Source organism: Vibrio sp. PNB23_22_6 (genome assembly GCF_052877535.1).
In genome coordinates this window covers 57,217-231,804 of record NZ_JBNFXP010000005.1, presented here as the reverse complement: position 1 = coordinate 231,804, position 174,588 = coordinate 57,217, and the positions used below count along the sequence as shown (strand labels likewise).

142 protein-coding genes and 7 pseudogenes are annotated in these 174,588 nt (G+C 44.5%); 73 read left to right on the top strand and 76 right to left on the bottom strand.

The window, feature by feature from the left end:
* Positions 1-228 precede the first annotated feature (228 nt).
* The gene (locus ACVA54_RS06660) at positions 229-885 is read left to right on the top strand and encodes a nitroreductase family protein (protein ID WP_099078791.1); all 657 of its coding nucleotides are present in this window, start codon (positions 229-231) and stop codon (positions 883-885) included.
* A 194-nt stretch (positions 886-1,079) separates the two neighbouring features.
* Here the strand turns inward: ACVA54_RS06660 and ACVA54_RS06655 are convergent.
* Together ACVA54_RS06655 and ACVA54_RS06650 are read right to left on the bottom strand one after the other, a co-directional pair.
* Positions 1,080-1,281 (bottom strand): annotated as a pseudogene (locus ACVA54_RS06655) (integrase); the annotation flags it as partial.
* The gene (locus tag ACVA54_RS06650; RefSeq protein WP_446644869.1) at positions 1,253-1,390 is read right to left on the bottom strand and encodes a hypothetical protein; all 138 of its coding nucleotides are present in this window, start codon (positions 1,388-1,390) and stop codon (positions 1,253-1,255) included. The pseudogene ACVA54_RS06655 and the gene ACVA54_RS06650, both read right to left, overlap by 29 nt.
* A gap of 330 nt (positions 1,391-1,720) precedes the next feature.
* On the opposite strand from ACVA54_RS06650, the gene ACVA54_RS06645 reads away from it, so the two are divergent.
* Complete coding sequence (locus tag ACVA54_RS06645) at positions 1,721-1,993, top strand: hypothetical protein (RefSeq protein WP_446608660.1); 273 nt, start codon at positions 1,721-1,723, stop codon at positions 1,991-1,993.
* A 299-nt stretch (positions 1,994-2,292) separates the two neighbouring features.
* On the opposite strand, the gene ACVA54_RS06640 is transcribed toward ACVA54_RS06645, so the two are convergent.
* The 6 genes from ACVA54_RS06640 to ACVA54_RS06615 form a co-directional block, all read right to left on the bottom strand.
* Entirely contained in the window at positions 2,293-3,369 is a 1,077-nt protein-coding gene (locus ACVA54_RS06640) for an HlyD family secretion protein (protein ID WP_446608661.1), read from the bottom strand.
* Positions 3,366-3,815, bottom strand: coding sequence for a magnesium transporter (locus ACVA54_RS06635; RefSeq protein WP_159736867.1), 450 nt, complete (start codon positions 3,813-3,815; stop codon positions 3,366-3,368). The genes ACVA54_RS06640 and ACVA54_RS06635 overlap by 4 nt, the downstream gene beginning before the upstream one ends.
* Positions 3,816-3,865: 50 nt before the next feature.
* A complete protein-coding gene (locus ACVA54_RS06630; RefSeq protein ID WP_446608662.1) occupies positions 3,866-4,507 on the bottom strand; it encodes a hypothetical protein in 642 nt (213 codons plus the stop codon).
* 9 nt (positions 4,508-4,516) lie between these two features.
* The gene (locus ACVA54_RS06625) at positions 4,517-6,067 is read right to left on the bottom strand and encodes an amidase family protein (RefSeq protein ID WP_446649478.1); all 1,551 of its coding nucleotides are present in this window, start codon (positions 6,065-6,067) and stop codon (positions 4,517-4,519) included.
* Between the two features lie 113 nt (positions 6,068-6,180).
* The gene (locus tag ACVA54_RS06620) at positions 6,181-7,161 is read right to left on the bottom strand and encodes a helix-turn-helix domain-containing protein (protein WP_446649477.1); all 981 of its coding nucleotides are present in this window, start codon (positions 7,159-7,161) and stop codon (positions 6,181-6,183) included.
* 530 nt (positions 7,162-7,691) lie between these two features.
* A complete protein-coding gene (locus ACVA54_RS06615) occupies positions 7,692-7,898 on the bottom strand; it encodes a hypothetical protein (RefSeq protein WP_099078790.1) in 207 nt (68 codons plus the stop codon).
* Between the two features lie 486 nt (positions 7,899-8,384).
* Between ACVA54_RS06615 and ACVA54_RS06610 the strand changes: the two genes are divergently transcribed.
* A complete protein-coding gene (locus ACVA54_RS06610; protein WP_099078789.1) occupies positions 8,385-8,723 on the top strand; it encodes a cytosolic protein in 339 nt (112 codons plus the stop codon).
* Positions 8,724-9,227: 504 nt separating this feature from the next.
* Here the strand turns inward: ACVA54_RS06610 and ACVA54_RS06605 are convergent.
* The 7 genes from ACVA54_RS06605 to ACVA54_RS06575 all read right to left on the bottom strand — a co-directional run bounded on the left by ACVA54_RS06605 (position 9,228) and on the right by ACVA54_RS06575 (position 17,740).
* Positions 9,228-10,652 carry an aspartate kinase gene (locus ACVA54_RS06605; RefSeq protein WP_446649476.1) on the bottom strand — a complete coding sequence of 475 codons (1,425 nt, stop codon included), beginning with the start codon at positions 10,650-10,652 and terminating at the stop codon, positions 9,228-9,230.
* A gap of 70 nt (positions 10,653-10,722) precedes the next feature.
* Entirely contained in the window at positions 10,723-11,109 is a 387-nt protein-coding gene (locus ACVA54_RS06600; protein WP_099078787.1) for an ectoine synthase, read from the bottom strand.
* 13 nt (positions 11,110-11,122) lie between these two features.
* Complete coding sequence (ectB, locus tag ACVA54_RS06595) at positions 11,123-12,388, bottom strand: diaminobutyrate--2-oxoglutarate transaminase (protein WP_446649475.1); 1,266 nt, start codon at positions 12,386-12,388, stop codon at positions 11,123-11,125.
* A 36-nt stretch (positions 12,389-12,424) separates the two neighbouring features.
* On the bottom strand, positions 12,425-12,958 hold the full coding sequence (ectA, locus tag ACVA54_RS06590; RefSeq protein WP_446649474.1) for a diaminobutyrate acetyltransferase: 534 nt from the start codon (positions 12,956-12,958) through the stop codon (positions 12,425-12,427).
* A gap of 294 nt (positions 12,959-13,252) precedes the next feature.
* On the bottom strand, positions 13,253-14,917 hold the full coding sequence (locus ACVA54_RS06585) for a BCCT family transporter (protein WP_099078784.1): 1,665 nt from the start codon (positions 14,915-14,917) through the stop codon (positions 13,253-13,255).
* A 196-nt stretch (positions 14,918-15,113) separates the two neighbouring features.
* The gene (locus tag ACVA54_RS06580) at positions 15,114-15,860 is read right to left on the bottom strand and encodes a 3'-5' exonuclease (RefSeq protein ID WP_172438085.1); all 747 of its coding nucleotides are present in this window, start codon (positions 15,858-15,860) and stop codon (positions 15,114-15,116) included.
* A complete protein-coding gene (locus ACVA54_RS06575; protein ID WP_446619124.1) occupies positions 15,860-17,740 on the bottom strand; it encodes a DUF294 nucleotidyltransferase-like domain-containing protein in 1,881 nt (626 codons plus the stop codon). The genes ACVA54_RS06580 and ACVA54_RS06575 overlap by 1 nt, the downstream gene beginning before the upstream one ends.
* A 437-nt stretch (positions 17,741-18,177) precedes the next feature.
* Here ACVA54_RS06575 and proV point away from each other — a divergent pair, with 437 nt between their 5' ends.
* From proV to proX, 3 genes are read left to right on the top strand one after another with little or no spacing between them, the layout of a single operon-like run.
* Entirely contained in the window at positions 18,178-19,365 is a 1,188-nt protein-coding gene (gene proV / locus ACVA54_RS06570; protein ID WP_446619125.1) for a glycine betaine/L-proline ABC transporter ATP-binding protein ProV, read from the top strand.
* Positions 19,366-19,370: 5 nt separating this feature from the next.
* Positions 19,371-20,456: a glycine betaine/L-proline ABC transporter permease ProW gene (gene proW, locus ACVA54_RS06565; protein ID WP_446598446.1), complete on the top strand. Its 1,086-nt coding sequence runs from the start codon at positions 19,371-19,373 to the stop codon at positions 20,454-20,456.
* A complete protein-coding gene (gene proX, locus ACVA54_RS06560) occupies positions 20,449-21,456 on the top strand; it encodes a glycine betaine/L-proline ABC transporter substrate-binding protein ProX (RefSeq protein WP_446619126.1) in 1,008 nt (335 codons plus the stop codon). Before proW ends, proX begins: the two co-directional genes overlap by 8 nt.
* A gap of 222 nt (positions 21,457-21,678) precedes the next feature.
* On the opposite strand, the gene ACVA54_RS06555 is transcribed toward proX, so the two are convergent.
* From ACVA54_RS06555 to ACVA54_RS06540, 4 genes are all read right to left on the bottom strand, one after another.
* Positions 21,679-22,161 carry an outer membrane beta-barrel protein gene (locus tag ACVA54_RS06555; protein ID WP_446619166.1) on the bottom strand — a complete coding sequence of 161 codons (483 nt, stop codon included), beginning with the start codon at positions 22,159-22,161 and terminating at the stop codon, positions 21,679-21,681.
* A 183-nt stretch (positions 22,162-22,344) separates the two neighbouring features.
* A complete protein-coding gene (hrpA, locus tag ACVA54_RS06550) occupies positions 22,345-26,289 on the bottom strand; it encodes an ATP-dependent RNA helicase HrpA (RefSeq protein ID WP_446642259.1) in 3,945 nt (1,314 codons plus the stop codon).
* 257 nt (positions 26,290-26,546) lie between these two features.
* Positions 26,547-27,059 carry a general stress protein gene (locus ACVA54_RS06545; RefSeq protein ID WP_099078778.1) on the bottom strand — a complete coding sequence of 171 codons (513 nt, stop codon included), beginning with the start codon at positions 27,057-27,059 and terminating at the stop codon, positions 26,547-26,549.
* A 274-nt stretch (positions 27,060-27,333) separates the two neighbouring features.
* Positions 27,334-28,608, bottom strand: a complete 1,275-nt coding sequence (locus tag ACVA54_RS06540; protein ID WP_099078815.1) for a MipA/OmpV family protein — start codon at positions 28,606-28,608, stop codon at positions 27,334-27,336.
* Between the two features lie 272 nt (positions 28,609-28,880).
* On the opposite strand from ACVA54_RS06540, the gene ACVA54_RS06535 reads away from it, so the two are divergent.
* The 3 genes from ACVA54_RS06535 to ACVA54_RS06525 all read left to right on the top strand — a co-directional run bounded on the left by ACVA54_RS06535 (position 28,881) and on the right by ACVA54_RS06525 (position 31,765).
* Complete coding sequence (locus tag ACVA54_RS06535; RefSeq protein WP_446642258.1) at positions 28,881-29,231, top strand: hypothetical protein; 351 nt, start codon at positions 28,881-28,883, stop codon at positions 29,229-29,231.
* Between the two features lie 9 nt (positions 29,232-29,240).
* A complete protein-coding gene (locus ACVA54_RS06530) occupies positions 29,241-31,181 on the top strand; it encodes an alkaline phosphatase D family protein (protein WP_446642257.1) in 1,941 nt (646 codons plus the stop codon).
* A gap of 143 nt (positions 31,182-31,324) precedes the next feature.
* Entirely contained in the window at positions 31,325-31,765 is a 441-nt protein-coding gene (locus ACVA54_RS06525) for a tellurite resistance TerB family protein (RefSeq protein WP_446642256.1), read from the top strand.
* A gap of 110 nt (positions 31,766-31,875) precedes the next feature.
* Here ACVA54_RS06525 and pheT read toward each other — a convergent pair whose 3' ends face one another.
* The 11 genes and pseudogenes from pheT to poxB all read right to left on the bottom strand — a co-directional run bounded on the left by pheT (position 31,876) and on the right by poxB (position 44,902).
* A complete protein-coding gene (pheT, locus tag ACVA54_RS06520; protein ID WP_446649473.1) occupies positions 31,876-34,263 on the bottom strand; it encodes a phenylalanine--tRNA ligase subunit beta in 2,388 nt (795 codons plus the stop codon).
* Positions 34,264-34,281: 18 nt separating this feature from the next.
* Complete coding sequence (pheS, locus tag ACVA54_RS06515; protein WP_099078773.1) at positions 34,282-35,265, bottom strand: phenylalanine--tRNA ligase subunit alpha; 984 nt, start codon at positions 35,263-35,265, stop codon at positions 34,282-34,284.
* A gap of 330 nt (positions 35,266-35,595) precedes the next feature.
* Positions 35,596-36,705, bottom strand: a complete 1,110-nt coding sequence (locus ACVA54_RS06510) for a bacteriohemerythrin (protein WP_446649472.1) — start codon at positions 36,703-36,705, stop codon at positions 35,596-35,598.
* Between the two features lie 422 nt (positions 36,706-37,127).
* Positions 37,128-37,937 carry a helix-turn-helix domain-containing protein gene (locus ACVA54_RS06505; RefSeq protein WP_099078772.1) on the bottom strand — a complete coding sequence of 270 codons (810 nt, stop codon included), beginning with the start codon at positions 37,935-37,937 and terminating at the stop codon, positions 37,128-37,130.
* Between the two features lie 396 nt (positions 37,938-38,333).
* Positions 38,334-38,648, bottom strand: a complete 315-nt coding sequence (locus ACVA54_RS06500) for a heavy metal-binding domain-containing protein (RefSeq protein WP_099078771.1) — start codon at positions 38,646-38,648, stop codon at positions 38,334-38,336.
* A gap of 169 nt (positions 38,649-38,817) precedes the next feature.
* Positions 38,818-39,171, bottom strand: coding sequence for a 50S ribosomal protein L20 (gene rplT, locus ACVA54_RS06495; protein ID WP_004727974.1), 354 nt, complete (start codon positions 39,169-39,171; stop codon positions 38,818-38,820).
* 40 nt (positions 39,172-39,211) lie between these two features.
* Positions 39,212-39,406, bottom strand: coding sequence for a 50S ribosomal protein L35 (rpmI, locus tag ACVA54_RS06490; RefSeq protein ID WP_099078770.1), 195 nt, complete (start codon positions 39,404-39,406; stop codon positions 39,212-39,214).
* A 116-nt stretch (positions 39,407-39,522) separates the two neighbouring features.
* Positions 39,523-40,074 (bottom strand): translation initiation factor IF-3, encoded by a 552-nt coding sequence (gene infC / locus ACVA54_RS06485; RefSeq protein WP_099078769.1) that lies wholly within the window; start codon positions 40,072-40,074, stop codon positions 39,523-39,525.
* A gap of 3 nt (positions 40,075-40,077) precedes the next feature.
* Entirely contained in the window at positions 40,078-42,006 is a 1,929-nt protein-coding gene (gene thrS, locus ACVA54_RS06480) for a threonine--tRNA ligase (RefSeq protein WP_099078768.1), read from the bottom strand.
* A 278-nt stretch (positions 42,007-42,284) separates the two neighbouring features.
* Positions 42,285-43,056 (bottom strand): annotated as a pseudogene (locus ACVA54_RS06475) (transposase); the annotation flags it as partial.
* 127 nt (positions 43,057-43,183) lie between these two features.
* Positions 43,184-44,902 (bottom strand): ubiquinone-dependent pyruvate dehydrogenase, encoded by a 1,719-nt coding sequence (gene poxB, locus ACVA54_RS06470; RefSeq protein WP_446649471.1) that lies wholly within the window; start codon positions 44,900-44,902, stop codon positions 43,184-43,186.
* A gap of 180 nt (positions 44,903-45,082) precedes the next feature.
* On the opposite strand from poxB, the pseudogene ACVA54_RS06465 reads away from it, so the two are divergent.
* Positions 45,083-45,324 (top strand): annotated as a pseudogene (locus ACVA54_RS06465) (IS5/IS1182 family transposase); the annotation flags it as partial.
* A gap of 299 nt (positions 45,325-45,623) precedes the next feature.
* Here the strand turns inward: ACVA54_RS06465 and ACVA54_RS06460 are convergent.
* Positions 45,624-46,367, bottom strand: coding sequence for a sporulation protein (locus tag ACVA54_RS06460; RefSeq protein WP_446649470.1), 744 nt, complete (start codon positions 46,365-46,367; stop codon positions 45,624-45,626).
* Between the two features lie 197 nt (positions 46,368-46,564).
* On the opposite strand from ACVA54_RS06460, the gene hutC reads away from it, so the two are divergent.
* The 6 genes from hutC (at position 46,565) to ACVA54_RS06430 (ending at position 53,991) form a co-directional block, all read left to right on the top strand.
* Positions 46,565-47,272 (top strand): histidine utilization repressor, encoded by a 708-nt coding sequence (gene hutC, locus ACVA54_RS06455; protein WP_119463313.1) that lies wholly within the window; start codon positions 46,565-46,567, stop codon positions 47,270-47,272.
* A gap of 119 nt (positions 47,273-47,391) precedes the next feature.
* Entirely contained in the window at positions 47,392-48,657 is a 1,266-nt protein-coding gene (hutI, locus tag ACVA54_RS06450; RefSeq protein WP_446649469.1) for an imidazolonepropionase, read from the top strand.
* A complete protein-coding gene (gene hutG / locus ACVA54_RS06445) occupies positions 48,644-49,657 on the top strand; it encodes a formimidoylglutamase (protein WP_119463315.1) in 1,014 nt (337 codons plus the stop codon). The genes hutI and hutG overlap by 14 nt, the downstream gene beginning before the upstream one ends.
* Positions 49,658-49,769: 112 nt before the next feature.
* Positions 49,770-51,467, top strand: coding sequence for a urocanate hydratase (hutU, locus tag ACVA54_RS06440; protein ID WP_099078762.1), 1,698 nt, complete (start codon positions 49,770-49,772; stop codon positions 51,465-51,467).
* Between the two features lie 11 nt (positions 51,468-51,478).
* Positions 51,479-53,014, top strand: a complete 1,536-nt coding sequence (gene hutH / locus ACVA54_RS06435) for a histidine ammonia-lyase (protein ID WP_446608672.1) — start codon at positions 51,479-51,481, stop codon at positions 53,012-53,014.
* Positions 53,015-53,265: 251 nt separating this feature from the next.
* Complete coding sequence (locus ACVA54_RS06430) at positions 53,266-53,991, top strand: DUF3581 domain-containing protein (RefSeq protein WP_099078760.1); 726 nt, start codon at positions 53,266-53,268, stop codon at positions 53,989-53,991.
* A gap of 80 nt (positions 53,992-54,071) precedes the next feature.
* Here ACVA54_RS06430 and ACVA54_RS06425 read toward each other — a convergent pair whose 3' ends face one another.
* Together ACVA54_RS06425 and ydiJ are read right to left on the bottom strand one after the other, a co-directional pair.
* A complete protein-coding gene (locus ACVA54_RS06425; RefSeq protein WP_446640669.1) occupies positions 54,072-54,533 on the bottom strand; it encodes a methyltransferase family protein in 462 nt (153 codons plus the stop codon).
* A 36-nt stretch (positions 54,534-54,569) separates the two neighbouring features.
* Positions 54,570-57,605 carry a D-2-hydroxyglutarate dehydrogenase YdiJ gene (gene ydiJ, locus ACVA54_RS06420; protein WP_099078758.1) on the bottom strand — a complete coding sequence of 1,012 codons (3,036 nt, stop codon included), beginning with the start codon at positions 57,603-57,605 and terminating at the stop codon, positions 54,570-54,572.
* A gap of 247 nt (positions 57,606-57,852) precedes the next feature.
* Between ydiJ and ACVA54_RS06415 the strand changes: the two genes are divergently transcribed.
* The 7 genes from ACVA54_RS06415 (at position 57,853) to ACVA54_RS06385 (ending at position 63,699) form a co-directional block, all read left to right on the top strand.
* Positions 57,853-58,533: a DUF3334 family protein gene (locus ACVA54_RS06415; protein ID WP_099078757.1), complete on the top strand. Its 681-nt coding sequence runs from the start codon at positions 57,853-57,855 to the stop codon at positions 58,531-58,533.
* Positions 58,534-58,687: 154 nt separating this feature from the next.
* Positions 58,688-59,377, top strand: coding sequence for a DUF2786 domain-containing protein (locus ACVA54_RS06410; RefSeq protein ID WP_099078756.1), 690 nt, complete (start codon positions 58,688-58,690; stop codon positions 59,375-59,377).
* 129 nt (positions 59,378-59,506) lie between these two features.
* Positions 59,507-60,166 (top strand): OmpA family protein, encoded by a 660-nt coding sequence (locus ACVA54_RS06405; RefSeq protein ID WP_409119914.1) that lies wholly within the window; start codon positions 59,507-59,509, stop codon positions 60,164-60,166.
* A 76-nt stretch (positions 60,167-60,242) separates the two neighbouring features.
* Positions 60,243-61,223 carry a molecular chaperone DnaJ gene (locus tag ACVA54_RS06400; RefSeq protein WP_099078754.1) on the top strand — a complete coding sequence of 327 codons (981 nt, stop codon included), beginning with the start codon at positions 60,243-60,245 and terminating at the stop codon, positions 61,221-61,223.
* Between the two features lie 177 nt (positions 61,224-61,400).
* Positions 61,401-61,586 carry a hypothetical protein gene (locus tag ACVA54_RS06395; protein ID WP_172438083.1) on the top strand — a complete coding sequence of 62 codons (186 nt, stop codon included), beginning with the start codon at positions 61,401-61,403 and terminating at the stop codon, positions 61,584-61,586.
* Between the two features lie 413 nt (positions 61,587-61,999).
* Positions 62,000-62,392, top strand: coding sequence for a SulA-like leucine-rich domain-containing protein (locus ACVA54_RS06390; protein WP_099078752.1), 393 nt, complete (start codon positions 62,000-62,002; stop codon positions 62,390-62,392).
* Between the two features lie 203 nt (positions 62,393-62,595).
* Positions 62,596-63,699: a phosphoribosylaminoimidazolesuccinocarboxamide synthase gene (locus ACVA54_RS06385; protein ID WP_119463321.1), complete on the top strand. Its 1,104-nt coding sequence runs from the start codon at positions 62,596-62,598 to the stop codon at positions 63,697-63,699.
* Between the two features lie 89 nt (positions 63,700-63,788).
* On the opposite strand, the gene ACVA54_RS06380 is transcribed toward ACVA54_RS06385, so the two are convergent.
* The 3 genes and pseudogenes from ACVA54_RS06380 to ACVA54_RS06370 all read right to left on the bottom strand — a co-directional run bounded on the left by ACVA54_RS06380 (position 63,789) and on the right by ACVA54_RS06370 (position 67,373).
* Positions 63,789-64,166: a transporter gene (locus ACVA54_RS06380; RefSeq protein WP_099078750.1), complete on the bottom strand. Its 378-nt coding sequence runs from the start codon at positions 64,164-64,166 to the stop codon at positions 63,789-63,791.
* Between the two features lie 289 nt (positions 64,167-64,455).
* Positions 64,456-64,904: pseudogene (locus tag ACVA54_RS06375) on the bottom strand (phospholipase A); the annotation flags it as partial.
* 114 nt (positions 64,905-65,018) lie between these two features.
* A complete protein-coding gene (locus tag ACVA54_RS06370) occupies positions 65,019-67,373 on the bottom strand; it encodes a helicase-related protein (RefSeq protein WP_446642250.1) in 2,355 nt (784 codons plus the stop codon).
* Positions 67,374-67,737: 364 nt separating this feature from the next.
* On the opposite strand from ACVA54_RS06370, the gene ACVA54_RS06365 reads away from it, so the two are divergent.
* The 3 genes from ACVA54_RS06365 (at position 67,738) to ACVA54_RS06355 (ending at position 71,931) form a co-directional block, all read left to right on the top strand.
* Positions 67,738-69,426, top strand: a complete 1,689-nt coding sequence (locus ACVA54_RS06365) for an NAD-dependent malic enzyme (RefSeq protein ID WP_446580079.1) — start codon at positions 67,738-67,740, stop codon at positions 69,424-69,426.
* Positions 69,427-69,592: 166 nt separating this feature from the next.
* Entirely contained in the window at positions 69,593-70,342 is a 750-nt protein-coding gene (locus ACVA54_RS06360) for a SanA/YdcF family protein (RefSeq protein WP_099078747.1), read from the top strand.
* A 218-nt stretch (positions 70,343-70,560) separates the two neighbouring features.
* A complete protein-coding gene (locus ACVA54_RS06355; protein WP_099078746.1) occupies positions 70,561-71,931 on the top strand; it encodes an SLC13 family permease in 1,371 nt (456 codons plus the stop codon).
* Positions 71,932-72,058: 127 nt separating this feature from the next.
* Here the strand turns inward: ACVA54_RS06355 and ACVA54_RS06350 are convergent, their stop codons facing one another.
* Complete coding sequence (locus tag ACVA54_RS06350; protein ID WP_099078745.1) at positions 72,059-73,387, bottom strand: GGDEF domain-containing protein; 1,329 nt, start codon at positions 73,385-73,387, stop codon at positions 72,059-72,061.
* A 300-nt stretch (positions 73,388-73,687) separates the two neighbouring features.
* Here ACVA54_RS06350 and ACVA54_RS06345 point away from each other — a divergent pair, with 300 nt between their 5' ends.
* Positions 73,688-74,512 (top strand): DUF2797 domain-containing protein, encoded by an 825-nt coding sequence (locus tag ACVA54_RS06345; protein WP_446649468.1) that lies wholly within the window; start codon positions 73,688-73,690, stop codon positions 74,510-74,512.
* Positions 74,513-74,591: 79 nt separating this feature from the next.
* Here ACVA54_RS06345 and ACVA54_RS06340 read toward each other — a convergent pair whose 3' ends face one another.
* Positions 74,592-75,827 carry a cysteine desulfurase-like protein gene (locus ACVA54_RS06340; RefSeq protein WP_119463325.1) on the bottom strand — a complete coding sequence of 412 codons (1,236 nt, stop codon included), beginning with the start codon at positions 75,825-75,827 and terminating at the stop codon, positions 74,592-74,594.
* Positions 75,811-76,467: a 2OG-Fe dioxygenase family protein gene (locus ACVA54_RS06335; protein WP_172438082.1), complete on the bottom strand. Its 657-nt coding sequence runs from the start codon at positions 76,465-76,467 to the stop codon at positions 75,811-75,813. Before ACVA54_RS06335 ends, ACVA54_RS06340 begins: the two co-directional genes overlap by 17 nt.
* A gap of 370 nt (positions 76,468-76,837) precedes the next feature.
* Here ACVA54_RS06335 and trxB point away from each other — a divergent pair, with 370 nt between their 5' ends.
* From trxB to cydC, 3 genes are all read left to right on the top strand, one after another.
* Positions 76,838-77,794: a thioredoxin-disulfide reductase gene (trxB, locus tag ACVA54_RS06330; RefSeq protein ID WP_446619135.1), complete on the top strand. Its 957-nt coding sequence runs from the start codon at positions 76,838-76,840 to the stop codon at positions 77,792-77,794.
* 131 nt (positions 77,795-77,925) lie between these two features.
* Positions 77,926-79,713 (top strand): heme ABC transporter permease/ATP-binding protein CydD, encoded by a 1,788-nt coding sequence (gene cydD, locus ACVA54_RS06325; protein ID WP_099078740.1) that lies wholly within the window; start codon positions 77,926-77,928, stop codon positions 79,711-79,713.
* Positions 79,706-81,427: a heme ABC transporter ATP-binding protein/permease CydC gene (gene cydC / locus ACVA54_RS06320; RefSeq protein WP_119463327.1), complete on the top strand. Its 1,722-nt coding sequence runs from the start codon at positions 79,706-79,708 to the stop codon at positions 81,425-81,427. Before cydD ends, cydC begins: the two co-directional genes overlap by 8 nt.
* 87 nt (positions 81,428-81,514) lie before the next feature.
* Here cydC and ACVA54_RS06315 read toward each other — a convergent pair.
* A pseudogene (locus tag ACVA54_RS06315) lies at positions 81,515-81,706 on the bottom strand (D-serine ammonia-lyase); the annotation flags it as partial.
* Here ACVA54_RS06315 and ACVA54_RS06310 point away from each other — a divergent pair.
* Positions 81,703-81,887, top strand: a pseudogene (locus ACVA54_RS06310) (IS3 family transposase); the annotation flags it as partial. The pseudogenes ACVA54_RS06315 and ACVA54_RS06310 sit on opposite strands and share 4 nt — an antisense overlap.
* Positions 81,888-81,969: 82 nt before the next feature.
* On the opposite strand, the gene serC reads toward ACVA54_RS06310, so the two are convergent.
* Together serC and ACVA54_RS06300 are read right to left on the bottom strand one after the other, a co-directional pair.
* The gene (gene serC / locus ACVA54_RS06305) at positions 81,970-83,064 is read right to left on the bottom strand and encodes a 3-phosphoserine/phosphohydroxythreonine transaminase (protein WP_446649467.1); all 1,095 of its coding nucleotides are present in this window, start codon (positions 83,062-83,064) and stop codon (positions 81,970-81,972) included.
* 181 nt (positions 83,065-83,245) lie between these two features.
* Complete coding sequence (locus ACVA54_RS06300) at positions 83,246-84,508, bottom strand: DUF945 family protein (RefSeq protein WP_099078737.1); 1,263 nt, start codon at positions 84,506-84,508, stop codon at positions 83,246-83,248.
* 185 nt (positions 84,509-84,693) lie between these two features.
* Between ACVA54_RS06300 and ACVA54_RS06295 the strand changes: the two genes are divergently transcribed.
* The 3 genes from ACVA54_RS06295 to ACVA54_RS06285 all read left to right on the top strand — a co-directional run bounded on the left by ACVA54_RS06295 (position 84,694) and on the right by ACVA54_RS06285 (position 87,876).
* Positions 84,694-86,634, top strand: a complete 1,941-nt coding sequence (locus ACVA54_RS06295) for an ATP-binding protein (RefSeq protein ID WP_099078736.1) — start codon at positions 84,694-84,696, stop codon at positions 86,632-86,634.
* Positions 86,631-87,128, top strand: a complete 498-nt coding sequence (locus ACVA54_RS06290; protein ID WP_446649466.1) for a response regulator — start codon at positions 86,631-86,633, stop codon at positions 87,126-87,128. Before ACVA54_RS06295 ends, ACVA54_RS06290 begins: the two co-directional genes overlap by 4 nt.
* A gap of 199 nt (positions 87,129-87,327) precedes the next feature.
* On the top strand, positions 87,328-87,876 hold the full coding sequence (locus tag ACVA54_RS06285; RefSeq protein WP_099078734.1) for a hypothetical protein: 549 nt from the start codon (positions 87,328-87,330) through the stop codon (positions 87,874-87,876).
* 262 nt (positions 87,877-88,138) lie between these two features.
* Here the strand turns inward: ACVA54_RS06285 and ACVA54_RS06280 are convergent, their stop codons facing one another.
* Positions 88,139-88,726: a TfoX/Sxy family DNA transformation protein gene (locus ACVA54_RS06280; RefSeq protein ID WP_099078733.1), complete on the bottom strand. Its 588-nt coding sequence runs from the start codon at positions 88,724-88,726 to the stop codon at positions 88,139-88,141.
* Between the two features lie 370 nt (positions 88,727-89,096).
* On the opposite strand from ACVA54_RS06280, the gene ACVA54_RS06275 reads away from it, so the two are divergent.
* From ACVA54_RS06275 to ACVA54_RS06255, 5 genes are all read left to right on the top strand, one after another.
* The gene (locus tag ACVA54_RS06275) at positions 89,097-90,017 is read left to right on the top strand and encodes an HDOD domain-containing protein (RefSeq protein ID WP_099078732.1); all 921 of its coding nucleotides are present in this window, start codon (positions 89,097-89,099) and stop codon (positions 90,015-90,017) included.
* Positions 90,018-90,119: 102 nt separating this feature from the next.
* The gene (locus ACVA54_RS06270; RefSeq protein ID WP_099078731.1) at positions 90,120-91,025 is read left to right on the top strand and encodes a lysine exporter LysO family protein; all 906 of its coding nucleotides are present in this window, start codon (positions 90,120-90,122) and stop codon (positions 91,023-91,025) included.
* A gap of 151 nt (positions 91,026-91,176) precedes the next feature.
* Entirely contained in the window at positions 91,177-91,689 is a 513-nt protein-coding gene (locus ACVA54_RS06265) for a hypothetical protein (protein WP_446649465.1), read from the top strand.
* A 118-nt stretch (positions 91,690-91,807) separates the two neighbouring features.
* Positions 91,808-93,454, top strand: coding sequence for a pyridoxal-dependent aspartate 1-decarboxylase PanP (gene panP, locus ACVA54_RS06260; protein ID WP_099078729.1), 1,647 nt, complete (start codon positions 91,808-91,810; stop codon positions 93,452-93,454).
* A gap of 311 nt (positions 93,455-93,765) precedes the next feature.
* Positions 93,766-94,620, top strand: a complete 855-nt coding sequence (locus ACVA54_RS06255; RefSeq protein ID WP_099078728.1) for a MurR/RpiR family transcriptional regulator — start codon at positions 93,766-93,768, stop codon at positions 94,618-94,620.
* Between the two features lie 48 nt (positions 94,621-94,668).
* Here the strand turns inward: ACVA54_RS06255 and ACVA54_RS06250 are convergent, their stop codons facing one another.
* Positions 94,669-95,901, bottom strand: coding sequence for an iron-containing alcohol dehydrogenase (locus ACVA54_RS06250; RefSeq protein WP_119463330.1), 1,233 nt, complete (start codon positions 95,899-95,901; stop codon positions 94,669-94,671).
* 332 nt (positions 95,902-96,233) lie between these two features.
* Here ACVA54_RS06250 and ACVA54_RS06245 point away from each other — a divergent pair, with 332 nt between their 5' ends.
* Positions 96,234-96,500, top strand: a complete 267-nt coding sequence (locus tag ACVA54_RS06245) for a GrxA family glutaredoxin (protein WP_099078726.1) — start codon at positions 96,234-96,236, stop codon at positions 96,498-96,500.
* A gap of 176 nt (positions 96,501-96,676) precedes the next feature.
* A complete protein-coding gene (locus ACVA54_RS06240; protein WP_099078725.1) occupies positions 96,677-98,359 on the top strand; it encodes an aspartate:alanine antiporter in 1,683 nt (560 codons plus the stop codon).
* 107 nt (positions 98,360-98,466) lie between these two features.
* Here the strand turns inward: ACVA54_RS06240 and fabV are convergent, their stop codons facing one another.
* The 8 genes from fabV to ACVA54_RS06200 form a co-directional block, all read right to left on the bottom strand.
* Positions 98,467-99,669 carry an enoyl-ACP reductase FabV gene (gene fabV, locus ACVA54_RS06235; RefSeq protein ID WP_119463331.1) on the bottom strand — a complete coding sequence of 401 codons (1,203 nt, stop codon included), beginning with the start codon at positions 99,667-99,669 and terminating at the stop codon, positions 98,467-98,469.
* A gap of 182 nt (positions 99,670-99,851) precedes the next feature.
* Entirely contained in the window at positions 99,852-102,134 is a 2,283-nt protein-coding gene (locus ACVA54_RS06230; RefSeq protein ID WP_446649464.1) for an acyl-CoA dehydrogenase, read from the bottom strand.
* Positions 102,135-102,196: 62 nt separating this feature from the next.
* Positions 102,197-102,823 carry a TetR/AcrR family transcriptional regulator gene (locus ACVA54_RS06225; protein WP_099078722.1) on the bottom strand — a complete coding sequence of 209 codons (627 nt, stop codon included), beginning with the start codon at positions 102,821-102,823 and terminating at the stop codon, positions 102,197-102,199.
* A 486-nt stretch (positions 102,824-103,309) separates the two neighbouring features.
* Entirely contained in the window at positions 103,310-104,467 is a 1,158-nt protein-coding gene (gene nhaA / locus ACVA54_RS06220; protein ID WP_099078721.1) for a Na+/H+ antiporter NhaA, read from the bottom strand.
* A gap of 329 nt (positions 104,468-104,796) precedes the next feature.
* The gene (locus tag ACVA54_RS06215) at positions 104,797-105,921 is read right to left on the bottom strand and encodes a lipocalin-like domain-containing protein (RefSeq protein ID WP_172438080.1); all 1,125 of its coding nucleotides are present in this window, start codon (positions 105,919-105,921) and stop codon (positions 104,797-104,799) included.
* Positions 105,921-108,374, bottom strand: coding sequence for an ABC transporter permease (locus ACVA54_RS06210; RefSeq protein ID WP_446619140.1), 2,454 nt, complete (start codon positions 108,372-108,374; stop codon positions 105,921-105,923). Before ACVA54_RS06210 ends, ACVA54_RS06215 begins: the two co-directional genes overlap by 1 nt.
* Positions 108,355-109,026 (bottom strand): ABC transporter ATP-binding protein, encoded by a 672-nt coding sequence (locus ACVA54_RS06205; RefSeq protein ID WP_099078718.1) that lies wholly within the window; start codon positions 109,024-109,026, stop codon positions 108,355-108,357. Before ACVA54_RS06205 ends, ACVA54_RS06210 begins: the two co-directional genes overlap by 20 nt.
* A 128-nt stretch (positions 109,027-109,154) precedes the next feature.
* Positions 109,155-110,531, bottom strand: a complete 1,377-nt coding sequence (locus ACVA54_RS06200; RefSeq protein ID WP_119463333.1) for an MATE family efflux transporter — start codon at positions 110,529-110,531, stop codon at positions 109,155-109,157.
* 94 nt (positions 110,532-110,625) lie between these two features.
* On the opposite strand from ACVA54_RS06200, the gene ACVA54_RS06195 reads away from it, so the two are divergent.
* Positions 110,626-112,068: a DUF2867 domain-containing protein gene (locus ACVA54_RS06195; protein ID WP_119463334.1), complete on the top strand. Its 1,443-nt coding sequence runs from the start codon at positions 110,626-110,628 to the stop codon at positions 112,066-112,068.
* On the opposite strand, the gene ACVA54_RS06190 is transcribed toward ACVA54_RS06195, so the two are convergent.
* Positions 112,055-112,609 carry a NapC/NirT family cytochrome c gene (locus tag ACVA54_RS06190; protein WP_099078714.1) on the bottom strand — a complete coding sequence of 185 codons (555 nt, stop codon included), beginning with the start codon at positions 112,607-112,609 and terminating at the stop codon, positions 112,055-112,057. The genes ACVA54_RS06195 and ACVA54_RS06190 overlap by 14 nt on opposite strands.
* A gap of 22 nt (positions 112,610-112,631) precedes the next feature.
* Positions 112,632-113,255, bottom strand: coding sequence for a cytochrome c-553 (locus ACVA54_RS06185; protein WP_172438078.1), 624 nt, complete (start codon positions 113,253-113,255; stop codon positions 112,632-112,634).
* A 643-nt stretch (positions 113,256-113,898) separates the two neighbouring features.
* On the opposite strand from ACVA54_RS06185, the gene ACVA54_RS06180 reads away from it, so the two are divergent.
* Genes ACVA54_RS06180 through ACVA54_RS06170 form a run of 3 tightly spaced genes read left to right on the top strand, consistent with a single transcriptional unit; the run spans position 113,899 to position 119,178 of the window.
* The gene (locus ACVA54_RS06180) at positions 113,899-116,160 is read left to right on the top strand and encodes an OmcA/MtrC family decaheme c-type cytochrome (protein WP_446649463.1); all 2,262 of its coding nucleotides are present in this window, start codon (positions 113,899-113,901) and stop codon (positions 116,158-116,160) included.
* Between the two features lie 50 nt (positions 116,161-116,210).
* Positions 116,211-117,185, top strand: a complete 975-nt coding sequence (locus tag ACVA54_RS06175; RefSeq protein WP_099078712.1) for a DmsE family decaheme c-type cytochrome — start codon at positions 116,211-116,213, stop codon at positions 117,183-117,185.
* Between the two features lie 10 nt (positions 117,186-117,195).
* Positions 117,196-119,178: an MtrB/PioB family decaheme-associated outer membrane protein gene (locus ACVA54_RS06170; RefSeq protein ID WP_099078711.1), complete on the top strand. Its 1,983-nt coding sequence runs from the start codon at positions 117,196-117,198 to the stop codon at positions 119,176-119,178.
* Positions 119,179-119,299: 121 nt separating this feature from the next.
* Here ACVA54_RS06170 and ACVA54_RS06165 read toward each other — a convergent pair whose 3' ends face one another.
* The 3 genes from ACVA54_RS06165 to rsuA all read right to left on the bottom strand — a co-directional run bounded on the left by ACVA54_RS06165 (position 119,300) and on the right by rsuA (position 122,053).
* Positions 119,300-119,959 carry a DUF2913 family protein gene (locus tag ACVA54_RS06165; protein ID WP_446580111.1) on the bottom strand — a complete coding sequence of 220 codons (660 nt, stop codon included), beginning with the start codon at positions 119,957-119,959 and terminating at the stop codon, positions 119,300-119,302.
* Positions 119,959-121,161 carry a Bcr/CflA family multidrug efflux MFS transporter gene (locus tag ACVA54_RS06160; RefSeq protein WP_099078709.1) on the bottom strand — a complete coding sequence of 401 codons (1,203 nt, stop codon included), beginning with the start codon at positions 121,159-121,161 and terminating at the stop codon, positions 119,959-119,961. The genes ACVA54_RS06165 and ACVA54_RS06160 overlap by 1 nt, the downstream gene beginning before the upstream one ends.
* A gap of 190 nt (positions 121,162-121,351) precedes the next feature.
* Positions 121,352-122,053: a 16S rRNA pseudouridine(516) synthase RsuA gene (gene rsuA, locus ACVA54_RS06155; protein ID WP_099078708.1), complete on the bottom strand. Its 702-nt coding sequence runs from the start codon at positions 122,051-122,053 to the stop codon at positions 121,352-121,354.
* A 153-nt stretch (positions 122,054-122,206) separates the two neighbouring features.
* Between rsuA and ACVA54_RS06150 the strand changes: the two genes are divergently transcribed.
* The 7 genes and pseudogenes from ACVA54_RS06150 (at position 122,207) to ACVA54_RS06120 (ending at position 128,357) form a co-directional block, all read left to right on the top strand.
* Positions 122,207-123,958, top strand: coding sequence for a DEAD/DEAH box helicase (locus tag ACVA54_RS06150; protein ID WP_446649462.1), 1,752 nt, complete (start codon positions 122,207-122,209; stop codon positions 123,956-123,958).
* 77 nt (positions 123,959-124,035) lie between these two features.
* On the top strand, positions 124,036-124,455 hold the full coding sequence (locus tag ACVA54_RS06145; RefSeq protein WP_099078706.1) for a PepSY domain-containing protein: 420 nt from the start codon (positions 124,036-124,038) through the stop codon (positions 124,453-124,455).
* 24 nt (positions 124,456-124,479) lie between these two features.
* Positions 124,480-125,139, top strand: a complete 660-nt coding sequence (locus ACVA54_RS06140; RefSeq protein WP_099078705.1) for a response regulator transcription factor — start codon at positions 124,480-124,482, stop codon at positions 125,137-125,139.
* Positions 125,129-126,478: an ATP-binding protein gene (locus tag ACVA54_RS06135; protein ID WP_446649461.1), complete on the top strand. Its 1,350-nt coding sequence runs from the start codon at positions 125,129-125,131 to the stop codon at positions 126,476-126,478. The genes ACVA54_RS06140 and ACVA54_RS06135 overlap by 11 nt, the downstream gene beginning before the upstream one ends.
* A gap of 247 nt (positions 126,479-126,725) precedes the next feature.
* A complete protein-coding gene (gene rplY / locus ACVA54_RS06130; RefSeq protein WP_010449038.1) occupies positions 126,726-127,004 on the top strand; it encodes a 50S ribosomal protein L25 in 279 nt (92 codons plus the stop codon).
* 483 nt (positions 127,005-127,487) lie between these two features.
* A pseudogene (gene ushA, locus ACVA54_RS06125) lies at positions 127,488-127,712 on the top strand (bifunctional UDP-sugar hydrolase/5'-nucleotidase); the annotation flags it as partial.
* Between the two features lie 420 nt (positions 127,713-128,132).
* On the top strand, positions 128,133-128,357 hold the full coding sequence (locus tag ACVA54_RS06120) for a hypothetical protein (protein WP_099078701.1): 225 nt from the start codon (positions 128,133-128,135) through the stop codon (positions 128,355-128,357).
* An 85-nt stretch (positions 128,358-128,442) separates the two neighbouring features.
* Here the strand turns inward: ACVA54_RS06120 and ACVA54_RS06115 are convergent, their stop codons facing one another.
* Complete coding sequence (locus ACVA54_RS06115) at positions 128,443-128,691, bottom strand: DUF1289 domain-containing protein (protein WP_119463341.1); 249 nt, start codon at positions 128,689-128,691, stop codon at positions 128,443-128,445.
* 219 nt (positions 128,692-128,910) lie between these two features.
* On the opposite strand from ACVA54_RS06115, the gene ACVA54_RS06110 reads away from it, so the two are divergent.
* Positions 128,911-129,360, top strand: coding sequence for an META domain-containing protein (locus ACVA54_RS06110; RefSeq protein ID WP_119463342.1), 450 nt, complete (start codon positions 128,911-128,913; stop codon positions 129,358-129,360).
* 43 nt (positions 129,361-129,403) lie between these two features.
* Here ACVA54_RS06110 and ACVA54_RS06105 read toward each other — a convergent pair whose 3' ends face one another.
* A complete protein-coding gene (locus ACVA54_RS06105; RefSeq protein WP_446580122.1) occupies positions 129,404-130,006 on the bottom strand; it encodes a response regulator transcription factor in 603 nt (200 codons plus the stop codon).
* A complete protein-coding gene (locus tag ACVA54_RS06100; RefSeq protein ID WP_446649460.1) occupies positions 129,996-131,801 on the bottom strand; it encodes a sensor histidine kinase in 1,806 nt (601 codons plus the stop codon). Before ACVA54_RS06100 ends, ACVA54_RS06105 begins: the two co-directional genes overlap by 11 nt.
* A 309-nt stretch (positions 131,802-132,110) precedes the next feature.
* Here ACVA54_RS06100 and ACVA54_RS06095 point away from each other — a divergent pair, with 309 nt between their 5' ends.
* The 12 genes from ACVA54_RS06095 (at position 132,111) to ACVA54_RS06040 (ending at position 146,172) form a co-directional block, all read left to right on the top strand.
* Entirely contained in the window at positions 132,111-133,094 is a 984-nt protein-coding gene (locus tag ACVA54_RS06095) for a sulfurtransferase (protein WP_099078697.1), read from the top strand.
* A 21-nt stretch (positions 133,095-133,115) separates the two neighbouring features.
* Positions 133,116-134,897: an FAD-dependent oxidoreductase gene (locus tag ACVA54_RS06090; protein WP_099078696.1), complete on the top strand. Its 1,782-nt coding sequence runs from the start codon at positions 133,116-133,118 to the stop codon at positions 134,895-134,897.
* A gap of 10 nt (positions 134,898-134,907) precedes the next feature.
* Positions 134,908-135,678 carry a (Fe-S)-binding protein gene (locus tag ACVA54_RS06085; RefSeq protein WP_099078695.1) on the top strand — a complete coding sequence of 257 codons (771 nt, stop codon included), beginning with the start codon at positions 134,908-134,910 and terminating at the stop codon, positions 135,676-135,678.
* A gap of 24 nt (positions 135,679-135,702) precedes the next feature.
* A complete protein-coding gene (locus ACVA54_RS06080; protein WP_099078694.1) occupies positions 135,703-136,380 on the top strand; it encodes a TVP38/TMEM64 family protein in 678 nt (225 codons plus the stop codon).
* A 335-nt stretch (positions 136,381-136,715) separates the two neighbouring features.
* Positions 136,716-137,873 (top strand): ABC transporter substrate-binding protein, encoded by a 1,158-nt coding sequence (locus ACVA54_RS06075; RefSeq protein ID WP_446639860.1) that lies wholly within the window; start codon positions 136,716-136,718, stop codon positions 137,871-137,873.
* 9 nt (positions 137,874-137,882) lie between these two features.
* Positions 137,883-139,592 carry an ABC transporter permease gene (locus ACVA54_RS06070; protein ID WP_099078692.1) on the top strand — a complete coding sequence of 570 codons (1,710 nt, stop codon included), beginning with the start codon at positions 137,883-137,885 and terminating at the stop codon, positions 139,590-139,592.
* A complete protein-coding gene (locus tag ACVA54_RS06065; RefSeq protein ID WP_099078691.1) occupies positions 139,558-140,205 on the top strand; it encodes an ATP-binding cassette domain-containing protein in 648 nt (215 codons plus the stop codon). Before ACVA54_RS06070 ends, ACVA54_RS06065 begins: the two co-directional genes overlap by 35 nt.
* Positions 140,198-140,809, top strand: coding sequence for a CDP-alcohol phosphatidyltransferase family protein (locus tag ACVA54_RS06060; protein ID WP_446649459.1), 612 nt, complete (start codon positions 140,198-140,200; stop codon positions 140,807-140,809). Before ACVA54_RS06065 ends, ACVA54_RS06060 begins: the two co-directional genes overlap by 8 nt.
* A 185-nt stretch (positions 140,810-140,994) precedes the next feature.
* Complete coding sequence (locus ACVA54_RS06055) at positions 140,995-141,474, top strand: glycine zipper 2TM domain-containing protein (protein WP_099078689.1); 480 nt, start codon at positions 140,995-140,997, stop codon at positions 141,472-141,474.
* A gap of 203 nt (positions 141,475-141,677) precedes the next feature.
* Positions 141,678-143,207 carry a nitric oxide reductase transcriptional regulator NorR gene (gene norR, locus ACVA54_RS06050; protein ID WP_099078688.1) on the top strand — a complete coding sequence of 510 codons (1,530 nt, stop codon included), beginning with the start codon at positions 141,678-141,680 and terminating at the stop codon, positions 143,205-143,207.
* Between the two features lie 174 nt (positions 143,208-143,381).
* Positions 143,382-145,043: a hydroxylamine reductase gene (gene hcp / locus ACVA54_RS06045; RefSeq protein WP_099078687.1), complete on the top strand. Its 1,662-nt coding sequence runs from the start codon at positions 143,382-143,384 to the stop codon at positions 145,041-145,043.
* Positions 145,044-145,128: 85 nt separating this feature from the next.
* Positions 145,129-146,172, top strand: coding sequence for an FAD-binding oxidoreductase (locus tag ACVA54_RS06040; protein WP_446580132.1), 1,044 nt, complete (start codon positions 145,129-145,131; stop codon positions 146,170-146,172).
* Between the two features lie 107 nt (positions 146,173-146,279).
* Here ACVA54_RS06040 and ACVA54_RS06035 read toward each other — a convergent pair whose 3' ends face one another.
* From ACVA54_RS06035 to ACVA54_RS06025, 3 genes are all read right to left on the bottom strand, one after another.
* On the bottom strand, positions 146,280-147,212 hold the full coding sequence (locus ACVA54_RS06035; protein ID WP_119463345.1) for a class I SAM-dependent methyltransferase: 933 nt from the start codon (positions 147,210-147,212) through the stop codon (positions 146,280-146,282).
* 30 nt (positions 147,213-147,242) lie between these two features.
* Entirely contained in the window at positions 147,243-147,935 is a 693-nt protein-coding gene (locus tag ACVA54_RS06030) for a TIGR01621 family pseudouridine synthase (RefSeq protein WP_119463346.1), read from the bottom strand.
* Between the two features lie 147 nt (positions 147,936-148,082).
* Positions 148,083-149,453, bottom strand: coding sequence for a sodium-dependent transporter (locus ACVA54_RS06025; protein ID WP_253252666.1), 1,371 nt, complete (start codon positions 149,451-149,453; stop codon positions 148,083-148,085).
* A 436-nt stretch (positions 149,454-149,889) separates the two neighbouring features.
* Between ACVA54_RS06025 and cls the strand changes: the two genes are divergently transcribed.
* The gene (gene cls, locus ACVA54_RS06020) at positions 149,890-151,344 is read left to right on the top strand and encodes a cardiolipin synthase (protein ID WP_446649458.1); all 1,455 of its coding nucleotides are present in this window, start codon (positions 149,890-149,892) and stop codon (positions 151,342-151,344) included.
* Positions 151,345-151,532: 188 nt separating this feature from the next.
* Positions 151,533-152,738, top strand: a complete 1,206-nt coding sequence (locus tag ACVA54_RS06015) for a cystathionine beta-lyase (RefSeq protein ID WP_446580135.1) — start codon at positions 151,533-151,535, stop codon at positions 152,736-152,738.
* 40 nt (positions 152,739-152,778) lie between these two features.
* Here ACVA54_RS06015 and ACVA54_RS06010 read toward each other — a convergent pair whose 3' ends face one another.
* The 7 genes from ACVA54_RS06010 to pspA all read right to left on the bottom strand — a co-directional run bounded on the left by ACVA54_RS06010 (position 152,779) and on the right by pspA (position 160,197).
* Positions 152,779-153,336, bottom strand: a complete 558-nt coding sequence (locus ACVA54_RS06010) for a DNA-3-methyladenine glycosylase I (RefSeq protein WP_172438075.1) — start codon at positions 153,334-153,336, stop codon at positions 152,779-152,781.
* Between the two features lie 73 nt (positions 153,337-153,409).
* Complete coding sequence (gene vmeI / locus ACVA54_RS06005) at positions 153,410-156,514, bottom strand: efflux RND transporter permease subunit VmeI (RefSeq protein ID WP_119463348.1); 3,105 nt, start codon at positions 156,512-156,514, stop codon at positions 153,410-153,412.
* On the bottom strand, positions 156,511-157,596 hold the full coding sequence (locus ACVA54_RS06000) for an efflux RND transporter periplasmic adaptor subunit (protein ID WP_119463349.1): 1,086 nt from the start codon (positions 157,594-157,596) through the stop codon (positions 156,511-156,513). The genes vmeI and ACVA54_RS06000 overlap by 4 nt, the downstream gene beginning before the upstream one ends.
* Position 157,597: 1 nt before the next feature.
* Positions 157,598-158,629: an efflux RND transporter periplasmic adaptor subunit gene (locus ACVA54_RS05995; RefSeq protein ID WP_099078677.1), complete on the bottom strand. Its 1,032-nt coding sequence runs from the start codon at positions 158,627-158,629 to the stop codon at positions 157,598-157,600.
* 266 nt (positions 158,630-158,895) lie between these two features.
* On the bottom strand, positions 158,896-159,285 hold the full coding sequence (gene pspC, locus ACVA54_RS05990; protein ID WP_099080589.1) for an envelope stress response membrane protein PspC: 390 nt from the start codon (positions 159,283-159,285) through the stop codon (positions 158,896-158,898).
* Positions 159,278-159,511, bottom strand: coding sequence for an envelope stress response membrane protein PspB (gene pspB, locus ACVA54_RS05985; RefSeq protein WP_099080588.1), 234 nt, complete (start codon positions 159,509-159,511; stop codon positions 159,278-159,280). Before pspB ends, pspC begins: the two co-directional genes overlap by 8 nt.
* A 14-nt stretch (positions 159,512-159,525) precedes the next feature.
* A complete protein-coding gene (gene pspA, locus ACVA54_RS05980; protein WP_099080587.1) occupies positions 159,526-160,197 on the bottom strand; it encodes a phage shock protein PspA in 672 nt (223 codons plus the stop codon).
* A gap of 234 nt (positions 160,198-160,431) precedes the next feature.
* Here pspA and pspF point away from each other — a divergent pair, with 234 nt between their 5' ends.
* From pspF to ACVA54_RS05950, 6 genes are all read left to right on the top strand, one after another.
* The gene (gene pspF, locus ACVA54_RS05975) at positions 160,432-161,442 is read left to right on the top strand and encodes a phage shock protein operon transcriptional activator (protein ID WP_099080586.1); all 1,011 of its coding nucleotides are present in this window, start codon (positions 160,432-160,434) and stop codon (positions 161,440-161,442) included.
* A gap of 246 nt (positions 161,443-161,688) precedes the next feature.
* A complete protein-coding gene (locus ACVA54_RS05970) occupies positions 161,689-163,308 on the top strand; it encodes an ABC transporter substrate-binding protein (protein ID WP_446596241.1) in 1,620 nt (539 codons plus the stop codon).
* The gene (locus tag ACVA54_RS05965) at positions 163,308-164,270 is read left to right on the top strand and encodes an ABC transporter permease (protein ID WP_099080584.1); all 963 of its coding nucleotides are present in this window, start codon (positions 163,308-163,310) and stop codon (positions 164,268-164,270) included. The genes ACVA54_RS05970 and ACVA54_RS05965 overlap by 1 nt, the downstream gene beginning before the upstream one ends.
* Complete coding sequence (gene sapC / locus ACVA54_RS05960; protein WP_099080583.1) at positions 164,257-165,144, top strand: putrescine export ABC transporter permease SapC; 888 nt, start codon at positions 164,257-164,259, stop codon at positions 165,142-165,144. Before ACVA54_RS05965 ends, sapC begins: the two co-directional genes overlap by 14 nt.
* Positions 165,144-166,139, top strand: a complete 996-nt coding sequence (locus ACVA54_RS05955; protein ID WP_099080582.1) for a peptide ABC transporter ATP-binding protein — start codon at positions 165,144-165,146, stop codon at positions 166,137-166,139. The genes sapC and ACVA54_RS05955 overlap by 1 nt, the downstream gene beginning before the upstream one ends.
* Positions 166,136-166,918, top strand: coding sequence for a peptide ABC transporter ATP-binding protein (locus tag ACVA54_RS05950; protein WP_099080581.1), 783 nt, complete (start codon positions 166,136-166,138; stop codon positions 166,916-166,918). The genes ACVA54_RS05955 and ACVA54_RS05950 overlap by 4 nt, the downstream gene beginning before the upstream one ends.
* Positions 166,919-166,974: 56 nt before the next feature.
* On the opposite strand, the gene ACVA54_RS05945 is transcribed toward ACVA54_RS05950, so the two are convergent.
* The 6 genes from ACVA54_RS05945 to torE all read right to left on the bottom strand — a co-directional run bounded on the left by ACVA54_RS05945 (position 166,975) and on the right by torE (position 174,382).
* Positions 166,975-167,364 carry a DUF2750 domain-containing protein gene (locus ACVA54_RS05945; RefSeq protein WP_099080580.1) on the bottom strand — a complete coding sequence of 130 codons (390 nt, stop codon included), beginning with the start codon at positions 167,362-167,364 and terminating at the stop codon, positions 166,975-166,977.
* Between the two features lie 74 nt (positions 167,365-167,438).
* Positions 167,439-168,344 (bottom strand): manganese-dependent inorganic pyrophosphatase, encoded by a 906-nt coding sequence (locus ACVA54_RS05940; protein WP_119463353.1) that lies wholly within the window; start codon positions 168,342-168,344, stop codon positions 167,439-167,441.
* A 197-nt stretch (positions 168,345-168,541) separates the two neighbouring features.
* Positions 168,542-170,281, bottom strand: coding sequence for a glycoside hydrolase family 36 protein (locus tag ACVA54_RS05935; RefSeq protein WP_446644095.1), 1,740 nt, complete (start codon positions 170,279-170,281; stop codon positions 168,542-168,544).
* Positions 170,282-170,475: 194 nt separating this feature from the next.
* A complete protein-coding gene (gene torA / locus ACVA54_RS05930) occupies positions 170,476-172,938 on the bottom strand; it encodes a trimethylamine-N-oxide reductase TorA (RefSeq protein WP_099080577.1) in 2,463 nt (820 codons plus the stop codon).
* Positions 172,939-172,967: 29 nt separating this feature from the next.
* The gene (gene torC, locus ACVA54_RS05925) at positions 172,968-174,152 is read right to left on the bottom strand and encodes a pentaheme c-type cytochrome TorC (protein WP_119463355.1); all 1,185 of its coding nucleotides are present in this window, start codon (positions 174,150-174,152) and stop codon (positions 172,968-172,970) included.
* A gap of 50 nt (positions 174,153-174,202) precedes the next feature.
* On the bottom strand, positions 174,203-174,382 hold the full coding sequence (gene torE / locus ACVA54_RS05920) for a trimethylamine N-oxide reductase system protein TorE (protein WP_005450728.1): 180 nt from the start codon (positions 174,380-174,382) through the stop codon (positions 174,203-174,205).
* Positions 174,383-174,588: the final 206 nt, after the last annotated feature.

Here is a 174,588-nt window from a genome sequence, read left to right as displayed (position 1 = left end):
TCCCTGGGAGTATTTAGCAAGGTGTGAGAATAGGAAAAACTCTAAGTTAGAGTGCCACTAATCCAGGGAGGGTTACAAGTGTTTTACCAAATTGGTAAATTATGGATAACTACAAGTATCAAAAGTCGCTTAACTTGATGTCCAGTATTGTGGAGCAGTTCAAATATTTAAACTTGATATTTTGTACTAGGCTTTAATAGAAAATCAAACACCTAATAAGGACATACAATGAATCAAATCATCAAAGATTTGCACTTTCGCTATACCGTTAAGCAGTATGACTCCAGTAAGCGTATTCCTTTAGATAAAATTGAGATAATTAAAGAAGCGATTCGGATGTCAGCCTCATCCATTAACTCCCAACCTTGGAAATTTTTGTTATTGGAAAGTGACGAGGCCAAACAGCGTTTCCACAACACATTTGCTATCAAGTATCAATTCAATCAACACCACGCCCTTGAGGCATCTCATGTCATTCTTTTTGCCTACAACCCTAAGTTCACGAAAGAGCAATATGCGCATTGCGTAGATGTTGAAGTAGACTCCGGCCATCTGCCGGAAGACATGTATGACAATATGCTAAACGGAGGCTTCTCGTTCGCGGAAGTGAACACTGATGATGCAGGCTACAACGGCTATTGGACTAAAGCGCAAATGTATTTGGCGCTTGGGAATGCTCTGCACACCTTGGCTCGATTGGAAATTGGTTCCACACCCATGGAGGGAGTCGATACGGCCCTGATAGGACAAGCGTTCGAAGAAGAATTAGATGGCTTTGTTTGTGAGGTAGCCTTAGCTATGGGATATCCGAAAGAAGATGAAGATTATAATTTCGGGTTGCCAAAAGCTAGATTACCAATCGATGAAATATTCAAAACACTATAACGTGTTGATTGGATTGAAATGGTTGACTTCACTGCAATGCCAATAAATGTTTTTACTCATCGATGACCACTCTCGATTCGAAAATGATATTCAATGATGAGTAGCTAGAAACTAGCCCTGAAACAAAGAATTTGGGAATTTTTGTGTTTTATGCCCCGTCAGCACACATGTATGAAAAGCTTGTATCCGTCCTTCTAGCAGTCCGTTTGCTCAGAAAGTCTCAGAGCGTCTTCTAGTTCAACTCCGAGGTATCTAATAGTATTATCTAGCTTCGAATATCCAAGAGAGCTGTACGGCCCTGATGTTTTTCGTTCTGGCATAGATTAAAGTGGCTTTGGTGCGGCGCATGGAATGTGTGCCGTAATAGTCAGCATTCAATCCCAGTTTTGCAGCCCAGCTCTTGATGATCGTTTTCAATCTCCAGCCTAGTTCTGATCCGCCAGATCTCTTCAAGCTTAAATGGTCTTTTGATGCCACTGCATTTTCCAGAAGTTAATTTTCTCATGATGACCTCCTCCCAGTGTTTTTGGTCAACATGAAGTTTGGCAGTCATATTTAGTAGGGTTCAGGAAGAACTGAAACGTTGGTGGACTTCCTGCTGCTCATGAAGGTGATAAGTTAGTTTGTGGTGGGCCTCCAGATCCAATAAAAGAAGGCTCTAGCTCAGTCAAATTAATGGTAAAGCGGCAGCTCGTGTTGATGACAGTACAGTTCATGGCGGTACAATTGTCATTGGAAACGCGACTTTACTCATTGGTGATCAGGGCTAGCGTGGCCCAAATGAAGCGACATTACCCGCTTTCCCTTAGAGCATGGAAGAAGTTGAACACCGCGAATGATGGCGGTCAAAGAAAGGCTTGAAACCGCCAAGACCGAAGGTCAAACCGCCCAATCACCTTACACTACTGAAGATAAGATGTACGCAGTGCATAATCTAGATGGGCGTTATTTGGTACGCATTATTCCAAGCGATTATGATGGGGATAGTGGCACTATAGGCAAGCCTGGCGATCAAACCTATTGGCCCCCCACATACACCCAACTTGAGTACGCCGATTCTGAGCCTGAAATGATTTGTAAAGCAGTGGGTATCCCGCCGCATGTTTGAGCGACCATTTTCTAGCGGAACCAACAATCGTCGAGTTTGGTATGGTTACAGCCCTTATAAACCAGAAATGCTTATCAAACTGGCTGACTTATATAGGCTTTTCTAGAACTTTGTGTTGAAAGGCGCTGATGGAACAACCTCAGCGATGAGGTTAGGAATCGCAAAAGACGCGGTTTCAATTGAAAAAGATTATATACCATGGAAAAACAAAGGAGAGCTAATCCTCTCCTTTGTTAGCACCACATTAGCCAAATGCCTTGGCCAAAACTAGACCTTTTCAGTTATCGCATCTCTTGTTTCTACAAGGCCATTAAATACGACTTCATTGCAGTAAGACGCATTGTTGCCCCGCCAATCATATCGATAAACCCGACCGCTGCAGGTTTCTTCGCACTTATCCAAGCTTGTCCAGTCGCACCAATCGGAATGTCGTAACCACCATTCATATTCTCATCAAACTCGATAAGAACCGTGCGACCGTGAGCACTCATGTTATTACCAATATGCTGGCGAACGTGTTGATCACCCGGCATTAGGCTAACTTGTGCTTCACCGGTGCCCGTTCTCACACTATGGACACGTCCACGGAAGGTTTTTCCTGGAAATGCATCGACATAAAACTCAGCAAACTGACCCGACTCAATCAAGTTATAGGTTTGGTCTGCAATACGCATCTCTACGAATTTTCGTGAAGTATCATACAAGTGGATCCCTCCAAAAATAGTGCCCGCAGAAATATTAATTAAGCTAACCTGGCCATCAAATGGCGCGCGAACCTCTTTTCTATCGTCTTGCCAGCGTGCTGTTTTTAGTCGTGCGTCTACCCCTGTGATTTGCGAACGTACAGCTTGAATCGATGCATCCACTGCTGCTGCCGCTGCGCGTGCCGTATTAAGTCTCGCTCGAACATCTTCCAAGTTTTGCTCTGCAGCAAAGTTGCCCATTTTGCTTAAGCGCTTATAGTTCGCTTCAATGTTTTTGATGGCGTGCTCATCCGCGAGCTTTTGTGCTGCATGCGCTGTGATTTGTGCATTCAAAGCTTGCTTTTCTGCTTGTAGTGCTTCAATCGAGCTTTTTGTGTCGACACTCACTTGCGTATAAAGCAACTGACCTTTTTTCACTTTTTGGTTGTGATCAACAAAGACTTGATCCACTTGCATCATCATAAAGGGAGCCAATGTCGCGTGAGGGGCTTTGACTGTTGTGGAGTTGGTCATATCGACCGGAGACCACATACGGTGCCCAAGAAATAGCACGACCAAAATACCCAAACCAACCCCAACCATTTTCACTGCATTGCGAAGATTCCATGTAATGATCCCCATTTTGACTAAGATCCAGCAAATCAAAATATAAGGTATTAGCATCTCTTTCATGATTGAGCTTCCTCTTTAACCTTTTTCGACAGGCGAATAAATGATTCACCCAATGCTGACCAGTTGGTAAAAGCGATGATGATGGCGAAAATCCACCATGTCTTGTCAACGAATAACCCAAGCATTGTCAGTGCAGATACTAACGTGACATGTGCAGCCATGGTTTTCTCCGCCTTGTGAACAGCAATTTCATGAAGCTCCCACGCCAATTTTAATAAGTAAACAACCATGAGTAAGGTTAAAACGGACGCAAATCCGATGAACCATTCAGCATTCATTAGTGCAATTGGAGCGGGATAGCCTCCACTATAGAAGTACTCTTCAGGAATATCTTTGCCATTAATTTCAGCCCCTAAATGGAAAAACCAGCCCAAACCAAAACAGACGGCAATAAATAGAAGCTTTTTGAACAGACTCAATAAGAATCTTTGTATTTTCTTCATCATACTAATCTCGATACTCTTTCAAAGGCAGTCATGTAAGACTGCCAAATCCGTTAGATATTTAGGTTTACACCCACAACGAAAGCCGAATATTCACGATCTTGTTGAGTTCTTAATTCAACGAATGGAGAGAAGGTTTCATTGAGTTTTGTCAGCCTGAGTTGAAAGTCATCTCGTTCTTCTGTTGTAAAGTGAATATGTTGAAAGTAAGCGTCATATCCATTGAACTGATAACCAATAACGTTATCCAACCGCGTTGTACTGTTTAACAACTTGTAGTCAGTATGGTGGTAACGCGTCCTGTGACTCAAATACATCCCGTTTTGAAAAACATATTGCAGTGCAATCGAAGGGCGGTTTTCTAAAGATTCTCCAAAACCAAATAAGTTTTGATAGCCCAGAGTGATTGCCGCTTGTTCACCTAAAGGAAAACGTTGTGCGACACCAAATTGCGTCACCTGAAATGGAGTTGTGTCCGCTTGAACATTACCAATACGCGCACTATCGATTTCACCCATTAGAGTCAATCGTCCTAGCCTATTTTGACTGTGGTAATACCCTTCTAAGGATGCGGTAATATCTGAACCATTCGCCTCGATATCACCAAATGTTGTATACCCACTAAAACGCCAGTTATCCGCTTGTACGCTAGTACTAAGTACCCAAACTGAAGCTAAAAAAACAAACTTATTCATTTAAGCTCCCTATACGTAGTTCGGGGCAGTTTTATGCGCCCATGGGCTAGCTTGTTCTAGCTGATAAGCGAGTTCGAATAATGTTCTGTCATTGCCGCGCCCAGCAGTAAACATACTGCCGATTGGAATACCAGATTGAGTCCAATAGAGGGGAACAGAGATTGAAGGATTATCAGCAACATTCGCCACAGGAGTGAATGACAGTGCGCGATTACTCTGCTCTTTAAACACTTCAAAATCACTGTTTAACTTAGGGTTTGTTAGCGTATGATCGTGAGCCTTATCTGGAGTAACGGGGGTTAGCCAAAGGTCGACAGACTTGAAAAACTGCTCGTTCAGTTTTGTATCAAGCGCATCTTTATACACAAAGCCTTGCTCAACGTAGTGCGAGTTTTTGCTCGCGTGATGCTCGAACTCTCTAATCCAACCAACCGTAGGCCACCCTAGAACCTTAGATTCTTCGAGTTTCATTTGGGTTTGAGCTTCAACCATCTTACCTAGCTGGCCTAAGCGACTACCAAAAATAGCGGTGAAGTGCAGCATAAACTCAGGACCATTCACTGGATTATTGACGTCTATCACCTCGTGCCCAAGGCTAAGCAACAACTTGATCGTGTTGGCTATCGCCTCCTGAGTATCTTTGTCTGGCATATCGCCAAACATGTTTTTTAATGACACGCCAATACGTAAAGGACGCTCTAGTGGCTGATTAACATAGCCTAGTGGTACGCGTTGATGCTGATTATTACTTCTTACATGGTTTTCGGTCAGGCTAGCTGCTAGCGCAGTGTCTCGTACAGAGCGCGACATGAAGGACGAGTGAGTTAAGACGAAATCGTCAGTACCAACAGCACCACTGATCAGTAGGTTGCGACTTGGTTTATAGCCGAAAATTCCACACATTGATGCCGGAATCCGACAAGAACCACCACCATCAGTACCATGAACAATTGGCGTATACCCCGCAGCAACGGCAGCTCCCGCGCCACCAGAAGAACCTCCCGCGCTGCGTGCTAAGTTCCAAGGGTTTCGCGTCGTACCAAACAGCAGGCTTTCAGTTGAAGCGGAGCTAGTGAACTCAGGGGAATGCGTCATTCCTAATACATTGAAACCTGCACTTTCACAAGCTACGACAAAATCTGATGAGGTTTTAGGGACATTGTTTTTTAGCATGTATGAACCATTAGTAGACGGTACACCAGCTACATCAACGCAGTCTTTAACCAATATAGGAACCCCTGCAAATGGAGCATTCTTATTGATCTTATCGGCATCTTTTAATGCTGCTTCAAATCTCTCATTCACAACTGCATTGATTTCGCCATTAGTTTGCTTGATCTTCGCGATAGCTTCTTCTGCAAGCTCACGTGGTGTCACTTTGCCCTGTCGAACAAGGTTTGCCATAGCAATGCCATCAAGTGGAGTGTTTAAGTTGGTTGAACCGAAAGGAACTTTTGCGCCAGAACCATTTGAAGCAGCCATCGCACTCGGTGCAATTGTGCTGATTGCGGCAACAGAACTTGCCAGTCCCATAGTCTTAATAAAATCACGTCTTTTCATAGGCATACCCTCTACTATCTAGACGTAATTATATGAACTATTGTTGTTTAGCCTTTGCTTTCCAGCGCCATTAACTTGTTATTTTGCGCCAATACTAAAATGTGAGAGATTCTCTATGAACGTGGGGTATGCTGGTTCAATGCTTCTCGGGGTGACAAACCGGTCCAACGTTTAAAGGCATGTGAAAATGCACTTAACTCCGAAAAGCCCAGCTGATAAGCAATTTCGGTCAAATTGTCTTTGTTACTGTCGAACTCTTTTAGCACAAACTCCAAACGATACTGCTTAAGCACTTCAGAAAAGCTAGTGTCTAATTGCTTAAGTTTACGGCTGTACGAGCGTGACGACATATTGAGATATTGCGCCACAGATTCTTGAGTGCTTTTATTAAGTCCAATGTCATAGAACGCTTTATGTGTAAGCGCGATGACGTTACTTTCGACACTGAGTTTAAGTTCATCGTAAGCGGCTTTTTTTGTCGCCTCATGTAGCGAGCTATTGGCGAATTTGAGTGGCTTCGTCAGGTCTTTTTTCTTAATTGCAATTCGGCGCATGCTATGGCCATAATCCATTTCGCACCCTGTGACTTGCTTAAACTTTCTTAAGTTCTCTTCTCCGATGTACCAATCCAACATTTTGAAATGTACAGTCAGGCTTGAATCTCCGCAGCAGAGACGGATGAATTTAAGTAGCGCAGCACCGTAAAGGATGATCAATTCTTTGTGGAGATCATTATCTCGGATTGCTCTATCGATTAACCACAGTTCCCCTTCACCATGAGGTGTTTCTCTATAAACGGTACGATGCGAACCGCCAAAAAGAGCTTGAAACTCTGACATCAGCTTCAATAAGCTTCTCAGATCAGTGGCTGAGGCCAGCATGACACCAACAGTGCCAAAACTCATCGGTGTTATGCCGTCCACCGCCAAAAATAAAGTGGTATAATCATCATTGTAATCAACGATTCGCTTCAAACACTGTTTTAATTCACTATAATCGACAACGGGAGACTGCTTCCATTGTTGATATTGCTGCAAATTAGGGAAAATCTGCTCTTTGGGTATGTTATGACGCGCAATAAAGTCATCCAACATTTCAAACCAAGCTGAATTAATCTCTAGATTTTTGAATGACTGACTCTTAATACTTGAATTACTCTCGACGCTTGCCACTAACCGCTCACCATCCTCAATCGACCTCAAAGCCACGATATAACAATAAGTTGATGTGTTCCAGCCTCTCTATCTTGTTAGCTGATTAACATGTTGGCCGCCATCACACACAGCAGAGTGTACTGGTCTAATGGAGCTGGACACTAAATTGAGAGACAATACTTGTCAGATGAATTAGGTGAACTATGACTGTAGTGGCATTGAGATTAATGAAAGAGCAAATTACGAGGTCTATAAAAGGTTTTTGAGTAGCCGAGAACACTGTACGCGCTTGTTATCCCTTTTTTGAACATATGGCATAAGAAATTATTGGTCGAAATGTGAGATAATTATGTTCTCGATTGATGGACGTGAAACACGTTTTGGGGCACAGACTTCTCAGTCAGTAAGGTACAATCCGCACATTACTGACTGCTGACCTTGTATATTTCAGGGCAAGTGAACCACCCTATTTAATCATCCTTAGTGTTCCCTAACTTTTTATCGCACCAAGCTATAATTCGCTCAGCATATAGGGTCAAAACACCAACACCTAACATTAGAATAATATAGAGCCACCCAAGCAAGTAAAACAACGTAGGGACATTGGGAGCAATTATTGCAGCGATGCTGCCGAACGACATTAGTGAAAAAATAATTTCCCATAATACTTTCTTCATAGAAACCTCTAACTTAAGTTAATAGAACACCCAAGCTAGCATGTCTTTTTTATTTCCAAAGTCAGCACTGTAGTGTAGTGGCATAGTGATTCCTTTCGTTCACACTCTAAGGTGTGTTTTTCCAACCAACGTTATTTACTCACTAAACGAAGATTAAGCGAGTAGTTGCCTATATTCTCTTCTACAAGAACTCGATGACTGATGTTCATGAACCCTTGAAATTCAGTTGCTAGTGCTTTATACCAAACAAAAAAATACAAATCTTCTCAGACAGTTAGACATTAGTCGTAGGGTTCGGGCTACCAGCATATTAGTGAACTGATTTTCACGAGGAGTTAGGGCTTATTTCTCGATCAAAACGTGTTTAAAATTACCTTAGTGCATGTCTGGGTGTGGCACTGGTTTACCGATTTTAACAACTAAATCTCTACTACGTTCTTCCCCGATAGTGATAAGATCTCCGAACCAGAATTATCGAGAACACCTATGTTTATCCATCATGTAAACGACATTGACTGGCTGGTGATTACCGCCTTTGAAGAACTGAAACCTCTATTTATTGAAGACGCCGGTTCGATTCCCGCTTGTTTCTCTAGTACCAGTGAATTGAGCCTGATAGATCAAGCCAAGCGCACCTATGGATATTTGCCGACACTCCGCGGCGTAATCACGGATACTGGCACTTTTCAAAGCCAAGATAACGAAGAAGATTTGAACCCACAGCTCGCCTGCCTAGTCGAAGGGCGTGGCCGAGTGTTTATCTATCACGGCGGCTTTGTCGCTTTTGTGGATGACGAGCAAACTTTTATTACCCGAATAGACTGAGCATGATTCAGTAAGTTGAAATTGGCGAACTGGCATTCGTCGCCCTGAAATTAGAGGGCAAACATAGCCTTAAGGCTTTATATTCACTAATTTGTTTTTCGATTTTCTTATCTGATTTACGCATAAAGCAAACTTCCTATTTAACACCTTTAAAAAAGTGTTCGGTCAACATTGTTTAAATACTATTGAGCACTGTGGCTGTCTCAAAGACAAACTATTTATAGTAACACTTGAAAATCTCACAGTGTGGGACTGTAGCGGATGAATCGACATGACCACATGGTGGGAGTCGTACCGATCCCGCATGATGAAGGAGGAATTAGCAGGTGGAGATTTGGTTCGCACACTGATTGAATGATCAAAGCAAAAAACCGCTGCTTGTGTTGATAATGAGGTCAAATTAAAAAGAGGAGCCTAATTTGGCTCCTTATCTGTAATAGTTCACCCCAAGTATGGTTCTGCATACTTATCACTACACATAAACCATTAAAAGATGAACGTTGATTATGCCACGTTAGATGATGTAGTGACCTGTGGCGTTTTCTCAAAAAACTCGTCATGTAGGGCACAAATCGCTTGTTGGTATTCACTATCTCCCACCACAAACTGCACGTTTACATTTCTCATGGATGAGTGAAGCGCTATGGGGGTAACATCACTGTTCATCAGTGACAATACACCTTTGGCTAAGGTTTTGTTCGTATCAATTTGCGAGCCGATTACAGAAATCAATGCCACCATTCGCCCTGTAATCGATGCTTTAGGATAGCGCTTCTCCGCTTTATACAACACTTTATTCAGGCTTTCTGTGCTACCGCCAAGATAGTAAGTTATGGAATTAGCGTTCATCTCTTTACCGATCAAACTTACACGAGCATCAGAAATAATTTCCATTAGCTCATAACTTACATTATCCACTTTGCCGACTATTGCTTGATCGAAGAGGTGCAACGCAAAAACCTTCTGTTTACCTGCAATAATTTCGATCCTATCGGTGTCAGGGCGGTAATCTGAAGAAATCAGTGTTCCTTTATGCTCTGGCTCAAAAGTGTTCTTGATTTGCAGTTCAATACTGCTCTCGCGTAAACCCGTTGCCGCATTGGGGTGAATCGCTTCCATGCCCAAGTTAGCCAATTGATCTGCGACATCGTAATTTGTCGAACCTATAGGGTGAACGTTTTCAGGGCCTACCACCCTCGGATCAGCGGAGCTTAAGTGATACTCTTTGTGAATAATCGCCAAATCCGCCTTGGTGATCGCCGCTATACGGCTAAAGGTCATTTCACTATAGCCACGATCGTAAGTGTGCATTAAACCCTCTTTGCAGTACGCGTAGCCAGTAACGATCGGCAACTCTGTACTAACATCAATATCGGCAAAAGCATCACTGATCGATTGTTCTAGGCTTCTTGGTTCTTGATTATCCCATCCTGATAAATCAACAAACTTCGCATTAATACCCATATTCTTGAGTTTCAGTGCCGTATTGTAGGCGCTGTGAGCTTCTCCAATTGAAGAGAGAAATTCTCGAATTTGAGGGAGATAATGACGCAATGAGAATTGTCCATACTGGCAGGTCTCTAGAATATTGGAAATGCAGTTTTTCGCTTCCGCAATACGAGAGCGAATGAACTTGTCCGCACGCATTCGATTCATTGGGTCAGCAAAGATATGCTCGTTGGTCAGCAACATTCGGCTTTCAACATAGGCTAACGCGTCTTGCCACGAATCATCACGCTTAGCGATCAGTTGATACACACCCGGTTTACTGGTTTTCTTACATTCAAGCAGCGCGTCCGTCATACCACTGTAGGCGGACACGACAAAGATGCGGTTATATGGATTTTGAGGACGTAAAAGAATGTTATCAAGCACAGCATCAAACGCTGTCATTGATGTACCGCCGATTTTTTCTACGGTAAAAGTCATGAGAGGGCCTTAATGATTGGTCATTTTAAAGAGGGGAAATGGGGTGAAGACTCACCCCAATTGAGGGAAATTAATCGACCAATGGGTAAACCCCATTTTCGTCGTGAACTTCAGCGCCGGTGATCGGCGGATTGAATACACAAGCCATCACCATTTCTTTGTTTTTATACGCACGAAGATAATGTTCGTCGTGCTTATCAAGAATGTACAACGTGCCTGGTTTGATCGGGTAAGTCTTCCCACCGATCACTTCAATCTCTCCTTCCCCACTCATACAGAATACCGACTCAAGATGGTTTTGGTAATGGATGTGGGTCTCTGTATCTTGATAAATTGTGGTGATATGGAACGAAAAGCCCATATTGTCATCTTTCAATAACATGCGAACACTTTCCCAGTTGTCCGATACCACGCGTCTTTCACTATTGCGACACTCGTCGAGTGTTCTAACGATCATTGTTCTTTCCTTGTTACGATGCTTGTTTGAAGTGTTTCGCTGCGATGGTTTCTACCGCACCTGCAAAAATGTCTAAACCTTGAGTTAGATCTGACTCGCTAATCGTCAATGGGCAGAAGAATTTGACCACTTCGTCATTCGGGCCGGCTGTCTCAATGACCATACCGTTATCAAAGCAGGCTTTTGCAATGTCTCCTGAAAGTTGACCATTTTGACATTCAATACCGATCATCATGCCGCGTCCTTTACGTTGAACAAACATTTCCGGGAAACGTTTTATGCTGCGTTGAATCACTTCATCTATCTTTTCTGAACAGCGCTTAATGTGAGTTTCAAAATCGCCATTAGACCAATACGTCTCAAGTGCTTTCGTCGCCGTTACAAATGCGTGGTTGTTGCCACGGAATGTGCCGTTATGTTCGCCTGGCTTCCATTGATCGAGTTCTGGCCTTAGTAAAACAATGGCCATTGGCAGACCATAACCACTAATCGATTTTGACAAGGTAACGATGTCTGGTTTAATGCCAGATGGCTCGAAGCTAAAGAAAGTACCCGTGCGACCACAACCTGCTTGAATATCGTCAACGATAAGCAGAATGTCATTTGATTTACAGATTTGAGCCAGTCGCTGCAGCCATTCGTTGGACGCAACGTTTAAGCCACCTTCCCCTTGCACGGTTTCAATTAACACTGCCGCTGGTTTATCCATACCCGCAGAATTGTCGTTGAGCATGGTTTCAAATAATGCGAGACCGTCTACTCCTGCATAGCCTTCAAAAGGAATACGCGTCACATTATTCAACGTTGACCCCGCCCCTTGGCGGTGGTGCTGGTTACCTGTTGCGGCCAATGCCCCGGCAGTACAACCGTGGAAACCGTTGGTAAATGCAACGATTGTGCTTCTACCTTTTACTTTCTTTGCCAGTTTTAGTGCCGCTTCAACCGCGTTTGTTCCGGTTGGACCTGTAAATTGAACCTTATAATCGAATGATCGTGGTTTCAGAATAAAGCGATCCAACGCTTCTAAAAATGACGCCTTAGCCTCTGAATGCATATCCAAGCCATGAGTTATGCCATCCATTTCGATGTACTCAAGCAGAGACTGTTTAAGAACTGGGTTATTGTGACCGTAATTTAGAGATCCCGCTCCAGCAAGGAAATCTAAGTATCGCTCGCCTTGTTCTGTTTCCAGCCAACTCCCTTTTGCTTTACGAAATACGACTGGAAAACTATTCGAGTATGAACGTACGTTGGATTCCTGCTTTTTGAAAATATCCATGATGAGACCGTTTATTTGATTCCTAATGAGTGAAGGTTATTTGAGGGGTATGCGATACAGGTACTCTGTATCATGCTTGCCTTTGAAGTGCTCTTTTTCATCCAGAAAAGTGGTCACTTCACCAAAATGGCCATTTTGCGCATCAAGCTTTTTGAACAATGCCCATGACGCGTCATTTTCTTCTGTGATCGTCGTTTCGATGGCGTTAATCTTCGCCAATTCATCTCGCTTTAGAAGGCTATCAAGCATAGTAAATGCTAAACCTTTTCCACGTGCCCAAGGCGAGACGGCAACCTGCCAGACAAAGAGAACATCAGGCTCGCTTGGTTTTTGATAACCAGAAATAAAGCCTGCTACGTTGCCTTTGTGTTCCACCAAAATACAGGTTTTGCTGAAATGCGTAGTCTGGAGAAAGTTGCAGTAAGAAGAGTTCATGTCGAGTGGTGGACAGTCTGCGATCAAACTGTAAATGTCATCACCATCCGTTGCTTGTGGTTCACGAAAAATCCATTTTTGACTTGGGTCTTCTCCAATTTCTGGATAAATCACCCAAGGTGCTGACGTGATCATGTGTAGATACATATCCTTCGTGCTCTAATTAATTCCTTTATATTATGGGCATCACTCTGGGGGTAAAATCAAACAAACCTCCAATCAATCTTTATTAATGCGACACCAGTCACAATAGAAAAAGTATATGGTGAAAGAAAAAATAATTTGAGGTCTAATGTATTTATAGTGCGATGCAAAACATTTCGTAAATGAGTACAGAGATGACACAACTAAAGTGGGACTGACGGAACAAACAATCAAAAAAAAACGGCATGCCTAGGCATGCCGTTTTTTATATTTAAGGTGAAGAGATTAAGCTTTTGCTTTCTTCATTGATTTCGCTTTTGGACGAGGCTCATCCATCAAGCCTTTTATCAATGACACTGTAGCGACAAGCAACACAATCGTAAATGGTAGACCGGTTGTCACCGCCATTGCCTGAGCAGCCGCTAAACCACCACCTAGCATCAGAGCGATAGCAACCAAACCTTCAAACGTACACCAGAATACACGTTGCGGTGTAGGCGCATCGACTTTACCACCAGCAGCAATGGTATCGATAACCAACGAACCAGAGTCAGCCGAAGTGATGAAGAACACCACAACTAGGATGATACCAACGACAGACGTAATTTCAGCCATCGGCATCACATCTAGCATCGCAAACAGTTTAAGTGGCAGTTCTGCATCAAATACCGCTTGGTAACCATCGTTAACGTATTGGCTAATCGCCGTGCCACCGAACGCCGTCATCCAAAGCACACACACGGTTGATGGGATCAGGATAACACACACGATGAACTCACGAACTGAACGACCACGAGATACGCGCGCAATGAACATACCTACGAATGGTGACCATGAGATCCACCAAGCCCAGTAGAACGCAGTCCAACCTTGTGAATAGTTCACATCTTCACGACCAAATGGCATCGATAGTGCTGGGATATTTGTAAGGTATGCGCCAATGTTCTCAAAGAAACCAGTCATGATTGCCATTGTTGGACCAACGATGATCACGAACAATAGCAGCAGTGCGGCAAGACCCATGTTGATTTCAGATAGACGCTTAACACCACTATCCAAACCCGCAACCACTGAAAGCAATGCAAGAGCTGTGATAACCACAATCAGAACAACCTGAGTAGTATTGTTCACTGGGATATCGAACAAGAAGTTCAGACCCGTAGCGGCTTGAGAAGCACCGTAACCAAGAGACGTCGCCAGACCAAATACTGTCGCGATAACGGCCAAAATATCGATCACATGACCAACCCAACCCCAAACGCGCTCACCGAAAAGTGGGTAAAAAATAGAACGCATCGTTAGAGGCAGGCCTTTGTTGAACGAGAAAATCGCCAAACCTAGAGCCAATAGCGCATAGATTGACCAAGGGTGAAGAGCCCAGTGGTAAATCGTTGCAGCCATGCCCAGTGCAGAAGCCGCTTCTGTGTTGCCTTGCGCTGCGCCTAGTGGAGCCCAGTCAGTACGAATGCCATTTTCTACGTTCACACCGCCAAGTGCAGCACTGAAGTGAGACATTGGCTCAGACACACCAAAGAATACCAGACCAATACCCATGCCCGCTGCGAATAGCATCGCTAACCAACCTGCATAAGTGTAATCCGGCGTTGCTTCAGTACCACCGATTCGCACGCGGCCAAGTGGCGTCACGATCAATAGTAAACAAACCACAACGAAGATGTTACCAGCCGAAAGGAAAAACCAATCAAGGTTAGAAACAAGCCAGTTACGCAGTCCAGAGAAGAACGGTTCTACTTGTTGTCTGAAAGTGAGGGTTAGCACTACGAACAGGATGATCGACATACCTGAAATAGCAAATACACGGTTATGGATATCGAGACCAAATGGGCCTACTTTTAACGCTACATTGTCCTGACCGATTTGATAGTCAGTGTCAATCGCGTTTACTTTACCATCGGGGCGTTGAATGCCACCGTTATTGTCGGTGCTCACGATTTATCTCCTTAAAATACGTGACCAAATAAAAATCGAGTGTAGGAATTGGAGTGATGGCTTTCTTGCGTCACTTACTGCAAAGCTTATGTGCGAGTCTTGAGTCGCTTTTTAGGTAGGTTGCTCTACTTTGTAATTTTAACGTTAAACGCCCCAATAATGCATTGCATTTTACTATCAGGGCGACAAATAGTTTTTATTGCCAAATTGAAGATAGTGCCATATCTCGGTCAAAATGGTATTGCAATTGTGCCTGGAGCAGTTCTGCTGTCGCTAGAGCATCGGTTAATGCATGATGAGGTTGATATACTGGTAAACCATAACGTTCACGAGCATGACCCAAACGCACCGAACCGGGTTTCCTTCCTTTTAACTTGTTAATCCACCCTGCGCACTCTCGTCTTTGAATGGCATATTCAATGTCTAATGTATCCACTACGGGGAACTGAATGCCTTCTCCAATAGCGTTTAACAGAGCGTTATTAAAGAACTGTCGTTCAATATTTTTGTAATGAACAACAACCACTTTTCCTGCTAATGCGTCCAGTATCGAGCTTAAAATCTGATCGAGTTGTGGAGCATTGCGCACTTCAGAATCGGTAATACCATGAATCACCACCGATTCTTCATTAAGTTCACGGTTTGGGTTTACTACCCAATGTCGAGAGCCATTACATTGCACGCGATCGATGGTAAATGGCACCAGACCAATGGTCAGAATCGCATCTTCTTCCGCATTTAAGCCTGTTGTTTCAAAATCCATAGCGACAAAAGGCACCTCTTTCAGCGATGTTTCTCCACTGACGATTGGTGTGGAGTAATAACACTTAAGCCTTTCATCTTTCGCTTGGGCAGCCAATTGTTGAAACAGCGTTGACCATTCTGGCGTATGACTTGTGTTGGATAGCGGTAAATCACCGTGTTTGCTTTTAGAAAACCACATTATTTACTGCTTCTCTGGTAGCGGAACTTAATGTAGTTCTGGGCGTTACTTAAGATCTGAAACGCAGCTTTCAAGTTACGGCGTTCAAACTCAGACATGTGCTCTGGTTCAATATTGTTATCCGGCTCTTCGCCATTCTCAATATCCAATGCTTGATGACGAATACGCACCATGTAAATCAGTTCCATCGCATCTTTCAAATCCATGCCGCGCCCTTTTGGCAAAATCCCTGCATTGTTGATGTCATCCAATCGCTCAAACGAGTTTTGAGAGCGAGAGCCGATGGCTAGTGAGTGCACACGAATCAAATCGGCTAATGGCGCAGTACCACGGCGTTTCAAGTTGATGGAATTTCTGTGGCGGCCATCTTTCTCCATCACAAAATCTTTGAAGAAGCCAAGCGGCGGCGTACGACGAATCGCATTGTAAGCCATGCATGCAAGGAAGCGATTGTTCTTCTTCGCACGACGAACAATAAATCCACTTAACTGCTCTGCCCACTTAACGCGGCCATGAACACCTAACAAATCAAAGAAAATATTACTATTTAGCAACCGTTCTGGTGTCGGGTTATCAATCCAGTTCGCGAAACATTCTTCCCACTCTGCACGGGTTTTACGCCATTCAGGGTTGGTCGCCATGATGTCACCAGTACAGTAGGAGTAACCACACTCAGCTAGACCATCACAAATGAATTTTGCAAACTGAGCAAAGTAATCACCATGCTTATCTGGATCATAACTGTTATCCAGAATCAGAGCGTTATCTTGATCAGTGACGATCAACTGCTCATCTCGTGCCATGGATCCCATTGCCACTAAGCAGTAAGGGATTGGTGCAGGCCCAAGTTCTTGTTCTGCCAGTTCTGCTAAACGCTGCTTGAAACTACTGCCAATAACCGACATCGCACGTCCAACCATATGTGCGTTTGCATCTTCACTGACCATACGAACGAAGCAGTCCTTTACTTGGTGCGAAACCAACTTGAGGTCTGCAACTGTATTTTGCTGGAAGATCGAACTGACCAGCAACAAGCTGTTCTGCGATTCGTAGCGGACGATATCCGTCATGCTAAGCACACCAATCGGCTTTTTGTTTTTCAAAATTGGCAGGTGATGCACGTTGTAGCGAAGCATGGTTAACATCGCTTCAAACACGTAGGCACTGTAATCTAGGGAAACCACATCATAGCTCATCACCTCGCTGACTTGGATATTGGTATCGATACCTTGAGCCAAAACTCGAATACACAGATCTCGGTCGGTTAAAATACCCAATAGCTGGTCATCGTCATCTTCGGTAATTTCTTCCGTTGGCCGAACAATAAGCAAAGCGGTGACGCCCTCTTCCGCCATCAACAAAGCCGCTTCTTGGATTGTTGCGGTCGCCTCAAGAGTGACGGGCTCACGGCTCAATATCTTGCGTGCTTTCGCGGTCGTAAAGTCGTTGCCATCTGAATGGTTAGATACGGCAGTACGTAATCTAGCGCTGTCTTCCAACTCCATAAAATCAGCAAAATTTTCAAATTCATCACATAATGTCGTGAAAATTTGCTCTGGAATACAATACACCAAAGTATCTTCAATCGCTTTGGCTGGCATACGGACACGATTGTTCATCAACAATCCCATCTGCCCAAATACACCTCCGGTATCAAACCGGTTATACAGTTCACCTTTACGGCGATAAATTTCGACCACACCACTACGGATCATATAGAGATCGCGAATGTCATCACCCTTTTTTAGGATGTCTGAACCTGCTCGGTAATAGGCCACTTCCGCATTCATTGCGATGTTTTTAAGGTGCTCTTCCGGTAAATCATCAAAGGGAGGGTATTGGCTAATGAAGTTGAGAACTTCTAATTGCTCTGCTTCCATTCTTTATTCCATGCATTGCCTAGACTTTAGTGATAAATATCACCAAGGCCAACTTCAAGCAATCAATAAATCTAATGCCGACGTCAATTAGACTAAGCGACAGCATAAACCATCAAAAACAAACGCTTTGAACTCTAACTCAATCAGCAAGAATTGAGTTTGTCAAAACAGAAAACACACCACATCAAACGAAAAACCTAAGCGTTGACTCACAATTGAACCTGTTTAACCTCCAACTCACGATGCCATTACAACCCAAACCAAAACACAACAATGCATTGTTATGAAAGAAAATAAAAAGACACCTCATCAAAAATTACCCATAGATAGCTAAATTCAACCAACGATTTATCACGGCATTTAATTGAAATTATCCACCATATTGCTTAGAGTACGAATCATTTGACAACAAAATATATACTTTAAGGACGTTCAACATGGATCCCATACTGGAAGTTAAGGGACTGTATAAGGTGTTTGGAGAGCAACCAGACCGTGCCTTCTCTCTTATTGAGAAAGGCGTCGATAAAGACCGTATTTTTGAGCAAACGAGCCTGACCGTCGGTGTTAATAACGTTTCTCTCTCAATTAATGAGGGAGAGATTTTTGTCATTATGGGCCTATCTGGCTCGGGTAAATCCACCCTTGTACGCTTGTTGAACCGCTTAATCGAGCCCACTAAAGGTAGTGTTTATCTTAAAGGTAAAGACATTGCGCATATCTCTGAAGAAGAACTGCGAACGGTTCGTCGAAATAACATCTCTATGGTATTTCAGAACTTTGCCTTAATGCCCCATATGACCGTCATTGAAAACGCATCTTTCGGATTGGAACTGGCCGGTGTCAATGTAAAAGAGCGTCATGCGAGTGCCCTGTCGGCATTGCAGCGAGTAGGCCTAGATGCCTATGCAGAGTCCTATCCAGATGAGCTATCAGGTGGTATGAAGCAACGTGTCGGCCTAGCTCGTGCCTTAGCGTGCGATCCTGACATCTTGCTTATGGATGAAGCCTTTTCTGCACTTGACCCTCTGATCAGAACCGAGATGCAAGATGAACTTATTCGTCTGCAAAATGATGACAAACGCACCATCGTATTTATCTCTCATGACTTAGATGAGGCAATGCGTATTGGTGATCGTATTGCGATTATGCAAAACGGTGACGTGGTTCAAGTTGGCACTCCCGACGAAATTCTTCACAACCCTGCTAACGATTATGTCGAAGCGTTTTTCCGTGGCGTCAATGTTGCTAGCGTACTAACGGCAAAAGACATTGCACGTAAAAAGCCCGCCGCAGTTTTCAAAAAATCCGAACACGATGGACCCGGTTCAGCGATGCAGATCTTGATGGACCACGATCGTGAGTTTGGGATTGTCGTCGATAAATCCAGCCGCTATTCAGGCATTGTTTCCGTCGATTCATTGCGCCTCGCGCACAAAGAAAATCGTTCATTAGCCAGCGCTCAACTGGAAGGTGGTATCACCCTACTGCCTCATCAATCCATCAATGACATCCTTGGGAAAGTCGCTGGTGTTCCGTACGCCGTACCTGTCGTTGACGAACAAGGGAATTACTTTGGGGTCGTGACTAAATCACGTCTTCTGCAAACGTTGGATAAGGATTAATCTCGATGTCATCAGAACAAACAAACAACGATCCATGGTCAACGGCGACACCACAACAAAACGACCCATGGTCACAAAGCAGTGATGGTGCAGAAAATAACGACTGGCTGAGTTCAGAAGTGGTTGAAGCTCCCCCTTTCGATATCATGAACCCCTTTCAAGATGCCGTGCTTCCCCTTGATGTTTGGGTAGAATCCGGCCTAGATTGGTTAGTAGAACACGGCAGACCCGTATTCCAAGCAATTCGCATCCCTATCGATTTTATTCTTGCTTCATTTGAGACGGCATTAGTGTCGACGCCTGCCCCTTTCATGCTATTGATTCTCTTTTTGTTAGCTTGGCAATTTTCTAACTTCCGTTTGGGCGCAACCACTCTAGTATCACTGGTCTTTATCGGCTTAATCGGTGCATGGTCTCAAGCAATGACGACTCTGTCGCTGGTGTTAACGTCCGTATTCTTTTGTCTGCTCATTGGTTTGCCCATGGGTATCTGGCTAGCAAGAAGTAACACTGCGGCTAAATTTGTTCGGCCAATACTCGATGCCATGCAAACTACTCCGGCTTTCGTGTATTTAGTCCCAATTGTCATGCTGTTCGGTATTGGTAATGTTCCGGGGGTTGTGGTCACAATCATTTTTGCACTGCCTCCTGTCGTTCGCTTAACCATACTTGGCATTCAACAAGTGCCAGAGGAACTGATTGAAGCAGGCCACTCATTTGGGGCGAGCAAAAAGCAAATGCTGTACCGCATTCAATTACCTTTAGCGCTACCGACTATTATGGCCGGCGTAAACCAAACTCTCATGCTTTCTCTATCAATGGTGGTCATCGCTTCCATGATTGCGGTTGGTGGCTTGGGTCAAATGGTGCTACGGGGGATCGGTCGCTTGGATATGGGCCTTGCGGCGGTCGGCGGCTTAGGCATCGTGATTCTTGCTATTTTGCTTGATCGGATTACTCAGGTACTTGGCGTCAACGCGGGTAATACAAAGTTACGCTGGTATCACACGGGGCCCATTTCATACCTATTAAGATTCACGAACAAAAAGAAACAACCGAACTTAAAACTAAGGAGAAACACACATGACTAATTCATGGAAGAAAGCACTGTCTGTGGGTGCGTTAACCACAATAACATTTTCTTCGCAGGCTTTTGCTAACGAGCTTCCGGGCAAAGGCATTTCTGTTCAGCCTCTTCAATCGACCGTCGCAGAAGAGACATTTCAGACTCTGATCGTGAACCGTGCATTAGAAGCGCTAGGATACGATGTCAAGTCAACGAAAGAAGTGGACTACAACGTCGGTTACACTTCGATTGCAAAAGGCGATGCCACGTTTCTTGCTGTGGGTTGGTTCCCTCTTCATGCCGATAAATACACCATGTCTGGTGGCGATGAAAAGTTTTATCGCCAAGGTCAGTACGTGAGTGGTGCTGCGCAAGGTTACCTGATTGACAAAAAAACCGCTGAGAAATACAACATCACCAATATTGGTCAACTCACCGATCCAAAACTGGCAAAACTGTTTGATGCCAATGGGGACGGAAAAGCCGATCTAACAGGTTGTAACCCTGGCTGGGGCTGTGAAATGGTGATTGAACACCAGCTCGACTCCTTCAAGCTTCGTGACACCGTCACGCACAATCAAGGCAACTATGCCGCTATCATTGCAGATACCATCTCTCGCTATAAGAAAGGCGACCCAATCCTATACTACACTTGGACACCTTACTGGGTAAGTGGCGTATTGGTACCAGGTAAAGACGTTGTATGGTTGGAAGTCCCGTTCTCTGCTCTTCCTGGTGAGCGTAAAGATGTCGATACCACACTTTCAAATGGTAAAAACTACGGCTTTGAAATGAACTCCATGCGTATTGTGGCAAATAAGGAGTTCGCAGAGAAGAACCCATCCGCTGCAAAGCTGTTCGAAATTGTTAAACTGGACATCAATGATGTCAGTGCGCAAAACATGATGATGAGTCAGGGTAAAAACAGTTCCGCTGATATCGAGTCCCACGTAAATGGTTGGATTAAAGCGAACCAAGGGTTATTTGATTCTTGGGTGGCAGAAGCGAAAAAAGCGGCGATGTAATTAACACTCACGATCAAACGATGTTTCTAAGAGCCAATTGAACAGATCAGTTGGCTTTTTTTTATTCACCACTTTTTGAAGATAATCGCTTTTCTGTGATTTAAATTTCACATTGAACAACAGCACGACAATTCGAATATTGCGCCAGCGGTCATACGCTAGGTGAAAAAAAACACCAGCGAATACCGGTGTTTTTCATATTAATCATCAACATATCAATGATTATAGGAAATGCAGTGTTGCGTTTAGAGAGAGCGAACCGATATCTTCTTTACCCGCTGTGTAGTTCATGTAGCTTGCGCCAACCGACATTGGACCAAAGATGAAGTATTCCGCACCTACGCCGTACATCAGATCAATATCATCATCATTTTGACCGCCAGAAACTTTCTTATCCCACTGGTGAATACCACCTTTCGCGTATACGTGAAGTGGGCCAAAGTCGATGCTTGGCTTGAGCGCTGCGTAGTAAGAAGTCATTTTAGCCTCTTGTCCTACTGCGTTCTTGAATTCACCGTGCTGAGTAACACCCGCTTCGATACCGATGATTGGCAAAATACCGGTACCTACGTGTACTGAGTATGACGTATCAGTTTCGCCTTTGTAGTCAGACTGACCTACAGTAGCGCCACCGTAAATCCATGAATCTGCCATCGCAGCAGAAGAAGCACTTAAAAGTGCTACTGCTAATAGAGTTTTCTTCATCATCAACCTTTACTCTTTATTATTACCAACACCACTATTTGAGTCTGGTGTCGGTACTACAAACACAAGAGAGGCGAAACCTTGCCTCCCTTGTGACTTCAATTTGTCATTTGCTCTGATAAGCAAAATGCATACCAGTAAAACAACGGCTCACGAAATCAGCGCTCGCCTTTTATTTATAGATTAACAAGCATCAATCGCATTTTTGATTCGTTTATCAGACACTGGATATGGCGTACCTAATTGCTGAGCGAAGAAGCTCACTCGAAGCTCTTCCAGCATCCACCGCACTTCTTTCACATTGTCTGGAATCACCATACCTTTCGGGATCTTGTTCAGTAACTCTTTATAGTCGTTTGTCACTGACTCAATCTTCAGCATGTGCAATCGATCTTTATTTGGATCGATTGGTAATTTCTCCATACGACGCTCAATGGCACGCATATAACGTAAGATATCCGGCAGGCGTTTCCAGCCACATTCTGTCGCAAAGCCTTTGAAAATCAGACCTTCGATTTGTGCTTTAATGTCTGACAACGCAAACGCCATAGTGAAATCAATTCTACCTTTCAACTTCTTGTTGATATTGAAAGCCGTCGTCAGAATGGTTTCCACTTGCTGCGCAATCTCTACCACGGTGTCACCAAGTTCAGCACGAACGTATTCTTTCAAAGATTCGAACTGCTCTGGCTCCCACGCCAAACCGCCATGTTGTTCAATCAACTTATCAACACCACACGCGATGCAGTCATCAATTAGATCCAGCACTTTTCCATATGGGTTGAAGTACAAACCCAACTTCGACTTGTTCGGCAAGTTGCTATGCAGATACTTAATTGGCGACGGCACATTCAACAGAATCAAACGACGCTGACCTGCTTGCATGGCGGTCACTTGTTCAAACTCCGTTTCGTACAGTTTGATTTCAACACTGTCTTTCGAATCCACCAACGCAGGGTATGCTTTCACATCGTAACCACCACGTTTCTGCTGATAGACTCTTGGTAATTCACCAAAGCTCCAAGTATGCAAACCTTGCTGCTCGATATCATCATCAGCCACTTTAGAAAGGGTCTCCTGAACTTTTTCTTTCAGGCTCTCTTTCAACTCATACAGGTCTCTGTTTTCTTTCAGCTTACGATTTCTATGGTCAACCGCACGGAATGTCACCTTCAGGTGGTCCGGAACTTGATCCATATTCCAATCTTCGCGACGAACTTCTACGCCAGTCATGCGGCGGAGTTCTTTTTCCAAAGAATCCAGAAGTGGTGCTTCCATTGCCGTTGTACGTGCTAAAAATGCATCCGCGTAATTGGGTGCTGGCACAAAATTCTTACGAATGGTTTTTGGCAACGATTTGATTAAGCTAACGACAAGCTCATGACGCAGACCCGGGATCTGCCAATCAAAACCCGCTTGTTCTACTTGGTTTAATATTGGTAGCGGCAAATGCACCGTGACACCATCACTATCCAAGCCTGGTTCAAATTGGTAGCTAAGCTTCAACTTCAAACCATTTTGATGCCAGAAGTTTGGATAATCCAAATCGGTCACGTGGCTCGCATCACCTTTGAACAGCATCTCTTTTTCAAAATTGAGCAGTTCTTTATTCTCTTTAGATGCTTGCTTCCACCACGTATCGAAGTGCTTGCCTGACACCACTTCCGTGCTGACTCGTTGATCATAAAAATCAAACAACTCATCGTCATCGACCAAAATGTCACGACGACGAGACTTATGTTCAAGCTCTTCGACTTCTTGCAACAATTTGCGGTTTTGCTTAAAGAAGGCATGTTTGGTTTCCCACTCACCTTCTACTAGAGCACTACGAATAAATATTTCCCGGCTGATGACAGGGTCAATACTGCCGTAGTTCACCAAGCGTTTGGGAACAATGGGCACCCCGTAAAGCATCACTTTTTCATGTGCCATCACCGCAGCATTTTTCTTCGACCAGTGTGGTTCACTATAACTGCGTTTGATCAGGTGTTTCGCTAACGGTTCAATCCATTCTGGTTGAATCTTTGCGATGATACGGCCCCATAATTTTGAGGTTTCCACCAGCTCAGCAGACATGATCCACTTTGGCTGTTTCTTGAATAAGCCAGACGCAGGGAAGATATGAAAACGAGCATTGCGCGCACCTTGGTACTCATTCTTCTCTTGGTCCTTCATACCAATATGAGACAGCAAACCAACCAAGATAGCGCTGTGGACACTTTGGTATGCGCCCGGCTCATCGTTGAGTTTGAAATCCATCTCGCGCATCGATTGGTGGATTTGAAAGTACACATCTTGCCACTCACGTACTCGTAAGTAGTTCAGGTAATCCTGTTTACATTGTTTGCGGAACTGGTTACCCGTTAGCGCTTTTTGCTGCTTCTGAATGTAATCCCACAAGTTCACTAAGGTCAGGAAGTCCGAGTCTTCATGGAAGAAGCGACGATGCTTGTCATCTGACGATTGCTGTTTGTCCGATGGGCGCTCACGTGGGTCCTGAATCGACAATGCGGCCGCTATGACCATGATTTCTTTCAAACAGCCAAATTTAGGTGCTTCAAGAACCATACGCGCCAAACGAGGGTCAATGGGCAGACGCGCCAACTGACGACCACTTGCAGTCAGACGTTTCTTCGGATCTTTCGCTGCTGGGTTGATTGCTCCTAGCTCTTCAAGTAGACGCACACCATCTTGAACATTACGTTTATCGGGCGCTTCCACAAATGGGAAGGCGTCGATGTCACCCAAGCCAAGCGCGGTCATCTGAAGAATAACGGAGGCTAAGTTGGTACGTAGGATTTCAGGGTCGGTAAATTCTGGACGAGCGTTAAAATCATCCTCTGAATACAGGCGAATACAGATCCCCTCTTCCACACGACCACATCGACCTTTACGTTGATTCGCACTCGCTTGAGACACGGGCTCAATTGGAAGACGCTGAACCTTAGTTCGGTAGCTGTATCGGCTGATACGCGCTGTACCAGGGTCGATAACGTACTTAATGCCCGGAACGGTCAACGAGGTTTCTGCTACGTTGGTTGCCAGTACAATACGACGACCAGCATGTGGTTGGAAAATTTTGTTCTGCTCACCAGCCGACAAACGTGCGTATAGCGGTACGATCTCGGTACTCTTCAGATTACGCTTAGACAACGCATCTGCAGTATCACGGATTTCGCGCTCACCATTCATAAATATCAGGATATCGCCCAAACCTTCATCGCACAGTTCGTCTACTGCTTCGAAGATACCTTCGAGCTGATCACGGTCAGTATCGTCATCACCACTTAGTGGGCGGTAACGCGTCTCTACAGGGTATGTACGACCCGACACTTCAATGATTGGCGCATTATTGAAGTGTTTTGAGAAACGTTCTGGGTCGATGGTTGCCGAGGTGATGATCACTTTCAGATCAGGACGACGTGGTAGCAACTCTTTCAAGTAACCCAAAATAAAATCGATATTTAAGCTACGTTCGTGCGCTTCATCGATGATGATGGTGTCGTATTGATTCAAGAAACGGTCATGCTGAATCTCTGCTAGCAAAATACCATCAGTCATCAGTTTGATTTGGGTATTCTCAGAGATCTGATCGTTAAATCGAACCTTATAACCAACAAACTCGCCCAGTTTAGTTTCCATCTCCTCAGCAATACGGTTTGCGACCGAACGTGCAGCTAGACGACGCGGCTGAGTATGACCAATTAGACCAAACTTGCCTCGCCCGAGCTCTGCACAGATCTTCGGTAACTGTGTCGTTTTACCTGAGCCAGTTTCACCTGCGACGATAACCACTTGGTTTTCTTCAATCGCTTTAGCGATGTCGTCTCTTTTTTGGCTAACAGGAAGAATAGGTGGGTATTCAATCTTTGGTTGATAGTTGCCACGTATTTCTACGTCCATCATAGACTGAGCAATGTCTAAGGCGATTTCATCGAACACGGCATTACGCGCGGCATCCTTTTTGATTTTACTCGCTCCGGAGATGCGTTTGCTTAAACGAAAACGGTCTCGCAACATGCACTGTTCCAGCGCTTTGCGAAGTGATGCTGCATTATTAGCGTGCGCCTTTTGCTCTGCAGCAGGCTGTTCAAGCTTTTGCTTTTTTGGGGGCAGTGACGAAGTCAAAGCGTTTCCTATTCTTTTTATTACACAAAACTGGGGGAATTGTACCACACAAGGGCAAAAACGGGATAACGGAAAGGTTTAGTGATAAGCTATTCACACGACCAAATAACTCTAATACAAATTTGCTCTTGGATAGAAACAGTTTTCCACAGTAACCGCACATTTTTTCGGTTTCAGAAATACAAAAAGCTCCAGAATAATGGAGCTTTTTGTATCAAGGTTAATTCAGTAGCCTGAAATCAGAAAAAAATCCACTATTATGCTTTTGCTTTGATGGTCTCAAGTTCATAATCGGCCAAAATTGCTTTCGCTTTTTTAATATCTTCTGCATCACCATGGACAATAACTAAGAATTTGTCAGCTTTGATTGCTGAATTATATTTAACGATACTATCTTTCGGCACACCAATGCTCGCAAGTGCTCCACCGATAGCGCCGAGACCTCCTGTAAGTACCGCACCTTCAAGCGCACCAACAAGGGTAGAGACTATCGGGCCTGCTATCATCAGAGCGCCGACACCTGGTAACCAAAATAAACCTGCACCAAACAACGCGCCCCACAGTCCTCCCCAGAAAGCCCCTGTCGTACCCCATTTTTTGACTCGATCTCCAGTATTGTAGAAGCCCGACACGTGCTCCTCACTATGGTATCCTTTACCTAGAATCGAGATTTTAGCTACATCATAGCCTGCATTTTTAAGCGTTTTAATGACGTCTTCAGCATCAGTGTGGGTTTCAACAACCGTAATGATTTTTTCTTGATCTTTCATTCTATATCTCCAATAGAATATCCATAGAAAATAGAACGTACCAACTTCATGCCATTACTTGGACTAGCACTTTCACCGTATTCACTAAAAGAAACCCGCACATCAGCGGTATTTCGTGACCATAGTGATACTTCCTGAGTATAGAACATCGATATGAGTTGAGCATTTTGTGGCATTACCTTGTTGAACGCTCTATATATCATTTGACGTCATTTGATTAATTCATCGCCAAGCGCACAAAATAGTAACATGCAATCAAACAAAGTTCATGAGATTAAAAATTATACTGAAAGTAAATGGTGTTGTAGTTACTGCCACCTTTGATACGGCCAAACTGAGAAGCACTCTCAAAAATCGCCGAACGGTGATGTAAAGAGTAACCAACCCACATATTTCCCCAATCTTTCTGGTTGAATAAATCGCCTACGTTGACATCGAACGAGAAGTCGAGATAATTGAGCAGGTTACTTGCCGTGTATCCCTTCTCCTCCATTTCAGTTCCTTCAATGTAGGTAACGTTATCAATATAAGAAACACCTTCTGCAACACCAAAGCGCCACTGGGTTGGCCAATTGAACGTGTAATACGCTTTGATCGCCACAACATATTCTGTACTAGATGATTGCACATCAGAAGACCAATGGTGAACAAGACCCGGCGTTAGGTAAAGATCAAGCGGGAAACCAAATATTTCATCGGTTAAAGGATGGCCATAGAATAACGACGTAAGTTGATTATTGTATTCATCTTTTTCCGCATTCAGTTTGAAGATATCACCAATATTTGAAGGTGTAGCCCAACCATGTGCTACTCGCAAATATGGTCGATTACTCAACTCTGACTTGTACGCTTTGGTCTTGTCGTGAAAGAATCCAAACCCGACAAAAAGTTCGCCTTGATAGCGGTCTTCGACTACTTGACTGCGATATGCCTCACTATCCAGTCGGGTAATGCTAGTTTCTCCCAACAGATATAAATTAGAAATCACATGGTAACGTGCTTTAATACCAAGGTTGGCGTCGATGCCCGCTCCGATTTTTTCACCCGTCACATCAGAAAATGAATAGTAAGCGCTGTTAAAGTCCGCATCTTTATAACGAATCGTAAAAGAAGGATCCAGTTTCCAATCGCCAAACTCATAATTTGCTGCTAGACGATAGTTTGAGTGGAACTGAAACTCATCATCCGTCATTAGTTCAACTTCAACTCGCCAGTTTTCATCCGCATGGTACCGAACTTGGACACCAACATCGGCACGATCTCCCTCAAAAGCATTTTGGACGGACTTGGGAATATCAACAAAGCGTAGGCGGGTAATCGCGCTTATTCGCCAATTCGAGTCACGCTCATCATATAAAAACACGCCACCTTCGATACCGTCGATGTACAAATATTCATTTTCAAAGAACATCATTGGTACAAATGTGCTGACCGTAGAGTCGTCATCTGCCGTGTAAAAAGGAATTGATGCTGTGCGATACATTGCTGCAATGCCCCACTCTTGCTCTTGAGAAACGGGCTGAGCCCCTGCAGTTGCGTTGAGACACATGCCCAAAAATGCAATAGAAGCTCTAATAAAGTGCATCATGTTTTCCTATATCACTGTAATTTTTAGAAATACTTGCGTATCAGTATATCCGAGTTTACCTGCCTATTTGTGAAAAATGTACAGCACTCATTAGGCCGATACTCAAACCGCTTATTCGCCGCACAAATTAGCAGCAAAAAATGCGCTTTTTACTCCCTCTCTTTAATGAGATTTAGATTTTTGCCCAATTCACCGATACAATAAGCAACCAATGTTAGAAACCACAATTTATAGTGAAAGCATCTGAACTTATCTCCATTTTCAATACATTTCCCGCGGGAAATGACCCCGATATCGTAATGGGTGAAGAATGGTTACCGGAACGACTGGTAGAAACCAACCTGAGTGGAGAAATGCTGTTTTTGCGCTTTGATAATGCACCGGAAGATAGCCAAGGTGAAGAAGAAGGACGTGGTTTTGTTGAGCACGAAATTGATTTAATTCGCACTCGCCTACAACAAATTCTTGAAGAAGATGGCGACAATGCCTCAAAAGCAGATGCAATGTTAGGTTTGTTTCTAATGGGACATGAACTTAGCAGCTCTCAAGTTATCGAAATACTCGAAGAAGACTTTGACTCATAAGGACAACCTTTGCCTACACCGTTAGCTACTGTCGAATCACCTCAACTGCCTCTAATTATCGCGGGGCCCATTTTAAGAAAAGTAACCGCAGACGAAGTCAACATCTGGTTGGTCACAACGCGCCCATTAGAAGGTTCGGTTGAAATCAACGATTCAAATTCCGGCGAGCACCTCTTCTCTCAAGACGTTTCAAAACACCAAAGGCTGCAAGTAGGTCAACGCGCTTGGGTTTGCATGCTCACCCTTCACGGTGACTTTCCCACTCATTGCGCGCTGCGATACCAAATCCAAACGCAAGATGGACTGCTGACCGACCTAATGCCCCACTTGGCGTATGAGAACGACCACAAATCTCATCAAGGTGTTGAATTCTTAATTAGTAAACAAGCGGATTACGTACTGCACGGTTCATGTCGCAATCCTCATCACTTTAGCAAGGATACGCTGGTCGCAGCAGATGCGAAGCTATCAAGCCAACATATTTACGAGCGGCCTGATATGCTACTCATGAGTGGTGATCAAATTTACGCTGACCATGTCGCTGGACCAACATTAGATGCCATTGAACAATTGATCCATCTACTTGGTCTTCCTAACGAAACGTTTGAACAAGCACCAGTAAAAGATACTCATGAACTTTATCAGCACCCAAATTGCTATTATGGTCGTGAGCACATACTCCCCCACTACGTCGATGATGGCCGCTTACTGACAAAATTATTCCCACATAGAGGTGCCCCGATATTTAGCTCACGGGAAAGTGAAAATCATCTGATCAGTTTTGCAGAGTTTTTCGCTATGTATTTGTTGGTTTGGTCACCAGTACCTTGGTCGTTAGTCAACCGAGAGCGACTATTGGATCAGCAGTTTGTTACTGGTGGTCAAGCTCTAAGTCCACGCTGGCAGCAGCAGTGGCGAGATGAAAAAGTACATATCGATAAATTTGTTGCTGGTTTAGACAAAGTGCAGCGCCTACTGGCACATGTACCAAGTTATATGATTTTTGACGACCACGATGTCACCGACGACTGGAACCTAACTGTTGGCTGGGAGAAAGCCGCCAGTGAAAACAAGTTTTCACATCGAATTATCGGTAATGGATTAATTGCCTACTGGCTTTGCCAAGGCTGGGGCAACGCACCAGAAAAATTTAACGCACCATTCATGGAACACGCGAAACGCTACTTTTCGGAGTTGAACCACGAGGCGCAAGATACCTTCATACAGTATCTATACCGCTTTGAAGATTGGCACTACACGATTCATACTTCCCCGAAAGTCGTTGTTCTTGACACTCGGACTCGACGTTGGCGCTCAGAGTCGCGTATGAATAAACCTTCTGGTTTGATGGATTGGGAAGCACTGATCGAATTTCAGCAAGAGTTGATGAATCAAGATAAAGTGATTATCGTATCAGCTGCCCCGATGTTTGGTGTGAAATTTATTGAGATGCTACAACGCATTATGACCAGTTGCGGTCAACCCTTGGTGATCGATGCCGAAAACTGGATGGCTCACCCTGGCAGTGCCAATACGCTGGTCAGCATTTTCACCCATACGAAAACACCCACCAATTTTGTGATTTTATCCGGTGATGTGCACTACTCTTTTGCCTATGATATTAAGCTTCGTTATCGAAAGAACAGTCCCAATATCTATCAAATCACGTGCAGTGGGATTAAAAACCAGTTTCCAGCGCCGCTACTCAGCTTTTGTGACACCATGGACCGATTACTTTATAGCCCTCGCTCCCCTTTGAACTGGTTCACCAAGCGTAAACGCCTTAAAATTTTTAAGCGGGCGTCAAGTAACCACAACTTTTATCGTTTAGTCAACCAAAGTGCGATTGGCGAACTACGTCTAGATAAAAGTGGTAAACCGAGTCAAATTAGTATTTTAACCAGTGATGGGCAAGAGGTTCATTTTCCGCCAACGGAAGTGGAAGAGTAGATTTCATCTCTGTCAATCTGCGACAGAATGGATCGGTTAAGTCATTCGTTCGTATGAAACTTTGTGTCCGATGGCGAATGGCTCTTGAGATTTACTCAAATTAATCCCATCTTAAACTAATAAATTACTGCTTGGTGTTCGATATGTTTAATGCTCTCACCTCCTTATTCAAACAGCTTATTGAAGGCTCAGACCTTAGCCAATCTAATTCACTGTCGCCAAATTTAGCCATCGCTTGCCTACTTTGCGAAGTAGCGGGAGCCGATCATGAAATCGACGATAGCGAGCAAGCGACCAAACGTTCACTACTCATGACGTTACTGTCACTCAACGAACAGCAGACCGAAGCGCTACTGGCACAGGCACAAAGCAAATCTCGCGAATCAACATCATTATATGATTTCACATCGCAACTTAGAGAGTTATCACAAGAAACCCGATACGACTTGATCAAAAGTATGTGGGAAGTCGCTTACGCCGACGGCGAACTCGACCCGTTAGAAGAGGCTGTAATCCGCAAAGCGGCAGAGTTGCTGTATGTCGACCATAGCGACTTCATTCGGGCAAAGTTGCAATCACAATAATAATACCAACCCACTGTGCCAACTGAACTGAATTACCTTAGAGCATAAAAAAACCCTGCCGAGTTGGCAGGGTTTTTAGTATCTCTTAGTAAAGAGCGAACACGTAACGGTTAGTCACGTAGAGACGCACCAAACTTCTCAGATACGTGAGCAACGATAGCGTCTACCGCACCAGCGATGTCTGCATCTTCAAGCGTACGCTCAAGTGACTGTAGAGTCAGTGCGATTGCGAGGCTCTTCTTGCCTTCCTCAACGCCTTTACCTACGTAAACGTCGAATAGTTTCGCATCTTTAAGGAACTCACCACCTTGCTCTAGACAAGCGTTCACGATGTCACCAGATGCGACGTCTTCATCCACTACTACCGCGATATCACGACGGTTTGAAGGGAACTTAGAAAGTGCTACCGCTTCTGGGATCACTTTGCTGTTGATTGCAGACCATTCGATTTCGAATACGATAGTGCGACCGTTTAGACCGAACTTACGCTCAAGCTCAGGGTGAACTGTACCGATCACGCCCACTTCTTTGCCATCTACGATGATTGCCGCAGATTGACCTGGGTGAAGTGCTGGGTGCTTCGCTGCTGCGAAAGAGTACGCTTTTTCGTTCGCAGATAGCTCTAGAATCGCTTCTAGATCACCCTTAAGGTCAAAGAAATCAACCGTGTTAGTTTCGATATCCCAGTGTTCTTCACCGCGAGTACCTGCGATAACACCAGCTAACATAGGCTCTTGGCGCATGCCGTTTTCTGCAGATTCACATGGGATGAAACGTAGGCCGTATTCGAATAGACGAACACGTGGCTGTTGACGCTTCTGGTTGTGAACAACCGTGTTCAGCAGACCTTGGATAAGACCAAGACGCATTGCTGACATGTCTGCAGAAATTGGGTTTGGAAGCACTAGTGGCTCAACACCAGGTACAACTAGCTTTTGTTGCTCAGGCTCAACGAAGCTGTATGTAATTGCTTCGTGGTAACCACGGTCAACAAGAAGATCACGAACACGTTTCAGTGGAAGATCCGCTTCAACGTGGTTGTGCATCTTAAGTGCTGCTGCTGGGTGTTGGTTAGGAATGTTGTCGTAACCGTAGATACGGCCAACTTCTTCAATCAGGTCTTGCTCGATAGCGATATCGAAACGCCATGTTGGTGCTACTGCTAGCCAACCTTCTTCCGAAGCTTCAACAGTCAAACCTAGACGCTCTAGGATTTCGACTACGTCAGCATCCGCGATATGGTGACCTAGTAGGTTGTCTAGTTTAGTGCGACGTAGCGCAACTTTGTTTGGCTTAGGTAGGTCTGCTTCAGACTCAACAGCAACAACAGGTGCTACTTCACCGCCACAGATTTCAACAAGAAGCTGAGTTGCACGCTCCATTGCGCTTACTTGCAGTGCGTAGTCCACACCACGTTCGAAACGCATTGAAGAATCAGTGTGAAGACCGTAGCTACGAGCGCGACCACGGATGTGGTCAGGTGCAAAGAATGCACACTCAAGTAGAACGTCTTTAGTTTCCGTTGTTACGCCAGACTGTTCGCCACCAAAGATACCTGCGATTGCAAGTGCTTTGTTGTGGTCAGCAACAACTAGTGTATCTGCGTTTAGTTCTGCTTCGCTACCGTCAAGAAGTGTTAGCTTCTCACCTTGCTCAGCCATACGAACTACGATGCCACCTTCGATCTTCGCTAGATCGAATGCGTGCATTGGTTGACCTTGCTCTAGAAGTACGTAGTTCGTGATGTCTACAACAGGGTCGATAGAGCGAATACCACAACGACGCAGTTTTTCTTGCATCCATAGTGGTGTTTCAGCTTGAACGTTTACGTTCTTAACAACACGACCTAGGTAACGTGGACACGCTACAGGCGATTTCACTTCGATAGACACTTTGTCTTCGATTGAAGTCGCTACTGCTTCTACTGATGGCTCAGTCACGTCAGCACGATTTAGTACGCCAACTTCACGAGCTAGACCACGGATACTGAAACAGTCAGCGCGGTTTGCTGTTAGGTCAACATCTACGGTTACATCGTCTAGAGCTAGGAATTCACGGAAGTCAGTACCAATTACTGCGTCTTCTGCTAGTTCCATGATGCCGTCTGACTCAACATCAATGCCTAGTTCAGTGAACGAACAAAGCATGCCATGAGATGGCTGACCACGTAGTTTTGCTTTCTTGATCTTGAAATCGCCAGGAAGAACAGCACCAACAGTTGCAACTGCAACTTTCAGGCCTTGGCGGCAGTTAGATGCGCCACAAACGATGTCAAGAAGCTCTTCTTCACCAACATCTACTTTCGTCACGCGCAGTTTATCTGCGTCTGGGTGCTGACCACATTCTACAACGTGACCAACTTTAACGCCGTTGAACGTGCCTGCAACTGGTAGTACGTCGTCTACCTCTAGGCCCGCCATAGTAATTTGGTGTGTTAGTTCGTCAGTGGTAACTGCAGGGTTTACCCACTCACGAAGCCATGATTCGCTGAATTTCATAGTGATGAACCCTCTGGATTACTTGAACTGTTTTAGGAAACGAAGGTCGTTCTCAAAGAAAGAACGCAGATCGTTTACGCCGTAACGAAGCATTGTTAGACGTTCAACGCCCATACCGAATGCAAAACCAGAGTATTTTTCAGGATCGATTCCTACGCTACGTAGTACGTTCGGGTGAACCATACCGCAGCCTAGAACTTCTAACCACTTACCGTTTTTGCCTTTCACGTCCACTTCTGCTGAAGGCTCAGTGAATGGGAAGTACGATGGACGGAAACGCACTTCCACTTCTTCTTCAAAGAAGTTACATAGGAAATCGTGCAGGATACCTTTTAGCTGAGCGAAATTTACGTTCTCATCAACCAACATGCCTTCCACTTGGTGAAACATTGGCGTATGCGTTTGGTCGTAATCGTTTCGGTATACACGGCCCGGAGCGATGAAACGGAATGGTGGTTTGCCATTTTCCATCGTACGGATCTGTACGCCAGACGTATGAGTACGAAGCATCAAATCTGGGTTAAAGAAGAAGGTATCGTGATCAGTACGCGCAGGGTGATCCGCCGCGATATTAAGTGCATCGAAGTTGTGGAATGCGTCTTCGATTTCTGGACCAGACTCTGTGTTGAAGCCTAGTTCACCAAAGAACTTCTCAATGCGCTCAACGGTACGAGTAACTGGGTGTAAACCACCGTTCTCAATACGACGGCCCGGTAGCGTTACATCGATCGTTTCTGCGGCAAGCTTCGCTTCTAACTCAGCACGTTGTAGTGCATCTTTACGCGCTGCGATTGCTTGTTGAACTACGCCTTTCGCTTTATTGATCTCTTGACCCGCTTCACGGCGTTCTTCTGGTGGTAGTTTACCTAGGCTTTGAAGTTGAGTTGTTAGTTCACCTTTTTTGCCTAGATACTGAACACGCACTTCATCAAGTACGACTAGCGACTGCGCGGCTTCAATTGCTGCGCTCGCATTAGCAATGATCTCTTCTAGATGTTGCATCGTTTCCTCATCTACCTGCTGGTAGTGTCCATAAAGGAGTGATTGGTTTTTTGATAGCTGTACATAGTAGCCAAAGCCGCCACCAAAGCCAAATTGAATTATGAAAAGAGAAGGTTATTGAATAAAAAGAACGCAAAAACAGAAAAAAAGCAGTATTGCATTGGAATAATATCGGCTTTGTCCATTTACGAACGGATAGTTTGCCTCAGGTGGGTCAATTTTAAATCGGTGTTAGTGGGTCATTTTTACATCGGCGCTGACAGCGGCTCTCAGTGCATACATCATCCGTTTCTATTGCGATTAAATAAAGAAAGGTGGGACAGTTTAAGACTAATGCTGAATACAGCGAACTTGGTTCTTGCCATATTGTTTGGCGAGATAAACAGCATTGTCTGCTAGCCTAATCAGATCGGTATAAGTTTCCATATCCTCTCTGCGCTCCGCAACTCCGACACTGATGCTGCCACGCCAAGGGTCGTACGATGTTGGTACTAACATGTTCGATATTTGCTTACGTACAGCTTCTGCGACATGCAGCCCCCCTTCTAACTCCGTATCTGGACAGATGACAAAGAACTCATCACCACCCAAGCGGCAAACGATGTCATCACTACGAAAATAATGCTTGAGTGCTTGCGCAAGCTCCTTTAACACCAAGTCGCCTGCCTCATGCCCACAAGTATCATTGACCTGCTTAAAGTAATCGGCATCGATCATGATACAAACCAAAGGTAAATCTTTGTGTTCATCGTCACTCCACAACTCTTGTAACGTTTTTATCGCACTCCTACGATTAGGAAGCTGTGTCAAAGAGTCGGTCAACGAAAGCACTTCGAGCTGCTTATTTGCTGTAGAGAGCTGCCGGGTTCGCTCTTCGACTTTTTCTTCAAGAACAAGGTTTAACTTAAGAAGCTCTCGATTTCGTACTGATACTTGTGCAAACAGCGCGTTTAGGGCCTCTAATAAGGGCTCTGTTGACGCATTAACTTGTTGTTCTTGATATTCATACGCAGCTTTTGGCGACATACCTTCATTTATCGCAGCGACTTGCTTAGCCATATTCTGATCAATCCCCAAAATATGATAGGCCAACCAGTGGATCAGAAAATTCAGCAACTGCTCAGCGGCATGCTTATCTTCCTCATTAATAAAGCTCTGCATACTGATGATATCGGTCATAAATGCGCGATGAACTTGAACGTGTTTTTGAAGGTGCTCAGGATAAATACCGGCTTCTCGCATTAAGTTTTCTTCTTCTTTGAAGTGAAACTCTGCATAGCGGGATAATTCAAATAGTGCAATCTGAATATCAGTCATCGAGATGTTATTTTGTGCCAATAGTTCGCCGTACGTATTAATAAAGCCGACTAAATACTGGTGCTGCTCATCAACTTCTGCAATCCCTGTTTCAAAATATGTATCCCAACGAAATGAATTCAATACCATAACTCCTGCTCTAAATCCTAAATAACACAGGCCAATACCTAAGCTTAATATCAACAACACTTGCAATGCATAATGATCATTTTATCGATAAAACATATCAAAGGTGCACTCAATCAACTCAAATAATGACTTAGATCTATTTGATCGTGTTCATACGGTTAAATAATCCACTATACTGCCCAAAGGTGTTAAGCGGACAAGCTAAAAAATTAAAGTGCAATGCATTAGTGACGACGAGTGACGAGTTGAAAATGATACCCTAGTAATTAGAAATTGTAGGATTCCAAGAATGGTCACTGATTCAAGTTCAAGGGAAATAGCGCGGCGTAATTACGCACTCTTCCCCTTTGATGAATGATGAAATAACTTCGTGGCACGCTCTCAAAGGGCAAGGTTGCTTGGGTATGAAAAACCGACTATATCGATAGGCTCGGCTTATCCCCTGCAGAAGCGATAGCGTAACGAATATCATCGATAAAATTTTTGTCCGTTTGTACTATACCGTCAGAGAATATTACTGGAAGGTGCGGTCCCGCAATCAATAGGACATTAGTAAAATCAGATACGTTAAAGTTTTCTGCCACCACATTCTCCGAATGAAAATCTAGTACCGTTTTTGCCACTTGTTCTTCTAACTGAATAAGCTGCTCTTCAGTAATTTTCATGCGTGATAAGGCGACCCGAACGCACTTCTCGTACTGAGTTGTTTGCTCCTTAATTATCTCTGTATATTTATCGTTTAGTTTGGAATTATCAGCGTAGCTATAGTACAACGGACCATGCAGCGTAATATTTTTGCTTTCATCGACATATACGAGGTCGAGCAGTTCTAAAGCGCCAAGGTAGTCAGACATACTATGTTCAGAAAGGTCATATTTTTTCTTTAATATGGTGTAACCATCTTTACCACGTAACATTCGCAACTCTCGGTAAAAATCGTAAAGGTGAGGAAACTGAAAAAACACTTCATCCTGTGTATGGCTAAAATAGTCTTGATCTTCCGCCTGAAGGTTGTCTGCTAATTTCTGCAATTCGTCTAATGTACAATCCACCGCTCGGCAATATTCAAGTAACTTGTCCAACGCAAGATTAGTACTGGTTAAATGCCTCTTAAACGTAGAAAGAGGCATTCCCATTTTTTCAGATAGCTCTCGATATGTTAGCCCTTTCGCTTTAATCGCCTGCCGTAAAGCAGCTAACAAGTATTCGGGCGTAAGCTCTCTCATCTACAATTCCTTCTAAATATATTACATACACATTACATTTGTAACAATTTGAGATGAGTTGGCAAGCTATAGGTTCATATTTTTATATAAAAATGCGAATCAATACACCCTATCACACATTTCCATAGCAAATACTCGCCATTAAATGCATGTAGCTTCATTATCAATAAAAAACTCCTAAGCAGTCAAATACCCCCTCAACCTTTTTTGAATCGGACTTATTACCAGTATGAGACTTAAAACTAAAAATATTAAACTAGACAGACTTATAATTGCAGAGCATTAATGCAGACCTTGAGTTCACATTTCGCATAATCACACAGAGTTCACTCTCAATGAGATTCGTCACATTTCATCTCACCTTATTGAAGTAAGCATGGAAGAAAGGAAAATATGTTAAGCGAACTTTACTGCGGTCCCAAACGCAAGTATTTCTGAAGAGCCATCAACGATAGAGCTGGTTGTAAAACGAATTCCAACAATGGCATCTGCTCCTTTATGTGTTGCCTCTTCTACCATGCGTTGTATGGCAATGTTGCGCGCTTCCGTCATCATTTCTGTGTATCCACGAATTTCCCCACCGACTATGCTTTTGAGCCCGGCCATAAGATCGCGTCCGATATGTTTTGACTGAACGACATTGCCCGTCACCACACCTCTGATTTCTGAAATTTCTCTTCCAGGAATGGTGTCCGTTGTTGTGTAAATCATTCAATACCCCTGCAAAATAGTTAGATTACCTCAGCAAATTACCATGTGAGGCACTATTGTAAATACCAAAGATACTAACTGGGAAAAAGAATTGAGAATTGTAGAGTAGTTTTGAAGGCAATAAAAAAGGAGAGCTAATGCTCTCCTTCTCTTAATCCTAAACTGCTAATTATAGAGCAGCTTTCGCTTTTTCAACTAGTACAGCAAATGCTGCTTTGTCGAATACTGCGATGTCCGCTAGGATCTTACGGTCGATCTCGATAGATGCTTTCTTAAGACCGTTGATGAAACGGCTGTAAGATAGACCATTTTGACGAGATGCTGCGTTGATACGTGCAATCCATAGTTGACGGAATTGACGTTTCTTAGCGCGACGGTCACGGTAAGCGTATTGACCAGCTTTAGTAACTGCTTGGAAAGCTACGCGGTAAACACGTGAACGTGCACCGTAGTAACCTTTAGCTTGTTTTAGAACTTTCTTATGACGTGCACGAGCTTGTACACCACGTTTTACGCGAGGCATTATGCTTCTCCTAAACTAAACGATTGATAACTAAAAAGAATTAAGCGTATGGCAACATACGAAGTACTGCAGCTACTTCACACTTAGGAAGGATTGCATTTGGACGTAGTTGACGCTTGTTCTTAGTAGTACGCTTAGTCAGGATGTGACGTTTTGTAGCGTGCTTGAACTTAATACCACCAGCAGTTTTCTTGAAACGCTTAGCAGCACCTTTGTTGGTTTTCATCTTAGGCATGATGAATAACTCCGCATTGAGTAGGTTTAATAAACAACGTAATTAGGGCGAACAAAACCCAGCCGTTTACCTTTAAAGGGAAACGGCTAGGTCTTAATTACTTGATGAGCCGTTAATTACTTCTTTTTAGGGGCAAGTACCATGATCATCTGACGACCTTCGATACGACTTGGGAAAGATTCTACTACAGCAAATTCCGCAGTATCTTCTTTCAAGCGATGAAGAACATCAACACCGATGTCTTGGTGTGCCATTTCTCGGCCACGGAAGCGAATAGTTACTTTCACTTTGTTGCCTTCTTCAAGGAAACGCGTCAGGTTGCGTAGTTTTACCTGATAGTCTCCAATATCAGTTCCAGGACGGAATTTAATTTCCTTAATCTGGACCTGTTTTTGCTTTTTCTTCTGCTCTTTCGCAGATTTGCTCTTTTCAAAGAGGAATTTACCGTAGTCCATCACTCGGCAGACTGGTGGCTCAGCGTTAGGACTAATCTCAACAAGATCCATACCTGCTTCTTCAGCAGCTGCGATCGCTTCTTGAATCGATACAACACCAACTGATTCACCATCAGCGCCTGTTAGTCGAACTTCACGAACGCCACGAATTTCACCGTTTAAACGGTGCGGGTTTTGTTTTACCGGCTGTTGGCCGCGTCTTCCGCCTTTAATAGCTTATTCCTCCAGATTGAGCTTACGGCTTGAAATCTCGTCTTGGATGTAAGAAATGAAGTCATCCACTTTAAATTTACCGAGATCTTTACCTTTACGAGTACGTACTGCGATTTCACCAGCTTCCATCTCTTGGTCACCGACAACAAGCATATACGGTACACGCTTCAAAGTGTGTTCGCGGATTTTAAAGCCAATCTTCTCATTTCTCAAGTCCGCTTTTGCTCTAATTCCACTTTTTTGTAATTTTTGTACTACTTCTTGAACATAATCTGACTGTTTATCAGTGATGTTCATAAGAATTGCCTGTTCTGGTGCCAACCAAGTTGGGAAGAAACCGGCATATTCTTCGATCAGAATACCAATGAAACGCTCTAGAGAACCTAGAATTGCACGGTGAATCATCACCGGAACAAGACGTTCATTGTTTTCACCTACATAAGTGGCGCCTAGGCGACCTGGTAGGTTGAAGTCTAACTGAACAGTACCACACTGCCATGCACGGTCTAAACAGTCGTATAACGTGAATTCGATCTTAGGACCGTAGAATGCACCCTCACCCTCTTGAATTTCGTATGGGATTTCCATCGATTCCAGAGATTGTTTTAGCGCTTCTTCAGACTGATCCCAGATTTCATCTGAGCCTACACGTTTTTCTGGACGAGTAGACAGTTTCACTACGATGTTGTCGAAACCAAATGTCTGATATGTATCGTACACCATCTTGATACAATTTGTTACTTCTTCTTGAATTTGGCTCTCAGTACAGAAAATGTGAGCGTCATCCTGAGTAAAGCCACGAACACGCATAATACCGTGTAGTGCACCTGATGGTTCGTTACGGTGACATGAGCCGAACTCAGCCATACGTAGCGGTAGGTCACGGTATGATTTTAGACCTTGGTTAAAGATCTGTACATGACCTGGACAGTTCATTGGCTTGATTGCGTATTCACGGTTCTCAGAAGAAGTCGTGAACATTGCATCTGCATATTTATCCCAGTGACCAGAACGTTCCCAAAGCACGCGATCCATCATTAGAGGACCTTTTACTTCTTGGTAGTCATACTCGTTCAGTTTGTCACGAACAAACACTTCTAGATCACGGAAGATAGACCAACCATTATGATGCCAGAACACCATACCCGGCGCTTCTTGCTGCATGTGGAATAGGTCTAGCTGCTTACCAATCTTACGATGGTCACGCTTTGCAGCTTCTTCTAGGCGAGTTAGGTGCGCTTTCAGGGCTTTCTTGTCGTGGAATGCCGTACCGTAGATACGTTGAAGCATCTTGTTGTCGCTGTTACCACGCCAGTAAGCACCTGCCACATTCAATAGTGTGAAGTGTTGACAGAAGCCCATGTTAGGAACGTGTGGACCACGACACATGTCGATGTATTCTTCATGGTGGTAAAGGCCTGGACGGTCATCACGAGATACGTTTTCGTCTAGGATTTCCACTTTGTATGGTTCGCCACGTGATTCAAATGTATCACGCGCTTCCTGCCAGCTAACTTTTTTCTTAACAACTTCGTACTTAGTTTTCGCAAGCTCTTGCATACGCTTTTCGATCTTTTCTAGATCTTCTTGCGTTAGAGACTCGTCTAGGTCGATGTCGTAGTAGAAGCCGTTGTCGATGGTTGGACCAATCGCCATTTTAGCTTGTGGGTAAAGCTGTTTAAGAGCGTGACCAAGAAGGTGAGCACAAGAGTGACGAACGATTTCTAGGCCGTCTACTTCATCTTTTACTGTGATGATCTCTAGGCTTGCGTCTTCTTCAATTAGATCACACGCATCAACGCGGTTACCGTTTACGCGACCAGCAATCGTTGCTTTTGCAAGACCAGGACCGATCGATTGCGCAACTTCCATTGTAGATACTGGGTTGTCAAATTGACGCTGACTGCCGTCAGGAAGAGTAATAATAGGCATGCTATGTCCTTTACAGTGGTGTTGCATACCAAGCAACACTTGAATTTGCATAACCAATTAAATATCAATTGGCTATATGTTGTTTTTGTGTAGAAAAACTGAATTTGGTACAAAACTTGGTACAAATACGGATGTACACGGCTTTGAATTCCTAGGCATTCTAAAGGATGGTGATGAAATAACAAGGCAAATATCGAGTTATGCCTTTTTCTTATTGACATAGCTTTGTTTCCGAATTCGATTTCAGTTAAAAATGCGCCTAACATGACTAATTGATAGGCGATCATTATCGTTTCAGGTATACCCAGCCCCGCCAGTATATTTAATGCCTGTTATCATGGCGTAAGTTACGCCGACTTGAGCATGGTAATCCCTTAAAGCTTAATGTACCGCCGAGTCGTGTCTTCACAAGGTACATCATCGTCTCCGAGAGCGAACGTTTATGGTAGCCGTACTTCTTTTTCCAAAGCTTATTTGATGTGAATAGCTTCGTAACACAACCTTGTTCATAAGCATCCTCTCCAGGCATCTCATTGATTCTTAGGCGGGTCTGTCTAAGCAAACTTGAAAGCACTTCACCATCGATCACATTCGATAAACTCAACTAAGCAGCAATAATTTAATGCATATCTATATCTACGGCTAAATGTAACTTACGCCAGATTTAGCGTTTCCCGTTAATACCATGCTTTTTTACTTTCCACTCGCCCTCACCGTAGACCTTCAGCCCTGTAACACCGATGGTTAAACACTGGATAGCTCCTTTAGTTTTGGCCTTAAACGCAACGCCAACCGCTTTGGCTCGCTTGCTAATGCATGAATAATGAGGGCATAACAAAGGCCGCTGAGCAAGCTTGAAAATAGAATGAATGAATTCTTGCAGACCTCTCAACGGCATTGAAAAATTCATTTGGCGATAAGCGCCGTCCTAATGGCTAAGTCACTAAACAAACGAGACCTTCCACAGTTCATAGAATAATTAGGCTGCAGTACTAGTCCCCCCGAGTTTAAAACGAAGGTGGCATTGGCGGCCGCTGAAATAGCGAAGATGTATCATCTATCCGCTAATCAAATTCGACAATTGAGCCTAGATTAGAGCTCGCCAAGGTGACTAACCTGAATTCGAGAGAGTCCAGGTTTATCAACCCTGCACTTTTCGAGTTCAGGTTAAGTTGGCTTATCGCAACAGATTTATTTTGACAATGTCCACTAACTCATCACCATAGCCGTTAAATATGGCTTTTAACGCATAGAGGCTAAACCCCTTGACTTGTTGTACATTAATACTCGGAGGCATACTCAGTTCATGATGATCAGTCATGACTTCAAGCAAGGCGGGACCATCGTGATTGAGCAAAGAAGACACTTTGTCGGCCAACTCTTGCGGTTGTGTCGCGATGTCGCTTTTAAGCCCGCAAGCCCGAGCAATTTCAGCAAAACTTGGGTTATCAAGCTTTGTACTATCTGAAACAAAGCCTGCGGCTTTCATCTCCATATCGACGAATCCTAAAGATTGATTGTTGAGCACCACGATTTTGATATTCAGTCCGTAGGGTAGCAGAGTTAATAAGTCTCCCATTAACATTGAGAACCCGCCGTCACCACAAAAAGCAACAACTTGCCGTTTTGAATTGGTAGATTGAGCCCCTAATGCCATAGCGAGCGCATTGGCCATTGAGCCATGGTTAAACGAGCCTATCAATCGGCGTTGTCCGTTCATTTGCAAATATCTGGCAGACCAGAGTGTTGGGGTTCCGACATCGCAAGTAAAGATGGCATCTTCTGCGGCAAGGTCACTTAGGGTTTTAGCTAATGTTTGTGGGTGAATTTGGTGGCTTTTCGGTTTTATCTCAGCCAAGTTATCAAGCTGATTTCGGGTGGCGGTATAGTGCTTTAAGCACGCTTTTAAAAAACGGTCATCCGTTTTGTGTTGGAGAAGAGGGGTCAATGCATCCAAAGCCGCAATTGTATCACTTACTATACCGACATCAACTTGGACATGGCGGCCGATTGCTGCGGGCGAATGGTCAATTTGAATAATGGTTTTATTTTTAGGATAAAAGTGTCGGTAAGGAAAGCCAGTACCAATAAGCACCAGGGTATCGGCATGTTCCATTGCATGATAGCCAGATTCAAAGCCAATTAATCCGGTCATTCCAACGCTGTATGGATTATCATATTCGATGAACTCTTTTCCTCGAAGCGCATGCACAACGGGTGATTGCAGGATATCCGCCAGTTGGAGAATTTCGCTATGAGCAAATTGACACCCACCCCCGCACAGCAGGGTCACGCGCTTGGCCTTGTTGAGGTAATCTGCGGCTGATTGGGTTGCTTCTGATGCGGGTTCTAAGCGTGGCAGCGATGGTGTCTGCCATTTTATGTCCGTTTCCTTGGGGAGAGCTTTGAGAGCAATATCACCAGGCAATACCACCACGCTCACACTGCGCTTTAGTAAAGCTTGACGCATTGCCGTTTCAAAGACTTGAGGCATTTGTTCTGGTGTGGTGATTTTTTCACAATAGACACTGCAATCCGAAAATAGTGTTTTTGGATCGGTTTCTTGGAAGTAATGAGTGCCAATTTCCGTTGAAGGAATATCAGAAGCAATGGCAAGAACTGGCACTTGATTACGATAGCAATTATATAAGCCATTGATAAGGTGCATGTTACCAGGTCCGCATGATCCTGCACAAACAGCCAGAGACTGGGATACTTCCGCCTCTGCTCCCGCGGCAAATGCAGCCACTTCTTCATGTCTTACGCCGATCCACTGAATGCTTCCATCGGACTTAAGGCTATCTGCTAAGCCATTCAGAGAGTCACCCGTTACTCCCCAAATGCGTTGAATACTCGCTTCCCTCAGTAGTTTGACAATGTATTCGGCAATTATCATAACAACACCCCCTAGTTGAGAACCTAAAGACGAAGCTAAGCATGATGATGGGAATGATTTTTATAGTTAAACGCAAAGAGATCAGGATAGCTTACTTTTTATGGTGAAATACAATAGTGCTGTTTGAGTTTAGACAGAAGAACAAGAGCTAGCCATTCAATTTGGGCTAGTTGAACCGACTTTCTGGATCAAGGACATCCTCGCACCTTAGCGGTAGGTTGTCAGAAGATCTACGGCTCTAACAAGGCGTGAAAAAAGCGACATGGCTATCATAAGCGTTCGCTATCAGAGACAGCAATGTATCGAGTGAAGCCGTTGATAGGGGGGGAAATTAAGCCTGAGGAACGACAACGCTCAAGTTGGCGAGACTTAACGCCACGATCAAAGCACTGAACAAGCTTTCGAGGCTAAGTATGCCTGAAAGAATTAAGCACAATGGCGCAGCGTGTCTTATCTTTGAATTAAGCAACAAAGCCTCACGACAGGCACATTTCTATGCCTTTAATCGATGAATTTAACATGCAGAGATGACTTAACATCACCTAGATGAAGGATATCATTGTGCCCTGATAGGTACGCATTAATTGTAGTGAAACGTGCGCGTTCAGAGGAAAAGCGAATATGAACGTACTGAGTGAAGGCGAAAACTTGCATAATCGTACCGATACCGTATTAACATGCAAATATCGGTACTCATTTTCCGAACTCGAGAAGAGCCAGATTATAAATTGATGATAGGGGCCACCGCCGAAGCAACTTGAGCATCAGTTGCATTCAATGGCAGCGAAAATGAACGGTATTGGTCACCAGAGAAACTGAGAGAACGATCGATTTCCGCCAGACAGTGCATCACTTCACGATCTAATATAAATGACAGTTCGATTTCCTTGGTTGAGATAAAGCCATTATTGCGAAATTCCAGTTCTTGGTAGATACCGGAACGTGAAGAAAAAGTATTACCGCGTAAGTTCCCCTTTTCGACATCCGCTTTCACCATAGTAAAGCCCGCCTGCTCAATAGCACCAATCACACGTGCTGCAACTGGTAATGGCTTGACTTCAATATAGTCACGGTCACGGGGATCAATCGCGAAGCCAATATCTAATGTAGTTTCAACCCATACATGACATTGATTCTTTAATGCGCTGACGGCAGTGATTGGCGTTTCATCGTGCAGCTTAAGTTCGAATGGTACCTGCTTCTCTTCATTTGGTTGAATAACAAATGGTTCAACCGCTTTCAATTTGTCAATCGTAAAGCTCTGGTAGCTAACGCTATCGTCCACCTCAACTTTCATCTCAGTATTCAGCTTAATGGTAATCGCATCAATTTGCTGCTCTACATCGCCTCCTATTATCTGAACGTACCCTTTCAAAGTCGAGCCTTGGTACACACTCATTTCATCTAATATGGTATCGACTTTTGCCGAGCCAATGCCAAGCGACGCTTTTAGTTTTTTAAACATGGGACCCCTTTGTGACTGTCTGTCTTCATTATTTTGATTCGATGAATATCTGTTTACACAACAGATACAGCTCCTGCAAGTAATAGACTCCAGGAATGCGGACTAATTCCTTTTATCAACTCACAAATAGCTTCCACTGCTTGCAATTTGTCCATGGATTGCGCACCATTTGTATAGTCAATTAAAAGGAAATAAACATGGCTGCCCCACTCTACATGCAAATCAAACAGTTTATCGTCGATAAGATTGAGTCCAGAGAGTGGGTTCCTGGGCATCGTATCGCAACAGAAATCGAACTGACGGAACAGTTTGGTGTGAGCCGTATGACGGTCAACAAAGCGATTCGCGATTTAGTGAATGAAGGTAGGCTTCAACGCCGCCCTCGTCTTGGCACATTCGTTTGCGAGCCGGCCGAAAAATCAGAATCCCCTCTATTAGATATCCGTAATATCGCTGAAGAAGTCCAAAGTCGCGGGCGAACTCATCACAGTGAAGTCATTCAGCAAATATCGATAAAAGCCGATGACGCCATCGCCATCAAACTTGGCGTGATGCTTGGTACGACGGTGTTTTATAGCAAGATCATACACTTTGAAGACAACACGCCAATCCAACTTGAACTGCGCTGGGTCAATAGCCAATACGCACCAAACTATCTCAGTCAAGATTTCACTTGCATCACGCCAAACCAGTACCTTTCTGATAATTGCCCACTCAGTGCTATTGAACATACCGTAGAAGCCATTGTGCCTGATGGACGCATCAAACAGGACCTAAATATGCAAACCAACGAACCGTGCTTATTACTTAACCGTCGCACTTGGAGCCAAGATAAGCTTGTGAGTACTGCACAGCTTTACCATCCAGGCAACAAGTACAAATTAAGCTCTAAGATCCTGCTGTAAACTAGGCGTTACTTCTTCGTTTTGATCACATTTCAGCAACATTACTCTTGCCAGTGATGATTTTTTCTCCTATTTATTTGTATATACATTTAAACTAGCAAAAAATGGGATGAGTTGAAATGGATTTGCTGATTGAAAATGCCCGCCTAGTGACCATGCAAGAAGGAGAGCAAGGATACTTACCTACTCTCATTGCTCGTGTCGGTATTCGGTCAGGAAAAATTGTCGCGATCAGCACCACTGGACAAGGTAAAGACAACGAACATAACGAATCCCTTCTGGCTCCAGACCAATATAATCAAGCCATTGACCTTCAAGGCAAACTGTTGATGCCGGGAATGATTGATTGTCACACCCACCTCATTTATGCCGGGAATCGTGCTAACGAGTTCGAAATGCGCCTTAACGGCGTACCTTATGAAGACATCGCAAAGCAGGGCGGCGGTATTCTGTCCACCGTTCATGCAACCCGCAAAGCAACAGAAGAACAACTCATCGAACTTGCACTACCACGCCTTGATGGCCTACTTGCAAGCGGTGTGACTTCTATCGAAGTGAAATCCGGTTATGGATTAACACTGCAAGACGAAATCAAAATGCTGCGTGCGGCGAAAGCTCTTGAGCAACAGCGCAAAGTAAAAATCACCACGACACTGCTTGCCGCTCATGCGCTTCCTGCAGAATACAAATACCGTGCTGACGATTATATCCAACACATTTGTGACGACATCATTCCTCTCGCCGCTGAAGAAAAGCTCGCCACCAGCGTGGATGTGTTTTGTGAGTCAATTGGATTCAATTTAGCGCAAACCGAGCGTGTCTTTCAGGCAGCAAAGCAATACGGCTTGAGTGTTAAAGGCCACACCGAGCAACTATCAAATATGGGCGGGACAGCACTGACAGCACAATACAACGGCCTATCCGCAGACCACATTGAGTACCTCGATGAGCAAGGTGTGATTGCGCTTTCGAAATCTGACACCATCGCGACCTTACTGCCTGGAGCTTTCTACTTCTTGCGTGAAACCCAGTTACCACCCATTGAGTTGCTGAGACAACATCAAGTCCCCATGGCAATCGCCACAGACATTAACCCCGGCACCTCTCCATTTGCAGATTTAACGTTAATGATGAACATGGCATGCACCCTCTTCCAGTTAACCCCGCAAGAGGCGTTACGTGGTGTGACTCAAAACGCAGCGAAGGCATTAGGTTATGGAGGGTCTCGTGGCGTGATTAAGGTTGGCTTTGATGCAGACTTCTCTATTTGGGATATCGATCACCCTGCGGATCTAAGCTATCAGGTCGGCGCAAAACGCCTGATAGGTCGTATAGTAAATGGTGACTATGTCTCCCACAAAGGACTGCAACATGTCTCAATCTGAGCAAAACACCCCGCTTTTCCACTGGCAAGGCCGCCATGATGCTGAAGACGGCGAGCTTGGCCTACGTGTTCACCATGTCATTAAGCATAAATCCACTGATGAGTTAGTAAACGTGAGCCAAGGAGTCTCCATTCTTGGTTTTGCAACTGATGCAGGTGTAGCGAGAAACAAAGGTCGCATCGGTGCAAAAAAATCGCCAGATTTGATCCGCCGAGCGTTAGCCAATTTAGCATGGCACCAGCAAGCACAACTTTATGATTTGGGTACGGTAGTCTGCGATGACGATTTTCTTGAAAGCAGCCAAACTCAATGCGCCGAAACAGTAGCAAAAGCATTACCGCACACACCAGTTATCGTGCTAGGCGGTGGACATGAAATTGCGTGGGCGTCTTTCTCTGGATTGGCAAAATACTTCAAAACTCATCACCCAGCGAAGGAACCTAAGATTGGTATTATCAATTTCGATGCCCACTTTGACCTACGCGCTTTTGAAAGTTCAATCGCGGACGTAAAACCAAGCTCAGGGACGCCTTTCAATCAAATCCATCACTTCTGTCAACGTAACGATTGGACATTCCACTACGCCTGCATTGGCGTCAGTCGCAGCAGCAATACAAAGGCGCTGTTCCAAAAAGCGGATGACCTGAATGTTTGGTATGTAGAAGATAAGCAACTCTGCTACATGAACCACAGCTACCACCTGACTCAGCTGCAACACTTTATCGATGACTGCGATTACCTTTATCTGACGATTGATTTGGATGTCTTTCCTGCAGCGACCGCTCCGGGCGTGAGTGCTCCAGCGGCAAGAGGCGTCAGTTATGACATCATTTCGCCGTTTCTCGACCGAATCCTGCATTACAAAAATAAACTGATGCTGGCAGACATTGCTGAGTACAACCCCACTTATGATGTCGATAGCCAAACGGCTCGATTAGCCGCCCGCTTATGCTGGGACATCGCCAATGCCATGGCAGAGAAAAAGCATAAGCCTAACTAACCGAAACCAATAACAATTAACTCGAATAAGACCCAATTCAAATTGCACTTTATTCGAGTAGAAATAACCAAGCACAGACTTGGTATGAACGTAAAACTAAAGGAGTCTTAAAATGACACTGCGCCAGGGACAAGATCCACGACTTGATACAAGTAGAACAATTCGTGCTCCACGCGGTAATGAGCTGCGCGCGAAATCTTGGCTTACAGAAGCCCCACTTCGTATGCTGATGAACAACCTCGACCCAGATGTCGCCGAGCATCCCCACTCACTTGTGGTATACGGTGGTATCGGCCGTGCAGCACGAAATTGGGAATGCTTCGATAAGATTGTGGAAGTGTTAGAAAGACTCGACGATGACCAAACGCTTTTAGTCCAATCAGGCAAACCAGTCGGCGTTTTCCCGACTCATAAAAATGCGCCACGCGTCTTGATTGCGAACTCAAACCTTGTACCACATTGGGCCAATTGGGAGCACTTCAATGCGCTCGATAAAGAAGGCTTGATGATGTACGGACAAATGACCGCAGGTAGCTGGATTTACATCGGCTCACAAGGCATTGTCCAAGGTACTTACGAAACCTTTGTCTCGGTCGCGAAAAAGCACTTTAACGGTGACGCAAAAGGCCGATGGATCCTGACTGGTGGTCTTGGTGGCATGGGTGGAGCTCAGCCTCTAGCAGGTACAATGGCGGGCTTTTCTATGATTGCTGTTGAGTGTGACGAGTCACGCATCGATTACCGCCTACGCACAGGCTACGTCGACAAGAAAGCCACATCGCTAGATGAAGCGCTAGCGATGATCAAAGAGTCCGACACGCCTATTTCTGTCGGTCTACTAGGTAACGCAGCAGACATCTTCCCAGAGCTTGTGGAACGTAACATCACGCCAGACGTAGTAACAGACCAAACCTCTGCGCACGATCCATTGAACGGCTACTTGCCTCAAGGTTGGAGCATGTCTCACGCAGCAGAAATGCGCTTGCGAGACGAAGCGGCCGTGGTTAAAGCTGCGAAACAATCAATGGCAGTGCAAGTTCAAGCCATGCTAGAGCTGCAAAACCGCGGCGCTGCAACACTGGATTACGGTAACAACATTCGTCAAATGGCCTTGGAAGAAGGCGTCGACAATGCGTTTGATTTCCCTGGTTTCGTACCAGCTTATATTCGCCCTCTGTTCTGTGAAGGCATTGGACCATTCCGTTGGGCAGCGCTGTCTGGCGATCCAGAGGACATCTATAAAACCGATCAGAAAGTAAAAGAGCTGATCCCGGATAACCCTCACCTACACAACTGGCTAGACATGGCACGTGAACGCATTCAGTTCCAAGGTCTGCCTGCGCGCATCTGTTGGGTGGGCCTGAAAGACCGTGAACGCCTTGGCCAAGCCTTCAATGAAATGGTGAAAAACGGTGAACTTAAAGCGCCGGTTGTTATTGGCCGTGACCACTTAGATTCAGGCTCGGTAGCCAGCCCGAATCGCGAAACCGAAGGCATGATGGATGGATCTGATGCAATCTCGGATTGGCCACTACTCAATGCCCTATTAAACACCGCGGGTGGTGCAACTTGGGTATCGCTTCACCATGGTGGCGGCGTTGGTATGGGCTTCTCTCAACATTCAGGTATGGTGATTTGTTGTGACGGCAGTGATGAAGCGTCTGAGCGCATTGCTCGCGTACTTCACAATGACCCAGCGACGGGTGTTATGCGTCATGCCGATGCTGGTTATGATATAGCAAAACAGTGTGCAGCCGAGCAAAAACTGGATTTGCCAATGCTCAATGAAGAACTGAAAAAGCTGAAGTAAGGATAAAAGACATGCTCAATTTAACGCTAAAACCAGGCCATATTAGCTTAAACTTACTGCGTCAGGTGAGCCGCTCACCTGTTAACCTTACGCTCGACCCACAAGCCATTCCAGCCATTGAGGAAAGTACGAAAGTTGTCGAACGTGTGATTGCAGACGATCGCACCGTTTACGGCATCAATACGGGTTTCGGTCTACTCGCGAACACACGCATTGCTCCAGAAGATTTAGAAACATTGCAACGCAGTATTGTACTTTCACACGCTGCTGGTATCGGTAAATTCATGTCAGACGAAACCGTTCGTTTGATGATGGTACTGAAGATCAACAGCCTTGCGCGTGGCTTCTCTGGCTTGCGTTTGAAAGTTATTAACATGCTCATTGACCTAGTGAACGCGCAAGTTTACCCATGTGTGCCACAAAAAGGCTCAGTAGGCGCATCGGGTGACTTGGCTCCTTTGGCTCACATGAGTACTGTTCTACTCGGTGAAGGCCAAGCACGTCACAATGGCAAAGTCATTTCAGGTCTAGAAGCTCTGCAAATTGCAGGTCTTGAACCAATCACACTCGCTCCTAAAGAAGGTCTTGCCTTGCTTAATGGTACTCAAGCGTCAACGGCGTTTGCACTAGAAGGCCTGTTCATCGCTGAAGACCTGTTCTCATCCGCTACCGTTTGTGGCGCCATGTCTGTAGAAGCAGCATTAGGCAGTCGTCGACCATTCGACCCACGTATCCATCGCGTTCGTGGCCATCGCAGTCAAATGGATGCGGCATTGGCGTATCGACATATGCTAGGATCGACCAGCGAGATTGGTGAATCCCACACCAACTGTGAGAAAGTGCAAGACCCATATTCACTGCGCTGTCAGCCTCAAGTAATGGGCGCGTGTTTACAGCAAATTCGAAATGCAGCCGACATTCTACAAGTGGAAGCAAACTCAGTATCAGATAACCCATTGGTGTTTGCGGAAGACGATGACATCATCTCCGGTGGTAACTTCCATGCCGAGCCAGTTGCTATGGCGGCGGATAACCTTGCGCTAGCCATTGCGGAGATTGGTAGCTTATCGGAGCGCCGTATGGCACTGCTGATCGACAGTGCTCTGTCGAAGCTCCCGCCATTCTTGGTCGACAACGGCGGTGTAAACTCGGGCTTTATGATTGCGCAGGTGACATCGGCGGCGCTTGCGAGTGAGAATAAAACACTAGCTCACCCAGCTTCGGTTGATAGTTTACCAACATCAGCTAACCAAGAAGATCACGTATCAATGGCCACCTTTGCCGCTCGTCGTTTGAAAGAGATGGGTGAAAACACGCGTGGCATCTTGGCAGTAGAGTACTTGTCGGCCGCCCAAGGATTGGATTTCCGTGCACCAAACAAATCCTCTGAGCGTATTGAGGTTGCAAAGCAAATGCTGCGTGAGAAAGTGTCGTTCTACGATAAAGACCGTTACTTCGCACCAGACATTGAGCAAGCCAATGCGTTACTTAAACTAGCACTTCACAATGCATTTATGCCTGAGCAATTGCTACCTAGCTTGCGCTAAGCAACATTCATTCTTTTTCTAATCTAAGGGCTCCATCATGGAGCCTTTATTCTATTTATCCCCATTAAGCCGCGCAGGAAATAGTAAATCAATGAATTATTGCCATACTGAATAAACACAAGCAGAGACACATGCTTTAGTATTTTATTTCACTGCGTTATCGTTTCATTGTTAAGGTGTCACTGGATGGACCATTGTCACTAAGATATTCGCATATAATCCCTGACAGTTTTGGTTACTATCTAAAAATTATGTTTCTAACACCTTATTATTCACACACTAATCACCAGTTTCAATTCACCCGTGAACAAGCAAGCCATTTTGCTAAACGTGTTGCCGGTGATTACAACCCTATCCATGATGAAGACAATAAGCGCTTTTGTGTCCCAGGAGACCTACTTTTCGCGGTTCTTCTCAGCAAAGAAGGCGTCAGTCAGAAGATGCGTTTCAATTTCTCAGGCATGGTGAGTGCGGGCATTGCACTGCATATTGAAAATAAGTGTGAAAAAGAAAGTACTGTGGTGGATGAGACTGGTAAAGAATACTTGCTCATGTCGCGCGAAGGCGATACCAATCACGACCCTGCATTCATTGAACATGTAGTAACTAACTATGTTCAATTTTCTGGTATGAACTTCCCACACATCATGGTTCCTCTGATGAAAGAGAAACAAATGATGATCAACTGCCAACGTCCATTGGTGATTTATGAGAGCATGGAAGTCGAATTCAGCCGACTTGATCTCACAAACCCTGAAGTGGCCTTTACTGGTGCTACATTTGATGTTGAAGGAAAGCGTGGTGTCGTAACGCTGAACTTTGCATTTAAGCAAGACGGCAATGTGGTTGGGACAGGCATTAAACGTATGGTGGCGACAGGACTTAAACCCTACGATCAAGAAGCAGTAGATGATCTAGTACAGCGCTTCCAAGAACGCAAAGACGCTTTTTTAGCAAAGTTCACTAAAGCAGCCTAAGCCCCCTGTAGGCCTATTGAATAAAAAAGAAAGCCCAACCATTTGTTGGGCTCTCTTTGCTCTGTTTCGCTATTCCACGTTTAAATCCAGCGACGAACCTGATTCTTATAATCGACGTAATCTTCGCCAAATAGCCTTTCTAACGCGCGCTCTTCGGGTTTAATTTGGAACCGATTCATATAAGCCACAAACAAAGCGCCGCAAAGTATTACACTTAAATGTTGCCACCAAAGACCCAATGCAATAATAATCAATAGTAATCCAAAGTACATCGGGTTTCGAGTGTAGGCAAAAACACCCGTATTAACCACCGATGACGCCGATTCAGGCTTGATGGGGTTCACCGTCGTTTTTGCTTTACGGAACTCATAAATACCCGCAGCAGCGACAAAAACCGCAATGCCAGTTAAACCCGCAGAAACAACTTTGACAAAAGGCACCGTAATTAATAGCGCTGGCGATATCTCTTTTAACCAATACATCAATAATACAACCGCTAAAAACACAGCCACAGGTGGTACTTTAAGCTCAAGAATTTTCAATTTTCATATCCTTATGAAAGTGTAGATTCGCTAACCCTATATAAGCGTTAGTAATGCTTGTATTGGGTGCTTAGGTTTGATGCCTTCAAAACGCTTCACCTGGCTTCGACATGAATAGCCCGTAATCAAGCATCTCTCGTTGTCGACTTTGTCCAAGTTTGGTTTCCAACTCAGGTCATAAATATCTTCCGAGATTGCAAATTTATCCACCTCATGACCGAATGTCCCCGCCATACCACAACAGCCAACAGGCACTGCCTTCAACACAGCACCAAAGTGAATAAAAATTGCGCCCCACTCTTTTTCTGCGTTTGGCATTTTGGTTTTCTCGGTGCAATGTGCGAATAAATACCAAGGCGCTTGCTCTTTTGGCTCATGCACATCGAACTCGCTCAATCTTGGGTGAAGCCATTCATGTGCAGTAAGCACATCAAACTCACCACGCTGGCAACCTAAGACCTCTGCATACTCATCACGATAGCAAAGTACCAGAGCAGGATCGACGCCAACCATTGGGATATTCAAACCTGCAACCATTTCCAGGAACTTCGCGGTATCTTGAGCGGTATTTCTAAACTGGCGCAAGAAACCTTTGATGTGCTGCGCTTTGCCGTTTGGTTTAAACGGAAGAAGTACCGGATTGATCCCTAGCTTTTTGACGAGCTTGATAAAGTCTTCCACTACCTCTGCATCGTAGTAACTGGTGAATGGATCTTGAACGATAAGTACATGCTTTTTCTTATCCTCGGATGATAACCCGCTCAAAGCTTGAAGATCATAAGCCGTGGTCAACGACTCAACGCGCTCCTTCAACGTTGGAACAGACAATAAAGGCGCATCCAGATAACCTACAGTAGAAGCGGTTAAACTTTGTACCCAAGACTGCTTCAGCATCCCATTCACCACACTTGGCGCCTTTGCCATGAAAGGCAACATCGTTTCGATGTTTGACACCAAATAATCTTTTACCGGGCGTTGGTAACGCGAGTGGTAAATATTGAGGAAGCGAGAGCGGAAGCTTGGCACGTCTACTTTTATAGGACATTGACTGGCACACGCTTTACACGCCAAACAGCCATTCATTGCTTCGTACACTTCGTGTGAGAAATCGTACTCGTGACGACGATTAATCGAATGCCGCACGCGATCGATCATGGTTTTGATGGCCGGCTTGTTTTCGAGTATCTGCTTCTCTAAATCAAGAATATCGATGCCTTGCTCAGTCAACTGGCGTAACCATTCACGTACTAAACCCGCCCGTCCTTTTGGTGAATGGCGACGATCTGCTGTTACCTTCATTGAGGGGCACATTGGCGAACTAGTGTCGTAGTTAAAGCATAAGCCGTTACCATTACACTCCATGGCCTGTTTGAAGCTATCGCGCACTTGAACGTCAATCTGACGATCAAAATAACCACGCTTTGTATCGGTCACCTTGACCAACTCTGCATCACTGTTTAATGGTGTACAGATCTTGCCTGGGTTCATTTTATTGTACGGATCGAAAGCCGCTTTGACTCTACGTAATTCGGTAAACAGCTCTTCACCAAAGAACTCGGGGCCATATTCGGAGCGGAAGCCCTTGCCGTGCTCACCCCACATCAAGCCACCATATTTTGCCACCAGCTTAACCACATCATCCGAGAGTTCATGCATCAAGGCTTCTTGATGAGGGTCACACAGGTCAAGCGCCGGACGAACATGCAATACGCCCGCATCAACATGACCAAACATGCCGTAGTTAAGCGATTTCGCATCCAGCAACTCACGAAACTCTTCAATAAAATTCGCCAGGTTTTCGGGGGGGACACACGTATCTTCCGCAAAGGCAACGGGCTTCGCGCGACCTTTCGCCGCCCCTAGTAGACCCACCGCTTTCTTACGCATGTTGTAAATACGCCCAATACTGGCGACATCACTACACACTTGGTAACCAATGATGCCGGCTTCCTCAGTTTCTAACATGGTATCCAGCTTGGCAGTCAACGCAGCGACTTGTGCCGTCACCTCTTCCTCATCCTGACCTGCGTATTCCACCATGTTAATACCCAGCATCTCTTTATTTGGTACGTCGGTGAGTAAGTCACTTACGGTGTGCCAAACAATATCTTGTTTAGCGAGATTAAGAACTTTTGAATCGACAGTTTCAACCGACAGAGCGTTCGCTTCTACCATCAATGGCGCGTTACGCAATGCAGAATCAAAGCTGTTATATTTAACGTTCACCAAGGTACGCGCTTTGGGAATAGGCGTTAAGTTGAGCTTGGCTTCAGTGATAATTGCCAGAGAACCTTCAGCGCCACATAATACGCGGGTAATATCGAAGCTATCTTTGTCTTCATCAAAGGCATTCTTTAGGTCATACCCCGTCAGAAAACGATTGAGTGGAGGGAACTTATCGTTGATCTGCTGACGCTTTTCACGACAAACCGACTCCGTCACGCGCATTGCTTCCTCTGCAAACTCACCCTTACGAGGTAAACCATGAGAGAGATCAGATTCCAAAATCGATCCATCTGCGAAGACCGCTTGCAGTGAGAGAACATGATCAGAGGTTTTACCGTATTTTAGGGAACCTTGCCCAGAAGCATCGGTATTGATCATCCCACCAATCGTTGCGCGATTACTGGTCGATAAATCTGGAGAGAAGAAATAACCGTAGGGGCGAACGGCATCGTTCAGTTGATCTTTAACAACCCCCGTTTGAACGCGAACCCAGCCTGCTTCTTTGTTTACCTCAAGAACTTTGTTCATGTGGCGAGATAAATCGATCACGATCCCTTTAGTCAGCGACTGACCGTTGGTGCCCGTGCCACCACCACGAGGAGAAAATGTAATGCGTTCGAACTCTTCGGTATTGCTTAACTTGCCGATAAGGGAAACATCTTGAGTGGTTTTAGGATGAACAACAGCCTGAGGAAGTTGTTGGTAAACACTATTATCGGTGGCTACCGCGAGACGGCTTGAGTATTGGCTTTCAATATCGCCAGTGAACCCGGATTGGTCAAGCTCTTTGAGAAAACGAAGAACAAGAGGATCGACATCCGTTTGCGAGTGTAATCTTGGTAACATTTGCTTCCTGCCCCTACTGCGCTGATCCAATCAGCCACGGGTTATATAACTAAACATCATCCGCCTGCTTCATGCCTCAGAGAGAAGCCGGGGTTGAAGAACGAATAAGGTAATATTCCTTGAATTTCGTCACTTTACAACATTTAAAAAAGCGATCAAATCAGAATCTCAATGCAAGATGCTTTATTTCTTAGGCGTTAATCGCTTACATTGAAAAGAAAATAGCATCTCACTATGAGCTTTCGGAATGAAAAAAAATAAAGTTGTCACGACTGAAGATATTCTTTTAAAACTTTGCCAGTCTGTTTCTGGCGTCCTCACGTCCGCTACGTCATCACAAGTTAACTACTCTGCAATGGTGCAAAAGATCAACAAAACCAGTTTAAAACCTGATTTTGGTTGCTTTGTATTGTTTGACGGCGGTTTCACTGGTCTGGTTGTCATTAACTTTACAGCAAAAGCAGCACTAGAGATTTACACCAACTACATGCGCAACATGGGCATGCCTGAAGAAGAATTGGCGATTTCACATACTTCCGATGAAGTGGGTAACGTACTTGGTGAACTGATGAACCAACTGGTTGGTGATTTCACCAATAAGATTCGCAAAGAACTGCAAACGAATATCACTCAAAATCAACCAAAGATGCTAGCGCTAAACAAGCAAGTCATTCTGCAAGTAGATACCAACCTAGACCGACCTCAGGCGCGCCGTGTAACGTTTTCTACCGCTGACAACAATATTTTCTACCTAGAGTTAGCGATGGACAAAACTGAGTTTATCCAACTCGAAGAGTTTGAAGTGGCAGCAGATGAATGTCCCGATGACATTCTAGAAGCTACACGCAAAAGTATGGCCGATAACGCAGCGCAGTCCACAAGCTCAAGAAATGAAGCCGATGATCTGCTCGACCAATTAGGCCTGTAAGTTCCCCATCATCACAAGCTACTTTTGAGCCCCTACCACTAGGGGCTTTATTTACTCTCCCCCCTCTTTCTCTCTCACCTCTTGTTTCGCTTTTGAAGCAAAAAAGGTAATATAGCCGACTTCATAAATTTTTTGTTCTCGTTACTGGTCGCCGATGAATAAACAAAAAGCCCTGAAAAAAATCGCCAAGTGTTTAGAGTTGGGTAATTCTGCCAACGTGAATGAGGCTGCTAACGCCATTAAAATGGCCCACAGCCTCATGCTCAAATATGGATTAGATAAAGACGATATTGAGTTTATCAAAATGGGGAAAACTCAATCTTCTCACCTATTGCCAGCGAATATCAGCTCTACACTACTGCGTGTGATTCGTGGTATTAACACCAAGTTTGGTGTTGAAGCCGTTTTGTTGAATCATAAAGGGCTTAAGCGCGTTGAATTTATCGGTGAAGCTGATCGCGCCATTTTTGCGGCCTTTGCTTTTGACATTATTTACCGCGAGTTGAACGAGAGCACAGGTCAGTTTCGCAACAGCTTTGCGGGTTCTGGTACCTCTTCGATGGAAGTGACCCGTCGAGTGAACTCCTTTGTATCAGGCTGGGTGGAAGGCGCGTTAGAAAAACTGCCCGTGATCTCGCCAGACGAAGAGTCTGCCAACAAAATCAACAACTACATTGATAAAGAATTTAAAAACATCGACCGTGAAACATTTAAGAAGCAGCTTAAAGAAGCGATGAAAAACCTCACCGCCGATTATGAAGTCGGACTTAAAAAAGGTCGCAGAGTATCTGTTAACCGTGGGGTTGGCGGGGAGCAAGCAAGAAGAATGTTAGAAAACAAGTAGTTCTTTCTCAATCATGAGTCAATCTGACGTTCACATAACAAATATCAATAACTATTCATCCATAATCCAACACTTATTATGAGGTGCGCCTGCGCCTCAGTTTTATACGGAGATATTCCCTTGAAAAAGATGTCTATTGCACTTGCGCTAGTGCTGGCACTTACAGGCTGTCAAGCTACTCAACGACAAAACGCAACCACAGGTGAGTACGAAACAAACTCGACGACACAAGGTGCACTGATCGGTGCAATCGCAGGTGCGGCTATCGGTTTGGCAACGGGTGACAACGCAAAAGAACGTCGCAAACACGCATTAATCGGCGCTGCAGCTGGCGGTGCAACCGGTGCGGGTGTTGGCTACTACTTCGATAAACAAGAAGCAGAACTGCGACGTGCACTACTAAACTCTGGCGTACAAGTTGAGCGTGTTGGTGAAAATCAACTGTTACTTCGCATGGAAAACGGCATTGGATTCTCATCGAGCTCTTACCAATTAGATGCAAGCATTCACAATACTCTTCGTGGCGTCGCTCGTATCCTCGTTGAGTACCCAGATACAAGCTTAGTGATTGATGGCTACACCGATAGCACGGGTAGCGACTCATACAACCAAACACTATCTGAGCGCCGTGCCGAATCAGTACGTCAGTTCCTAGTATCTCAAAACGTTGCACCTGGCCGTGCAATCGCTCGTGGTTATGGTGAACGTAACCCACTGTGTTCAAACCAAACTTCTGAAGGTCGTGCTTGCAACCGCCGTGTTGAAATCCAGATCTTGCCACTGAAGTAATTTAGTAGCACCATACCGGTAGTAACCATTATTATCGGAGCAGGTCTAGTGAAATACGCTAGACCTGACATACCCAATGTCTTTCAGAATCACGACTCTTCTCTTTGTTTCAAGTGTCTGCCTATCTAGCCTTGCCCTCGCATTCCAAAATCCGACAAAACCTGAAGCTCAGTTCGAACTCGCTCAGCAACTGGCGCTAAAACCAAACCCAGACTCCCCTTCTGATGTACGTTATTGGTTAGAACAATCCGCTTACCACGGTTATATCCCGGCGCAAAAACAATTAGCGGCAGATTACGGTCGTGGTCTCACTGGTGAAATCAATTACTCACAAGCAATTTATTGGTTCACTTCTGTCGCTTTAAATGACCCAACCGATAGTGGTTTTTTGTTGGCAGACTTTGTCCAATATCATCAAGCACAAGTATCGAAGGCTGACCTCGTCGAATCTTGGTACCAACTCGCCGCACTCAAAAACCCTCAAGCAGAAGAAGCCTATAATCAGTTTTTGGAGGATCGCTTCAATCAGCTAAGAGCCAAGCAAGTCTCAGAGATTGTTGATCTAGATAAAAAAGCCATCGTTCAAGAAGAGCAAGAACAAGTGATATCCACAACGCAACAAAAGGCTGAGTTCTTAACTATAAGGTATGCCGCTGGGACATTTTGTTTGGCTGTTTTGATCGGAGGTGGCGCATTTGGCTATCGTTGGTCTTCCAAACGAGCACACATTCATTCAGCTTCCGAAGTAGCTAAATCTCAACAGTTAGAAAATCAAGTGAATGAACTACAGTTTGCAAACAAACAACTCAAGCGACAATTTGAAAAAGTATTCAAGGAGTTTAAGCAGATAAAAGCGCAAACTGGTAACCAAAAACTGGCTGTCGCATGTGCCATGTTTGGGTACACTCCACATTCTATTCCAGACAGTAAAACAGTGAAGTTGCGCTACAGACAATTGTCCAAACTCTATCACCCTGACTCAAGAGGAAGTGAAGAAGAAATGAAGCGCCTAAATCTCGCATTTAAAACCATCTCACAAAATGTTACAAAAGAGTAAAGTTTACTTCTATATCTTTTGAATCCGAGCTCTTTTTCCCCAAAAAGAGTGGCTCGCAATCGATCTCCCTCTCAAAGAAATTAACAGTCAGTTAACTTTCAACTGTTTTATATGCAATAATAACCACGAAAAATGACACCTAACGACACATAATTAATCTAGGTGGGGAGAAAATCAATGTTCACTGAAGAAGGCACCTGCGACTGGTGTAAAAAACCAAGTTTTATTACTCGTCACGATTATTTAGATGGCAAGCACAATCACTCATGCCAAACATGCTACGACATTGCGAAAATCGATGTTCGCTTGTTTAATCTAGGTGAGATGAAAATGCGTGAGCGCATGACACCGCACGCCAATTAGACAGAGTAAATCAACGGAACTGATTTTCAAGAGCGCCTTTCTCACAAGGCGCTTTTTTGATCGTCGCGCTCTACCCCTCCCCCACGACGCTACATCTTATTTATCCTCTTAACGGCGTCTTTCCTTTCCATTTACTATCCCAGCATAGCCACATTACTTAAATGCACTGTATAGCACACTAAAAACCACTGTATATACCGTACTTAGAATGTAATTATCATCACATTTTTAAATCCATAACAGACATATCCAAAAACAACCTTAAAAATATAAACTTTAATATTCAACAGCTTAAAACCGAACATTTCAAGATTGTATAAACAAAAGTCCACTAGGTGCATAAAAAATTGGTTGATCAGACATCAAAAACAAACTACTGTATATATACACAGCATGTATAAAGGAACAGTAGGATGCAGTTACAAAGTCAATTTCATACATACTCTCGCTACAACGTATTGTCACAAGCAACACAGCCTATGGATGTGTCTGACCTGCTTCTTGCTAAGTTGGCAGTATTGTCACAGCAACAACAGTGGATCCTGTTTACTGCGGAGTGCCATCGTCCTGATTTTGAGCAACTTACTGCGTCTAACATTCGCTGTCAAAACATCATTCAGATGAAGCCTTCTCAACAGCTTTCTGAAGTGGAAATTGTGATTAAAGCGATTCAGTCTGGGAACGCCAGTGCCATTGTCGCATCGAACAATATTGCGCTGATGAATCAATCAATGCTTCGCGATATTGCCCTGCGTTATCAGTGTGAAGTCTTTTTCGTCGAAGGCAGAATAAACAAGTATCATTAATAAGATCGACGTTATTCATCCTGCATCACGCCTCCATTAAAGGAGGCTTTTTTATGCTGCAACAAATTAAGGCAAACGTTTGCTTTTTCTCTGGCGCGTAAAAATAGTTCTGGTATGATGCCCTCATTCGATTTATTCAGCGAATCATTCTCACTGAATATCTTCTCTTTATGACGTTTGATTAAGATGATAGGAATGCCGAAATGAGCCTTGCCAATCAAGTACTTGCCGTCAATGACGACCTGCCAATTCGCACCCACAAACCTGTTCATAGCGGAAAAGTTCGCTCCGTTTACTGGTTAACTGAAGAAGACAGCGCACGACTGATCAAAGAAAAAGGATACGATGTCGCTCCTGATGCCCCACTGGCAATCATGGTGATCAGTGACCGTATCTCCGCGTTTGATTGTATCTGGCATGGTGAAGGTGGGCTAAAAGGCGTTCCAGGTAAAGGCGCAGCTCTTAACGCGATTTCTAATCACTGGTTCAAATTGTTCAAAGACAACGGTCTTGCGGATAGCCATATTCTAGACATCCCTCACCCATTCGTGTGGATCGTTCAAAAAGCCAAGCCAGTTAAAATTGAAGCGATCTGCCGTAAATACATTACTGGTTCTATGTGGCGTGCTTATGCGAACGGTGAACGTGAGTTCTGCGGTATTCAACTACCGGAAGGCCTTGAGAAAGACAAAGCGTTACCTGAGCTACTAATGACACCGTCAACCAAAGGCACTCTAAAAGATATTCCTGGTGTTCCTGAAGCGGATGATGTCAACATCACTCGTCAAAACATCGTGGATAACTTTGAGGCGTTTAATTTCTCTAGTGCAGAAGACATCGCACAATACGAGAAGTTGCTTAAAGAAGGCTTCAACGTTATCAGCCATGCTCTTGAAACAATTGACCAAACGTTCGTTGATACTAAATTTGAATTTGGCTACGTACACGACGCAGCAGGGAACGAGAAACTGATTTACATGGATGAAGTGGGTACACCTGATTCATCACGTATTTGGGATACGAAAGCATACCAAGCGGGCAACATCGTGGAAAACTCGAAAGAAGGTTTCCGTCAGTTTCTGCTTAACCACTTCCCTGACCCAGACATCCTGCTGAACAAAGAACGCATGCCTGAGCGTGAAGCACTGGCTCGCGATAACGCACTGCCAGTTGCGTCTTTGCTGGACATCTCTCGCACTTACATTGGCATCGCCGAAAAGATCACAGGCCAACCAATTAAGCTAAGCGACAACCCGAAAGCTGAAATCATCGAGATTTTAAGTAAAGACTACGGACTGGTTGACTAAGCGCTCCAGTAAAGAAAACGTAACTTGCTTGGGTCTATTGACGGTATAAAAAAAGCGACCGATTTACGGTCGCTTTTTGGAGATTATCGTTAGAGCTTTAGATTCAATACATCTTGTTCTGTGGTATCTACTTTTAGTTTACTTCTAGATTCAATGTACTCAATTTGTTTTGGGTCTAACGAATAAGGCATCACTACGCGTAGTTCTTGAATCCCTTCATGCTTTGCTAGCTTAGCTAGTATCACCAAGTTGAATTCATCGCTTTGGCGTGAAGACATCGATTTCAATGCAGCATCCCAAAGGCGATCTTCAGGTTTGCTTAATTCCGCGATGTTCTGTTTCCACAATAGGCCAAAAATAGGTGCGATAGTGGCAAAAGCTTCTAAAAAGGTCCACTTTTTAGCGCCTGTTGCACCTAAAAAACTGGTGTAATCGAATTCAATGCACATCTTTCCTTGTTGTTCCATCCTATGCCTCGAAACTCTAAAAATGAGTTATACAAAATATCGTACAATTACTTTGATATAGCAATAGGATATAAAACAATAGTCTTTTATTTCCGCATTTAAATTCAAAAGGAAATATTAAAACCAACTTTGTAACAAATGATGTACAGCTTAGCTATATATATGCGTTCAATTGATTACTAATTCATACTGAAACAAAAAACGAGGTAAAATCAACAAGCCAATGAAAAGACTCTATAAATTCACCAAACGAATACCGAGTCCAATTCGGCTCTGGGAGTGGGCGTAATCGTTCTGCCGCAATGTAAAATCTATCCCAACAACGAGACAGTTTACTCGATTGACCATTCGACTCATGTCTATAACCTATTTCTAGATGGTTATATAACATCATATTTGTTTGATGGGCTAAGACCACTTGTGATTTGTAGTTAGACTCTCTGAAAGAGAAGAGATGCCAGAATGAGCAAGTTGCAAAAGAGACTTCTGAGTGTACGAGCCCATCAGAGCAGTACCTGAATTGAATCGATAAAATGGAATAGATACGAAATTTTGAAACTTGACTTCAAAATGTTGCAAAGAGTCCATTTCAGAGCCAAGTTCATTGTATGCGTTTTGATTGATGTATGAGGTGTAGGTACCTAAAACATCGTTGTCTTCATAGGTTAAAATGTGCGTTATGCTTTTTCCGTAAGCCAATACGGGACATAACAGTAGTGGAATCACTTTATACTTCATCGTTTTCGTTTTCCTTTACACCGCCCAAACTGAACGGCAATATCATTCCTTATCGCTAAGATATTGGCCATAAATTGCAAAGGAAAAAAATTAAGCAATTATCTTTCCGAACGCCTACTTCACATCAACAACTCGACTGGCTTTTTTGTATTGTACTTTCCAACCTATCCAGCGAGGCAATTCCCAGCGTTTAGGATCGCCTTTGCGTCCCCCACCACTATAAACAACATGCACCAACTTGCGCGATACAAAGTATTCCACATCCAACTTAAGCTCGGCCAAAACAAGTTTAAGCGGGAACTGCTCAGCAAAATCTTCATATTCCCAATCCGGAATACCTTCGAACGGAATATCATCCGCTTCAAACAAGCCGATATCTTCAATGCCCTCAACGCCCAATGTTTCCAACTGTTCCACTACCCAAGTAGAAAAAGACAATGCGTCTAGAGCCGTTTTATCGACTGGATATGGATTCCTTCCAAGTGTGTTATAGATTTTCCAATGTTGGATCTGCTGTTTTCTTAACGGTGCGAATCCTGGCAACAAGGTTTCATCTTCAATCATTTCAACTATCGATTGGACGGCCACTTCGCCTTGGAGTGCTTGGTATTCCGTACAGATGGTTCGCCCTGCATAAACCAAATGCATGGTGGCTCGCGGTTCGTGTTCATCATAATTGGTTTCGCCTTGCTGCCAATCACCTAACGCTAACTCACGAAGCAAATTAAGTGGTACAGGTAACATAACAGAGGCGAGATTAAGCGTTTGTTTCACCCCTCGTCCTGGTACGCTATGACTGTCTAAAACCAATGCGGCTTCGCTCTTTTCTGGAAATCGGCTATTGCGACCGACCATCATTTCCATCACACCATTGCCCAATGCATCACGTCTACGTTCTCGACGTACAAACACTAACTCCGGGTGCAGTTTAGCAATGGCTTTGATGAGTTCGTCTCGCTTGTATCGCGAAGCTACTTCAAGTTCAGGCAGTTCAAACACTTCTCGCATCTGCGTAGCTAAACCTTGAGCCTCTTCCAGCACGCTAGCATCGATGCTTACACCTGGAAGTTGTTCTCCTCGCACTAAGCGAATCATCAACGATGCATCACAACCAAAAGGTTCTTGCTGTGCCAGTGTTTCAGCTGACTCCCCACCTTGCAATTGATACATCTGAGCAGGCACAGATAATGCTGCAGCTAAGTCAATCATGGCTTCTTTTTCAGTTTTGGCGTGAATGCGCGTCACTAAATCAGCGAACAAGGCATCAATTGGTAATGGATAAACTTTTTGACCATGCTCAGTCACGTCACCATGCTCATCTATCGCTTCCATCGCTTGCAGCGTTTGGGATGCAGAAGTCAGTGACTTTTCTGGCAACATATCGAGAAATTGCAGCTTAGAAAGTTGGTAACCGCAACATGCTGCTGCAAGCATTGGCTCAACAAGCTCTTCGCGGTGAAGCTCGGGAGGCGTCACAATCTCCAGCGGCGCATGTTCACCGAATAAGCGAATGCATATCCCTTCAGCTACACGACCTGCACGGCCCATTCGTTGTGCTGCACTTGCTTTAGAAATATTGGTTAACGTGAGTGCCGTGCGCCCATTTCGTTGAACGGTTCTGCGCTCTAATCCACTATCAATGACGACTCGAATATTCGGTATCGTTAACGAGGTTTCTGCAACGTTGGTCGCCAACACGACTTTACGTTGCTTTTGGATGGTTAATGCCCTATGTCTCTCCTCATCACTGACTGACGCGTGCAGTTTGACCACCAGCACATCATCCAGACTTTGAAGCATCTGCCAACATTGAGTTATCTCTTTGCGACCCGGTAGAAAAACAAGGACATCGCCCTCTTCGTCTTCCAACACTTCTTTTACCGTTTTGACGACGTCAGTCTCGCAACCTTTCTTGTTTGGCAAGTAACGGCTATCAAGAGACCGATGTGACACTGCTACAGGGAAGCAGCGCCCCTCGGAACGCAGGCGCTTGGCGTCCAAATAGCACACCAGCTTTTCGCCCTCTAATGTGGCTGAAGTCACAATCAAGCGATGTTGTTTTTCTTGCTTTAAAATGGCGGTAAGGAGATCAGTGTCCCAGCGGCGTTCATGAAATTCGTCCACCATAACAATATCGAAGCGAGCAAGTTTATCTTCCACAAACCAACGTAAAGCGACACCAGGGGTCACAAATACGATTTGGGTATTTTCATCAAAATGAGCGTGAAGCTTGATGGCATACCCGACCTTTTTACCTAAAGACTCTCCTGATTGCTCCGCAAGAAACTCTGCTAATGACGTACACGCGATTCGACGTGGCTCAATCACCAGTATGCGACCATGATTGGCCGCCCATAACGGTAAACGCGTGGATTTACCCGAACCGGTTTCGGCTTCTACCACTAGATGATGGTGATTAATGAGTTGGTCAAATTCAGCTTGTAAAGCATCGATAGGTAATGGAGACATAAAGGTCACATCGTGATAAATAACTGCGAAGTATTATACCAACCTAGGTCGCTAATAGGTCAGATTATTACTTAGCAAATTGGCTGATGACGTCACAGAGAGGGAACAAGGTAGGCCCATTCCGCTGCTCTGTTTTATAGAGAAACCATCAGCGGATTTTGGTAAGTCGCCTGTTCTTTTGATAATCAAAGCCCATCAGTCGTATTTTAAAAAGTCACTACGCATCACTTACAGACGATATTTTCATCTACAACTGATTTTTTTTGCGACATTACGTTGATGTACATCAACGATTGTTTACAACTAAATAGTGAAGCCGTTAGAATTTTGCATGCTTCCTTCAACCCTACATTTAAGGCACCCAATGAACAACGACAAGCGCCCACTCTATATCCCATTTGCGGGTCCGGCTCTTTTGGCAACTCCACTTTTAAATAAAGGCAGCGCATTCTCTACTGAAGAACGCGGTTCATTTAACTTAGAAGGACTTCTACCTGAGACAACCGAGACCATCCAAGAACAGGTAGAACGTGCGTATCAGCAGTATAAAAGTTTCGAAAGTGACATGGACAAACACATTTACCTGCGCAATATCCAAGACACGAACGAAACCCTATTCTACCGTTTAGTGCAAAACCACATTTCAGAGATGATGCCTATCATCTATACCCCTACGGTAGGGGCGGCTTGTGAAAACTTTTCGAATATCTATCGTCGTGGACGTGGTCTGTTCATTTCTTATCCGAACCGTGATCGTATTGATGACGTGTTAAACAATGCTGCTAACCACAATGTTAAAGTTATCGTAGTGACGGATGGCGAGCGTATCTTGGGCTTGGGTGACCAAGGTATTGGCGGCATGGGCATTCCAATCGGTAAGCTATCCCTTTACACAGCATGTGGCGGGATTAGTCCTGCTTATACTCTGCCAATCGTGCTTGATGTAGGTACTAACAATCCACAGCGCTTGGCAGACCCAATGTATATGGGCTGGCGTCACCCTCGTATCACCGGGCCAGATTATGACGCGTTCGTTGATGAATTTATTCAAGCGGTGCAACGTCGTTGGCCAGATGCATTAATCCAGTTTGAAGATTTTGCACAGAAAAACGCAATGCCTTTATTGGAACGCTATAAAGATCGCATCTGTTGTTTTAACGACGATATCCAAGGTACCGCTGCTATTACTGTGGGCTCTTTGCTTGCGGCTTGTAAAGCGGCAGGTACGCAGCTTTCTGACCAACGTATTACATTCCTGGGCGCTGGCTCAGCAGGTTGCGGTATTGCGGAAGCAATCATTGCACAAATGGTATCGGAAGGTATTTCAGATAAGAAAGCACGCTCACAAGTTTACATGGTTGACCGCTGGGGTCTGCTACAAGAAGGCATGCCTAACCTTCTTGATTTCCAACAGCGTCTGGTTCAGAAGTTCGACAATACTAAGGAGTGGGAAAATGAAGGAAATGCCTTCTCACTGCTGGACGTCATTCGTAATGCCAAACCAACCGTCCTTATCGGTGTATCTGGTGCTCCGGGCTTATTTAGCCAAGAAATTATCGAAGAGATGCATAAACATTGTCAGCGTCCGATCGTATTCCCACTTTCGAACCCGACCAGTCGTGTAGAAGCGACACCAAACGACATCATCCGTTGGACAAACGGTGAAGCTCTGGTTGCAACGGGAAGTCCGTTCGAACCTGTCGTTCATGAAGGTCGCAGCTACCCTATCGCTCAATGTAACAATAGCTACATCTTCCCGGGTATTGGTCTCGGTGTACTTGCGGTAAATGCCAAACGCGTCACTGATGAAATGCTAATGGAATCTAGCCGTGCACTCGCAACGTGTTCCCCTCTAGCAATTCATGGTCAAGGCCCATTACTGCCACCACTGGAAGAGATTCACTTGGTATCGAAAAAGATTGCGTTTGCCGTGGCTAAGAAAGCGATCGAGCAAGGCGTTGCACTCGAAATTACAGATGAAGCACTAAATGATGCCATTGAGCAATCGTTCTGGCAGCCGGTTTACCGTCGCTACAAGCGTACAGCATTCTAAGTCTTGAGACGCTTTGTATAATTATTAGCCCTCGTTCTACGAGGGCTTTGTTTTTTTATGCTGTTTGATCTTATTTTAACCATATTTTGGCATAAATGAGCTTCTCAATTTTTGTGCCTATCAGATATGATGAGAAATACACATTCATTTAAGGACATCGATCGTTTTGCTGTTTTCTCGTAGGAAGTCAAAATGGAAGCTTAAATTTTCATGGAAGTGTCTGGCCTTGGTTTTGTCGATCTCTTTACTCAGTCTAGTTGTCACTGTCATTGCTATCGACCGGTGGGTGGTGCTCCAAGCAAAAGCGCAAATTTTTACGGATTATGAACAAGTTCCACAACATGAAGTTGCCGTTGTTCTGGGCACTAGCAAATACATTGGGAAGATTCTCAATATCTACTATACCCACCGCATCAATGCCGCTATCGAACTTTACCAACAAGGTAAAGTAAAGCAATTTCTGCTTAGTGGTGACAATGCTCATCGTTCTTACAACGAGCCCTGGACGATGAAACGAGATTTACTCAAAGCTGGTATTCCAGAAGAAGTGATACATCTTGACTACGCAGGGTTCCGCACATTGGACTCGATCGTCCGTGCTAAAAAGATTTTCGCCTCAGAGCGATTTCTTATCGTTACCCAGCGCTTTCATTGTGAACGCGCGCTATTTATTGCCGATGCCTACAGTATTGATGCTCAATGCCTTGCCGCTGCTGGGCCAACCACAAGCAAGCAAAAATCATCGATGCGTATACGTGAATTACTCGCAAGAGTAAAAGCCTTCCTAGACTTATACATCATGAATACGCAACCACGCTTCCTTGGCCCTCAAGTGCCCATTGTTGCGGTAGACGACATTACCGTCGATAAGAGTGCCGAAGAGCATTCCGAAGAGCGACAAATCCCTACGGAATAACAACGACCTCGAGCGTTTCTCTGCCCCTCAACAGACTCCAAAAATAAATGGGTAGTTTCCTACCCATTTCTAATTCTTAACATCACAATTTCTTATTCTTACTTTGATTAAGAACAAATTGATCTGCTCATTGCGTGTAACATCCACCCAACAAACACACAAGTCAGTTACCTTACTGTAATAAGTAAATAACAAGACAAAGCCTAAGGAGCATAACCATGACCGCTTTCGCTGTGACATTGAAGAACTGGTTCTTCACTCGCAACAGCATGATTTTAACATCCAATATCATGCTGTTCGTGATTCTATTTAATACCTTACCCTTTGAACCTCAAATCGTAACCGGATTATGCATTTTGGTCTTCGTCGCAGTATTGTGGTTAACGGAAGCCATTCACGTCAGTATCACAGCCCTATTGATTCCTCTACTGGCGGTGTTTCTTGGTGTCTTTAATACCCAAACTGCACTGAACAACTTTTCCAATTCAATTATTTTCTTGTTCCTAGGTGGTTTTGCTCTAGCAGCAGCGCTGCACAAACAAGAGTTGGACAGAGCCATTGCAGACAAAGTACTGCTTATCGCACGCGGTAAGATGTCTGTTGCGGTGTTCATGCTTTTTGGTGTCAGCGCTTCTCTTTCCATGTGGATCTCAAACACTGCGACGACTGCAATGATGTTGCCTCTAGTACTAGGCGTAATGAGCAAGTTAGACGCTGAGAAAAATCATCGCACATTTTTATTTGTGTTACTGGGCATTGCTTACAGTGCATCCATTGGCGGGATCGCTACGCTTGTAGGTAGTCCACCTAACGCGATTGCAGCAGCAGAAGTCGGATTGAACTTTACGGATTGGATGAAATTAGGCCTACCAATTTCATTGATGTTGTTACCGATCGCCGTGCTGGTATTGTATACCATCACCAAACCAGACTTAGGCCATACGTTTGAACTTTCCCATGAGCCTGTTGAGTGGACCAATGGCAAAATGATCACGTTAGCCATCTTCCTGCTAACCGTAACGCTTTGGATCTTCAGTAAGCCAATCAACGCCATGTTAGGTGGTTTTGCCAAGTTTGATACGTTAGTGGCAATGGGTGCAATCTTAATGCTTGGTGCTTCTCGTGCAGTAGAGTGGAAGGACATTGAAAAAACCACGGACTGGGGCGTATTGATCCTCTTCGGCGGTGGTATCTGTTTGAGTAATGTGCTTAAAACAACTGGTACCAGCGTTTTCCTTGCGCACGGATTAACGGGCTTCTTAGAGCAAGCTGGCATTCTACTGACCATTCTCGCGGTTGTGGCGTTTGTGGTATTTCTTACCGAATTTGCGAGTAACACGGCCAGTGCGGCTCTACTAGTGCCGGTCTTTGCCACTATTGCTGAAGCTCTGGGTCTATCCCCGGTGATCTTGTCTGCACTGATTGCAATCGCTGCTTCGTGTGCCTTTATGCTCCCTGTTGCGACCCCACCAAACGCCATTGTATTCGGTACTGGGCACATCAAGCAACAAGAGATGATGCGAATCGGTCTTGTGCTTAATATTGCCTGCATTGGCGCATTAACGCTCTTTGCATGGCTATTCTGGTAACCCTAAAAATAGAGCAGCATACGCTGCTCTATTTTTACTGTTGGCCACGGCATCAAACCAATGCCGCCACTTCCCCCAAAGAGATGATCATTGGTGGTCACAGACCACTTTTATGCTTTAAAACACCTTACTGGTTGATGGCTAGCTGGTTTTGCATACCATAGTTTACTTCGATACAATTTCGACCGTTTCGCTTCGCCAAGTACAACACCTCATCGGCTCGAGCCATCGTTTCTGACACGCGCTCATTTTGCATTTGAGCCACACCAATACTGCATGTTAGTGGTTCCCCATGAACCCACAAATGGCGTTCCACATTTTCACGAATACTCTCCGCTCGTTTCACCGCTCGCTCAATATTGGTATTTGGGCAAAATACGACAAACTCTTCCCCACCCCAGCGTACCAATCGGTCTTCAGCCTCGATTGAGCTTGCAATGACCATGACAAACTCTCTCAACACATCGTCACCCATTTGATGACCAAACTGATCATTTACATTCTTGAACTTATCTAAGTCCAGATAGAGAACGGAGAAAGAGTCATGCCCCCATCTCACCTCTCTTGCTTTTTGCTCCAACCAGGTTTGAACAGCATGGCGATTCATCGCACCCGTTAATGCATCTCGGTGAGCGAGTTCGGCAAACTCACAATTCTGAGTTCGCAGCGTACTATTCATTTTTTTTAAGTGGCGGTGACGCTTCTCCACCCTTTCAAAAGCCAGTTGGCTCTTGCGCAACTCATGAAGAGAAAAAGCAAGACCAAGCGTCATCCAAGAAAACAATAGAACAAACAGTAATGTTGACTGTTCTACGTATTCACCTTCAAACTCGATTTTCTCAATCACAATCTTGTGCTCGCCAAGGCCTGCACTCGCCCCGGTAGCAAGATCAATACGAGTAATGTTGGAAAACTCTGGGCCCGAATGTTCAATCGCGACATGGTTATCAGCCAACCACCATGTCATCACTTGCAAGTTGTTAATTGGAATTTCAATCGTTTCACCAAAGTCCGATGGTGAAAATTGCATCCCATTGTACTTAATCGTGTATTCATCATCTGGATTCGAATACTCGGGGTTATAGTTTCTCAGATACAAACGAAGCTCTTTATCACCTTCGCCTGCATTTTCATAGCGTAACTTCAGTCGGACGGTGTGGTAGTTTGAAAGGTCAATGCCCTTTGTCGCCTCTATGACATCGGTATAAATTGAGATACCGCAATATGGCCAAGCATATTGGCTTTTTTTAATATCACAACTCAGAGTTAAACCATTTTCTTGATAGGAGATATCAGCTTCACTCATGCCTCCTGCGCTAGCATCACTCGTCGCATGAAAGTTGAATTTGTCCGGCGTAATCACAAGCTTTCGCGTATCACCTATCAGACTATAAATGGCAACCAAACTGATGGTAAAAATAGAGAGTGCAAAAATGAGTTTATGTATCCGCTTCATTGACAATATTACCTAGCTTCGCTGTTGTTATACTTATTTAGCTGTCATTATGCTATATAGCACAGTGTACTGATGCTTTTTCTAACTTCAAATTAAGTTTTTTATCAAGAGATATTGCCACCTCTTTCCAAAAAAATCTCATTTTTGAAACCGACTACAATTATATGGCGTGATATTACTCCAATAAAACATCAATTTTCCATTAAGTACTGCTTTGCGAAAAGGTTCACACTCTCACCTCTTGAGCAGCGTAGGTACTGTTCTGATATAATGGCCAAAAACACAATAATGAGTAATGTCATGTCAATAATTGCGACTGGCACGCTAAACAAAATGCGTGCTTCTCTTGATGGTGCTGTCAGCTACCGTTTACCAGTAGGCAAGGAAGAGGTGGATTTAAGTCTGTTTCTTGGTCAAACACTTACCCTGACTCACACAGGCAACATCTACTGCTGCTCTTGCGGCAACAAAACTAAGAAAAGCTATTCTCAAGGTCACTGCTTCGTTTGTATGAAGAAGTTGGCGAGCTGCGATATGTGCATCATGAAGCCAGAAACTTGTCACTACGCGCAAGGCACCTGCCGAGAACCGCAATGGGGTGAAGAAAACTGCATGGTAAATCACTTCGTTTACTTATCGAACACTTCAAGCCTAAAAGTGGGTATCACCCGTTACACCCAAATTCCAACACGTTGGATTGATCAAGGCGCGACGCAAGGTCTACCGATCTTTAAAGTAAAAACGCGTCATATTTCTGGTTTGATTGAAGTGGAATTAGCAAAACATATCGCTGACAAAACTAACTGGCGTACATTACTAAAAGGCGATGGCGAACCTATCGCACTGCAAGACCGCTTTGCTGAACTTCTGCCACTGGTGGAAGATAAGATTGCTGAGATCAAACAACAATACGGTGAAGACGCGATTGAAGTACTCAGTGAAAGCATTACCGATTTGAGCTACCCAGTTCAGCAACATCCAACCAAAATAACGTCGCACAATTTCGATAAGAACCCTGTCGTAACGGGCACGCTGCAAGGCATCAAAGGTCAGTACCTAATCTTTGATACTGGCGTAATCAACGTGCGTAAATTTACCTCGTACGAAGTAGAAGTGAGCGCATAAGCCATCTTTGACCTTACCGAAAAGCAAAAAGCTCGAGCCATGTGCTCGAGCTTTTATTTTTTCTGGGAAATAATAGGCGTTACGCGTCTAGAGTCCTTTCCAACACATCAAACAACATATCGATTTCCGCCGTTGTGTTGTAGTGCATACAGCCAATGCGAACCACGCCACCAGATTCTTCTAAACCTAATTGACGAACCAAGGCAAGTGCGTAGAAGTGGCCATTCCAAACGCAGATGTTATTCTCGCCTAATGTCTTGGCGATGAACTCCGGTGAGTACTTGTCGAACGTAAGCGCAAATGTCGGCGTTCTTCGTTGGCTACTTTCATTATCAATACCAAACAGATTCACCCCATCAAGTGCGCTTAAACGCTGTAAAAAATGCTCGCTCAGTTGTTGTTCATGCTGATTGTATAAAGCATAGCTTTGTTCTAAACGCTGGCGAAGTGATGAGCCCGCATCACCAAATTGAGCTAAATACGCCACCGCAGCCGTCACGCCGGCTAAGCCTTCAAAGCTTTGTGTACCGGTTTCAAAACGCCCCGGACCAATGTTGGTTGCAGGTTCAACTTTATAGGGCTTAATACTGTGTAGCCATTGATCTGCAACATAAGCGATGCCCACGTGTGGACCAAAAAACTTGTACGCCGAACAGACTAGAAAGTCACAATCTAACTCTTGCACATCAATTAAGTGGTGCGGCGCGTAATGAACCGCGTCTACATAAACTTGAGCACCAGTGTTGTGTGCCATCTCAACCACTCGATGTATATCAACAATAGACCCGGTCGTATTCGAAGCATAGGTTACGGCTACTAAGCGGGTCTTCTCACTCAATAAGCTCTGAAGATGCTCAAGATCGAGTGTACAATCTTCTTCATTAATACGAACCTGATGAACCACAGCCCCTTTATCTTCTGCTGCTTGTTGCCAGCTCGACACGTTAGAGTAATGATCTAGAGCAGAAACAATGATTTCATCCCCTTCTTTCCAATCGCGGCTAATGGCGCGGCTTAGTTGGAAAGTCAGTGACGTCATGTTGGCACCAAACACAATATTACCGGATGACGGCGCGTTCAGTAATGCTTGTGCTGACTCTCGTGCCGCTTGCATGACATTGACTGTCACTTGGCTAGAGAAGTAGTGGCCACCAAGATTGGAATTAAAATGGCCAAGGTAGTTCACCATGCTATCCAACACCGATTGCGGCACTTGTGAACCACCAGGGCCGTCAAAAAATGTCACCGGCCGCTCATTGTGATATTGCGCTAGTGCCGGGAATTGATCTCGGATTTGATTAAGATTGAAGTTCATTTCGCTTGTCCATCGCTGTCAATACAAAGACATCCATATGACCTTCTTGGTCATTAATTACTGAGCGAATTGGCACAGCATTGTGCCACAGTTTGCTGTCTGCCAGCATCGCCACTTCCCCATTCTCAAGCACTTTGCGGAAGAATGGTGCTTGGTTATGGCTGCTATAAAGCATGATATCGCCCCCCATAATGTTGTGGCGACTCACTCCAACCAAAGCAATATGATCGAAACCGTCTTGGTGTACGCCTTCTGGTGCCACTTGGGTTTCATCATAAATCGCGGTGATTCGAATTTGGTGAATTTCTATTTCTTGACCATCGACCAAGTGATTCGCGTTGACGAACAACTCGCACATTTCACGGAAGCCCTCACTTAAAAGAATATCTTTCTCGATCGGTTCGAATTGACGAACCACATCTCCCTGAAATCGGTTGATATCCGAAGATTGCACAAAGCTGTTTTTATTTAAGTCAATGACCTGTCCATCTTCAAAACCAACAACAGAGTAACGTCTTAAACGATATTGACCATCTGCATGCTCGGTACGTGGTAAGCCTTCAAAGGAAGCAGAAAGTTGTTCAATCGCAGCCATGCTGAGCTGAGTTAAATGTAGAGTATTCTCACGTGAATGTAACATCATTGGCTCCTTTAATGAGGCACACCTAGTTAGCTAAGTTAACATTTAATTTACATTCTAGGATACGCAAACATTCTGCAATTACCAGAATTTGACGTTGATAGCTTCAACAAAACAGAAAAAATAATACTTAAAACCACCGAGTTATCACTTCGTAGTTTAAATGTTCAAAACGAGCCTAATGCAACATTTGAAACTAGAGTTCTCCACTATAAACAGAATTTTATTCTACCCCGTACAGTTGCTCCACTATCACAAGCAAGTTCTAACCTATAACCAATAATTCGATCGGCTCTTTTCGTTTATGCTTTTAAAGCACTAAGAATTTCCATACAATCGAAAGAAATGTTCAGCCCTCTTTGGAGCCATAATGAGTGACGTAAAACACTGTAAACTATTAATTCTTGGTTCTGGTCCAGCAGGTTACACTGCGGCGGTATACGCAGCGCGTGCCAATCTAAACCCTGTGCTTGTGACGGGAATGCAACAAGGTGGCCAGCTAACCACAACAACAGAAGTAGAAAATTGGCCTGGCGACGCAGAAGGTCTAACTGGCCCTAGCTTGATGGAGCGCATGAAAGAACACGCAGAACGATTCGAAACAGAAATCGTGTTCGATCACATTAATGAAGTGGATCTGTCTCAACGTCCATTCCGCCTGAAAGGTGACTCTGGTAAGTACACTTGTGATGCGTTAATAATCTCTACAGGCGCATCAGCTAAATACCTAGGTCTTGAATCTGAGGAAGCATTTAAAGGTCGTGGTGTATCAGCGTGCGCAACCTGTGACGGTTTCTTCTACCGTAATCAAAAAGTGGCGGTTGTGGGTGGTGGTAATACTGCCGTTGAAGAAGCACTTTACCTATCTAACATTGCATCAGAAGTCCACCTAATCCACCGCCGTGACACTTTCCGTGCGGAGAAGATCCTTGTGAAACGTCTGATGGATAAAGTAGAAAGCGGCAACATCATTCTTCATACGGATCGAACTCTAGATGAAGTGCTAGGCGACGAAATGGGTGTTACTGGCGTCCGTATTAAAGATGTCAACAACGGTACAACGGAAGATTTAGAAGTGATGGGCGCATTCATTGCGATCGGTCACCAACCTAATACGCAAATCTTTGAAGGCCAAGTCGATATGAAAGATGGATACATCATCGTTAAGTCAGGCCTAGAAGGCAACGCGACGCAAACCAGTATTGAAGGTGTGTTTGCAGCTGGTGACGTTATGGACCACAACTACCGCCAAGCTATCACCTCCGCAGGTACTGGTTGTATGGCAGCACTTGATGCAGAGCGTTTCCTAGACGCTTTACCAGAATAACTGAACACAATCGGTATATTGACAAATAACTTTTCACATTTGTGTCATATCCTTATAGCCCAACGGTATTCCCGTTGGGTTTTCTTTTGTATACTACTGCCCATTAAAACAATTATCATTAAACCTTCATAATGGATAAGAAAAAGCAAAGCAGCTTGAATAAGTGGCTTAAGCAACAAAGTAAACTGGCCAAGCGCTGGTTAATGATTGCAATAGGCCTAGGCGTACTATCAAGCGTGTTTTTATTGGCTCAAGCAGCCCTGCTCGCCTCCATTCTTCATCAGTTAATCATTGAGCATGTGGACAAAAGCGAACTCGTTTGGCATTTTGCTGGATTAGGTGCCACTGTAGTTGGACGCGCAGTCTGTGCTTGGGGGCGCGAAATTGCGGGGTACCGTTGCGGTGAACAGATCCGTGTGTATATTCGTCAACTGATTCTAGACAAAGTCCATCAACTCGGTCCGGCATACATCAAAGGCAAACCTGCCGGTAGCTGGGCAACACTGATCCTAGAGCAAGTCGAAGACATGCAAGATTTCTTTTCTCGCTACCTTCCTCAAATGTCGCTTTCTATATTAGTTCCTTTCGTCATCCTTGTGGTGGTATTTCCAATTAACTGGGTGGCTGGCTTAATCTTTCTAATCACGGCGCCGCTTGTGCCTATATTCATGGCGCTAGTTGGCATGAAAGCCGCAGACGCAAACCGCAAAAACTTCAAAGCACTACAGCGACTTTCTGGTCATTTCTACGACCGTCTGCAAGCCATGACGACGATCCGCTTGTTCGACCGTACAACATCAGAAACTGAAACATTGAAAGGCGCGTCAGAAGTGTTCCGTACTCGTACTATGGACGTGTTGAAGATTGCCTTCCTATCTTCTGCCGTGCTTGAGTTCTTCACTTCGATTTCGATTGCCATTACTGCGGTTTACTTCGGTTTCAGCTACATCGGTGAACTGAACTTCGGCTACTACGGAACTGGCGTGACGCTGTTCGCAGGTCTGTTTATTCTGATCCTTGCGCCTGAGTTTTACCAACCACTGCGAGACCTTGGTACTTTCTACCATGCGAAGCAGCAAGCGGTTGGCGCTGCAGAGAGCATCGTTGAGTTCTTAGATCTCGATGTAGACCAAGTTAAAAACGGCAGTAAAGTTGTTGAGCAAAACGCTCCGATTCATATAGAAGCCAATGATCTCGTTATCTTCAGCCCAGAAGGCAAACAGCTAGCAGGTCCCCTCACCTTCTCATTGAATGCCAACCAAAGTACAGCATTGGTCGGCCCAAGTGGTGCAGGTAAAACCAGCCTAGTAAACACTATTCTTGGCTTTATGCCATATAGCGGCAGCTTAAAGATCAACAACTGTGAATTGTCTGAACTTGATTTAGCCATATGGCGTAAGACGATCAGTTGGATTGGTCAGAATCCAATGCTTCTACATGGTAGCATTCGTGACAATGTCACGCTTGGTAAGCAAGATATTCAAGACAAACAAGTGCACTCGGTACTCAGTGACTCTCACGCCGCAGAGTTTGTAGAGATGCACGGTTTGGAATACCAAATCTCTGACCGCTCAGGTGGCTTGTCTGTGGGCCAGGCGCAACGCCTCGCGCTGGCTCGTGCAATGCTACAAAACGGTCGTTTTTGGCTATTAGACGAACCGATGGCAAGTTTGGATGCACGTAGCGAGAAACTTGTGATGGAAGGCATCGACAAATACACAGCGTCGACTACAAATTTGATGATCACTCATCAGCTGGCACCACTGCAGAATGTGTCTCAGATTTTGGTGATGCAACAAGGTCAAATCATTCAACGTGGTGACTACGCAACATTGGCGTCTCAAGAAGGTTTATTTAAAGAAATGTTGACGGCCAACTTAGCTCAACGTGAATCAGACAAGGGCAACTTAGATGCGTGATTTACTCCCTTATCTAAAACTGTATAAAAAGCATTGGTTTGGTTTGTCACTGGGTATGCTCCTAGCATTCCTAACACTAGCCGCGTCTATTGGTCTGCTAACGCTGTCAGGTTGGTTTATCTCTGCAGCTGCGGTTGCAGGCTTGACCATCGCTCGTGAAACCTTCAATTATATGCTTCCAGGAGCAGGTGTTCGTGGTGCAGCAATGGCACGTACGGCAGGTCGTTGGGGTGAGCGCGTTGTTAGCCACAACGCAACCTTCAAATTACTGACTGATTTACGTATCTTCTTCTTCAAGAAGCTTGCACCGTTGATCCCCGGTCGTGTTTCGACTTTGCGTGATGCGGATTTGCTAAACCGTCTGGTGGCGGATGTAGATGCAATGGACCATGTTTACTTACGTCTGATCAGCCCTGTGATTGTGGGCGTGTTTGGCATCTTGTCGCTAACCGCTGTGCTTGCTTTCTTTGACTGGCACCTTGCCCTATTACTTGGCGGTACTCTAACGGTAATGCTGCTAGTGTGGCCGGTATTGTTCTACAAACTTGGTAAGAATAACGGCGAACACCTGACTCAAAATAAAGCACAGTTACGAGTAGCAACACTGGACTGGCTTCAAGGTTACAGCGAACTGAGCCTATTTGGCGCAGAAGAACGCTACCGTAATGTGATTCTAAAGAAGCAAAAGCAGCTACTATCCAATCAATTCGTCAACGCTAACCTAACAGGTATGGCTTCTGGTCTGTTGATGCTAGCGAATGGTTTAACCTTAGTTGCTATGCTTTGGTTTGCTGCGGACGGTGTTGGTGGTCGTGCGCCAGATCCTTGGATTGCGCTATTTGCGTTTGCCACCATGGCGAGTTTTGAAATTCTGATGCCAATCGCAGGCGCTTTCCAATACCTTGGTCAAACATTGACTTCAGCACGTCGATTAAACGAAATCACCTTAGCTGAGCCAGACGTTGTCTTCCCAGAAGCATCAAAACATGTAGACCAACCACTGGATATTGAGTTCAACAAAGTTGATTTCACCTACCCTGATGGTCAGCAAAAAGTACTGAAAGATCTAACACTATCACTGCCACTAGGCTCAAAAACGGCGATTGTCGGTCAAACTGGTTCTGGTAAATCGACGCTTATTCAATTGCTTTGCCGCTACTGGGATGTAAACCAAGGTCAAGTGAGCATCGGTCGTGCGCCTCTACAAGATTGGAGCGAATCCGATCTGCGCGCAGCAATCACAGTAGTGAGTCAACGTGTTGATGTTCTTAATGGCACATTGCGTGACAACCTATTGCTTGCAGCCCCAGAAGCCACGGACGAACAACTGGCTGATATTCTTACGAAAGTAGATTTAACGAATCTATTAGACGAGCCGGGATTGAACGCTTGGTTAGGTGATGGCGGACGTCAACTGTCCGGTGGCGAAAAGCGTCGAATTGGTATTGCTCGTGCCCTATTGCGCGATGCCCCTATCCTACTTCTTGATGAACCAACCGAAGGCCTGGACAAACGCACTGAGCATACGGTAATGAAACTGTTCAAAGAGCACTTTGCGAACAAAACTGTGGTATTTATTACTCACCGTTTGATTGAGTTAGAAAGCATGGACAACATCTGTCTGATGGAGCAAGGCGAGATCATCGAACAAGGTAGCCACCTAGCTCTGCTTGCTCAGAAAGGGCGTTACCACCAGCTTTTTCAGTCTCTGTAATTTAGAGACTCAAATACACAAAGGGCTCATCCGCTCATGAGCCCTTTTCTTTTGCTCTCACTGTTCCCAAAGCAAGTGCAAAATCGATTATCGACCCGATTCTGCCAGGTAAGCCGACATTCCAGCCTCAGGCACCATAACGTCAACCGTAGCCCACACTAGGTGCGTCTCATTTTTCAATCTGTCTTCAGTAAGCACCATTCTCGCTTGGTACTCTTGGTCATTCGAAACATACACCGATCCAACCATACCAGCCAACTCGGAAGGCTCTAAGCGAATACCTGCTGTGCTTCACTGTTGTCCGTATAGCGAAGGTGTCCGGGGTTTCTCGAAGTGGGTTTTATTATGGATTAAGCTCCGTCATAAGGCTATTCAGCGCGAGGCAAATCGTCACGAGCTTGATACAAAGGTCAAAGAGGCTTTTGACAACAGTAAAGGTCGAGATGGCTCGATGCGCATCCACCCATTAGAAATTTACATCTATAGAAAAACAAAAAGCGCCGCAATTGCGACGCTTTAAAGGATTATATCACAGGTCGTGATTAAGCGTACTCTCGCTCAAATTCGCGCATGAAGTCAACCAAGGTTTGAACCCCCTCTAACGGCATTGCGTTGTAAATCGACGCGCGCATACCGCCGACTGCACGATGACCTTTTAACGCTTTCAAACCTTTTGCGTCTGCCAATTCTAAGAACGTAGCATCGAGCTCTGGTTTTGCTAGTTGAAAGGGTACGTTCATTAATGAACGATTTACCTTGTATACATTGTTACTATAGAAATCAGACTGATCGATGTAATCATAAATCAGTTGTGCTTTCTCACGATTCACCTGTTCCATCGCTTTGACACCACCCTGCCCTTTGAGCCATTTGAATACCAGCCCTGATAAATACCAAGCAAACGTTGGTGGCGTATTGAACATCGATTCTTTCTCTGCCAGTACCGTGTAATCTAGAATACTTGGCAGTACTTCTTTAGCTAAACCAAGTAGATCATCTCTAACAATGGCGATTGCAATACCCGATGGACCGATGTTCTTCTGCGCGCCAGCATAGATAACACCGTATTTAGAGACATCGATTTCTCGCGATAAGATGTTCGATGACATATCAGCAACGATTGGTTTGTCCGTTACCGGTAAATCATTGATTTCAACACCATCAATGGTTTCATTTGGACAAAAATGCACGTACGCCGCATCCGGAGAAATGTGCCACTCACTTGCAGGTAAAATCGCCACTTTACCTTCAATTTCAGTCTTAGCGTTGAATACATCTGGTTCACAGTATTTTTGGGCTTCTACAACCGCACTTTCTGCCCAGTATCCACCATCAATGTAAGTCGCTGTTTCCGCGTTACCTAATAGGTTTAGCGGCACAGCAGCGAATTGAGCTCGAGCACCACCCTGGCAAAACAGTACTTTATAGTTATCTGGAATGCTCAGAAGATCGCGCAAGTCTTGCTCAGCCTCTTCTGCAACCTTGATGAATTCTTTACTTCTGTGACTGATTTCCATCACTGAAGTACCCAGACCTTGCCAGTTAATTAGCTCCTTTTGTGCTTGCTGCATGACTGCTTTAGGCAGACCTGCTGGCCCTGCACTGAAGTTAAATACGTTGTCCGTATTTTGTTCCATGATGCTCATTGCTCCTGCTAAATAAAGATTACAAAGAAAGTAATATCACGTTTTTACAAGGATAAAAACAAGAAAAGAGGTCTTACGACCTCTTTTTAAAATGAAAAAGCTAAAACTCACTTTGTATACCCAAATGACCTTAAGATATCGATACTGCGATACGGGTGTGGGTAGCAATCCTCTACTGCATCAAAGCCGGCATGAGTAAGGCTATTAAAGAAAACTCTTGCCCATTTTCGAACTTCAACTTTCCGTCCGATATTTGTGCTTTCAACTCGTAACCGCTGTCAGTTTTTTCAATCATTTCCATCACCATTAACTCGTCAATACTCTCCTGAATGAATGGGTAAAGATCCACTAACTCATCAGAAAAATAGGTACTTAATGAGCCATTAGTCGCCGTCACGAGTTTCATTGGGTCCTGAGTAATATCAGTCGTTCCTTGAGGCACAGACAATTGCCATTCATTGCGGAACTTACCTTCACCAAACGCTAAAGACAGTTCGTTTACTGAAAGACGGAAACCTTTATCAAACAACGTATTAATATGAGGCAATAAACTTTTAATGTCTTGATCATCTAACAGGGGAGAACTTTGATATATCGACATTATTTGATCAAACGACTGACTATCTACATCAGCAATAGAGAAGTCCAGTTTAAAATCGTCTACTTGTGTCCCATCTGTCAGATGCATTTTCTTTGCGCTAATATTCAGATCGCTATTGAGCTTCTCACCCGCTTCATCTAACTTGGTATGACCACGATAGCTTGCATTCTCTATCATGAAAACCGGCGCAAGTGTCGCATCAACCACATCCAACTTTTGTAACGTGAAAGTCTGCTCGCCTAACCAATACCCTTTTGCTTGCTTGCCTTTACCTTGTCCAGTTAAATTACTGAGGTGGAACTCTTCGCCATTCGCAAAATCGACTTGAACAGAAGGCACAGACACTTGATAGTTCAAATCACCTAACACGGTGACATCCCCTGTCACTTGTACTGGGCTAGTCGAGAAAGAAACGCCTTGTGCTTCATTCTGGTAACTCCAACTATCGAGATCAAGGGTAAATGCCGTGTTGCCATTAAGTTGAGTTTGGCTGTGCATAGTAAGAGGTAAGAAAGCGCTATCAACTAACGTGGAATCAGCCGTCAGACTGGTGAGGCCATGGCTTACCTTGCTAGTCACATCAAATGTTGTTGCCAACCCATCGCGCTCCAGCTGTGTTTTTAACACGGGATCGACAACCGTATAGCGAGTCAGCACCAAAGATGAAAGGTAGCCACGATCGTATTTAACGATTTCCCCCTTAACTGTTCCATCATTCATATTGGCAATACCATCCTCAATGATGGATTGGCCAATTTGCCCAACCGCCAGCGGCCAACAAAGCGCAAGTACAACAGCACCACCGATTGCACCGATTTTTTTTAAATTTTCCATAATGTCACTTTTTAAGTATTTTTGTTCAGTCTAACCTAAACCTAAAGCGGATAAAACATTGAGACAAATCAGAGTATTGATGCTTACCCTAGCCCATTAGTCAAGAATAAAACCTAGCTCTCACTCATTAGCGCACTAAATTGGTATGGTAAATTTGCTAACTGATAACCGGAGCTCAAACACTCGTGAACCGCTACGCTGTATTGTGCCTTGATAATAACCCCAACAGTGCCGAGCAATTTCGATTGGAGCTGACCGCTTTTTCTAGCAAGTTTGATATCCTCTCTGCTGAATCAATAGAAGAAGCAACACTTGCATTAAAAGAGATAGAGCTGCGACAACAAACGGTCGCCCTCGTCATCGCGAGCCATCATGGCAATTTTAATAGCGTTGATTTTCTTATTGGACTTGACCGAGAGCCTCACACTAAACGGGCCCGAAAAATTCTGATCAGCTGTTCCTCAGACATTGACGCCATTCTAACTGCAGTTAACGAAGGCCGACTCGATCATTGTTTAACTAAGCCTCTTCCGGACAACGTGCTTCTCCAAACAGCACAAAAAGAACTGACGCAATTTATTCTGCGCTATGAAAAAGATGACTTACTCAACTACAGTCAAATTCTAGACCAGCACAAATTGTTGCGCGCTCACATCGAGCATCAAATGCACAACTACCAAGCTGGTTTTTTGAATGACTATCATGCCCTTTCCGACCATGATTTAACCGAGCAAGTTGTGAGTGCACTAGAGCACTTTTTCCAACAAAATGACGACACTAACGCCTGTCGCACCTATTCCCCTGAACACTTTCTGACCATTGAAGGAGAACCTAATTGTTTTCTGTGGTTCATTACCAAAGGTGAAGTGGCGCTTTATAAAAGGGATGAATTGGGGATGCAAAGAGAAGTGGTGCGTCATTCAAAAGGCAATATTGTAGGAGGTATGTCCTTTGTCACGGGGGAGAGATCCTTTTCAACGGCACTCACGCTAACTCAAACTGAAGTGATCAAACTTGATCGCAATGTTTTCCGGAAAGTGATGCAAAGCAACTCTAACCTATTGCCCCTATTTACTAACCTGCTGTTGCGCCACTTTAACCGGCGTCTCCAACGTAGTATCAATACAAAACTAAAATTGCAAAAAACCTTAGAGTCTTTGGAGTCTGCTCACCAGCAATTAATTGAACGTGAGAAGATGGCTATGCTTGGTCAGCTTGTTGCTGGCGTTGCCCATGAGCTAAACAACCCCATAGCTGCAATATTGCGGGGGGTAGAAAACCTCTCGTCGACCTTAGAACTCATACTTAACGCGCTCCCCTCCCAGGATATCCAGACCAAAGGCGTGGAATTATTGACCCGAGCAAAAAGTACAACTCCCACCTCAACGGCCGAACTAAGAGAGAGAGTAAAGCAACTGACTCCTGCACTCCCAAATAGGACATTAGCCAAAAAAATGGTGAATTTAGGTCTGGAACGAGACTTAGAGCTCATCTCTCAATTAAAACGCCAAAAAACGGACACTTTACAAACACTCGGCACACTGGATCACTATCACCAGGCTGGCGTATCACTACGTTCTATTCATGTTTGTGCCGCTAGAATCGCCGATATGGTCAAAAGCTTGAAAGGTTATGCCCGCTCGGATGATGAGAGCTTGCACTACGCAGACTTACATGAAGGTATCGAAGATACGCTAGTGATATTTGAGAATAAGCTCAAGATGCACCATGTCACCACTGACTATGCCGAGCTTCCCTATACACTTTGTCAACCGGTTGCATTGCAACAAGTTTGGACGAACTTAATTTCCAATGCCATTGATGCATTCCCTGAAAAAGGGACACTCGCGATTCAATCAAAATTAGCCACAAAAAACCATCAAACCTACGCAGTAATTTCATTTAAAGATAATGGCAGCGGTATTCCAGAATCACAACAACAAGCCATTTTTGAACTCAATTTTACAACAAAAAAAGAAGGTAACTTCGGCCTAGGTATAGGACTGTCTATCTGTCAGCAAATCGTTGCGAGCCACAAAGGCTGGATAGAAGTGGAATCGGAAGTCGGCCACTTCACTTGCATGACAGTCTGGTTACCTATCATACGAGAAGGAAATGAAGAATGACTAAATATCTGATTTTATGCGTGGATGACGAAAGAGAGGTCTTGGACAGTGTCCTTCAAGATTTGATCCCATTCGAAGATAACTTTGTTGTAGAAGGCGCGCAGTCGGTTACGGAAGCGAAGCAAGTTATCGAAGAACTGGTGGAAGATGGTGTTCAGCTCGCGCTTATTCTTTGCGATCACATCATGCCAGAACAAACGGGTATCAGCTTTTTAATTGAACTTAGTCAAAATAGTCATACTAAAGCGGCACGCAAACTCCTCCTCACCGGACAAGCAGACTTGGAAGACACGGTAGAGGCGGTAAACCACGCGAGTCTAGACTACTACATTGCCAAACCTTGGACAGGCAAAGAGTTAAGAGAAACTCTCGTCGCTCAGCTCACTACATTTATGATTGAGAATGACGAGGATCTATTATCGTGGACCACCATTCTTGATTCTGAAACCATCTTAAATGCAATGGCAGCAAGACGGAGTAGCTTTGGCGAATGACGGATAATTAAATCTATCACCTTAACATCGCGGCACGATTTTTGCTCAGAAACTAGCACAATGGCATCATTTGACAAAACATCGACATATTTTTAATGGTCGTAGACCATGGTTTTTATTATGATGTCGAATAAATTAGAATATGGTTCAAGTGGTTACTTGAATCCATGGAAACATTGAACAAGGTTTATCGTTAGTTATGCGTAAAACATTATTAGCCACAGCCCTTTTGTTGGCATCAAGCCACGCGCTTGCCGCAAACGATCGCAACGCCCCGGCAACCATGAGCAACTTTAGCTACGACTACTTCGAAGCAAGAATTGGTGCAAGCCCTTTAACATTTGGTGCTGGTTTTAGTAAATCAATTCACCCAAACGCGCACATCATCGCTCGTATTGACTCTGAGTTCGAAAGCGATTTCGATTCTGCCGCAGGTTTTGGTTTCCACTCACCACTCAATAACTGGGCAGATCTAACTGGTGCAATGCTGATGCGGGTTGTACAACCATCCTCTTCTAGTAGTACTGACGTTGGAATGGAACTTAACCTAGGAGTGCGCCAATGGCTTGGGCCTCAACTAGAAGTAGGCGGAAAAGTGGGTTACGTGTCTATTGACAATGACGATGATTGGATGGGTTCTGCTTACGCACGTTTCCACTCTACAGAGCTATTTTCTCTAGGTGCTGAAGCGCGTATCAACGACTTCTATGGTGATCAGGTAATGTTCACTACCCGTTTCAAGTTTTAAGCATTAGAACTAAACATAAAAACCGAGGGTAATGCCTCGGTTTTTTATTTTGAGATAACGAACTCGACGAAGTAGTCAAAGCATCCATTTCCCTTCGTCCGCTTTCAATTCTCTCTTTTATGACTCACCTACTTCATCCTAAACGAGTCAATCGTCATAAACGCTATATGCCCAAGTGACTCCAAGATATAAGATTCAGAGCGCGTTGCCTCAACTCGTATACATCGTTAACCAGTTTTATTTAAAACCACTTCGGTATCGTTTATTCACACATAGCCAGAAGTTGCTTCTTGCGCGGCTCTTGGATTAATTTCCAATGCACACCGTCAACCGCACCGGCAAACTTCCATAAAAGCTTCACATCAACATCACTACCGTATGCCGCTTTCACTTTATTAAATGTTTCTACTGGTCCGATTGACAAAAACGTATCAACATCATCAATACCCGCTTTCTTGACCATGCGTTCAAGAGTGAGTTGCATGTTTGGTAAATCACGCAAGCGTCTGCTTTCAGAAGACTTCTGGTACTTTCGCTCTTTAATTGAGCAATCTATCGATTTTTGTAATAGAGCATCCAATCCCGAAAATTCCGAATCAAAAAGCTCGGTTACATCATAATAATTTACCGTTGCCGTCGTTTGTTTTTTGACGTGCTTATATTTTTCGCAGTTCAGTTGAGTAAATTCTTTGTCTAAGCCATTTCCACCACGTAAATAACAACTATCGTTACTTACTAGAGCAAACATGGCATCATTACTAAACAAACCTATTCCGCCGAACATTGAGCGTTTCTGATACTTACTAAAATTACTTACATAGTTAAAAAAAGCTTGGTCTGTCATGTCCATTGACCTCTTTAATCTGAATAAATTACCCCGATTAGCGATGTCACCAGATAAACAGCAGCTTGTTGCGAATAAAAAAATGTCGATATGTTGGCGATATTTATGTGAATTGTGCTTACCAACTAAGTCAATCATACTTAACGTTAAAAAATAAGTTAGGATCTCCGTCACAGATGCCAAATCACAAACTCAATACATGTGACGAAAATCACACCAGTGACAATTAGAACGCTATTTTTTTGACGGTTCACGTATCAATAATCACATAATCATATGCTAAACGTGAAAACTATCGTTATCGATTGCGCATTTGATTGAAAAGTCACACGCTGTGGAGGTAAAATGTATGAAAGCTCTCTAGCACAATATTCTAATGGAACATTTATCATTTTTTTGGCTGCCAAATAATAAAGACAAGCTCATAAAAGCACTGGAGTCAGAGTTCGCTCAGTTAGTAGAGCAATCGATTTCTACAGGGAAAATTTCTCTCCCTCCCATCCCTGATGTCGTCTTAAAAATTCAAACACTTTGTACCGATGAAAGTACAACTATTGTTGAAATTGCTAACGCACTTTTAGAAGACCCTGGTCTTGCAGCTGTAGTTATTCGAGTTGCCAATTCCGTGATGTTCAATCGTCGCAACATCACATGTACGGACTTGACGACTGCCGTTTCGCGCCTTGGAATTCTTCGAGTAAGGGACATCGTAACCGCTCAATCGATTGAGCAGCTCAAACATTCCGTTAATCTCACTAAAGAGTGTAACGCTATATTGATGAAAAGTGCTGCGGTTTCACGAGAGCTTGGTGCCACCATGGTACTGGTGGCTCAAGAGTTTCGTAAACATGAGCCTGACACTTATGGGCACCTTGAACAAGAAAAGGCATTACTGGTCGGTTTATTAGCGGATATAGGCTTATTCTGCTTAATTAGCGAATACCACCTTTACTTGGATAAAGGGAATTACCTCGACGCTGATATTGCTTTGCAAATTTTCCAAACTCGTTGCTCAGCGACCAGTAAACTGGTTTTGGAAAGTTGGGGGTTTGATAATGACTTTAGAGAAGTCTCATCGAATGAAAAGTATCAAGAAATCAGACCTGATGTTAGCTATTTAGACATCGCGCGAATTGCCAATCACTTGCTGATGTTCCGCAGTCAAGATGAGCGAATTGAAGACCACGAAGTCGAATTTAATGTCACTGGCGCTGAAGTTTTGTTTGATTTAAGCAACATGAATGACACGCTCTTCAAAAATAAAATCAACGACGTTCTACGTACCAGCGGTCTCTAATTATTACATCAACAATACACAGTCCCGTAAAATCTAATGCCCCGTCATCATGCATGAGGGTTTAATTTACTCGACTTGCCTCATAAGGAATGCTTGAGCTTTATGTTTTCAGGGATGTTATTTATCTTCGCCCCACTTGTTGTGGGGTATTTAATACCAATTTCTCGTGCTTCGATTCTTGAGAAAATAAATCAATCAACGTCGTACCTCATTTATGTCATATTGTCTTTAATGGGCTTGAGCTTAGCGGCATTAGACAACCTAGGCAGTAATTTACAGACCATTTTACTTTATGCTGGTACCTTTTTTGTCTGCTTGAGCCTATGTAACCTATGCGCTTTACCTATCGTTGATAAATTGCTTCCATTGCAGACCGATCAATCTCAAAAAAATCTTCCTTTATCTTCAATGGTGCTGGAATCCTGTAAGCTCATTATCGTTGTCGGCGGAGGATTAGTACTTGGCCTTCTCTTGCCGATAGGGCTTTCTTGGGTAGACACCGCCAGTGAATGGATTTTATTTCTCCTCCTGTTTTTTATTGGCATTCAGCTACGCAACAGTGGCCTCACATTAAGACAAATCTTGCTTAATAAACAAGGAATGGCGATTGCTAGCATCATAATTGCCACTTGTATGATAGGCGGAGCAATGGCTTCTGTTTTTCTTGATATACCTTTGTATAAAGCGCTTGCGATGTCTTCAGGATTTGGTTGGTATTCACTCGCTGGCATTTTGATGGGTGATGCTTTTGGGCCTGTTTTCGGTGGTGCGTCATTCTTAATCGAATTGATGCGTGAATTAGTTGCGCTCGTGGCAATTCCACTATTTATTCGTCGTTACCCTTGCACCGCCATTGGCTATGCTGGCGCTACTGCAATGGACTTCACTCTACCCGTGATTCAAACCACAGGGGGGGTTCGTTGTGTGCCTGTTGCGATTGTTAGCGGCTTTATCCTAAGCCTACTTGTTCCTGTCATGATGCTTTTCTTTGTATCACTTGCTAGCTAGATCTCAGGAATACTCGTTAACATCCATTACAATACGGCAAAAATTACGCCACCTGAGCAACCTAATATCGCGTGTAAGCTTGCAAATATAGTCATTATCACTAACCTTGCATATCGATGCTATTCAGGTAGAACAAACAGAAGGAATAACAATGAAACGCTTTGTCGTTGCCGCGTTACTGGCTACCAGCTCAACTTTAACTTTTGCTGCAGATCAACAATGCCTGTCTAACAAATATGACGGTTATGTTGGTGCTTCATTGCAGTGGTATCAGGATCTTGTCGACTTGACTGTCTCTCAGTACCCAGAATTGGTCGAAGTAAGCCAATGGTTTTTGGAAGGTCGAAAACACCATTTCGAATTAAATCGAGAAGCCGTTCATTATTTCCTCAAAAATGAGCCAAGCCGCGTTGCCACCGAGCAACCAATCGAAGCATGGCTAAAACTTGAACAACATGATGTCAAGCAACTGGCAACTCGTAGCGACAAGCTGGGAGAGGTTGCAAAACGAACTTTCAATGATCGCCAGTCTACCAATCATCCAAAAAACTACGAACTTCGCTCAGCATTTGCGGACTTACTCAGCCACCCAAAACAGATTGATACTGCACTGAACAAATACAATCAATCAATTATTAAAATTGAACAGCAGAAGTGCAATTAACTTCCCTAGACATTCCATTTAGGCAACATTCATTTCAATAATAAAAACGGGACATTGCGCCCGTTTTGGTTTAGATTGTACCGCTCGCATTACCAAATAACTACAAAGATTCTTTGCTATGGTTAAGGAACAAAAAACCGCTGACGTTAGCCTCGAGAGCTTGCTAAAGATCTTCACAATTCCTGAAGGTCCAGACTCTACGTTGACAAAAATAGAACTAAGTCTCTCGCAAAACTTAAACCAGTTTCTTCGCGAACACATCGTGGCAGAAGAAAAGCCTTTACATGAAATAGAGAAAGACTTTTCTTCTGCTCAGATCCCGGAACAACCAGAATTTGTTTCTGCCCACACTGAACATCTGCTCGATACTTTAGTTTCCCACTCGGTTCATACTTCGGCACCTAGCTTTATCGGTCACATGACATCGGCACTGCCTTACTTCTTAATGCCGCTTTCTAAGATCATGATAGCGTTGAACCAAAACTTAGTAAAAATCGAGACATCTAAAGCCTTCACGCCGTTGGAGCGTCAGGTGTTAGGTATGCTACATCGTCTTATCTATGCGCAAAACGACGATTTCTATAGCAAGTGGATGCACAGCGCAAATCACTCACTTGGTGCGTTTTGTTCTGGGGGAACGATTGCTAACATAACCGCACTTTGGGTGGCTCGTAACAAAGCACTCAAAGCCGATGGTTCATTTAAAGGTGTTGAGAAAGAAGGCCTGTTTAAAGCCATGAAGCATTATGGCTACGACGGTTTAGCGATTCTTGTATCTGAGCGAGGCCACTACTCTCTGAAAAAAGCAGCGGATGTATTGGGCCTTGGTCAGGATGGCTTAGTTGCTGTTAAGACTGACGCAAATAACCGCATTATTGTTGACGATCTGAAGGCCAAGATTGGAGAGTTAGAAAAACAAAACATCAAACCATTTGCGGTTGTTGGTGTGGCCGGTACCACAGAAACGGGTAATGTTGACCCTCTTCCTCAAATCGCACAAGTTTGCGAAGAGCATAATTGCCATTTCCACGTTGATGCTGCGTGGGGTGGTGCGACGTTGATGTCGAATCATTACCGTCAGCTACTTGATGGCGTTGAGTTAGCAGACTCGGTAACAATAGATGCCCACAAGCAGCTCTATATACCTATGGGTGCTGGAATGGTGCTTTTCAAAGATCCCGACGCAATGAAATCGGTAGAGCATCACGCGCAATATATTCTGCGTAAAGGTTCAAAAGACCTAGGCAGTCATACGCTTGAAGGCTCACGCTCGGGAATGGCCATGCTAGTTTATGCAGCAATGCACATCATCAGCCGTCCAGGCTATGAACTGCTAATAGACCAAAGTATTGAGAAAGCACGTTACTTTGCAGATCTAATCAAACAGCAAGATGATTTTGAACTGGTCTCGGACCCAGAGCTTTGTTTACTGACCTACCGCTATTTACCAGCAAATATGCGCGCGGCACTAGAAAAAGCACAAGGCGCACAAAAACAAAAACTCAACGAGTTGATCAACCAACTCACACAGTTTATTCAGAAGCGTCAACGTGAAACGGGCAAGTCATTTGTGTCTCGTACTCGATTAAACCCAGCCCAATGGCAACGTATGGATACCATCGTATTTCGCGTCGTCTTAGCTAACCCATTGACTACCAAAGATATTCTTAACTCGGTGCTTGAAGAGCAAAGAGAAATTGCTCTGCAAACACCGAGTTTAATGACAAAAATTGAAGATACTGTCCACGACATTTTCAATTCTTAACCTTCTGTGTGAGTTACACCAATTTGAAAATTTCTTTCGTTTTTGGTGTAACTCAAACATCAATACTGTGCTACTAAGAGTACAAAGGCACGATCTCACATTCAATTCTGTATTTTATTGAACATTTTGTTTGAGGTTTGTCAAATTCTCGCTAAATAGTAACCGTATTTGTTTTAGCCAGATTGTGGTTCAGGTTTATACTGGTTTTATGGCGCTGGTCGCTTTTGTTAACGCCTCTCTCGACCTAGATACGATGATGTATCCACTGTTAACAGAACCAGCGAGTTGTTCTCTATACCCTCGTGAACACTATGAATACATTAGAAAAAATTCAAAAAAATCTGGAGAATTTCAGTAAATCAGAGCGCAAAGTCGCAGAAGTGATTATGGCGTCTCCACAAACTGCGATTCATTCGAGCATTGCCACGTTAGCTAAAATGGCGGACGTGAGTGAGCCAACCGTTAACCGTTTCTGCCGTCGTCTGGATACCAAAGGTTTTCCAGATTTTAAACTCCACCTTGCACAAAGCCTTGCGAATGGGACACCTTACGTTAACCGTAACGTTGAAGAAAGCGATGGTCCCGATGCTTACACGCATAAAATTTTCGAATCCACAATGGCGTGTTTGGATGTAGCAAAAAATAGCTTAGATGCAATGCAAGTGAATCGAGCTGTAGACCTATTGACGCAAGCAAAACGAATCTCATTTTTTGGTCTAGGTGCCTCTTCTTCGGTCGCTCGTGATGCTCAAAACAAGTTTATTCGCTTTAACATTCCAATCACCTGTTTTGAAGACATTGTGATGCAAAGAATGAGCTGTATTAATTGCAGTGACAACGATGTGGTCGTACTTATTTCGCATACAGGCAGAACAAAGAGCCAAGTAGAGATTGCGAACCTTGCTCGTGAAAACGGAGCGACAGTCATCGCAATTACAGCAAAAGATTCGCCGTTGGAAAAAGCAAGCTCGTTAGCTATTACCCTAGATGTCCCTGAGGACACCGACGTTTACATGCCAATGGCAAGCCGCGTAGTTCAGATGACGGTAATCGATGTGTTGGCCACTGGCTTTACGCTACGTCGCGGAGCTGGGTTCCGGGAAAACCTAAAGCGTGTAAAGGACGCATTGAAAGACAGTCGCTACGACAAGCTCAGTCAATATTAATACCTAAAAACAAAGGGAGCCATTGAGTTCCCTTTGTTTTTGATAAGGTTAAACGCTGGATAAATCCGACTTTGATTCCAGCACTTCAACTGTACTTTTTTGATGTTCAGGTGCAGCAAAGCATTCGCCACTGCAATCACATACCTGACGTAAAATATACACCAACCTCTCTTGATTAAGTGGCAGCGGGTTACCTTTTATTGCCACCGACTTAAGGGCATCCTCGGCCACTTGCTCAAAAGAAGTTTGGCAGACTCCATACTTACCGAGTTGGGGTAACTCTAGCTTATCAGAGACCATTTTCACCCACAGTACGCCATCATATTCATTCGCATTTGCCCTCTCGGTAACGATTTGAGCCAATTTCTTATAGCGGCTCACGACATCTGATCTTCCTGCTTTCTTAGCCGCATTGATATTTTCTTGCATCACGTGTGGCGCTAATCTTGCGGTTATCACGCTATGCGGAGCGTCGAGTTTCCCTCCTAACGCAGATGCTAATCCATGAGCCGCTCCCAACTTAGCATTGGTAATCGCCATACCACCGAGCAAAGCGGCAAAAGATAAGTCAGAACGAGCCTTATGGTTGTCCTGTTTACAACCTGCAATCACCGAACGGCTCAAACGCCTTAAGCCCTCCTCACACACCATATCGGTCAATGGATTCGGATCACCACAAACATAAGCCTCCATCAAGTGTGTAAAAGCATCCATTGCTCCCCGACCAGAAGTATATTGATCGGTACCATAGGTTAACGTTGGATCAACAATCGCTGTGTCTGCAAGCATATCAGGGCTTCTTAGACTAACTTTCACTTGGTCTTGCCCGGATTTAAGTACTGCATTTCGTGTCACTTCCGAACCTGTGCTTGCCGTCGTAGGAATTGCGATAAAAGGTATCGGTTTCGCTTTTAGTGGTACGTTTCGTCCAACCACTTCAACATAATCATAAACATCGCCTTGATTAGGGATAACGGCTGCAAGCGCCTTCCCCATATCAATCACGCTCCCCCCACCTATAGCAGCAACCATATCGGGTTTAAACTTCCTTCCTATAACAGCGGTCTCTTCAACCATCGTTATATTAGGTTCTCCACAAATTGCGACATGTTGATAACGCATATTCTGCGCTTTGAGATAATTAATGATTGGTTTTGCTCTTTGCTTATCTTTTCCTGTGACAAGCAAAACACTATAGCCATATTGGTTGATTACTGACAACGAAGACTGTAGCGCTCCTTCTCCAAAGATAATCTTTGTCGCAGTCATAAACTGAAACATACGCACCTCCCCCAAAAACACTTAACTATAGAGTGCTATGTATTGAGCAAAAAAAAGTTGACCAAGTGCACCTTGCAACCATTAACCCTATTTAATCTGTGTTTTTATGGGACGCCTCACAGAGTCAAAATAGACTATAACCGCTCATCTTATGCTTGCTTTTAATTCACTTGTGTATGAAATCTATACGATAGATTTTACCTATCGAATCAACAGGCAATTGCTGCTTTATTTCCGCTTCGGGATAAGGCATAGTTGTCCCAAGAAACGAAAGCGCCCTGAAAAGGTAGTTACTACGCTTTCAAAAAGAATAGATTAGGAGAAATAAGTATATGTTCGTAGTTATCTTTGGCCGTCCTGCTTGTCCTTACTGTGTTCGTGCGAAAGAGCACGCAGAAACGCTTAAAGCAAAACGGGATGATTTCAATTACCGTTACGTTGATATCCACGCAGAAGGTATTTCAAAAGCAGATCTTGAGAAAACAGTAGGTAAGCCAGTAGAAACTGTACCTCAAATCTTTATCGACCAAGTGCACATCGGTGGTTGTGATGAATTTGAAGCTTACGCTAAAGAGCATCTAGGTCTATTCGACGAGTAATACCATTTACTGATTGTTAAAAGCCGCTTTTAGCGGCTTTTTTTATAGGCGCTCATTTCGTTATTCCCCTGCAACAACTAATCGAAAAACCTAAAATATTTCACTTATCTTTTTGCTATTTTTAGTTACAATCCCTCCCTCATAACTTTTGGTCACATAATCTACCGAGCCACACTGTGAACATAGACGTCGTACATCTGCTTGAGCAAAACCCCATTCTTCTAATCTTCGTCGTATTAGCCATTGGCCTTGCTTTTGGAAAAATTCGTTTTGGTAACCTTCAGTTAGGTAACTCGATTGGTGTTCTCATTACTTCGCTTGTAATGGGTCACCTTGGTTTTTCTTTTAACGCTGAAGCGCTTACTATCGGTTTTATGCTGTTTATCTACTGTGTGGGTATTGAAGCTGGCCCCAACTTCTTTGGTATTTTCTTCAGAGACGGTAAGCACTACTTTATCTTAAGCATGACTGTACTCGTTGCCGCCGTGAGTCTGACTTATTTCTGTAGTCACTATTTGGGACTCGATTTCGGTTTGTCTGCAGGTATGATGGCTGGTGCACTCACTGCAACGCCAGTATTAGTCGGCGCTCAAGATGCCTTAAACTCTGGCCTAGCCACTATTCCACGTAATATGGACTTCTCTTTAGTGTTAGAGAATCTATCCGTTGGTTATGCAATGGCTTATCTAGTGGGTTTGATCAGTATGATCATGTTTGCCAAATTGTTACCGAAACTGCAAAAACAAAACCTATCGGATTCAGCACAACAAATCGCACAGGAACGTGGCCTTGGTCACTCTAGCCAACGCAAGGTTTACCTACCGATTATTCGTGCTTATCGTGTCGGGCCAGAGCTGATCGATTGGACTGACGGCAAAAACCTACGTGAATTAGGCATTTACCGCCAGACAGGTTGTTATATCGAACGTATTCGTCGTAACGGTATCCTAGCCCACCCCGACGGTGACGCAATTTTGCAAGAGGGTGATGAAATTGCACTGGTAGGCTTCCCAGACAGCCACGCGCGTTTGGATCCAAGCTTCCGTAACGGTAAAGAAGTATTCGACCGCAATCTACTCGACCTTCGAATTGTCGAAGAAGAGATTGTCGTTAAAAGTGATGCCATCGCTGGTAAACGTCTTTCAGACTTGAACTTGTCAGAATATGGTTGTTTCTTGAATCGTGTTGTGCGTGCTCAGATTGAAATGCCGATGGATTTAGATATCGTTTTAGCCAAGGGTGACGTTCTGCAAGTGAGTGGCGAAAAGAGCCGCGTACATGGTCTTGCTGAAAAAATTGGTTTCATCTCTATTCATAGCCAGATGGCAGATCTATTAGCATTTTGTAGCTTCTTTATCTTAGGCATTATGTTTGGCTTGGTGACGATGACGTTTGGTCAAGTCTCATTCAGCCTTGGTAATGCGGTTGGTCTATTGCTATCAGGTATCACTCTAGGCTTCTTACGTGCCAACCACCCTACTTTCGGTTATGTGCCGCAAGGCGCACTGAACATGGTGAAAGACTTGGGCTTAATGTTCTTTATGGTGGGGATTGGGTTAAGCGCAGGCGGCAAGATGTTTGAACACCTAACACAAGTAGGCCCGCAGATCATTGGTTTGGCCTTTATCGTGAGTGTAGTTCCTGTCGTTCTAGCTTACCTTGTTGGCGCTTACGTGCTTAAGATGAACCGTGCCCTACTCTTTGGTGCTATCATCGGAGCTCGAACATGTGCGCCAGCGATGGATGTGGTAAACGAATACGCGAAGTCAACAATCCCAGCACTGGGGTATGCTGGTACGTACGCGATTGCCAATATCTTAATGACTCTCGCAGGTACTGTTCTGATTATTCTGAGTTAATCTCTTTTGAAAGAGTTTTGCTGACAACGTAGCACCATTCACCTCAAAGATTTAAGACACAAAAAAGGCGCTCAATGAGCGCCTTTTTTAATTCAATTAGAAGTAGCTTAGATTTGAGTGAAATCTGTTTCTACTGCTGGGTTAACGTCTGCTTCGTAGTCCACACCGTCAACACCAAAGCCGAATAACTTCAAGAACTCTTCTTTGTACTCAACGTAGTCCGTTAGCTCTTTCAGGTTTTCAGATGTGATTTGTGGCCATAGGTCACGGCAGTGTTGCTGGATGTCTTCACGTAGTTCCCAGTCATCCAGACGTAAACGATTCACTTCATCTACTTCGGCTGCACTGCCGTCTTCTTTATATAGACGTTGGCTGAACATACGGAAAATCTGTTCCATACAACCTTCGTGTACGCCTTCTTCACGCATTTTCTTAAATACCATTGCGATGTAAAGAGGCATCACAGGAATTGCAGAACTTGCTTGTGTCACAACTGACTTAAGCACAGCAACATTTGCTGTACCACCAGTAGCTGAAAGCTTCTCGTTTAACGCTGCTGCTGCACGATCTAGGTCCATTTTCGCTTTACCTAGTGCGCCATCCCAGTAGATAGGCCAAGTCAACTCAGTACCGATGTAGCTGTATGCCACTGTTTTACAACCATCTGCTAGAACGCCAGCGTCTGAGAGTGCATTGATCCAAAGTTCCCAGTCTTCGCCGCCCATTACGGTTACTGTGTCTTGAATTTCCTGCTCAGTTGCAGGTTCTACGCTTGCTTCGATGATCACGTCTTTGTTGGTATCAACAGCAGTAGATGTGTAAGTCTCACCGATAGGCTTCAGAGCAGAACGGATAAGTTCGCCGGTTTCTGGCATTTTACGTACTGGAGAAGCCAGAGAGTAAACCACCATATCTACCTGACCAAGGTCTGCTTTGATCAAATCAATTGTTTTCTGTTTTGCTTCATTTGAGAACGCGTCCCCGTTTAGGCTTTTCGCGTACAAGCCCTCTTCACGAGCTAGCTTTTCGAATGCAACTGAGTTGTAGAAACCGGCAGTACCAGGTTTCTTCTCTGTGCCTTCTTTTTCGAAAAACACACCGATAGTTGAAGCGCCGCCACCAAATGCCGCAGCGATACGAGAAGATAGGCCATAGCCACTTGATGCACCCACAACCAGTACGCGTTTTGGCGCGTTCTTGATTTGGCCTTGTGCTTTAGTGTAAGCAATTTGTTCTTTTACGTTAGCTTCACAACCCACTGGGTGCGTAGTAGTACAGATAAATCCACGAATTCTAGGTTTGATGATCATATTCAACTTCCTTTAAACAACCTTGCTAGGATAAAAGTTTCGTCGTAACTTCGCATCTAATTTCTGTAAAAAGGCATCGAAAATGCAAGTGGTTGGAGCACTCAATCGTCAATCTCTGGCCAAAGGACATAAAAAAGCACCTCTTGGGAGGTGCTTTGATTATGTTGGTGGAAGAAGAAAGCTTATGCAACCGAGTTTAATTTCGATCCCTTCGAGCTATTGGTACGTACTTCTGAGAAATCGTGGCTAAAATGATCAACTTGAATCGCTTTGTTACGCAATTTATCCGCAGCCAGAATTTGATCAATTTCTTGCTCTGTTAACACACCAGCTTCAAAGGCTTGCTGTAAACGGTCATGCAATATGCCTTTACGGGCCACTTTGCCGTCTTTCGCCGCCTTCATTAATTTTCGCTCAAGCGGTTTGATATCATACATCGCTAGGAACGCGTTCTCCATCAAACCAACGCTATCATCCTCACCCTTTCCGATGTAACACAAATTGGTCAGTCTGTCACGTTGCACCCCTGGCGTCATCATTACTTCCGCGAGACCAACACATAGCTCGTCGCTCGGCGCTTTAAAATGATTACCTAGAGGGAACAGTAAGCCTTTTAGTACACCACCCACATATTTCACTGGAAAATTTGAGTAAGCTTCATTCAATGACTTTGATACATTGTACAAACAGTGCTGCACCGCATAGTGAACAAAATTTAAATCACCTTGCTGACGACCTTCATCTTCGTACTTCTTCAGAGCTGCTGAAGCCATATACAAATAACTCAAACCATCACCAAGACGCGCAGAAATCATCTCCTTACGCTTTAAATCCCCCCCTAGCGTTAACATTGCAAAGTCTGCACTCACTGCTAAAGCTCTGCTCAAACGTGTGATGTCTTTGTAGTACTGCTGCGTAGGACCACTCATGTGAGCCTTGACAAAACGTGCCCCCGTTAATGCTGCTCCAAATGCGCCAAATGTATTGCCCATTGCGTGTTTAATGTGTTTAAACAGCAGATCATCAAATGCTTTCGCACCTTGGTTAGTATCCGGGTTTGCTGCGGCTTCCATTTCTTTCAACACGTATGGATGACAGCGTGTCGCACCTTGACCGAAGATCATTAGATTACGAGTCAAAATATTTGCGCCTTCCACTGTGATGGCGACCGGAATACCAAGATAATGCTTAGCTAGGTAGTTCATCGGACCGTCTTGAATCGCCCGCCCCGCATGAATGTCAAAGGAGTCATTTAAGATCGTACGTGCGATCTCTGTCATGTGGTACTTAGCAATTGCGGTTACAATGCCGGGCTTCTCCTTCATATCAAGAGAAGTGGTTGTCAACGTACGAGTCGCCTCTAATAAATAAGTTAAGCCACCGATACGCCCCATGGCTTCGGCAACACCTTCAAACTTACCGATCGACATACCAAACTGCTTACGAACGTATGCGTAGGCACCTGTTGTGCGTGTAGTAAGGTGACCAATCGCCGTCCCTAGCGCAGGAAGAGAAATACCTCGTCCAGCCGACAAGCATTCCACCAGCATACGCCAGCCTTTACCTGCGTATTCAGAGCCACCAATCAGCCAGTCCATTGGAATAAATACATCATTACCACGAGTTGGACCATTCATGAACGCAGAGCCTAGAGGATCGTGTCGCTCACCAATTTCAACGCCCTCGTGATCCGCTGGAATAAGCGCACACGTAATACCAATATCTTTCTGATCACCAAGTAACCCATCTGGATCTTGTAGCTTAAAAGCGAGACCAAGTACGCTCGCCACTGGTGCAAGTGTAATATAGCGTTTATTCCAACTTACTCGAACACCCAGTACCTCTTTCCCTTCATGCGAGCCATAACAAACCACACCTTGATCGGGGATACCGCCAGCATCTGAACCTGCTTCTGGACCTGTTAACGCAAAACAAGGAATATCAGTACCGTCGGCTAGGCGTGGTAACCAGTAATCTTTCTGCTCTTGTGTACCATAGTGGGTCAGTAGTTCACCCGGGCCAAGTGAGTTTGGCACCATAACTGATACCGCTGCACTAATGCTACGAGTTGCGATGCGAGTGACGATGGTCGAGTTTGCTAATGCAGAAAACGCACGACCACCATATTCTTTTGAAATGATCAGTGAGAAAAAACGCTCTTTACGTAGGTATTCCCATACCTGTGGTGGTAGGTCACGGTCATCCTTAACGATTTTCTGGTCATCCAACATTTCTAGTAAGGTTTCCAGTTCGTTATCCATGAACGCTTGCTCTTCTGATGACAGGGCAGGCTTAGGATAATGATGCAGTGTTGTAAAGTCTGGTTTGCCGGAAAACAATTCAGCATCCCACCATACACTCCCCGCTTCCATTGCTTCTTTTTCGGTACTCGATAGTGGAGGGAGTACTTTTTTGAATACTTTGAATGCTGGGTCACTAATCCATTTTCTTCGTAGAGAGCTCATAGTTCAGATCCTTTTGTTCACTTCACCGCAGGTGATTAAATTTTCTTATTCATTATCAATGTCTACTTGGTCGACATGCCAGCCGACAAGTAAGGAATCAGTAAATCAACAACGGACTTTATGTCCACTTCCTTCTCAAATTTACTTTCTGCTAATTCTGTTAGTGCCTGACTTGACGCCATGGTAAAAACACATGTACCTAATGTGAAATGCAAGCGCCAGAACAATTGCTCTTCCGTCAAACTTGGGTTGGCTTTCATAATCGAGGATATGAAAAGGTTTAATACTTCTTCATATCTGGTGCTAATGAACCACCGCAGATGCCCTTGTACATCGGTATAACCGCGTCCAATCAAAAGCATGAATAATGCGGTACCATTCGGGCGTACCTCATTCAACGCACGTAAAGGCAAGCGTAGCGATTCAAACACTTCGTCCATGTTGTAGTCATCGCGCGTATTCAATTCGACTAATGATGTCTTAATACTAGGCATAAGTGCCTCGAGATATCGGTCAAGCACGGCTCTTACTAATGTTTTTTTATCACCGAAATGATAGTTAACCGAAGCTAGATTCACATTCGCTTTGCCAGTTATCGTTCGTAGTGAAGTGTCATTGAAGCCATATTCCGCAAATAGCCCTTCGGCTATGTCGAGTATTTTTTCTTTTGTTGTACTTCTCGGGGCCATTTCAATCACTCGTATTAAACAACTGTTTGAAATATACCTCCGAAACCTTAAGTTAACAAATGATTAACATCACATTTTTAGTCATTGGTCTGACCAGATTGAGGAGCGTGAGCCATTAAGGGAATGAATTTGCAGAAATATCTGGGTGCAAAAAAACTTTGAAAAAAAATGGAACTGATTGGAATTGGCCTGGTCTGAATGTATGTAACAACTAGTGCATTTTAAGTTTTACTGGCCGTCAAACTTGTTTCCATCTAGTTGTTGTATTGCTGCTTTTTCTTATTAACTCCTATGTTTGTATCCGCCCAGACACTTTTTAATCTGGGCTTTTTTTCGCCCTCGATTTTGTACAGCTCCTTCTTCTGCTCTAAGCCCCCTTCTTCATCAATGTCACGGGATCGCGTGAATGCCTAGCAGCGCGTAATTCAATACATAAAAAAACCTCCCGGTAGGGAGGCTTCTTCATATAACTAGACTGTCTAAGACTTATGCATCTTGAGCAGGCGTCTTTGGTAATGAGAAATGCAGCAGTGCATAACCAATGATCGCGGCAGTTGTTGATCCCATTAAGATTCCAAGTCGAGCATAGGTGTCGAACTCAGGACTTACGTTACCAAATGCCAGTGATGAGATGAAAATCGACATGGTAAAGCCGATACCACACAGTACTGACACCGCAAAGATATGTACAAAATTCACACCTTGAGGCAGCTTTGCAATACCCGCTTTTACCGCTACCCAACTGAACGTAAAGATGCCAAGTGGTTTACCTACCAATAGACCTAGAGCGATACCAAGAGGCAGCATTGACGTTAAACCAGCCAGTGACACACCTTCCAGTGAGATGCCCGCGTTTGCAAAAGCAAATATAGGAAGAATACCAAAGGCAACGTATGGATGCAGTGCGTGCTCCATGTGTTTGAGTGGCGAATGCTCACCTTTTTTGCCTTTTAATGGGATAGCAAAACCGATCACAACACCCGCCAAGGTGGCGTGAACACCCGATTTCAATACCGCAAACCAAAGAATCGCGCCGACAATCATATAAGGCGTAAGTTTGGTAACATTTTTAGAATTCAACATGAACAACACACCGGTCATAATAAAGCCAACCACAAGTGCCGTTGTTGATAGATCACTGGTATAAAACAATGCAATGATCACAACCACACCAAGGTCATCGATGATCGCTAATGCCAACAAAAATACTTTCAAGCTAATAGGTACACGCTTGCCTAATAGCGCCATAATACCTAGCGCAAATGCAATATCGGTTGCTGCAGGAATAGCCCAACCAGAAATTGCTTCCGGATCGCCCGCATTAAAAGCAACATAAACTAGAGCTGGCGCTAACATACCACCTACCGCGGCAATTGCTGGGAAAATCGCCGTTTCTTTCGATTTTAATGCACCTTCAAGCAGTTCACGCTTTACTTCAAGACCAATGAGCATGAAAAACACGGCCATCAGGCCATCATTGATCCAATGAGAAACTGACATACCCAATACATAAGTATGCAGCATTGCTTGATAAGTCTCACCAAATGGTGAGTTGGCAATGGTCATTGCGATTGCCGCTGCAATCACTAAAAGAATACCACCTGCAGATTCCATTTTGAAAAAGTCACGAATGACATCGTTCATGGTTTCGCCCTTATATTTATTATCTTAATAAACGAGTAACAAAGAATGATGAGAGTGTATATCTGTGGAAAATTTAAGAATAATCGCTTGTTCAGAGTATAAACTTCGTTATTTCCGATACAAACTAAACGACACATCGAATTTTCCAACAGAAGAATAAATACGTAAAAGTCCTTTTCATCTCCTAATAAGTCGAAATACTCACTGAGACCACTATTAACATAGTGTAATATGAGATTAATTTTCGTAATATCCATGTTATTTTGAGACAAGCATGATGCTATCCCTGCCCAAAAAAGCCGCCTTTCTCGGCGGTTTTTATATCGTATTTAGTAACCCGTAAGCTGCATAAATCCCCATGCTTCGTTAGAGCCAGAAGCCTGTATAGGTCCTTCCCAGTAAGGAATCAAAAAAGGCTGCCACATATCTGACTTGGTGATTCTCGTCGTTAAGTTAATACCATGCTCGGGCACATTAATGATCCATTGCAGAGGTAATCGTCGACCATTAGGTAAGCTCGTCACCTGCATTGGGGTAATACTAAAATCCTTCTCAGTCAAATTAAATACCGCCCCAGAGCGAGTAGACAGAGTCCCAAAGATGTGTGGTAACTGGCCATTATGACGATAGCGACTCACGGTAAGCGCTCTACCATCATCGAAGTTAAAGACAAGCCAGTCCCAACCTTGCTGACCTTCTCCGATCATACCACTTCCCCATTCCTTCTGAGCCCATGCAGAGCCAGAAACAGATATAAGCTGACCATTGAGGGTAAGTGTCCCTTTCACATTTAGGAACGGCGCACTAAAGCTAAAAGAAGCGACCGATTGCAATGCGTGTTTAATTTGAAAGCCCTTATCACCATTTACCACAAATGGGCCATTGGTTATGGTGTTGAGTTCAAGTCCAAATGCATCCGTTGACACATCAAGTTGACCAGGAAATGGCGTCAAGCCCAGCGAGCGCCAGTTCCAATTGTCTATCCATAAGCGAAATGGGTGGTTAGTCATTCCTGCTTGGCCAATTCCGCCACGAGCAACACGCTGCTCTCGCCATACTTGAGAGCCACTGCTTATTACCACATGAGATAGATAGAGCTGTGGATTTTGCCATCCATGCGTATCTCGTTCATCCGTCGCAACCCTAAAGTAGCTCCATTGCACGTTGTATACTTGACCATTTTTATCCTGCAATTTCGCAAAATAATTCCACCATTCGTGTTGATAGCCTAGGTGAAAACGAAAGTCTTTAGGCAAAGAGACATGTTCATCTGGTAAAACTGGATCAAAGACCGTCTTACTTTCACGTTGTAGCACGTGATTGATCTCATTTTCTTCTGTTGCTGTTGCTTCGTCCCAATGAGTCCAATAAAGCGCGGCGCCAGTCAAAAAGATAAATGCTAGAAAGAGCAAAGCAGAAATAGAGAAAATCTTTTTGTTTTTCATATCTTTCACTACAACGCATCCCTCAGTGACTTCATTGGTGTGCTCTTAATCATTCGGATAACAGGTAAGGCTCCGGCAATCATAATAGCCAACATTGCCCAGGCAATGGTCTGTACGTACTCCCACGGAATGATTTGCAACTCTAACGACCAACCAAAAGATTGTTTAATAATGATGTCGACGATCAAGTTCGCTAATGCCAAACCCAGCGGAACGGCAATAATTGCCGAGATAGTGCCAAAGACAAACAACTGCAAGCCACCTAGTGCTACTAGCTCTTTACCTGACACGCCCATACAGCGAAGCAAAGAAAAATGTCGTTGACGAGACAACTCACCCGCTAAAGTTGCAAAAAACAGGCCGAATACTGCAATAATCAACGTGATATTGCCGAGCGTTCCTGCAATGGCAAACGTATGATCAAAGACCCGCATTGCTTGATTGTAAATATTGCTATTATCGAACACACGATCTTGTGGCAGACGGTATACACTTTCCAACCGTCCTTTAAGCCCTTCGCCATTCACGTTTTCTTTGAGCAACACGCCCAAGCCAACGTTGCCAGAACCAGCAAATGCATACAGCCAATTCCTATGAGACATCATGATTTGGTTATATGGATTACCGTAATCGAAGTAAACGCCAACGACCTGCCAACCACTACCGAGCGGAGAGAGCAAATCAATATAATCACCAGGCCGAATATCCAGTTTTAGCGCCATGGATTCACTGATCATCAAACTCTTAGCATGATGTAAATGGTACCAATAATTCGGAATCCCCAGCTTCACCGTCAGTGCATCTAACTCACCTTCTGAAGCCCCAGTACTCACAACTTGTAGCGAACCGCGTTCAGTTGGAAAATCTTTCTCCCAACGCCACCAAACCGCATCCACCTCTGGTTGTTTTTTCAACCAAGCACTCATACGCGCGGCTGAACTATTGGTTGGGTAAACATACAAATCCGCCGCCAAACGCTGACTTAACCATTTATCGGTGGTATCACGAAAGCTACCCACCATGGTTTCCACGCCAATGTTTGCCGCTAACGCAAGCATAAATGCCATGGTTGCCACACCACGATAACTCATGCTTGCCGCTGAATCAGCAAAGAACCAACGAACCCGAACCCAACGCATAGAGTATGAAAGGCTCTGGAACACATGCCACATAATGAACGGCATAAACAGCGCAACACTGACTAACATTAACGCAATGATAGTAAAACCTGACTCCTGAGTCTTAGGCGCCTGATACACCGCGACAGCAGCAACACAAAAAGCACACGCCACAAGTGCTTGCCAAGAAAATTCACGACCCGCAAAACGCATTAATGATAAGCGAGAAGAAAGGCGAATAGGCTGTGACTTAAGTAAGCGAATCAACGGCCACAGACACGATAGCAATGCACCTAATGCAGACATCGCCAAACTGTACAGACTCGATTCCCATGACCAACCAATCGCAAGGCCAACATTCGCATTATAAAGATCGCTCAAGCTCGATGACACTGCAGGAATAAGTTCATTGGCCAAAATTAAACCAAAAAAATTACCGCATCCCCACGCCAACAGAACTAGTAGACACAACTCGAGCAGCAGCGCTTGCGTGAGCTGCGTACCCGTCACACCTGCTTGACGCAAGATCCCAACCAGTCGTTGACGTTGAATAAAAGAAAGCGACATAGCTTGATAGAAAATGAACAACCCCACTAGGAACGATAACATTCCCATTGCGGTTAAATTCAAATGAAACGCTTTGGTAAGAGATTCCAGTTCACTACGGCTGTTTCGTACCAGCACCATTCCATTTGGCAGCAGTTTCTTCAGTGCTAATACTTTCTCTTCAGGCATTTCTCCACAAGAAATTGCAGAAAGACCAGAACTGCGCTTTAACATTCGTAAAAGGGAAATATCTGTAACCAACCGAGTGCCAGATAACATCTGATCGGTATCGACCTTTACAGGTCCCAGTCTACTGCCGTCATTTAACTCGATAAAATCGCCATTTTTCAATTCCATGTGAGACGCCAAGTCTTGGCTAATGAGCGTGGGATAAGGGGGTTTCATCAATGAAAGCAGTGGTAGATCGCCCAGTGACTTACCCTGATGTAAAGGTAACAAGGCCACAGGATCAACGCCAACCAGCATGAGTCCCAAATCGTTTTTGGTATCAAGGTGCAAGACGTCAAAAGGGGCGCACTGATGGAACCCTGCTCGACGAAGTTGAATATAAAAACCTTGAGGAATTTTATTGGCGGAGTGTTTAGTGCGAATTCGATACGGCAAAGGGTTTGAAAAAAGCTTTTCACCCGTTTCATAACTTTGCTTAGCATGTTGGTTAATAGAGGTAACCCCAACAAGAAGCGATACGCCTAGGGTTAAACCAAGCCAAACAAGAATAATTTGTAGTGGGTAGCGACGGTAGTGACCGAGTAGTGCCTTAACTACGGGCCATAACATGTAGCTGCCCTCCTTGAAGACGAATTCGACCTTCCATGTGCTCTGCTACTTTTTCACTGTGTGTGACGAGTAACAGCGTACAATCAAGTTGGCGCGCTAGACTGGTGAGCAAGCGCATTACCGCTTCCGCATTGCGTTCATCAAGACTGCCCGTCGGTTCATCAGCCAATAGAATTTTAGGTTCCATATAAAGCGCACGTGCAATAGCAGCGCGTTGCTGCTGTCCACCAGAGACCTCTTCAGGATAGCGACCTAAAAGCGGCATAAGATCGAGTGCGGATAAAATTTGACGCCACAAACCCTTATCTTCTGGTAAACCTTTGAGTTGACGGCAAAAACGAATATTGTCAGCAATATTCAGAGTAGGTAATAGATTGAACTGTTGGAAGATATTACCAATATTGTTGCGACGGTAGAGTGTTCTTAGGCGTTCTGGTGCACTGTGCATCGCAAAATTGGAGTACTGAATTTCACCGGAATCCGCGGTATCAAGCCCCGCAATCAAATTAAGCAACGTACTTTTTCCGGAGCCACTCTCTCCCATTAACGCAACTTGTTCACCTTGTTGCAATGTCAATTCTGCCCCTTGTAGTACAGGATGAAATTCCCCCCCGTCTACATAGCCTTTACATAGGTCTGACAGTTTTAACATTGATTTTGCCGCTCAAATGGTGTTTAAATTCGGAGTCAGAATCTACACTAAAATACCGTTAGTAGGAAGTATTTTGAATAGTAGATCACACTATGGGACGTCTAATGCAACTTATCCCGCACAACCTATCAATCTTCAATCAAATTCCTCATCCATTTTTTACTTAGCATACGGCTCAAAGACAACCCCCACTTCACAATTTCTTCCGTCAAAAAAAGTAGGTAAACCCACTGCGGTTCAAACCCAAGTTGAATGGCAGCGAACGCCGTAAGCGGAATACTGATAACCCATTGTGCAAAAAGATCTTGATACAAGCAGTACTTTACATCACCACCTGCGCGCAATACACCAACGATCGCCATCATAGGTACAGAGCGAAGGACCACACCAAACGCGAGAATCACAATAAACTGCTCTGCCAATTTTCGTGTTTCATTGGTAAGGGCACTAAATGCATCTAGGATAAGTTGATTAGTGATCAGCAATACCGTCGCAACCACAACAGCAATGAGTACGTTTAAAATCACCGTTGCCCAAGCTTGATAATAGACTTGGGTGAAGTTCTTCGCACCAAGTTGGTTCCCCACAAGTACCGCTGCGGCATTTGACGTCCCTATCATCATTGCCAAAGCTATCGATTCTACCGGTGTCATCACAGACAGTGCCGCCAATCCTTGCACACCAGCCTGTCCCATAATTGCGTGATAAACAAACAAGCCCCCCGCCCAAGCAAGAAAGTTAAAGGTGGTTGGCAAAGATAACTTCAAGAAACGAGCAATCTTATCCAAAACAAGGCTAGCCCTTATATCAACCAAGCCAAAGGCGACGATATGTTTTCTTCGCCAAAGGAAACTAAACAAAAAAATGACTTCAATCGCTGCGCTGATCACCGTTGCAATGGCTGCGCCTATAATCCCCATCGCAGGAAAACCAAATTTACCGAAAATCAGCACCCAATTAAGCAGGATGTTAGAAAAGATACCAATACCACTGAAGAAGGTACTTAGACCTGGTTGATGCATGGCGCGTAAACCTACCGCCATGCTCGCGACACAAGCAACCCCAAACATACTCACCGACGAGATAACTAAGTAGTCCGCGCCTAGACGTATGACTTGCTCTGAGTCTGTCGTGAGCCTCATGATGGGCTTAGGAAAAAGCACAAACATAACCACCGTTAATGCAGCAAATACCATTGAAATCATCCACGTCAGCGACGTACTTTGCCTTACACCAACTTTGTTTCCCGCTCCCCAGTATTGCGCTGTTAACAGTGCGCCACCGGTTGTTACGCCAAGGAGCATAATGGTCGTAACAAAGGTCGCCCTTGCTGCCACACCAACCGCAGCGATTTCAGCTTCTCCAAGTTGCCCTAGCATCAGTACATCCACCAAGCCTCGGCTAGAGAACATCATACTTTGTAAAGTAATGGGAAGAGCAATGACGAACAATCGACGTAAAAACGATTTATCGGCGTGAATAAACAATTGTGAGAAAAAAGACATCCTCGCTCCAACGACAACCTATTGATAGAAATGGAAAAGTGCACCATGATTATACTCTGTGATGAATAATCCACCAGCAATACAAGGATTCAAAATGAAAAAGGTGTTGGTACTTGGCGCTTCAGGGTACATTGGATCTCAACTGCTTCCGTTACTGCTTGATAAAGGTTACACCGTCACGGCAGCGGCGCGTCATATTGATTATTTGAAGGCCAGAACGCAACCGCATCCAAATCTCACGATCACTTACTTTGATTTAGCCGACATAGATACAACACTGTCACTCGTTAACAACTTTGATCTGGTGTATTTTTTAGTTCATGGTATGGCTCAAGGGCATGATTTCGTCGAATATGAAGTGAATCTCGCAGAAAACTTTAAACAAGCACTAGAGAAAAACCATATAGGGCACGTCATTTATTTGAGTGCTATCCAGCCACGAACCGGAAACTCACCACATCTTGCTGCTCGTAAAGCTACGGGAAAAATCATTCGCCAAACGGGCGTACCCATAACGGAATTGCGTGCTGGTGTGATCATCGGGCCAGGATCAGCAGCCTTCGAGATCATGAGAGACTTTGTTTACAACCTTCCAGTGCTGATCACACCAAAATGGGTGGATTCCAAAGCCAACCCAATTGCCCTGCCCAATCTCAATCACTACTTGCTTGAATTAGCGGAAGTCACCCCGACCAAAAGCGAGATCTACGAGGTTGGCGGTCCTGATACATTAAGTTATCGTGAGCAATTTGAAGTCATTTCTAAGATCACCAAGAAACCTTACCGACTTTGGTCAACGCCACTGCTAACACCCAACATGGCCTCATATTGGTTAGCCATTGTGACATCAGTTCCCGCAAGTATTGGTAAAGCGCTACTTGCAGGTTTGGAGCACGATTACATTGCTGATGCCAAACCCATACACGAACGATTCCCACAAAAGCTGATCAGCTATAAACAGTCCGTCACAGACACCATCGCAGCAGAAGGGACTTTTGTCCGCAGTAACGTTTGGGGATTTGAGCCAGCAGCGCTGAATCGTTGGCAACCAGGGTATGGCTACTACCCAAAACAAGCTGGAACAAGTATCAAGACCAAAGCTTCCGCTGCGTCCTTATGGGAAGTCGCGCAAAAGATCGGTAGCAAAGAGAAAGGCTATTACTTTGCCAATGTCTTGTGGCGCACACGTGAATGGCTCGATATCTTTTTTGGTGGAGGAAAACCAATTCGAGTATCGCCTCCCGGGCCGGAGTTGAAAGTCGGTGATTTTATTGATTCCTGGAAAGTTATTCGATGTGAAGAGAATCACTTTCTTTCTTTATTCTTCGGCATGAAAGGTCCTGGCCTTGGTCGTTTAGAAATAACCATCAAAGACGACGGAATCCAGAGGGAATTAGACATCAGAGCCTGGTGGCACCCACAAGGTTTTTTGGGGCTGCTTTATTGGTTTGCCATGATGCCAGCTCACCTATTTATCTTCAAAGGCATGGTGAGAGCGATGGTCAAGGAAGCCGAAAGATCAGCTAGTCTTGAGTAGGAAGCTTATGTGCAATCCCTGCATGACAATCAATGCACGATTGATTTCTACTTTCCATCATTTCATGCCGACGAGCAACAGTGCGGCTTTGTTTTTCAAAATCCATCCGTTCGATAGAGTGGCAATATCGACATTGCTTTGACTTGTTGCCCACATACTCGGCTGTTACCACCTCAGCTAAACGGGGTCGGTGCTCTTCTTCAAAATTTTCGAGTGTAATATCACCCATCAACTTATGGTAAATATCCGCCGTAGCGCGAATTTTTAACCCAAGCTTCGCCAAAAATTCTCGTGGCACATGGCAGTCGCTGCACGTCGCTGCGACTACCCCCTTTGCATTGTTAAAATGGGATGATTGTTGATACTCCTCTACGATGGTATCCATGCCAATATGGCAGCGATAGCAGAATGCATTGCTATTTGTGTATTGCATACCAACATGGAAACTCATCACTGCCCCAACACCAATCACAAAAGCCAATATGCCCCCTATCGGCACACCTAGCATCCATTTTTTGTTGGGTTTTCGCCATAGACTCATGTCCAGTCATCTCCAACTTAGTTTAACGGAAGCTGGCATAATATTCGGAGAGTGCCCGCAAGTCCTCTGAACTCAAACTCTTAATCGCATCATCCATTTGTTTGTCAACCGAGCGCTTTCCCTGATTAAATTGCTGCAATGTTGTTAAAAGGTAACCTTTTTGCTGACCAGCTAAGATGGAGGCTTCATCGAACGGGTCACTCCCTCCTTCAGCATGGCAATTTTCACAGCTTTTAAGGTGAACAGCTTTCCCTTTTGCCGCGAGCGCTGCGTCAAACGGTTGGTCAGCACGGACAAACTCGATGCTAGAATAATGCTTAGCAATATTCTCTATCTGTGCTTCAGTTAGGGATTTCACAACGCCAACCATGTCACCTTTTTGGCTAGTATCTCCATAAACAAAATTCACTGTGGCAGCTGGCCTACCCTCTAAATATCTCAACATTTGATCAACGTGATTAAACTCTGGTATCCCCGCAATAGAGGGAATATTAGTATTAGAGCTCACACCTTTAGGTCCGTGACAAGATTCACATTGATTTTTTATAATTAAATCTTCGGTAGATGCCCAGCCCCAAGAAATAGACATCAAACTTAAAAGTGATATGGTAAATATATTTAAAAGAAACTTTGAAATGAGAATCATTAATTCATCCCTCCGTAAAACCATCTTTGATAAAGTCTTATCATTAATTCCAACGAAAAATCAGATTTTTATACCCACAGTGACGGTTAATTCCTTGCCGCATGACTAAAGAGGTATTACAGCGCGTACACCACGTTTATATGCTTCCTGACTCTACACATCGTGCAACACACCAGTCAAACCTCTATTCCTGCGAGTATCTTACGGTTGACCGTGCATCGATAGCCGAATCAAAACAATAAAAACATTTGTCATTCCGACAACGTGGGCAGAATGAACTTTATAAAAGTGGTGAGATTCTTTGTTTGTGAATTTTAGCGTAGTTCAAATAAATCTAATTTTTTAGTTTTCACGCTAAACACTCCTTTATAACATTTAAAGGTTAAGTCGCTGTTTTATTTATTCATTGTTACAAAATCAATCATTTACCATAATAAAAGTGCGTATTATTTTTTAACATTTATCTTTACGTCTATACTCATACCAGACCAGTAAGTTTCAATTCCTTGGAAATGAGTGGATATACGGACATCTAAACTCGGTCTCGATAAAGGATAAATAACTTAATCAGTAGGTTATATATAGCAAACTTCATCAAAGCTAACTCAATCCCACTTACTTTAAGGAAGAATCGAGAGAGGCCATGAACTGTTTCAAGTCGACTATTATTGTCATCTTAGGGTCACTACTTATCGCTTGCGGACCAGACAGCAAGAATGACCAAAATACCCCTCCTCCTAACTTGGGTGATTTTCGCGTTAATATCCAACCACCTAGATTAGTTTCTCTTGATAGCGGTGAAACGAAACTCGTCATCGACTTCTCTATATATGATGGCAGTGGGCAGTCGTACCGCTTTGATGAAAATAGAGAATTTCGCATCGCCTTATTAAAAGCGATGCCTTCTCGCGAGAATATTGAAGATACAACCGATCCCGCATTCGCATTTAACGGACGTCATGGCAACACGTATTGGAAGAGCTTTCATCACTCGAGCAACACTCCCACTAATCGCGCAAGCATGGAAAGTGTTTGGGATGGTCATTTGCTAGAAACGGATGAGGGATATCGATACACCTTTGCCATAGCAGATCTGTTTAAAATTCAGGATCCTTATCCTAGCGACTCAGTAAATAACAGTGGTTATATCGCATGGGATGAAGATACGTTACACCGAATTGTTATGGCGTATGGCGACAAAGAACTTGGATTCACTCACGCTTACGAGTGGATACCGAGTGGGAACACCAGCCCATCAGTCTCACGAAACGTGATTGAGAAAGGGAAGTGTGAAAGTTGTCATATGGAAGAGCCGCTTTTCCATGGCCCCGGCTATCGCTCCATTGACAATAATATTGCCGTATGTACCGCTTGCCACAATGACAGCAACCCAGGTGCGGCACCAGCCAGACGTCCGTTAGCCGCAATCATTCATCAGTATCATGGCAACGTATTTAAACTTGGTAGCGATAGAGGTGACAGCACCACTTACAAGCAGCCCATCGATGAAAACGATATGCTGGTTACCGATATTAATGGACTCATTGTTGAAGACAATCCGTTCCCTCAAGATGCTCGAAACTGTACCACTTGCCATTCTACTGACATTACACTGGCATCAGATGCGAATAATTGGTTTGAGCACCCTAGCCAAGTGGCCTGTGAAACTTGCCATTTATATCGAGATCGGGGCGCACATGACAACCAAGTTGGTAATGTATGGCTACGCAATGGCGAACCACAAAATACTTGTTCCGGCTGCCATCGCCCTTATGAGCGAGACGACGAGGGCAACCCAATTGTTGGAGAGGATGCGGAGCGGAGTGCAAAAACCGTCCATCTTACTCGTCTAGATAATCTCGCTACCGCAAGAAACTCTTTAGTGATTGATATAAAACACGCCAGGTTCACTGACAATCAGTTTGAAATTGAACTGAAGGTCTCGAAAGATGGTCTTGGAATAACATCAATCGCTGAGCTTTCCCCTTACATCAATGAACCTGGTCACTTAAACCTATTGCTCAACTGGGATAACGGAGATGGTCCCGTACTTGCGAACAACAGTTTAAACCTTGCTGATGATGGTCAAACAGGTGATGGTTGTATTGCCCAAGGTGAAGGATTATTTCTGTGCCATAAGAATTTTAGCGACACACTGTTACAGCCTAATGCCACCTCCATTCTTACTGTCAACATCGCTGACGCTCCACTTTGTGCGGATAGAAAGAGCGGAGAGCTTGCCGACTGCCACATCTTCGAGGGCATCGACCTGATTAACTCGCCTTTTGTTATTGCCTCGAACAATGCAACCGCGTCTTTTGATATCGGAGGCATCGTGAAACAACATAGTATCCCTGTGGGTGCCGAACTCGCATTATGCAATGACTGTCATAAGGAACTCTCCATTCATTTATTCGGCCAACATCCTCATGCAGCGACGGACTTCCAACAGTGTAAGAACTGCCACAACTCTGAGCGCTCCGCCTTTTTCTCAGGCATGGCAGCCGATCTCAAATACCATGTTCATTCATTTCATGCGTTTGGCTCTCGACGTACAGGGAACGCCCCATACCCTGGTACAATAAACAATTGTGAAGCCTGCCATAGTCAGTCGCAATACAACTTACCAAGCCAGAACAATCCTCGTCCTTCCTTGGCCAGTGGTCAATACTTTAGCCCAGCATTAGTCGCTTGTGGCGCATGTCACCTCGAATCATCACTGGCAAACGCGGACCCTGATACCATCGCAGGAGACTCGGCTTTAAACCATATGCTAAATCATGGAGCCATTTGGGGCGCAGCAACAGCACCTGAGGCCACGGGGACCGAACAATGCGCAACATGCCACGCAATAGGGCAATCACAAGGAGTGGATAAAGTTCACCGTGTTTATGACTACCGCTGATTAAGGCATTGATAATAAAAACGATGTTTAAAATGAAGAAAAGGATTCTTATGAAAACAATGATTCAGCGGTGGTTTTTGGCTGGCATACTTTGCATCGGATTTACCTTTACGGTGTATTCAAACGACACGACAAAATCTGAAACCACAACGTTGAGCCAAGAAGAAATCGAACAGATATTAGATACTAAGTTTTCTGAAGGAAAATACTCTCGTCGTGGGCCAGATGGTTGTTTACGTTGCCATGATGACACATCAGATAAACCAGCCACGGGAATTTTTGACAACATCCATGGTAAGGCTGCCAATATTCATGGCCCAATCAGTGACAAGCAATGTGAAGCTTGTCATGGACCTGCCAACAACCATGAGCGCAATCCACGTAAAGGACAGGCTCGTGAACCCATGATCACATTTGGTCCCGATTCTCCTGTTCCGGCGGAAAAGCAAAATAGCGTTTGTTTGTCATGCCACCAAGATGCAGATCGCACGACTTGGCACAGCAGTGAACATGCTTTCGAAGGGCTCACCTGCTCGAGTTGCCACCAATTGCACCAAAAAGACGACCCCATGATGTTCGCTGAGCTTCAAGCAGAGAAATGTACCGATTGTCATCCAAAAACAAAATCCGATATCCACAAGCGCACGAGCCATCCTATCCTCGATGGTGTGATGACATGTTCCAGCTGCCACAACCCTCACCAAACACTGAACGACTACAGTTTGAAATGGTCATCCATCAATGATTCTTGTTACGAATGTCACGCAGAAAAACGAGGCCCCTTCTTATGGGAGCACGAGCCCGTTGTCGAGGACTGCACGACCTGCCATAAACCTCACGGTTCGATAAACAAAGCGCTTCTTAACAGGCGCTTACCGATGCTGTGCCAAGAGTGTCATCGCATTCCGCACGCGAATGTTTCCATACCTGAAAATGACCTTAGAGTTCGTGGTGGAAGTTGTCTCAACTGTCACAATCAAGTACATGGTTCCAACCATCCACGTGGCCAAGCGCTAAGCTATTAAGGAGGGAAGTATGAGATCAACACAACTCTATGTAGTCATTTCTTGCATTCTCACCTTGCAAGTACAGGCGAATGATTATGCACTTCAAAACAGCATGCCCGCTGACAAAACTCGTTGGAACTGCAGTGAATGCAGCAGCATTGGACAATGGGAAGGCGACGCTAGCATTGGTGCTGGATTTTTAGACAACGGTGGTTCTTCAAGGTTTTATAATTGGATCCCGCCTCTTTACGGAACCACGAACGATAATAGACATTTTAACGCGAGCCTAAACGTTAATATGGCACAGTATCAAGATAATGGTTTCTTCCAACGTTTTATTGTTGAAGATCTTGGCTTACAACGCTTTTTGCTGCAATGGGAGGTCGGGCAATTTGACGGTTTTCAACTGCTTATCAGTTATCGTGAGACCCCCTACTTTTGGAATCGTTCATCTTTAAGTGCCTATAACGGTACTGACAACACACTAATAAGTGGCGAGCTATCTCAGTATGAGAATGAGGTAAAGCGTGAAACTCTTAAGCTAGAGCTCGAATATACGCCACATACGCCATGGAAGCCTTATGTATCGATGAAACATGAACGTAAGGAAGGAACTCTATCGCTCTATTCACCAAACATTCCGAATCTCATCAGTGCCCCTGGTTTTATCCCCAAAACAATCGACAATGAAACGCTAAATACACAAGCCGGTGTCAGCTACATAGAAGATAATTGGCTTATTGATATCGCCTATCGTGGTTCATTCTTTCGTAATGATCAGTCCGCACTCTATTACGGTAGCGCCAATAATCCATATGCAAACCACCTTGCCTATGAACCTGATAATGACTTCCATCAGTTCGCCATATCCGGCAACTATCGAATGGAACAGCACACCATAAGTGGACGTGTACTCTGGTCTCAAGCCACTTCAGAAGGTGGGCTAAACCCTTTCCCTCAATCCCCCGTCAACTCAGATACATTTCATGGTGAGATGAATTCGCTTCTAGTGAACGCGGATTACCATAACAAGCTCTCACGTCAGACCGCATTAGCGTTATCTGCAAATTATCTAGATAAAGACGATAAGTCAGACCGAAATACCCTCATTGGCTTCACGCGTGAAGAATATGACCGCACCAAAACAAAACTAGAGGCCAAACTCGACCATCACTTCAATCCTGATGTCAGTGTGAATGCCGGGTACCGTTATAAACAAGATAAACGCGAATACGCCGACAGAAAACGAACTGATGAGCATCGATTTTCTCTCGGTTCACAGTATCGCCCTGACGCCCCGTGGTATATTGGAGGTCAAATTTCCTATTCTCAGCGAGATGGGTCTGACTGGTTACCTTCTAGTTATGATTCCCCCAACTTACGACAGTACTACTTAGCGGACAGAGAGCGCCTGGAGGTTCGAGGAGGCGGCTATTACGACATAAATGACAATATTCAGCTCGTCGCTGAAGTCTGGTATGCCAATGACGATTATCCTAAGCCTGATATTGGCCTTAGCGAAGGCGAGGATTACGGCTATGACGTCAGCGTCAACTTCTACCTATCCGATGGGGTAAGCGGCCATGTCTTTTACAACCAGCAAACCATCAGTACTGAGCAACAACTCGCTAACTCTGACGTGGTAGGGTGGGACCGTTACACAACTAAGTTGAAAGACGACATTGCCACTATTGGCTTCGGGATCAGCAAAGATCGGCTTCTTGATGAAAAGCTATCACTCTCTTTTGATTACAGTTATAACCAAGGAAAAGGCAAATCTTCAGTCTCATCAGATGGGTATCAATACCCAGATAACGAGTCCACCTCATACCGATATGAGTTTAGTGGAGACTATGAAATGACAGAGAATCAGAGCGTTGAATTTAACATCCGCTATGAGGATTATTCAGAAGAAGATTATCTCTTCAATGATGAGGCAGCCAATATGAGCGAAGTTCTGCAAAGCTATGAAGGCTTCTACGGCTCTGTATATTGGAAATACCGCTTTTAGCTTCGTCATTGCATAAACAAAACATCAGGCTTAGATATACAAAGTAAGTGACCTCAAGATGCTGAATTCAGTACACCTGAGGTTACTGAATATATCACCTGATGTTTTCAGAACGAGGGAATTAAGCTTGGAAATTCAGAGGAATTTCAGCCAACTGATTACCTTCGTTCCCTGGGTAGATCAGGTACTCACCGTGGTACTTCACTAACGATTTGTAATCCGTCACCTTATGAACCATAAAGCCGGCTTTAGCCGCTTTCTCAACAAAATCCGCATGATTGCCACGAACAAACCAACTCATAGGCTTCACTAAGCGTTCGCCATCAAAGCAGCTGTCACATTGATCAGCGCACAATGCCAATGAGTTTTGACCTTCGGTAAAGATTTGTACCTTACCGAAACCAATCAACGGCTCGGATGTTGACACTTCCCAGCCTTCTTGTTCCATATAATCAAGAAACGCGTCGATTTCTGAATCTTTAATCACCCTCGCCTCTTTTCCCTGAGGGAAGCTCTGGGCGTAGTATGCAGAAATACGTTTGAAGATAAACAACAACCCTGCGTCGTTACCTTTTGAACGACCCGCTTTTTGCCAACGAGTTAAGTCATCAACAACACTGCGATCAAATTGTTGGGATTTCAATGCTTTTGTTACCCAACGAACCAAGTATAGATTGTTCGCTATTGGCGCATTCGCCAGTTTACCCGAACGATGTTCCTGCTCAAGTTCGCTCAGAGCAGCATTAACCAATTTTTGAATTTCTGTGGTGTAATTAGACATTACGCCTTTCTTCCTAAAGTCCAATAAAACAGTGCAGATAGCACTGAACAAGCAAACATTACGATGATCATTGGCCATGCCACGCCATCAGGCAGCGAGGCAACGAATACCCCAATTAGGGATCCCGTCCCAAAGCGCAGCGTCCCCGCTAAAGAAGAAGCTGTCCCCGCCATACTTGGGTAACCACTTAATAATAGCGCCATTGAGTTACTACCAATGGTTGACAGTGTGCCAATAAACATCACGACAAATGGCACCATACCCCATAGGCCTAGATTCAATAGCCAACCTACAAACAGTCCAATGCCTGCGCTCAGTTGCATCAAGAGCCCAAAACGAAGCATAGCGTGTGATCCAACCTTTTTCACCAAGCGACCATTGATGCTCGTCATGATGATCATCGCAATAATATTTAGGCCAAACAGATAGCCAAAATGGTTAGGTTGAACCCCATATAAATCAATGTAGACAAACGAGCCAGCCGTCAAGAAAGCAAACATCCCGGAGAATGAAAACGCCCCTGATAGCATTAATCCTAATGCCTCTGGGTTTGAGCATAAACGGGCATAGTTACGAATCGTGGTTCCAAATCTAAGCGACTGTCGATTTTCCGGTGTTAATGTCTCTGGAATCCTCCATAGCACTAACAAAATAACAATCACCGCGGAAATCGCGAGTACCCAAAAAATTGAGCGCCACCCAAACCATACCGCAAGGTAGCCGCCAATCATTGGGGCAACAAGTGGGGCAATGGTAATCACTAAAGTGACGAAAGACATCGCACGCGCAAAGTCTTCACGATCAAACATATCACGAACGATCGCTTGAATAATAACTGCCGCTGCGGCCCCTGCAAAACCTTGAGCCATGCGCACATAAGTTAACGCATCAATGCCGTTCGTGGTTGCACTGACAACCGCTGCCAACCCAAAAAAGAACACGCCAAAAATAAGAACTGGGCGTCGACCATAGCTATCAGCCAAGGGGCCATGAATCAGCTGGCCTAACGCAAAACCAGCAGTATAAGCCGTTAACGTAATTTGCACCGCGCCAGCCGCTACCCCCAAATCTTTGGCGATAGTTGGCATTGCTGGCAAATACATGTCGATGGCTAACGGTGTCAACGCACCAATGGCACCGAGTACAAGGAATAATAAAAAGCTAATTTGAGACTGGGGAGTACTAAGGGCTTTCTCGGTCATTGTTTACCTCTTGTTGTGGTCCTCCCACCAATATTCTGCATTGATTGAGACTGATTGCTGCTTTCGCCAAAACCACTGATTAGCCGCTATTTAGACACCGAGCAGTATTGGCAGGAACCACCAGTTTGAGGAGATTCCGACCAAAAATCCAGTTCTTATTCGGAACTAAAACCATTTCCTGTAAAAATGATCATTTCCAAACAGAATCAATTTCTTCTTGCGTCAGGTAACGGTAGTCCCCTGGTTCTAAGGTGTCATCCAATTGTATTGCACCAATCCGTTCACGATGTAATTGCTCAACTTTATTGCCTAAAGCAGCAAACATACGTTTAACTTGATGGTACTTACCTTCCACGATGGTCAGCAGCACTTCGTTTTCTGCTTCGTTAACAATTTCGAGATGCGCAGGCAATGTGGCTTCCCGCTCATTACGCAGTTCAATACCCTCAGCAAACTTTTCTACGTAATCTGGCTGAATCGCGTCAGCGAGCCAAACTCGATAGGTTTTTTCACACTTGTGTTTTGGAGACGTAATGCGGTGAGACCATTGACCATCATCGGTGATTAATACCAAACCTGTCGTGTCCACATCTAAGCGGCCTGCAAAATGCAAATTTTCAACCTTTGGCTCATCAAGCAGCACAAATGCGGTTGGGTTGTAGCCATCTTCGTGTGAACAAACAAAATCCGCAGGTTTGTACAGCATGATGAAACGAGGCCCAGGCATGCCAACTTCACGCCCCTCCCACTCAACCACACTGCCTTCTGACACTTTAAACGCGCCACTTTTTTGTACTTCGCCATCAACGGTGACAAGGCCACTTTTGATGATCTTTGTTGCCTGCTTGCGAGTCGCACCCAGACCATCACACAAATATTTATCTAAACGCATGAATACCTCATTGAATTATACCCAAATGACTTCTTTACCAGCCTATTGAGCCCAAGTCAGACCGAGAATGGCGCATTCAAAAGTCACTTGGGTATAAAAGTCAGGTATTATAGCCATCCTAATAAAAATAGTTGAGCAATTTCACAGAATTTCATGTACATCCTTCGCCCTTATCAAGCCGACTCTGTAAAAGCGGTCATTCACTATTTTCGTAAGCACTCAACACCCGCAGTGATTGTCTTGCCAACTGGCGCGGGTAAAAGCTTGGTTATCGCAGAACTGGCAAGGCTGGCTAAAGGCCGAGTGCTGGTGCTCGCTCACGTAAAAGAGCTGGTGGAACAAAACCATGCCAAATACGAAGGGTATGGGTTAAAAGGATCGATATTCTCCGCCGGCTTGGGTCGAAAAGAGACCGACCAACAAGTGGTGTTTGCCTCCGTTCAATCTGTGGTGAGAAACTTAGATTCATTTAAAAATCAGTTCTCATTGCTCGTCATTGATGAATGCCATCGCGTGCCAGATGAAAAAACCAGCAGCTATCAAAAAGTGATCTCTCACCTAAGAGAACTCAACCCAGGTATTAAAGTTTTGGGTTTAACCGCAACGCCCTACCGCTTAGGCATGGGCTGGATATACCAGTATCACACCCGTGGACAAGTTCGGACTGAAGAGTCACGCTTTTTCCGTGACTGTATCTTCGAACTCCCTATTCGTTATTTGCTAGACGAAAACTTCTTAACGCCAGCACGTATGATGGACGCCCCGGTCTTATCTTATGACTTCTCACAATTAAAACCAGCCAATACCGGGCGATACAAAGAAGCCGAAATGGACATGGTGATAGACAAAGCCAAACGTGCCACGCCACAAATCGTTGAGCAAATCATTCAATACGCCAAAGAACGTAAAGGTGTCATGGTATTTGCCGCCACCGTTCGCCATTCGCAAGAAATCCATGGCTTACTGCCTGAAGGCGAAACCGCTATTGTCATTGGTGACACGCCTACACCTGAGCGCGATGCAATCATTCAGTCGTTCAAAAATCGTGAGATAAAATACCTCGTCAACGTGTCTGTTCTTACCACCGGATTCGATGCACCTCATGTGGATTTGATCGCAATTTTGCGCCCAACGGAATCCGTCAGCTTATATCAACAAATTGTTGGCCGTGGTTTACGGTTATCTGAGGGTAAAACAGAGTGTTTGGTGCTTGACTATGCAGGTAACAGCTACGACTTGTACCAGCCAGAGGTCGGCGACCCGAAACCCGACTCGAACAGCGAAATCATCACCATTCCTTGCCCCGCTTGTGGCTTCAATAATAACTTTTGGGGCAAGCTAGACAGTAATGGTTTCTTATTGGAGCACTTTGGCCGACGCTGTCAGGGCTACTTCGAAGACGATGAAACCGGAGAGCGTGAGCATTGTGGTTACCGCTTTCGTGCCAAATACTGCGGTGAATGCGGCGCGGATAACGACATCGCAGCGCGTATTTGCCATGAATGCGACGCGACGCTCGTCGACCCTGATAAAAAACTTAAAGAAGCATTAAACCTTAAAGACGCGCTTATCTTTGAGTGCACAGAAATGGACTTATCGGTATTCAAATCCAGTGATGGTAAATCGCAACTGAAAGTGACGTATTCTGGTGAGACATATCAAGGCGAAGGTAATGCATTAGTGCATGAGTTCTGGTCATTGAATACCAAAAAGCAGAAGCAAACCTTCAAAGACCAGTTCGTCCGCCCTCATCTAGCCGACAAACATCGTCCTTTTGAAGAAGCATCACCAACCAAGGTTGTGGCGAATCAACATCGCTTCCGTTTGCCCCAGTTTGTTATCGCTCGAAAATCAGGACGCTTTTGGAAATTGCGGGATAGGATTTTCGAAGACGAGTTAAAGTAGCCGAGTGCTCATTAATTCACTCTCTGTTCATGTACAGCTCGATATAATCATTACAATTCATTGAAAAAGGCTTTGCTATGTCGACCTCCGCCACTCCGCGTAAACTTTTCGTGCTGCTAAGTTTAGTGCCGCTGTTATTATCAGCGCCAAGCTTCGCGTCTCACCATGACCATCATGACAATAAAGATGGTCATGCCATCGTTTGTGACGTTGAGAAACCGGGAACACGCATTGAATTCGCTGAAGATCAGGATGAAGTCTACCGTGCGGTTCAGAACGGCTATATTCGTCCCTTTTCCGATATGTATACCGCAGTGGAGAATGATCTCTATGGGCGTATTATTAAAGTTGAACTTGAAGAAGATGACGACGAATGGATTTACGAACTGAAAATTTTGTTCAACGATAGTGTCATAAAAGTTGAATACGATGCGGCCACGCTTGAAATGCTCGAAATTAAGGGGCGTAACTTCAACAAAGCATTAAAGCCACAATAACCAGACACAATAAGAAGAATTAGCATGAAAATACTTGTTGTCGAAGATGAACCTCGTCTAGGTGAACAAATCGTTGAAACACTAGAAAACAGCGGATGGGTGCCAGAGCTTTCCCAAGATGGTATCGATGCCCTTTATCGCGCCACTTCTGAAGAGTGGGATGCGATAGTACTCGATCTTGGCCTTCCAAAACTTGATGGTTTAACGGTACTGAAAGGTATACGAGATGAAAACATTAATACCCCTGTCGTTATTCTAAGTGCACGAGACACACTTTCCCAGCGTGTAGAAGGTTTGAATGCAGGCGCAGATGATTATCTAACCAAGCCATTTGAAATGGTTGAGTTGACTGCACGCCTTCGCGCTCAACTACGCCGAGCATCGGGCAATACATCGCCGGTCATGCATGTTGGCGACTTAAGCTTAGATACCCGTTCATCCAAAGTACTATGGCAAGGGCAGCCGATAAGTTTGACAGCACTAGAATACAAAGTCGTGGCGTATTTTATGCACAACCCCGAGAAAGTTATTTCTCGTACTGAACTTGTCGAGCACATTTATAAACAAGATTTCGACCGAGATTCCAACACGATCGAAGTGTTTATTGGCCGCATTCGAAAAAAAATTGCACCCAAAATCATTAAGACCGTCCGTGGTTTAGGATACCAACTTAATGCCGGGTAGGAATAAACTCCCACTGCACACACTTAAGCGACTAAGTATTAAAAGTCGCTTAGTGCTCGCCGCTGTGGTGTGGTTAACCGCGATGATCCTAGCTGCGGGGGTGACTATCCCAACTCAGGTATACCATTACATGGTGGGTGAAACTCGCGCGCAGTTGAATATATTCATGGATGAGATAGCCGCACAATTAGAAGTCGACAATGACGGTAAGCTCTCTCTCACTTCTCAGCTGTCCGATCCACGCTTTAACCGCCCTTATAGTGGTTTATATTGGAGCGCATCCACAGAAAGCAGCCTAGAACGTTCACGTTCTCTGTGGGACAAGAAGATTGAATACAAGGGATTGGACAAAGATGCCTTTGGCGCACGAGATGAAAAGCTCATCACGTTGAAGAAGACCCTTTATCTGCCCGATTATGACGGTCCCATTGATGTCATCATCGGTATCGACGAAGAGCCAATTGAAGGCACAATTCAATCTTTGACCGGACGATTGTGGATCATATTAGGCTTGTTATTTGCTGGCGTACTTGCGGTTATCTTGCTGCAAATTGCCTGGTCATTAAGTCCGCTTACCAAACTGCAAAGAGAGCTCGGAGAGCTTAAATCCGGTCACAAAAAAGGCTTAGAAGAAGAGTACCCAAAAGAAATTTCTCCTCTGATCGCTGACCTCAATGCCCTGCTCTTTCACTACCAAGAACTCTTAGAGCGAGCTCGAAATCATGCTGGAAATTTATCTCATGCGTTAAAAACGCCGCTCTCGGTTTTGAAAAACGAAGTGCAGAACTTAACGCCTGAAGAGCAAAATCGCTTAAATGCGCCAATTGCCCAGATTCAGCAACACATCGACTATCACTTAGGCCGCGCTCGTATGGCAGGCTCGATGAATATTCTCTCAGTAAAATCAAACCCGTCTGAACGGGTAGATGCCATCTCAATGGCGTTTGATAAAGTCTATGCTCATCGTGAGATCTCTTTGATCAACGAATTAGATTCTGAGTTGAGTGTCGCGGTAGAAAAAACCGACTTAGACGAAATGGTCGGTAACCTACTAGAAAATAGCTACAAATGGGCAAACTGTATTATTCGCGTTCACGCTACGCAAGATAAAAACAACATTTACATCATGATTGAAGATGATGGTCCAGGAGTCCCACGGGAACAACTTAATCAGGTAACGAAAAGAGGCTATAGGCTCGATGAAACCACCCCTGGTTCTGGCCTTGGATTAAACATCGTCAGTGAAATGGCACACAGCTATCGTGGCCAATTAAGCCTTGAGGAAAGCAAAATGGGCGGTTTAAAAGCGACCCTCATTCTGCAACGCAGCCGTACTTAACGGGCAGCAAAAAGGTTAAAATCAACACAAAATGAACAAGCTTTCATCTAATGCATTCAAACAGCAGGTATCCCTTTCGAAGAATGGCGTCTTTTTATTGGTTTATAGACAATTTTTGTTGCTGAATACAGAGTTGGATGCTAGTATCCGCGCTCGCTTGAACAGTTACTGATTCAAGCTTTACCACGAACACAAGGTCGCATTGTGTCGTGAAATGTTATTTTTTACTAATTTGAGAGTAAATACTATGAAATTCGAAGCAGTAGTACGTACTGAACTAGGTAAAGGTGCGAGCCGCCGCCTACGTCACGCTGGCAAATTCCCTGCAGTTGTATACGGCGGTGAAGAAGCAGCAGTTGCTATCGTTCTTAACCACGACGACATCGTTAACCAAATGGACAAGCCAGCGTTCTACGAAGGCATCGTTCTAGTTATCGACGGCGCTGAAGTTAAAGTTAAGCCACAAGACGTTCAACGTCACGCTTACAAGCCAAAAGTTGAGCACATGGACTTCATCCGTATCTAATTCCCTACCAAGGAATTAACGGATAAAATCCAAACCTTTTGCATACAAGATTATCGGACTTACCAGCCGAGATATCTAAAAAATTTCAAAACCCCGGAGACTTACCACCTCCGGGGTTTTACTATTTAAGGCGTTCTGAAATCACTTGTTTAGCCCATCCAAAAGCTTGCAAGCAACTGTAAATCCACAATTACCCCAACTTTAAGCAAGCATGTTGCTTATACTCCTTATCTCTTAACACCGTAGGTAGAAAAATCTTAACCGATTATTTCACTTAAGCGATACGAAACCAAATCGATCAATCCTTCGTCAAACTCGAGTGTAAAGCTCACAAATCAAACACCGACTCACAAGTCAATATACTATTAACCAAACTGATCACGTTTCATATTGAAATGGACTTTGGATAAATTCTAAATACCGTTTTTATTTATCGACATCGCCTGCACGCTTGTCTTTTGCATTTTCAATAATTTTGCAATCAAGGTGTATAAGTTTACAGTTCCAAGCTATAACGCTGGAGGTGGCGATGGTTACCCTAAACTTGATGTCGTTGATACAGGCAACGTAGACGCGGCAGTTCTAAAAGATGACTTAGAATCCTTACAGACCATTGCAGTTGCTAACTATGAGCCTCAAGGTGAGATCGTATACACCAATACGGATGTTCCAAATTTCGGCGGCTGTAAAATCAATACTCCACAATAATATTTTATTGATTAAATAACACTCTTAAGTTCAAACCGAAGCATCAACGCTCCGGTTTTTTGTATTTAAAAATCGCTTATAGATTCACATTTTTAGCATCGGTAAGCTAAATAGCTGAAAATAAACTACCTAAAAAAGGAGGAAAAAAAATATTCATTGGTACTGTTGACGACCTTATGCCGGGCTTCTATGTTTGATAAAGCCTTTCCAACACACAGATGAGTTGCTTGGTGTTTAAGCTTGTATTTTAGCAATTCTACCAGTGATTCAAAGAAAGGTGGTGGCGTTACAAACACTGCTCTGAAACAATTTGTCTTCCAGACTTCAAACAATGGCGATGCACCTCCAAGTGTACGTCGATGAGCAGCTATCTGGCGCCAATGTGTTCAAACTGCTGCCATCGAGTTCTGGAGGTCAAAAATGAAACGAGCCAGCAAAAGCTACAGACTGCAAATGATTAAGGAAGTGGTTACACGCAGAGAGCGTGAAGCGTGTACTGACCCTATGGCAAAGTATATCCATCAATTGATGGATGAACGCCCCAGCAATAAATTGGATGTTGAACAAAACCACCGATTTGCCGGTTGCCACTTCGACGAACAAGCAGGAGGCTGGGTAAGTGATGACCTTTGGTCAATGAAATAGCAGCTTAAGTCAGCGTTTTCCCGACTTCATTGACATCGCCAATTGAGTCGGGAATCACTCCGTTAATACCGCTCTAATCATCAGACTAAAATAAATCCTGTTGTGGCGAAGACGTTTCTTCAGGTAACACAGGCTTCGTTTTTCCTGCTAATAACTTTCTTCTATATCTTTGTCGGCATAGCTTTATGACATGCAACTGCTGCGCAGAAGTAAGGCTCAGCCAGTTGAAGCGCTCATCTCTATTACGCATGCACCCATGACAATACCCTTTCTCGTCAGAGCTACAAACCCCAACACAAGGGCTTGGGATAGAAAAAAATTCCAGTTGCTCCATGCTAAAACCGTTCTATAGTTAACAAATAAACATTCAACCGATTATCGTTGACTGAGTGTCGGAAATATTGTGCCATATTCAGTCGATATCATTTCGGGGATGAGATCTCTGGTATAAAATACGCCGTGTCAACACGCATACGAAACTATAACCGTATACTGACAAAATTTGTATTTTATCTCCTATACTTATCACGCTTTCTAAAACGGAGTCTATAATATGAAGCTTAGCCTAAAAACGTTAGTTGCAGCAATCTCACTTCCAATTCTAATGACCGCATGCGCTAACAATGGTGATGACTATGTGAAAGAGATTACAGTTCAAGACTTACAGAATCACAACTGGGAATTAGTACAAGTTGATGGCGAGAATATCGCGATTGAAGATGCTGAATTTGCGCCTCGTCTAGAGTTAGGAGAAAACCTAACGGCTAATGGTAATGCCGGCTGTAATGAGTTCTTTGGCCAGGCTGAGTTGAAAGACAATCAACTGCGCATCGAAAAAATGGGCATGACCATGAAGATGTGTATTGACGATCAAATGAATGTCGAGCGAGTGATGACCGACACATTAGCTCAGTGGAGCGACATTACTCTAACTAAAGAAAACCTAGTACTAAAAACGGCTGATCACGAACTGACGTTCGTTCTTAGTGACTGGTTAAACTAAGTCAAATGACGAATTGAAAAAGCAGCTAACCTAGCTGCTTTTTTTATGCTTCAATTAAATGCCCCACTTTTCTAATAAGCGTCGCGACGCTCTCTGCCTCAAGTTTTCTCATGACATTCGAACGATGCACCTCAATTGTGCGTAAAGAGACACACAACTGATTTGCCATCTCTTGGTTTTTCATTCCTTTTACGACCAAATCGAGCACTTCCCTTTCTCGCTTAGTTAAATTTTGTAGCACGTACTTAGCGCGCAACTTATCAAGGTTACCCATTGACTTTGCCATTGCTAACTCGATTGCAGAAACTAGCGCATTGCCATCGACGGGTTTTTGAAAGAAATCTAATGCCCCCCCCTTTAATGCTTCTACCGCCATCGGGATATCCCCGTGCCCCGTTAAGTAAATGACACTGACCGGGCTAAATTGCTCATCCATGATTTGGTGGACATCTTGGCCGCGCATTTCTGGCATGCGACTATCAAGCAATACACAACCAGCAGACGCCAACTCTGCGTCCGCCAAAAAATCCGTGCCGTTTGAATAGACTTTTACTTCATAACCATAGCTTTCAAGCATAAATGCCATGGACTCTAATACGGACTCTTCGTCATCAACAATATAGAGTGGACAAAGATTACGACTCATGACAAGCCTCCTGATACGGTAAAACGATGGTCACCTGACAGCCTGTTGGCTCAATTGACCGGAAACGAATACTACCTTGATGGGCATCAATAACATCACGGCAAATTGCCAACCCCAATCCAAGGCCATTTTCTTTGGTGGTATAGAACGCCTGATCAAGGGGGATCTCCTGCCCCTGAATGCCGATACCATTATCAGTAACATCGATAATGACCATTTCGTCACAAAAACTTACGTCTAGGTCAACGAACAAATTTTTGCGTTTTGGCTCATGACTGAGGCAAGCACCTTTGGCGTTATTGAGTACATTTAACATCACCTGTTGCAATCCCGTCACATCCGCATAGATTGGCTGTGGCTCGCCCGAATACATCACGCCGAGTTGAATACGGTAGCGTTGAAACTCATAATCCACCAGCTTCATTACATCTTCAATCAGGCACGGAAAATCAACCCAACACTTTTCTATTGGCGTTTTATTAATTAAACCTCGTAAACGTTGAATAATGTCGCTAGCTGAAGTCACTTGCAGCTGAATTTTTTCTAAGATTGGAAACAACTCTTCTGGTTTTGTGCCCCGCTCCATACGCACTTTTACACCTTGGCTATAATTTTTGATCGCTGCCAGTGGTTGATTGATTTCATGCGCCAGGCTGCTACCAAGTTCACCAATGATGGTGATGCGCTGTGCGTGCTCAAGCAAACTACTTTTACGACGCAAATCATTCATTGCGTTTTTTAGTTCTTCACGACTGCGCTGAAACTTACACTGCAACCAAAAGTGATAGCCTGTTAATAGAAACAAAGTAAGTATTGAAGCAAGCGCAACGACTTGGTTCTCGTGTAACCACTCTTTTGCTTTCTCTCCCAAAGGTTTCTGCAAAGGATGCATATCCAGATGTTTGTACACCTTGTCAACATTAATGCTTGGCGCAGGCAGCATCCAGCCCACATTATTTGCAGCAATCGCGGCAGGATGATCTGCTGGCATAGAAAATAGCGTTTGCGCGACCATCTGACCTACATAAGCCGGTGCGCGTTCGGTCATCGCCAACGTCCAGTTAGGATAAAGTGGCGTACTTACTGCACAAACCGAACCTGCGGGACGTGTTTCATTGATAACTCGCAAACCGTTTAACTGAATACGCCCCTCTTTCGCCATATTCTCCAACGTACATGCCGGCACAATCGCTACATCAAGATTGTTATCTATCACGTTTAATATTAATTGATCCGTTGGTGGTCCCGTGAACTGAATCTTTTCAAAAAATGAGGCGTTGAAATAACCTAACTTATCTAACTCGTATTGAAGCGCAATAAAACCACCAAATGCTTTTTCCGATACCGCTGCAACATGCGCCTTACTAATGTCCTTTAACGTCTTATATGGTGACTCCTCACGAACAACGACGACTGACGCAATCGACTTACTAGGAAAGTCGCTATACGCCGTTTTTTGGGTTGCTAACCAGTTAATCGGATACTCGCGAGCAAGTTTGGTCGCCTGCCCTGGACTGGTCAAAATAAAGTCTAATCTGCCGTGCAAAAACACTTCTTCTAACTGGTCAAAATCATAGGTATGTAAGTTAAATTGATAGCCTGGATTCTTTGTTTCCAACCAATTCAATGTCGGCTCCCACGCTTGCCTTGCGTGTGCATACCCTCTCAACGCCAACACCCCGACTTCATAGTCTTTTCTTTGAGTTGTAGGCTCGTTCGCAAATGAAACATAAGAGAACACTGTTGAAATAACAAAAATAAACAGTTTAATTTTTTGAGAATGGTTATTAATCACTTACGAAATAATATTAAAAATTGTCTGTAGCACATTTTACCATCACTTCCCCCAATAACTTTGTTGCTTTAGATCAAGTTGGCTTCATTATTGTGGAAAACCACAATACCTCCTAAGTGTCAATTTACTCAAAATACTTACCCACTAAGGGCTAGATGCAAGTTCACTCATTTAAGAGTGTTAATACGCCATGAACACTTATGAAAAATTACTAAGTTTATGTGTCTTCGTCTTAGCTTCAACCAGATTCTAACTGCCGAGCTAAGTGACTCGTCAGCAAAACTTTAAATTAAAATATGGAAACAACTCATGAAAAAGTCGACTATTGCGTTGGGTGTGCTCGCGGCTGTCGCAGCCGTTGGTTACTCAACTTACAATACGATGTTCTCTGCTGAGGCTGTGACTGTGGATGCGGCTGCACAAGAGCAGAAATTCACAGAATACGCTCACCCAGAACATTTCATTTCAGCTCAACAGCTCAAAGCAATGATGGACGCAGACAAAGATGTGGTCGTGATCGGTGCGCTAAACCCTATCAAACCGGATCGTCCTATTTCTGGTTCTTACACTATGTGGCGCAACGATTACTCTGCAACGGAAGGTGTTTACGACTTTGAGGGCATGAGCAACAGCGTTGAAGAAATGGAAACCATCCTTGGTCGCTTTGGCGCAACAGCAGACAGCACGATCGTGGTTTACGCTGCGAGCTCTCATCACGATGCCGCTCGCCTTTACTGGCAAATCTACAACTTAGGCCACGACGACATTCGTTACCTAGACGGTGGTTTAAATGCTTGGTTGGGTGCAGGTTTCCCTACTGGTTCTGAAAACCCAAGCGTTGCTGCTACCCAATACGACGCACCAAATGCGAAACAAGAAAACAATGCACTAGCAACGCTAGACATGGTTATCGCAGCACAAAACAACCCAGATTGGGTAATCCTAGATACTCGCAGTAATGACGAGTTCAACGGTGAGGTGGCAGTTTCTGGCGCATTCGGCCCTGGTACAATCCCGAGCAGTGTTCATATCAACTGGACAAAAGCGTTAAACGAAGACACCACACTAAAATCAGCAGAAGAACTGCAAGCACTTTACGGTGACATCATTAAAGGCAAGAAAGTCATTGCTTACTGTCAATCCGGCGTACGTTCGGCTCACACAACCATGATTCTGACCGAAGTTCTAGGTGCGGAAGGCGTCTATAACTACGATGGTTCATGGATTGAATACAGCCACGCTCACTACGAGCAAAAGAATCCTGAAGTGAACGTTATCAACGTCAAGAGCTAATTAAAACGGAAATAGCAGTCAATGAACAATGTAATTTTTAGCCAAAAGTTATACGACACCGCCCAGATGATCATCGATGGCTGTATGGGTGATTCTGATCCAGCATGTCAAACCGCATGTCCAATGCACACGGATGTAAAACAATACGTTCGCATGGCGGGGGAAGGTGACTTCCAAGGTGCGTTAGATCTTATCCGCACCAAACTATTCCTACCTCAAACACTTGGCCGCATTTGTGCACACCCTTGTGAAGCGTCTTGCCGTCGTAACACTGAGTTCGGTCAGCCGATCAGTGTTGCAGGTATCAAACGTTTCGTTGCTGAGAAGTTAGATAGCCAAGACCATTGGGATCTTAACATCGCTCCACTAACCAACAAGCACATCGCTATCATTGGTGCCGGCCCTGCTGGTGCTCAAGCAGCAATTGAGCTTCGCCGCCAAGGTCACGAAGTAACGATCTACGAAAAGTTAGACGTATACGGCGGCATGATGCGCGTGGGTATTCCTGAATACCGTCTACCTCGCGATGTGATCGACTTCGAATACAGCTACTTAGGCATGCTAGGTATTAAGACCCGTTTTGGCGTTGAGATCGGTAAAGACATCAGTTTTGAAGCACTACGCAACGAGCACGATGCGGTGATTCTTGCTCACGGTGCACACGTAGGCTCTATCATTCCTCTACCAGGTCACGACAACGACGGCGTGTTCTCTGCGGTTGAATACTTGAAAGAGATCTCTGAAACCCGCCAATTCCCACGTGCCGGTAAACGTGTGATGGTCATCGGTGGTGGTGACGTAGCGATGGACTGTGCGCGCTCTTCTTGGCGCATCGGTGCAAGCGAAGTGTACCAATGTTCTCTGGAGAGCATGGAAAACCTACCTGCTAGCCAAATCGAAATCGACGAATCACTAGAAGAAAACGTCGTGTTCAACGCAGGCTGGGGTCCGGTTGCCATCGAACATGAAAACGGCAAAGTAACGGGTATCACCATTAAGAAAGTGCTATCTATCTTTGACGAGCAAGGCAACTTTGCACCTCAATACAGCGACGAAAGCAAAACCATCGCAGTGGATACGGTGGTATTCGCAACAGGTCAAATCGTCGCTGACATCACTGACGGCGCACTAGAGCAAACTCGTGGCGGTCGTTATGTTGTCGACAAGCAAACACTGGCTTCTAGCCTAGAAGACGTATTCGTAGCCGGTGATGCGTGCGGCGGTAACATCGTGATTGAAGCGATGGCACTAGGCCGTAAAGCCGCAATGAGTGTTGAGCGCTTCCTAACGTCTCGTCCACTGACTGAAGATCGTGACTTCGAGCAAGAATACAGCTACCAATCTCGTCTAGATGTACCACTTCCAAAAGGTACAGTAGATACCCCTCGCCTACACGGTGAACTACGTGACGCTGAAGAGCGCAAGCAAGATTTTGCACAAGTGGATTTAGGCTTCACTGAAGAGCAGATCAAGCAAGAAGCATCTCGCTGTCTGCAATGTAGCTGTAAGCTATGTATGAGCGAATGTATCATGATGAACGACTTCACGGATTGCCCGAAAACGGCATTCTCTGATTTCGTTAATAACAAGACAATGGATCCGCAACTGGCTTACTCATGTAACGCCTGTGACCAATGTACGATCGTTTGTCCAAAAGATTTCCCAATGAAAGAAATCTTCCTTGGCGCTCGTAACGACTTTGTTAAAGCGAACAATGGCGAATCGCCAATCAAAGGTCACAAGGCAATCAATATGCACCAGCTTCTGGGCTTCTCTAAACTCTTCACAATGGCTAAACGCTAGGTAAACACACATGAGCAATAAAGTATTTATGCCAGGATGCAGTCTGCCATCCTACTCTCCTGAAGGTGTAGCGGCAATTGCACAGCACCTAAAAAACGTGTTCCCAGAGATGGGCGCGGTGCAAAAGTGCTGTGGTAAACCAACCGCAGCAATCGGTCAATACGACAAGTTCAAAGAACGTTACGGCGACCTGCAAGCAGACTTCGACAAGTTAGAAGCCCAAGAAGTGATTGTCGCGTGTCAAAGCTGCTACGGCATGATCAAAAAATCTGGCGGTAAACAAAAGCCAGTATCTCTGTGGAAGCTGCTACCAGAAATTGGCCTACCAAAAGAATTGGTTGGCAAAGCGAAACACAGTGATGTGGTGTTCTCTATTCATGACTCTTGTTCAACTCGCTACGAAAAAGAGCTACAGGACGGTATTCGCTGGATCCTAACTGAGCTTGGCTACAAAATTTCTGAGCCTGAGCATACTCGTGAAAACACTCGCTGTTGTGGTTTTGGTGGCATGGTTGTGCCTGCGAATCCAGATGTTGCTAACCGCGTTGCAGTACGCCGTGCAGAAGAGTTTGAAACTGATAATGTGGTGGTTTACTGCTCGGCTTGTCGTGGCTCTATGATGGGCGTTGGCAAGAAAGCTTGGCACATTCTGGATCTGATGTTTGGTCCAGTCATCATGCAAAACGATGAGCCACCAGTAAACGTACTAGCAAGCCCTGTGAAAGCTTGGTTCAACCGCTACAAATCAAAAGCGGGTCTAATCAAGTGTATGAATGTATAACCATCTTTAAGTGAAGTAAAAACAATGAAATTTGTAAAAATTGCTTTATTAATCGCAGTAGTAGCGCTAGCACTATTTGCAGCAAAACAAACTGGCATTCTTGAGATCATCACTGACATCAAGAGCCTACAAGAGTGGATCGCAAGTTTTGGTGTTTGGGGTTACGCAGTATTCGTAGCAGCATTCGTGTTTGCATGTGTGTTCCTACTACCGGGCAGTGCGTTCACCATTGTAGCGGGCATTGTATTTGGTCCTATCAAAGGCGGTGTGTTAGCGCTGTTTTCTGCAACGCTTGGTGCGGTGGTAGCATTCATTGTGGCACGTTTCCTACTACGTAACACAATCATGAAAAAATTTGGTGATAACCCAATCTTCAAAAAGATCGACGACGGCGTTGCTGCAAACGGCACCAGCTTCTTGATCCTAACTCGTCTAGTGCCGGTATTCCCATTCAGTCTGCAGAACTACGCTTACGGTCTAACGAGCCTGAGCCTTGGAACTTACGCGTTAGTATCCCTACTAACCATGGCGCCAGGTGCTTTCATCTTTGCTTACATGGCGGGTGATATCGCGACCAACGGTGTATCAGCGATGCTGCTTGTTAAGTTCGCGGCGGCAGGTCTTATCCTGTTTGGTATGTCACTGATTCCAAAATATATTGCGAAGAAAAAAGGCATCAACATGGAAGAACTGGCGAAGTAATCCGGTCTATCCATATTGAAACGTTAAGAGTGCGGTTTATCAGGAGCCGCACTCTTTTTCATTCATATCGGTCTGGTCATACTTCAAGCCACCTCTGATTAAGTTTACGGCTAAAATGAGGCGTTGATTGGTATAGCTTCACAAGGCGAGTAATTCTCTAAATCTATTATCAAATTCACATTGATAATAGACCAAGATAGATTACTATCCATATAGAGAAAAAGGATCGTCCATACTATTAAGGCCCTATATTAATTGTCAAAATTAAGCGTTTTTCATTGCATAGAAAAACAAAGCACCAAAATAAAGACAAAGATAAAAAACACGGATTACGTATGAAAAAATTACTGAGCACTTTTGGTATTTTAGCCGCCACTTTCGCTACTTCCTCTTTTGCATCTTCTATTCCGGAAAAATGGCAAGCCATTGAACAGCAGGCAGACGGACAGGTCGTGTATTTTCATGCTTGGGGTGGTAGCCAAGAAATCAACCGCTACATTCTGTGGGCCGGAAAAGAGCTAAAGTCTCGCTACAACGTGACCCTTAACCATGTCAAAGTCACCGATATTTCTGAAACCACAACACGTATCATCGCCGAAAAAGCCGCAGGAAAAAACAGTGGCGGCAGTGTAGACATGGTTTGGATCAATGGTGAAAACTTCAAATCAATGAAAGACAACCAACTGTTGTTTGGACCTTTTGTTGACCAACTACCTAGCTGGCAATATGTCGATAAAACGTTACCGGTTGATGTAGACTTTTCTGAACCAACAGATGGCTTAGAAGCACCTTGGGGTGTCGGTCAATTGGTCTTTATCCATGATGAAGACACGCTGAATAATCCACCACGTTCATTCTCTGAAATGCTGAGCTACGCAAAAGCGTTTCCAAATCGTTTAACCTACCCTCGCCCACCCGAGTTTCACGGCACCAGCTTTATTAAATCACTGCTGATTGAAGTGACAAACAATGCGCCAGAGCTACAACAACCAGTAACAAAAGAAACATTTTCTTCGGTAACTCAACCACTTTGGCGCTACTTAGATGAGTTCCATCGTGTGGCGTGGCGTGGTGGTAAGCAATTCCCTGCAGGTACGGCAGAAAGTGTGCAATTACTCGATGATGGCCAAATTGATCTTGCTGTGACATTCAACCCGAACGCAGTGTTTTCTGCACAATCGAGCGGTAATCTAGCGGAAAGTACCAAAGCATACGCGATGGACGCCGGTGCACTGTCTAATATCCACTTCTTAGCCATTCCATGGAACGCAAACGCAATTGCCGGAGCACAAGTTGCGATTAACTTTTTATTGAGTCCTGAAGCACAATCTCGTAAAGGTGACATCAACATCTGGGGTGACCCTTCGGTGCTAAACAGCCAATACTTAACAGGTACGGCTAAAAACACACAACAATTTAAATCTATCGCAGAGCCCCACCCTAGTTGGCAGGCTGCATTAGAAAAAGAATGGTTGAAACGTTACGGGAATTAATACGAGCACATGTTAAGAGCGCTGTATCTAGTTATTATCGCAGTATGTATTTTGCCGACCATCCCTGGATTACTAGGAGTGATCGTTTCTGCGCTCGGTTACGTACCGCCTATCGGTTTGAACCACTTCTCTCTTGATGGCTTCAATGCGGTCTTTGATTGGGAGGGCGTCTGGACGTCAATTAGCCTGACTTTTTATTCTGCTATTTTTAGTAGCTACCTAGCTTGCTTGATCACGTTTGCGATTCTGCAAGCCTCTTGGGGAAGCAAATTCTGGCGTAAAATTGAACTCAGCCTTTCCCCACTTCTCGCTATACCTCACGTGGCTTTCGCGATTGGTTTTGCGTTCCTATTTGCTCCAACAGGCATGGGGATACGTACACTCAATCAATTGTTTGGATATGACCCAAATGCGCAAACCGTTAACGACTTAGCGTTGCTTATTAAAGACCCTTATGCGCTTGGCCTTATCGTTATGCTTGCTTTCAAAGAAGTGCCTTTCCTACTACTGATGAGCATCCCAATTCTTCAGCATTTAAAAGTAGAAAAAATCGAAAAAGTCAGCCATTCCATGGGCTATACCTCTGCACAAGCTTGGTGGAAATGCGTGTTCCCACAATGGTTTGCAAAGCTACGCTTTCCTATGCTCGCCGTCATTGCTTACAGCTTATCGGTTGTTGATGTCGCACTGATTATCGGTCCAACGAATCCTCCGACGTTTGCGGTGCTAGTTTGGCAATGGTTTAATGACCCTGACCTCTCTTTGTTACCAAGAGCCGCGGCAGGCGCTGTCGTTCTTTTTGTCATCGCAACTCTATTAATTGGTTTTGCTCGCTTGGTGGAATGGAGCATCACCAAAGGCGTCAAGCGTTGGCAATACTCAGGTCGCAGCGGCTTCCGTCTACCAGGAAAAACCTTGTTCGCGGTGATTGCCTTGCTCACACTGTTAAAGGTGCCACTCATGGTAGTATGGAGCTTTTCTCAGCGTTGGCGCTTCCCTGATTTACTACCAAGCCGCTACAGTCTACGCTTTTGGGAATACGAATGGCAAAACATTCTTAGTACGCTAGAACAAAGTATGCTGATTGCTGTCATTAGTGCGTTGATCGCCCTTTTACTTTCACTGATTGCTCATGAATACCGACTGCGTTACCGCTGGCAAGTGCCGGGCTACATCATAGCGGTACCAATGTTGATTCCTCAGCTTTCTGTGTTGTTTGGCATGCAAGTAGCGACACTGTACCTCGATAGCAATGCTTATTTCTTCTGGGTATGTTGGGCGCATGTGTTCTTCGCTTTCCCATTTGTCTATCTCTCTCTTGATGGCCCATGGCGCAGCTTTGATAATGGTTTAACGCGAGTAGCGTTAAGTTTGGGGAAATCACCATTACAAGCTTGGTTAAAAGTAAAGCTACCGATTCTCTTACCTGCGATTGCGTTTGCTTGGGCTGTCGGCATTAGTGTTAGCTTGGCTCAGTACTTACCGACTCTTGTACTGGGAGCTGGCCGTATTAGCACTATTACCACCGAAGCGGTTGCTCTATCGAGTGGTTTTGACCGTCGCGTCACTGCTATTTACGCAATTTGGCAAGCCCTATTGCCGTTGATGTTCTTCTCTTTTGCGATTCTACTTAGTCGTTTACACGTTAAGTATCGCCGGTTGTCTATTAAAGGTTTACTGCCTAATGAGTCTTTGTCTCGAAAACCTCGCCATCCGTAAATCCCATGGCGATATACTTTTTTCTTCTTTCAACCTTACCGTAGAGAAAGGTGAAATTGTGACACTAATGGGGCCAAGTGGTTGTGGCAAATCAACGTTGTTAGATGCCATTGCCGGGCACTTATCAGCTGAGTTCGACTATTCAGGCTCGATCACACTGGATAATCAACGCTTAGACGCTCTACCAGCGCACAAACGCCAGGTCGGAATTCTATTTCAGGATGATTTACTATTCCCACACCTAACCGTATGGGAAAATATTGCGTTTGCTCTACCAAACTCAATTAAAGGTGCAGAGCGTAAAGAGCGTGCAATACTGGCACTTAAGCACCTTTCTTTGACTAAGCTCGCAGAGTCTTTTCCTGACCAAATATCTGGCGGTCAGAGAGCGCGTATCGCTCTTACACGTATGCTACTGGCTAAACCTAAAGTTGCGCTACTTGATGAGCCATACAGCAAACTAGATAAAGATCTTCGCGTTCAATTCCGTAACTGGGTTGTAGAACAGCTACAACATGCGAATATCCCAGCCTTAATGGTGACGCATGATAAAGAAGATATCCCACAAGGCAGTCGTTGCCTAAACTGGCCTTGGGAGACGAACAATGCTTGATCGTTTAAGTATCAAAGTTATTCGTTGGCCATTAACGCAAAGTGCAAAACTGCTCGATAATCGCGGCGTGACCGCGAATCAAATCACATTATTTGGATTTGTACTCGGTTGTTTTGCCCTACCCGCATTGGTCACCGAACAATACACGCTCGCTTTACTGTTCATTTTACTCAATCGAGTCTGCGATGGGTTGGATGGCGCATTAGCGAGAATACAAGGCATCACCGATGCCGGTGGTTTCCTCGATATCAGCTTGGATTTCCTATTTTATTCGCTGATCCCATTTGGCTTTGTACTGGCAAACCCAGAGCAAAATGCCGTTGCCGGTGCGTTTTTGATTTTTTCATTCATCGGCACTGGCAGCAGTTTCTTGGCCTTTGCCATCATGGCTAGCAAACGCGGTATCGATAATCCGGTGTACACGAACAAGTCTCTCTACTATATGAGCGGTTTAACGGAAGGTACCGAGACTATTGCCTGCTTTGCGTTGATCTGCTTGTTCCCACAACATTTTGATGTCATTGCCTACATTTTTGGCACCGCATGCTGGTTTACGACATTTACTCGTATTTATTCGGGCTTCCATACTTTGAACTCAGAATAAAGTCATGGCTCATACCTGAGCCTCCTCGATGTGCGGATTCCATGTAACGCTCTTAAAACTGAAATTAAACCTCCCTTGTATATAAGTTATTGTTTGCCATGACTTACCGCTTTCTCTTTGATATTGCAGCAGAAAGCAAATCTTACTTCTATACTCTTTGAGTAATGCGATCATTTGGAGGTTACATGGTAAGACACAATAGTTTTCATTTAATTCTCATATTTTCCCTAGCTTCATTAGCAGCTGGCTGTACTTCGCCAAACCCATATGGCGACGCCTATGGGTCGCAAGAAACCCGTACCGTACAGCAAGTTTACTATGGCACAATTGAAAAGGTCGCCCCCGTGACGATTGATGCGTCGACCCAAACGAATACCATTGGGACCATTGCAGGTGCAGCCATTGGCGGCATTTTAGGTTCGAAGATTGGTGGTGGCTCAGGCTCTGACATTGCGGCCATTGGCGGCGGCTTACTCGGAGGATATGCGGGTAGTGAAATTGCAGGGGAAGCAGGTAAACGCAACGGTGTAAACCTAACCATTCGTTTGGAAGATGGAAAAGTCATTTCTATCGTTCAAGAGGTGGACCCCAACATGATTTTCCAGCCCGGCCAAGCAGTACAAGTTAACGTAGCCGGTGATAGCGCAAGAGTGGTCCCACGTTAATACGTATCACACCAAAGATAGTTGCATTCATTAGCTAAACAACACAGGCAAATGCCATTATTGCGTTTGTCTGTGTTGTCATTTTCCAATGTTTCACCACCTTTCCTCTGTCGTCAATGGGACATCAATCACACAAGCCTAACGATGTAAAAACAACATCACTCTGTTAGTATTGCCTCATCCACATTTTTTATGAGTATGTTATGCCCCTAGCCTTCGACCAAGTTCTACTGAATATCGCCTTAAACCTCAGCTCAAATCGCTCTCATGAACAGCAATATCAAAATTTAATTGATGGTGTCACTCAGGTTTTCCCTTGCGATGCAAGTTGCCTGTTTATCTTCGACGAAGATGACTTTCTTACGCCCGTCGCAGTCAAGGGGTTATCGCCTGCTGTATTAGGGCGACGTTTCTTTCCCAAAGCACATCCTAGGCTGGAGGCAATAATACAAAGCCGTGAGCCCGTACGTTTTGATGCAGATTGTTCACTCCCCGATCCTTTTGATGGCACCCTACTAGCACAAAACCAGTGTATCGATGTCCACGATTGTATGGGGTGCAGCTTATATGTTGATGGACAACTTGTCGGTGCGCTCACGATGGATGCGCTTGCGATCGGCGCGTTTGATGATATCGACCCCGTCACCATGGAAACTTTTGCCGCTTTAACCGCTGCAACCTTGCGCAATATTTCTCAGTTAAAAGCACTCAAAGCACAGAACCAAAAGCAAAAAAGTGTCACTCAAACACTGATCCAGCAAGCACGCTCACAACATGGCGAAATGGTGGGATTAAGCCCGCAAATCAATCAACTGCGTAATAACATTGCCACCGTTGCTCAATCAGATTATGCCGTTTTAATCACAGGAGAAACGGGAACAGGTAAGGAACTAGTGGCGCACTCGGTGCATGCGCAATCTCATCGCAGCGACAAGCCGATGATTTACGTAAACTGTGCAGCACTGCCCGAGGGGCTCGCAGAGAGTGAATTATTCGGCCACGTCAAAGGGGCGTTTACCGGCGCAAATGGTCACCGAGCAGGTAAGTTTGAACTGGCCGACGGTGGTACGATTTTTCTTGATGAAGTCGGTGAATTACCGTTAATTTTACAAGCAAAACTACTGCGTGTGATTCAGCAAGGCGAACTGCAACGCGTAGGTAGCGATCAACATTTACTGGTCAACGTACGCATTATTGCAGCGACCAATCGGCAATTAGAGAAAGAAGTCGAAGCGGGCACCTTCAGAGCTGACTTATTCCACCGTTTAAACGTATTTCCGATTAAAGTGCCGCCATTACGCAATCGTGATGGTGACATTCCGGTTTTAGCGGGTTACCTGTTGGAAAAAGTCCGTCAACAGTTCAACGCACCAAATCTTCATGTACACCCTAAAGTGTTGAGCCAATTAGAGTCTTTACCTTGGTATGGTAATGTTCGTGAACTCGAACATACATTGACCCGCGCCGCTTTACATTCCATTCAACAAGGCGCAAGTACCATCATGTTGAATCACTTTGATACCTCCACTGCACTTAATGATGTAAAAAACACATCAAGCCATTTCCCCCAAAAAAGTCAACCAATGAGAGAGCTGGTGGAACGCTATCAACGTGATTTAATTGAACATGCTTTAAACCAAACGGGTGGAGTGTGGGCAAAAGCCGCCGAATTTTTACAGATGGATCGTGGTAATTTGTATCGAATGGGTAAAAAACTCGGAATCAATAAATAAGCAGCCCGCAAAGCACGATGTGATTATAACATCACTCATGTTGTATTAATTACATCAACCCCTTATTTGCTAGTAAAGTTTGTTGTTATATTTCAAAAACTTAAAGTCTGGCACGCATTCTGCTATCTAGTGATAAATAAAACGACTATTACGATACTCACTGGAGAACCCAATATGTTCTGTATTCAATGTGAACAGACAATCCAAACCCCAGCTGTAAAAGGCTGTTCTTTCGCACAAGGTATGTGTGGTAAAACGGCAGAGGTTTCTGATCTACAAGACGTGCTTGTTTACGCTCTGCAAGGGGTTTCTTTTTGGGCGTCACGCGCACTTGAATTCAACATCATCAATGATGAAATCAACCAATGGGCACCGCGAGCATTCTTCTCAACCCTAACGAATGTTAACTTCGACCCAGAACGTATTCTAAAACTGACATCAGACGCAGAAGCATACAAGTCTCTACTAAAGACGGAAGTCATGGCCGCTGCAACGTTAGCGAATCAGCCTCTTTCGGACATTCCTGCCGTAGCGAATTTCGAGCTACCAGCCTCAGTCACGGAAATATTAACATTCGCACCACAGGTGGCGGTTAACCGTGGTAAAGACCAAGTACATGAAGACGTGATCGGATTACGCTTGCTTTGTCTATACGGCCTAAAAGGCGCGGCAGCTTACATGGAGCATGCTCGCGTTCTTGATCAAACAAGCAACGACATCTACGCAGAGTACCATGAGATCATGGCGTGGTTAGGTACCGACCCTGAAGATTTAGGTGCACTGCTTGATTGCTCAATGCGCATTGGTCTGATGAACTACAAAGTGATGGAAATGCTAGACCTAGGTGAGACAGCGACCTTTGGTCACCCTGAGCCGACAACCGTTAACGTTAAACCAGTGAAAGGAAAATGTATCCTTGTTTCTGGCCACGATCTGCATGACCTTGAAAAAATTCTTCAACAAACGGAAGGCAAAGGCATCAATGTATATACCAATGGTGAAATGCTGCCTGCACACGGCTACCCAGAACTGAAGAAATACCCTCATTTAGTTGGCAACTACGGCAGCGCATGGCAAAACCAACAGAAGGAATTTGCTAACTTCCCTGGTGCCATTGTGATGACATCTAACTGCCTGCTTAACCCAAATGTAGGTCAATATGCAGATCGTCTATTCACTCGTAGCATTGTTGGCTGGCCAGGTATCGCGCATCTTGAAGGTGACGATTTCAGTGCTGTGATTGAGTGTGCACTTGCACAACCGGGCTTCCAACACGATGAAATCGAGCACAACATCACGGTCGGTTTTGGCCGCAATGCATTAATGAACGCTGCACCTGCTGTTATCGATCAAGTGAAGCAAGGCAACATCAAACACTTCTTCCTAGTCGGTGGGTGTGATGGCGATAAATCAGAACGTAGTTACTACACAGATTTCACTGCCGAAGCACCAGAAGACACGCTTATTCTGACACTTGCGTGTGGTAAATTCCGCTTCAACAAAAACACGTTCGGCGACATCAATGGTATCCCTCGTCTATTAGACGTTGGTCAATGTAACGATGCTTACTCAGCAATCCAACTTGCACTGGCGTTGGCTAAAGAGTTCGACTGTGATATCAACGAGCTGCCGCTAACACTTGTATTATCTTGGTTTGAACAAAAAGCGATTGTTATTCTGCTAACGCTATTCGCGCTAGGCGTAAAAGGCATTTACACAGGCCCTACGGCGCCAGCATTCCTGACGCCTAACTTGATTGCTATCATTCAAGAGAAATTTGACATGCGTAGCATCAGTAACGTTCAGGATGATCTAAAAGCCATTTTAGCGGCGTAATTCTCCCGTCTATAACACGCCCCCTTCGTTGGGGGCCTTTTAATAGAATTAACTGTAGAAAATAGTCATAACCAAAGAGATTTTTATGTTTTTTGAATGGCAAGGCAGTCAACCTGTCACGTTACGCTGTGTTGATAAATACCATGAAACACCGGATGCAGTGAGCTTAAAGCTGGCAGATTTATCAGAGTCACTTCTATTCGAATTTAAACCGGGTCAATTCATTAATCTGGGTGTTGAGATTGACGGAAAAATGGAATTTCGCGCCTACTCGCTTAGCTCTCGTTCTGGTGAAGATTGCCTGCAACTCACGATTAAACGCGTCGAAGGGGGTAAAGTATCCAATTACATTGTCGATAAACTTCTGATTGGCGATACCCTTCAGGCCTTGCCACCGACGGGGGAATTCAACTGTATTGACCATCCACCGGCTTTTTATGATGGGAAAAAGAAAGCATTACTCATCAGTGCAGGCTGTGGCATTACCCCAGTGTTCGCAATGGCAAAGCATTGGCTGAACAATAATGAAGAGGTTGACGTTGAGTTCTTGCATATCGCGCGTTCTCGGCAGGAGACCATCTACTTTGATTTGTTAGAAACCTACCACGCTGCTTACCCCAATTTCCACTTGAAGCTGCTACTTAAACATGGCGGTGAAACCCCATACCCTGAAGGGCGTTTAAATGTCGAGTGGTTATTAAAGCTAGTGCCAGATGTTAAGCAACGCACTGTCTACCTTTGTGGCCCGAACCAGTTCATGCTCGACGTTCAAGGCTATTTAAATGAACTCAGTTTCGATATAGAAAACTTCTATCAAGAGAGCTTTACCCCAGCACGAAATGAAGATACTGAAGTATCTGACGAAAAAGCGACCGTATCCGTGCCTGATTTCGCTCAAAGTATCAATGCGAAAAAAGGCCAGGTGTTAGCGGAGGCGTTAGAAAGTGCGGCGTTGCCTTTGATAGTCGCGTGTCGAAGCGGTATTTGTGGCTCTTGTAAGTGTAAAGTTCATAAAGGTAGCGTTTCTTCCACCAGCCTTGAGACTCTAACACTGGAAGAGATTGAACAAGGCTATGTATTGGCTTGCTCTTCTACGATTGAGTCCGATCTTGAAGTACAAATTAGTTAAGCCCCTATTTCATCGATCAAAAAGCGCCGCGAACGGCGCTTTTGATGGCCAGAGTGCTCCTAGAGATTCCCTAAAAGAAGGGATGACCAACTAAAGAGGCGTTAAACTCAGCTGAACAGCAGCACTTTTAAAGCCGCTTCGCTATCGACATCCATAAACTCGGGTGGATTATCCAAACGTTCACGGAACGTTAGCGCCGGCGCTTCTTCCTTCATACTTTCAATTAAGAAGTCGCTGGTTACCGACGGAGAGTTCACACACGCAAGCACCTGACCACCGTCTGCCAACAAATCAGGCAAACGACGTAGAATTTTTTTGTAGTCTTTCGTCAGAGCAAAGCTGCCTTTTTGGAATGATGGCGGATCAATGATGATCAAATCATATTGTCCTGCTTTCTTGATTTTTCCCCACGATTTGAAGATATCATGGCCCAAAAAACTGACTTGGCTAATGTTGTGGCCATTAAGAAGATGATTTTCACGGCCTTTCGACAATGATGCTCTTGCCATATCCACGTTAACCACTTTATCCGCGCCACCCGCAATAGCAGCGACCGAGAAGCCACAAGTGTAAGCAAACAAATTTAGTACATTCTTATGCTTCGCATGTTCACGCACCCAATCGCGCCCATAGCGCATATCTAAGAACAGGCCAAAATTTTGGTTACGCCCGATATCCAGTTGGTATTTAAGCCCACTCTCTTCCACGATAGGTCGCGAGTTTAGCTCCCCAACTAGCGCTTCTGAAGGAGTCCCATCCGCATAGCGATGCTGAATCACTATTGCGCAACCTTGTTTGTCCGACCACCGTTGGGACTGAGCAAGCGCATGTAGGCCACTTTTCAACTCGGTAAGAAAAATCTCATCCACCGGTTTAAATAAGTTAATGATCAATTGCCCTTGCAACCAATCACAAGTAATTTGTTCTAGGCCTTCAAAACGGCGACCGCGACCATGAAACAGTCGACGAATTTCATTCGGAGCTTGTGCCAGCTCCGCTTCAAGGTGCTGAAAAAACAGCGGAAGTTGTGATGCTTGCATCGAAATCTCTTATCTATCTTATTTCTAAGTTTATTTGATCGTTGGCCAGTTCAATTCCCACGGACACAACCAGCTATCAATGCCCTGAACAACAATCTCAGAGTGCCACTTACTGCCTAGCGCTTGGTAATCACGAGGGTCGCAAACAAAGCGAAATTGTTCATCTTGAAAACTAAAGCATAATGAGAATGCATGTAGGTAACCACGATCAGCTTCATTACCTGCATTATAGATAGCATCACCAACAATGCCTGAACCAACAGACTTTAATGCCACTCGAATTTGGTGTGTTTTACCGGTATGAGGTTTACATAAAAACAGACGTTCACCCGGTTCTGCGGCTAGGGAGAAAAACTGTGTAATAGCAGGATTTAGCTTGCTGTTAACCAGCTTCCAGGACGAACGGCGTGATCGCTCCATATCGCCAATAACTAACCCTTGCTTTTTCTTTGGTTTTTTCGAACTGATCGCCAAATAGTATTTTTCAACTTTGCGCTGAGCAAAGGCTTGAGATAATGCGCTGGCAGCTTTAGCGTTGCGTGCGAGCAGCAAAATACCCGACGTCATCTTATCCAGTCGGTGAACGAGGTAGAGCTGCTCATCCCCACTCTGCTTTGCGACTTCTTGAAGCAACATCGTGTCCCCGTCATCTTTGTGGACCGAGACGTTTGGGTGCTTGTTAATGACAAGAAAATCTGGATGGGTATATAGGATATCGAACATAAAAAACTGGCTCTCCGTTGGAGCCAGAAGTATACCTATTCTAATTGATTAGGCGAACTTAAACTTTCTAGCTCCATCTTTGTGACCGTAAGCTTATCAACAAAAAAGGGCCTCAACAGAGGCCCTCACTTACTTAAAATTTACTCACTATAGCTTCTTCGAGAACACGCCAGCCAATGCAATGATAGCGATACCCAACATCATGATTTCGCCTTTGCCACTGTCGAATCCAGACTTAATTCCCATGAATGCCACAATAGCGATAGCAAAAGGAATAATGTATTTAACTAGGTTGTACCATAGACCAAATAGTGGGAAAGATACTTCACCATCGTTTGTGATTTCCTTCTCTAAGTCTGCACGGTTTAGACGCCAACCTGCAAAGATACACACTAACATACCGCCAACCGCTAGGAAGATCTTATCCGTGAGTAAGTCGAAGATATCGAATGCGCCTGTACCAAACAGTGTCGGACCAACGCCGCCCAGTGATAGCGATGCGAATACACAAAGGGTTGCCATAACCGCACTTGCTGACAGCACCGCTGTTGGGCGCTTCATGCCTTTTTCGTCGATTAGGTAAGAAACCACCACTTCAAGTAACGATACCGAAGAAGTGAGTGCCGCTACCGTTAGACCGACGAAGAACATAAGAGCAAATAGAAGACCAATTACGCCGCCCATTTCAGCAAATAACTGAGGAACAACCACAAAGACTAGACCAGGACCGGCTGCAGGCTCCATCCCGAATGCGAACATTGCTGGGAACATCGCCACACCCGCAAGGATCGCAACGCCAGTATCCATCGCTGTCACCATACCGGTAGTTTGAACCAGGTTCTCTTTCTTCTTAAGGTACGAGCCGTATGTCAGCATACAACCCATACCAAGACTGAGCGAGAAGAATGCTTGGCCAAGTGCTGCAAGAACAACACTGCTGTCTACTTTAGAAAAGTCCGGCATGAACAGGAACTCAAGGCCTGCCATCGCGCCTGGTAGCATCAGACCTTTCACTGATACGACAATCAGGATAAGGAATAGCAGCGGCATCAAAATTTTACCTGCCTTCTCGATCCCCCCAGAAATGCCTTTCATTACAATTAGGATGTTTAGGAAGAGGTAAATACCCATCCACATTAGTGGTTGTAGCGGTGCAGAAATGAAACTACCGAAACTGTCACCAATGGCATCCGGTGTGCTTAGAAGACCGCCAGCCACTTTAAAGATGTAAGCCAACGCCCAGCCACCTACCACAGGATAGAAACCCATGATCAATAGGCCACTAAATACTCCTAGGACACCAGTAAATGTCCAGCGGCGATCAGTTGATTTAAAAGCGCCTACTGCCGAGAGTCCTGTCTTACGACCAATAGCGAATTCAGTGAGCATTACGCTAAAGCCAATAAAAATAACAAAGAGCAAGTAGATAGCAACGAATGCGCCACCGCCACTCTCACCTGCTGTGTAAGGGAATTTCCATATATTGCCTAAACCAACAGCGGAACCCGCTGCTGCCATTACGAAGCCTAGTTTAGACCCCCACGTATCACGTGGTGCTGCTGTATTAGTTGTAGCCACGCTTTTTCTCCGAAAAATGTTTGTTGTGTTTGCAGACTGAATAGGCGTCTAAAATATGTTAGTGTAAAAATAAATGTACACCTTGTGCAAAGTTTGTATGACGCTCTATATATGGCCAGTAAAACAGTTTCAATTTAAAATTGAAACCCCACTTAGCATATTTATCGAAAAAATGTTTCATTATTCAGGTTAAATGCTGAAATTTTGCTCATTTCTTAACATTTTGTTCAAATTGTCATCATTTGATGACACAACATGTCGAAAAATTACTTCACCTATCAACACCAACGGCCCTTTTCCTTCATAACGTAATAACAGTTTCCAGAAGCATGATTTACGCTTAATATTCATATTAAGGTTTCTATTTTGAGCATATATGGACAAGTTCTATCACTTTCTTACCCTTGTTGGTATTGCCCTGTACTGGCTCCTCGTCGCTGGTGTCACGATTCGCGTGGTTTTAAAGCGTCGCGCTGTCAGCGTTTCTCTTGCCTGGCTCATGATTATTTACATACTTCCAGTACTTGGCGTCGGCTGCTATTTCCTATTTGGTGAACTTAATCTGGGTCGCAAGCGTGCAGAACGCGCGAAAGAGATGTTCAAACCATTTCAACAATGGTTTACCCAGCTAAACGATTGTAATGCCCATACACCGGAATCCATGGGCCGTCATATTTACCGTATTGACGAACTGTGTAATAACCGTCTTGGTTTACCTGGATTGAGCGGCAACACACTTTCACTTCAGCAATCCCCTGATGAGATTCTGCGTTCTATCATTCATGACATTGAACACGCACAATTCAGCATTCGCATGGTTTTCTACATTTGGCATCCTGGTGGTCTGGCTGACGGGGTTGCATCCGCTTTAATCCAGGCCTCTAAACGTGGCGTCGATGTAAAGCTACTGCTCGATTCCGCTGGTAGCCCTCGTTTCTTCCGCAGTCCTTGGTACAAAATGATGAAGGAAGCTGGAATCGATGTTGTGCAAGCGCTAGAAGTTAAAATGTGGCGTATGTTCTTACGCCGCTTAGATCTAAGGCAACACCGCAAAATCATCGTCATTGATGATGATATTGCTTATACCGGTTCAATGAACTTAGTCGACCCTGCGTTTTTCAAACAGGACAGTGGCGTTGGTCAATGGATTGATATAATGGTGCGTATCACAGGACCGACGGTAAACGTGTTAAGTGCGATTCATTGCTGGGATTGGGAAGTAGAAACGGGAGAGAGAGCGCTGCCTAAACACCCAGAATGCCGAATTGATAGTGAGGAGTTTCAGCACCCTATCCAAGTTGTGCCATCAGGACCCGGGATGCCTGAGTATCTCATTTATCAGGTATTAACGTTGGCGATTAACCAAGCGAACCATTCCGTAAGGATTACCACACCTTACTTTGTGCCAAGTGCCGACCTGCTAGAAACACTTAAGATGACGGCTCAACGTGGGATTAATGTCGAACTGATTATTCCACATAAAAATGACTCAATGATGGTGCAGTGGGCATCACGCGCGTTTTACAGCGAACTACTTACTGCCGGAGTAAAAATCTACGAATTCTACGGTGGATTACTGCACACCAAATCGGTGGTAATCGACAATCAGTTCTGTCTTGTCGGTACCGTCAATATGGACATGCGCAGTTTGTGGTTAAACTTTGAGGTAACGCTAGCAGTAGATGATGAAGCGTTCACAAAACAGATGTCCACACTTCAAGATCGCTATATCAATCAGTCTCATACGGTTCAGTTAGATGAATGGAAAAAACGCACTATCTTTTCTCACTTCTTAGAGCGCATTTTCTACCTATTTAACCCATTACTTTAGAAACTATCCACTCACTTAGATCATTTCAAAACCGACGGCCACAAGCGGTCGGTTTTGTCTCCTCCCTCCCCCTCGGTTTCATCCACCCAAATTCTCTGACAAGTGACGCAGATTTGACTTTTCCCTTGCCAAGCACAGCGAGTCCATGTTTTAAATAATAAAAATCGTTAATTAGACAGGGAAATTTTATGTCAGAGGGCAAAAAGACGAAATTCGTCACCGCAGGCCGCAATAAGAAATGGACCAACGGGGTGGTAAATCCACCCGTGCAACGTGCGTCTACCGTCGTATTTGATACGGTCGCGGAAAAAAACCAAGCGATGATTAACCGTGCTAACAAAACATTGTTTTACGGTCGTCGCGGCACCCACACACATTTTGCTTTTCAAGATGCCATGGTCGAAATCGAAGGTGGTGCAGGTTGTGCGCTTTACCCTTGTGGTACTGCTGCTATTTCTAATGCCATTCTGTCTTTTGTCGAAACGGGTGATCACATTCTTATGGTAGATACCTGTTACGAACCAACCCGTGATTTCTGTGACACCATTATGAAAAAAATGGGCGTCGAAACCACTTACTTCGACCCAGTGATCGGAGAAGACATTCGAGAACTGATCCAACCAAACACCAAAATACTTTTCTTGGAGTCTCCAGGCTCGATCACCATGGAAGTGATCGATGTCCCGACCCTAGCTGACATTGCCCATGAACAAAACATCATTGTGATGCTCGACAACACGTGGGGAGCAGGCGTGAATTTTGCTCCATTTGAACACGGTGTGGATATTTCAATTCAAGCGGCAACCAAATACATTGTTGGTCACTCAGATGTCATGCTCGGCACGGCGGTAGCCTCAGAAAAGTACTGGCCGCAGCTGCGCGAACAAAGTTACCTAATGGGACAGTGCGTTTCTCCTGATGACGCCTACCTTGGCTTGCGTGGTATTCGTACTCTGGATGTACGTTTACGCCAGCATGCAGAGAGCAGTCTGAAAATAGCTCAGTGGCTAGAAAGCCGCCCTGAAGTGGATCATGTCCGCCACCCTGCTTTGGAGACCTGCCCTGGACATGAATTCTTCAAGCGTGACTTCACTGGTGGGAACGGTCTATTTTCATTCGTGCTTAAGTCCTCTTACCCAAAAGCCACCACCGCTTTACTTGATGGTATGAAACATTTCAGCATGGGTTACTCATGGGGTGGTTTCGAAAGCTTGATTCTCGCCAATGAACCAAAGAGCTTCAACAGTTTGCGTACGGTTGCAAATCCAAACTTTGAAGGCACCTTGATTCGTCTGCATATCGGTCTGGAAGATGTGAATGACTTGATAGCCGATTTAGAAGCGGGCTTTGCTCGATACAACGCTTTAGCGCTAGAGAAAGAAAGGTCCTTATAATCCTATCCATCTAGCAATAATGTCCTCAATGCTTGGGGCGTTATTGCTTTTGGGGACAACCGATAACGTGATCATCCACCATGCCGACTGCCTGCATAAACGCATAACAAATCGTTTCACCAACAAACTTAAAGCCTTTCTTTTTGAGGAACTTGCTCATCGCTTTGGATTGCTCAGTAGATACAGGTACTTCACTCATATCTTGCCAATGATTAATGATTGGCTTCCCATCAACAAACTGCCATAGCGCTTGCGATAAGCTACCATACTCCTCAATTAATTGATTTGCTGCTTTTGCATTACTGAATACTGAATTGATTTTTCCTCGATGCCTCACCACATCAAAGTTCTCAACAATATACTCCGCACGCGCTTCGTCTCGCACAGCCAAGGCATTGAGATCATAGTGCTCAAATGCTTTTCGGTACCCTTCGCGCTTCTTAAGAATGGTTATCCAACTCAACCCTGCCTGAGCGCCTTCAAGGGTAATAAATTCAAATAGTACCTTGTCATCATAAACTGGCACCCCCCACTCTTTATCGTGATACTCTCGCTCAAGGGGGTGATTCATCGCCCATGCACAAGTTTTCTGTTCCATAATTTGCTCCTTATAAAAACGCCCCTAACAGTTAGCCAGAGGCGCTTTGAATATCCTTGCTAATTGGGAGTTTTTACTTTGGCACTGCCACTTTGTGGAAAAGACGATACAACACGGGTACGACAATAAGCGTCAGAACCGTCGCGAAACCTAAACCAAACATGATGGTTACCGCCATGGGTTTGAAGAAAATATCAGGTAGAAGTGGAATCATACCAAGAATTGTCGTGATCGCAGCCATACAAACAGGACGGACACGACTAACTGCTGCGTCGACCACCGCACTGTAAGCTTCTTTTCCTGACTTGATTTCAATCTCAATCTGGTCCAGCAATACAATACCGTTTTTCAACACCATACCAGACAAACTCAAGAAACCAAGTAACGCCATAAAGCCAAATGGTGTGTTCAATGCGAGTAGGCCTATCGTAACACCAATCAGTGCAAGCGGGACCGTTAACCAAACAATCAATGGCTCTTTCAAAGAATTAAATAGGAACACCGTAATCAAGAACATGAATAGGTAGCCCATTGGCATCGTCGTAAATAGCGACGCTTGCGCATCTCCCGAAGACTCGTACTCTCCCCCCCACTCTAGTGAGTAACCAGGCGGTAACTCGATAGCTTCGATTTGAGTTTGCAAACGCTTCTGTAACGTCGACGCGGTTTCTTCACCCAATAAGTCAGGGTCAGCCATGATTGTGAGTATGCGTTTACGATTCTTACGTACGATAATCGGGTCTTCCCAGCGCATGTCGTAGCCCATAGTCACTTGTTGTAACGGAATGAACTCCGTTTGTGCCGGGCTCCAAATTTTCATACCTTCAATGTTTCGAATATCAATTCGTTCGTCTTCGGGCAAACGAGCGACAATTGGCATCAACGTGGTGCCATCACGATATAGACCGATAGTCATACCAGAGAAAGACATCGACAAGAAGTCGTCAACATCAGACTTAGTAATACCGTAGCGACGCGCCTGACTTTCATTAAACTGAGGTTCCAACACCTGAGTTCGTTCACGCCAATCATGGCGAATATTTGTCGCACCAGGATCGGCATACATGATATCCATCACTTGTGCAGCGATAGTTCGCAATACCGTCGGATCAGAACCAATGATGCGCGCTTCGATTTTTGCACCACCACCAGGTCCCAATTCTATCTGTTTCAACTTGTAATTTATCTCTGGATAATTCGCTTTTATATGCTCTCGAAAACGCTGCATAAGTGGCGCCAACGCTTCATAGTTGTTTACTCGAGTCGTGATCTCGCCATAAGCGGCATAACTCTTCTCAGGTGCATAAGTAAGCATGAAACGTTGCAAACCTTTACCAGCGGTGGTGGTGATATGTTCTACGTTATCTTGCTCTGACAACCAGTGTTCGAGCTCTTTAAGCTTATCATTCGTCGCTCGAATATCAGTGCCTTCGGGCAGCCACATATCCAATTGGAAAATTGGCGTAGTAGATGACGGAAAAAACGATTGTTTAACATGAGTAAAGCCATAAACACTCGCGGCCAGACCTGCAACTAAAACCAAAACCGTAATCCATGCACGACGCATGCAAAATTCTAAGAATTTCTTATACATCATAAAGATAATTCCGTTATACGGATCATTATCTTTGCCTTCACTACTTTTTATTTTTTGCCCTTTGAAGAAAATATCAGCAAAGAATGGCGTCAATGAGATCGCAGTAAACCAACTCAGCATTAGAGAGATCAGCAATACTGTAAACAAAGTGCCACAGTATTCACCGGTTGCATCTTCTGACAAGCCGATCGGAGCAAAAGCGGTTACCGCAATCACCGTGGCACCAAGTAGCGGCCACTTCGTTTGCGTCACGATATCGGTCGCGGCTTGCAGCCTCGTTCGCCCTTTTTGGGTACCGATCAGTATCCCTTCCACCACAACGATGGCGTTATCCACCAGCATACCCAAAGCGATAACTAAAGCGCCAAGTGATATTCGTTGTAAATCTATCGCCAAATACTTCATGAAAATGAAAGTACCAAGCACGGTCAATAGCAGAATGAGGCCAATTAGCAGACCAGATCGAAGTCCCATAAAGAACAGCAATACAATGATGACAATCCCAACTGCTTGCGCCAAGCTAACAACGAAGCCGCTGACGGATTTGTCGACCTCTTTGGGTTGACTGTAAATCTCAGAAATTTGTACGCCTACTGGTTGCTGGTATTTGAGTTCAGCTAAGCGGCGATCAAAGGCTTTGCCCACTTCCACCACGTTCACACCTTGGGAAAATGAAACACCGACATTCAGCGCTAGGCTGCCGTTAAAATTAATAATATTGCTCGGTACTTCGACATAACCACGCTTAATATCTGCGACATCTTTAAGGAAGATCAGTCCTTGTGCCCCTGATTCGGTGATTAATAAATCTCCCAACTCATTGACACTCTGAAATTCCCCCGTCGGTTGAATCCGAATGTACTCGTCGCCAATTCGAATCGCACCTGCATTGGAAACTACATTTTGCGTAGACAATAAGTTGAAAACCGTATTTGGAGAAAGACCAATGCTGCTGAGTTTTTTCATTGAAATTTCAATGAAAACTTGCTCTTGCTGCTCACCAGAAACTGATACTTTGCTTACGCCATCAACAAGTTCTAGTTCTCGCCTAAGGTAATCAACATAATCCAGTAATTCTTTGTAGCTGTAACCATCGCCAGTGACTGCCAGTAAGATGCCATATACATCACCAAAGTCATCAATCACTTGGGGCGTATTTACCCCCGGAGGCAAGGTGCCTTGTAAGTCGTTCACCTTACGACGCAGCTCATCCCAAATTTGAGGTAAGTCGTTTGGGCCATAGTTATTCTTCATCGTTACTGTAATTTGAGACAAACCACGGCTAGATATCGAATTTACCTCGTCAACATAAGTCAGTTGTTGAATCGCCTTCTCGATCGGATAGGTCACTTCCTCCTCTACCTGTTGCGGAGTTGCGCCTGGATAAGACGTTACAATCATCGCATCTTTGATTGTAAAGGCCGGATCTTCTAAGCGACCTAAGCCAAAGAAAGAGGCGACACCCCCAATCAAAAAGATCAGAGCCACCATCCAACTAATGACTCGATTACGAATGAAATACGCGGCGATACCCGTTATGTTTTCGTCATCTTGCGGCGTAGTGTGATTATTTTCACTCATTGGCTTACCTCCTGCTTAACCACGTCTACTTTCATGCCCTCTCTTAAACGAGATATCCCTGCCACGACGACTTTATCATTGAGTTTTAAGCCATCAAGAATCTGAATTGACGTTCTTGATGCTTTGCCTACCAGAACTTGCTTACGGCTAACGGTACTATCATCATTAAGAACCCAAACAAACTTATTTTTACGGCCTAACTCATCTCCGTCAGCGTTAAAAATAGCCTCAATTGGTACGTCAATACCGACGTTCAACTCTAAACCTACGTTTTCATCTTTAGATGTCACCTCAACAGCCATACCATCGAGTATGTATTCTTGCTCAGGCATCGGTAACGAGAGCGTCACGGTAAAAGTACCCGTCGAGGGATCTGGCTCGGTGGTAAATTCTTTTATGCTCGCACTATATTCATTGCCACTTGGAACACGTACCATGGCATTAATTGCAGTGAGCGCCTCTTCTTTTTTGGGTTGCCTTACATAAATTCTGTCAGGAAGCTGAATCAATACTTCTACCCGATTTACGCTATGGATATTTACAATATATTGACCGACTTGTATATTTTCATGCTGCTCCGCATTTACTCGAGAAATAATTCCATCCACTGGCGCTTTGAGCGTAGTAAAAGACAAATGCAATTTTGCTAAGTCAAGCTCTGCCAAGGCAATTTGTCTCTGTGCGGCAATCTCATCAAATTGAGACTTTGCCAATAGTCCTTTTTCGACTAACGGACTTGAGCGGCGATATTGGCTATCAATAACCGAAAACCTTGCCGTGGCATTGTCGACGGCGAGCTGATAATCCGTTGGGTCAAGCGTTGCGATCACGTCCCCTTTTTGTACTCTATCCCCTTCTCTGACCAATACGCGACTGATCTCCCCAGCGACGCGAAAACTCAGGTGAGAACGGTCTGCTGCATTAGCAACGGCAGGAAAGTACAAGTTATCATTCACTTTTTTTCCTTCCAGTGACACCACACGTACGAGGGGGGTATCGAGCGCTCTTTCTGGAGCCGGATCACCACACCCGGCAAGCAATAGAACAGAGCACAGACTTGTTAAAGTAACGGTTCCTTTCATTTTACAATCCTCGTTCTTTAATCCATTCTCGCACTTTGATACCAGGTTCAATCGCGTTGACGCCGGAAATAATGATTTGATCACCGTCCTCTAATCCCTCAATTACTTGCTGTTTCTCGTTTAACGTCACCACTGCTTTCTCAATAAGGCCTTGGTCATTAACGCGCCATACATACGTTTTACCCTCCTGCTCAAATAATGCAGAGTCAGGGATCTTAGTTGCACTCGCATTTGCAGAGACCAGATGTGCAGTACCTGACATACCAGGAAGAATACCAATGTCTTCTGGGCGCGCCATTACCATGGTCACCTTGTAACTTCCGGTTTTAGGATCGGCTTCGGTGTCTATTTCTTGAAAAGTAAGTTCAAAAGCTTGTTCGGGAAACGCATCAAATGTCATGGATGCAGAAGCATCTGCACCTTGAGAAAAACGGGTCAACAAATGGTCAGGCAACTGAAAAATAACTTTCAACACCTGGTTTGTTTGAATGTTCATGACCCCTGCTTTCGCAGCCACATATTCATGATTTTCGGCAGGTAGGTAAGAGATCGTACCATCATAAGGGGCGACTAGTTTGGTGTACCTTAAGTTCGCTTTTGCTTGGTCCCATTGTGCTTTAGCTGAATTATGGTTTGCTTTGGCGCGATCAAAATCTTGTTCAGAAACCACTTTGTCTTTACTGAGTTTCTTATAACGTTTGTATTGAACATCTGCGAGCATGAAATTTGCTCTGGCTTGCCTTTCAAGGAGGGTATATTCGTCGGGATTGAGCGTGGCTAACACATCCCCTTTATTGACGGCTTGCCCAGCGTTTACGTCAATAGATTGAAGTAAACCTGGAACACGGAAAGCCAACACGGCTCGATCTCCAGCTTCTGTTGTAGCAGGAAATTGGCGTTCAAACTGGGCGTTGCCAACAGAGACGGTAAAGAGCTTGGCAGGGCGAGACTCGGGTTCAGGGACCGGAGGGAGCTCTTTACCACATCCAACCAATATCGTGATTGCGGCAATAGGAATGAGCGCTTTTCTCATTTGAATTCATCCATTTATCCTTTATTTATTACCCTAAAGGTAGATGAATTAAATTCATACTTCCATAACAATTGCAGTTAATTTACTTACAAATTAGACATTTGTAAAAAAAAGCAGACCAACGTCTGCTTTATTACAATCAAGATATTAGGGTCTGTTTATCTTTCGCGGTTACATTTTGTTCGGATGGGGACGCCTAGCTCGAACCCTTTGGGCAGCGTTTGTTGGTTATTTCCACTGCGTTATCGGCCTTTCATGTAGGCTAACTACAGTTTATTAAACTCTCGGTTAACTCGATATGTATCTGATGTCACGTAAGCTTCCATCATACGGATTTTGCTATCGAGCTGTGCGAAATCACTTTCAAGTACGCAGAGAAGCTGATCAGGACTTTGCCCTCTTTGCCAAGGCTTACTTTTCAGAGTGTGCTCTTGCCGAGACTTAATATTCTCTGTGTACGTGACAGGTTCCTTCTCTAGCATGAAGGTCATCGCCACGTAAGCAAGTAATACTAAAAACGTTCCCCCCAACAAAGCCGCAGAAATCACAACAATCCGAATCAACCAAACTTCCGCACCAAAGTAATTTGCAATTCCGGCGCACACGCCAGAAATTTTGCCATTCACTGGATCTCGATACAGCTCTCGTTTACTCATATTTACGTCTCCACGTTGGTGATTCTGCGTCTAATATACGCTCCAATGTTTCAACTCGAGACTGCATTGAGTCGGCTTTTTCAGACAGTGCCTGAAGGCGATCTAGATCTTGGCTCGACAGCGCACTATCTGCTTTGCGCTTGCTGCGATAGTGTAAGAAGAGCCATAGTGGAGCGACAAAGATTAAAAAGACAATCAATGGTCCAGTAATAAAAAATGTCGACATAAATGGCCCCTCTCCTATTTATCGTTCGATGACATCTGTTCTTTCAGTTTTGCCAACTCTTTTTCAATTTCATCTTGTGCTTGCAGCTCAGCAAACTCTTGATCTAGTGACTTAGCATTACCTGTTTTAGCATACAAATCGGCTTCTGCTTCCATTTCATCAATTTTTCGTGAATATTGATCAAATTTTGCCATCGCTTCACTCGTGCGACTTGCGTGCAAGTGTTTTTGGACATCTCTGCGATTCGATGCGGTTTGATTACGGATAGAAAGTGCTTGTTGTTTTGCACGAGTCTCAGCAATTTTATTCTCTAACTTCCCAATCTCACCTGTCAACTTCGTGATGGTCTCTTCAACTAGAGTTTGCTCAGTGTGGAGGCCTTTAATCACTTGCTCAAGCTTCTGCTTTTCGATCAAGGCTGCGCGTGCCAAGTCTTCGCGTTCTTTTACCAAAGCAAGGCTTGCCTTGTGTCCCCACTCAGTGATTTGGTCTTCCAGTGCTTCAACCTTACGTGCCAACTCTTTTTTGTCTGCAATCGCTTTAGCCGAGTTAGTACGTACTTCTACAAGTGTATCTTCCATTTCTTGAATAATAAGACGGATCATTTTTTCAGGATCTTCCGCCTTGTCTAGCAATGCACTGATGTTTGAGTTAACGATATCTGCAAAACGAGAAAAAATACCCATAACGGAACTCCTCTTTTTTTCCTATTTAAACTCGACAAGGTGGTAATTTACCTTGCGTCTCCCTTTACATATAACAAGTTACGTGCCAACTTTACTTATCTTTTTAAAACAATAACTTAAGTATATTGTTGTTGTAGCACACCGATATGCTATGATGTTTTTTACCAACAGTTGGTAAATTTCACCAACTTCAATACGGTAACTTATGGCCAGATAGAAAATAAGAAGGACTTTATGAAGCAAAACCTCATTGGTGAATCGCCCGCTTTTCTTGGCGCATTAGATAAAGTATCGCAGCTCGCGCCAATCGAACGCCCGGTGCTTATCATAGGAGAACGAGGAACGGGTAAAGAACTTATCGCACAACGTTTACACTATTTATCAAAACGTTGGGATAAACCACTGCTTTCCCTGAACTGTGCCACATTGAGCGAAGGTTTGATTGATTCAGAACTTTTTGGTCACGAGTCCGGATCCTTCACAGGTTCGAAGGGAAAACACAAAGGACGTTTCGAGCGCGCAGAAGGTGGCACGCTGTTTCTTGATGAATTAGCGACCGCTCCGCTATTGGTCCAAGAAAAATTATTGCGCGTTATTGAATATGGTGAATACGAACGTGTTGGAGGGCACACAGCCCTGACTGCGGATGTGCGTCTGGTCTGTGCAACCAATGCCGATCTGCCACAATTGGCCAAACAAGGAGACTTTCGCGCAGACTTACTTGATCGTTTAGCCTTTGACGTCATTATGCTTCCTCCTTTACGTGAGCGTAAAGAAGACATTCTTTCCCTCGCTCAGCACTACGCGATCAAAATGTGCCGAGAGTTACAATTGGAATACTTTGTTGGCTTTACAGAACGAGCCCAGCAATCATTGCTGGATTACGAATGGCCGGGTAACGTTCGAGAACTAAAGAATGTCGTTGAGCGTGCCATCTATCAACATGGGCTAAACGCAGATCCAATCGATCGTTTAATCTTCAACCCATTTGAAACACATTGGGACAACGCTCTCGGGCACACTGCGGAAAGAGAAGACCTAGAGCAAGAAAGCACACCGCAAATCACGCCTATTTGCTTCCCGTTAGATTACAAACAATGGCAAGAAGAGCAAGACATCAACCTACTCACCCAAGCGCTAGAAGAGGCGAAATTTAACCAACGTCAAGCGGCGGAGCTTCTGGGACTTAGCTATCACCAATTACGAGGTATGGTAAGAAAGTACAGTTTAGTAGGACAGAGTTAACCCATATATTTCCATACTCGCTAAAATGAGAAAAGCTATGCTTCACTTAACACAGAGAAGTAATTAAGGGGCAAATTTGGTCAACGTAGGCAATTGATGCGCTAATTTGATCTAACACCATGCGTCGCAAAGATTTTATGTTTGGAGCGAGTTGCTAAAGATGATAAATTAGCGGGATCATTTTCGCTTGTCACTCCATCGATTTATCTCTGCGGTACAAGCAAGATCCAATGACCATTTCATATTATGAAAGCTTTTATAAGACTATCGCTGAGCCTTATCGGTATTAGCTTACTCACCGCTTGTGGTGAAGAAATCGATCACAATGATATTCGTGAGAATAGATTTGTGTTTTGTGGGCACGGCAAACCAAGTACGTTTAATCCTCAACTGATTGACAGTGGCATTACGGCTGAAGCCCTGAGCCCACAGTTGTACGATACGCTGCTAACGCTCGATCCTGAATCTCATCAACCAACCGCAAATCTTGCCGAAAGCTGGACTGTCAACCAAGCTGGCACTGAGTACACGTTCAAACTAAAGCGCGGCGTGCACTTTCAAACCACGCCTTGGTTTAAGCCAACGCGAACATTAAGCGCCCAAGATGTGGTATTCAGCTTTAAGCGAATCATTGATGTAGACCATCCATTTCATAATGTCGGTGGTGGTTTTTATCCATGGTTTTCCAGTTTGGACTTCCAAACCTTGCTGCTCGATGTTATCGCGATAGATGACAACACAGTGAAGTTTATTCTGGCTCAACCAAATTTCGCATTTTTGTCTAACATCGCCACCAGTCATGCTGTCGTGCTTTCATCGGAATACGGAACGCAACTCATTGCACAAGATGAAAAATCAAAGATTGACCAATTGCCGATAGGTACAGGGCCTTTTAAATTAAAAGAGTATCAAGCGAACGATTTAATTCGTTTAGAGCGCCACTCAGGTTATTGGAAATCAGCTGCGAAAATGAAGCAAGTCGTGTTTGATATATCACACCGTGGTACGGGTACACTTGCAAAATTACTTAGGAATGAGTGCGATGTGTTGACCTCTCCTATCTCTAGTCAGATTCCAATTATTAATGAAAGCGAACAACTTGAGCTAGATGCCACTCCGGCGAATAATGTCTCTTTTATTGCGATTAACACCAGTCACCCAGCCCTTCGGGATGCGCGTGTCCGTCAGGCATTGAATCTGGCCATTAACCGCCAAAATATTCTAGATTCGGTTTACTATGGAACAGGGACCCAAGCTTATACCCTATTGCCACCTAACTCTTGGGCATACCAAAAAGACAGCATAAAAATCCGCTATGATCGTAACTATGCGTTAGCATTGCTGCGAGAAGCTGGCTATGAAAAAGGACTGCAACTCACCATTTGGGTACCATTAGAGCCACGAGCCTTTAATCCAAGTCCTCGTAAAACGGCCGAGTTGATCCAATCAAATTTTGCTGACATTGGTGTACAACTCCAAATACTTACTGATGACCGTTTCGAGCGAATCCAACTTGAATCAATAAATGATGCTGATTTACTGCTAACGGGGTGGATTGGTGATACTGGCGATCCTGATAACTTTTTCCGTCCGTTACTTTCTTGCGAATCAGAACGCATTGGCTTAAATGTTTCGATGTGGTGCAACGAAGACTTCGACTTTTTGTTGGATCTGGCGTTAGAAACACAAGAACCACGTTATCGTTTAAACCTATATCGCCAAGCACAAAATATTCTAAATGAGGAATTTCCTGTTATTCCATTAGCTCACGGCGTGCAATTTCGCGTTCACAATAAGTCGTTAAAAGGTTTTAAATCAAGCCCTTTCAATGCACAACCATTTGATAACGTTGAGAGAATACACTGATGTTTGGGTACGCAATTCGACGATTTAATTTATTTTTCATCACCTTATTGATCCTCACTCTAGTGGGGTTCTCTCTCTTACGTTTAGATCCCACCTCTCACTGGGCGAACGTGGCATTTTGGTCTGGTTGGAATAGCTACCTAATAGAGCTTTCTAGACTCAACTTTGGATTGAGTAAAAGTGGCATCCCTATTTATGAAGAACTCGCGCTTGTATTTCCTGCGACATTAGAACTGTGCTTTTTCGCTTTTGTTATCTCACTACTTGTCGGTATCCCACTGGGTACTATTGCAGGGATGAAACAAGGTAAATGGTTAGATACCAGTATTTCATTCGTATCGATGTCGGGTTACTCCGCTCCTATTTTCTGGGTAGCCCTAATGCTGATCATGGTATTTTCCCTGCAATATCACCTATTCCCCGTCGCTGGACGCTACGATCTACTGTACGAAATTGACCACGTAACAGGCTTTGCCATCATTGATGCTTTTATGTCGAAGGGTGAATACCGAGCTCATGCCCTACAAAGTGTTATCGAGCATATGATGCTACCGTGTTTGGTGCTTGCACTCACACCAACAACGCAAGTTATTGGCATGATGCGCGCATCGGTTGCTGAGGTAATGAGTCAAAACTATATTCGTGCCGCACGTATCAAAGGTTTGTCCAACCGAGAAATCGTGATGCAGCATGTACTACGCAACGCGATTCCGCCGATCGTTCCCAAAGTTGGAGTTCAGCTTTCTAGTATGATCACGTTAGCCATCATTACTGAATCAATTTTCAACTGGCCAGGTATTGGTCGTTGGCTTTTAGACGCACTGTCAAATCAAGATTACGCGTCCATCCAAGCTGGTGTTATGGTATTGGCCACGCTCGTATTAACCGCCAACATTCTTTCGGATCTGATTGGTGCCATGATTAATCCGCTAGTAAGAAAGGAATGGTATGCTAACAAATAACATTTATCAGGAAGAACGCATTCCCACTCAATTCGAGCGATTCTGGCGAAGTTACCGTGTAAACAGTTTGGCTATGTTTGGGCTTTGGTGCCTCATTTTGATTCTTTTCGTCACGATATTTGCCCCCCTACTTGCACCATACGATCCCCAAGCACAATCGGGCGAACTCCTTGTACCGCCATCTTGGGCACCTGCAGGCACGGTTGACTACTTTTTAGGAACTGATGATTTAGGGCGAGATATCCTCTCTCGCTTAATTACAGGCTCACAACTGACTTTTGGTGCGGCAGTGATTATTACTGCGATTGCCGCTTTGATTGGCTGTGTGATTGGTGTCCTAGCAGGTATGACCCGAGGTCTGCTTTCAAGTATTTTAAACCACCTTCTCGATACCGTGATGTCGATACCATCACTATTACTGGCGATCATTTTCGTCGCTTTCCTTGGCTTTGGTGAGTTTAATATCTTGTTGGCAATTTGCTTGGCCTTGATACCCCGGTTTATTCGTTCCGTTTATATTGCTGTACACACTGAGGTAGAAAAAGACTACATAATGGCCGCGCGTTTAGATGGTGCGAACGACTTCTACTTATTGTGGAACTCGATTCTACCCAATATTCTGACGGTCATTGCCGCAGAAATAACCTTGGCTTTATCTATGGCCATTTTGGATATCACTGCGCTTGGCTTCCTCGGCCTAGGCGCTCAAACACCGAGTACTGAGTGGGGCGCAATTTTGGGTGACTCTGTGGAACTCATTTACATTGCCCCTTGGACCGTCACCTTGCCAGGTCTAACCATTATGTTTACTGTCGTTGTCCTAAACTTAGTAGGTGAAGGTGTACGTCAAGCGCTTAATGCGGGGATCGAATAATGCCATTATTAGATATTCGACACTTAACCATTGAAATCGAAACACCACAGGGTTTAGTGAAAGCGGTAGATCGCATGAGCATCACTCTAAACGAAGGTGAGATCCGTGGTTTAGTGGGAGAATCTGGGTCCGGTAAGAGTCTCGTCGCAAAAGCCATTGTCGGCGTTTGCAAAGAAAATTGGAAAGTTAGTGCAGACCGAATGCGTCTTGGTAATATAGATCTCCTTCAGTTAACTCCGAAAGAGCGTCGACGTGTAATTGCGCGCGATATCGCTATGATTTTTCAAGAGCCCTCTACATGTTTAGATCCCTCCGAACAAGTGGGTAAACAGCTAATCGAATCAATCCCTTCGCGCGCTTTTGAAGGCAAATGGTGGGAACGCTTCAAGTGGCGTAAAAAACAAGCTATAGCCCTACTGCATAAAGTTGGGATAAAAGATCATAAACGTTTGATGGCAAGCTACCCTTACGAGCTTACCGATGGAGAGTGCCAAAAGGTAATGATTGCCATGGCGATTGCTACCAAGCCAAAAATCTTGATCGCAGATGAGCCCACCAACGACCTTGATCCGATTACTCAATCACAGATCCTGCGTCTACTTAGCCGAATGAACCAGCTAAACAACACCACGATTGTACTGATCGGTCACGATTTAACGACCATTACCCAATGGGCGACTCGAATTACCGTCATGTACTGCGGTCAGTCGGTTGAATCAGCAAACACAGCCAAAATCATTAAGGCTCCGAAGCATCCGTATACCTCTGCTTTACTTAAAGCGATGCCTGATTTTAATGATTGGATCCCACACAAGCAAAAACTGCAATCACTCCCAGGGTCTATCCCTCCATTGCAGCATCTGCCTATTGGCTGTCGTTTAGGCCCTCGTTGTCCTTATGCTCAAAAGCAGTGCGTAGAGATCCCACACACTAGACACATTAAAAGCCATAAGTTTAGCTGCCACTTTCCACTTAATACGGAGAAACATTCATGAGTGCGTTGCTTGAAGTCGATAACCTATCGAAGCTATTTGTCACGCGCTCCGGACTGTTTAAGCGCAAGATTAAAGAGGCAGTTAAGCCCGTTAGTTTTACTTTGGAACCTGGGCAAACTATCGGCTTTATTGGCCAGAATGGTTCAGGAAAATCAACCCTTGCGCGTATGTTGGCAGGCGTGGTTGAACCTAGTTCCGGAGAAATTCGAGTGAACGGTGAACGTTTAGAACACAAAGATTACTCAACACGTTGTAAGCTTATCCGCATGATTTTTCAAGATCCTAATACCTCGTTGAATCCACGCATTCAAATCGGTCGTATTTTGGAAGGACCTCTAAAGCGAAACACCAGCATGCCACCAGATGCGCGCATAAAACGGGTGAAGGATACTTTACTACGAGTCGGATTATTGCCTGAACACGCCTACTTCTATCCACAAATGCTTGCTGCCGGTCAAAAGCAGCGCGTATGTTTGGCTCGTGCATTAATACTTCAACCATCGATTATCGTGGCCGATGAAGCGCTAAATGGTTTGGATATGGCGATGCGTTCACAGATCATCAACCTGTTCTTAGAACTGCAAGAAGAAATGGGCTTGTCATTTGTCTACGTATCTCAGCACATTGGTATTGTAAAGCACATCACAGATAAAGTGATGGTCATGCATGAAGGGGAGGTGGTGGAGTTTGGTGAGACGAACCAAGTTTTAACCAACCCGCAGCACCCGATCACACAACGCTTAGTTAATAGCCACTTTTACAAAGCGCCAACCCATTAGTATAGGTAAGCATTAGAAACGAAGAAGCCTGCAACATCGCAGGCTTTTTTTAGAACCTAGCGACGGCTTGCTTGTTTTCGCAGTTCAAAGTCAAACTCGTCCGGAAACAGCACTACGCCTTCTTCACTCTGGTTTGGGAAAATCACAACAGACAGCTCATCGTCCTCTAGACCTGAAGTCCAGCGACTGTGCCATTTGTTCAAAGAGATAGCTTCTGGCTGACACTCTTCCCAGTCGCCTGTCGCCCATTGCTGTGCAAACTCTTCGTTTGGCCACACTGGTACACAATCGTCATCTTCTGTGTTTAGCATCACGCAGCCGTGCTCATCTTTCAGAATCCACACCTTGCGGTTAGCTACAATCTCTTTCACACAGTATTTCAAGCGCTGCTCTTCGTTGTAGCGATTGATGGTGTCCATTTGCTCTTGGGTTAACGCTTCAGACATATTCATCTCCTATTCCCATAGAAAAATGCCCACCTATTGGCGGGCATTTACAGTATACGTTGGTAATAATGAAATTACACAAGCTCAGTTTGAAGCCAAGGCCAACCTTGCTTCTTACGGCTTAGTGTATTTTCCATCATTAGCATGCCGTCTTTCTCGTGCTTAACAAGTTTCTCAGCCCACTCACCTTTGTAAAGAAGACGAGTTTGAGCTGTAGTGATATCTGTTAGCATCACAGCAGCAAACGCTAGGTCGTCGTTTGCACAACGTACTTCAAGATCAGCTTCTAGTGCTTCGATCATGCCGTCAACTTGATCAAGAGTCGCAAGTTCAACCTGACCAACGACCACATCACGTCCGTTGAACGGGTAACCTTTAAGGTCTTTTTCAACAAGCTCAGCCGCTGATAGACCTTCAATGTTTGTCTTAGCAATTAGAAGATCTTTAGTGAATGCATCAACGTCTTGTACGTCTGCGATAGCCGCTAGCTCAGCAACAGCATCTTTGTCTTTTTGAGTACAAGTTGGAGAAGCGAAACCTACTGTGTCAGAAAGGATAGCTGACATCATTAGCTTAGCGATTTGAGGCTTGATCTCGTGACCTTCAATTTTAAACATGTTGAATAGTACTGTGTTAGTACAGCCAACAGGCCAGATCCATGCTTCCATTGGGTTCACTGTCATCACGTCACCTAGACGGTGGTGGTCAACGATACCCGCGATTTCAGCTTCAGCGATGTCGTCTGGTGCTTGCGCTAGATCTGAGTAGTCTACTAGCCAAACAGTTTCGCCAGCAACTGAAGTACGCAGCTCCGGAACTTCTGCGCCAGCTACTTCTAGGATGTGCTGAGTTTCACGGTTAATTTCGCCCTGGCGAATTGGCATTGCTTCAACGCCACGCGCCTTTAGAAGTTCAGTTGCAACTAGTGCACTACAAATACTGTCACTGTCTGGGTTCTTATGACCTACAACTAGAATCATGTTTCTTCCTATTCAAGTCAATTTGATGGCTTCCTAATAGGGTGAATTGCATAGTGAATTACACCGAGGAAGCGAGTTTGCTCACAAAGGTCGATACTTTACCTGATTTGGAGGAGTTTGACACGAAGAAAAGTAAACGTCACCGATTGTAAGGAATGTGGTACCTTTAAACGATACCACATTACGCCACTTCAAATTTACGCCGTCACGATCGCTCTGGCGTTTAACCCTTTATCAACACTGATTAACAGCAATTTACATGGTTCTTGGTTCAGTTTTTCACCTGTCCAAAAATCGTACCAATCTGTCGGCTGCTCAGCGATTAAGGTAAACTCTGTCGCGTCATTGTTCCCATAGTTAAATAAACAATGCAGATCATTCTTAGCAGTTAACGACAAAAACGCATGGTTCAGGCTTAATGCTGTGAACTTAGCTGCTTCTTGATTACGCCGCTGACGCAGCATCAGCTTAGATAGGGTTTTGCTTGCGAAAGGCGTAACTTCTGGTAATGGGTCACCTGAAAGCAACAAACCACCACAGGCCAGAAGTGCGTTACGATGAAAATGATAATCTTCTCGTGAGGCAGCTTGATTCGGCAAGGAGACCAGTGTCACGCAATCTGGATCAATTTGCCACAGCTTACGATGTTGCCAGCTACGGAAAAAGGTTTCTTTGGCGATTTGCTCAAAACGGTGGTTATGACGCTCTACATCATCAGAAACACGCATCGCATCGACTAAGCCCAACGAGGGCCACATTGGCGCATTACAGCCCAATAGCCAGGCATCCCCTGCCCCCTTAGCGATAGCTTCCATTCCCATACGGTAAGCTTCTACGCCAGTAACACCAGATTGACTACGCTTACCTTTTAGCGTGCCCCAGTAGTTTGCATCGAGTTTGAACAGCTCAACCCCCCATTCTTCTCTCATCACAGACACAACGTGTGTGAGATGATCTTGAACTTCAGGATTTGAAGTATCAAGAATATACCAAGGCGTACATCGCCAGCCACTATATGTTACGTCTTCTGCTTTAAGTAATGAACCATCTTCATGTCGAACGAACCAATCTGGATGTGTCCTGAAGATCTCAGACTCAGGTTGAGCGATAAAAGGAGCCATCCAAATAGCGGGCTTTTTACCTTTTGTACGGATGTTCTGAATCAGCTCTTTCACCCCACCTGAAAACTTGTCAGATGGTGTTAACCAATCACCCATAAATACTTGGTAGCCATCATCTAGAAGAACCCATTCCAGATCTGCAAGGCTATCTTGCATACACTCAACGTTTTCTAGGACGTTATTTTCGGTCACCTCTGCATAATACGCATACCAAGAACACCAACCAATTGGCGCATCTTGAGTTACACCTTTACGTACTGGATGATGCGCTGTAATCATCTCACTGTACTCTTGATACAGGTGATACAACGAGTGACCACGCAAAACGGCTACCGACTCAAGCGTGTTGTTCTCCCACTCTGACACTTGCGTCTGTTCTCCGTCAATCGCTGCCGAAAGTATCCAATCTTCACCGATCTTCTGAACTTCAAAATAACCAGCAAAGCGACGACACGTGGTAAATCCAAACAAGGTATACCCTGATGCATCTTCAACAACCAAATAGTTGTAGTAACGCTTCGGCGCATGTGCAGGATAGATGCGATAAGCAGCGTTGTTGTCTGGACAACGGCCAATATCGATGGGTTGAGAAATGGTACCCGAGGTTTGGGCTAGCATTTGAAAACCGTCACCAATAACGGTTGCGCCATGCTCATAAAGGAAAGGCATTTCGAACAACACTTCACGGTTAGTGAAGGTTTTGTTGTGCACACCTGCAAACGAAAAGTGTGCTTGGTTACCAACCACTTCGATCTGGAGATCATGATCGAGTAACGTAATTTCGGTATTATTGGCAAATTGAAAGGTTTGAGCCATTGAGAATCTACTCACTATTATGATGTTGTTTTCTTCATTATCCTCCGCTTCTGTAATCCAATTCGTTATGAACATCACGAATCTATATTTGGTGATAGCAAACAACTCGGTTATTGAGAGAATTCTCATAAAGATTTTAGCTAAAAAAATACCAGCCCGAAGGCTGGTATTTCGTTTAAAACTTAGTAGGCAAATTATGCAACTTCAATTGGACCACCGAATGACGTCACTGGTGGAACTTTGCCAGTGAATTTCTCGAAGTCTACGATACAGGTGTTCGCAGAAGTCGCCTGAGCAAGCTCAGATGTACCAATATCCAATGTTAGTGTGTTTGGATCGCCATAAGTATCAATAGCGCCGACTTTTGCATTCAGAGGACCATACCATGCACCTTCTTGGATACGAACCACGCCACGTGGATAGTTGTCAGTAAGTACAGCACCAGCAAGAAGCTGACCACGATCGTTGAATACGCGTACCAAATCACCATCTTTGACGCCTTTCTCTTTGGCATCAAGAGGGTTGATGTATACCGGCTCACGGCCTTGAACTGTGTAAGTTGCACGAAACTCATCCGATTCACACATCTGAGAGTGCAAGCGCTTATCCGGGTGGCAAGATTGTAGCCAGAACGGATGCTTATCTGAACCAGGACCACCGTGTGAACGTTCGGTCTTTTCGAACCACATTGGGTATTCCTGACAGTATTCGTAACCGTAACGACCGATCTTACGCGATGTAATCTCGATAAACCCTGAAGGTGTACCCAGTGGGTTAATTTCTGGATCTTCACGGAAGTCTGCATGGCGAACCCACGGCTTACCTTCACCAAAGTCGAGTACGCTCTGCTCCCAGAATTCCGCAAATTCTGGCATTTCAAACTTACCTTCGTTCGCTTTCTTACATTCGTTGTACAGGCTTTGGATCCACTCCATTTCGCTCATACCACGCGTGTATTCGTCACGACGGCCAAAGCGTTGAGTCAGTTCACTCATGATTTGGAAGTCTGGCTTAGATTGGAACAGAGGATCCACTAAGCGGTGCATTGCGATCAGACCTTTGTTCGAGTATGAACCGTAAACGTCAATATCGTTACGTTCCCACTGAGTACATGCCGGAAGCACGATGTCAGAGAAACGACATGTAGCAGTCCAAGCGAACTCAATCGTTACCACTGTTTGAAGCTTCTGGAATGCTTGCTTCATACGGTTACGATCTTGGTGATGACTCCACGGGTTACAACCCGAGATAACCATCATCTTGAAGTCAGGAAGTTTTACTTTACCACCGTTGTAACGGATCTCTTTACCTGGTTCCATCAAACAGTCGATCCAACGCGCTACTGGGATAGTGCGGCTGTAACCATTAAAGTCGTTGTTATCCCACTTCGGCTTCATACCTGTATCTAGGTTACGAGGGAAACCACCAGGGCCCGCGAAACCAGTCGAAGGAACACCGATACTTGAGTAGTGATGACCGTAAGAGATACCACCGCCAGGCAGACCAATCTGACCAACCATGGCAGCCAAAACTGCTGCTGCCCAGTATGGTTGTTCACCGTGCTCTTGACGCTGAATACACCACCCCATCAGGATTTGAGTACGACCGTTAACCAGCATGCGCGCGAATTCACGTATTTTATCCGCTTTAACGCCACAAATCTCTGCTGCCCACTCAGGCGTTTTAACGACTTTGTCTTTTGTCTCACCCTGAACGTACTTAATAAAGTCTTCAAAGCCTAGACAGTAAGTTTCGATAAACTTCTTATCGTATAGGTCTTCGTTGTACAGCACGTGCGCTACAGCAAGCATAAATGCTACGTCTGTTAACGGGTTGATGTAAAGGTGGTCAGTGTTCAGGTAGTTTTGCGTTTTGTTTTTAACCGGATCGACTGAGATTGCGTTGATCTCACCTTTCGCGATTTTTTCCTTCAATTGCTCTAAATATGCATAAGATTGGTGCGTTTCACAGTTCCAACCGACTTGGAGGTTTTTCACAGGATCATTAGCCCAGATAACAATATTATCTGCATGTTCCAAAATTTCAGACCAAGACGTGCCTTGTGCGTAAACTTCTGTTGAGCCAAGTATGTACGGTAAAATGGTTTGACCTGCACCTGTCGAGTAATCGCCGACTTTAGTGATGAAGTTGCCATGCATACCTACTGCGCGCTGCATGTGTGCCGTACAGTTGTTGAACGAACCCGTTTGGTTCCAGCCCGTCTGACCAGCATGTAGAGCCCATGGACCGTAATCTTTCTGAACACGTTCTAGCTCTCGGTAAAACAAGTCTAATGCTTCGTCCCAAGTCACACGGATGAAACGGTTGTTACCGCGCGTTTCTGCGCTGTACTTGTGTTTTTTCAACCAATCTAGACGAACCATTGGGTAACGAACACGTGATGGGCTGTAAATAATACCCTTGATGCCGTTTAACATTTCTGTTGGGTTCTTATCCAACTCTAGCGGTTTGATCTCTTGAACTTTACCTGCGTAAATATGGGCGCGGAATGCGCCCCAGTGAGAACCTGTTACTTTCCAAGTACCCGTGCTCTCTGCAGCACTAGCAGAAGCTGACGCTAACAGGCTAGGACCGATTACTGACGCTGCACTCGTTGTTGCTACGCCCTTAAGAAAACTTCTTCGTGTAATTGCCATCTAAAATTACTCCATCCGACGCGTATGTATTAATGGTGGCCTTCAGCAAAATCTGAAGAGTGCATCTGTAGATATTTCAAGATCAGTGCTTCACTGTCTGTATCTAGGTTAACGAACGCAAGCATACCGTCGAACATTCCAGGCCAAGTATTCGCATCGAAGTGCGCTTCAGCTGGTTGAGTGTGACATACTGAACAGTTTGTTTTGTATGCTTCTTGTGATTTTTCCCATACAGGCGTGATGTCGTTCAGCATAGATTCTTTCCTAATCCATACTTTCGCTGCCACTTTTTCCCAAGGAAGACCAGTCAGCTCATCCACTTTTTTCTCGCCAATAGTCACTACGTTGGTGTCTGTTGATGCATCTTTAAGTAGAGATGCAACTGCAATGTTCTTACCAAAATCAGCTTGAATTACACGACCAAAGCCTTTCGCTTTACGCCAGCCATCAATTTCGATTTCTGCGAAGTCGCCTTTATCAGCAATCACTTTCACGGTAGAGGCTGGGTTAAGAAGGCCTGCTTCTTTCTCGCCTTTGTCGTCGAAGTAAATTGGAAGGTGACGAACACTCACTAACGTTTGACCAACATCATAATTGGTGTTTGAAGCAAGAGCTTCTAGATCGCCAACAATACCGCCGATGCTATCCATACCTGCAGGTAGGTTATGCGCGATACCTTTGTGACAATCCACACAGCTTTGATCTTTTTCTGCCGCTTGCTTCATTTGGATACGGGCAGTTGGAGACATTTGCTCGAAATCCATTGAATCATAGTTGTGGCAATCTTTACATTCTTGAGATTTGTTTGCAGAGAAACGATCCCATTCATGTTTTGCAAGTTCAATACGGCGTTCTTCAAAAACACCAGGTTCATCATAATTGCCGAAAATTTGTGCATAAACTTCTTTAGAAGCCTGCATCTTACGTGCAATTTTATCTGTCCAGTTATGTGGAACGTGACAATCAGGGCAAGTAGCACGAACACCAGAGTGGTTTTTCCAGTGAACCGTGTCTTGCAGTTCAACATACACGTTGTCACGCATTGTGTGGCAGCTTATACAGAATTCTTCCGTGTTGGTCGCTTCCAGAGCAGTGTTAAAACCACCCCAGAAAATCACACCAGCGATGAAACCGCCCATAGTCAGCACACCTAGGCTGATATGAACTGCCGGGCGCGTCATCGTACGCCACAGTTTAATGATTAATGATTTCATTATTTGCTCTCTTAAAATCTTTTCAAAAGTGTGGAAATGAGCTCAGTGGCTTACATGCCATGCGCACCAGGAGGCCCAAAGAAGAACACTTGCAGTGCCCAAACAATAAATCCGTAACCACCTACGAATGCCACACTTAGGATAGGAAAGAGAACAACCGCAATGAAGAGGAATGATTTCCACTCCAATGAGCGTTTTTCACCACTCTCAATTTTATTAACATCACTCATACATTTGCCTATTTTGTATCTAGTGTCATGAAAAGCCCACGCTAGCAAGCTTAAGTTTTTTACAATCTCTATTGGAAAATGTTAGACCATACTGATACTAAGGTTCAATTAAATCCGACCCTTCAAGCCTTGTTATTCAGTACTTTTTTGAGTTCATCCAAAGATGTGTTTGATTGATATTTCTTATTAACAAATGTTAATAAATG

Bases quoted from the DNA above. Each gene is read 5' to 3' on its own strand.
- ACVA54_RS06660 (WP_099078791.1), top strand. From the start codon at position 229: ATGAATCAAATCATCAAAGATTTGCACTTTCGCTATACCGTTAAGCAG.
- ACVA54_RS06650 (WP_446644869.1), bottom strand. From the start codon at position 1,390: ATGAGAAAATTAACTTCTGGAAAATGCAGTGGCATCAAAAGACCATTT.
- ACVA54_RS06645 (WP_446608660.1), top strand. From the start codon at position 1,721: ATGATGGCGGTCAAAGAAAGGCTTGAAACCGCCAAGACCGAAGGTCAA.
- ACVA54_RS06640 (WP_446608661.1), bottom strand. From the start codon at position 3,369: ATGAAAGAGATGCTAATACCTTATATTTTGATTTGCTGGATCTTAGTC.
- ACVA54_RS06635 (WP_159736867.1), bottom strand. From the start codon at position 3,815: ATGATGAAGAAAATACAAAGATTCTTATTGAGTCTGTTCAAAAAGCTT.
- ACVA54_RS06630 (WP_446608662.1), bottom strand. From the start codon at position 4,507: ATGAATAAGTTTGTTTTTTTAGCTTCAGTTTGGGTACTTAGTACTAGC.
- ACVA54_RS06625 (WP_446649478.1), bottom strand. From the start codon at position 6,067: ATGAAAAGACGTGATTTTATTAAGACTATGGGACTGGCAAGTTCTGTT.
- ACVA54_RS06620 (WP_446649477.1), bottom strand. From the start codon at position 7,161: ATGTTGGATGACTTTATTGCGCGTCATAACATACCCAAAGAGCAGATT.
- ACVA54_RS06615 (WP_099078790.1), bottom strand. From the start codon at position 7,898: ATGAAGAAAGTATTATGGGAAATTATTTTTTCACTAATGTCGTTCGGC.
- ACVA54_RS06610 (WP_099078789.1), top strand. From the start codon at position 8,385: ATGTTTATCCATCATGTAAACGACATTGACTGGCTGGTGATTACCGCC.
- ACVA54_RS06605 (WP_446649476.1), bottom strand. From the start codon at position 10,652: ATGACTTTTACCGTAGAAAAAATCGGCGGTACATCAATGACAGCGTTT.
- ACVA54_RS06600 (WP_099078787.1), bottom strand. From the start codon at position 11,109: ATGATCGTTAGAACACTCGACGAGTGTCGCAATAGTGAAAGACGCGTG.
- ectB (WP_446649475.1), bottom strand. From the start codon at position 12,388: ATGGATATTTTCAAAAAGCAGGAATCCAACGTACGTTCATACTCGAAT.
- ectA (WP_446649474.1), bottom strand. From the start codon at position 12,958: ATGATCACGTCAGCACCTTGGGTGATTTATCCAGAAATTGGAGAAGAC.
- ACVA54_RS06580 (WP_172438085.1), bottom strand. From the start codon at position 15,860: ATGTGGTTTTCTAAAAGCAAACACGGTGATTTACCGCTATCCAACACA.
- ACVA54_RS06575 (WP_446619124.1), bottom strand. From the start codon at position 17,740: ATGGAAGCAGAGCAATTAGAAGTTCTCAACTTCATTAGCCAATACCCT.
- proV (WP_446619125.1), top strand. From the start codon at position 18,178: ATGGATCCCATACTGGAAGTTAAGGGACTGTATAAGGTGTTTGGAGAG.
- proW (WP_446598446.1), top strand. From the start codon at position 19,371: ATGTCATCAGAACAAACAAACAACGATCCATGGTCAACGGCGACACCA.
- proX (WP_446619126.1), top strand. From the start codon at position 20,449: ATGACTAATTCATGGAAGAAAGCACTGTCTGTGGGTGCGTTAACCACA.
- ACVA54_RS06555 (WP_446619166.1), bottom strand. From the start codon at position 22,161: ATGAAGAAAACTCTATTAGCAGTAGCACTTTTAAGTGCTTCTTCTGCT.
- ACVA54_RS06545 (WP_099078778.1), bottom strand. From the start codon at position 27,059: ATGAAAGATCAAGAAAAAATCATTACGGTTGTTGAAACCCACACTGAT.
- ACVA54_RS06540 (WP_099078815.1), bottom strand. From the start codon at position 28,608: ATGTGTCTCAACGCAACTGCAGGGGCTCAGCCCGTTTCTCAAGAGCAA.
- ACVA54_RS06525 (WP_446642256.1), top strand. From the start codon at position 31,325: ATGTTTAATGCTCTCACCTCCTTATTCAAACAGCTTATTGAAGGCTCA.
- pheT (WP_446649473.1), bottom strand. From the start codon at position 34,263: ATGAAATTCAGCGAATCATGGCTTCGTGAGTGGGTAAACCCTGCAGTT.
- pheS (WP_099078773.1), bottom strand. From the start codon at position 35,265: ATGCAACATCTAGAAGAGATCATTGCTAATGCGAGCGCAGCAATTGAA.
- ACVA54_RS06505 (WP_099078772.1), bottom strand. From the start codon at position 37,937: ATGAGAGAGCTTACGCCCGAATACTTGTTAGCTGCTTTACGGCAGGCG.
- ACVA54_RS06500 (WP_099078771.1), bottom strand. From the start codon at position 38,648: ATGATTTACACAACAACGGACACCATTCCTGGAAGAGAAATTTCAGAA.
- rplT (WP_004727974.1), bottom strand. From the start codon at position 39,171: ATGCCTCGCGTAAAACGTGGTGTACAAGCTCGTGCACGTCATAAGAAA.
- rpmI (WP_099078770.1), bottom strand. From the start codon at position 39,406: ATGCCTAAGATGAAAACCAACAAAGGTGCTGCTAAGCGTTTCAAGAAA.
- thrS (WP_099078768.1), bottom strand. From the start codon at position 42,006: ATGCCTATTATTACTCTTCCTGACGGCAGTCAGCGTCAATTTGACAAC.
- poxB (WP_446649471.1), bottom strand. From the start codon at position 44,902: ATGATAATTGCCGAATACATTGTCAAACTACTGAGGGAAGCGAGTATT.
- ACVA54_RS06460 (WP_446649470.1), bottom strand. From the start codon at position 46,367: ATGTTTAAAAAACTAAAAGCGTCGCTTGGCATTGGCTCGGCAAAAGTC.
- hutC (WP_119463313.1), top strand. From the start codon at position 46,565: ATGGCTGCCCCACTCTACATGCAAATCAAACAGTTTATCGTCGATAAG.
- hutI (WP_446649469.1), top strand. From the start codon at position 47,392: ATGGATTTGCTGATTGAAAATGCCCGCCTAGTGACCATGCAAGAAGGA.
- hutG (WP_119463315.1), top strand. From the start codon at position 48,644: ATGTCTCAATCTGAGCAAAACACCCCGCTTTTCCACTGGCAAGGCCGC.
- hutU (WP_099078762.1), top strand. From the start codon at position 49,770: ATGACACTGCGCCAGGGACAAGATCCACGACTTGATACAAGTAGAACA.
- hutH (WP_446608672.1), top strand. From the start codon at position 51,479: ATGCTCAATTTAACGCTAAAACCAGGCCATATTAGCTTAAACTTACTG.
- ACVA54_RS06430 (WP_099078760.1), top strand. From the start codon at position 53,266: ATGTTTCTAACACCTTATTATTCACACACTAATCACCAGTTTCAATTC.
- ydiJ (WP_099078758.1), bottom strand. From the start codon at position 57,605: ATGTTACCAAGATTACACTCGCAAACGGATGTCGATCCTCTTGTTCTT.
- ACVA54_RS06415 (WP_099078757.1), top strand. From the start codon at position 57,853: ATGAAAAAAAATAAAGTTGTCACGACTGAAGATATTCTTTTAAAACTT.
- ACVA54_RS06410 (WP_099078756.1), top strand. From the start codon at position 58,688: ATGAATAAACAAAAAGCCCTGAAAAAAATCGCCAAGTGTTTAGAGTTG.
- ACVA54_RS06405 (WP_409119914.1), top strand. From the start codon at position 59,507: ATGTCTATTGCACTTGCGCTAGTGCTGGCACTTACAGGCTGTCAAGCT.
- ACVA54_RS06400 (WP_099078754.1), top strand. From the start codon at position 60,243: ATGTCTTTCAGAATCACGACTCTTCTCTTTGTTTCAAGTGTCTGCCTA.
- ACVA54_RS06395 (WP_172438083.1), top strand. From the start codon at position 61,401: ATGTTCACTGAAGAAGGCACCTGCGACTGGTGTAAAAAACCAAGTTTT.
- ACVA54_RS06390 (WP_099078752.1), top strand. From the start codon at position 62,000: ATGCAGTTACAAAGTCAATTTCATACATACTCTCGCTACAACGTATTG.
- ACVA54_RS06385 (WP_119463321.1), top strand. From the start codon at position 62,596: ATGAGCCTTGCCAATCAAGTACTTGCCGTCAATGACGACCTGCCAATT.
- ACVA54_RS06380 (WP_099078750.1), bottom strand. From the start codon at position 64,166: ATGGAACAACAAGGAAAGATGTGCATTGAATTCGATTACACCAGTTTT.
- ACVA54_RS06370 (WP_446642250.1), bottom strand. From the start codon at position 67,373: ATGTCTCCATTACCTATCGATGCTTTACAAGCTGAATTTGACCAACTC.
- ACVA54_RS06365 (WP_446580079.1), top strand. From the start codon at position 67,738: ATGAACAACGACAAGCGCCCACTCTATATCCCATTTGCGGGTCCGGCT.
- ACVA54_RS06355 (WP_099078746.1), top strand. From the start codon at position 70,561: ATGACCGCTTTCGCTGTGACATTGAAGAACTGGTTCTTCACTCGCAAC.
- ACVA54_RS06350 (WP_099078745.1), bottom strand. From the start codon at position 73,387: ATGAAGCGGATACATAAACTCATTTTTGCACTCTCTATTTTTACCATC.
- ACVA54_RS06345 (WP_446649468.1), top strand. From the start codon at position 73,688: ATGTCAATAATTGCGACTGGCACGCTAAACAAAATGCGTGCTTCTCTT.
- ACVA54_RS06340 (WP_119463325.1), bottom strand. From the start codon at position 75,827: ATGAACTTCAATCTTAATCAAATCCGAGATCAATTCCCGGCACTAGCG.
- ACVA54_RS06335 (WP_172438082.1), bottom strand. From the start codon at position 76,467: ATGTTACATTCACGTGAGAATACTCTACATTTAACTCAGCTCAGCATG.
- trxB (WP_446619135.1), top strand. From the start codon at position 76,838: ATGAGTGACGTAAAACACTGTAAACTATTAATTCTTGGTTCTGGTCCA.
- cydD (WP_099078740.1), top strand. From the start codon at position 77,926: ATGGATAAGAAAAAGCAAAGCAGCTTGAATAAGTGGCTTAAGCAACAA.
- cydC (WP_119463327.1), top strand. From the start codon at position 79,706: ATGCGTGATTTACTCCCTTATCTAAAACTGTATAAAAAGCATTGGTTT.
- serC (WP_446649467.1), bottom strand. From the start codon at position 83,064: ATGGAACAAAATACGGACAACGTATTTAACTTCAGTGCAGGGCCAGCA.
- ACVA54_RS06300 (WP_099078737.1), bottom strand. From the start codon at position 84,508: ATGGAAAATTTAAAAAAAATCGGTGCAATCGGTGGTGCTGTTGTACTT.
- ACVA54_RS06290 (WP_446649466.1), top strand. From the start codon at position 86,631: ATGACTAAATATCTGATTTTATGCGTGGATGACGAAAGAGAGGTCTTG.
- ACVA54_RS06285 (WP_099078734.1), top strand. From the start codon at position 87,328: ATGCGTAAAACATTATTAGCCACAGCCCTTTTGTTGGCATCAAGCCAC.
- ACVA54_RS06280 (WP_099078733.1), bottom strand. From the start codon at position 88,726: ATGGACATGACAGACCAAGCTTTTTTTAACTATGTAAGTAATTTTAGT.
- ACVA54_RS06275 (WP_099078732.1), top strand. From the start codon at position 89,097: ATGGAACATTTATCATTTTTTTGGCTGCCAAATAATAAAGACAAGCTC.
- ACVA54_RS06270 (WP_099078731.1), top strand. From the start codon at position 90,120: ATGTTTTCAGGGATGTTATTTATCTTCGCCCCACTTGTTGTGGGGTAT.
- ACVA54_RS06265 (WP_446649465.1), top strand. From the start codon at position 91,177: ATGAAACGCTTTGTCGTTGCCGCGTTACTGGCTACCAGCTCAACTTTA.
- panP (WP_099078729.1), top strand. From the start codon at position 91,808: ATGGTTAAGGAACAAAAAACCGCTGACGTTAGCCTCGAGAGCTTGCTA.
- ACVA54_RS06255 (WP_099078728.1), top strand. From the start codon at position 93,766: ATGAATACATTAGAAAAAATTCAAAAAAATCTGGAGAATTTCAGTAAA.
- ACVA54_RS06250 (WP_119463330.1), bottom strand. From the start codon at position 95,901: ATGTTTCAGTTTATGACTGCGACAAAGATTATCTTTGGAGAAGGAGCG.
- ACVA54_RS06245 (WP_099078726.1), top strand. From the start codon at position 96,234: ATGTTCGTAGTTATCTTTGGCCGTCCTGCTTGTCCTTACTGTGTTCGT.
- fabV (WP_119463331.1), bottom strand. From the start codon at position 99,669: ATGATCATCAAACCTAGAATTCGTGGATTTATCTGTACTACTACGCAC.
- ACVA54_RS06230 (WP_446649464.1), bottom strand. From the start codon at position 102,134: ATGAGCTCTCTACGAAGAAAATGGATTAGTGACCCAGCATTCAAAGTA.
- ACVA54_RS06225 (WP_099078722.1), bottom strand. From the start codon at position 102,823: ATGGCCCCGAGAAGTACAACAAAAGAAAAAATACTCGACATAGCCGAA.
- nhaA (WP_099078721.1), bottom strand. From the start codon at position 104,467: ATGAACGATGTCATTCGTGACTTTTTCAAAATGGAATCTGCAGGTGGT.
- ACVA54_RS06210 (WP_446619140.1), bottom strand. From the start codon at position 108,374: ATGTTATGGCCCGTAGTTAAGGCACTACTCGGTCACTACCGTCGCTAC.
- ACVA54_RS06205 (WP_099078718.1), bottom strand. From the start codon at position 109,026: ATGTTAAAACTGTCAGACCTATGTAAAGGCTATGTAGACGGGGGGGAA.
- ACVA54_RS06200 (WP_119463333.1), bottom strand. From the start codon at position 110,531: ATGTCTTTTTTCTCACAATTGTTTATTCACGCCGATAAATCGTTTTTA.
- ACVA54_RS06195 (WP_119463334.1), top strand. From the start codon at position 110,626: ATGAAAAAGGTGTTGGTACTTGGCGCTTCAGGGTACATTGGATCTCAA.
- ACVA54_RS06190 (WP_099078714.1), bottom strand. From the start codon at position 112,609: ATGAGTCTATGGCGAAAACCCAACAAAAAATGGATGCTAGGTGTGCCG.
- ACVA54_RS06185 (WP_172438078.1), bottom strand. From the start codon at position 113,255: ATGATTCTCATTTCAAAGTTTCTTTTAAATATATTTACCATATCACTT.
- ACVA54_RS06180 (WP_446649463.1), top strand. From the start codon at position 113,899: ATGAACTGTTTCAAGTCGACTATTATTGTCATCTTAGGGTCACTACTT.
- ACVA54_RS06175 (WP_099078712.1), top strand. From the start codon at position 116,211: ATGAAAACAATGATTCAGCGGTGGTTTTTGGCTGGCATACTTTGCATC.
- ACVA54_RS06170 (WP_099078711.1), top strand. From the start codon at position 117,196: ATGAGATCAACACAACTCTATGTAGTCATTTCTTGCATTCTCACCTTG.
- ACVA54_RS06165 (WP_446580111.1), bottom strand. From the start codon at position 119,959: ATGTCTAATTACACCACAGAAATTCAAAAATTGGTTAATGCTGCTCTG.
- ACVA54_RS06160 (WP_099078709.1), bottom strand. From the start codon at position 121,161: ATGACCGAGAAAGCCCTTAGTACTCCCCAGTCTCAAATTAGCTTTTTA.
- rsuA (WP_099078708.1), bottom strand. From the start codon at position 122,053: ATGCGTTTAGATAAATATTTGTGTGATGGTCTGGGTGCGACTCGCAAG.
- ACVA54_RS06150 (WP_446649462.1), top strand. From the start codon at position 122,207: ATGTACATCCTTCGCCCTTATCAAGCCGACTCTGTAAAAGCGGTCATT.
- ACVA54_RS06145 (WP_099078706.1), top strand. From the start codon at position 124,036: ATGTCGACCTCCGCCACTCCGCGTAAACTTTTCGTGCTGCTAAGTTTA.
- ACVA54_RS06140 (WP_099078705.1), top strand. From the start codon at position 124,480: ATGAAAATACTTGTTGTCGAAGATGAACCTCGTCTAGGTGAACAAATC.
- ACVA54_RS06135 (WP_446649461.1), top strand. From the start codon at position 125,129: ATGCCGGGTAGGAATAAACTCCCACTGCACACACTTAAGCGACTAAGT.
- rplY (WP_010449038.1), top strand. From the start codon at position 126,726: ATGAAATTCGAAGCAGTAGTACGTACTGAACTAGGTAAAGGTGCGAGC.
- ACVA54_RS06120 (WP_099078701.1), top strand. From the start codon at position 128,133: ATGAAACGAGCCAGCAAAAGCTACAGACTGCAAATGATTAAGGAAGTG.
- ACVA54_RS06115 (WP_119463341.1), bottom strand. From the start codon at position 128,691: ATGGAGCAACTGGAATTTTTTTCTATCCCAAGCCCTTGTGTTGGGGTT.
- ACVA54_RS06110 (WP_119463342.1), top strand. From the start codon at position 128,911: ATGAAGCTTAGCCTAAAAACGTTAGTTGCAGCAATCTCACTTCCAATT.
- ACVA54_RS06105 (WP_446580122.1), bottom strand. From the start codon at position 130,006: ATGAGTCGTAATCTTTGTCCACTCTATATTGTTGATGACGAAGAGTCC.
- ACVA54_RS06095 (WP_099078697.1), top strand. From the start codon at position 132,111: ATGAAAAAGTCGACTATTGCGTTGGGTGTGCTCGCGGCTGTCGCAGCC.
- ACVA54_RS06090 (WP_099078696.1), top strand. From the start codon at position 133,116: ATGAACAATGTAATTTTTAGCCAAAAGTTATACGACACCGCCCAGATG.
- ACVA54_RS06085 (WP_099078695.1), top strand. From the start codon at position 134,908: ATGAGCAATAAAGTATTTATGCCAGGATGCAGTCTGCCATCCTACTCT.
- ACVA54_RS06080 (WP_099078694.1), top strand. From the start codon at position 135,703: ATGAAATTTGTAAAAATTGCTTTATTAATCGCAGTAGTAGCGCTAGCA.
- ACVA54_RS06075 (WP_446639860.1), top strand. From the start codon at position 136,716: ATGAAAAAATTACTGAGCACTTTTGGTATTTTAGCCGCCACTTTCGCT.
- ACVA54_RS06070 (WP_099078692.1), top strand. From the start codon at position 137,883: ATGTTAAGAGCGCTGTATCTAGTTATTATCGCAGTATGTATTTTGCCG.
- ACVA54_RS06065 (WP_099078691.1), top strand. From the start codon at position 139,558: ATGAGTCTTTGTCTCGAAAACCTCGCCATCCGTAAATCCCATGGCGAT.
- ACVA54_RS06060 (WP_446649459.1), top strand. From the start codon at position 140,198: ATGCTTGATCGTTTAAGTATCAAAGTTATTCGTTGGCCATTAACGCAA.
- ACVA54_RS06055 (WP_099078689.1), top strand. From the start codon at position 140,995: ATGGTAAGACACAATAGTTTTCATTTAATTCTCATATTTTCCCTAGCT.
- norR (WP_099078688.1), top strand. From the start codon at position 141,678: ATGCCCCTAGCCTTCGACCAAGTTCTACTGAATATCGCCTTAAACCTC.
- hcp (WP_099078687.1), top strand. From the start codon at position 143,382: ATGTTCTGTATTCAATGTGAACAGACAATCCAAACCCCAGCTGTAAAA.
- ACVA54_RS06040 (WP_446580132.1), top strand. From the start codon at position 145,129: ATGTTTTTTGAATGGCAAGGCAGTCAACCTGTCACGTTACGCTGTGTT.
- ACVA54_RS06035 (WP_119463345.1), bottom strand. From the start codon at position 147,212: ATGCAAGCATCACAACTTCCGCTGTTTTTTCAGCACCTTGAAGCGGAG.
- ACVA54_RS06030 (WP_119463346.1), bottom strand. From the start codon at position 147,935: ATGTTCGATATCCTATATACCCATCCAGATTTTCTTGTCATTAACAAG.
- ACVA54_RS06025 (WP_253252666.1), bottom strand. From the start codon at position 149,453: ATGGCAGCAGCGGGTTCCGCTGTTGGTTTAGGCAATATATGGAAATTC.
- cls (WP_446649458.1), top strand. From the start codon at position 149,890: ATGGACAAGTTCTATCACTTTCTTACCCTTGTTGGTATTGCCCTGTAC.
- ACVA54_RS06015 (WP_446580135.1), top strand. From the start codon at position 151,533: ATGTCAGAGGGCAAAAAGACGAAATTCGTCACCGCAGGCCGCAATAAG.
- ACVA54_RS06010 (WP_172438075.1), bottom strand. From the start codon at position 153,336: ATGGAACAGAAAACTTGTGCATGGGCGATGAATCACCCCCTTGAGCGA.
- vmeI (WP_119463348.1), bottom strand. From the start codon at position 156,514: ATGAGTGAAAATAATCACACTACGCCGCAAGATGACGAAAACATAACG.
- ACVA54_RS06000 (WP_119463349.1), bottom strand. From the start codon at position 157,596: ATGAAAGGAACCGTTACTTTAACAAGTCTGTGCTCTGTTCTATTGCTT.
- ACVA54_RS05995 (WP_099078677.1), bottom strand. From the start codon at position 158,629: ATGAGAAAAGCGCTCATTCCTATTGCCGCAATCACGATATTGGTTGGA.
- pspC (WP_099080589.1), bottom strand. From the start codon at position 159,285: ATGAGTAAACGAGAGCTGTATCGAGATCCAGTGAATGGCAAAATTTCT.
- pspB (WP_099080588.1), bottom strand. From the start codon at position 159,511: ATGTCGACATTTTTTATTACTGGACCATTGATTGTCTTTTTAATCTTT.
- pspA (WP_099080587.1), bottom strand. From the start codon at position 160,197: ATGGGTATTTTTTCTCGTTTTGCAGATATCGTTAACTCAAACATCAGT.
- pspF (WP_099080586.1), top strand. From the start codon at position 160,432: ATGAAGCAAAACCTCATTGGTGAATCGCCCGCTTTTCTTGGCGCATTA.
- ACVA54_RS05970 (WP_446596241.1), top strand. From the start codon at position 161,689: ATGAAAGCTTTTATAAGACTATCGCTGAGCCTTATCGGTATTAGCTTA.
- ACVA54_RS05965 (WP_099080584.1), top strand. From the start codon at position 163,308: ATGTTTGGGTACGCAATTCGACGATTTAATTTATTTTTCATCACCTTA.
- sapC (WP_099080583.1), top strand. From the start codon at position 164,257: ATGCTAACAAATAACATTTATCAGGAAGAACGCATTCCCACTCAATTC.
- ACVA54_RS05955 (WP_099080582.1), top strand. From the start codon at position 165,144: ATGCCATTATTAGATATTCGACACTTAACCATTGAAATCGAAACACCA.
- ACVA54_RS05950 (WP_099080581.1), top strand. From the start codon at position 166,136: ATGAGTGCGTTGCTTGAAGTCGATAACCTATCGAAGCTATTTGTCACG.
- ACVA54_RS05945 (WP_099080580.1), bottom strand. From the start codon at position 167,364: ATGTCTGAAGCGTTAACCCAAGAGCAAATGGACACCATCAATCGCTAC.
- ACVA54_RS05940 (WP_119463353.1), bottom strand. From the start codon at position 168,344: ATGATTCTAGTTGTAGGTCATAAGAACCCAGACAGTGACAGTATTTGT.
- ACVA54_RS05935 (WP_446644095.1), bottom strand. From the start codon at position 170,281: ATGGCTCAAACCTTTCAATTTGCCAATAATACCGAAATTACGTTACTC.
- torA (WP_099080577.1), bottom strand. From the start codon at position 172,938: ATGGCAATTACACGAAGAAGTTTTCTTAAGGGCGTAGCAACAACGAGT.
- torC (WP_119463355.1), bottom strand. From the start codon at position 174,152: ATGAAATCATTAATCATTAAACTGTGGCGTACGATGACGCGCCCGGCA.
- torE (WP_005450728.1), bottom strand. From the start codon at position 174,382: ATGAGTGATGTTAATAAAATTGAGAGTGGTGAAAAACGCTCATTGGAG.